Here is a 230,686-nt window from a genome sequence, read left to right as displayed (position 1 = left end):
GGCCAGTGCCGAAGATGCCGATGGGGTGGGAAAATGGATTCCACTTGTCCTCGATACGCCCACCGTCGAGGGTAAAAAGCTGGGTGATTTGTTCGAGAGTATGGGTGAGCTGCTTATTAAGACACGCCAGGCGGCTGATGCCGTTGGCGCTACGCCCATGGACAGGCCTGAATGGGTCGCTGTCCACCCTGTGACTCGGGAAGCGTACGTTACGCTGACCAATAACAGCGATCGGGGGAGAGACAAAGAGCGCTGGCCAGGCGGCCTGACACATCCGGGTGTCGATGGGGCGAACCCCCGAGTGGAGAATCATTATGGTCAAATCGTGCGTTGGCGCGAGGCCAAGGGAGACCCTGCCGCCTTGACCTTTGACTGGGATATCTTCGTGTTGGCAGGTAACCCGAATCTGTACAATGACAGCGATCCTCGTCGTGGTTCCGATAATATCAACAAAGGGAACACCTTTAATAGCCCTGATGGTCTGGCTTTTGATGCTGCGGGGCGTCTATGGATACAGACCGACGGCAATTACTCGAACAGTGGGGTCTACGAAGGGCAGGGCAATAACTCCATGCTGATCGCTGATCCCGTTAGCAAAGAAATACGCCGTTTTCTGGTAGGACCCAAGGGCTGTGAGGTTACAGGCATCACCTGGACGCCTGATCAGCGCTATGCTTTTATTAATATCCAGCATCCGGGTGAAGGTCCTGACATTGCCAATTCCCAGTCGGATCCAACCGCGGTATCAACGTGGCCCGATGGTAAAGAGGCAACCCGTCCACGGCCTGCAACGGTCGTAATCTGGCGTGAAGACGGTGGGGTGGTCGGTACCTGAGTACATAGGGCCTTTTGTCCAGTGCTAACGGATGTTCTCCCTTAGGCTGCAATAACGGCAGGGGTGAGCTTTTCGTAATGAAAGCTGGCCGGAGTGAGTGTGTGTTTGCGTGCCTTCGCTCCAGACGAGGAATTCGCAGGCTCAGCGCAATGACCGTTTTACTCGGGCATAGGCTACTTCATGCTTTTCAGCTCATAGCTGTCTATATGGCAGACAGGATTTTTCAGGGTGGTAAATGTGGTTGTTAAAGCGTTTTTATTGTTTTTGCTTACGGCTATCGCAGAAATCGTAGGTTGTTACTTGCCGTACCTGTGGTTAAAAGAAGGAAAGTCAGCCTGGCTATTGCTTCCGACGGTGATTTCGCTTGCCGCCTTCGTCTGGCTACTAACCTTGCATCCAACGGCTTCGGGCCGGGTGTACGCCGCTTATGGTGGCGTCTATGTCATCACGGCGTTATTTTGGCTGCGCTGGATTGATGGCGCCCGCCTAAGTCAGTGGGATTGGCTGGGGGGCGCGCTGACACTAAGCGGCATGGCTGTCATCGTTGTGGGGTCGATGAGCAAGGCGGGGTAGCGTCCTCAGTCGTCCAGAGCGCTTCTCGCCGCTTCACGATAGGTGTGCTCTAAGCCATCGTGTTGATGAACCTGATCTAGCCATGTCAAGCCTACCTGGCTGATCTGCCTGGCCTGCGAGTCGTCCAGTGCTGCGTCTATTTTAAACAAGGCAAAATCGGTGATGGCCTCGGTATCAGCTAATGCGCGCTGCAGTCGCTCGCGGTCGTTGTGCATATCGCCGATACTAATGATGTAGGCATCTAAAATATTGAATAACGTTCTGGAAAACATAGTCGCCTCCAATTCGATTCATTACCCATACAACAGTCAGTTCAGGCTAAATCAGCTTAGTGGTTCCGTCAATAAAAAGCCGCCACGTCTTTATCGCGTGGCGGCCTTAATTTACGCTGCTTCGATCATATCAAAAGCTATACTTTGCCCTAGCGTTTATCTTGATTCTGAGGTTTGTTGGCGGTTTTGCTAGGGTCGTTTTTGTGCTCTTCTTTTTTATGATCATCGGGTTTGTTCGTTCCGACACCACCCGTTTTTTTCTGATCCTGATTTTGTTGGTTCATTTGTATTCTCCAGAAGAAAATAATGACAACAGCATGTGTGCTCAGCCTAGCAATTTTTGAGCACAGTTTTATTCTAGAAGCTAATAAGGTGTTTTAGTGGCTTTCATTGTAAAAAATATGTAATTTCAACTACATATGAACAATAGTGTCTGGTTTTTCAAGCGGTAAGCCATACTTGCTTACCTGCTTTTATGGAGTGTGTTGCCATTGCTGTTCAATTAAGGCGAAACATGTGCAGACAGCCACATTCATTGCCAAATATTGCATTGTTAAAGATAGTTACCCAGCTGGAAACACTCCATCTACGTAAAACCATTGTCCCTGTTCCCGTAAAAACCGACTGTGCTCGTGTAGCCGTGTGGCCCGCCCATGCAAGCGGTGGCGCGCAATAAACTCGACTTCTGCCCGGGTATCAGAATTGACCGTATGGGCACGCAGCTCTAAGCCAAGCCATTTGATGCCGTCGGGGTTGGGCTCTATTTTTTCCGGTCGGGTGCTCGGATGCCACGTCGCTAGCAAATAAGAGGCATTATCAAGTACAAAGGCGCTGTATCGTGAACGCATGAGCGTTGCTGCATCGGGCGCCTGCAAGTGTTTGGTGCCCTGATGCCATTGCCCGCAACAACGAAGATAAGGCAGGGGTAAGCCACAAGGGCAATGTCGAGTAGCTAATGAGCAGGGCAATACAGTCATGGTGAAAGTGCTTTGAGCGACAAGAAAATAAAAATGCCGGTTTTTGGGCAAGGAATAGGCGGATGAGCGGCTAAAGTGTGACAAAAGCCACAATTTAATAACTATTTTATAGGTTTATGCGCCTTGGTTTGCAACACGGATTGAGGCCGCTGTGGTCAAATAACCCGGCTTCCTCGTTATATTCTAACTGGGGTTCTTTGGCAGACGAACTTATCAAGGGTTGCTGCTAGTGTTGCAGCACTTACATTTGTAAACCTCAGAACGGTTTTGTAGCTGGCATCCTGAGAAATACTGTCTATTGTAGAAGCTGTAGGATTTTCTCATGCATCGACGGATGATGGGTTTTTTAATGCAGCGACAACCATGAATAAAATTAATTATGTTCTTAGTCTTTCCCGACCCACAAGCCATTGCTAATCATTTAAGCGCTTTGTTCATTGCGAAAATTCAAGCCAAACCGAATTCCGTGTTTGGTTTGGCGACGGGTAGCACCATGGAGCCTATCTACGCGCGCTTCGCTCAGCAGGCCAGAGAGCAAAGCCTGGATTTATCACAAGTCACTACCTTCAACCTGGACGAATACGTCGGCTTGGCGGCTGACCATCCTCAAAGCTACAACTACTATATGCACCAGCATTTGTTTGATCTGGTCGGCTTTGACGAGCAGCGGCTTTTTCTGCCCGATGGGAAATGTGCAGATATACAGGAACAGTGTGAACGTTATTCTCAACATATCAGACTGGCCGGCGGACTGGATATACAGCTGCTTGGTGTAGGATCAAACGGTCACATAGGTTTTAATGAGCCGAATACGTCATTTGACAGTCGTACTCATGTTGTTGGCTTGTCTGAGCGTACGCGCATTGATAATGGCCGTTTCTTCGAGAACAAGGACGAAGTGCCCACTCAGGCCATCACTATGGGTATTCTCGATATCATGGAGGCCAAAGAAGTTATTTTGGTGGCAACTGGCGAGCATAAGGCCCAGGTGATGGCTGATTACTGGTATAGCCCTGTGTCAGAAAGCATGCCTGCTTCGATTTTGAAGCAGCATCCCAGGCCTCTGATTATTGTTGATGAAGCCGCCGCCTCGCTCTTGCCCGCGCAAGCCTGTCAGCCTGCCATGGCTACGGCGTGTTGAGCAAGGTCGTGAGCGCAGTATTTCTGGAAAGTTTGGCTCTTATTTGTTTTTGTCTGTATTAAACGACTGCGTAACAAACAGAGGGCAGCCTACTGCCCCCAAGCCTGTTAGGCTTATGCGCTCACTATTTTCTGAATGGATAGATAGCGCATAATGAAAGCTCAGAGCGATAAAGGTGGTTCTCAAATCACGTTTTCATGGATGTTGTTCGTAGGTTTGATGCTGGTCGCTGCAAATTTAAGGGCGCCTTTCACAGGTGTAGCGCCTGTGCAGGACTTAATTCAGCTTAGCTATAATTTATCCGCCGCTTCGGTGGGCTTGTTGACGACCTTGCCCCTCATGGCTTTTGCGGTTGTTTCACCTTTTGCGGCAACAATTTCCCGACGCTTTGGCGTCGAGCGTACTTTGGTAGGCGCGATCACATTCGTGATAGCGGGAATTTTACTGCGCTCGCTGGCTCCGCTCTGGGGCTTGTATACGGGAACTGTTTGCATAGGCATTGGCATTGCTATTGGCAATGTGCTGTTGCCCAGCTTAATCAAGCGTGATTTTCCCGGCCGTGTCCCTACCGTTACCGGCATGAGTACGGTAACCATGGGACTGGTGGCGGCCCTTGTGTCAGTCAGCATCGTGCCGATGGCCAGTGCTATCGGGTGGCGAGCGGCTTTGAGTGCAAACCTGGTCTTTGCTGTGCTTCCCCTGCTCGTTTGGATGGCTCGTTTACGCACGCTCAAGCCTGTTCCTGCCGAGTTAAGAAAAACACCCGTAAGTACCGGAGTGTGGCGATCCCCCTGGCGTGGCAAATCACCGTGTTCATGGGGTCGAACTCGCTGCTGTATTATGTGCTGATCAGCTGGCTGCCATCTATTCTTACCTCAAGTGGCTATTCAGCGGCAGAGGCGGGGTCGCTGCACGGAATGATGCAATTGGCAACAGCGCTGCCAGGACTGTTTTTGGGGCCCATTATTAGTCGTTTGAAAGATCAGCGCCTTATTGCCGTGGGTACGACGGCGTTAATGACTATCGCTATTTTGGGCCTGATGTGGTCACCCCAGTTCGCTATTGTTTGGGTGTTTATGTTTGGTTTGGGCTCATGCAGCGTCATAATCTTGTCTTTTGTATTTATGAGCCTGCGTGCAAATAACAGTCACCAGACAGCAGCACTGTCGGGAATGGCCCAATCAGTGGGCTATTTACTGGCAGCTACAGGCCCTTCGCTAGCGGGGCTGGTCCACCAGCAGCTGCACAGCTGGACGATGCCACTCAGTGCCGGCGTAGTCCTCACCCTTGTCATGATGATTGTAGGTGCTAAAGCAGGCCGTGCAGGTTCGATGGTGACGTGAAAATAACGAATAAATATCTCGTGCCACATCACTGATCAACGATCAGCGATGTGGCGGTCCTTGCTGAAACAGCTTTCAGATCAGCGGTTCGCGTTGTCCAGGAATCGGCTCTCCTGGCTCATCAATAGGTTCAGGACCATTAGGGTCACGGTCCGGATTGTCTGGGTCTTCTATGGGGGCAGGCCCCGGGACGGGCGGTTCGCGATGGGTTGGATCCCCATCTGGATGCACCGGTGGCGGTACGGGAGACTGTTCAGGTGACAGCGGGTGAGTGGGATTGTCTTGAGTCATGGCGTATCTCCACATGGTCGTAAATTGCAGATGCTGCTGCAACAGACAGGTCTGGTTCAGTTAGACCTAAAGTTAAGAATAACTGGCTCTATACAAATCAAGGTGTTACGAGTGTAATAAAGGGTTTGGGGCACGCATGGCCACATGCCGTTTACGCTTTCAGGCATCAACGAAAACAATGGTAGCCTGCATCAGGGCAATCAGTTTTTTACTATTTTCAGTCACTGCATAGACTTCACCGTGGCAGACGCTTAGAAGCTTGCCGGTGCTTTTGACTGTACCCACCGCTAAAAAATGTTCACCTATGGCGGGGCGCATGAAATTAACCTTGAACTCGGCGGTAACCACATCGAATCCGGGCGGTGCCTTGCTTAGGGCAGCGTAGCCGCAGGCGCTGTCAACAATACTGGTAATTGCGCCAGCATGCATATAGCCATGCTGCTGTGACAAGGAATCAGAGAAATTCAGTAGTATCTGTACCTCGCCGTCAGTCACGGAGATCAGTTCTGCTCCAAGGGTGGACATTAATCGCTGAGAATCAAAACTCGCACGAATGCGTTGCTGAGGTTCATTCATAGTTGGATATCCGCCTTGATAAGGGGTATGCTGACTGATGGCTTCACGAAAGTAGTTTGCTCTAGTGCGACGCCATTCGGAGAATAGTATGACCAAGAAAAGCAAGCCTGCCAAGAAGAAACCGGCAGCCTCTACGCCTCCTACCGGGGTAAGCTGGCCTGCGCCGCAAAAAGGCTTTTCAGCCCGCGAACGTTTTGTAGACCGCAAGACTATAGGGCGTGGCTCTGCACGTGGTCGTTAAGTCCTGAGTCGTTCTGAAAAACGCCATCCAAAGAGCCTGGATGGTTTTTTTACTCCGAAACTCTGGTTTTGCCGAACGAAGCCCATTCCTTCATGGCTCGTTTGCTGTTACTGTTTACTTTTCTGGCGAACTTTGGGAGTACCCATGTCTAAAACCTTAAAGCTTCGATACGTGCTGGCCTCCGTCGTGGTGACAAGTATCTTTTCTTTGCCGGTACATGCGCAATACTCAGGTCCTTCAGCTATTGGCGGATCAAGCGTTGCGGCTATTCTTGAAAATCCCGTTGACGACCAGGATGTACGGCTGGAGGGAAATCTTTTACGGCGCACCGGGCACGATAAATATGTTTTTTCTGACGGTACGGGTGAAATAATTGCTGAGATCAAAGATAAGCATTTTGCTGGTCAGAAAGTCGACGAAAAAATGAAGGTGGAGCTGATCGGAGAAGTTGATACCAGCCGTATACATCCGCCTGAAATCGAAGTCGAATCTCTGCGAGTTATCAAGTAATTAAAAACTGGCGAAATAGCGGGAGTCACACGTGTGCTCAAGGGCAATCATGCCCGAAAGGCGGGAATACGTGTGTAGCTATTGCAAGCACTTCAATCGATGGGTATGTCGGGTAAAATAACTCTGTTTTAACTACTTGGCATTTATCATGCGTCTAATAATTGCGTTATTGCTTCCCTGGCTCACATTTTTTACGATTGGGCGACCTTTTGCCGGTATCTTCTGCCTGATATTGCAGATCACCTTAATCGGATGGATACCTGCAGCTATCTGGGCAGTGTACGCGCTAAGTCAATACAAAACAGACCAAAAGATCGCGAGGGCATTGGGGCAGCGCGGTTGAGAATATTGTTTTCCCCGTTTCCCCTTGCCTGAGTTGCATCAATTGGAAACAGGGCTTGCCTTATAAAGTGTGGCCACCCATAGTGGTTTAGGGATGATTTCCCTCTTTTACTTAGGAATTATATTGAAAACAGAAATTGGTATCGTGAAATGGTTTAACAATGACAAAGGGTTTGGCTTCATCATGCCTGAATCCGGCGGCAAAGACCTATTTGCACACTACAGCGACATCCAGGGCGACGGCCATAAATCTCTTGAAGAGAACCAGCGTGTCTCGTTCGTCGCAGGTCAAGGTCAAAAAGGCCCACAAGCCACAATGATCCAAGTTATTTGATGGCGCTACACTTGGCTTGGTAGCCAGGTGAACAGAACAATCAAGCAAAAAGCCGAACCCTCTTAACATTGGGTTCGGCTTTTTGTTTAATGGCCTGGCATGTCTATAAAGAACAGAGCTGCAGTAGCGAGCGTGCTTACAGCCCCAGATGCATACGTTGAATATCAGGATTTTTTCTGAATTCTTGCGTGCTGTCGTCAAAGATAATTTTTCGGTCAGACAAAATGATGACACGAGTAGCAACGGCTAAGGCCAGGGCGATGTTTTGTTCGGCGAGTAGTACGGTGTAGCCCTGATTGCGCAGTTTCAGCAGTTCGGGCTGCAGCATGTCTCGTATGGCCATGGGGGCAAGACCCTCACTCGGTTCATCAAGCACAATCAGGCTTGCCTGTGTCAGGAGGGCGCGTGCTAGCGCCAGCATCTGACGTTCACCGCCACTCAGGTTGGCGCATAAGGTATTACGCCTTTCGTACAGACGGGGAAATTGCTGATAGATAGTTTCCATAGTGCAAGGATGCGAACTAGCGACGCGCGCTGTCAGTGTCGCGAGCCTCAGGCTTTCACGCACCCGTAATTCGGGGAATCCATCTCGCCCCTGCGGTACCAGCGCTACCCCCATGCGGGCGATTCTATAGGTTGGCAGCCTGGCAATAGGATGACCGTTAAGCAGCACCTGACCAGTGCAGGGCGGTCCGATATTGAAAATACTGTGTAGCAGAGTGGTCTTTCCTGCGCCATTACGTCCGAGTATTGCAACGCTTTCGCCTTCAGTAATAGCAAAGCTGATCCCCGAGATAACGTCGGCGCCACCATAGCCATTACCCAGGCCGTTGATGTCCAGGACAGGTGTCATTCAGCTCCTCCTAGATAGGCTGTCTGCGCCCCTTCGTGGCGGCGTATTGCTTCCGGAGTGTCGACGGCAGTGAGCCTGCCCAGATTCAGCACCGCAATCCGGTCGCAATGCTCAAACACCAGATCAAGGTCATGAGACACCAGTACCACCGTGCTTTGGTGATGAAGGCCCGCCAGCAGGGCCATGGCGTCGGCAGCCTCTTGCTTGGACAAGCCCGCAGTGGGTTCGTCCAGCAACAGCATCTGGGGGTGCTGCGCTACGCTGATCAGCAAGTCTAGCAATCGCTGTTCTCCGTAGGAAAGTGTGCCTGCGACCACATCGTTACGCCCACCGAACAGGCTGCTAGCGACAATATCGTCAGCCTGCTCGAGGCTGTCACGCAGAGGGCCAGGGCGGCCGAGCCACGTGTAAGCTTTTGAGGTGCATGCTCGCAGGGCCAGGGCCAGATTGTGCTGTATCGTGTGCTGAGGAAATATCTGGCTGGACTGGAAACTTCGCATCAAACCCAGTCGCGCACGCTGCGCTGGGTCCAGGCGGGTGATGTCCTGATTCTTGAACAGTACCTTACCCGCATAAGGCTTGCTGAAACCGCTCGCAATATTCAGCAAACTGGTTTTGCCGGCACCGTTGGGGCCTATGAGTCCAAGGGTTTCACCAGCGTGCACGGATAGTGTCAATTGATCGAGCACATGGAGTTTCCCAAAGCGTTGGGAAATCTCATGTAGTTGCAGCAATGTGGTGCTCATGAGCGCCTCCGTTGACGCAGACCTTGGGTAACGCCATTGGGCATGAACAATACCGTGACCACAAAGAGCAATCCGATCAATAGTTGCCATCTATCTGTGTACGAGCTGACATAGGTTTGAATCAGAAGATAGATCGCCGCTCCGGCAAAGGCGCCGTGCAAGGTTTTGATTCCTCCGATGACGCCCATGATCAGCAGCGATGCAGAGAAGCTCCAATGGACGACCTCGGGACTGAGGTAAAGGTTGATGAAGGGATATAGGGCCCCGGCTCCGCCGGCAATCAGCCCTGAGGCCACAAAAGCTTTGATGCGGATACGGTGCGCGCTGTAGCCAAGCGCTTGCATACGCAGGGGCTGGTCGCGCAGGCCCTGCAATGCAATGCCCGCAGGCTGGTACAGGAAGCGGCGCAGCAAAAGAAAGCCTGTCGAGGCCCACACTGCTGCCAAAGTATAGAGCCAGACAGGCTCTGTCCACCATGCCCGGCCTGAAGAGGCGGTGAAGCCGCGTAAGCCGTCGGCGCCTCCGGTAACTTCACGCCAATGAAAGACGACTTCCCAGAGCAGTTGTCCGGCGATCAATGTAACGACCAGAAAAAACAGCCCGTTTGAGCGCAGACTGACAAGAGCAACGAGCAAGGCGAGCAAGCCGCCTGTAGCAATGCCCACTGCCAGCGTGGCGGGCAGGTTTACGCCGGTGTGCTGAGACACTAAAGCGGCAGCGTAGGCTGCACCGCCAAACAGTGCGCCGTGGCATAGTGATACCAGGCCTCCCTGGCCTGTGACGAGGTTCAGGCTCATGACTGCGGTACCAATGAGCAGAATTTCGGTGGCCAGACGCAGCAGGTAAGGATCAGCAAGTCCGCCAAAGGCGAGGAGAGCGACAGCGGTCAGGAAGAGCGCCAGCTTCTGGGAGACTGAAGGTGTAGGGTTCATGCGAAGCGCGTCCTTGCCTGCAATAAGCCATTAGGCCGTACGACGAGAATCAGCAGCATGACACCTAAAGTGACCGCACTGGAAAATGAGGGAAACCACACTCTGGAGAAGGTTTCGACAAAGCCCAGGATAAGGGCGCTGAGCACCACACTTTTTACACTGCCAAGGCCGCCGATGACGACCACCAGCAGCGCAAGCAGCAAGACGTTTTCGTCCAGCCCCGGGTGCACAGATAACACTCCGGCGCCCAAGGCTCCCCCAATCCGCTAAGACCTGCTGCAACCACCATGCCGATAGTAAAGATACGTCTGGCGTTCAGGCCTAATGACTCTGCGATGGCGCGATCGCTGACGCAGGCGCGCAGGGCCGCACCCCATGGTGTGTAGTCGAGCAGTGCCCACAGGATCAGCGCGATGACGACGCCTGCCGCAATAATAAAAAGCCGGTATACAGGGAAAGGCAGACCGGCAATCCAGACGCCACCGCGCAATATCTCGGGAAGATTGGGGCTTAAAGTATCGGCACTGAACCCCCAGCGCATTAGGTCGGCAAAAATAATGGCGATGCCGTAGGTAAGCAGCACTTGCATTAAGTGCGTGCGCCCATAAAACTGTCCAAAAGGGAAACGGTCAAGCAGCAGCCCGACTGCGCCGGTAAGAATGAAGGCGGCGGGAAAGGCCAACCACCATGGAGCGCCGGAGGCAAGCCATTGGGTGGCGATGTAGCCGCCGAGCAGGAAAAATGAGCCGTGAGCCAGATTGATGAAATTCATCAGGCTCAGGACCAGAGTAAGGCCAAGACCGGTAAGCAGGAGCAATACCGAAAACGACAACGCATTCAGCGCTTGCAGCAAATAGTAAGACATGGGTTAGGCTTGCGCTTTGGGGCCGGGATCCTGAATGTGCTCGTATGTGTGAATGACGGTATTGAACGGCTTGCCCTCGGCATCTTGGCGAACTTCGTTGACATAAATATCAAGAATAGCCTGATTGTTGCGCGGATCAAAGTGCATGGGGCCAAAGGCGGTGTTGACACGATTGCCCAATAAGTAGTCTTTGAAGGCATCCTTGTTGCTGACGTCGCCCTCTACTGCATCAACACCTGCCTTGATGACCTGGCCAGTGGCGTAGCCTGCTGTGCTGGCCTCACCAGGAAGACGGCCACGTGAAGCCTGGTAAGCGCGAACAAAATCAGCGGCAGCCGGCGCGCCGGGCGACTGATGGAAAGTGCTGATGCCTCCCAGACTGGCATCACCGGTAGCTGGAATGACATCTTCCTGGTCAAAGAGAGCCCCAGGCCCTACGACCGGAACTCTGCCGTGCATCTTGTAGTCTTTCATCTGCTGAAGAAAACGGACGGCATCTGCCCCGGCAAGAAAGCTGTAGATGAAGCGTGGCTGTGCAGCTGCCATATTCATGATGATGGGTGCAAAATCGCTTGTACCCAGGGGCGTCCAGATCGATTGACCTAAACTGCCGCCTTGCTCTTCAAAGGTATGCTTAAAATCTTCAATATATTCGCGGCCGGCAGCATAGTCGGACGCTAATGTGAGCCCCCGAAGTGTCAATATTTTCGTAGGTCCACAATGCACCGGTATGGCCCAGCATCCAACTGGTCTTGGTGGGTCTGAAAATATACGGGCTGGCGGCATCACGTGCTAAATCGTTGGCCGCGGCATTGGAGATAAACGTGAGCAGTTGGGCGTCGGCGACCACATCACGTATGGCCAACGCAATGTTGGCGCTGATGACTCCGCACAAGACATCGATACGATCCCTGGAAATCAGTTTATGTACTTTACGCAGGGCTTCGTCGGGTTTGCCATGATCGTCCTCGATCAGAAGTTCAACCTTTCGGCCACCCATTTCATAATTGTTTTGCTCAAGAAACAGCTGTAGACCCGCGCGCATGCTTTCGCCCAGCGACGTGAATGGACCTGACAGGGACGTAAGCAAGGCGATCTTCAGCGGACGGCCATTTGCCAGAACAAGCGGCGCATTCATGACAAGCGGTAAGGCCGCTGTGGCGGCCAGCAGACGTCGGCGTGAAGCAAAAAATGAAGTGGTCATAAAGAGGCAGGAAGTTAGTGGGTTTTTTATCTGCTCATGCGAATAAAAATCGTTCTCATTGTAAGTAATTTATTCATGAATGCCAACAGGTCATGAATGCCAACAGGCATCAAGCATTGTTAGCTTCGCGATTTCCTAGAAGGATTTACGTGAGGCTAAAAGAATTCACCGCATCATGCCTGTCCTAGGGAAGCTCCTAGGTGGAATGCTTTTTGCAAGTTACTGTAGTATAGAGACACAAATAGCATCGAGTGAAGGGGGTTCTCGTGATAATGATTGAAGGGTGGTTCATTGCATCCTGCATTCTCATTGCCTTTGGCTGCATCGTGATAGTTGCGCTATTAATGACAGCCAGGCATTAATCTCTTTAGAGGCCTTGAACGCTTACACTGTCAGGGCATGACGACAGCTTAAGCAAAGCTTTAGGTGTCTCAATACGGATCCCGGACGTGAATGAACTAACCAAAGCACATCGTATCGCTGATCTTGAAGATCTTGAAGCCATTTATGGCTCGCCTTCAACAGCTTCCATCAAAAAAGAGGTGAGCTATATTCATCCTCATTATCAAAAAATGGTCGAAGCTGCTTCTTTTGTGGTGCTTGCTACGTCGGGACCGCAAGGCCTTGATGCTTCACCTAGAGGAGATCCTGCCGGTTTTGTACATGTGCATGACGAGAAGACGTTGCTGCTTCCTGATCGGCGAGGAAACAACAGAATAGACAGCTTGCGAAATATTCTTCATGATCCGCGGGTAGCTCTGTTCTTCTTGATCCCGGGAGTGGGGGAAACATTAAGAATAAATGGCAGGGCCACAATTACCACTGACCCACTCTTGCTGGAGCAATTCTCCATAGCTGGCAAACTTCCTTTGTCAGTGCTTGTCGTTAGTGTGGAAAATGTATTTTTTCAGTGCTCGAGAGCGGTTGTGAGGGCAGGGTTATGGGATTCAGAACTTCATATAAAACGTTCTTCACTGCCAAGCACTGGAACCATCCTTCAAACTTTAAGCCAAGCAGGAATTGATGGTTCGAAATACGACTCTGAATTGCCAGAGCGTCTGAAAAAGACCCTCTATTAATACGCTGGTATCCCCTTCAATGAAGGGCACGGGAAGAGATGGTTTTTTCGGCGTTCCGGCAATTGTATTAAGTGGAAACAGAGGTTGTGCAATGCCTCTTGGCAGCCCATAGTGGCTGTAGGGATAATTTTCCCTTTTTACTTAGTTAGGACTTATATTGAAAACAGAAATTGGTATTGTGAAATGGTTTAACGACGACAAAGGATTCGGCTTTATTACGCCTGAATCCGGTGGCAAAGACCTTTTCGCACACTACAGCGAGATCCAGGGCGACGGTCATAAATCTCTTCAAGAGAATCAGCGCGTCTCGTTCGTAGCAGGTGAAGGACAGAAAGGCCCACAAGCCTCAATGATCCAAGTCATCTGATGGCTCAATGCTTGGCTGAATAGCCAAGCTAAGAGAATAATCAAGTAAGAAAAGCCGGACCCTTTGAGACATTGGGTTCGGTTTTTTTTCGGCTGTCGGGTTCCCCAGTCTTGTTTGGCATGGCCGTTTTTGCTGACGGATGCCAATGATAGGTTGATTGATGTAGAGGTGCTGGTTTGTCTGTTTTCCTTTCGGTTGCAGTCAACAGAGTGATGGGATGTTATTAGTCTCCTTCAAGGCAACTCAATGCAGAATTTCTCTTGAAAGTCTTTTTGCTCGTCTTTGTCCTCGTAGCCTCGAGGGTTCGCTACGATACGGCATCGGTATGCTTCGCCGTTAACAGAACCGGTTGCGATAAAATCGTTTCTGCAATGCAAATGTCCGTGCATCCATAGCTGTGTGAATGGCAGGAATTCTTCCATGGAGTTGCAAAAACCGGCGGTTCCGGGTGTAAGACCATAGCGCGGATCAGCACTTTCCAGGGTAGGTGCGAAATGGGTGACGGTAACCGTGGTGCCTTCAAACGGAGTCAATAGCGCATCATATAGCCACGACTGACATTCTTTGGCCAGCTCCCGTATTTGCTCAGCAAGCAAGGGCTTTCCATTTCGCGCTGTTGTGTTCTTGCGCAGGTAAAAGTCAGCGGCTCTATAGGCTTTCTCCAGTTCGCGCATCTGCTCTGTCATGCCTCCCTTTAAGAGGGCCAGAGCCTCAAAGTCACTCCAGAGAGTGGTCCCTATGAAGCGCACCGAACCGATGGTGATTATTTCTCTGTCCAGCCACTCAATGCCGAGTTGATCGCATAGCTTTCGCAGCCTTACATACGTGGCGTCATAATCCAGCCAATCAAACTCATGGTTGCCGGGGATATATAAAACCCGCGGCCATTTTGCATTGGTGAGCAGCGGTGAAAAGCGACTCAATCCGAAGTCGGCACCCTCTAGCGCGGAGTGAGGGGAATGCGAGCCGATGTCGCCTGCCAATACCAGCACGTCAACATCGGGTGCAGCTTGAGGCACATAGCCGGGATCGACTTCCAGGTGAAGGTCAGAAAGCAGCTGAATTCGCATAGCGGATATAGTGCCATATTCGAGGGGCTTTAGCTCATCAACGTTGTCTATTGGTCACGAGCGGAATAGTGAACAGTACCAGCGTGGCTCCAAGGCCTATCGTTGAGGATAGCCACAATGCTTTTATACCGAACATATCAAGGCAGATTCCGAACAGCCACGGAGCCAGGGCCTGGGCGATGCGCGCGGGAATCATCAGGACTCCTTGGCGGTGCCCATAGCCAGCGGGTCCGAACACCACCAGGGGAGTGTCCCTTTGGCAATGGTCAGAATACCATTTCCAGCGCCGTGCAGAATCCCGAATGCGGCGGCGGCAGGCGCGCCTATGATGCCAAACACCAATGCGCCGATCGGATGAAGCGAAGCAGCGATACGCGCTGACAGAAGGGGATGGACTTTGCGCAGCAATCCAAATTCCAGCAGCCGGGCGGCTACTTGGGCTGGGCCGAGAAGGGCGCCGACCATCACGGCAGTAGTTAGTGACGTACCCCCGCCTGAAGTAGCCTTGGAAGATGAGTGGCCATAGCAGTGCTGGTAAACCAGGTGGCAGCAAATACGAAAGCCAGTGCAAAGGATGCCCAACGGCGGGTGGTGATGTCAGCGGGGAGAGGGCTGTCCGTCTCTTTGTTTGACGCCACCGTTGTGACTTCGTCGGTATAAGCCGCCGATTGCCTGGGAAGGCTTAAGTTCAGGGCGAGACCAAGGGTTAAATGAAGGACTGCCCAGCTAAAGCAGGCTCCGCGCCAGCCTATATGTGCTTCCAGAAAAGTGGACAGTGGCCAGCCCACCGTACTGGCGAATCCTGCAATCAATGTAATGCCGGTGATGGCACTGCGGGAGCGGTCTCCGTAAAGAACAACCAAAGCTGAAAAGGCTGCTTCATACAGGCCGCTGCCCATCCCGATGCCGATGATCAACCAGGCCAGGAATAGCTCAGTGGGACTGCGAGCAAAGCCCAGGGCGCCGAGCCCCACGGCAAAGATGATACTGGTCCAAACCAGCACCTGTCTCCCTCCCAAGCGATCGATGAGGCGGCCTGCCGGAGGCCCGACCAAGGCAGAGACTATCAGTGCCGCGCTAAAAGCTGCAAAAACGGTAGGAGTAGAAATGCCCAGGTCGCGTGCCATAGAGGTCGCCAGCATGGCAGGGAGGTAATAAGATGATGCCCAAGCCAGTGTTTGAGCCACCCCTAATCTAACGACAATCCCCACCTTCGGTTCGATGCTCATTTTTTCTCACGAAGCTTGACGGTTACTTAAGGGCGCGACCACAGGCATTCGAATGTGTTACACCTGAGTAGCTCAGGGAGTGGCGAGTGGCTACCTATTTTGCTCACTATAATCTTTTTTTAACAGTACGTTTTTAAGGCTCATTACCCTACATGTCCTTGCATATCGAAACTCCGCTGATCGAGTCTGACACCTTGAGCGAAGCGGCTGGCCGCCACATCTGGCTTAAACTCGACGCGCTGCAACCTTCAGGCTCGTTCAAAATACGGGGCATCGGGGCCGCTTGCGAGACTTACGTACAAAATGGCAAGCGGCGCTTTATCTCCTCTTCTGGCGGTAATGCCGGGATCGCCGTGGCCTTTGCGGGTCGCCGCCTTTCCATTCCCGTCGTGGTGGTGGTGCCGGAAACCACCACTGAACGTGCCCGCTCACTGATCCGTCAGCAAGGTGCTGAGCTGATCGTGCATGGCGCTGCTTGGCATGAAGCCAATACGCTGGCGCAGTCCATGCTAGGTGAGGCCGATGCTTTTCTGCATCCCTTCGATGATCCGCTGCTTTGGCAAGGTCATGCAACATTGATCGATGAGGTGGCAGCATCGGGTATCAAGCCTGACGCAGTGGTGCTTTCGGTGGGCGGGGAGGCCTGTTCTGTGGTGTGGTTGAAGGCTTGCGGCGCAACGGTTGGCACGGCATCCCTGTTATCACGGCGGAAACGGCCGGCGCTGACGCACTGGCACGCTCCATTGCAGCAGGTGAACGCATTGCGCTGGATGCCATTACCAGCATCGCCACGTCGTTGGGCGCACAGCAAGTCTGCGAGCAGGCATTCGACTTGGCGCGGCAGCATGTTGTGTACCCGGAGGTAGTTAGCGACCAGGCAGCGGTGCAGGCATGCGAACGCTTTCTAGATGATCACCGAATACTGGTAGAGCCTGCTTGTGGCGCCAGTCTTGCCCTGGCCTATGCGCAGGTTAGCGCGCTGCAGGGTTTTGATAACGTAATGGTGATTGTCTGCGGCGGCGTCACCGCCAGCGTTGATCTGCTACGTCAATGGCAAGCAGCATTGCAGTAGGCCCAAGTTCTGGTCAGCTGCGAGCAGAACAAGCGGCGACAGAACAGACTCCTCGCTTGATACGGCTATAAAAACAGCTCCAGAGCTCGGTGTGCTGCATTTACTAAGAACTGGCTGCGTTTTTCCCTCTCGCACGGCGCGTTCCAGGTCTTCATCTGTCAGTGTGCGGGTATCGGGGTCGGCCGTGTCACTCTGGCCAGGACTGAAATGTAGCTTTTCCATATAAGGCGTGGGCTTTTTGCGCCTGTAGTCGGCAAATTCCTTGGAGTAGTAGGCACGGGCTTCCTCTACCGATTTGGCATTGGTGACAATGTCGTGCATCAGATTCAATGCCAGGAAATTAGCTTGCTCATCGTGGCAGCGGGCCGACACTTCACCGGCTGTGCGCTCGACGATCACGCTGCCGTCGAACTGCGCCAAGGCCGTGAATTTATCAGCGGGGACACGGTAGTCGATGACCGACTCTACAGAGTCGAAGTGAGGGGCTGGAAAATTGTGTGAATAAAAGGCTTTAGAGGCGATAATACGCTTCCAGGGGCCTGGCTTTAGCCATGTCAATTGAGTAGCGGTGGACTCGTCCGGCTCTCCGTATTGATCGATAACAAGTTGTGCAGCCTCACGCGCTTCTTCGGGCCACCCTTCCGTCAGTGGGGATTGTTGAGTTGTCGCCATGCGTTTCTCCTTGCTTGGATAGGTATTTGGCCCGTTCAAGTCGGGCGGCTCGTTAAGGATGAGCAAATACCATGCCTGACCATCTCAATTCGGGGGAAATAGCTAGAGTTTCAGGGTGTCGAAAGAGAAGCGATAAGTCATTAATACCTGTATTGTAGCGATGACGTTTTCAGTGCCTTTCATATCTGGCCAGCGGCAATTAAATTCCTTATGACCGCGTTTAGGGAAGCCTCGGAGTGACTAAAAACCTTAGGCTTCGAGAGTGGATCCAGCGTAAGCTGCCACTGGTTTATACGTGTATAAAACTCTATAAAAAGAGCAGCGTCATTCTCGGCGTAACCCCTGATCTTAAGCGTCTGCTTAACATCCTGGACAGGGTTTCCGTAAAACACATTCGACTTTCTGAACATGCGTTCGGCGTCGATGGTGCCGATTTTTTGATCTTTGCTTAGCGATTCTTTATACAGTGTCTTGGCCAGTAGATGAATCTCGGGAATAAGTAGCGCCATAAGCAGCGGCTGATTCCAATAGCTACGTATGTCCTCAATGCTTAATCCGTCTGCTAGTCTGGATTTCAGAAACTTAGCGTCAGCGCTTAGCTCATCACCATAGTTTGTGCGGCAGACCTCATCGCCATAGCGTACTTCGACTATGGCCCTGGTTTGAAAAAACAAATCCGTAATGTGTTTTTCCCGGGTACGCCTGCCGAGCGCATCTTCAGCGGGTGATAGCGTGTAAAGAAGTGCTCGCGCTTGTTCCAGACACTGGACTTCTTTTGAACTAAGGCTAGCTAGCGCAGATTTGCGCACATTCATCGCTTCCTGGCGCATGGCCTTATCGATTTTTTCGGCATTTTCCGTAGCCAGGTTTTTTCTTTTTGTTCTTGGCTCATTTTTTTTAACGAGGGCCGCACGGCTTTTTTCTTTGAAAAAATGAGGTAAGCAGCAATGACGCTCACTACAGTTAAAATAATGATGATTTCCATATTTATCCAGGTGATATAGATGTTGCCAGGCTTGTTATTGCTTGATCTTCAGAGACATCAGCGCGTCGAGCTCTGCCTTTTTCTCGCTACCGACTAATGGGCCCTGATAGCGGGTAGACACCTCGTGGCGTACCCATGGGCCCCCGCGTGGCGAGCTAAGCCAGTTAAAAGATCCCATGAGCAGGTAGCAGTCGTCCACGAAGATCTCTTTGGCATGCAGGTTATGCAGTGCATGAACATGGGCACCAGCCTGTTTCAGCTGTTTAACAAGCTGTTCAGACTGGCTCTGCGCCAGTGCCTGACGTTGTTCGGTTTTTTCATTAAGGGCTTTGTCGTAAAAAATCGTACAACGCACATTTCGTTTGGACGCTGCTTCCAGCAAATTAAGGATGCCGTCTTGTTCCAGCGCGTTGTGGGTAATCCAGGGGGAGACAATAATGATATCTTCCTGCGCATCGCCTAGGGCCTTTTTTAGAGCTTGGCGGTGGCCTTCGAGCGTACGAATCACAGTGTAGTCTCCGGCCTTGCTTTGAAACTCTTGTCGTGCTGACCAGCTCGGATCAATAATGATCTCATTGCCTTGGTTCGAAAACAAATGCTTCGCCAGCACGCCACTGGGTTTGCTGGTTCGCTCATCCAGAATCTGTGTATCACCGAACACCAAGAAACTGTCTTTGGCGCGGGACACCGCCACATTGAGCATATTGGGGCTCTGATCAAAGAAATAGTTCCGACCGTCACGTAAGGTGTAGACGGTGCTAAAGAGCACTATATCGCGCTCCGCCCCTTGCAGGGCGTGGACAGTCCCGATGGTGATTTTTTCTGGTAAGTTCAGAGCGCGAAAGGCTGCTCTTACTTCACTCATTTGCGCCTTGAAGGGTGTCACCACAGCAAGAATCTCTTCTATCGGCTTACCGTAAAAACATTTAAGGCGCGCGAGGTTCTCTGCCACCCAGACGGCAATCACTTTCGCTTCTTCTGGATTGGACCGGCTTGATCCGTTAGTCTGGCTTGCACCCTGCACATAGGCCCAGCCCATTGCCGGCAAACCCAATTCTTTGCGGTTAACGGAGCTTTCCGCGCGTTGAGGGCTTAGCATGCCTTGATAGCAGAGATCATTGCAGTATTCGATAATCGGCTCAACGCAGCGACGATGCTCGAATAGATACATCCCTGCAGGCAGCCCCTGATCTAATGAAAACGCCGTTGCCTCTTGAGCCATGCGCATCAGGCTGCCGTTGCTTGATGCGGCACCCCTTTCCTTAAATGCTTCAAAGGCAGAGGCATCGGGCTCAGGTCCGCCAATAAACCGTACCCAGTTGGACTTATCAACAAGATCCGGTACCGACCAAACCGGTTCAATCTGCAGGGTATCGCCGACAATCAACGCCTTTTTGGCCAGTGCGAAGCTGCCTGCTGCGATTTCAGGTGAGATCTGTCCTGCTTCATCGACGATCAGGAGATCAATTTCGTTAAAAAATGAGGACTCGATCCAGTTACCTTCCTTATCCTTGCCTTGTATATATTTGAAGCTTTGGGGAAGGCTGTGAAAGGTACTGACCAGGCATGGCGTTAACATCGCCTTAAGTCTTAGGCGTGTGAGCACTCCCTGGCCGCTTCGTTCCCAGGGGCCTGATTTGCCACTCCAAAATGTTTCTTTCATCTCCTGGATCCAGCGGCCCTCAAAGATATGCACGGCTAACCAAAATGCATAAGCGCGCAAGCTCACATCCAGGCGCTCATCAATCTGTCTGATTGATAAGGGGGTGGCGTCTTTACAGTAGAGTCTGGTCTCATTGACCCAGCGCTGATACGTGGCTACTTTTTGTCGGCCTTCCTGATACCGCGCAGTTACCCCCGCCAATACGTGTTCTATTTGTGCACTTAGCGTGCTCCACTCAGCCTGGTCAACCTGAAGTGTGGCTTGGTGACGTGAGAGGAAGTGATGCAGCTGTGCCTGGCGCTTTCGCTTAAAAGGGCCAAAGGAGGCTAACAGGGTCTGCACCCATCCTTCATCTGCGATAACTCCCATCCATTCATGAAGCATTTGCTCCAGGCTGTGGCGCTCGCTTTTTAATTGCTGCTCTTGAGCAAGCAACTCGTCCATCCCCTCTATACTGTCCAGGCACTTGGGGTCGATATTGATCAGCTCAGTAGCGAGTTGCTGCACGAGGTTGAGCTGATCCGCCGTGAGCTGCAGTTCCTTCTTCAGGTGTTCTATTGTTGACTGCAGCGTAGCGCCTTTGCCCAGACCGTTTAGCGCACGTTGAGCTGACTGCACATAATGGCGCTCTGTGTCGGCAGCACCGGGGCCGTGCAAGATGCTGTCGAACTTATCTGGCGTAAGATACGGCGTGTTCGCGGCTTTGGATTTTGACGCCATATACAAACCAAAGCCCAGACCTTCGCCTGCGCGAGGCAGCCATCGAGTCATAAACCCTTCTTGGGCGAGTAGATCCTCGCTAGTCGGGGTCTCAGCTTCGGCACTAAAACTTTCTATAATGTTCGTGACAGCCTGATTATTGGCTGAAGCACCCACGATCAGCGGCGCAGGCAGATCCAACAAGGCAGCACGTGTAAAAAGGCTTGCCACCACGCTTTGCAGTAATGTGGTTTTACCAGTGCCGGGAGGGCCGTTCAAGGCGAGTATTTCACCATCTTGCAAGTTAAGCGCTGCACCAAGCGTATCGCGCTGAGCGGAGGCAAGAGAGAACTCAGCCTTCATTTGTCCAGTTCGCAATGAGATCGTTGCCAGCTGTGATGGAGGCAAGGCGTGTCGGGCTTTACAAGCCCCAACGAGCATATCGAATAATGGCGTCTTTTTTGCTTTGTCCAGGCGTTCCAGCCGATCATAGGCTCGTACGACGGTATCAATCATTCCACTGAGCTTTAGCTGCAGTGAAATATAGATATTGTCGACTGACTCATACCCTTCAGCCAGAGGTCGGCTACCAAACATGGCCGATTGCATCGAACCGATCCTGTCGATAAATTTCGACCATGCCGGAGCCTCTTCAAACTGCGACTCATTTTTAGCCAGATACCCGTCAAACTCATTCACGAGAGCTAAGCTCAGATTCTCAGACGGCCCAAGTAGTTCGCGCGGCACCATTGGATGAGTGGACGATGGAATGATTTGTCCATCGGGTGTGAGCATCGCTGTTGTTACGATCGCGCAGATTTCATTCGGATAGTTGCTGCTCGTCAGAAACCCTCTGTCTTTGCTTTTAACGTACGTTGCACACTGTATAACGACGCTTATTGCGTCGTTTTCACTCTCTATTAAACCTTTTTGCTTAGCCTGGTGGCGCAATCTGTCGCACTTAAGCTTTGCTTCGTCAGGGATGTATCCATTTTTAATACCATCCAGCGATACCGCAATTGAATCCTTAATTGGCTGACTTTGATAGGTTTGGCCGTCAAGGCAAGAGACGCGGTAATAAGAGGCAAAACGGCGACAGGAAAGGGATGTGGAGAGTTGAGGCATGCTTGCTAAATCTTTAACAACGGTAAGCGGCAACATGGGCGTTTCTGAGCAAAACTGAGCTATCCCGAGAGCTTGCCAATGAATCAAGCTAACGATACTAACACCATCGAAGTCTGACGAGCAGCCAGGGGCAGCCCAAGACAAGAGGAAGTCGGTTTGATGATCAGTTACGTGCCGATCGGCTTTAGAGTCACTGGGTGTGCTTACGCTGCGGCAGCCACTGTGCTAGCCCAACAAATCTTTATCTCTCAACCCGAATTTCAAAATAAGCCTCTGACTCGCCAAGCTCTCTGAAGCCATCTTGTTGTGCCTTGGTAGCTGCGGCGATCCAGCGTTTAGCCAGCGTGATTTCTTCCGGAGAGAGCTCGGACTCTGCTGTTTCTTCTGCATTCTGCCAGGCCATGTACGAGGCCACAACTTCGTCTGGCTCGCCTAAGGAGCGCTGCAATGTTCGTTGAAAACGATACTCAGCGTCTTTTTTGGCACGTTCGGAGATATCGGAAGGGGCGTCTTGAAGGGTGATTGTGTATGACATGATGATCTCTTAAAGATAACTGTGTTTACGTACAGTGTATTTTTACCATGAAATAGATACAGAAAAGGCCATACAGAGGTGGGACAGCAACTTTAATTTATATCGAGTCTGACTGCTTAACAGCCATCCATTCAGCGCGAAGCTCATCTGGCACTGGATATTATCTGCACCGTTGTGTATTTAACAATGTTTATAACTAGCCAGTCCTATCAAAAATATGTAATAATCATCGTCTTTGATTGCTTGGTTCTTTGAGGCTTATCTGTTTTACAGTTAGAGGCTAACAAGTGGCGTGCAATGAATGTGGGAAGCCATTTCTACTTTCACGGCACTGCCAAAGCAATAAAAAGGGCCTATAGCTCAGTTGGTTAGAGCAGCGGACTCATAATCCGTTGGTCGCAGGTTCAAGTCCTGCTGGGCCCACCAACGAATTTAAGGCTTTCGAGAAATCGAAGGCCTTTTTTCTTTGCCGGTTTCTACCCATTTATTAGACCAGGGCTAGTCTTAGGGCCTGGACCTTATGGCCAAGGCTGTATAAGTTGTCTGCCGAAGGCAGACAGCGCGTCGAGCCCTTGTATGTCGTCTTTTTGCAAACTCACTAGCTGCATTGGCAGGGTACCCAACCGCTGCTGGATTTCTGCTAGTTGACGCTGTTGCCGCTCGTGTCGTGCGGCCCAGAACGGACTCTCTGTATCATTGGGCAGGATACGATTGATAATAGCTCCGGCCACTGGGACCTTGCTTTCCCGTAAAGAATGGATAGCCCGTTCGGTTTCAAGCATGGGCAGACGCTCTGGGGTCAGGACAAATAAAAGGCAGTACGCTCGCTATCGGATAGCAATCGTCGGGTGCGATGAAACAGGCGCTGCCGTTGTAGCAGTGTTTCGGCGAGCGCCTTGCCTTTGGTGTCCAGTTCTTCAAGGGGGTTCTCTTTGGGATCAGAAATAGGATTATCGATGCTTCGCCCGGGAGTCAGGTGAGATAGCACTGAACCTAGATGTTGTGAGCGTTTGTTGTGCCGTAGTAAACCTTCAGTCCATGCGGCCATCACTTCGGGCAAACTCAGCAAACGCAAAGTATGGCCGGTAGGTGCAGTGTCCAGAATAAGTAAATCGTAGTCGGTCTGGCTTTCTTCCATAAGTCGCGACAGGCGCTCTAGAAGGGCGGCTTCTTGTGCGCCGGGCGATTGGCGTGACAAACCCAGATGGCGTTGAAGCTCGTTAATCTGGTCCGGGCCGGCATAGCGGCGCATTTGCGCGAGAACGCGATCCAGATAGGCGTCTACCTCAGTGTCGGGATCCATTTCCAAGGCAGTTAGCCCGGCTGCCAGCACGGTAGGTTTCGATCCGATCGTGCGGCCAAAAGCGTCGCTCAGGCTATGAGCTGGATCGGTGGAAGCCAGTAGGACGTTGCGGCCCCGTTCGGCGGCATGTACTGCTAGGGCAGCAGAAACTGTCGTTTTCCCGACCCCACCCTTGCCACCAACCAGAAGTAGCCGCCGGTGTTGAATCAGCGCAGAAATATTCAAGGGCATCAGCAGCACCGAAAGTGATCCAGGGGGATCGCTCCATACCCATGCGTGTATGCCAGTCGTGGAAACGTTCCAGCAGCAGTGGTTGCAGCTCGAGGGTATACCAAGAGGCAGGATTAGGCACACCCATCATTTCGGAAAACACCAAGAGCATGAAAAGATCATCTTCCTCGCGTTTCGCTCTGGCAATGGCGGAACGAAAGGGGGCGTTGTAATACGTCACCCCCACTTCGTTGGCTTTTTGGCACCAGTGCCTTAGACGGATAAAGGAGCCTTTCATCGCTTAGCCTGTCATGGCCATTTTGCGTTTTTCGCTGCGCAGGGCTGATACGCATTCCAGCGTGACCAGAATAGCGGCGATCAGAACGATAATATCAAGTATTAACAGAAACCAGTTCTGATCCTTATAGAAAGTCTGCAGTTGCAGTAGCAGGGCAGCCAGGGTCATGGTCAGTATAAATACCAGTGGAATGGTGATATAGATGGTCGGTGTTTTGCGGCGCACCAGCATGACGGAGATGACCAGAAGCGTCAGGCCGGCGAGCAACTGGTTGGTTGTACCAAACAGAGGCCAAATAAGAAGGCCGCCCGAACCGCTTGCTCCACCGGCACCAAATGCCAGAATCAGGCAGGTAATCACGGCAAGCGCAGTGGCAGGGAAAGGTTTGCCCATCCATTTTATACTGTAGATCTCTCCCCATTCCTGGAAGATATAGCGTTGCAGACGCAAGCCAGTGTCCATGGTGGTACCTGCAAACAACGCGGCCATAACCGTCAGCATGGTGGCAGAAACGTCGGGGCTAATGCCGGTACCTGCATGTAGTATGGTGGCACCACCTTCTACGAAGGCCTTGATACCGCCTTCACCGAAAGCATGATAAACCGACTTCCATTCATCAAATGTCGCAAAACCTGCCGAGGCTGCGATAATGGCAGCCAGAGCCAGTCCGCCCTCGCCGACAGCACCGAAGTAGCCTACAAAACGGGCATCGCTTTCTTTATTAAGTTGTTTGGATGTGGTTCCTGAAGCGACCAGGCCGTGAAAGCCTGAGATAGCCCCGCAAGCAATAGTTACGAACAGCAGCGGGATCAATGACGGGGTACCGGCAGGCACATCAGAGTTGATCATTGGCGCAACAACAGTCGGGTTCGACAGGAGCACGGCCACATATACCAGTATCAGACCCACGAACAATTGAAGGCCATTGATGTAGTCGCGTGGCTGCAGCAGCATCCAGACCGGTAGTAAGGATGCGATAGCCGCGTAGGCAAATAACAGGAGTATCCAAGAGGCGTTGGCAGATAAGCCCATCACGTTCTCTGGAAGAGTAACAGGCACGCTGGGTCCAATGTAGATGAGGGCGTACAGCACGATAACCCCAACCAGGGACACCAGGGCAAGATTCCATTTAAAACGGTAAATCGCCTGGCCAATGATGAAAGCAACAACGATGGCGCCCCACACGGGCACAACCGACCCAGGGTTATTAATCAGAAGCTGAGCAATAACCACCCCAAATACAGCATTGACCATTAGCAGCACAAGAAAGATCACGATCATGAAAAGCGCGCGGGCGCGTTTCCCGACCACATCCCCGGTTAACGCACCAACTGACTTGGCCTTATTACGTACACTGGCCCAAACGGCGCCCATATCATGAACACCGGCAAAGAATATCGTGCCAAAAGTAACCCACAGAAAGGCGGGAAGCCACCCCCAAATAACGGCAATAGCTGGCCCGACGATGGGAGCCGCCCCGGCCACCGAGGTAAAGTGATGCCCCCACAGAATAAACTTATTGGTTGGGACAAAATCCACGCCGTCCTCAAACTCATGGGCAGGCGTCTGGAAGTTATCATCCAGCTGGAATATCTTTTGCGCTATAAAACGAGAATACAGGAAGTAGCCTCCGGCCATTCCCCCAAACCTAAGACCAGCAATACGATGGCGCTCACGAGTTTCTCCTCTGGGGGCTAGTCTGAGGTAACAGACTAAAACCTGGTTTTTATTATGCAATGTAAATTGCATTAATAGCCCAAAACCGGAAGGCACAGGAATAGGGGTAATCCATAGTTTGAGCATACCGCCGTAATGCGATTTCAGTCGGCCAGGCCGGTTAGCTCAAGCAACGGTATAGCTGGTTTTAGACTGCAACTTATTTTCTTGGTTTTTCTGTCGGCTCTGCAGGAGCTTTCTTAGGCGCCTTTTTTTAGGGCGAGAACGCGGATCTCCCGCCAAAATGCTGAATTTCATTTCACCGATATGAATTTCAGATGAAAGAAAGGGCACAGAAGAAGCGTTAACGTAACTGTCGGAGCGTATAAGAAATTGTTGAGTGGATTGCGGGTAGCCGGCTATTGTCGATGGACTGATCATAGTGAACTCCAAAAGGGGTTGATGTGTTGTCCGGTGTTGAGCCTATATATCGCAGACTCCACTATACGCGCCAATGGCCGTTTAGCTCACCAGACGTTCCTAAGGGTTTACGTGACCCACAAAATCACAGAAAAACAACTCATTGCCCTTAGCGTCAGTACCCCCTGCCACCACCTTCACCTTTGCCTGAGCCTTCATATTCAGCCTTAGCCTTAGTCTCCTTGTCCTTGCCCGTACGAGCGCATCGGAGAGCGCCGCGAACGGCGAGTAAAGCAGGAAAGAAGTGAGCGCTGTTCGAAGCGCGCAGCGCAAGTTCGCGAACGCCTGCTTTACTTGCCGTTCACGGGAAGTGCGCAGCACCGCTCAACGCTAAGCGAGGGCGGGCAAGGATAAGGAGACGACATCGTTGAGACGCAGCGACGAACCGCAAACTCAGCACCGCTCAATGCTAAGCGAGGGCGGGCAAGGATAAGGAGACCGCATCTTTGAGACACTGCGACGAAAGCAAAGACTCCGCCCCCTGGAATGCAAACCTGCGGTGCTATTATCAGCTTAGACACTCAAGGCCTAAAATGATCATGACGGCACGCTACTCACCAAAACGAGGCAACAATGAAACTTCTGCGATTTACTCCCCTGCTAGTAACAGGTGCTTTTTTGCTAAGCCTATCCTTGGGCACACACGCCGCTGACCTGCCCACTCAGGCCGGTGTGGATCTCAATAAGTACGCAGGCGAATGGCATGAAGTTGCACGCTTGCCACTCAAGTACGAAGACGAATGCACAGCCGACGTGCGTGCCACCTACGTCCTTAATGAAGATGGCAGCCTAAAGGTCCTTAACCAATGCCAAATTGCAGACGGCTCGATCAATTCAGCTGAAGGGGAAGGCCGCTTGGCCGCAGTCGGAGAAGGGAGTGATCCTTCAAAGCTCGAAGTGCGTTTTGCGCCAGGCTGGCTATCCTGGTTACCTATGGTATGGGGTGATTACTGGATCCTGAAAGTTGAGGGCGATTACGAATACTCATTAGTAGGCTCACCGGACCTTGAATACCTATGGCTGCTCTCAAGAACCACAAGTCCGGATGAAGCCGTGGTGAATGATTTGCTCAACTACGCCCAGGAACTTGGCTTTAGCCTGGAAGAAATTATTCGTACGCCCATGTAATAGAGCAATACTTAGTAATGCGCTTGGCTTAGCAAAAGGTTTGCCCGCTTTTAGATAGCGGGCTTTTTCTACTTGTCACCCTGAAAATCCATGATTAAATTTTTACCCATTGCCTTGTTGGTGGTCTCTAATGTGTTCATGACCTTCGCTTGGTACGGACACCTTAAGTTTCCGCATAGCCCCTTGGTGAAGGTGGTGCTGATCAGCTGGGCCATTGCTCTTTTCGAGTACTGCCTTGCTGTGCCTGCGAATCGGATCGGACATGGTGTTTATAGCGCAGCCGAGCTAAAAACCATGCAAGAGATCATCACCTTAGTGGTGTTTGCGCTGTTTTCCGTACTGTATTTAAAAGAAAGCTTCAGCATCAACCATGTTGTGGGCTTCGGCCTGATCATTGCAGGCGCTTTTTTTATATTCAAAGGCCCGCTTTAGCATGGAGGAGCGCCGCTTCGTTTGGCGAGCAAGAACAGGCCTTGGTGAAGGGGCCTGGAACAGACACGGCTGATAAACAGCCTGGTATAGGCAAAAATAAATATGTAACGTTTGGCTGTTAGGATTAAATGCCAATAAGTATCCAAAGAACCTCGTTTTCCCACTTTATGCGACCTACGGCATTTTTATTTGTACTTATCCCCAAAGTTATGCACAGAAAATGGGGATAACTTTGTCCTTGACTTTTAGTCCATGATTACAAAGCGAAGGGGCTAAGGATCAGAAGAGTAAAAGCAATGCTTTTATTTGTTTTTAAAATTTGATTCCATAAATATATAAGTAAAAACAACTACTTATAATATATATTTGATGCTTAGCATTAGCTGCTGAGTGATTTCTTTCAGTATTCTGTCAAAAATCAGGTAACCAAGACTTGACTTTTAAGATTCATAAACAAAGGATCGGCCTGGGATGTGGAGCTTCAGAACCTGAAGATATCCACCGAAAGCGCAAAATAAATGTCAAGGGTAAAAAATCAGCTTTTAGTCGAGCATCATTAAAAAAAACGCCTCGTAGTTTGTTACACAACGAGGCTGTTCATCTTTAAATGGCCTGTTGCCTTAAGGTGTCAGGCTCTGCGGCCTCGAGTGATGGCCGCGACCGTCGGACACTGCGGAATTGTCACCTGCGGAAGTTGAGATCAGACGTGCGGCAATGTGGTAACACTCGTCAATATGTTTATTACCGACTCGCTTCAGCACAACATAACTAATGGTTGATGCCACGACAGCGCCGATCACGGGTACATACTTGGTGGCGTACTTTCCGGCGAGACGTTTGGCGCCTAGCGACTTCAACAGTGATATCACCCGGCTGGGAGTGATGACTTTACCCAGTAAGCCAACGCTAAAGCTAGCGCCTCCGACGACGATCAGTTTTTGCAGTTCGGGAGAAAGTTTTTCTACTTGCTCAGCGCTTAGCCCAAATTTTTCATTAATTCTTGGAAGTATCTGCAGCAAAATGGCTACGTCAGTACTGAGATCAACACCAGGGATAGGAACGACGGCCGCCGCCGCCGACAGCAAAGCGCGTCGGCTCACCAGTTTTCTGCACGATTCGCGAACCTCGTCCAGTTCGGCCATAGTAATAGGTCTCATTGAACTCTTTCCTTGAGAATAGAGAGAAGACAGCAACTAAGGTAGAAATCAGCCTTTTAATTCACGAGCTCGCACCATGCGTGCGCGAATATGATCGTAACCCAGATTATAAAAGAAAGCGTAGGGCATAAAAAACAGCACCAGCCCGATATCAAGAACCAGAGCATGCCACAAAGTGGTATCTACCCACCACGCTACAAGCGGAACAACGATTAGAATCAGACCTATTTCGAATGCGCAGGTGTGAAGTATTCTCATCCAGAAACCACGCCTAAAACCATAGCGTAATTGCAGACGATCAAACAGCCAGTTAAAGAGCATATTCCAAAGCATGGCAATTGCCGAGATGACGGCCGAAAGGGCAGCCATCGAGACAGCTGACTTGCCGGTGATCCACATGGCAAGCGGAGTGGCAAACAGAATACCTAGACCTTCAAATAGCAAGGCATGGAAAATACGTTCTTTTAAACTACGCTGATATTGAAGTAGTTCACCCGCTGACACGCGATCAGCAACGGTATCTACATGAGTAAGAGATTTCACGACAAAGAGGGAAATTGCGCCACGGAAAGGAGCCCGGCTGTGTGGCAAGTTGGTCGGAATAGGGCGAAGCCGCCAAGGCCCGACACCAAAAAACGCATGGGAGAAATGCTTAGGCTCTGCAGTGATTGTAGCGTTATTTTTGTACGGGAAGATAATCGCGGTTCCAAGCTGGTCAAAAACCACACAGCCTAAGCCAAAGTGACGCATGCGGCGCTCTTGGGAGGTTTAAGCGCGGGTTGTCCCCATGCTTGTGCACATAATCTGCGTATAACTTTGTGAAATGACCGTTTTTGCTCATCTGCTAGCCGATGGGTAAAATGTGACCATCTCGCTAAGAGCTAATGTTAACAAGGGTCTTGATAGGTTGTTGTGGGGTTGCTAACAAGCTTTTGCACATTTACTGTGCGTAAGTCTGCGATGAGCATAAAACACTCTGGGAGCCGGTCTCGACCTAACACGCAGAAGGCGAATAAAGTAAAAACACGTGGTTGAAAGTGTCGAAATCGTATCCGCGGCTTAGAAATCTCCACTGCAAACGCCGGTTTAGCCCTTTATTGCTGCTATGAGCGAAAGCTATCCACCCCTCTGGAGCGCCAGGCTGAATGCGGCTTCCGGTGATTTATTACAAAGCTATCCCCATCGTTGTGCACATTATTTGGGGATAAATAGCGGGTATGCAGGTATTTCAGACGATGGATGAAAATCACTCAAGGTCCGTTAAGCCACACAACATGCGGCTCAGCAGACCTTGTTATGAACTTACCAACATGGTTTTGCACAATTTATGTGGGTAAGTGGCAAAACTGGCCTGAAGCCGCTCTGAAGAGATTGTTCAACGCTGCTTGGTGTCTAGATCCTCATCTTCTCCCGGATTATCTGAAACGCGTTCTGGATCGTATCGATCATCTAAAAAGCGCAGGGTGTCAGGTGGCATCTCATCGAGATTTTTAGTCGTGCTCGAGGTTATTTCGTCCAAACTGCTATCGTCCATATCGTTGATGGCCTCTCCTTGATCTAGCTCTGGTGTGTCGATACCCAGTCCGGCATCTTCGGCGGAGACCACATTGGCGGGGCTGAGCTCTTCTGCTGTGTTATCGGGGGTATCGGTGTCCACATCAACACGATTCCCCGTTTGCGAACGGTCGCTGCTGGTTAAGCGTTCGGCCGAAGGCAGGTCGCTAGGGCTGTCAGATGAGTCAGAGGGTCCCATGCCGGTGTCGTCTGTGTCTTCAGGCCAGGGCTTGTCATCGTCGTATTTGTTGTTCATGGGCATAACTCCTGCAAACATAGTTTGTCTATGTTCATAATCTCTCAGTTGTGATTGCTATGAGAGCTTATTTTGTGTGCCTTTGTGTCAGAAAGAACCTGTACATCAATGTATTAGCGATCAGAGAGTCTGCTTTCAGCGCTGATCAGGAGAGTGGGGAAAGATAAAAAAACCAGCCCTGAGGCTGGTTAAAGGAGGAGACTACTACAGAAATCAGGAATATTGATACATTTCAGGTAGACATAAAAAATGTTTTTTTATCTTCATGTTTTAATAAAAAACTAGTTTTTTATGACTTAATCGGTACGAAAAAAAACGCAGCAAATAATAGAATAACCAGTTATAAAAAATACTATTAAAAATTTATATAATTAAGCTATATTTAACGTTTCTATAAAAAATTTAAAAACCTCGTTGTTGTGGTTTCTGCAAAAACGGATAAGTTTTTATTCTGTTATCACACCTTACACTGAAAGATGTCAATTTATTAATGCTTTATACAACTATAAAATAATTTTAAGAAATAAGTGTCAAACGACATAAAAAATAACAATTAAAAACAGAATGTCGGTCAGCGTACATCATTTCCTGCTGTAAGCCCCCTGTTAAACCGTCTTGCTCGTGAACACATAGCGCTTGATAAGGATGCAGGCAAGTAATCCGCTGACTACGATAACGATACCGGCTGATGGCCAGCCAAAGCTGTCCACGCTTGAACCCACAAGTGCAGGGCCCATTACCTGGCCCAGGTTGCTGCCCTGCATGGTCAAACCGATGGTGACAGGGACCGCTGCCACACTTGGGGCTATGCGTGGTACGGCCGAAACGATGGTTGCGGGAACCAGTCCGCCTACGCCTGAAAATACCAGACACAGAAGTAAGCTCGCCAGTGGCGCAGGATTGGCGAAAAACAGGCTGGCCCCACAAAACATCATGATGATACAAGCCGTTGATAACAAGGTGCCGCGCGACACACCTCGTGAGACTAACTGACCTGCGCCCAGATTGCCGATTACGTTAGCCAGCGTTGCAATAGCAGTAAAGGAGCCAGCCTCTCTTACGCTAAGTCCCATTTGCTCGACCAGCAGCAAGGGTAAAAAGCTAAATAGTGCGAAGTACATAACAGCATAAAAAGCGAAAATGCTGGCAAAGGCAGGCGCTATCTTCGCGGCTAAGAGTTGTTTGAGCTGCAGTCCGATTTCTTTGAATTGAAGAATGGTACGGTCAGAGGGCGGTGCAGAGCTTAGCCATAAGACGAGTCCTAATGCAACTAACGGAAGTGAAGCGCACACCCACCATAAAAGCTTCCAGTCGCTGAACCAGCCACCAATCAACATGGACGTCGCCATGCCCAGTGGCATAAAGCAGCTCCACATCGACATAGCGGTGTCCTTATGGCGGGCTGCAGTGGCGTTATCGACCAGAGCTGGACACGAGATAGTGACCATAATAAAACCCAGGCCCTCGACAGCTCGCCAGCTGAGCAGCCAACGCAGGCTCTCCCCCCATGTGGATGCTACTGACGCTACGGCTAAAAGACAGAGGCCCAAAATTACTGCCCGGCGCTGACCATAACGCATGACCAGCGTGCCTAATGGTATGCCGCCCACCATACCCAGGACGGAGAATAGCGCCGTTAACCAGCCTATATGCCTAAAACTGAAACCTAGCTGATGCTGTAAAAGCGGAGCGCCGATGGCGACTTTGCCCATTTGCATAGCAGCGACAATGCCACAGAAAATAAGCACCACAACTGAAACCCAACGAGTTTTATTTTGCATGAAAGCCGGAGCTCGATAAAGAATAAATTAATGGAGATCCCACTCTAGCCCTAACTCAAGTAAAAAGGGGAAGCGAATAGCAGGAATAACCGTCAGTTATTTTGCGCTGACTAATAAAGACATGTGAAAAATCGGGCATTAACATTTGTTGACCCCTGACCACGTGGTGATCTTTTACACTCAAGTCGGATCTCAACCATTGATGACCTTAACTTATAACAATGACAAAGCAACCGGCGCGGTATTTTCGCGTTACTTTTTTGGCAGTCTGGGGCTGGTTTTGGCAGTGGCATTGTCGGGCTGCAGTTCGTTTCTAGCCGAAGGAACCAGCGCAGGGGCTGGGATTGCAGGGGTGACCATCGCGGACCGGATGACGGATAATGCGGCGGTGGCGACGGGGATAGGTCTGGGCGTGCAAGCCGTTGCCAACGCCGGCTTACAGTATGCACAGCGTAAGACGCGGGGTGAGGAGCATGACGCCATTGTGCGGGCAGCAGCCTCATTAAACGAAGGCGAAGTGGGCGAATGGGCCGTTATACATCCGCTCCCTCTGGAGCCTGACTCGCAGGGCAAGGTGACCGTCAGCCGGCTGATCGGAGGCGTCGGCCTGGCCTGCAAAGAGATTGTGTTTTCCCATGCTCCCATGTCCGCCGTCAATCCCCTTCTGGACAGCGAGTTCTTCGTCGCCATTATCTGTAAGAACCCCGACGGGTGGCATTGGGCGACGGCTGAGCCTGCTACGGCCCGATGGGGGCCTTGCAGTGAGCATACGCTATCTGTTTGTCTTATCCGCATTGGGGGTGGCGATAGGCCTCAGTGGCTGTGGCTATTCCTCTATAGGCAGTTCAGCCGGTGCGGTTGCAGGCGTTGGTTCGGGGGCATTCACAGCGAATCCGGCTATTGGCTATGCGGTAGGAATAGGCACTCAGGCTGCGGTAGACGCGAGCATTAAATATGTGTTGCGAGAATGGAAGAATGATCAGCAGAATCTGATGGCCAATAAAATTGGCGGAGCGCAAATCGGAGAGGTCATTGCATGGGAGATAAAGAAGTCTATCCCTGTGGGTAATGAGCGAGGCACTATGCAAGTGGTACGTGATATTGCTAATCCATTGGCAGCTTGCCGTGAAGTGCTTTTCACCGTGGAAATAAAAGAAAGTAGCCCGGCGTACCTAACGAACATTTGCCAGCAGTATGGTGGGCACTGGCGCTGGGCCACTTCAGAGCCAGCGGTGACGAGGTGGGGCGGCTTGCAATAATCTTGGCCTCGTCATTCTTCGCTAAAAACCGTATTGTTAAGACTTCCTTAAACGGGTAAAACAAGGTCTTGGACCTTTGGATATGTACAACTGGTGTGCTTACTTAAACGTTAAGGATGAAACATGGCTAAAAAGATTCTGATGATTTGTGGCGACTATTGTGAAGATTACGAAACAATGGTGCCATTTCAAACCTTGCTGGCGGTAGGGCATCACGTTGATGCGGTGTGTCCCGACAAGAAAAAGGGCGACACGATCGCAACGGCCATCCATGATTTTGAAGGGGAACAAACCTATTCTGAAAAACGCGGGCATAATTTTGCATTGAATGCCACGTTCGATGACATTCGGGCTGAAGACTACGATGCCTTGGTAATTCCCGGTGGCCGTGGCCCTGAGTATCTGAGGCTGAACTCCAAGGTGCTTGAGATGGTACGTCACTTTTTTGATGCAGATAAGCCCGTCGCAGCCGTGTGCCATGGTGCGCAGCTGCTTGCCGCAGCCAACGTGCTGGAAGGGCGGACTTGCTCGGCCTATCCGGCCTGCCAGCCTGATGTGGAGCTGGCAGGCGGCACCTTTGCCGATATTGCCGTGACCGAAGCGCATACTGACGGTAATTTGGTGACCGCACCTGCATGGCCTGCGCATCCAGCATGGATGACACAGTTTCTGGCCGTGCTAGGTACTAAAATTACCCTTTAATGTGTACTTGCCCTGGCGTTTTTAACTGCTCTCGCCAAGGCAGGGAAAACACCCCAAAGCCTTTATTGAGTTTCGGCTTTTGGGGTGTTGCTCAGGTTTTCTTATCAAGATGTTTTAATACTGCCACTTTTTAAACGCCCAGCGCATGAGGCTATCCAGGGCGAAGCCCAGCATGCCAATAATAAGAATGACAGCCATAAGTTCTGAATAAGCCATACGGTCTCGTGTGTCGAGTACAAAATAGCCCAGGCCTGCATCCACGCCCAACATTTCACTGGGTACCAACACGATCCATACAATACCAATAGCCAAGCGTGTTCCAGTTAGCACGTGGCTAAAAATGCCTGGTGCAACAATGTGCGTCAAGGTTTCGAAACGCGTGGCTGACAGACTTAATCCCAAGGCTAACCACTTCGTGTTTAACGCCTGAACACCGGCGGCAGTATTGATAATGATTGGCCAGACGGCTGCAAAGCTAAGCAGGAAGTAGATGGGCGCGTCGCCGATGCCGAAAGCCATGACGGCAATGGGCATCCACGACAAGGGTGAAACCATTCTTAAAAACTGAAAAGCGGGGCTAAGCAGGGCACTTATGCTCGTAGAAAAGCCGACGAGCAAGCCTGTGGGAATACCGAGAAGCAGTGCTATTGCCAAGCCTATAGCCACGCGTTTCAGGCTAAGTAGTATATGAAGCCAGATATCACCGTCGCCCAATAGCCTGAATGTTGTCGTCACTGCCTGTTCGGGTGCGAACTGTTTGGCCAGCGTACCGCCGAACCAGTATATGCCCAGCCACCATATTGCGAGCAGCAACAGCAGCCCCAGTACACCTAATACAGTGGGGTGCGAGCTCAGGCTTCGAGTGAGGAAGAGTGAAGGCCTTTCAGGTGAAAATGCCGTCTGCTTTTGCACGCACTGTTTGCTCATATGCTGAGGGTCTCCTCGCGTGTATAGCGATTGGGCAGGCCGAATTTTTCTAAACCGCCTGCTTTTTCTATGGCGCGTTTTACAAAGCGGTCGTCGACCAGGTCAGAGGCAACAACAGATGGGTCCAGAGACTCTAAAAATCCGCTATCGGCCTCGATCAGCGTTTTCTTCAGCATGGAGACCAGTTCCTGAGTGTAGCTAGGAAATGGATAGGGCTGAAAATCGATACGCTTTTCAGCCCATGAAGGATTTTGAATGGCTCCAGTCTGTATGTAGTGTTCGCGATCAGTGGCGTTGGGAACCAGCACCTTGCTGAGGTTTTCGATACTGTGCGGCGTATAGCGGTTTGGACCATCTTTAGACAATAGTCTTGCCGTTTCCTGGCGATTTTCGCGCATCCATAGCTGGGCTTTCACGATGCCATCCACAACGCCTTGCGACCACTCAGGGCGGTTGTTCAGGTCATGTTCGTGCATGAATACGACGCAGCAGGCGTGATCTCGCCATACATCTCCCGTGAATCTCAGGATTTTTCCTGCTCCGCTGCTTTCCCCCAGCGCATTAAAAGGCTCGGCCACTGTGTAGCCTGCGATACGGTTGCTGATCAAGGCAGGAGGCATATCGGCAGGAGCCATTACTACTAAATTGACCTCGTTCGTGGCGGTTTTGCCGCGCTTTCGACTTACCGGCGTAAGACCGTTGCTGCGCAGCAAGTGCTGCAACACCACATTGTGTATGGAATACCAAAAAGGAATGGCGACTGTCGTGCCACCTAAATCGCTGACCTTATTGATGGCGGGGCTAACGGTCAGCCCTGAGCCGCTCATGTGATTCCACGCCACCACCTTTGCAGGCACTTTACTGCCATAACGTCCCCAAATGGTCATGGGAGTGAGCAAATGGACCAGGTTTACCTGGCCCGAGATAAAAGCCTCAATAAGCTGCGCCCAGCTTCGCACCAGTACGGGTTTTTCTACGACAATGCCAGCCTCTTCAAAGTAACCATTCTGATGAGCAATCAGCAGGGCCGACGCATCGGTAATAGGCAAATAGCCGATCCGTAGCGGGGCGTTTGGCTCGGCATGGGCGCGGCGGCTTAGCGCCGACAGCAAAGGCAAGGCCCCTGCCGCCGTAAAAAGAGCGGCGAGTTTCATTAACTCGCGTCGGCTGATACTGGTCGATGTGTTCATGGTGTGTTTACGCAAAGAGGGGGTTGGTGGCAGGGGCGGAGTGCTGTTCAAGTTGCTGAAGCACCTCACGTTTAAGAGCGAAGACTTCTGGATGTGCTAAGTCACGAGGCTGCTCCCGAGAGAGTTCCCACTCTTGAACGATGTTGGCCGGTGCCCCTGCAATCAGTGCGATACGGTCGGCCAGCACCAAGGCTTCGTCTATATCGTGGGTAATCAGAACGATCGTGCATGAAAAATCCTGCTTCACGCGCAATAGCAGGTTTTGCATTTCACGACGTGTCACGGCATCGAGTGCTCCAAAAGGCTCGTCCATCAATAGCACTTCTGGCTGCCGTGCCAGGCAACGGGCTAATGCAACACGCTGCGCCATGCCACCCGACAGCTCATTGGGGCGAAGGGCAGCATGCTGCGCTAAGCCCACTTCCCGCATGGCTCGCTGTACTCGCTCTTGTCGTGCATCTGCGCTTAATATGGGCTGGTGCTTAAAATTAAGGCCGAAACCCACATTGGCCTCCACGCTTAACCACGGTAACAAGGCAGGGTCCTGAAAGGCCATCGCCAGGCGATGATGAACGGCCTGCAAGCGAGCGCCCTGGAAGCGAATCAGACCTTGGGTTGGAACGGCCAGCCCCGCCAGACAGCGTAAAAGCGTGGACTTTCCTACCCCGCTGGGGCCTAGCAGCACCACTGTCTCGCCCTGATAAACAGAGAGGGTCAAATTGCTCAGTATATGGCGCGGGTTGAAGTTTAAGCCTACGTCTCGTGCTTCGAGCAGTGGAGCCGTTGCAATGTCAGGGCAGGGTATTGTCACGATGCTAACCTTGTAATGCACTTTTAAGCTGTACCACGGTGGGCGAAACCAAGGGCACAAACATGGCCTCACGATGACGTCTCAGCGTGTGTTCACGCCCACCAGCCAAGTAGCAAACGCCGCCTTCGCTCGCGCTCTCCAGGGCAACTGCTTGAGCCGCCAGATCAGCCAGGGCAATGCGCACTTCAAAAAGTTTGCGTGGATTGATTCTATATAACCCCGAATCCACACCCTTCAGCAGCGTTAAACGTAGCTGCTCAAGTTCATTGAGAATACTTGTAGCTGCTTCAGTCAATATGCGCACTTTCCTAGTGTGTTCCAGAACTTGCTTCACACATTTGCGAACCAGTCCGATGGTAAGAGCGCATTGCAAACCTAAGAACTCAGGGCGAATCTGATTGATGTAGAGAGCGGCATTGTCATGCAGTACCCGATTAGCGGAAAGCTGTAGCTGATTAAAGCTCAAGGCTGCTGTGTTACTGGCCTGCAAGCCAATGAGCGGCAGGTCGTTACTGCGTTCTTGCCCGCTGTCATCATGATGAATGGCCACGATAGCAGGGCTGGCATTGGGTGTGGAGACAGCCACTGCTACAACGTAGTTGTCAGGGCGCAGATTCGTGACCCACGGCAGGCGTCCTGACAGGCTCCACGAGCCGTCCGTTTGTTCAGTAGCACTAACCTGCAGCCCCTCTATGCCGCCGAGAAACTTGATCGCATTTGACAAGCCTGTGGCCCCGGCTATTTTTCCATCTAGCAAGTCTGGCAAATAGCAGCTTCGTAACTCAGCATTTTCGGTTTGCAACAGGTACTCGATGAAACTGCGCTGCCCCCAAAGAACGAAAGCAGCGGTTAATGACAGTTCGGCCACATCGCTGACGGCGTCAAGGGCGTCGGCAAATGAACTGCCTGGCCTGCCCCCTAACTGCTGCGGTACACCCAGGCCAAACAGCGAGGATGCAGCGAGCTTGGGCAGCAGCTCTGAGGCGAGTTCAGTACCAGTGTCCAGAGCCAGGGCGTGTTCATTCAGCCAGAGACGAAGCTCATGGCTAAGTAGCGCTGGCGGCGGAGCAACGGGAGCGAATGCTGCTGCGGCGTTTATTGAGCTTCCCATGCGAACTCCTGAAGTTGTTCATTAAGCGGGGTATGGGCCAGATTGTTCGCAAAATTGCAGATAGTAGCCAGGCCGACTCCAACAATAACTTCCAGGGCTTGCTGTTGGGTAAAACCGGCCTCAAAGAAGGCATTAAGTTCGCCATCATCCAGTTTTGCGTGTTTATTGATTACGGTTTGGGTGAACACAGCAATCGCCTGCAATCGATCATCGGCAATATCGGGTATGCCTTTACTGCGCAAAGCTGCAATGATTGCAGGATCAAGTTTGGCTTTCTTGGTAGCAATGGCCGTATGGCCCGCTACGCAAAATGTGCAGCCATTATTGGTGCCAGCCACAAGCTGTACAACTTCCCGTTCAGCGAGGCTCAGGCTGGCGGTGGCATTTAACGCAGATAAGTCTTGATAGGCCTGCAGTGCAACCGGGGCATTCGCTAAAATACCTAGCAGATTAGGCAAGAAGCCACTGCCCCGGACCGCTGTGTTTAAGCGCTCTTGAACAGACTCGGGAGCAGAGTCAACGGTGTGTAGAGTAAGACGTGTCATGAGAGGCTGCCTATAAGAAAAAATATACTTAAATTGTGCTTTCTCACCGTGTTCGCGACAATGCTCATTAGTCGCTCATTCCATACTGTTAATATCAACTTTCTGAAATTTGCTTATTCAATAACCGTCTATAGTGTTGCTTTTATCCATGCGAAACGCAGAGAACTTCCTACTGTCCGGCCTTGAAGTGAAAGCCAGTATTTTTCACTTTGGTCAGTATTGCGACCGGTGGGAGGCCAGCCTTAGCCTGCATTCACGAGCCGGATTCCATCTGGTACTGCATGGTCCGTGCTGGGTGCATTTTCCAGAGCTGCCGTCCATTTGCCTGCAGCCAGGCGAGGCGGTTTTTTCTTGCGTGATGTGGCGCATGTGCTTTCGCCCAGCGCCGATAAACCTGATTTTTCTCATCCCTTAAACCATCAGTTGATGCAGCCCCTGTCTGAAGATGCCACCAGTTCTACCGGGCTGTTATGTGGGTTTTTATCGTTTCAGCCAGGATTAACGGATCTGTTACTTGCTGCGCTACCTGATACCTTGCTGTTGGCGGGGCCAGATCTTTTGGCCTCTGAGACGCGTACTGTTTTCGATTTGATTATGAGCGAGATGAGGGCTGAGCAAGAGGTGAACCCGCTTGTTATTGAGCGTCTGGTTGAGTTGCTGCTGTTTTACACTTTGCGTTATTACGCTGAGCATGGTCATGCCAACTACGCCTTGCCTTACGGGGTGCTTGAGCTGGCTAAAGATAATGCCTATGGCCCTCTGCTCTCGGCGATTGTGAGAGAGCCCGCACTGGCGTGGAGCGTGGATGACATGGCCGATTTTCTGCATACCTCCAGAGCCAGCTTTCATCGCCGATTCACCTTGCTATCAGGTCTTGCCCCAGCCCAATTGCTGCTTAATATACGTGTGCAGCTGTCGAAGGCACTGCTGACAGAAGGTCTTAGTGTTGAACAAGTCGCTGAGCGTATGGGTTATGCGTCCGCGCCCACCTTCAGTAACGCCTTCAAGCGAGTGATGGGGCTGACCCCTTCGGTCTGGCGTGACGGGAAATAGGTATTCGGCAGCAACCTGGTATTTGTTTAGGGCTTACTTAGCGCTTCGCGCTGCAGTAATTCGCGCTTGCGGTCCACGCCCCAGCGATACCCCGAAAGATTGCCATCACGACGCACGACGCGATGGCAGGGAATAGCGACAGCAAGACGGTTGGCTGCGCAGGCACTGGCCACAGCGCGCACGGCCGTGGGGGAGCCCAGCTTTTCGGCCAGTTGGCTATAGCTGATTGTGGTGCCTGGCGGAATCTCGCGCAAGGCTTGCCAGACCCGCTCCTGAAATGCAGTGCCTTGGACATCCAGGGAAGGTTCAATCCCAGGGCCGGCATTTCAATAAAGCCCACGACCTGCGCCACAAGCTGCTCAAAGTCGCTATCAGCGCCAATAAAATGCGCCTTGGGAAATTGATCTTGCAGCGCCTGTGTGAGCATATCGGGATCATCACCCATAAAAATGGCGCAGATACCGCGTTCGCTTTGTGCCACCAGAATGGCGCCTAATGAACATTGTCCTACGGCAAAATGAATCCGGGAGTTTTGGCCTCCGCTACGGTAATCTTTTGGGCGCATCCCCAGCCTTGCCTCGGCTGTTTCGTAAAAGCGGCTGGAGGAACTGAACCCCGCTTCGTAGATGGCATCGGTGATCGTATCAGCAGCATTTAACTTCTGGCGTAATTTAGATGCACGCCAGGCACTGGCATAGACCTTGGGGGTCAGGCCCGTTTCGGCTTTGAAAACCCGATGAAAGTGAAAAGGGCTCATGCCAGCCTGAGCCGCCAGCTCGTCCAGGCTTGGAGGCATTTCAGCGCTTTCGATTAAACGGCACGCCTGCTCCACCAAGGCCGCGATGCGGCGCTGATGAGCCGTAGTGACATCCGGACTTTTCGTATTCGAGTCAAAATTAGCAGATGAGTTCATGGCATTTCTACTCAGTTGAATGATGGCTTAAGCATAGATTCAAAGGAAACCATAAGAAATCCGTTTCTTGCGCTTGGACTCCATAAATTCCTTTGCAGAAGCGTTGGCAGCCCCCTGAGCGAACTCATGCAGTACCGTTTATGCTGCAAGGCTAGTGAGCTACACTGATTATCTGGGTTGCGACAACGAAGCCATCCAATAACTGCTCCTTCATCACGGATTAAACTTTTATGCCTTCAGCCATTGTTCTGCATCAGCCTGGCCCTCCGGAAAATCTCAAATTCGAGTCTGTCACGGTTCAAGAGCCGGGTCCAGCCGAAATTCGGCTCAGACATACTGCGGTTGGTGTCAATTTTCACGATACCTACGTTCGCTCCGGTCTGTATCAGACACTTGCGCTGCCGGGAATACCTGGAATAGAAGGCGTAGGCGTCGTTACCGAACTCGGAAGCGAGGTGCGCGATTTGAAGGTGGGCGATCGTGTGGCTTATATCCATTTGGGCTACGGCGCCTATTCCGACGAACGTATCCTGCCTGCTAAAGCGGCTGTTCCCTTACCCCTGACCTTGGTGACCACATGGTGGCTGCCATTTTGCTCAAAGGGCTTACAGCACAGGTTCTGGTGAACGAGATCTACTCCGTCAAACCCGGCGACCGGGTGCTTGTGCACGCTGCTGCCGGAGGCGTGGGGTCATTGCTCAGTCAGTGGGCCAGTCATTTGGGCGCACACGTTATTGGCACTGTGGGGTCAGAAGCTAAAGTAGAAGAGGCACAGCGTTCAGGATGCCGTCACGTAATCCAGTATAGAGACGAAGACTTTGTTGCGCGAGTGGAAGAGATTACCGGCGGTGCGGGTGTGCAGGTGGTTTATGACGCGGTTGGCAAGGACACCTTCTCAGGGTCGCTGGCGAGTCTGGCACCCTGCGGGCATTTGGCCAATTACGGACAAGCCTCGGGCCCGGTGCCGCCGTTTGAAGTCTCTATGCTGTTTCCCAAATCAAACTCGCTGTCGCGGCCTAACGTGTTCCAGCACCTGCAAACCCCCGAAAAGCTGCGTAATGCCGCAGCCACGTTATTCAAAGCGCTCAATGATGATGTTTTACGCCCCGGACATATTGCTACCTTTGCGCTTGCTGAAGCAGCGCAAGCGCATCGGGAAATAGAGTCCAGATCAAGAAAGGGGGCGGTGATACTGAGTATCTAAGCAAGGGTAGATATTTTCTGAACCTGAAAGGCGCCTGCACGGCGCCTTTTTTTATATCAGATTATTACCTGTTACTACGGCGCGGTAGGCGCACGCCCAGGAAACGCTGACGGCCGTTGGGGAAAGGCTGATTTTCCGAATTGGTTACCCATGCGGTTAGAAGTAGCGGCCTGATTGAATAGTCCCAGCCGATTAGGGGCTTGACGGGCGATTTCCTCAGAGGCCAGCGCGGGGTTTCCGGGGACGGGCTGCTGTTTATCGGGCGCCATTTGCTGGCTTAGGCAGTCGTAAGACAGTGCACGATAGCCACCGACTTCCACATCGACACAAGCGCCGGGAGCGGCAGGGTGCAGCGAAGGGGCTTTGGCATCGGCAGCCAGCACGGAATTCGGTAGTGAAAAAGCCGCGAGCATTGCAATCACTATTGACGTACGCATGTCGCCTCCTGATTTCTTAAGTTCCAGCCAGTATAGGTGAGCGGCCCCCACTTTATTGTGACATGTCTATGACGCAGCCCACTCTTGGCCTTTGAGCCTGGCAGTGGGTTGTCATCGTGAGGTCATAAGCCATGACTACGATCCTAAGACAGCGAAGCCGTTTTGAAGAATCAACATGAAACTTTTATGACAATGCGTCGTTTTGTGCTCGTGGTTCAGTCTTAAGTGTATTAAGACGGAACTCAGGTACCTTTATTTTCGGTCTTGAACAGGAAACAAGCCGCGCATCGGAGGTTACATAAAGTTTCATTAAGATTACTTATGAAGTTTTTATGACATTCGGCAGTCTTTGGTTCGTCCATCCGTCTTACTAAGAGAAGGTCAGTATAGGCAAGGTGCCCTTGTTTCGCTTGGCGATGCATCCGGTATGCCGCGCTGTTATGTCGTAGCCGTCTGTTCATCCTGGACTTTTCGGTAAAACAGGTGGTTTTTTTAGTATTCCTATTGCGGACAGAGTCCATACACATGTTTGACGTAGACAAAAAAAGCAAAGTAGTAACGACTTGCGCAGCGCGTATCTCCGTGTTGTCCGTAGCAGGCGCCATGGCGTTGTGGGCTGGCACTGTGTCCGCACAAGAGGCCGAGCCTGCTGCAGACAGCCCAGCAACAGAGCAGGGCACAGGCGTCAATATCAATGAATACATTGTGCGCGGCAATACAGTGCTTCAGGCACGCGACATCGAGAAAGCGGTTTATCCCTATTTGGGGCCGCAGCGCACCCTTACCGACATTGAAGCCGCGCGCGACGCTTTGCAGGCGGTTTATCACGAGCGTGGCTACCAGTCTGTTTTCGTCGATTTGCCCGAGCAGCAGGTTGCCGGCGGCATCGTCTTTCTTCAGGTCTCCGAAACCAAGATCGGTCGTGTGCGGGTGGTAGGCGCCAAGCATTATTCACCCCTGGCTATCCGTTCCGATGTCACCGCCCTGACTGAAGGCACAGTGCCCGACTTCAATCAGGCGCAGGTAGAACTTAGCGAACTGAATCGCGGGGCCAGCCGGCAGGTCATACCTCTGGTAAAAGAGGGAGCGCTGCCCGGCACCATGGACGTAGATCTCAGGGTAGAAGATACCACCCCCTGGCATGCCAGCATCGGGCTTAACAATGACTACAGCGCAGATACAACCAAACTGCGCTCTATGGCGACCATTGGCCACGATAACCTGTGGCAGCGCGGTGATGCGTTTTCGCTGACATTTTTTACCGCCCCTGAAGAGCCCGATAATGCCAAGGTCTGGTCCGGATCTTATACACGGCGCCTTTCCGACCGCTGGAACCTGCAGTTTTCGGGTTTCCACTCTGACAGTAACGTGGCCACCATCGGAGGCACCAATGTCCTGGGTAAAGGTTACTCGTTCGGCATGTCGGCGATCTACTCAATGAAACCATCCGGTAACTGGTACAACTCACTTTCCCTGGGCCTCGATTACAAAAAGTTCGACGAATCCCTGGTGTTTGGCGCAGATACCGACGACGTTCCTCTCAAGTATGTGCCACTTACCGTGTCCTATAGCGGCTATCGCTTCACCGAAGCGGCGCAAAGCAGCTTTGGCTTAAGTGTCGTGGCAGCCAGCGACTCCTTCTTCGGCCTGAACAGCAGCGCTGAAGAGTTCGATTACAAACGTTACCGCGCCAATCCAAGTTTTGCCCTGCTCAAGGGCGATGGCAGCCACACCCACAGCCTTTTTGGCGACTGGCAATTAGCATTGCGCGGCTCATTCCAGCTTGCTTCTGGCCCGCTCGTCTCCAACGAGCAGTTCGCCGCAGGGGGCGCAACCAGCATTCGCGGCTATCTTGCCGCCGAACGCACTGGTGACCACGGTGCCCTGGCCTCGCTGGAATGGCGCACACCGTCCGTGGCGCGCTGGCTTGGTCCGCACGTGAACGAATGGCGTTTCTACACCTTTGCTGAATATGCCCACTTGCGTTTGCAGGATCCTCTGCCCGAACAGCAGTCACGTTTTAACCTGGGCAGTGTTGGTTTTGGTACCCGCCTGCAAGTGCTCGACTGGCTTAGCGCCAGTGTTGACTGGGGTTACCCGCTTAAAGACGGGGCCAATACCACCAAACACGATCCGCGCGTGAATTTCAACGTCCGCGCCAGTTTCTAACTTTTTATCCATCTTCTGGAAAGACCTCGGAGTATTTCGACCATGCAACGCTTTTTGATATTAATGCTTGCCGTACTGGCGGGCTTGCTGCCAGCGGCGGCACACGCCTGGTGGCAGCCCGACTGGAATTATCGCAAACAGATCTCTATCGACACCACGACCGAAGGTGCTGCCATTGCCGAGAATATCGGGCGTACACCCATGCTGGTGCGCTTGCATACGGGTAATTTCGCATTCGATGGCGTGAACGAAAACGGTTCTGACATCCGCTTTGTTACTGGCGACGACACAACGGTGCTTAATCACCAGATCGAATCCTTTGATCCCTTGATGGGTATGGCGCTGATCTGGGTAGATGTGACTGATATCGCGGCTGACCAGCGTCAGGATATCTGGATGTATTACGGTAACGAGGCTGCACCTGCCACAGGCAACGGTCAGCTAACCTTCGATCCCAACTACATCCTGACCTACCACTTCGATGGTGCTGCAGGTGCGCCACCGCGTGATACCACAGCCTACAGCAATCATGCACAAACTCCGGTAACGGGTTCCGTTGATGGCGTTATTGGCCGTGCCGCGCAGTTCACCGGTGAAGCGCCATTGATGCTGCCAGCCAGCCCCTCGCTGGCCTTGCCCGCAGCAAGTGCCTTTACATTCAGTGCCTGGGTTCGTGCCGATCAGCCTGCAGGCGAACAGCTCATCTATGCGCGTCGTGACGCGGGCAACTCCCTGCTTATCGGTCTCGACCAAAGCGTTCCGTTTGTCGAAGTCAACGGCGAACGCAGCCAGCCCGGACAGCCTGTTTCACCTGCTACCTGGCAGCACTTGGCCCTTAGCTCCGACGGCACACAAACCATTCTGTATGTAAATGGACGTGCCGCGGCAACATTGGCGGTCAGCTTGCCTCCTCTAAGTACAGTAACGGCCATTGGTGGCGATGTGCCTGGCTTTATTCCAGCAGCAGCGACGGCCGGAGCAGACTCAGCGCTTGCTTCTGATGAAGCCACACCAGCTACTGAAGAACAACTTATTGCGCTTGACACGGCAGCAGTTCCCGCAGCATCCACCTTTACACCATTCACCGGTGCAATCGACGAACTGCGTATCTCTAAAGTTGCGCGTCCGGCTGCCTTGATTTTGGCTGACGCCACAGCGCAAGGTTCTGAATCACGCCTGGTTGTTTATGGCGTCGACGAGAAACAGTCGGGCTTTGGTTTTGGTGGCCTCGGATTTCTGATCAATGCGATCCCCCTCGACGCCTGGATCATTCTCGCCATATTGGCAGCCATGATGGTCCAGTCCTGGGTCATCATGTACACCAAAAACCGTAACGTGGCACGTGTCAGCGCGGCAAACGGACAGTTTCGCGAGGCTTTCTCCAAAGTCGGACAACACCTGGAAGCCTTGGCTGATGACAGCAACCTGCAAACCCGTCTGGCTGACTCTGCTCTGTGGCGCCTGTATCAGGTGGCCATTAACGAGATTCGCATACGTCGTAGCCAAGGGGTTGACGTAGATTCAATCTCTGGCGCCACCATCGAATCCATCCGCGCCTCAATGGACGCCGTACGTACCAAAGAAAATCAGAAACTTGGCGCCAAACTGGGCATCTTGTCCAACGCCATTGCGGGGGCCCTACATTGGTCTGCTGGGTACGGTGCTTGGGATTATGGTCGTGTTCCTGGGCACAGCCATGGCGGGTGATGTCAACATCAACGCCATTGCTCCCGGTATGGCAGCAGCCCTGATGGCAACGGCAGCTGGTTTGTTCGTAGCGATTCCGGCCCTGTTTGGATACAACCGCCTGGTAACGCGCAACAAAGAAGTCAGTGCCGACATGCGAATGTTTGTTGACGAGTTTGTAACCCGTCTGGCCGAGGCCCATGGACAAAACCATGGCACGGAAGGCGATCACAGTAATAGCGCTGCACGTCCGGGTAGACCATTGACCAAGAAGGCGTTATCGGTTTCCGCCGACAGCAGCCTGGCTACGGTTACCCCGGCCGGCAACGCATAGGAGACAACAATGGCTTCAGCATCCTCAATGGACGATGACGACGACGCACCGGTCGACGGCATCAATATTACGCCGCTCGTCGATGTACTGATGGTGGTACTGGTCATGTTCATACTGACCGCTACCGCTCAGGTATCAGGCATACAGGTGAACCTGCCCAAGGCCAGCTCCACCGTATCCCTGACGCAACCCAAGACCAAGGCAATTTCGATCAATGATGTAGGACAGATCTTTCTGGATGCCTATCCGGTAACCCTGCCCGAACTCGAAGATCGCTTGCGCACCGAGAAGGCGCTTAGCCCCGACTTTCCTGTGATCGTGCGTGGCGACGCCACTGTGCAATATCAGAAGGTCGTAGAAGTGCTGGATCTGATGCGCCGACTCGAGCTATCTCAGGTTGGCCTGGTCACTGGCAAGCCGAATTAATCTCATGACGTTAAAGAGACCCCATGTCGTCTAACACTCCACAACCACCAGAGGCCGATAAAGGGCCGCGCACTGAGCATGGCCAGACCGAGCAGCCTGCCGGCCAGACGCAAAATGTCTGGTTGGCGGATCCCAAAACCCGTAAAAAACCTACGCTGACGCAATCGTTCAAATGGATTGTCGGTCTGGTGATTGTGGCCGTGCTGGGCTGGTTCGTTTACCAGTGGGCCAACGATATGGCTGGTGTCAAGCGCGAGGCGCCCAAGCTAACTACTATCATCCCGCTGCCGCCTCCGCCACCTCCGCCGCCCGAGCCTGAAAAAGAGCCCGAGCCCGAAGAGCCGAAGGAAGAGGAAGTGGTTGAGCCCGAGCCTGAGCCCGAACCTACGCCAATCGACGAGCCACAACCTGAGGACGAGGCACCGCCTTCGCCTTCCGACGATCTGGCCGATCCGATGCAAATCGATGGCGAAGCACAGGCCGGATCCGACGCTTTCAATATTGGTGCAGGCTCAGGTGGGGGCATGTCCGGTGGTGGCGGAGGCCGGGCAGGCAACGCGACCTACAGCCAGTATCTGGCTTATATGTTCCAGCGAATTTTGCGTGATGACGACCGTACCCGCAATCTGGTGTTCCGCCTGAATGCTGAAGTATGGCTCACCGATGCCGGAAAAATAACGCAGGTCAAGCTCACCAAGTCCAGTGGCGATCAGGAAATCGACGAATTGGTCATCGCAGCGGTACGGGCGGTAGGTCAGCTTGACGAACGTCCTCCTGCGTCGCTGACGATGCCCGTCCGAGTGGCCTTTCAAGGCCGCCGCCCTAATTAACCGTAGACAGATTCCCGACATCTTTTGCTAGCAGGAGCAGTTTCATTCATGAATTACCAATCTACATTGACGTTCCGTCCCAGCCGGCTCACCGTCGCTCTGGCGCTGGCGGCGGCGTTAACGGCCATACCGGTCGCTGCGCAGACAACGGCGCCTACGGATAATGCCACTATCAATCTGATACGCCTGCTGGTTGAGCAGGGCGTACTCAAGCAAGATCAGGCTGATGCGCTGGTCAACCAGGCGGCTGCCGAAGCTGCGCAGGTCAAGACTGCTGGCGGCGCGGCACTGGCCGAGCCGGGCGATGTGCGTGTGCCGTACATTCCCGAAACCGTACGTGACCAGATCCGCGATGAAGTCCGCGCCGACGTCATGGCCCAGGCCAAGGCCAAGGCCGAGAACTGGGCTCAGCCTAACACCTTTCCCGACTGGGTATCACGTATAACAGTGGAAGGCGATGTGCGGGTTCGCGGCGAGTCGCGTGGGTTTAGCGATAGTAATGCTGATGTCATCACTGATTTCGCTAGATTGAACGAGGACGGACCATGGAATGCGGCGCAATACGGTGACCGTGCTCCTGTGCTAAATACAAAGCGCGACCGCCGCAACCTGGCACGGGTACGTGCGCGTCTGGGTATCAAAGCTCAGATGTCCGACCAGTGGATGGCGGGTATACGTCTGGCTACGGGTAGTGATAACAGCCCGGTATCTACTACCCAAACATTGGGCGGTGGCATGGAGAAAAAAGATATCTGGCTAGATCAAGCCTATCTTAATTTTCGTCCTACTGACTGGGTGGGCATAACTGCAGGTCGCTTCGGCAACCCCTTCGAGTCTACCGACATGCTGTACTCGAATGATCTGAATTTCGATGGTATTGCAGCCGTTTTTAACAAGCCCCTGTCTGGTAAGCCGGTCACTGTATTCGGTACCTTGGGTGGCTTTGCGCTTGAGTACGCTAATAATCCATGGGGATCCGACACTTATTCCGAAGGTGGCAGCGAGAATAAATGGCTATTGGGCGGTCAGGTAGGCGCCGAGTGGAAACTTGATACCCAAAACACCTTGCGGGGTTCGCTGGCCTATTACCATTTCGATAACATCACAGGACAGCGTTCCAGCGCATGTGATTACGATACGTATTTCTACACAAATGAAGGTTGTGATACCGACTGGTCACGTCCGGCGTTTATGCAAAAAGGTAATACAGTGTTTGCCTTGCGCAACCTTCAGCCTGACTTAATCGATCCCAACTCTCTCAATACCTTTGCGCCTCAGTATGTTGGCTTGGCATCCAAGTTCAACTTGCTTGATATGAACATGCGCTGGGATACGCGTGTCATGAACGGTATGGGTCTACGTCTTAGTGGTAACTATGTTCGCAACCTGGCTTACGACAAAGACGAAATGATCAGGCGTGCAGGTGGCTTGACCAATATCTGGAACACACGGGAAGGCACTGGATACAACGATCCTATCCAAAGCGGTGGTAATGCCTACATGGTTCACGCGGCACTGGGCAACGGTTTCGACCTTAGCAACAAAGGCGATTGGCAGGTCTTCGCAGGCTACAAGTACATACAGCCTGATGCCATGCCCGATGCCTACAACGATTCCACTTTCCACTTGGGCGGCACGAATGCCCGGGGTTACTACCTGGGCGGTAGTTACGCTTTCGAGAAGAATGTGTATGGTGCCTTGCGCTGGAGCAGTTCCAAAGAGATCTATGGTCCACCGTTGTCTATCGACATTGTGCAGCTTGAGGTCAATGCACGCTTCTAGGCATCAGTATGAATGTGAAGTGTATCTGTAAAGGGTAGCAGACAGGCCGGGTTGCAGGCGTTATGCGCTTTGATCCGGCCTTGTCAGGTCAGTCAGGAAAACGTCTCGATAGTATGAAGGTTTTATGACATCGGGCACTACTGGCTCGTCATATACGTCTATAGGATAATAGACAGCGGCGGGCCGTTGTCATTGTTTATCCGAACAAAGGAAGCAATACCGTGGTCACCAGCAATATAGTCAAAGCCAAATCGACCTTTATTCTTCGCTATACCGCGCGCCGCTTCGCGCGCTGGGTCAATCCACAACAAACAAAATTATTTTCTCTTGTTAGGCTGAGTGCAATGGGTGTCACGTTTGCGCTGGCCGCGCCAGGCCTGGCACAGGCACAAAACCAAAGCATGGAAGAGCGCCTGCGCACTCAATTGCGCAGCACCACGCAGCAGCTACAGTCGTTGCAAAGCCAGCAGGCACAGGTTAATGCCGCCAAAGTGGCTGCCGAGGCACAGCGCGATGCCGCCCAGCACGAAATCGAGCGACTGCGGGCGCAGCTGGGCGAAGTAAAGGGTCAGGCTACAAAACTGGCCGAGCAGCAAAGCGCGATAGAGCAGGGCGCCCGTGCCCAGGTTGCTGCCAGTGCAGCCCAGCGCGATCAGTTCAAAGATGCCTATAACGAGCTGCTGACTATGGCTCGGGCTGCTGAAGCCGAACGTACCACCCTCACGGCATCTCTTGGGCAGCGTGATGCCGAACTGTCCATGTGTACGGCCAAAAACCAAGAGCTGTACCAGGCTGGCAAAGAAATCCTGGCGGCTTATGAAAGCTTCAGTACAGGCGACATGCTGAAAATTCGTCAGCCTTTTGCGGGCGGTGCTCGCGTCAAGTTCGAAGAACAGGCGCAAGTATATGGCGACAACCTTTATAGCGGTCAATTTGATCCGCGACAGGTCGAGTCCGCACCCGCGCCAGCCACAGCATCACCGGAAGCTGATTCCTAGGCGGCACCAAGGCGCAGACGCCGCTCATTTACATGCGGCAGGTTTTCTTGCCCTCGTACCCGAATGACCTTATTTCTCTATAAATCCAGGAAACCATCATGGCCACCATCGATAAAACAGAATTAGTCCAGTCCATTAGCGCCGAGCTTCTTACCGAGCTTCTGCAAGCAGCGGGGTACCGCGTCACCTCTTCTGAGCAAAACGGCCAGACTCAATTATTAAGCGCCACCCAAGGCATCGGTTTTGCACTGCGTTTTGGCAATCCTTCCGCCGAGGCCGGCCAGTATCTGGATTACACCCTAAGCTGCGCATTGCGTGTACAAGGCGAACTGCCTGACGACCTCATTTCACAATGGAACATCACCAAACGCTTTGCCCGCCTGGCACGCCAGGGCGATTTCCTGGTTCTTGAAATGGACGTCATCGTGGCCGGCGGCGTAACCGACGCCTATCTGCGTTCAACCACCGAGCTTTGGGATCATTTGTTGCAACAGTTCTTGCTGTTCTTGCGCACTTTTGCCGCTCAACCCACGGCAGCTGACGCTGCTGTCGCAACAGACGAGCAAGACGACGGCAATGCACCCGACAATGATCAAAAAGCAGATCAAGACGACTCTGCAGCGCAGGCTGCGTAAAGGCGAGTAAAAGCTATGAAGTTAAGTCGAATTCACTTAGCGGTTGTAATCGGCGCGGGCGTAATCGCCGGTGCCGGCTGGTTAATTGGCTCTTCATCCGAAAGCGGTACGTCGGCACTGTCCAGTGCCCAGGCTGCCATCAACCAGTCCTCGGCCAACCCCATTGCAAATGCTGCCGCTACAGGAAGCATGTCGTCGTCACCCGCAGTCGCCCGGCTGGGTTCCGTTGCAGTGACGCAGACCGACATGGAAGCTCTGTTGCGCAGTTTGCCCGAGACCACGCGCCAGCAGCTTGAACATAACCGTCCGGCGCTGGATCAGTGGCTTCGGGCCCGCCTGGCCGAAGAGGCCCTGCTGGCTCAAGCCCAAGCGCAGGGCTGGAAAGAGCGTCCCGAGGTCAAGAACCTGACTGCCGCCGCCGAGAAACAGGTCGTGTTGCAAACCTACCTCGAATCAGTCAGCCAGGTGCCCGCCGATTACCCCTCAGCCGATGATCTGGCCGCTGCTTACGATGCCAACAAAGCGCAATTTACCTCACCAGCGCAGTATCGTGTCAGCCAGCTTTTCCTGGCGGCACCCTACTACGATGCCGATGCCGTCAGCAAGACACGCGCCGAGGCCATGGAGCTGGCCAAAAAAGCCAGCGCCAAAGATGCCGACTTCGCTGAGCTAGCCAAAGCACACTCTCAAGATGAAGCCACTGCGGCTCGTGGTGGTGATAGCGGCTGGACGCCATTGGCCCAACTGGTACCTGAACTACGTTCATCAGTAGCGTTGCTGAAAAAAGACGGGGTCTCCGAGCCCGTTCAGTCGCAGGCTGGTTTTCATATATTGAAACTGGTTGACTACCGTCCTGCAGTCACTCCTGAGCTTGCCCAGGTCGAAGATCAGTTGCGTGAAGCCTTGCGCCGCCAGCATAAAGGTACAGTAGCCAAAGCGTATCTTGAAGGTCTGGTAGATGCAGGAACACTTAGCATTGACGGTGCAACCTTGAATGCCGCGTTCGATGCCGTGCGTTAAGGCTACGGTGCAGGGGCGCATGGCAAGCTCAAGGTGACAATACCTTGGACCTTTCGTGTCTCCCGGCTTTATCCCTACTGAAAAAGCTACTGTTTTTCTTGGCGGTGGCTGGGCCTTGTTCGGCCCTGCCCATGGCAGGATCAGCGCAGGGCGACAAGTCAAATTATCACGCCAAGTCCTCAACTCTTGACGCCCATGCTACAGGGGTATTCCTGAACGGGCAGGGCGATGTAATGACCGTACACCATGCTATACAACACTGCGGTGCCGTGTATGTGGTCAAGGACAACAAAGTCGTGGCGGGCACTGTTCACGCGGTCAGTCCGGAACATGATCTGGCGGTATTACGTACGCCGCTAAAGCCCTACCTGAATGCAGTCTTTGTTATCGACACCGAGGTGCCTGGCAAAAGCCAGGCGGTATTTGCCGAGGGCTATAACGTGGTGCAGCGTATGCCCAATCGGGCCAGCATTGTTTTTAACGCCATGTCCGATCCCGACAACAACGAACTTTCGCTGCTCTCTCCCGTTCAGCCTGGCTCCAGTGGTACCCCGGTGCTTAGCGAGGGCCTCGTCCTGGGCATGGTGGTCGAACGCGTAGCTCCCGGTTTCAGGTCCTCGGGTACGACTACGCTTAGCCAGGTTGGCAGGAGTGTAGACATAAAAGGCCAAAGCCGTGTAAAGGCAGTTTCAACCGAGCGTATCAAGAAGTTTTTACTCGATAACGACATTGTTTTCTCGGAAAGCAACGCGCCCCAACTAGGTAGGCTGCAGGCTCAGGCGTCGCGGGCTGCCACACTCACCGTGGGTATCATCTGCGGATGATTGCTGGCTGGCATTGCGCGCCTGATATACCGGATTTCTCTAGTCCACGTTTTTTACCGTTTTTAAGGACCATCGTCTTATGGCTACACCGAAGAAAGCTGGACTCACAACCAGCAATACTACGATTAAAATCTCGACTTCTCAACCTAAGTCGTGGATGTATCGAGTCCGCAATGCAGTGGCTGGTCTATTGGGTTTAGGCTTGATTACGGCGACATTGCCGACAGCGGGGCAGGCGTCTGTGCCGCAGCACTGGATCGCCTACGCGCAACTGGCAAGCGGGCAGCTTCAAGGGTGGCTGGGTGACGGCAGCAACGAGTCAGCGCAGCGCTTGCAAGAGTGGGGGCAAAAGCACTTAAGTACTTCAGCTGCCAGCGCCGTCGAAAACGCCGTGATCGTACGGTTGTGGGTAGCGCCTAGCGGCAAGGTAGAGCGTGCCGAATTCTCATCCTTGGGCGATGCCCAGGCCGATGCCGATCTGCGCCATGTGCTAACTGAACAGGCCATTTCTGAACCACCACCCAACGATATGGCTCTGCCTATGACCTTAGGTCTGACCATCGCCTTGCCTGAGCCGAGCGCCGAGCAAGCCGCGGATCCAGTTCCACAATAAACCCAAGCCCTTCGCGGTACTGGTCATGGACCAGTTACAGTCTCAAAAGGCAGCTAAAGACGAACGGCGAAAGCTGTTATCCAAAACCGAAGTCATTCGATGGCTGCTCATCACCCTGCCCGCGTTAGAGGCTGAGTTTATGCAAGCCATGAACACGATAAAACAGGAGTTTACGCTGAGTTATGTCCCTACCTTTGAGCGCGAGGCTCGCAGAGAAGGCAAACAGGAAGAACGCTAGGAAGGTTGCTAAGAGGGCAAGCTAGAAGGCGAAACCGGCTTGTTTCAGCGACAGTTAATCCGCAAATTTGGCCCCTTATCCCAAGACCTCCAGCAACGTATTCGATCAGGCACACCTGAACAACTGGAAACCTGGACGTTGAATATCCTGGAGGCCAAGACCCTGGAGCACGTCTTTAAGCACTAAGGGTAATGGCGCTCGCCGCCGAGGGGATGGCGTCTCTTGGACACAGCACCACCCCGCCATCACAAAAAAACCTTAATTCAACAATAAATAAAACTGCCTATTCTTCCGGCTAAAACTCAACAGCAACTGCTGCCCGAGCTGAGCGTTTTTCAACAAGGTCCGTACATCGCCTACCCGACTAACTGGCGCATGATTAATGCTTAGCAGCACGTCCCCCTGGCGCAGACGTGCGGCAGCAGCGCTGCGTTCCGGGTACAGGCTCGTTATCGTCACACCGCTTTGGCTGGTATCGCCGGGATCACTTAAACCAATGCCATTAAGGCGTTTGTCCAGTTCACCTGCATGCAGTCGCTGACGCTCTGCTGCAGTTACCTCCAACGAAAGTGTATGCTGCTTTCCGTCGCGCTGAACGGCAAGTGTCGCTGTCGATCCTAAAGGGAGCAGCCCCTCAAGATTGCGCAACTCGTTGGCTGTGCGCACCGCTTTACCATTTAACGCCAACACAATATCGCCAGTCTGCACCCCAGCCTTTTGTGCAGGCGACTGTGGCTGCACCCCGGTGACCGCAATTCGGCTACTACCATTAGGCAAGTTCATGGACCGGGCTTGCCTGGCACTGAGGTCGAAAGTATCAAGCCCCAGATTACCGCGGCGTACCTTGCCGTGCTCAAGCAGATCCTGCATGACAGAGGCAGCCACATCAGAAGGAACCGCAAAACCGATGCCTACATTGCCCCCTGACGGTGTGTAGATCATGGTGTTGATGCCCACCAGTTCGCCACGTAAATCGACCAGCGCACCGCCTGAGCTGCCAGGATTGATTGAGGCGTCGGTTTGTATAAAACTTTGATAGCCGCTTTTCTGCAGGCCGGAGCGGTCTATGGCTGACACAATGCCGGAGGTGGCGGCCTGGCCCAGACCAAAGGGATTGCCCACGGCCACCACATAATCGCCCACCCGCAATTCTGATGAATCGGCCAGCGGCAGGGCTTGCAGCCCGGAGGCATTCACGCGCAGCAAAGCCAGATCGGTGGCAGGGTCGCTGCCGATCACGCTGGCATTAAGGTCGCGGCCATCTTGCAGGGTAACGGTAATGCTTTGGCCATTGCGTATCACATGGTGGTTGGTGAGCACGTAACCGTTGGCCGCATCGACAATCACGCCCGAACCCAAGCTGCGGGCGGCCCGTTCGGGCGGAGCGAAAGGCCCGCCGGGTGACGGAAAGCCCCCGTGAGGCCGAGCAATAGGCTGTTCGCTGGAAATGTTTACGACGGCAGGGGTGACCTTTTCGAGCATCGGAGCCAGCGATGGCTGGGGCGACTGAGCGCCTTGCGGCCATTGGCCTGCAGAAGCGGAAGGAGCCATAAGAAACGGCGAAATACTCAGGGCCGCGAACAGGGCGGTAACAAGAAATCGGCGGCAACGATTTCTAGCAGATCTGAAATTGGGCATTGAGATAGTGATGTTGCAGTGCAGGCGGGGCGGGCGATGTAAGAAAGGAGTCCGCGCCATGTCTGTTCTGCAGTGAATCCTGGTGAAACTCTAATAGGAACACAGGAATATGAATATTGCATGAAAGAGCGCGAGAGAAGTCTGGGCCAGCTATTAGCGGGATCGTTTCAGAGGGTAGTTGTAAAGATCTGGACGATGGTGCTCAAGGGGGCTCTGTACGTGTGCTGTTGTCATCAGGCGGCAGCGAATGGGCCGCGGTTCCAAGATCACGCTGGTTTATGCACCGCCGCGCCGTGTCTACGATGCCTTCGGCAATGTTTTGATCACGCCGGATGTGCCTGCCATCGGCGCAGGGACTGTAATCACTAACTTAGCGGCCGAGCAGGCCTGTGGCCGGAGATGTCCCGGCCACAGGCCTTTTAGCTTTGGTTTTTCACTGCCTAATTTCTTGGGAGCAGTTCAAACTTATGCTGCTTTTTTCAGCGATTTTTTCAAAGCTTTGATTTTAGTCTCGTGCTTTTCAACTTTGTTTTGACGAGCTTTGATTTCTTGTTTAACGGATTTATTGGTTTTTTTGGACATATTGTGTTCCTCGGTTTTGTTTGGCTCATTCAGTGGATTTATTTTTTTAATAAACCCACGAATAAACTGCCTGATTTCACGAGCGGCTGTGGTATCCAGCTCTTCACATAACTGCAAAAACTGCTCGCGTTCTGGGGTGCTGATACGGATCAGCAACTGACTATCTTTTTTATTGAGCTTCACCTTAGTGGGTTTATCGGACATCTGAAATACTCACAAAGTGAAAATATCAATTAAATAATATATATGCATTGTATATACGGTTTTCATTTAAAGCAAGCGCTCTTGTACTGATCGTTATGGAATAAGGCTTGTGCTAAGCCTTCAATCAAGTATATCTGCGAAATAGCATAATGAGCGAAAACCGGTTCAATGCGCCATTGCTATTAGCCTTGTTGGGCGCTGTCTTGTCTGCGCAGATTGACGATTTGGCGCAGATGCTTCGAGAGGGTGTTGGGCGAGTCTGACGTCCCAGACTATGTAGCTTCACACCTGGGTCGCATTGGCTAATTATTAAACACTCTACCTCCTTGTGTTGTCTGTTGCGGTTCTACGGAGAGTATGACTTGTAATAAAAACGACTTATGCACAGAAAATGTGGATAACTGAACCCTAACAAGGAAATGCTACGCTTTGGCCCTTTCACGGCATCCTTGCCATCGGGTTGAAACAGACTTATGCGAGCATTACGGATTCAGAATTGGAGAACATCACATGACAAATGACTCGAAAGAGCGCTATGGCAGTATTTCCCGAATCTTTCATTGGGGCATGGCCTTTCTGATCGGGTAGCAATTGCTGAAGTTTTTTGACCGCATCGAAGATGGCGAACATTGGGTTGGGCAGACCCTGGTTCCCTGGCATATCTCTATAGGCTCGCTATTGCTGTTGCTGGTTGTGCTTAGAATTATCTGGGCAGCAAAGCAAAAAGACACTCGTCCGGTGCAAGATCCGGCCACTGCCACACTGGTCAAGATCGGGCATTTTCTACTCTACGCCGGCATGGCGCTGATGCCTATTACGGGTGTCTGTACCATGATCGGTAACGGCTACGGCTGGGCTCCCTTTGGCATTCAGCTTGTAGCCAAAAGCGAAAAAATTTCCTGGATGGCCAGCTTGGGCGGCCTGTATTCACCTATCGCGTGGATACTGCTTGTCATGATTGTTGGCCATATTGGTATTGCACTTTTCCATCATTTTGTTAAAAAAGATGGTGTGCTAAGCCGCATGGCCTAGCAAGCAGCGGGGCCAATACCTATCGGCTCAAGAAACCCGACTTTCTGCAAGCAGAAGTTGGCTCGCGAAAAGTCGGGTTTTTTATAAATTTTAAAAAACTGGCACGTGCCTTAAAGCAACACGTTTGTGCTTAATTTCTAGTTCTAATGTAGTAATTAGCCTTCGTTTACGGCTCGATAACGATACCCTGTCATGTAATTGACACAGTGAATTTGTATGATGCTGGCTTACCTTGGTCGTCGCTGCGATCGATTACTATTTGGGCCTGCCGCGCATGAATTCAATTTCTTACTGGTTTGCCTCTTTTTGTTTTTTGCCCGCGTGCCAGCGGTTGCCGTGTTGATTCTCGCGCTTGGCGCTGCTATGGGAAGCCTCACGGCCACAGTGCAGGCTCAGGAAGTCGTGCCGCATTCTGCGGCAGGTGCGCAGTCTGAGCCTGCTGCTGGCACCCACGAATTCAGCATCCCGCCATTGCCCCTGAACGAGGCGTTGACGCATTACACCGAAGCCACCGGCTATTCGGTGTTCTACGAAACCAGTGTAGTTGCTGGCAAAAAAGCGTCCGCTGTTCAAGGGCATCACAGCGCTGAGGCAGCGCTCAGGCAATTGCTAAGCGGTTCCAATCTGACAGCACGCTTTGTCAATCAGCGCTCCATTATGTTGACAACGCGCCAGCAACCCGCGCCGCAGCCCGGTCAAAGCTCAGCTCCATCCATGGCTCAACGACGTTACGACGGCAAGCTACAGCAACAGGTCACGCAGGCGCTTTGCGCCAACCCGGCCATTGGGGCAGGGCAGTATCGCATTGCCTTGCGCTTTGCCATAAGTGGTAATCAGCGCATTCATCAGCTTCGCGTGCGTGTTGCCGAACAGCCTGATATCGAGCCTGCAGTACGGGGCGCGCTGGCCGATTTGCCCGTGGCGGCGCCGCCACCCGATTTCTCGCAGCCAGTGGTCATGATCGTCTCTCCCGAAGCGGCCCGCCGCTACGGAGCCTGTCCACCATGAGCGTATCGGGGCTGGGGAAACTGCGGGCATTGCTCACTGACCGTTATGACGTGCTTAAGTCACAAGTCGCCAAGCGTCTGGGTTCTTCGTCCGACATGGCCGGCGATGCCTTGCACGACGCCTACGTGCGTCTGGCCGTGCGTGATGACTTCGATAAGGTACAGTACCCGCAGACTTATCTGGTGAATGCCGCCGTCAATGGGGCCATTGACCAGATCCGCCGCGATGTACGGCTGGTCAGCGAAAGTGAAATCGATGGCCTGTTCGAGCTGCCTTACGAAGGTCCCGGGCCGGAGCGCACCGTCGACGGAAATGCCCGTCTTGAGCTGATGGTCAAAGTGCTCGAAAGCCTGCCACCGCGCCGCTGCGCTTTATTGGTTGAATACCGTGTCCATGGCACCGGCACCACTGAGCTCGCCAGGCGCTGGGGCATTTCCAAGGTCATGGTACGGCGCGAGATTCAGGCAGCACATAAAAGCTGCCTTGAAGCCATGAGTAAGCTCGAACAGAACAATAAATAACAGAAAACATGACCTCTTATTGCCTTGTAACGGTTCTTTTTTTGGCGGCTCAAACGTCTATAGTTAAAGCACTACAGCTACGGACGGCCCAAACGAGCTTATGAACTCACCGCAATCTTTTCCTGATACTGCAGACTCCCTGCCCGAGACTGACGCTATCGTCGTGGGTGAACAGGCTCGTGCCTGGGCGATCAAGCTTAAAACCGGCCAGCCCACGACCGACGATGTGGCAGCGTTTAAACAGTGGCGCGCGCAAAGTTCTCTACATACTCAGGTCTGGGCTCAGACCAGCCAAGACTGGAACACGCTGGGCGCTGCGGCACAGACACTGCAAAAGCGCCATCCGCAGCTAACTGCTCAACCTATGCGCCAACTCAACAGGCGGCGGTTTTTTCTGGGTGCCACAGCCTCAGCCTTTGGTGCGCTGGCGGTGGTGGGAATCGTTCATCCGCCGCTGGGGCTTTGGCCTTCGTGGACCGAGTTCGGGGCCGACTATCGCACCGCCACCGGCGAGCAGCGAAATATTCAGGTGGCCAACCGGATACAGGTCTCGCTGAACACGCAGACCAGCATCACCGTGCAGCATACTGACGGCACGCCGCGTATTGCACTGATCTCCGGCGAGGCCGAAGTGTCCACGCAGCACGCTCCCTGTGAAGTGCTGGCCGAGGATGCCCGTATTGTGATGACCCACGGCGCGGTTGACGTGCGCCGTCTGGCAACAGGACAGGTAAGACTGCGCTGCACCGAAGGTTCAGCTCAATTACATCATTCATCGGGCACGGTAACGGTCCTTGCCCGGCAGCAGCTCCTTTATGACCGTGGAAAAGTCGGACAACTGGCGCAAACCAGCGCTGAAGATGCCGATTGGCGCCAGGGCGTGGTGGTCTTTGATAACTTGCGCTTGGTCGATGCCATTGCAGAAATTAATCGCTATCGCTCTGGTCGTGTGGTGCTGCTGAATAACGCTCTGGCGAATCGCCGATTCAGTGCCAACTTCAAGATCGATGCCCTGAACGATGCCATCGAATTGCTCCAGGTCGTGCACAACGTCGATGTACGTCGGGTAGGGGAATTCGTATTTCTAAGCTAATGCAATGCACCGTTTAAAAGCTGAGTCTTCTTTTTCTGAAACCCAGCGAGAGCAAGGCGCCGCAACGAAATAACTCGTGCAGCGCTTTTTTTACTCTCATTGTCATAAAAACTTAATGTGTTTTTTGGTTTCCCGATTCGCCCGTCAAACGCCTAGTAGGTAGCGAGTGTTGCCCGGCATCAGGGCTAATGCTTTTCGTTCTACTGCCTTAGTCCAGGATTCGATTGACCATGTCTACCTCTGTTGCCTCTTCGCCATCCATCTCCACGCTACGTCAACCTCGTCAGCGCTTGCCACGGCTGACGCCGCTCGCCTCGGCCATCGCTGTGCTCGCCATGGCAGGCAGCCTTGCCGCTTCAGACGCCAACGCGCAGGCCCGGCCTTTTAGCGGTAGCTGGATGAATGTCAAAGGGGCGGCCTCAGGCCAGCACGGAGCAAATCGTCTGCCTCATGGGATGAAGCCCGGGGGCAGCGCGGCGGCGCGTCAGCAACAGCATGCGCGCGAGAAACTAAACAGATCGGTGGAAAACCTGGGTGGTGCAGCGGCAGCGATTGCCGCGCAGCAGGCAGCTCAGGCAGCGGCACGCGGGGCAGCGCAAAGAGCGCCATCGGTGCCCGACGGCCTGGGTAAAGGCGGTCTGGACGTGGCCACGGGCGAGTTGGCCGGATGGACGGGCGCCGAGGGCCCTAAGCATACCCAGGCGAATGGCAAGCACAACGTCGCCATCAAGCAAACCGACAGCAAGGCTGTGTTGAATTGGGAAAGCTTCAACGTCGGGCGCAACACCACGGTCGAGTTCCAGCAGAAACCCACCGATGCGGTGCTGAACCGCGTGGTTGGCGCGGGTATCGCGCCCAGCCAGATTCAAGGGGCGATCAAGGCCGATGGCACGGTGATGATCGCCAATCAAAACGGCGTGGTGTTTAGCGGTTCCAGCCAGGTCAACGTGCGCAACCTGGTGGTGGCGGCCACAGATATCAGCAAGGAGCGTTTCGATAGCGGGCTGTACGGCAACCTGTCGGGCGCGCAAGGCAAGATCGAAGTGCAGCGCGGTGCGCAAATCAACACCGCCAAACCCGCCAGCAACACGGGCGGTGGCTACGTGTTGCTGGCGGGTAAAGACGTTTCCAACGCCGGCACGATTACTACGCCAAACGGCCAGACGATGCTGGCGGCGGGTGACAGTTTCGTCATTAAGAAGGGACTGGGTACAGACAATACTTCTAATCCTCCCTCCACCACACGCGGCAACGAAGTTGAGGTGACAGGCAGCGGCACAGTCGCCAACACTGGCTTGATCACTGCCGCCACGGGCGACATCACGCTGACCGGCAACAACATAGAACAAGCCGGCGTGCTGCTGACCAGCACCTCTGTACAAAACCGTGGCACGGTCCACTTGGCCGCCACCGGCGCAGACGCGAATGTGACGCTGGCCGAAGGCGCCACTACTGCCATCTTGCTCGATGAAAGCGCCACGGCGCTGGACAATCAGCGCGACGGGATGCTGGCCCCGGCTGTAGACGCTCTGCCGGATCAGAATATCGTACCCGCTGACCCATACCGCCGCGACCTGCCCCTGGTGGAAATCACCAGCAACGGCACGGTGGACTTCCAGAACGGTTCCATCACCCTGGCCACAGGCGGCCAAGTTGCGGTGAACGCCGCCGATCGCACCCTGGTGCGCGACGGCGCCATCATTGACGTATCCGGCGCCATCGGTGTCAACGTCGCGATGGAATCGAACACCATCAAGATCAACGTGCAGGGTAACGAGCTGCGTGATGCATCGGTCAACCGAGACAGCAACCCCGAGGGCAACAACAGCCATCTAAGCAGCAGCGATGTTTGGGTAGACGTGCGCGAACTGGTGCTGGTACCGGCTGGCGCCGGCGGCTATGACTCGGATCGCTGGTACACCGCCGGCGGCCTGCTGGAGGTGGGCGGCTACCTGGGCACGAACGCGCACAGTGCGGGCGAATGGATGGCCCAAGGCGGCATCGTGAGCTTCACCGGCAGCGATGTCGTGACGCAAGCCGGGTCGCAGATCAACCTGTCGGGCGGCACGCTGGATGTGCAAGACGGGTATATCCGCCAAAGCTGGCTGCGCGGGGCCGATGGGCGTTTGTACGAAGTCTCGCGCGCGCCGGGCGATTTGATGTACACCGGCCTGTACAACGGCTTCGAATCCACCAGCGAACGCTGGGGGAATACGCGCACCTTTTACAACCCACTGATTGCCCCGCGCCAGCGTTTTGAGGGCGGCTACACCGTCGGGCGCGATGCGGGGCGATTAATCATCGGCACACGCAACGCGGTGCTTGAAGGCGATATCGTGGGCGATACCTATCAGGGTGACCGTCAGAACAAAGCGGCACAAGCGGGGCTGGATGGCTACTACCAGTCGCAGAACGCCGTGGCTCGCGGCGCACAGTTGATTGTCGGCACCTACACCCCTGGTACGTGAAAGATAGCGGCACCTTGCAATACCGACTGACGGCCACTGGAAATGGAATTCAGGACATCATCTTTGGCAACGCGGCTGAGCAAATTGCAGCAGGCCTGGAGCTGGACACGGCACTGCCCGGAGACCGGGATGGCACGCTCTACCTGAACACCGATCAGCTCAACGGCTTTAGCTTGGGTAGTGTCAAGGTGGCCGCCGCCAATAGCATCACCGTGGAAAACGACCTGTCTGTCGGCCATGCCGGTGAGATCACCCTGTATGGCCCGCAGGTTAACGTCAATGCCGATCTGACAGCCCACAGCGGCAGTATCCACCTGGGTAACGTGCTGAATCAGATCGGCACCGTGAATACCAATATCCAGGATGTAGTGCTTAATGCACCGGCCGGAACGACTGCTGGTGTCACCGTAGCCGAAGGCGTCACCCTGAATACCAGCGGCGTGTGGAGCAACCTGTTGCTGGACCCAACGGACACCGGCGCCTTGCCGTATCAGAACGGCGGCAATATCTCGATCCGCAGCAGCGGTGATATCACCCTGAGCGAGGGCAGTCTGCTCGATGTATCTTCCGGTGCAGCGTTGCTGGCCGATGGCAGTCAGCAGGGCGGGCGTGGCGGCGATGTCACCCTGGCGGCGAGTCGGGGCAGCGTCGGCGGTTCGCTGATCATGGATGGTGAGATTCACGGCTACGGTGTCAATGGTGGCGGTAACCTGCAGATTGAAACCGGCTCAATGGTCGTCATTAGTGAGCCGCCACTCTTGGAGCATGCGGGCTTTTTGGAAGCGGGTCAGGCTGCGCCGATCAATTTGAGGCTTGATGAGCCTTATGCGGTGGCCGGGGGCGAGACGTTGTTGCTGGATACAGATTTCAGCCAGGTCATCGCCGGACAGATACTGCCATCGGAGATAAACTTCGAGGATACCGGCCAGACGGTAAATATTGTGCTCGGCCCCGGCGGCTGGGATTTGACCGGCACTGATATGGATGTGCATATCAACGGTAGCAATACCGCCTCCAACCGTTACCGGGGGCACACAGGTACCCGAACGGTGGTGCCGGAGGGGGCTGTTATTACTCGTATCCGTGGCGGCACCCTGCCAGAGGGTTATGTGATACCGGGTTCCCTGGGCAGTCTGCCAACGCCGACCTATACCGTGTCGGCGGGCCAGCCCGCACCGATGGATACGCAGTTGCCTGCCGGAACAGTGCTGGGCCAGCGGGTCGCCGTACAATCATTTTTGACACTGGCCGCGGCTTATTTCAATAAAGGCTTTGGATATTATGAGGTTGTTGGTCAGCAAGGCGTAATCGTGGCCGAGGGGGCCGAGGTCAATGTCAGCATGCCGGTGTTGCGTCTGAGCGAGCAGGCGCGCGGTCTGGCCACCGGCGGCCCTGCAGCGCTTGCCTTGGAACAATGGGTTCCGCCTCTGTATCAGCACGCTCCGATCAAGCGTCAGTTGACTCAGCGCGCCGGCGCCAGCCTGGCGCTGCAGGCCGGCACCAGCTTGTCCACCGCCGACGATATGGCCAGTGTGGTGGCGCAAGTGGGGCGGGGCGCAGTTATCAATGTTGACCCCGGCCAGTCCATCGAACTACGCAGCATCGGCCAGTTGACGGTGGACGGCACGCTCAATGCCTGGGGCGGTCAGATCAACTTGGGTAGCGTGGCCGTATCGTCCACGGTCAGTGAGGCGGTGGAAGGCGCTGGCCATGACCATTCCATCTGGCTTGGCGAGAACGCCGTATTGGGTGTCGCGGCGCGCGCCGTCGTCGGGCGGGATGCCCAAGGCCGGCGTTATGGTCAGGTGACCAATGGCGGCAGTATCGTGATCGGTGGCGAGTTCGATCATGCCACCAGCGAGGCCAGCGCCTCCCCGCTTTTGTGGTGGTGCGCGACGGCGCGCTGCTCGATGCCTCGGGCGCCAGCGCCGAGCTGGATATACCCGGCCAAGGTGCCACCACGGTGGCCAGCCATGGCGGCAGCATTTCCCTGGCCTCCAGCAATGGCCTGTATCTGGACGGCACCCTGCGGGCTCATGCTGGTGGGACGAACGCCGCCGGCGGCAGCCTGACCGTGGCGCTGGATACGCCTTTCTACCGCAGCACCAGCGCGGGCGAGCAGGTTCGGCAGGTACGCGAGTTGGTCTTGAGCCAGCACCAGGCCGACGCCGGGCAGGCCGACCAGTTGGCCTATGGTCACGCCCATATGGGCGTGGATCAGATCGAGGCCGGTGGCTTCGATAATCTGACCCTGGCCAGCGATGGCTTGCTCAGCTTTGACGGTGACGTTTCCCTGTCCCTGGGCCAGTCGCTGAGTCTGTATGGCCGCGTACTTGGCCTGACCGACACGGCTTCGGACTCCAGCCAGGTGCGGCTGGCCGCGTCCTATGTGCGCCTGGCCGGCTATGGCGGCCTGACCGGCCGCGATAACTATATTCACCCCACGGTACAGGGCGGCTCGACGGCGGGTATTTCCAGCCAACCGCTGGCCGGCAACCTGCAACTGAATGCCAGCCAGTTGCTGGAGCTGCGCGATATCCTTAGTGTCGGGGTGCATGGCGGCACCGGTGCTGCCGAGGGCTTGCTTGCATCGGTGGACCGTCGCGGATTCGATCAGGTCGAGCTGGCCAGTGACGGCGATATGCGCTTTCTTGCCGCGACGCAAGCCGATGGCTCTCAGCTCTATGTGCCTGGTGACCTGACCCTGGCGGCTGCGCAGGTTTACCCCGGCACCGCTGCGGTTGCTACGGTACATGCTGGCTGGCAGGGTACGAATGCGGCCTACGATCCGGAGCGCCGCCTGATTATTGCCCGCACCACCGACAGCGCACCGGCCCTGCCTTATTCGGTGTTTGGCAGCCTGACTCTGGGTGCCGCCAACATTGACCAGGGCGGTATTCTGCGTGCCCCGCTGGGTGCACTCAACCTCGGGTATTCATGGACCAACCAGCAGACCCAGACCGTCAATCTGCTGCCCGGCAGCATCACCTCGGTCAGCGCCGGCGGCTTGCTGATGCCCTATGGTGGAACTGTTGATGACCAGACCTGGCAATTTGACGGGGAAGATATCACCCTGTATGCGGCAGGCGGTACTCAGGGTGACAACGTGAACGCCGCACGCCAGCTCAAGGTGGGTATGACCCTGCTTGGCGAGTCGGTGGATATCCAGCAGGGCGCGATGGTCGACCTTTCCGGCGGTGGTGAGCTGCTTGGCGCGGCCTTTGTCTCGGGCCGGGGCGGCTCCACCGATGCGCGCTTTAGTCCGCTGGTGCAGAATGGCGCAGATGGCTTTACTTTACCCGGCCTGGCGAGCAACCCGGTGTATGCCATTGTGCCCGGCGTACAGTCGCTGGCGGCGCCGGCGGGTGGCGAGGCGGGGGCATCCGATCCCTTGCTCGGCCAGCAGGTCACCATTGGCAGCGGTGTGCCCGGCCTGCCGGCAAGTACCTATACCCTGATGCCCTCGACCTATGCGTTGTTACCCGACGCCTATCGGGTCGAGGTCAATGGCCTGGCCGGGCAGGGCGCGGTAACCCCGGCCCAGGCCATGCGTAATGGTTCCTGGTCGGTCTCCGGTGTGCTGTCCATTGCCGGCACTGGCATCCGTGACAGCCTGGCCAGCCAGCTGATTCTGACCCCCGCCGATGTGCTGCGCAGCTACTCGCAATATAACGAGATGAGCTATGCCGACTTTGTGCATGCCGATGCGGCGCGCCGGGGCATTCCGCGGGGCATGTTGGAGGCGGATGCCAAGACGCTGGAACTGTCGTTGCGGCGGAACGCCGAGGGGGCAAGTTTCAACTTCGATGGAACCGTGTTGGGTGAGGCTGCCGAAGGTGGCTTTGGCAGCACCCTGTCCGTCGTTGTGCCCAATAACAATGGAATCGAGTTGCTGGCTGATGATGGCCAGGCAGCTGAGGGCTATATATCTCTCTATGCCTCGGACCTGAGCGCCATGGAGGTCAATCGCCTGGTGATTGGTGGCCGACCGGTGGTGCTTTATGGCCAGGGGGCAACTATGTTGACTTCGGCACTGCCATCAACTCTCCGGCTACTGCCATTGTCTTGCGCTCGGGGCGGAGCTGACTGCTCCCGAAGTCATGTTGGTCAGCCAGCAAAGCCACGCCAACCCCAGCGCTATCGAGATCGAGCAGGGCGCCTCCATCAGCACCCTGGGTCAGGGCGCTGCGGCCTACGACTCGGACGACGGCTTTATCTACCAGGCCGGTAACAAGAGCGTACTGGCGGTCTCCAACGGCTGGATGCAGTGGCTGGCGCCGGAGGCGGGAAACCTTACTGGCCCCGGCTCCATTCTGGTCGGCACCTGCACGGTAGGCGGCTGCGAAGGTGAAACCCAACTGTATTCCGAAGGCAGCATTGCCTTTGCCACCGACAATACCTTCGAGCTGGACGACGCCGTGCGCTACGGCACCCGTCACCTGACCCTGGCAGTGGGTGGCTTCAATATCGGTAGCGCCGAGGCGCTGGCTGCAGCCAGCGCCCGTGGCGCACTGATGTCGGGCCTGGCTCTCAACCAGGATATCCTGCAGCGCCTACTGCAGGGCGATACCAGCACCGGTGCCCCGGCGCTGCAGACCCTGGAGCTGGTCGCTGGCGACTCGATGAACTTCTTCGAGTCGGTCACCCTCTCCACCCTGGATGAGCAGGGCGAATCACTGCTGGACAATCTGCTGCTGACCACCCCGGCCATCTACGGCTACGGTGATGCCAATGATGTGGCGCTGATCCAGACCAGTAACCTTATCTGGAACGGTTCCGCCGAGCGCCCCGGTGCGGTGGCCTCTGAGGGTGCCGGCACTGGCAGCGGCAGCCTGACCATCGAGGCCGAGCGTATCGAGTTCGGCTATGGCGCCTTTACCCAACCCAGCGGCGTGGATGACCTGGGCCGGCTGGCGCTGGGCTTTGCCAATGTCAACCTCAGTGCCAGCGAGCGCATCACCGCCAATAACCAGGGCAGCCTGGCGGTGTACCAGAGCCAGGGCGCGTATGTGCCGGGCGAGGGTGTGAGCTACAGCGGCGGCAACCTGAATATCCTTACCCCGTTGCTGACCGGTGCCGCCGGCTCGGTCAACCATATTACCGCTGGTGGTGCCGTGACTGTATCGGCTCCGGTGGACAGCACTGCTGCGGTAGTCGATAGCGAGGCGCTGGGTGCGGAGCTGGCTATTACCGGCCAGCGCCTGCTGCTGGACGCCGCCGTGGTACTGCCCAGCGGCAAGCTGGTGTTGACCGCCGAGGATGACCTGACCCTGGCCGATGGTGCGCAGATTGATATGGCCGGGCGCAGCATTGAATTTATGGACGACGAGGACGCTACCCAGTACAGCTGGGGTAGTGATGTGACCCTGCACAGCCATAGCGGCGATATTCGCCAGGCGGCCGGCTCCCGCATCGATCTCTCTGCCGAGTACAACCAGGCTGGGCGGCTGACCGCCATTGCCCTGGCTGACGGCGCGGGTGTGGTTGATTTGCAGGGGCAGATTCTGGGTAGTGCCAGCGGCTACTACGAGGCCGGCGGTACCTGGGTGCCCTATGCGGCGGGCGGGGTGGATATCCGCGCCCAGCGCCTGGGCAACAACGGCATCTTGAGCGAGCAGTTTGCCGCACTCAACCAGCGCCTGAATGATGGCGAGGTGCTGGGCATGCGCCACTTCCAGCTCAAGCAGGGTGACCTGCGCATTGGTGACGAGCTGCGCGCCAGTGATGTGAGTGTGTCCGTTGACGGTGGGCAATTGACCGTGGCCGGCACCATCGATGCCAGCGGTGAGCGGGTCGGCAGTATTCGCCTGGCGGGCAAGCAAGGTTTGACCCTGACCGGCCACGCGGTGCTGGATGCCCACGGTCAGATACTGCGGCTGGACAGCTACGGCAAGATCATCGACTCACCCAACCGTGCGGTAGTCGAGCTGAGTTCCGGCGATGGCCGCCTGACCTTGGCTGACGGCGCCCGTATCGACCTGCGCCACGGCACCGATGATGCCCGCGTACAGGCAGACCCAAGCCTGCATGACGGTCGAGACCGGGGCACTGTGGAGCTGAACGCGCCGCGCCTGGGCGGCGCCACCGCCGGGGATATCGATATCGATGCCAGCGGCAGCCTGGATATTCGTGGCGCCCGCTCCATTGCGCTGAATGCCGTGCAGCGCTATGACGATGCGGCCTACGGCAGCGATGAGGCCGCCAGTGGCCGGCCCTACCAGATCATCGACCAGGCTTATCTGGACGCCAAGCATGCTGATAGCACGGCCTTTATCGATGCTGCGCTGGGCAATGACCAACTGCTGAGCAACAAGCTGGGCGGGCTGAACAACGCCACCTACGCCGACGCCTTACGCCTGCGCCCCGGTGTGGAGATCGTCAGTGCCACGCCCGACGGCGATATGATCGTCAGCGGCGACCTGGACCTGTCCGGCCACCGCTATGCCAGCCTCAATCCGCATACCCAGCAGACCAGCGTGTATGGCTCGGGCGAGGTGGGCAGCCTGGTGCTGCGCGCCGGTGGCGACCTGGATATCTACGGCAGTATCAACGATGGCTTCGCGCCGCCGCCGGAGACCCCGGACGACAATGGCTGGGTGCTGACCCCAGGTTATATCGCCTATGGCGGTGATGTGGTGGTACCCGGCCCCGGCGTGACCCTGGCCGCTGGCACCGAGTTCGCCGCCGGCAAGACCCTGAACTACGACCTGCCGATTGGTGCTACCCAGTTTGCCGCCGGCACTGAGCTGCCGGTGGATGCAGTGCTGGATGCAGCGCTGACCCTGCCGGCTGATACCGTGCTGCATGCGCCGATCTTTGATGCGGCCGGCGAGCTGCTGTATGCCGCCGGTACTATTCTGGACAGCGCCATTACCCTACCGGCCAATACCCGGCTGGGCGCTGGTACCCTGCTGACCGGCAATACCCGCCTGCAGGCCATGCTCTGGCCCAAAGGGGCAGCACTACCGAGCACCTTGATTCTGGCCAGCGATCTGGCCATCCCACTGGGCGGACTGATCCCCTCGGAAACCCTAGTCAGGCTGCCGGATGATGCCATCTCCGTGCCGCTGCGCCCGGCCACTGGCGACCGCCAGGGCACTAACTGGGCGGTGGCGGCCATGCTGCCGGAAGGGTCGCAGTCCTGGTCCATGCGGATTGTGGCAGGGGCGGATACGGAGGCGGCGGATACCCGTTCAGTTAAAGCTGAGCCTTTGGCTGGCTCGCTGATCTTGGCGGATACGCATTACACATATTTCAGGGAAACCGGCGGTGGTGGCGTCTGGTATTGGGCAACAGGCAACTGGTATATGCCTGCTGGTACGCCGGTTGAAGACTGGGCATTGGACCCCGGCTATAACATCTGCGAGCAGGAGCCAGGCCAATGTGTGTAAGTGTCCTGGTTGTGGGCGGAGGGCAACTGGTATATGCCCCCCAACACGCCAGTAGATGATTGGGCTTTGGACCCCGGCTATAACATCTGTGAGCAGGAGCCAGGCCAGTGTATCAATATTGGTGGCAGTGGAGAATTGATAGGTCTCCACCCGGCAACTCAATCTTTCAGTGTGTTGCGCACCGGTAGCGGTGATCTGGACTTGATATCCAGCGGGGATATCAGCATGCAATCCCTGTATGGAGCCTATACGGCGGGTATGTCCACCGCTTCGCAGGCAGGTAGCCAGACCGGTGGTTTCAATCAGCCCCGGGCCAGGGCGAGTGACGGCTCTTACCTGGGAACCAGTGGCGGCAGCGAAGACGATATCAATGCCGGCTACGAGGCGCTGGTCGATGGTGGGGCAAACAGCACCTATGCCGCCTGGTACCCGGATGGTGGTGGTAACCTGCTGCTGCGTACCGGTGGTGATCTGACCGGCGATATATTGGCCGACCACCGCTTGTCGGGCGCGGACCGACACCTGCGGGGCCAATCGACCAGTGCCAACCTGGGTAACTGGCTATGGCGCCAGGGTACCGGCGACACTGGCGGCGTAGAGCCTATTTCTACCAGTTGGTGGATCAACTTTGGTAGCTATATTCCGGGCGGCGATAAAGTCAATGCATCCCGCTCGATAAATGGTGTGCAGTCTGTGCCCGAGCTGGTCGGTTTTACCGGGTTTGGTACATTGGGCGGCGGTAACCTGAGTGTAGAGGTGGCCGGGGATGCCGGCTTGCTGGCCAAGCGCGGTGGGGCTACCGCCCTCAATCCCAACGCAGCACCGCGTAGCCAGGGGCTGGTGCTGGCGGTGGGAAGCACGGGTCGAGTCACTGCCGAGGGTGAACTATTGCTGACCGGCGGTGGGGATATGGACGTGCGTATAGGCGGTGACCTTAACCCCGGTCTGGCGGCCCGTGCGGATATTTTCAATCTGGACCTGAACGGTGTGCTGGCAAACCTGCGCGGCGACCTGCAGATGCAGACCGGCAATCTCGGCGGGATTGCCCTGGCCTATGGCAGCATAGGTGTTTACAACGATGCGAAGGAAACCCGCGCCTACGACCCGTTCAGCGCTACCCTGGGCACTGCCGGCGGCGGCCCGGTCTTGATGCTGGGGGATGCGGTGGCCAATCTGAGCGCCCGTGGCGATCTGGTCATCTCCGGTACGGGTGACCCTGGGCGCGTTGCTATCCCGGCCAGCCCGGCGTTCAGCCTGTCCGGTGGCAATGGCACACCATACACCGCTGGTTCGGGAGGTTATAGCTGGTTCTCGCTGTGGACCGACAATACCGCCATCAGCCTGCTGTCCGCTGGCGGCAACCTGACCCCGAGCACCCAGCTCGGGGATATCGGCAGCACATCTGGACGATTACCCAACCCCGAGCATAACTATTCCACTACCGATGGGCGTTTTGTCTATCCCTCCCAGCTCAGTGCTGTTGCAGCCAATGGCAGTGTGTATATGGGCACCTCTGCGCTGTTCGGCGATGGGACGTATAACGATGCCTATTCGCTGATGCTGGCACCGTCGGCCAACGGCAGCCTGCAGATACTGGCGGGTGATTCCATCTATGCCGGCGGTTACTCGGTGAATCAATCCGGGGCCAGCCTGGGGGCTATCGCGCCCCCTTCAATCCGGGTTTTGCCGGGATGAATGCCAATGGGCAGATTATTGTCAGTAATTACCATGCTGAGGGCCTGCGTCCTACCTTTACCATGTTCCCGCTGTTTGCCTTTGGCCTCAATACTACTGCGGGTGCCGAGTGGGGCAGCGCTGAACCGGCGCGCTTCTATGCTGGTCAGGATATTGTCGGCCTGCGCACCGGGGAGATTCTGCAGTTTACCGGCGGCAGCCGGATCGGTCAGACCTGGTACGAGTCGGCGGGGCCGGTATGGATGATGGCCGGGCGCGATATCGTCAATTCCGGTACCGCGCTGGGGCAACCGATTTCTATACAGTCGGTAATCGGTACTGGCAACAGCACCGGCAACCTCCTCGTCCACAACGATCCGAACGATGTGTCCATCGTCTCCGCCGGCCGCGACATCCTCTACAGCAGCTTCAATGTCGCCGGCCCCGGCACCCTGGAGATCACCGCCGGGCGCAATATCCTGATGGAGGACCGCGCCTCGGTCACTAGCCTGGGGCCGGTGGTGCCGGGCGATTTGCGTCCGGGTGCCTCCATCGTGATGCAGGCCGGTCTGGGTGCGCAGGGGGCCAACTATGCGAACTACGCTGGCTTCATCGCGCAGTATCTGAACCCGGCCAATCTGGCTGACTCTGACCTGCCGCTGGCCGATCAGGAGGATAAGGTCGTCAAGACCTACGAGGCCGAGCTGATCGAGTGGCTGGCCGAGCGTTACGGCTTCGAGGTCGGCAGCGAGGAGACGGCAACTGCTGAAGCGTTGGATTATTTTGCGGCGCTAGGGATTGAGCAGCAACGCATCTTCGCCCGTCAGGTGTATTTCGCCGAACTGCGCGCAGGCGGCCGCGAATACAACGATGCCGACGGTCCGCGCTTTGGCAGCTATCTGCGCGGGCGCAACGCCATTGCCGCCTTGTTCCCCGAACACGATGCGGCGGGCGAAGCCATCGTCTATCAGGGCGATCTGCTGATGTACGGCGGTTCGGGTGTGCACACCAATCTGGGCGGCGACATTCAGATGCTCACGCCGGGCGGGCAGCAGGTCTTCGGGGTGGAGGGCGAAGCGCCGCCATCTACCGCCGGGCTCATTACTCGCGGTACTGGCAATATCCAGATGTATTCCCTGCGCAGCATCCTGCTGGGCCAGAGCCGCATCATGACTGCAGCAGGCGGTGACATCGTGGGCTGGTCGGCCGAGGGTGACATCAACGCGGGTCGGGGTTCGAAGACCACGCTGGTCTACGCACCGCCGCGCCGTGTCTACGATGCCTTCGGGAATGTCTCGATCACACCGGATGTGCCCACCACCGGGGCGGGGATCGCCACGCTGAACGAGGGCGACATGGACTTGATCGCGCCGCTGGGCACCATCGATGCGGGCGAGGCCGGTATCCGGGTGGCGGGTAACGTGAATATCGCCGCGCTGCATGTGGTCAATGCCGACAACATCCAGGTGCAGGGTGAGTCGTCCGGCATTCCGGTCATGGCAGCGGTGAACGTCGGTGCGCTGACCTCGGCCAGCGCGGCGGCATCGTCTGCGGCCACGGCGGCTGCGGATACCGTGTCGCGTGCTCGTAGCGACGCCCGTCAGAATCAACCGTCGATCTTTAGCGTGCAGATTCTGGGTTTCGGGAACGAAAGTGCGAGTAGTGGTTCGGCTACCCCCGGATCCATGGGGGCCAGCTCGGCAGCCACGGCTCAAGAGGTCAGCTATAGACCCAACCACATGGTGCAAATTGTGGGTCGAGGAGATCTGTCGGAAAATCAGATGTCAGCCTTAACGGCAGACGAGCAGAAGCATCTGGGGCTGTAAAAGGGGCAGAGCGTCGTTTAAATAGACGACGCCCGTTGTTGTGCTGCATGTTTTTGTTTTCATGTCATCTACTCCTGCTTTAGGGGATGACACCACGACTTCCGCCAACGGAAGCCGTGATTTTCCCATCCATCTGGACAAGTTTGCCAAATTGGCAGGCCAGCCGGCCTGTCTTAGATTATCTGCTTAGCAACCCTTAACGCGCAGGCAGACATGCATTCACCCGACATACTTTCTCAGCCAAACCCAGCCACCAAAACACAAGCGACTGCCCCAAAGGCCCCTAGTCTCTCACTCTACAACGACCTGGTCTTTAAAACCCTCTTCAGCCGGTATCCCCAACTGCTGGCCGACCTCATCAACTCCATACGCCATCACGCCGCCCCGGTTACGGTCGAGCGCATCCTCAATCCCACCATCCTGCCGCAAGACCTGGCGAGCAAAGAAATCGTGCTCGACATCCTCGTGCAAGATGCTGATGGCCAACGCTTTGGCGTAGAAATGCAACTCAGGCGCCTGCGCCACTGGGTGCAGCGCAACGTCTACGGCATCGCCCGCAGCCTGGCCGAGCAATTGGTCGTCGGCCAAGACTACCGCCACTTACAACCCTCCATCGGCATCAGTCTGCTCGCCCACAACCTGTTCACCGACTACCCGGACAAAGCTGACTGGCACTTCACGCTGCGGGATACGCATGCACCGACGGTACAGTTGGGCGAAGCACTACAAATGCATATAATAGAGCTACCCAAGGCCGAAAAACTAAGCACGCTCCCCGCACCGCTTCTGGCCTGGATCACCTGCCTATTGCACAATCTGGACGAGGCTGCCATGAACGAAATCACACACCCGCCCGTACGCGAAGCGCTATCGCACCTGGAAACCATGTACTCCGACGAAGAACTACGCCTGGCCGCCGAGCGCCGCGAACTGGCACTGATCGACGCTGAAGACGCACTTGATCAGGCAAGGTATGAAGGTGAACAAAAAGGTGAAAAAAAGGCCACCGCAAGGGCAAGTTAGAAGGCAAACAAGAATACGGAACCGGGTTACTGCAGCGCTTGCTAACCCATCAATTTGGCCCCTTATCCCAAGACCTCCAGCAACGAATTCAATCGGGCACACCTGAACAATTGGAAACCTGGTCGTTGAATATTCTGGATGCCAAGACCCTGGACGACGTCTTTAGGCACTAAGGGTAATGGCACTCGCCGCCAACAGTTCTTAAAACGCACACAGACCAGCAACGGCCAATGTTCGCCTTCCTCAGTGCAGCCATCTCCTCGGCCTTTGCCGGGCAAGCGCCTCGGGGAGCGCCGCTCAACGCCAAACGAGCGCGGCAAAGGCCGAGGAAATGGCGTCTTTCGCCCACAGCACCACAACAGTGGCGTATTAAGAACCCCCAACGCAACGCCATTTGAAACCCCTCGTTTCGGGCACGTTAATTGCTTGACGAATTACTCAACAATAACGGACCGAGGAGCCCCCATGGATGCACTACCGTTGACGTTCTCCGTAAACGGCCAGCCACGCATGCTCTCGGTGGATGCCAGCGCAACACTGCTCGACGTGTTGCGTGAGCAACTGAGGCTATCAGGTACCAAGAAAGGCTGTGATCACGGCCAATGCGGTGCCTGTACCGTGCTGCTGGACGGACGTCGCATCAATGCATGCCTCACGCTTGCTGTCATGCACCAAAACAGCTCTGTAACGACAATAGAAGGCCTGGCTGACGGGGACGTCTTGCACGATTTACAGAAAGCCTTTATCGAACACGACGCTTTTCAATGCGGTTACTGTACACCCGGGCAAATCTGTTCTGCCGTCGGTCTCCTCAATGAAGGCCATGCAAATGTGAAGCGAATGCGTGAAGTCGGCTCTGACGAGGCACTACGCGAAGAGATCCGTGAGTTTATGAGTGGAAACCTATGCCGTTGCGGGGCTTACACCAACATCGTCGACGCTATCGTACAAGTGTTGCAGGATCGGGAGCGTTCATGAATCCATTCTCATACACGCGAGCCACGGACGTTGCGCATGCGACGAGTGAAGGCGCGGCGACGGATGTGAAATTCATCGCTGGCGGCACGAACCTGCTGGATCTCATGAAAGAGAATGTCGAGCGGCCCCGGCGATTGATCGATATCAACGGCCTGGCTCTGGATCGCATCGAAGAGACGGCTGAGGGCGGTCTCCGTATAGGGGCTCTGGTGCGCAATGCCGACCTGGCAGCAGACCCGCGAGTTCAGGAGCGCTATCCGCTTTTGTCCAGCGCACTGCTGGCTGGAGCCAGTCCGCAGCTTCGCAATATGGCAACAACGGGTGGCAACCTGATGCAGCGCACACGCTGCTATTATTTCTACGATGTGGCGACGCCTTGCAACAAGCGGCGACCCGGCTCAGGCTGCAGCGCGATCGGGGGTGTTACACGTATCCACGCCATATTGGGTGCCAGCGACCAGTGCATTGCTACCCACCCCTCGGACATGTGCGTTGCCATGGCGGCGCTCGACGCCAGAGTTAACGTGGTTGGTCCGAATGGTCCGCATAGCATAGCGTTTGACAATTTTCACCGGCTGCCCGGCCAGACACCGCATCTTGACAATAGCTTGATGCCTGGTGAATTGATCACTAGTGTCGAGCTTCCTCAGCAGGGCTTCAGTCAGCACTACAGTTATCTTAAAATTCGCGATCGGCTGGCTTACGCCTTTGCTTTGGTTTCCGTGGCAGCGGCGTTGCGAATTGAAAGCGGTCGCATCACGGCTGCCCGCGTTGCATTGGGCGGGGTGGCCCACAAGCCGTGGCGCATGCTCGATGCCGAGCAGACACTGACGGACGCACCGGCAAATGCGACGACCTTCACCGAATTTGCCTATAGGTTGCTGGTTGAGGCAAAAGGCCAGGGGGACAATAACTTCAAGATAGCCCTGGCGCAACGAGCCATCGTGCGCGCGCTTACACAAGCTGCTGACGGCACCCCTCAATCCCAAACCGACAAGCGAATTGTCTAAGGAGACGGGTATGACGGCACAACCCGATATCGGCACCGCAGAGAATCGCGTCGACGGCACAATGAAGGTCACCGGCCAGGCTATTTATGCGGCTGAATACCATGTACGGGACCTGCTGTATGGCGTTGTCGTAAGCGCCGGGATCACTCGCGGGCAACTCACTTCCATCGATACATCTGAAGCAAGGCAGGTTGACGGCGTGGTTGAAGTTCTGACTCACGAAAACCGTCCTCATGTACCTTGGTACGTCACAGATGAGGATGACTCTGACGCTTCCTCAAAGCAGCCATTCCGCCCTTTAGGCAATAGGAACATAATGTTCGCCGGGCAACCCATTGCCCTGGTGGTGGGCATAAGTTTTGAGGCGGCACGCCAGGCAGCCATGCTGGTTAGGGCTAGCTACCAGGAGGCAAGCCACAATACCTGTCTTGAGACAGCGTTGCCACTGCGTTTAACGCCCGAGGAAAAGAAAAAAGGCAATATCATCAAAGGCGATGTCGCGGCAGCCTGCGCAACGGCCACGGCGAGGGTCAACCAGCGTTATTCTCTGGCGATGGAACATCACCAGCCCATGGAAATGCACGCGACGACCGTCGAGTGGCACGGGGACGGTACCGTCACCCTTTATGACAAAAACCAGGGTTCGCAACATGCGCAGGAGCAACTGACGCAGGCATTCGGCTATACCGCAGAAACACTCAAGGTCATCAACCCTTTCGTGGGCGGGGCCTTTGGTTCCGGTCTGGGGGCAGCTTATCAGGCGTATCTGGCTATGCTTGCAGCCATCATGCTTCAGCGTTCCGTACGCGTCATGCTGACGCGTCAGCAAATGTTTAGCCATGTACATCGTCCTGCCTGCATTGAAGACGTGTCTTTGGCGTGCGATACGGCGTCGAAACTGACCGCCATTGCCTTGCAGGCCACTACCAGCACGTCGCAGTCTGAAAACTACACTGAAAACATCGTCGGGTGGGGGCCCACCACTTATCCTTGCGATAACATCCGGCTGGACTACGCCGTAGCCGCCATCGACACGCCCACGCCTGGGAATATGCGAGCGCCGGGTGCAGCCACCGGCATGACTCTCTTTGAAAGTGCCATGGATGAATTAGCCTATGCGAACAAGATTGATCCGCTGGCACTTCGTTTAGTCAATTACTCGGATACTCACGGACTCACTGCCTTGCCCTACACCAGCAAAGCCTTGAAAGAGGCTTATCGAGAAGGTGCGGCCCGCTTCGGCTGGAGCAACCGCAGTCCGGAGCCACGCTCGATGCGAGAAGGCAAGGAGCTGCTAGGTTGGGGAATGGCCACGGGCATCTGGGAAGCGCTGGTATTCAAGGCCAGCGCTCGCGCAACCCTAGATAAACAGGGCGTCTTGACCATCGCCTCAGCTGCATCGGACATAGGAACTGGCACCTACACCATCATGGCTCAGATCGCTGCCGGCGTGCTGGGCTTAACGCTGGATCGGGTGAATGTGTCTCTCGGCGATTCCAGTTTGCCTCAGGCAGGAGTCGCTGGTGGGTCAAGCATGGCAACCTCGGTGGGAGCAGCCGTCAGACGGGCCTGCGGCAAGCTGGCTCAAGAGCTTTTCGAGACGGTCTCACAATCGAAAGACAATCCGCTGGGCACTCTTCGATTCGAAGACGTAGAGTTTTGCGAGGGCAACATAAGACTTCGCACGGACCCGTCTCGTTTCATCAGCTACCAAGACATCGTGGCGCGTTCAGACGCTTGCTCACTGCATGGCGAGGGATCGGTAGATCCTGCTACAGATAGCACTAGCGCCAAGGCTAAAAACACACATTCGGCGCTATTCGCCGAAGTCAGGGTAGACGAAGAGTTGGGAGTGGTACGTGTTACCCGTCTAACGCTGGCCGTTGCAGCGGGCCGTATCATCAACCCCAAAACCGCCCGCAGCCAGATACTGGGCGGCGCTGTCATGGGCATTGGCATGGCGCTACATGAAGAAAGTATGTTCGACCATCGGCTGGGCCGCATCATGAACCACAACTTTGCCGAATACCACATACCATGCCACGCTGACGTCTACGACATCGATGTGCTGTTCGTGCAGGAACCGGACAGCGAAATGAGTCCGCTCGGTGCAAAAGGCGTAGGTGAAATCGGCAGTGTGGGCACGGCCGCCGCCATCGCAAACGCCGTCTATCACGCAACAGGAAAACGCATTCGCGACCTGCCCATTACCCTGGACAAGCTTTTGTAGGTCTAAAGAAAACCTTAAGTCTGTTGAGGATCTGCCAGTTGCCCCAGCAGTAAAAACTCCATCAGCGCCTTTTGCACATGCATGCGGTTTTCGGCTTCGTCCCAAACCACGCTTTGTGGGCCGTCGATTACGTCGCCGCTGACTTCTTCTCCGCGATGGGCAGGCAGACAATGCATGAAGAGGGCGTCCGGGTTGGCCTCGGCCATCATCTCGGCATCCACACACCAATCAGCGAATGCCTCGCGCCGTTCTTCGTTTTCGTCTTCAAAGCCCATGCTGGTCCAGACATCGGTAGTAACCAAATCAGCGCCCTTGCAGGCCAGCATGGGATCGGAAAACTCTTGAAAAACAGAGCTGTCAGGCTCGCCGGTGATCTCAGGCTCAAGCGTGTAGCCCTGGGGTGCGGAGACGTGCAACTTGAAGCCCAGCAACTCGGCTGCCTGCAGCCAGGTATAAGCCATGTTGTTGCCATCACCTACCCAGGCTACGGTTTTTCCTTCGATGCTGCCGCGGTGTTCGATGTAGGTGAAGATATCGGCAAGAATCTGACAGGGATGGTATTCGTTGGTCAGGCCGTTGATGACGGGAACCCGAGAGTGTGAAGCAAAGCGTTCGATACGCGTTTGCTCAAAGGTGCGAATCATGACCAGGTCGACCATACGAGACACGACACGAGCGGTATCTTCGATGGGCTCGGAACGCCCCAGCTGCGAATCGGTGGCTGTCAGGTTGATGACTGAACCACCCAGCTGGTACATGCCTGCCTCAAACGAGACACGGGTACGTGTACTGGCTTTTTCGAACACCATGGCTAGGGTACGGTCATGCAAGGTGTGATGAGGCTTGTATCGCTTGAAATTTTCTTTTATCAAACGAGCTCTGGCAAAGACGTAGTTGATCTCATCCTTGCTTAAATCACGAAACTGCAAAAAATGCCGCAATGGGCCTGGTTGGACCGTGGCGTTCATACAAAACCCTAGACAAAAGAAATCATATTACCCTGTAGTGCCTTATTGAGCAAAATTTGCCTGCTGTTTTAGCCGGAAGACAGGGTTTGATAGCGGTACTTAAAGGGTGTGGGGCCCAGAGCAATGGGCTACAATGCGCAGCAGGGGAATTTTGGCGCCCTTTGGGGTGTCGCTCGTCCTTGGATTCGTATGACAGAACTACTACAGTTAGTAATACATGGCCTTACCACTGAAGGCCATCGCTTTAGGCCCAGTGACTGGGCTGAACGTTTGGCTGGGGTCATGTCCCAGTTTCGGCCGGCAGGATCTATAGGTGGTCATCTTACCTATTCGCCCTATGTGGTGCCGCGCCTTATTGATGGTGTACGCTGCGTAGTGGTTGATGCGCGGCTTCGCGAACTTGAGCCTTTGGCCTGGAAGTTTGTGGTGGGTTTTGCGCAAGACAATCATCTGCAAACCTCAGGCCTTGATATTGAGGCCATGAAAGCTAAATAAAACGGCAACATTCCTTTGATACTCTGTTTAATTACAGAGAAATCACGTCAAAGGAAAACGCACGCTATTGGCTGCAATTATCATCTTGAGAAGAGGGCATTCACAGTAAACTGAAAACAGCTTATTGACGCTGGGCTCACTTCAGGCATCGTAACAACAGTACATAAAGCAATCCGTCTACGCAAAAAAGGGTGCTAAATGCACCCTTTTCAGTGTTGCCAATTAAACCTAGCCGGCTATTTAGGCAGCCATTGCCTTGATGGCAGTAGCCAGGCGGCTTTTATGACGAGCGGCCTTGTTCTTGTGAATAATGTTTTTATCAGCGACGCGGTCGATAATGCTTGAAGTCTTGCTGAACACTTCGTTAGCGGCTGCTTGGTCGCCAGCGTCGATAGCTTCGCGAACGCGTTTGATAGAAGTACGCAGCATAGAACGAATGCTGGCGTTGTGTTTATTGCGTGCTACTGCTTGACGAGCACGCTTACGAGCTTGTGCGGTATTAGCCATAATAGGTAAAATAGTCAGTAAGGGTTAATTGGCAAAGACAGCTATTCTAAGGGATTAACCCGGTCTTGTAAAGTGTCTAAGCCTAAAGCCACAAATGAATAGTGGTACGAAATAAGCAAATGCGCAAGCAATCAGCATTGCGCCTAAATATAAAAGACGAATAGCAGGGTGTTCGCCCAGGGCAATCCAGTCAATGTAGTGCTGGCTGGCCCACAGGCACAGGCCAAGTAAAAGCAGGGCAGGCAGCAGTTTTGCGGCAAAGGCAGGCCAGCCGGGGCGTGGTGCGTAGATGCCACGTTTATGCAGCAGGTACAGCAAGGCGCAGGCATTAAAGGTAGCCCCGATGCCAATGGAAAGTGCCAGGCCTGCATGAGCAAACAGGGGGACAAATAACAGATTCAGAATCTGCGTTAGCACTAAAACCACAATTGCAATGCGCACCGGCGTTTTAATATCTTGTCTGGCGTAGAAAGCCGGGGCGAGTATCTTTATGGCGAGTAACCCCAGTAGACCGACCGAATAAGCGCCTACTGCCAGCCGCGTTTGCTCCACATCGGCAGCGGCAAAAGCACCATAGTGAAACAGGCTCGCAACCAGGGCGTCTGAAACCAGGGCAAGTGCCATGGCGCAGGGCACGCCGAGCAAAATAACGGTGCGTAAGCCCCAATCCAAAAGCTGTGCATATTCACCACGTTCGCCGGATGCATAGGCTGCTGACAGTTTAGGCAGCAACACGGTGCCTAGCGCTACACCCAACAGCGCAGTGGGAAACTCCATGAGCCGATCAGCAAACGATAACCACGTAACACTGCCTGCCTGCAGCCAGGTGGCTATATTGGTGTTGATCAGGAGCGAAATCTGCGCCACTGAGACGCCCAGTATGGCGGGCAACATTTGGCGCATGATGCGTTTGACGGTTGGGTCTCCCCATGCCTGGCCAACTGAAAGGCTGTAGCGCGGCAATAGTTCGAGTGAGGCCAGGGCTTTCCACTGCACCGTCAATTGCAAGATGCCCCCAACCATGACGCCGATGGCCAGGGCATAGATGGGCGTATCAAGATAGGAGGCGAGAAATAGGCTGGCCCCTATCATGCTTAAGTTCAGCAGTATGGGCGTAAAGGCCGGTACGGCGAAACGGCTCCAGGTATTGAGAACCCCTGAGGCAAAGGCCACCAGGGACATACACACGATGTAGGGGAACATCACACGTGTCATCCATACCGCAGCCTCGAATTCGGACTGACGTTCGGCCGCCCGCATGCCGCTGGCCATGGCGCTGACCACCCAGGGGTAGTCAGCATGCCCAGGGCCGTAACTACCATTAGGGCAACGGTGAGCAGCAGTGCCACACGATCGAGCAGGGTGCGCACGTGTTCGTGGTCGCCTTCCCGTCGCGCCTGCCCCAGTATAGGAACGAAGGCCTGGGAAAAAGCACCCTCGGCGAACAGGCGGCGAAGCAGGTTGGGTATGCGAAAAGCCACCCAAAAAGCATCCGTCAGTGGTCCGGCACCAAAAGCGCGCGCGATTAAAATATCACGCGTCAGGCCGGTAATCCGTGACAGAAGGGTAAAGCTGCTAACAGTAGCGGCGGATTTGAGCAGACTCATATCAGCGTGGCGGCATCCGTATGGCACCATCCAGACGGATGGTTTCGCCATTGATCATTTCATTGTCGATGATGCTGAGCACCAGCTTGGCATAGTCATCAGGCCGCCCTAGTCGTGAAGGAAAAGGAATGCTGGCAGCTAATGAGTCTTGCACTTCCTGGGGAAAGCTAAACATCATCGGGGTGCCAAATATTCCGGGGGCAATCGTAACGCAGCGTATACCAAGGCCGGCCAGGTCGCGTGCCATAGGCAGGGTCATGCTCACAATGCCACCTTTTGAGGCGGCGTAGGCGGTTTGGCCGATTTGTCCGTCATAGGCGGCCACAGAGGCCGTATTAATCAGTACCCCGCGCTCCAGGCTTTCCAGTGCTTCATTTTTCGACATGGCGAAGGCGGCCAGCCGGTTCATGTTGAAGGTGCCAATCAGATTGACGGTGATCGCTTTGCTGAACAAGTCCAGATCGTGAGCGGCTTCTCTGCCGATGGTTCTTGCTGCCGGAGCAATGCCGGCGCAATTAATGAGGCCATAGAAGGAGCCGATCTGTGTGGCTGTGTCGATGACGCGTTGTGCATCTGTGATATTGCTGACGTCACAGCGCACATAATGCTGTTTGAGTTCGGCTGCGAGACTTTCTCCGGCTTCGTCCTGAAGGTCAGCAATGACAACGCGTGCACCCAGTTCGCTGAGTTTTCTTGCTGTGCCCGCTCCCAGCCCGGAAGCGCCGCCTGTAACGACAAAAGTATGATCTTTAACCTGCATAACTAGCCCCTTACAAAAAAATCCGGCCACAACGAGCCGGATTAATAACGTATCTATAACGAGAAAAGCTTAGGAAGCAAGCGCTTCAAGAATACGTTGCCTGATCTCGTCTACCGAACCCACGCCCGAGATTTTACGGTATTGAGGAGCCTGAGGCTCGCCCGTTTTTGCCCAGCTTGAATAGTATTCAACCAGTGGACGGGTTTGGTTTTCGTAGACGGTCAGGCGATGGCGGACTGTTTCTTCGCTGTCGTCATCACGCTGAACCAGCGGCTCGCCAGTTACGTCGTCGATGTCAGCCACTTTGGGTGGATTGAAGCGGGTATGGTAGGAGCGGCCGCTGGCAGGGTGTACTCGCCGGCCGCTAATGCGTTCGATGATATCTGCGCTGGGCACATCGATTTCTACGACGAAGTCCAGTTTGACATTCGCTGTCTTCAAGGCATCTGCCTGCGGAATCGTACGAGGGAAGCCGTCAAACAGGTAACCGTTTTCACAATCGTCCTGTTGCAGGCGGTCGCGTACCAGTCCGATGATAATGTCATCTGATACCAGACCGCCCGCATCCATGACAGCTTTGGCCTCTAGGCCCAAAGGTGTCTGGGCTTTTACGGCGGCACGCAGCATGTCACCGGTAGAGATCTGGGGGATCGAGAATTCTTCGGTAATAAATGTGGCCTGGGTGCCTTTTCCGGCTCCGGGTGGACCGAGCAGAATCAGTCGCATAAGTTCCTCCTAAATATAATGATTCCAACGTTATACGATCATGCTGCTTTGCAGCAATGAAGGGCGTAGTTTCCACTCGGAAGCTGCGCACAAAATTTTGGTTATAACCGATTTACAAAGATCTCGCGCACGCGGGCGAGATCTTCAAGTGTGTCCACGCCTGGGGCGGGAGGGTTGGGCGACACCGAAACAGCAATGGTAAAGCCATTTTCGAGTGCCCGTAACTGCTCTAGCGATTCCACACTCTCCAGTATGCCGCGTTCGAGCGTCGGAAAGCGGTGCAGAAAATTAACGCGGTAGGCGTATAGGCCTATATGTTGCAGTGCGGGAAGCTTGTGGGCTAAGCGCTGTTTTCCGTCAGCCAGAGCATCTCGTGCCCAGGGAATGGGGGCGCGAGAAAAATACAAAGCGTATTGTGAACGGTTTAGTACCACTTTGACAATGTTTGGATTAAATAAAGTTTCAGCATCATGGATGGGAACAGCCATGGTCGCAATGGAAGCTTCAGATGATTGCCGCAGGCTGAGTGCAACCTGATTGATGAGTTCTGGCTCGATAAGCGGTTCGTCGCCCTGTACATTGACCACGATCTCATCAGGAGCGAGGCCGAGGGTGGCGACGACTTCAGCCAGGCGGTCGGTCCCGGTAGGGTGATCGGGGCTGGTCAGCACAGCTTCGAAGCCTTCGGCTTTGACAGCCTCCATGATTTCGGGGCTATCGGTGGCCACAATGATCCGGTTGGCCTGTGAGTAGCTGGCTTGCTGGGCTGTGCGAACCACCATGGGCTTGCCGCCAAGGTCAATCAGGGCCTTGTTGGGCAGGCGTGTCGAAGCCAGCCGGGCAGGGACAATCGCGATGAAACTCATGCAGGTGTAGCGGGATTTTCTAGGCTTCTTGCTTCGCTGCTTAGCATGACAGGGATGCCATCACGAATTGGAAAAGCAAGTTGATCGGCCTTACAGATCAACTCAAGATTGTCGCGATCGTGCACGAGTTTGCTTTTGCAAAGGGGGCAGACCAAGATTTCAATCAGGCGGGGTTCCATGTAGGGCTCCGGTTTGGGTGAAACAAAAAGACGTAGCAGTGTAACGTTGCAAGGCAGTTAGATTATGTGCCTTACAGTACTTGCTGTCGAAGCTTTAGGGTTTGGCTAGTAGCTGAAGCAGCGGATCGGCCCAGTTTTGCTTAGAGAACTGGGTTTCTACTTCAACTACCCATAAACGACTGTCGTTGAATTTTTTGCATTTTACGGCATCTTTAGCCGTAATAAGTATGAAATTGGCGGCAATACCCGAAAATGGGTTTGAACTATAGTCGTAGTGGTCTGGGAGCGGGTGCGTAGCAGCCAGCTTGAAACCTGCTGACTCCAGCATGATGAAAAATCGTGTGGGCTGTCCAATGGCAGCACAGGCGACGGTAGGGCCTTCACTGAATACCGCTTGCGCCTCGGCCAGAGTTAAGCGTTTTCCACTCCCAAGGTGAAGAAATGAGGTGGGCCACAAACGCATTTTTAGCGGACTGGTCTCATCCGGAGCCTGGGCATTTGGCCTGAACGGCATGTCCGCCGATACCTGAGTAATGACCAGACTTGCCTTTTGCAGTCTGGAGGCGGGCTCTCGCAAAGGGCCGGCGGGAAGCAGCCGCCCATTGCCGATACCACGCTGGTCTTGAACGATGATTTCAACCTTGCGTCCCAGAGCCAGATGTTGCAGGCCGTCGTCTGAGATCACGACATCAACGTCGGGGAAGTCGCGGTTCAGGGCTTTCAGGGCCAAGGCGCGTTTGGGATGTACTGCTATCGGCACCTGCTTCTGCTGATGTATCAGCGCAGGTTCGTCACCGAATTCAGCAGCGTTGACCGTTTCTTTGGCGGTACGTGGCTGTGGGCCTGGCGCAGCGCCATAGCCACGGCTGATCACTCCGGGTGTGAAGCCTGCTGTCCGCAGCACGTCGATCAGCGCCATCACTAGCGGTGTTTTCCCGGCGCCGCCGACAATCAGGTTTCCTACCACAATGACGGGCGTATGGCTGTAATAAGCCAGCCCGGGCTGCTTCTCAAAGCGCTGGCGTTTGCGACGTGTGTAGGCACACACAATTAACGAAAATGGAAGCAGCAAGGTGCTTAGCACGCCTTTGTCTTGCCAGAGTTTGTGTATGCGCTGCGTCAGGGCAGTATTGACGTTCATGGTGTGCTTTGTGTTGCAAAACTAAGTTTAGTCAAATTGCTGTGATGAGCGGCCTCGAGTGCGCGTATGACGCTGGCATGCGGAGTAGCCACATCGGCATAGATAATTAGGGGCTCACCAGGCTGCAGGGCAGAAAAGGCCTCTTGCAGATCTGAAGTATCTACGCCCGTAATCAGCTGGCCGTTGAGAGCATACTGCCCGTCCTGGCTGATGGCGAGCAGGTTGGCCTCGTAAGGCGAGCTGCTAACGGTACTGGCCGGCAGATTGACCGCGATGTCATCCACTTTGCTGAACGTAGTGGTGGCTGTCAGAAAAATAAGCACCACCAGCAGCACGTCAATTAATGGAATCACATTAATGTCGATCATGCTTGCCCGGGACGAGAACTGTGGCCTGAAATTCATCGTGGCATTGTGTCCAGGAAACGGTTTAATCTAGAAGCCTCAAGTTCAAGCCGGTGCAAAATATACTCAGCCTTGGAGCTAAAGTATCGATGGGCAATCAAGGCGACAATAGCGATAAGAATACCGAAGCCCGTATTGTAGAGGGCGATAGAAATACCCCGTGCCAGCTGAGACGGGTCGCTGCCTTGTGGCTGATAAGCGCCAAACAGCTCAATCATGCCGACGACGGTTCCAAACAGTCCTAATAACGGGGCGATGACGGCTACTGTTGCCAGAGCGGGTAGATAACGATGCAATGTAAAACCCACTTCGCGGCCACTTTGTTCGGCTGCCTGACGACGGGGGCTTCGGGTAAGTGGCGTAATTCGATAAGGACGCTGGCTACGCGACCAAAGCCCGGCTGAGCACCCAGCTCGCGCAGTCGATGGGCAGAAACCTGGGGAAGTGAAGCCTGTTCGAAGGCATCACTAATGCTTTGCGGATCAATATAGCGAGAGTCACGCAAATTTAGCAGGCGCTCTATGATCAAGGCCAGACCAATCACGGAGGTGGCTAATAATAGCCAGATAGGCCAGCCGGCGGCATGTAGTAGGGCGAGCACAGGAATCCTTGGAAATCGGCGTTATAGTTTAAACGCTAAGGGGTGGAAATGGATGTTGACCGTAAAAGCTGCCAAAACACCTACTATAATCGTCGGCCCGTAATATGGCGACTAGCTTAATTCCTTACTGGCTATGGCTTTAGTGATTCTATCCACAGATTCTGTGGATAATGGTGTGCATAAGCTTGGGTGAACGCACGCTTGGCAAGGCCTGGAGCTTGAGTGGACAATAAAGGCTCATTATTTTTATTTTTAAAAAAGTGTTTATTATCAGTAGGTTGGGTGGGTATTTTAATGTTTTTATCAACAGTAATACGTAATCTGCCTGAAACAATGGTTTTTTGCAGGGCAGCAGTGAGTTGTGGACAGATTCCACCGAAGTCAAGCGCTTTTCAGTTTTTTCACAGGTATTAGCATGATCCCAGAGCCAGTAATGAGTGTAGGTCAGTTAAATCGGCAGGTGAGTCAGTTGCTCGAAGAGAGTTTCACTAAAGTGTGGGTAAAAGGCGAGGTCTCCAACTTTACCCAGGCAGCCTCGGGACATTGGTATTTTACGATCAAAGACGAACGTGCTGCTGTGCGCGCAGTGATGTTCAGGGGCGCGCCTCCATGGTGGGTTTTACCCCTAAAGCAGGAGAGCAGGTCGAATTGCGTGCCAATGTCACGCTTTACGAAGCTCGAGGCGATTATCAATTGCAAGTCGACGCCATGCGCAAGGCGGGGCTAGGTGATTTGCACGAAGCTTTTTTACGCTTGAAAATCAAGCTGGAAGCCGAAGGTTTTTTGACGCCGCACGCAAACTTCCTATTCCGGCAATGCCTAAAGCCGTCGGAGTGGTGACCTCACTGTCAGCTGCCGCCCTGCGAGACGTGCTGACTGCCATGCGGCGCCGCATGCCGCATGTGGCCGTGATCGTTTACCCCGCTCCTGTGCAGGGCGCCACTGCTGCGGCTCAGCTCTGTGAGGCATTAGGCATGGCGATTGCCAGAAATGAAGTTGATACCCTGTTGCTGGTGCGGGGCGGAGGAAGCCTGGAAGACCTTTGGAGTTTTAATGATGAGTCATTGGCCCGGTTAGTCGTGGCTTCGCCTATTCCCATCATTAGCGGGGTGGGCCACGAGACTGATTTCACCATTGCTGACTTTGTGGCTGATCTGCGAGCCCCTACACCTACAGCCGCTGCCGAGTTGTCAGGCAACAGTCGCAGCCAGTGTCTGCATCAATTGCAAAGTCTCGTTCGCGCCCTGGGCCAACGTCAAACGCGCACCCTTGAGCGGGCTTCATTGCGCTTGGACCGGGCTCTGGCAGGCTTGACTTCGCCAGAGCAACGCATGGCCCATCAGCGCGAGCAACTGATGGGCCAGGCACGTAATCTCGAGAGTATCGTGCGTCGCTCGCTGGAGCAAAAGCGCTTTCGCTTCCAGTCACTGGAGCAGCGGTTAAGCAGGCTACTGCCAAGTGTAGTCTCGCGGCGCGAGCATCTTCAGCGCCAGGTGCAGGCCCTATCGTCAGGGGCGGAACGAAAGCTTCGTCAGCAGCAGCAGGAGCTCGCCCGTATTGAACAGACCCTCCAGGCTCTAAGCCCAATGCGTATTCTGGATCGCGGCTATGCTATTGTTCGGGACGAGGCGGGGCAAATTGTCAAAAATGCGTTAGACTTAAATGTTAGCGACCAGATAGCTGTTGAGCTTGGTCGCGGCAGTCTGCTTGCGGAAATCAAGCAAAAGCACGCCCTGCTTTAACCAGACCGATGCTATGTTGGCCTCGGCAACAAGATTACCTTAAAGGAATTGAACATGGCTTTTACTCTTCCTGCTCTTCCCTATGAACTAACGGCACTCGAGCCACATATCTCTAAAGAGACGCTCGAATACCACTACGGCAAACACCACCAGACATACGTCACAAACCTTAATAACTTGGTAGCCGGAACCGAGTTTGAAGGGGCTTCACTTGAAGAAGTGGTGAAAAAATCATCGGGCGGCGTATTTAATAACGCAGCTCAGGTATGGAACCACACTTTCTACTGGAATAGCCTGTCTCCCAATGGTGGCGGCGAGCCTACAGGCGCATTGGCTGAAGCCATCAACGCCAAGTGGGGCAGCTTTGAGGCCTTCAAAGATGCTTTTACCAAGTCGGCTACCGGCAACTTTGGTTCAGGCTGGACATGGCTGGTTAAAAAGTCTGACGGCAGTGTAGATATCGTTAACACCAGCAATGCAGCAACACCCCTGACTACCGACGACGTCTCGCTACTGACCTGTGATGTGTGGGAACACGCTTATTACATCGATTACCGTAATGCGCGTCCCAAATATCTTGAGAATTTCTGGGCACTGGCTAACTGGGATTTTGCGGCAAGCAACTTTGCCTGATTGTAAATAACGCCTTTAGTCAGGCTATCCGGGATCGGTTGGCCCGGATCAAACCCCGCAACGCCTTGTTGGTCTTGCGGGGTTTTACGCTGTGAACCTCAGGGTCCGGCAGGATTTTGCAGTGGTGGTGAAGGCAGTTGCTCAATGACTGCGCCGGGCGCAATGTTATGATACAGGAACCATTTCTCGTTCATTTCCAGGGCGTAGCGTACAGGAAGCTCAGGGCAGTGCGCTTCTAGGCTTTCAGGCTGCATCTCGCTAATGTTTATAATAACGCCCTGTTCATCGATGAACGCGATGCTTAACGGGATGAGCGTATTCTTCATCCAGAAGCAGGGCCTGGATACTGTCTCGAAACTAAAAAGCATGCCCTCGTCAGCAGCTAAATATTTACGGTGCATTAATCCGGTGGCGCGCTCTTCGGGGGTGCTGGCAAGCTCGACTTTAATGGTTTTGTTATCGATGCTGATCTCTGTAGTCTCAAGCTTGACTAGGCTGGCAGAACTGCTTTGGCCGTGTACCGGTTTCAGAGGCATGGCAAATACGAACAATGACGCTAAAATAAAAACAGGGCGAATTCGCCCTGATTGAAAGTGATACATGTTTAATATAAAGCTATTGTGGTTCTTGTTTTGAAAAGGGTTAACCGGCCGTAATGTTAAGCGCTTGCTGACCTTTAGGGCCTTGGGCGATTTCGAAAAGAACTTTCTGACCTTCTTTCAGGGTTTTAAAACCGTTCATTTGAATGGACGAAAAGTGAGCGAAGAGATCCTCGCCACCGTTATCGGGCGTGATAAAGCCAAAACCTTTAGCGTCATTGAACCATTTAACGGTACCTGATAGCTTTTGGCTGTCCTCTGTGGCGTTAGTGGTGGTGGCGGTGTTTAAATCAGACATTCGAACTGCCTCTCAACGATAATAAGTTACGTAATTGCTGGAAGCTATCAACTTCCATAAATTCAAATTAAGAGAGTCCTTAATTGGATTAATTTGATAATGATGAAATTTACATAAACCATCAACTATGGATATTACCTAGTTCTTTATGGCTATTCAGTTGGCAAATCAAAAAGACACGGTCGTAGAGCGTGAGACTACTCGATTGGCTCCACCGCCGATGTATCAAGTTGTATTGCTTAACGACGATTACACTCCCATGGAATTCGTCGTCGCAGTGCTGCAACGTGTGTTTAATAAAACCGAACTTGAGGCTGAGCGTATTATGCTTAAGGTACATCACGAGGGCAGGGGGATCTGTGGAATTTTCCCCAGAGACATTGCTGCAACTCGCGTTGAGATCGTGCGTCAACTGGCGGTAGCACGCGAGCACCCACTCCAATGTATTATGGAACCAGCACCCGAATCGTAGGTTTTGCTCATGTTGTTTATGTTTGGTTGTTACTTTCACCCTAATTAGTCATAGAATAGGACTACCTAGTGGTATTAATTCTCGCCGTGTAGGAGGAAGCGTGATCTCCGAAGAACTTGAAGTCAGTCTGCACATGGCCTTCGTCGAAGCCCGTGCTGCGCGCCATGAATTTATCACGGTTGAGCACCTGTTGTTGTCGTTGCTGGAAAATGTAGCGGCCATCGAAGTGCTCCGTGCATGCGCTGCCGATACCGACGCCTTACGAAAAAACCTTCGCAAGTTTATTAGCGAAAATACCCCCGTTTTTCCGGGTGAAGGCGAGGTAGATACTCAGCCGACGCTTGGTTTTCAGCGCGTTATTCAGCGCGCCATCATGCATGTCTCGTCGAGCAATAGCTCTAAGACAGAAGTTACCGGTGCCAATGTGCTGGTAGCCATGTATGGCGAAAAAGATTCCCACGCTGTGTATTACTTGCAGCAACAGGGTATTAGCCGTCTTGATGTGGTTAATTACTTATCGCACGGAATCTCTAAAAACGAGGCGGCTCCTCCGCCTCCGGCTGCGCAGGCATCATCGCGTAGCAACCCTACTTCCGATACCACGCCCAGTCGTGCTTCCGATCAGCAGAAATCACCGCTGGATCTCTACACGACTAATCTTAACGACGAGGCTGGACGTGGCCGTATCGACCCCCTGATCGGCCGCGAAAAAGAAGTCGAGCGGGTAATCCAGATTCTTTGTCGCCGCCGCAAAAACAATCCTTTGCTGGTGGGTGAAGCTGGCGTCGGTAAAACGGCGATTGCCGAAGGCCTGGCTTTGCGCATCACCTCCGGAGACGTGCCCGATATATTGTCCAATGCCTCTGTTTACTCCCTTGACATGGGGGCGCTTCTGGCCGGGACCAAGTATCGCGGCGATTTTGAGCAACGTCTGAAAGCGGTGCTTAAAGATCTGAACGATGACGAAAATGCGATTTTATTTATTGATGAGATCCATACACTCATCGGTGCGGGCTCTGCTTCTGGCGGTACTCTGGATGCGTCCAATTTACTGAAACCAGCCCTGTCTTCCGGTCAGCTCAAGTGCATGGGCGCCACCACCTATAACGAGTACCGCGGCATTTTTGAAAAAGATCATGCATTATCTCGTCGTTTTCAGAAAGTCGATGTTGTAGAACCATCGGTTGCCGAGACCGTGCTGATCCTGCGTGGCTTAAAAGGCCATTTCGAGGCTCATCATGGCGTACGCTATACGTCGTCCGCGATCACGGCTGCGGCGGAACTTGCTGCGCGTCATATCAACGACAGGTTCCTTCCCGATAAAGCCATTGATGTCATTGATGAAGCGGGGGCAGCGCAGCGTCTATTGCCTCGTTCACGTCAGAAAAAGACCATTGGCAAACAGGATATCCAGGCAACCATTGCGCAAATTGCGCGTATTCCACCGCAAAATGTATCGTCTGACGATCGCAACAAGCTTGCCACGCTACAGCGTGACCTAAGCACCGTGGTGTTCGGCCAGGACGAGGCGATCGAGGCGCTTGCCGCCGCGATTAAAATGTCGCGCTCCGGCCTTGGCCGTCCCGACAAGCCTATAGGCTCGTTCCTGTTTTCCGGGCCAACAGGCGTGGGCAAGACCGAGGTCGCGCGTCAGCTTGCTTTTGTGCTGGGCATCGAACTGCTGCGCTTTGATATGTCCGAGTACATGGAGCGCCATACCGTGTCACGGCTGATCGGGGCCCCACCGGGTTACGTAGGCTTTGATCAGGGGGCTATTGACCGAGGCCGTCACCAAGCAGCCGCATTGCGTGTTGTTGCTCGACGAGATCGAGAAGGCGCATCCTGACGTCTACAACATCTTGCTGCAGGTTATGGATCACGGCACACTCACTGACAACAATGGCCGCAAAGCCGACTTCCGCAACGTGATCCTGGTGATGACCACCAACGCCGGGGCAGAGGCACTAAGCCGTAATGCAATCGGCTTCGTAAATCCCAAGGCGGCTGGTGATGAAATGGCCGACCTGAAACGCATGTTCAGCCCCGAGTTCCGAAATCGGCTTGACGCTATTATTGGCTTTAAGCCGCTGTCACGCGAAGTGATTTTGCTCGTGGTCGACAAGTTTCTGCTGCAGCTTGAGCATCAGCTGAATGAACGTCGGGTTGAAATCACGTTTACTGATTCATTGCGTGAGCATTTGGCTAAGCATGGTTTCGATCCCACTATGGGCGCTCGGCCTATGCACAGGCTTATACAGGATACCATTCGTCGTGCCCTGGCCGATGAGCTGCTGTTCGGGCGTCTTAGCAATGGTGGGCAGGTCGAAGTCGATGTTGATGACTCAGACAAGGTGATATTAATCTTTGCTAACGGGGGTGATGATGATTCCACTAACAATACGGGGCATCCTTCGCCATCGCATCCAGAAGCCGAGCTAGTCGGTTAAGTTATGGGCGAGCCGCCGTTATTTGCTTGTCCGCATTGCGATGCCTTACACACACAGGTATCAGTGCGGGCAGACGAGTCGGCGGAGTGCGGTCAGTGCGCCTATGTATTAAACAGGGGCTCCAAACTCAAGGTCAACGACTGGTTGGCCCTGGTGTTTGGGGCCCTTGTTTTGTTTGTAATCGCCAATGTGGCTCCGCTGGTGTCACTGACTTTACAAGGTAGAAGCCTTAGTCCGAACCTGCCGTCCGCATTGGTGCTGACGTGGCAGCAGGGGCATTACTCTCTGTCCATCATGTCGGGCTTGATGGGACTGTGGTTTCCGTTGTTATTGTTGCTGTTCAGGCTATGGGCACTCTGGCTGATTAAGATACGCCGTTCGGTGCTGGATTTTGCGCTAGGTATGCGCATCATGGGGCTGCTTGAACATTGGTCGATGGTTCCCGTGGTCTTTTTGGGCGTATTGGTGGCCATGGTCAAGTTTGCGGGCATCGCAAACATGGAGTTCGAGTTTGGAATCTGGGCGTACGCTGCCTTAATGCTTGTGTATACGGGCACGTCCAAGCTTGATTCTCGACGTTTATGGGAGATGGCTGCAGAAGCCGGTATCGTCATCGCTCAGGCTAAGGCCGTCGACCCTGAGGCCTATGTGGCATGTACAGCTTGTGGCCTGGTACAAAGTCCGGTCTCGGCCGGCGAGGCGTGTCAGCGGTGTGCCAGTCGCTTAAGCAAACGCAAGATAAATATGCGCTCCAGAACTCTGGCGCTTCTGGCTGCAGCAATGGTCTTGTACATACCTGCCAATGTGTTGCCTATCATGCAGCTGCGCAGCCCCTTGGGGCTTCGGACCATACGATTCTGGGCGGGGTAATTCAGCTTTGGCAAAGCGGCTCTCCTGATTTGGGCCTGATCGTGTTTACCGCCAGCGTGGTCGTACCTATCACCAAATTTGTTGCTCTACTGATTTTATTGTTCAATTCGGGGTGGCAGGGACGTGTGGTACAGCGGCAACGTACCCGCCTGTACGAGCTTATTGAATTTATCGGCCAGTGGTCCATGCTTGATGTCTTCGTGGTGGTGCTGATGGGGGCAATGGCTAATTTTCCGGGTATTTCCCAAGTTCTTGCCGGCCCCGCTGCCTTAAGCTTCGGACTTGTCGTGGTGCTCACGATGCTGGCAACCTTAAGTTTTGATCCCAGGGTGGGGTGGGACGCTCGCACGGCAAGTCCTCAGTCTCCATCCTTTGGTACTCAGTCTTTTAAACGTTTAGGTAAACAATGAGCGAAGAAGAAAACGACGCAGGGTCTGAAAACGGTGCTGTGCCCGCATCGGTACGCCCGGTTCGAGAGCCCACTCGCGTTACGCGAAAATCGCGCTTTTCATGGATTTGGCTGGTACCCATTATTGCCCTGATAGCAGGGGCCTCATTACTGCTTAAAGACTGGTTCTACACCGGACCTACAGTTACTGTCAGCTTTGCTTCGGCAGAAGGGCTGGAAGTAGGACAAACCAAGCTTCGTTATCGCGACGTCGTTATTGGCGATGTCACACGAATTTCCGTAGCCCCTGATCGCAAGCATGTGCAGGTGCACATACAGTTGCAGAAAGCCGGCTCCGAATATATTACTCAGGAAGACTCAAAGTTCTGGGTGGTAAGGCCGCGCTTGGGCATTAGTGGTGTCTCAGGCTTAGGTACTTTGCTTTCCGGGGCTTATATCAGCGTCGATGCCCCGACGGAAGTTGACGATGTGGCGTCCGCCGTCACCGACTTCGAGGGTCTGGAGCAGCCTCCCGAGATCAATAGCGCACGGCCTGGCACGCGCTTCACACTCACGGCGCCGGACCTGGGCTCGCTCGAAATCGGCTCGCCTGTTTACTTTCAGCGTATTCAGGTGGGACAGGTCATCGGCTATGGCCTGGATGAAAAAGGCGACGGGGTGCGGGTACAGGTGTTCGTTGATGCCCCCAACGATCGCTTTGTCAGTCCTGGATCGCGCTTCTGGAATGTCAGCGGTGTGAATATGTCCCTCGATGCGACTGGTTTTAGTGTGCAGACGGCGTCCATTGTTTCTGCTCTGGCGGGCGGCGTAGCCTTTAGCCGGGGCGCTGATCTCGATGCCGAGCCGGCCATTGCAAACGCCGAGTTCGAACTGTTCCCGACGCAGGGGCAGGCGCTGGCGGAGCCCGATGGCGACCCCTTTGAACTTGAATTCCATCTGTATCAAAGCGTACGTGGACTACGAGTAGGTGCCCCTGTCGATTTCCAAGGCCTGGAGCTGGGTAATGTCACGTCTATTAATCTCAATATTGACCAGAATAGCGAACGCTTCTACACCATTGTGCGAGCGACTATTTATCCTCTGCGTTTGGGTGCGGTTTACGACTACGTCAAAGAGCGCTCCGAGTCTGATGTAGAGCCCACCAATGTGTTTCTTGAGAGCATGGTTAATCACGGTTTGCGCGCGCAGATGCGGGCCGGCAATATGCTGACTGGTCAACAATACATTGCCCTGGATTTCTTCCCGGATGCGAAGAAAGCAGACTTTGATCCGATGCGTACGCCGGTGCAGCTGCCAGTGGTGCGTGGTGACTTTGATCGTCTGCAGCAGCAATTCACCAATATCGTTAACAAGCTCGAGACCATGCCACTTAAGGAAACTGCTGAGTCCTTGAACGAAGGGTTGGCCAGTCTCGCGCAACTGATTCAACAGTTGCAGAAAACGGTGGTGCCAGGTGTAGGTAGTGCGCTTGAGTCGGCAGAAGGGGCCTTGCAGCGCATCGAGGACTTGCTCTCCGATGGCTCGCCCATGTCCAATAACCTGGAGCAGACTCTTGGTGAAATGAACCGCGCCTTAAGATCTCTGAATGATTTGACATCAGAGCTGCAAAGCCAGCCTTCGTCCTTGTTGCGTGGTCGAGCTGCTGATAAATTACCGGAGTCCCGTCGATGAGAATGGCTTATGGGGTTTTAACGATCCTTCTTCTGAGCGCATGTGCTACTGCGCCACCCACACGTCACTTTAGCTTGCAGCCTGACCAGGCTTTGACTACTGTCGATGCAGCCGTCCCGGCAAAAGCCATACTTTTGCAAAAGGTTATGGTGCCGACGCAGCTAGATAAGCGCCAGATGGTGCTGACGCAGGTGGCTGATCAGGAAGTTCAGGTGCTTAACGACTATCAGTGGGCGTCGCCACTGGCTGATGAGATTCATCAGGCCCTCACTGCCGGATTGACACAGCGGCTTGGGGTGCCGAGCGCTGAGCTAAGCCGTCCGGAAGATCGGGTCGAGCACTGGCGCATCGATGTTGAAGTGCAGCGCTTTGATTCGGTGTTCGATCAATATGTACGCCAGGATCTTTCCTGGCGCATCAGTCCTGTAAACTTTGATGGCAAAGCGCAGCTTTGCCGGATCAGTCTGCGAACCGAGGCAGGGACGGGTGTCGAGGGGCTGGCGCTTGCCCACCAGCGCCTCCAGAGTGAATTTATCGACGTGATGATTCAACAAATGAACGGTGCGGCCTCGATTAAGCCTGCTGACGAAATTGATGCATTTTCGTGTGTTATCTAGTTCGGACCACATAGGTTAACCCGCTTTTCTTTTCGGGTTAACCTGAATGTCGCTTAGGGTTTTACTTGGCTAGACTACGGAGTCATACACATACGATTCAGCAGTCAATTAGTCTGGAGACTCCACCCGATGGCAACCACGACCCTAGGCATCAAAGTTGATGACACCATTCGAGACCGGTTGCGCGAGGCTGCTCAGCAGCTAGGCTGCACGCCTCATTGGCTTCATAAGCAAGCGGTGCTGTCTTATATCTCGGCCATTGAACAGGGTGTGGTTCCGGCTGATATTTCGCACCTGAGCGAAGACAGTAATTCCTCCGATGATTCTCCAGGGTTGATTGAAAGCAATGCGCCTTTCTATGCCTTCGCCCAAGACGTACAACCGCAGTCAGTAGTGCGTGCAGCAATTACTTCTGCGTACCGTCGCCCTGAAACCGAGTGTCTGCCGCTACTCATAAATCAGGCAAAAAGCGAAGAACCCCGTAAAGTACAGAAGCTGGCTGCCCGACTAGTGGAAGCGCTTCGAGGCAAGCGCAAGGCCGGTGGCGTCGAAGCGCTGGTTCAGGAGTTTTCACTTTCCAGCCAGGAGGGCGTCGCCTTGATGTGTCTGGCCGAAGCGCTGCTGCGCATACCCGACCGCGCGACCCGTGATGCCTTGATCCGCGACAAGATCAGTCATGGAGACTGGCGATCCCATTCGGGTGAGTCCTCGTCCATTTTCGTGAATGCCGCTACCTGGGGGCTGATGATCACTGGCAAGCTCGTCAGCGTTAACAGCGAAAAAACCTTGTCTTCAGCGTTGACACGCCTGATCGCCAAAGGGGCGAGCCTTTGATACGGCAGGGGGTCAATACCGCAATGCGCATGATGGGCGAGCAATTTGTCAGTGGCCAGACGATCTCGGCCGCCCTGGCCAGCAGCCGTAAGTATGAAGAGCGCGGATTCAGCTATTCCTACGATATGCTGGGTGAGGCTGCCACGACAGCTGAAGACGCCCATACCTATTTTAAAGCCTATGAGCAGGCGATACATGCCATAGGGAAATGGTCTCAGGGGCGTGGAATCTATGAGGGCCCCGGAATCTCCATCAAGCTGTCCGCTTTGCATGCAAGGTACTCTCGAACGCAGCGCGAACGTGTCATGACTGAACTGTACCCACGTCTATTATCCTTGACGGTACTTGCCAGGCAGTACGATATCGGGATCAACATCGATGCCGAGGAAGCCGATCGCCTGGAGCTCTCTCTGGATCTGCTTGAAAAACTTTGTTTTGAGGTCGAGCTTGAAGGGTGGAATGGTATCGGCTTTGTGGTCCAGGCTTATCAGAAGCGTGCGCCTTTTGTGCTTGATTACGTAATTGACCTGGCTCGGCGGAGCCGCCATCGCCTGATGCTTAGACTGGTTAAAGGCGCTTACTGGGATACTGAGATCAAACGCAGCCAGGAAGACGGCTTGGAAGGTTACCCGGTCTATACACGTAAGGTCTACACCGACGTCTCGTATCTGGCTTGTGCACGTAAGTTGCTTGGTGCCCCCGAGGCCGTGTTTCCACAGTTTGCCACCCACAATGCACACACGCTCTCCGCGATTTATTACATGGCGGGCCAAAACTATTACCCGGGCCAGTACGAGTTTCAGTGTCTGCATGGCATGGGCGAAAATCTCTACGATGAGGTGGTTGGTTCAGCCAGTGCGATGAAACTAAATCGCCCATGCCGTATTTATGCACCCGTGGGGTCACATGATACGCTGCTTGCCTATTTGGTACGTCGCCTGCTTGAGAATGGGGCTAATACGTCGTTTGTCAATCAGGTCAGCGATGAGGCAATCCCTATCGAGCGCCTGATTGCAGATCCTGTAGAGCAGGCTTTAGCAATTCGTCCTGTAGGCAAACCTCACGAAAAAATCCCGCTTCCTGCTGATTTGTATCGCGAGCAGGGGCGGATCAACTCGTCAGGAGTCGATTTAAGCAATGAACATCGTTTAAGTTCCTTGTCAGCCGCCCTGTTGCACAGCGTAGACCAGCCCTGGCACGCACGCGCTATCGTGGGCGATGGCCTTGAGTCCAACGCTTCCGCTGATATGGCTGCCGGGCAAAGCTATCCCGTACGTAACCCGGCTAATCGATATGATGTGGTGGGACAGGTACAGTGGAGCACTAACGAACAAATTGAGCAGGCTTTGACTACGGCACAACGCGCTGCACCCATTTGGCAATCCACGCCGGTTTCGGAGCGCGCACAAGCCTTAAGACGCGCGGCGCAGCTAATCGAAGATTCGACGCAGCCTGTACTTGGAGTGCTCATCCGGGAAGCAGGAAAAGGTTTCGAGAGCGCGGTGAATGAGGTGCGTGAAGCCATTGATTTTTTACGTTATTACGCGAACCAGGCGGAACAGCAGTTTTCCAACGACACCCATCGTGCCCTTGGCCCGGTGCTGTGCATTAGTCCATGGAATTTCCCGCTCGCTATCTTTCTCGGGCAAATCTCAGCGGCTCTGGCTGCGGGTAACGTGGTTATAGCCAAGCCGGCCGAGCAGACCAATCTGATCGCCTATTGGGCCGTACAGCGCCTGCATGAAGCCGGTGTTGCGCCCGGTGCTGTGCAATTGCTGCCTGGTGATGGTGACACCGTGGGAAGCACCCTGGTTGCAGATACTCGTATCAAGGGCGTGATGTTTACTGGTTCCACAGAGGTGGCCAGAGCGATTGCGCGTACTCTTGGTACGCGCCTGGATGTGCATGGGCGGCCCATTCCGCTTATTGCTGAGACAGGGGGCTTGAACGCCATGGTCGTTGATTCCTCAGCGCTTGCCGAGCAGGTGGTGGGGGATGTCCTGAGTTCTGCCTTTGACTCGGCTGGGCAGCGCTGCTCTGCCTTGCGATTGCTGTGTATACAGAGTGATTGTGCCGACCGTGTGTTTCAGATGCTTAAAGGGGCGATGAACGAGTTGCGTGTCGGAAACCCGGACACTCTCGCGTGCGATGTGGGTCCGGTCATTGATGTAGAGGCTCAGACGCAAATAGAAAGCTATATTCAAGAAATGAAGTCAGCAGGGCATCGGGTGCATCGCATTGAGACCGACCCCGTGTGCCGTCAGGGTACTTTTATCGCTCCTGCCCTGATTGAACTTGATAGGGCCGATCAGTTGAAGCGCGAGGTGTTTGGCCCTGTACTTCATATTTTGCGCTATCAGCGGGAAGAGCTGGATGCATTGATAGATACGATTAACGAGCGTGGCTATGGCCTGACCTTTGGCGTACATACCCGGCTGGATGAAACGGTCAAACGCGTGACGGAACGTATTAAAGCGGGCAATATTTATGTTAATCGCAATATTGTCGGGGCCGTGGTGGGAGTTCAGCCTTTCGGAGGAGAGGGGCTTTCAGGCACGGGGCCTAAAGCGGGCGGGCCCCTGTATATGTACAGATTGCTGTCTCAGTCGCCTTCCATCGAGAACTTTAGTTTTTCGGTAATGAGAAATGCCGGTGGCAGTGTTGTTTTACCGGGACCCACAGGGGAAATCAACAGTTATCGTTTGCTGGCCAAAGGTACTGTGCTGTGCGTGGCGTCGACCGAACGTGGTTTACGGTGCCAGTTTGACGCATGTGAAAGCACGGGTAATCACATGCTTGTGCTAGAGAATCCATTTAGCAAAGCATGGGTTGCGGGCTTGAGTGCTAAGCAGCGCTCGCTTGTGAGCCTGATCACGGAGCTTGAGCAATCTGATGCGCAGGCGGTGCTGTTTGAAGGTGATCCGGATGAACTTCAGGCTCTGCAAGTACGTCTGCTGGAGCGGGAGGGGGCTTTGCTGAACATTCAGGGCTTAGGCGTCGAAGAAATCAAAGGGGGTAGCAGCTATCGCACTGAACGGCTGTTAAAAGAAGTATCCACTAGCGTGAACACGACGGCTGCGGGTGGTAATGCCAGCTTAATGATGGTGGGGTAATGGGTGCCATGGTTCCTTGTTCAGGGGCAGGCATTCAGTAGCAAAAGACGCGGCTTGGGGCGCTTGCAGACTAAGCCGGATAAAACCAATCAGGAGATAAATCATGAAAACAGCAACAATCTTTAGCCGTGTGGCAGTATGTGCCGCGCTGATCTCTGCGTTCGGAGCGGTGCATGCTGCCGACGAAGAGGTAGTACGTTTTGGCTTTGCGGCGCCCTTGACCGGACCACAGTCGCATTATGGCGAAGACATGCGCAATGGGCTGACGTTGGCCCTTGAAGAAGCGAATGCCGAAGGCATTGAGCTAGATGGCAAGAAAGCCAGGTTTGAGCTTTTGTCCCGGGATGACCAGGCCGACCCGCGTACCGCTGTGCAAGTGGCGCAGCAAATCGTGGATGAAAATGTAAATGGGGTGCTGGGTCACTTTAACTCCGGCACCACCATTCCGGCTTCTCGTGTCTATCATGATGCCGGGCTGCCCCAGATCGCCATGGCGACTTCCCCTGAGTACACTGCGCAAGGCTATGAAACGGCCTTTCGCATGATGACCAGTGATACTCAGCAAGGCGCGGCTGTGGGCGAGTTCATTGTGAACGATCTCGGCGCCAAGAATATCGCTCTGATCGATGACCGTACAGCGTATGGCCAAGGTCTAAGTGACCAGGTTGCCAAGGCGGTGGAGCGTTCAGGCGGTAAAGTTGTGCTGCGTGAATACACCACCGACAAAGCCAATGACTTCACTTCTATCTTGACTAACATCAAGGGCCGTAATGTCGACGCGGTGTTCTTTGGCGGACTCGATGCGCAATCCGGTCCTATGCGTCGTCAAATGGTGACGCTGGGCATTGAAGCTCCCCTGGTGTCGGGTGAAATGACACGTAGCGACACCTTCCTGAGACTGGCCGGCGCAGCAGCCGATAATACCTATGCATCATTGGCAGGCGTTCCCCTGTCATCAATGGCAGCGGGTGAAAAGTTCGCCAGTGACTATCAGTCACGTTTTAATGTCAGTCCGGGCGTGTATGCACCCTACGCTTACGATGGCGCCTGGAACATGATTGCGGCCATGAAAGAAGCGGGCTCAGCTCAACCCGATAAATATCTGGAAAAACTGGCCTCCTTAAAACGCGCCGGTGCAACCAGTGAAAATATTGCCTACGATGAAAATGGCGACCTCAGCGAAATTTCGGTCACCATTTACGAGGTTAAAGACGGCAAGTGGGAAATGGTTAAAACCATGGTTAGCCAGAATCAGTAATGGGGCTTTGTGCTCTGGCTTGAAGTAGAGCCGGGGCACAATTAATCATTTGTCTGAGAGGGCGGGCGGGGCTCGTCACTCATTTGTTAAGGTCCCGCTCATGGATATCTTTATACAGCAAGTCATTAACGGACTAACCGTAGGTAGCGTGTATGCTCTCGTGGCATTGGGCTACACCATGGTTTATGGGATTATCGGCCTCATCAACTTTGCCCACGGGGACGTGGTGATGGTGGGCGCCATGATTGCGACATCCCTGGTGCTGGCGCTTGTGGGCAGCGATATGGCCAGCGTTTCTGCCTGGCTGGCGGTAGGCTTGGCGCTGGTGGTGGCGATACCGTCATGCATGGCCATCGGATGGACCGCCGAGCGCTTTGCTTACCGTCCGCTGCGTCGGGCGCCTCGTCTGGCTGCCCTGATTACTGCCATTGGTGTGTCGTTTATAGTGCAGAATCTGGCCATGATGTTCTGGGGGCGTAGCTACCTTAACTTTCCGCACATTATCGAGCCACTGGTTTTTCATATAGGCGGGGCTCGTATCAGCCTGCTGCAAGTGCTGATTATCTTTGGTGCAACCCTTATCATGGGGGCGCTGTTACTGGTGGTGCACAAAACCCGGCTTGGTACGGCAATGCGGGCAACGGCACAGAACCGTGAGGTTGCCGGCCTGATGGGCGTAAATATCAATACCGTGATTTCCGCTGCCTTTCTGATTGGTTCAGCGCTGGCGGCAGTGGCGGGTGTGATGATTACCACCTACTACGGCGTAGCGCAGTACACCATGGGCTTCATGCTCGGGCTTAAAGCCTTTACTGCTGCAGTATTAGGCGGTATTGGGAATATGGCCGGTGCCATGCTCGGAGGGCTGTTGCTGGGACTGATTGAAGCGCTAGGGGCTGGGTACATCGGCGATCTGACCAATGGCGTTTTCGGTAGTAATTACCAAGACGTGTTTAGCTTTATTGTGTTGATTTTAGTGCTTATATTCCGGCCATCAGGCTTGCTGGGCGAGCGCATGGGAGATCGGGCATGATGGCAATCACTCAACAGTCCAGCCGTACGCCGGCGAGAGTATGGATAGGCACTTTTTTGATAGGCGCTGTGTTGCTGGCCTTGCCCTTTGTATTGGGCATGGTCGGGCAGGGCTGGATACGTATCCTGAACTTTGCCTTGCTTTACGTGATGCTGGCACTTGGGCTTAATATTGTCGTGGGCTTCGCAGGGCTGCTCGATTTGGGCTATATCGCCTTTTATGCCGTTGGAGCCTACGTATGGGCCATGCTGGCGTCGCCGCATTTTGGCTTGCATCTGCCTTTTTGGGCGGTACTGCCTGCCGCCATAGGCCTGGCAGCGCTGTTTGGCATATTGCTGGGAATTCCGGTATTACGATTGCGCGGTGATTACCTGGCCATTGTCACCTTGGGCTTCGGGGAAATCATTCGGATTTTCATGAATAACCTGGATGCGCCGGTCAATATCACCAATGGCCCTCAGGGTATTAACCGGATTGATACCTTCAAAATAGGCGAATTCGCCTTTGGCCGGGCAGAGACGCTGTTCGGTTTGCGAATCACCGGTCCTGAAAAATATTATTTTCTGCTCATTGCGCTGACCTTGCTGATTGTCTTTATCAGTATACGTCTGCAAAACTCACGCATTGGTCGAGCCTGGGAGGCTGTGCGAGAAGATGAGATTGCGGCTAAAGCCATGGGCATCAATACGCGAAACATGAAGCTCCTGGCCTTTGCCATGGGGGCAACTTTTGGAGGGGTGGCGGGGTCACTATTTGCCTCGATGCAAGGCTTTGTCAGCCCCGAGAGTTTCAGCCTGACTGAATCTATCTCTGTGTTGTGCATGGTGGTCTTGGGGGGAATGGGGCATATCCCCGGCGTTATTGTAGGCGCCATATTGCTGTCGATATTCCCTGAGTTTCTGCGCGCCGTGGTGGTTCCCTTCCAGCAGTCGGTATTTGGCGAAGTCCTCGTTGATCCTGACGCAATACGCATGCTGCTATTTGGCTTTGCCTTGGTGTTGGTGATGATTTACAGGCCTGAGGGCCTATGGCCATCTGCTACACGAAAACGCGAATTACGGGCCAAAAAAGGAGCGGCATGATGAGTCCTATTTCTTCAGCAGGTATTGAGGCTCAAGCACTCTTGGTTGCCAAAGGGTTGAACAAGCGTTTTGGTGGGCTGCACGCTCTTAAGGACGTCAGCTTCACCATTCGCAGGGGTGATGTGTTTGGTTTGATTGGCCCAAATGGTGCGGGCAAAACGACGCTGTTCAATGTGATGACGTCACTGTATGTTCCAAACAGCGGTAGTTGTACCTTCCAGGGGCGCGAGCTGGTGGGTTTGCAGCCGCACGAGATTGCACGGTGCGGCCTGGCACGTACTTTCCAGAATATCCGCCTGTTCGGCAGCCTAACGGCTATTGAAAATGTCATGATCGGGCAGCATATTCGCACAAAAACAGGGCTGGTAGGCGCTGTGCTTCGGCACCAGCGCTGCAAAGACGAAGAGCATAGGGTCGAGCAGCGCGCCTATGAGCTTCTTGACTACGTGGGCATTGAGCATCGTGCCAACGAGGTGGCGAGTTCGCTGTCTTATGGTGATCAGCGACGTCTGGAAATCGCCCGGGCGCTGGCAACAGAGCCTGCGCTATTGGCATTGGATGAGCCTGCTGCAGGAATGAACCCCGCCGAAACCGTAGTGTTAAAAGAGCTTATTTTAAAAATCCGGGCGGATGGCATTACCGTACTATTGATCGAGCACGATATGAAGTTGGTTATGGGCCTTTGTGATTACGTACTGGTACTGGAGTACGGTCAGGTACTGGCGGAGGGAAAGCCGCGCGATATACAGAGCAATCCCAAAGTCATTGAGGCTTACCTGGGCAAAGGCGCAGCAGAAGAGCAACTACCTCCCGAGGCCACCTATGTCTGAAGCCACTAAATTACTGGATATCCGTCAGCTTGATGTGGCCTATGGAGGCATCAAGGCGGTGCGGCAGCTTGATTTGCATGTTAATCAGGGCGAGCTTGTGGCCCTGATAGGCGCTAACGGCGCGGGCAAAAGCACCACGCTTAAGGCAATTTGCGGGCTGGTTCCTGTGGCCTCAGGGCAGATCAACTACGACGAGAAAAGTATAGTGGGCGTGCCGTCGTATACTTTGGTGCGGCAAGGCTTGGTGATGGTGCCCGAAGGACGCGGTATTTTTCCTCAGCTCACTATTGAAGAAAATCTTGAAATGGGAGCCTATTCCCGTAATGATCACACTGCTATAAAGGCTGAAACAGCATACGTCTATGACATGTTTCCCCGGCTTGCCGAACGACGCAGACAAACAGCAGGTACCCTTTCAGGAGGGGAGCAGCAAATGCTGGCAATGGGCAGGGCCATGTTGTCCAAGCCCAAACTGCTGTTGCTGGACGAGCCTACAATGGGCTTGGCTCCCATCATGATCGACCGAATCTTCGAGGTGGTAGAAAGCATTGCGAAGCAAGGCGTCACCATTCTCTTGATCGAACAGAATGCAAAGCTGGCCCTTGAGCTTAGCGAACGCGCTTACGTCATGGAATCAGGTGAGTTATTGCTAAAAGGCAATTCCAGGGAATTGCTGCATGACCCTAAGGTCAGAGCGGCTTATCTGGGGGAATAGAAGTGAAAAAGGGGCATTATGCCCCTTTCGTTTTTTGCCTTCAGCCGGCCTATTCTTGCCATCTGAAGAATAGAGGCTATCGCTGGCTTTAGTGCTACTGCTTGCCAGTGCTTCCAAAGCCGCCTGCACCGCGTTCGCTTTGCTCGAAATCGTCGACGACTTCAAAGGCAACTTGCAGCACGGGTACGATGACCATTTGCGCGATGCGCTCCAGGGGCTCAATCACGAATGGGCTTGAGCCGCGATTCCACATCGAGACCATCAGAGGACCTTGATAGTCCGAATCAATAAGGCCTACCAGGTTACCCAGCACCACGCCGTGCTTATGGCCCAGACCGGAGCGAGGCAATATCATGGCAGCGTAACTGCTATCACGTAAATGCATGGCCAGGCCCGTTGGGACCAGTGTGGTCTCCCCGGGGGCCAGGCTAATAGCCGAATCTATGCAGGCGCGCAGGTCTAGGCCCGCTGATCCGGGTGTGGCGTAGGCAGGCAAGTCGGCGCGAATGCGCTCATCAAGTATTTTTAGTTCTACAGTTTGCATATAAGAGTAAGGATTAAAGCTGTTGCGCGATGTGCTGGATCAAGTCGCGTGCTGCTTGGAGTTTGCTTTTTGCTGGCCAGGTGTCGTGGCCAGCATCGTTAAACAACACCAATTCGGTATCGTCGGCATTCATGGCCCGTTGTGCCAGGTTGCCCACGAGTAGCGGTACGCCCTTACGCAGGCGCTTTTGCTCGGCATGGGTGTTGAGCTTTTCAGTTTCTGCGGCGAAGCCCACACAATAGGGTGGCTGGGGTAGCGCAGCGACGTCAGCCAGAATATCCGGGTTAGGGGAAAACTCAAGTGCAGGGGCCTGATGCTGTGCATTTTTCTTTAGTTTTTGCTTGCTGGCATTGCTGACGTACCAGTCTGCTACCGCGGCGACAGCAATGAATACATCCGCTTGCCTGGCCGTAGCCATGACCGCTTTATGCATCTGTGCGGCACTTTCAACCGATATGCGGGAAACGCCATAGGGGCTTTCTAATGCAACCGGGCCTGATACGAGTTCAACGGTTGCGCCGGCCTCTTTGGCGGCTTGGGCGATGGCATAGCCCATTTTTCCTGATGATCGGTTGGTGATGACGCGTACCGGGTCAATAGCCTCGCTTGTTGGCCCCGCTGTGATCAGGACCCGCTTGCCCGCAAGAGATTTCGGCTGAAAAAAGCAATCAGCTCGCTGAGCAGTTGCTGGGGCTCGAGCATGCGGCCATCGCCGGTCTCACCACAGGCCTGATCACCGCTGTCGGGTCCAAGTACGATTACACCGTCTTGCCTTAAGCGCTCGACATTGCGCTGGGTAGCTGGATGGGCCCACATTTCCCTATTCATGGCCGGGGCAATAAGCAAAGGGCAGTGACCTTTGGCCACGCAAAGCGTGCTGAGCAGATCATCGGCAAAACCGTGAGCCAGCTTGGCGATGAAATCGGTGCTGGCGGGCGCAATCAAGATGGCATCAGCATTACGGCTGAGCTGTATATGGGCCATGTTATCGCTTGGCCGCGCATCCCAAAGGTTTGTAAAAACCGGGCGCCCTGAAAGCGCCTGCATGGTGACAGGGGTAATGAACTGCTCGGCAGCTGAGGTCATGACGACGTCGACAGTGGCGCCGTGATCTTTGGCGCGACGCAGCAGCTCGGCCACCTTGTAGCAGGCAATGCCCCCGGTCAGGCCAAACACTAAACGTTTATTAGCAAGGTCAAGCATAGGCGATAGGTTGACACACTCAGTCCGCAGCGTGTTCTTTATTTCGTTGGCGTCGTAGACGCAAAAACTCGTCTGTGATGAGCAGGATAGCCCCGCAGGTAATGGCAACATCAGCGATGTTAAAGGCGGGGAAATACCAGTCTTTCCAGTAGAACAGCAAAAAGTCGACGACATGCCCGTGCAGCAGGCGATCAATTACATTGCCGACTGCGCCGCCCAGAATTAGGGTGAGCGCCGCGCAAAACAGCCGTTGCTCGGGGTGCCGTCGCAGCCAATATACGATGAATACTGTAGCTACCGTGGCAATGGTCACGAAGAACCATTTCTGCCAGCCTGCGCCGCCTGCTAAAAAGCTGAAGGCGGCGCCTGGGTTATACAACAGTGTGAAGTCGAAGAAGGGCAGCACATTCCATCGTTCGGTATACATCAACTGGGTGTTGAAATAGTGTTTACTCTGCTGGTCGAGCACCACAATGATGACCGCCAGCAGCAGCCACAGCCAGAATCCACGACGCGTGCGCGAGGAGAGTTCTGGCGCGGTTTCCGATAAAGGCTTATGCATAAGATCTGCTTTCGCCTGCACCCACCAGATTTTCCACGCACCTGCCACACACGCCGGGATGTTCGGCGTGAGCACCTACGTCTTCGCGGTGATGCCAGCAGCGCTCACATTTCTCTTCCGTGGTGGCTTTTACCTCTACGCGCAAGTCGCCGCGATGCAGGGTGGCGCGCGACACAATCATGACAAAACGCAGGTCGTCGTCGAGGCTGGAGAGCAGATCGTAGTCGTCGCCATCGGCGTAGATATCGATTTCAGCGGCCAGGGAAGAACCAACTTGCCCGGTACTGCGCACGTCTTCAATACGACGCATGACTTCGGCACGAATGGCACGCAGGCGTGTCCACTTTGCATCTAAGGTGGTTTCATCTTCGACCACTGGCAACGGGTGGAACAGTTCTGTGAAAATAGTTTCAGCAGAGTTCGAGCTGCCTTGCAGGTCTTTCCATGCTTCTTCAGCCGTGAAAGACAAAATGGGGGCCATCAGCTTCAGCAGAGCATGAGTAATGTGATGCAGCGCTGTCTGAGCCGAACGACGGGCGTGGCTATCAGGCGCAGCGGTGTACAAGCGGTCTTTTAGTACATCTAGATAAAATGCCCCCAGGTCTTCGGAGCAGAAAATTTGCAGACGCGAAACAATAGGGTGAAACTCGTAAGTATCGTAGCTGGCCAGCACTTCTTTTTGCATGGCTGATGCCATGGCCAGTGCGTAACGATCGATTTCAAGCAGATCGTCTACGGCTATGCCATGTGTAGCCATATCGAAGTCAGCCAGGTTGCCCAGCAAGAACTTCAAGGTGTTGCGAATACGGCGGTAGCCTTCGACAACCCGCTTCAGAATTTCGTCGGAAATCGAAAGTTCGCCTGAGTAATCTGTAGACGCGGTCCATAGACGCAGGATTTCAGCTCCCATGGTGTCGGCAATTTTTTGTGGCCCTATGACATTACCTACAGATTTACTCATCTTCCTGCCTTTGCCATCCACGACGAAACCGTGGGTCAGCAGAGCCTTGTATGGCGCGCGGCCATACATCATGCAGCCGGTCAGTAACGAGGAATGAAACCATCCACGGTGCTGATCTGAACCTTCCAGATAGAGGTCAGCTGGCCAGGCAAGCTGGTCGGAATGCGAGCCTTTGATCTGGGGGTCGTGATCACCGCCGAGTACGGTAGCATGCGTGGAGCCCGAGTCGAACCATACGTCAAGCGTGTCGCGGTTTTTCTCGTAAAGCGAAGCCTCGTCGCCCAGGAACTGGTCGATATCCAGACGCTGCCAGGCTTCAATGCCCTGAACCTCGATGAGGTCGGCGATGTCTTCCATGAATTCAGCGGTGCGGGGATGGAGCTCGCCTGTTTCCTTGTGTACAAAGAAAGCCATCGGCACGCCCCATTGCCGTTGTCGGGACAGCGTCCAGTCGGGCCGGTTGGCAATCATGGAGTGCAGGCGTGCCCGGCCCCATGCCGGGTAGAAGTCGGTGGCTTCCACAGCGTTAAGCGCCATCTCGCGCAGGCTGGTTCCGGAGCTGTTTTCACGGTCCATGCCCGCAAACCATTGACTGGTCGCACGGAAAATAACTGGCGTCTTGTGGCGCCAGCAATGCATGTAGCTATGTTTGTACTGGTCAACCTGAACCAGTGTGCCGGCCTCTTGAAGAGCGTCCACAATAAGCGGATTGGCTTTCCAGATCATCTGGCCGCCAAACAAGGGCAAGCTATCGGCAAACACACCATTGGCCATCACTGGCTTAAGTATGTCGTCGTCGGCCAGCCCATGCTGCTTACAGATAATAAAGTCATCAACGCCATAAGCGGGTGCCGAATGAACCACTCCGGTACCCGAGTCGAGAGTGACGTACTCGGCGGCATACACAGGCGACAGGCGCTGATAGCCCGCATCGGCACCATGCAAGGGGTGTTTAAAGCTGATGCCCTCGAGCGCTGAGCCTTTGGTCGTGGCAATAACCTTGCCACCGGCGCCCCATGTTTCAAGGCAGCTTTCTGCCAAATCGGCCGCAACCAGGATGAGCTTTCCGGTGGCACGCGCCTGATCGAGCTCGACCAGTGCATAATCGACTTCGGGGTGCACATTCAGGGCCTGGTTGGAAGGAATCGTCCAGGGTGTGGTGGTCCAGATGACCAGCGCACCGTCAGCGACAGAATCCACGCCAAAAGCTGCTGCCAGTTCCGTTTGTTGAGCAAAAGGAAAGGTGACATAAATAGAGGGGTCGGTACGGTCGGCGTATTCAACTTCGGCTTCGGCTAGGGCAGAGCCACAGTCAAAACACCAGTTAACTGGTTTTAAGCCCTTGAAAACAAACCCTTTTTGCATAATACGGGACAGCACGCGCAATTCGTCGGCTTCGTTGCTGTAGTTCATCGTCAGGTAGGGGTTATCCCATTCGGCCAAAACGCCCAGGCGTTTGAAGTCGGCGCGCTGACGGTCTATTTGCTCCAGGGCATAGGCCCGAGCTTTGGATTGCACCTCAGCTACGGGCAGGTTTTTTCCGTATTTCTTTTCTATCTGAATTTCGATGGGCATGCCATGGCAATCCCAGCCAGGCACGTATTGTGCATCGAAGCCCGCCATATTGCGGCTTTTTACAATAATGTCTTTGAGAATCTTATTGACTGCATGGCCAATATGGATATCGCCATTTGCATACGGAGGGCCGTCGTGCAAGATAAACTTGGGACGCCCTTTGCTTGCGCTACGTATCGCTTTATAGATCTCGGTGCTTTCCCATGCGCTAATCCAGCCTGGCTCACGCTTCGCGAGGTCTCCGCGCATTGGAAAAGGGGTGTTAGGCAGGTTAAGGGTGTTTTTATAGTCCATGGGCGGCGAAATACTCACGAGCGCAGCGCACATCGTTATCGATGGCGGCAATCATTGTTTGGAGGTCAGGGAATTTTTCTTCCTCTCGGACAAAGTCCAAGAGTTCAATCTTTACAAGTTTACCGTAAGCGTCAACTTTGCTGTCTAGTAAATGGACTTCGAGCAGCAAGGTGCCTGATTCGGTAACGGTAGGGCGTACACCCAGGCTGGCTATGCCCTGTAAAACACCAGGGCCCAGGCCATAAGCGCGAACCACATAAACACCAGACTTAGCGGCGAAAAGAGGGGGTACAGGCAGGTTCAAGGTGGGATACCCAAGGGTGCGCCCGAGTTTTTTCCCATGAACGACGTGACCACTAAGCTGATAGGGTCTGCCCAATAGCTCAGCGCTGCGCGTCATATTGCCCACCGCCAGGGCGGTACGCAGTTCACTGCTCGAGATACGTCGGCCTTGTTCATCAGCAATATCAGCAACTGTTTCAACCGTGAAACCATATCTTTCGCCCGCATTACGCAGCGATTCTATATTGCCGCTGCGCTGATGCCCGAAACGGAAATCTTCACCTACCAGCAGCCATTTAGTGTTCAGGCCCTTGACCAACAGTTGTTGTATAAAGTGCTCGGCCTCCATATCAGCGAATTCCTGATTGAATTTTGCCAGTACAATCTGCGCCATTCCGTGGTCAGCCAACAACGTTAATTTGTCCCGAAGGGTGCTGATCTGCGTGGGAATCAGCTCAGGCCGATTTCCTCTTTGGGCAAAATAGACCCTGGGATGTGGCGTAAAGGTAACGACAGAGGGCGACAGGTTTAGTTGAATGGCCTCACGCCTGACGCGTTCGAGAATGGTCTGGTGGCCCAAATGGACGCCATCGAAATTGCCGATTGTTACGGCGCTGGGTTGCGCCGAATTGTATCGTGGCAACGTACGGTAGATAGATAAGACAGATTTCACGGGCTAGAGTTTACAATTTTGCCTAGAATTATTCTCAAGGAAAGGCTTTGACGGACACCGCAGAGCGCTGCCGCCTCGTTATTTTAATCTCAGGTCGCGGCTCAAATATGCAAGCGATCGTCGATACGGTACGCGAAAATAAGTTAAATGCACAAATTTGTGCAGTAATATCCAACAAAAAAGACGCTGCTGGCTTAGAATGGGCGCAACAGCGTGGAATCAAAACGCATGTAGTAGAACATAAGCACTATCCTGACCGCGAGGCATTTGATAATGATCTTGCCAGGGTTATTGATGCTTACCAGCCTGATTATGTGTTGCTCGCCGGTTTTATGCGCATCCTTACTGCAGGCTTTGTCGAACGCTATGCACGACGATTAATTAATATCCACCCTTCATTGCTTCCTTTGTTTCCTGGGCTTAATACACATCAGCTGGCTATAGATTCAGGTATGCAGTGGCATGGATGCACCGTTCACTTTGTCACATCTGTACTAGACAGCGGGCCTATTCTTGCTCAGGGCGTAGTGCCTATATTGGCGGGCGATACCGCCCAGGCGTTAAGTGAACGTCTGCTAGATAAAGAGCACCAGGTTTTTTCGCAGGTGGTTCGCTGGTTAGCCGAAGATCGCATTTCTCTGGATGACAGCAATGTTGTTCGCGTGCGCGATATCGCCTCCCGGGCATTTGTGTAAAGCGTCTGCTATTTAAATTTTTTAGTGAGTTTTTGTATGTCTCAAAGCCGCGCTCCGAAAATATCGGACCGTCGTCGCACTTCTGCCGCCGGACGCAGTCCGCGCAGCCAAGAACGTGGTGCTGTACCCACACATGACACAGCCATTGCCTATAAAGGCGCTCCGATGGCGGCTTCCGCACGTCGAGTCGAACAAGTCAGTCAGGCGTTGGGTGAGATTCTTCAGTGGAAACAGCCGGCTGATGCCACCTTGTCCCAATGGATGCGCGCACGGAAAAGCATGGGTGGCCGTGACAGAAGCGAAGTAACTGACGCTGTTTTTGATGTCTTGCGTCACTTGCGGCTCTATCGTCATTACGCCGAGAGCGGGCAAGGTAGCGCAAGCCGCCGTCTGGCTATTCTTGGTCTATCGACCGTGCTGTCTCCTGACTTTCTGCAAAGTGCCCTTGATGAGCAAGAGCAGCGCTGGCTGGCCCATACCAAAAACATTCCGCTGGAACCGCTTTCGGAAGCCGTGCGCTACAGTCTGCCGGATTGGCTTGAGGCTGAGTTTACCCAGCTGGAATCGCCCTGGACCTTGGCAGAAGCCTTGAATCAGAACGCTACGCTGGATCTGCGCGCCAATCCTTACAAGATCGATCGCGATGAGCTTATAGAAAAGCTTAAAGCCGGGCCTGCCAGACGGTTTAAACCCGTCGCTACGCCTTATTCGCCCTGGGGTATCAGAGTCGAATCGCGACCTTATGTGGCAAAGTGGCCCGAGTTTGAGAAAGGCGAGCTGGAAGTCCAGGACGAAGGTAGTCAGTTGCTGGCTGCATTGATGGCTCCCAAGCGTGGCGAGATGATCATCGACTTTTGTGCGGGGGCGGGTGGCAAGACCTTGTTGTTAGGGGCCATGATGCGCTCTACGGGGCGCCTTTATGCCTTTGATGTCTCTGCTGCGCGTCTGGCACGTGCCAAACCACGTTTTGCCCGTAGTGGTCTGTCGAATATTGTGCCTGTAGTGGTGGATGAGTCCAGCGATCAGCGGATTAAGCGCTTGCAGGGAAAGGCGCATCGAGTATTAGTCGACGCGCCTTGCAGTGGATTGGGAACTTTACGCCGTAATCCCGATCTTAAGTGGAGACAGCATCCTGATGCCCTGCAACAATACATCGAGCTGCAGCAACGCATTTTGCAGCGTGCATCTCGTTGTGTGGCACCAGGAGGCCGGCTCGTGTATGCCACGTGCAGTGTTTTGCCTAAAGAAAATGAAGATCAAGTTCAGCAGTTCCTAACGGCAAACCCTGATTTTGAACTGCTGCCTGTTAACGAAATTTTGGCGGCTCGCGTTCCAACGCTTAGCATGACAGGACCTTATCTTAAGTTACGTCCTGATATGCACGGCACCGACGGTTTTTTTGCGGCAGTAATGCAAAAAAAGTCGCTTAGTTCTTGATTTTTATCAACTTCAAAATGAAATATAGCTGTCTTATATAGTCTAAGTACGCTAAACTTTTTGTTGTTTTTAATCTCATGGATCACTTGTAAAAAGGTCTATGCAAACATTTCTGAATTTTCTCGCTGGTGGGCTTCTACAACTTGAGTGGTGGAAAGTTGTACTGATAACCCTTGTGTTAACCCATATCACCATTGTGTCGGTTACGGTGTTTTTGCACCGCAGCCAGGCGCATCGCGGGCTTGATCTACATCCCGCTGTGATGCACTTCTTCCGTTTCTGGCTCTGGCTGACCACAGGTATGGTCACCAAAGAGTGGGTGGCGATTCACCGTAAGCATCATGCCCGCTGCGAGCGCGAAGGTGATCCTCATTCGCCCGTCGTGTTTGGTCTGGGTATGGTTTTCTTTCGTGGTGCAGAACTGTACCGCCTCGAAGCCACTAACGAAGAAACCCTGAAGCGCTTTGGTCACGGCACGCCAGACGACTGGATGGAGCGTAATGTTTATACGCGCCGCAGCTTGCTTGGCATTCTTATTATGCTAGCCATTAACGTCAGTTTGTTTGGCTTGGCCGGTTTGGCAGTGTGGGCGGTACAAATGGGCTGGATTCCATTCTGGGCGGCCGGGGTCGTCAATGGGCTGGGCCATGCCATAGGCTATCGCAATTTTGCCAGCCCTGATACCAGCACTAACGTCTTTCCTCTGGGCATTATTATTGGTGGCGAAGAGCTACACAATAACCATCATGCATACGGAACCTCTGCAAAATTCTCCAGTAAGTGGTACGAGTTCGATCTGGGCTGGTGCTACATCAGCGTACTGAGATTCTTCGGTTTGGCCCACGTCAAAAAAGTGGCTCCCAAATTGCGCCTTGAGCCAGAGAGCAAGACATTGGGTCTGGACACAATCAGTCTGGAAACACTGCAAGGCGTAATTACCCATCGCTACGAGATTCTGGCGCGTTACGCCGATGTCATTCGCAATGCGGCGCTCGAAGAGCTGTCTCGCTTGAAGCCGGCCCACAACGAAGCTGATCCTAACTGCAAGTGGTCTTTGCTAAAACGATGCGGCGACTGGATTGGCCGTGGTGACGAAGTCCTTGAGCCTCAACAGAGGGCTGAACTCGAAACCGTCTTGCAAGAAGACACGCCGCTATCTACTGTTGTACGTATGCAGCACGAACTGGCCCGCATCTGGGAGAGCTCAAGTTCATCCAGTGAGCAGTTACTTGCTGATTTGCAGGCCTGGTGTCAGCGTGCTCAGCAAAGCGGTATTGAAGGTCTCGAACAGTTTGCGCTACGATTGCGCCGCTATGCTGCATGATTGACGGTTTAAATCAGCAGCAAGAACAAGCAGTAACGCAAGCCCCCGGCCACACTCTAGTGCTGGCTGGGGCAGGTAGCGGGAAAACCCGGGTACTTACCACCAGAATGGCTTGGTTGATGCAACAGCAGCAACTAAGCCCTTTTGCGTTATTAGCCGTTACTTTTACCAATAAAGCCGCCCGTGAGATGCTGACACGGCTGCAGTCTTTATTGCCTATCAATACGCGGGGCATGTGGGTAGGCACCTTTCATGGCCTGTGCAATCGTTTGCTGCGTACCCATTTTCGCGATGCGGGTCTGGTACAGAGCTTTCAGATCCTTGACAGCTCCGATCAGCTGGCAGCGATTCGGCGTCTTATAAAGGGTGCCGGAATCGATGACGAGAAGTTTCCTCCCCGTGACGTGCAGCGCTTTATTAATGGCAGCAAAGAAGAAGGCCTGCGTCCTGATGCGGTCGAGGCTTACGATCCCCATCGCCGTCGCCTGGCTGAGATCTATCAGCTGTACCAGGATCAATGTGAACGCGAGGGCGTGGTCGATTTCGCCGAGCTGTTGTTACGCGCTTACGAGCTATTGCAGCGTAACGCTCCCATACGCGAGCACTACCAGCGCCGTTTCCAGCATATCCTGGTCGATGAATTCCAAGATACAAACCGTTTGCAGTATTTGTGGTTAAAGCTGCTGGCTGGCGGCGGCGCGGCAGTATTCGCTGTAGGCGATGATGATCAGTCAATTTATGCTTTTCGCGGTGCTGATGTGGGTAATATGGCCGATTTCGAGCGTCAATATGCCCGTGGAAATGTTATTAAGCTGGAACAGAACTATCGCTCTTGCGGACACATTCTTGACGCGGCCAACGCCTTGATTTCGCAAAACAGCAGCCGACTTGGGAAAAATCTTTGGACAGACGCAGGTAAAGGCGAGCTGATCCGCATTTCCGAACAGCCCTCAGATGCTCTTGAGGCGCAGTGGGTTGTTGACGAGGTACGAGCCCTGATCAGCGAGGGTAAGTCTAATAACGAGATTGCTATTCTATACCGCAGCAATGCGCAGTCCCGTGTGCTCGAACACCATTTGTTCAGCTCAGGCATTTCCTACAAAGTGTATGGCGGTCAGCGCTTCTTCGAACGCCAGGAAATCAAGCATGTACTGGCGTATTTACGTTTAGTCGATAATCCCAATGACGACACCTCTTGGTTGCGCGTCGTGAACTTCCCTACGCGAGGTATAGGCGCTCGCTCGCTCGAGGTGCTGGGCGACCACGCTCGTGAGCACGGTATCAGCCTCTATCGGGCAGTGCCCTACATGACTGGGCGGGCTGGGACTAATCTGGGTGGCTTTGTCGCCATGACCCAGGCTCTGGCTAGCGAAGCACAGGTGCTTACGCTTCCCGAACTGATTCAGCAGGTTGTTCATGATAGTGGGCTATTGGCGCATTACCAGGCTGATCGCGAAGGCGCCGAGCGTTTGGAAAACTTGCAGGAGCTGGTGAACGCGGCAGCGGTGTTTGTCAATGAAGAAAACTTTTCTGATTTGCCTGCTGGTCGAATCCCTGACGCAGTACCGGGTAGTCAGGGTACCGAAGGTTTGGCGCCTGGTGTGGCCGAGCTGGCTCCAATGTCGCCATTAGGCGCCTTTTTAAGCCACGCTTCGCTTGAGGCTGGCGACAACCAGGCACAGGCAGGTCAGGATGCTGTTCAGCTAATGACCATCCATGCTGCTAAAGGTCTTGAGTTCGATGCCGTATTTATTACCGGTCTTGAAGAAGGGCTGTTTCCGCACGATAACAGCCTGAATGATCCGGGTGGTATCGAAGAAGAGCGTCGCCTTATGTATGTGGCCATAACCCGTGGCCGCGAACGTTTGTATATTACGCTGGCGCAAAGCCGTATGCTGCACGGACAGACACGCTATGCGATGCGCTCGCGGTTTCTCGACGAGCTTCCCGAAGAAAATGTCAAATGGCTGACCGCGCGTGCCGTGCCAACGCGCGGGGGCAACGAAGGGCAATGGGGCGGGGCATTCAGGCGCGGCATGTCATGGAACGCACCAGCAGGAAATACATTGGTGCCTAACACCTCAAAAGTCATGTCCAGTGGTGTGATTGTGGGCGAGAATCATTTTCGGATAGGACAAGGTGTACGCCATGCCAAATTTGGCGAGGGAACCATCCTCACCTTAAGTGGAAGCGGCAACGAAGCTCAGGCACAGATTCAGTTTCGCGAGGTGGGTACCAAGACTCTGGCTTTAGGGATAGCCAAGCTGGATGTCGTAGTGGGCTGAAGCCAGGCTGGACTCAAGTGTCATCGCTATATAAAGGCCGGCTGTTTCTTAATGAATTTTGCTATTTTTTGATGGCTCATTAAGAAACAGCCGGCTTTTTTAGGTTAACTGCTCAATTTCTTCCTGTATCTCAAGCCAGTCGTTTTCAAGTTCCGCGTGCTTTTTCGTCAGCTCGCCGTGTTCGGCCAGCAATGTTGGGCGGGTGTCCTTGTAGCTATCCGTATAGAAGTCAGGATCGGCGATTAGCGTAGCTAGCTCTGCAATTCTAAGCGCTGCCTTTTCCATACTGTTTTCTATGGATTTCAGTTTTTTCTCAAGCGGCCGCTTCACTCCCGCCAGACGTTGACGTGTTTCGGCCTCAATACGGCGCTGGGCGCGTCTGTCAGGCTCGGAGGCGGCGCCTGGCTGTGCGCTGCTGCTGGCTTGCCTGTTTGAACTGCGCTCGGCGCTGCTGCGCTGCTGCAGCCAGTCTCTGTAGTCTTCAAGGTCTCCATCGAACTCTTGAACAGCACCGTCAGCAACAATCCAGAAGTCGTCGACCGTGCTGCGCAGCAACTGACGATCGTGGGACACAATCAGCACGCTGCCCTCGTACTCTGCCAAGGCATTTGACAGTGCCTCTCGCGTATCGACATCCAGGTGGTTAGTGGGTTCGTCCAGCAGCAATAAATTCGGCTTGCGCCATACAATCAGAGCCAGGGCCAGGCGTGCCTTTTCCCCACCCGAAAACCCCGCAGTGGTGCTAGAGGCCATATCACCACTAAATGCAAAGCTGCCCAGGTAATTGCGTAGTTCCTGCTCACGAACATCCGGTGCGATTCTTGCCAGGTGCTGAATGGGGGAAGCGTCGGGATCGATCATGTCGAGCTGATGCTGAGCAAAATAGCCCACCTCAAGCCGGGGAGATTTTTGCAGCTTGCCTTGTAACGGTTTTAGCTCGCCTGCCAGGGTTTTGATCAGCGTTGATTTACCCGCCCCATTAACGCCAAGTACACCGATGCGGGCGCCGCCGCGCACGTCCAGCTTGATGTTTTGCAGAATAACGCGTGGCGTGTCGCCCGGATAGCCCAGCGCCGCCTGATCTAGTGTAATCAGAGGGTCTGGCATCGAGGTCGGAGTGGGTAGCCGGATGTCCAGCGACGAGTCTGCCCGCAACGGTGCCAGTTCCTGCATTCTGGCTAAGGCTTTGACCCGGCTCTGGGCTTGTTTGGCTTTGGTTGCCTTGGCTTTGAATCGGTCGATAAAGCCCTGCAGGCGGGCGGCTTCCCGGCTTTGACGCTCATGCGCCAGCTGGGTTTGACGCAGACGTTCGGCTCGCTGCGTCAAAAAGTCGTTATAGCCACCGCGATAGCGTTCGAGTTTCTGCTGATCAAAATGAAGAATGCTTTTCGCAACGGCATCTAAAAACTCGGTGTCATGAGATATAACAATGACAGTGCCTGGATACGAGACTAGCCACCGTTCAAGCCAGAGCATGGCGTCCAGGTCCAGATGGTTGGTGGGCTCGTCCAGAAGGAGCAGGTCTGAAGGCGCCATCAGCGCCCGTGCGAGAGCCAGGCGCATTTGCCAGCCGCCGGAGAACTCTCCTACGGGCAGCATCCATTGTTCGGGCTTAAAGCCTAGGCCCGCCAAGAGCTGTTCAGCACGCGACGCTGCGGTCCAGGCATCGGCTTCGATGAGTGCGTTCTCAAGTTCGGCAATGCGGTGCCCGTCGCTGTCCGGGCAGCTTTCACGTTGGCGCTGGATTTCACGCAGCTGGCGGTCACCGTCAATGACGAACTCCCGCGCAGCACGTTCACGGTCGACAATCTCTTGTTCTACGCTGGCTACGCGCCAGCTGTCAGGCATGCTAAGCGTACCCGCATCGGCTTCCATCTCGTGCTTCAGCAACGCGAAGAGCGTCGATTTTCCTGCCCCGTTCTTGCCAACGATACCGACGCGGTCACCCGGATTAATCGTGAAGTCGGTGGTATCGAGTAATAATTTGACGCCTCGGCGTAGCGATAAGCCGGTTGCTCTAATCACGACTGAGTTGCTCCCGCGTTAGCAGCAAAATTTGATCTTCGGCATTTTCGGTACTTAGCCAGACGGGATCAAGATCGGGAAAGGCTTCAATAAAATGGTGGTATTCGTTGCCGATCTCAAGAATGAGTATGCCATCCGGAGCCAGAAAGTCCGGAGCGCCTTCTATAATGCGCCGCACCAGATCCATGCCGTCATCACCACCTGCCAGTGCCAGGCGGGGCTCATGCCCATATTCGCTGGGCAAAGACTGCATTGACTCTTCATTTACGTAGGGCGGATTGCTGATAATGACACGGTACTGCGTGTCGGGCAGTGCGCTGTACAGGTCGCTTTCGATGGCCGTGACCCGGTCTGTGAGCTTGTATTCATCAATATTCTCTTGGGCCAGGCTAAGGGCGTCTTTGGACAGATCTACCGCATCAACCAGCGAGTTCTCGAACGCCAGTGCACTGAGTATAGCCAGGCAGCCCGTGCCGGTGCAGAGATCCAGCACGCTATCGATCATTTCCGGATCATCTATCCAGGGGGCAAGCTGTTTCACCAGAAGCTCTGCAATAGGAGAGCGCGGCACGATACAACGCTTGTCGACTTTAAAGCGGAACCCCTGCAGCCATGCCTCCCCTGTAATGTAGGCGGCCGGGACACGTTCTGTGCATCGACGTGCTATCAGCTGAACAAAGGCTTCACGTTCGGCGCGGGTGGTTTTTGCCTCTAGAAACGGTTCCAGCGTGTCTAAAGGCAGACGTAAAGAATGTAGCAGTAAATAAACCGCCTCATCCCACGCATTGTCACTGCCATGGCCAAAATTTAATTCGTGAGCCGTAAACTGGCTAAGCGTCCAGCGCAGCAAATCGCGCAAAGTGTGTAATTCATCAACCGCAGAATTGCATTCCTGTTGAAATGACGTTGAGGGCACGAGGGATATCCTAGGTATTGGTCGGTGCGAGAGAATGGGCAAAAAGGTTTACGGCGTAACCGAGCTTTATTGCCTAGTATTTGGGCTATTGTAAGCGGGCAAACGCGGACTGTGTAGAGGCGACGCATATTTATGCGGACATATGGATTTTCAGTTAGCGGCTGATACGTAGCTCGAACGAGATATCATCTTCGCCAGGCATGGCGGCATATGGCCTGACTGAGCTCATTGCTGGGGGAATAAACCGGAATTTAGCAAGAATACGCTTTAAGGTTGGGGTTAAGATGTTTGCCTATTGCAAACGCTTGTGGAGGCTAAAGTGAGATTTTTCGATTTTAGTTCGTGGCAGGGAGTGTTAACGACGCTCGTCGGCCTTGCGGTATTCACCTTGATGGGCGTGGGCATTCGTGTGCTTATCATGCAAACCATCCAACAGCGCCGCGAGCGCATGAATCGGCAAATCAATGAGCGTCTGAAAACCTTGATCTCAGCCTATCGCGCTTTGGGTGGTTCGTTTACAGGGCAGCTTACGGTTGACCCTACCCATCTCCGGGATCTGCGTAACACAGCGCAAGAAGACGGCGACGAGGCGGTATTGCCTGAAAACCAGACTTCTGATCGGTCACGCCGGATTCGTGATGCAGTAGAGGCCGCCTTATCTGATATTATTCTGCTCGGCACGGTAGAACATGTCCGTCTTGCCGGCCAAGCAGCAAGCGATATGGCTGCAGGCCGACCCATTGAAACCGCAGCATTGGTGGTTTCGCTTCGCAACTTTATTCGCACCGCTCTTGACCTCGGGCCCATTCCTGACGATATCAGTATCCCTTTCCAGGGGCCTACCCGCGGCCAGGGTAGCGCTGGCCGAGGCAGGGGCGAAGCGGCGAACGCCAGAGGTGCGGGCCGTGCAGGTGGTGGGGGCGCAGGAGGCGGTGGCGGTGGCGGGGCAGGTATGGGGATTGGCCTTGGAGTCGGTCGTAGCGACAGCGATCACCCCGGCTAGTGCCGTTAAACTAACAAGGATATTACAGCGATAGAAAGTATCGAGAGAGTCCACACTAAATTGAGTGCTAAACAAATTCAGGTTACGTTCTCCGGACTTAACAAAGAGTCCAGGCGGCTTATATTGCGTCTTGCTGCTGAACCCAGGAAGCTGCTGTCCGGATCTCGTCGCGCTCGAGCTTTATAAATAGAGGTTATGCCCGGGCCTTTAACTTTACTTAAGGGTCAGGGCGGCAAGATAGCTAATTGAAATGTCAGCCAAGGTGTTTTTGCTTGGGGGCATAAGGTTCGTAAAAGTTGATGTTAGGCTATCAAAGTTCATTCAGAAAACAGAAAAGCCGTTGATTTTAAAGGATTTTGATCCAGTAAAATCAACGGCTTTTAATCTGTGGTGCGAACGGAGAGACTCGAACTCTCACACCTCTCGGCGCCAGAACCTAAATCTGGTGCGTCTACCAATTCCGCCACGTTCGCGTATCTAGCAAAGAAAAGAATTATAGGGGAAAAAACCGGTTTTGCAAAGCCTTTTCTTTCAATGAGCTTGACGTGAGCTGGCAGGAAATGACTTTCACTACTGTTGTTTTACGAAATAGTCAGCTTAATCAGTACACTTAGCCTCATTGGTGCCCACCACGCCTTTTTTAATCAAATCGTTGATTTGTTCATCGCTGAGGCCTGCATCGCGTAAAAGCTGGCGGCTGTGCTGCCCAAGTGATGGAGCCTTGCTATGGATTCCGCCTGGAGTCGCACTGAGCTTCGGAACGATGCCTGGAACCTTAATGGGGCTGCCGTCCGGCAGGGTATCGTTGATGATCATCTCGCGGGCCTGATAGTGTGGGTCGGCAACAATATCTGCAATATCGTAGACACGGCCGGCAGGTACGCGGGCTTGGTGCAAAGCCTCCAGAACATCGTCCAGCGTGTTTTTGCCAGCCCATTCGGCAATGACCGAATCAATATAATCGGCGGCTTTGGCCCGGCCATCATTTTGGGCGTAATCGGATACCTCTGCCACATCGGGCCGGCCTATAGCATTCATCAGGCGCCTGAATATAGCGTCGCCATTGCCGGCAATCAGGGCGTACTTTCCGTCAGCACAACGATAGGCATTGCTGGGAGTAATGCCCGGCAGGCGGCTGCCGGCTGGTTCACGAACAGCGCCGAATACCGAGTACTCCGGTAATAAGCTTTCCATCATGTTAAAGACAGATTCGTAAAGGGCAGCATCAATCACCTGGCCCAGTCCGCCATTGACATCGCGGTGGCGCAAGGCAATTAAAATGCCAATGACTCCGTGCAAGGCGGTAAGCGAGTCACCAATGGAGATGCCGACCCGCACAGGAGGGCGGCCCGCTTCGCCGCTTAAATGACGCAGGCCGCCCATGGCTTCACCAACTACCCCGAATCCGGGGCGATCTTTATAAGGCCCGGTTTGACCATAGCCTGAAACTCTCAGCATGATCAGTTTGGGATTGATGGATTGCAGCTCCTCCCATCCCAGGCCCCAGCTTTCCAGGGTGCCTGGCCTGAAATTTTCAATAAGCACATCGCATTCTGTTATCAACCTTTTGATCACATCCTGGGCTGCAGGGTCGCGCAAATCAAGAGCAAGTGATTTCTTGTTGCGTGACTGGATTTCCCACCACAGCGAGTTCTCGTTGTGCAGCATGCGCCATTTGCGCAAGGGGTCGCCGGTAACCGGGCTTTCGACTTTGATGACTTCTGCACCAAACTCGCCCAGAATCTTCGCCGCAAAAGGGCCGGCTATCAGTTGGCCCAGTTCTAATATGCGTATTCCCTCTAGGGCATTTACAGTGGGGGCTACAGGTTTCATAGTGCGTCTCTGCATCGAAATTAAAGGGATGATTTATGGGTTTAAACCCGAAAAAAACGGATATTACTAGGATTGAGGAGGTCTAATGCGTACAATCGCCAGCCTTGGCCCAAAAAATAGGTAGACACAATGGGCCAGCTTGCTATTGAATATAGGGTTATCCGGTTATTGTTGCCAGTTTTCGGTAAAATAACTGATTATTTTGTTCACTTACTAATTTTAATAGGTCTCTAATGCAGCCCGATGTTGAAATTTTGTCCGGTTTGGAGCGCCGAATCGATTTGGTCGTTTCGGTGGCCGACGTCGAAAAAGAAGTCCAGACACAACTAAAACGTGTGGCGCGCACAGCAAAGATTCAGGGCTTTCGTCCTGGTAAGGCTCCGCTTGCCATGATTGAGCGCAGCCACGGCCCAGGCATCCGTTACGATGCTATCAATAGCGAACTCGGCAAGGCGCTGGATACAGCCATTCAAGCTACTGGCTTGCGTGTTGCCGGTGCCCCGAATGTTGAAGGCAAGGAAGGCGAAGCGGCTGAAGGCACGATGGCGTTTACGGCCACTTTCGAGGTCTATCCTGAAATCCAGCTTCCTGACCTGAGTACCTTGGAAATTACTCGTAGCGCTTGCAGCGTCGGCGACGAAGAAGTCCAAAGTACGGTAGATATCCTGCGTAAGCAGCGTGCCAACTACGAAGCTCGCGAAGACCGTGCAGCCTCGGAAGGCGATCGCGTAACGCTCGATTTCAAAGGCACAATCGACGACGTTGCTTTCGACGGTGGTTCTGCAGAAGGCTTCTCGTTCGTGCTGGGCGAAGGCCGTATGTTGCCAGAGTTTGAGGTAGCAGTGACAGGCATGAAAGCTGGCGAAGAAAAACCTTCCCGCTCGAGTTCCCTGCTGATTACGGTGGTGCAGAAGTTGCTGGTAAAACAGCACAATTTGCCATTACTGTTACCGAGGTTGCCGAGGCGGTATTGCCAGAGGTCAACGACGATTTCGCAAAAGCGCTGGGTCAGCAAGAAGGTGATGTTGAGTCGCTGCTGGCTGATATTCGTTCGAACATTGATCGCGAAGTTAAGGCCCGTGTTTTGGCACGCACTAAAGCCAGCGTCATGGATGCCTTGTTGGCTTCCAGCGAGTTCGATATCCCCAAGGCACTTGTAGACACTGAAATTCAAAGCCGCATTGCTTCGGCCCGTGAAGAACTCAAGTCACGCGGATTGCCTGACGCCGAGAATATGCCGATTCCTGAAGACGCATTTACCGAAGAGTCTGAGCGTCGGGTGCGTCTGGGTCTGCTACTATCAGAGTTGGTTAAGTCTGCCGAGTTGCAGGCCAAGCCCGAGCAAGTTCGCGCTCGTATCGAAGAATTCGCTCAAAATTACGAACAGCCCGCTCAAGTCGTGACTTATTATCTCTCCGACCGTCAACGTCGTGGCGAGATTGAAGCTATTGTTCTCGAGGACAACGTCGTTGAACACGTATTGTCCCAAGCTAAGGTTACAGACGAAGAGGTGGCGTTCGACCAAATTATGGGAACAAACTAATGTCGTCTCATTTTGTCGACTTCTATGCTTCCATGCATGGGGGCCATTCAGTCACACCTAGCAGCCTTGGGTACATTCCCATGGTTGTTGAGCAGTCTGGCCGCGGCGAGCGGTCCTACGACATCTATTCACGGCTGTTGCGTGAACGACTCATTTTTCTGGTTGGGCCGGTAAACGACCACTCAGCAAACTTGATTGTGGCGCAACTGCTGTTTCTAGAGTCGGAGAACCCCGACAAAGACCTTTCGCTCTACATCAACTCGCCTGGCGGGTCAGTGTACGCAGGCATGGCAATCTACGACACCATGCAATTTGTCAAGCCACAGGTCTCTACCTTGTGTACCGGAATGGCAGCGAGCATGGGCGCCTTTTTATTGGCGGCCGGCGAGAAAGGCAAGCGTTATGCTTTGCCCAACTCACGCATCATGATTCACCAGCCTTCGGGTGGAACGCAAGGTCAAGCGTCTGATATACAAATTCAGGCTCAAGAGATTCTTAGCTTGCGTGAGCGTCTTAACGAAATCTTAGCGCGCAATACTGGTCAAACCGTAGAACAGATCGCTCTCGATACCGAACGCGATCGATTTCTTGCCGCCGATCAGGCGGTAGCTTATGGTTTAATCGATAAAGTATTTACGCACCGTTCAGACGACGAGTAAATAGATAGTGCCGGGCCCTTTACCGGGCCTGGTGATATCCTGTCGTCTCAGCCTTTAAGCGTTCACTCGCTTGTTCACCGAATTTCTAATAGATCAATATGTCCGATAAAAACTCGGCCGACGATAAAGTCCTGCATTGTTCATTTTGTAACAAAAGTCAGCACGAAGTTGGCAAACTGATCGCTGGCCCAGGGTCGGTGTTCATATGTGATGAGTGCATTGGCCTGTGCAACGACATCATTCACGAAGAATCACAAGAAAACGCGAAGGAAGCGGTCAAGACCGAGCTTCCCAAGCCTAAGGAAATCAAAGAGTTCCTTGATCAGTATGTGATCGGCCAACACGCGCCCAAGCGAAACCTGGCAGTCGCTGTCTATAACCATTACAAACGTATTCGGTATAGCGATGTCACTGCTGATGGTGTCGAGCTGTCTAAAAGTAATATCTTGTTGATAGGCCCGACTGGCTCAGGCAAAACCTTATTGGCACAGACCTTGGCTCGCATGCTGAATGTGCCTTTTGTCATGGCCGACGCAACAACCCTGACTGAGGCCGGCTACGTCGGTGAAGACGTCGAAAATATCGTTCAGAAGCTGCTTCAGGCCTGCGATTACGACGTGGAAAAGGCTCAAAAGGCCATTATTTATATCGACGAAATTGATAAGATTTCTCGCAAGTCTGATAATCCTTCTATTACGCGCGACGTGTCCGGTGAAGGTGTGCAGCAAGCGCTGCTGAAGCTGATCGAAGGCACAGTAGCCTCGGTGCCGCCACAGGGCGGGCGCAAGCACCCTAACCAGGATTTCGTTCAGGTAGACACTACCAACATTCTGTTTATTGTAGGTGGTGCATTCGATGGTCTCGAAAAAGTTATTCGCGATCGCACCGAAAAATCGGGTATAGGCTTCTCGGCTTCGGTCAAGGCCAGTTCCGAACGAGGTGTCGGCGAGCTGTTTGCTGAAGTCGAGCCCGAAGATTTGATCAAGTTCGGTTTGATTCCCGAACTCGTAGGTCGTTTGCCGGTGGTCGCTACGCTGGAAGAGCTGCACGAAGATTCACTGGTGCAAATCCTGACTCAGCCGCGCAACGCGCTGATCAAGCAGTTTCAGCAGCTGTTTGCCATGGAAGACGTAGAGCTTGAGGTTCAGGACGAGGCCTTGCACGCTGTGGCTCAGGCTGCTATCAAGCGCCGTACCGGCGCCCGTGGCTTGCGGTCCATTGTCGAGCAGGCGCTGCTGGACACCATGTACGAACTGCCATCGCAAGCTGACATAGCCAAGGTAGTATTAACCGCCGATGCGATTACAGGGGTGGATAAACCCCAGCTTGTGCATAAGAGCGAAACTGAGCAAGATGACTCTGAGAAGAAAGCGAGTCCATCTAATCTTAAAAATGCAGCCGCTTAGTTAAAAAACCGTTCTTTTCCGCACTGAGTCCTTAATCCCTTGTTACGTGGCCCTTGAAATATAAAAGATCGCCACAATCTGTAGGATTGAAGGTCACCGAAGGGGCAGCCTGGTGCTGCCCCTTTAGGTGCTAGGCTTAATTAAAGGAAATTACTATGTCTGCGAGCCAGATTCTATCGACGGAACCCATGGACCTGCCGCTACTGCCGTTGCGCGATGTGGTGGTGTTTCCGCACATGGTGATTCCGCTGTTTGTGGGGCGTCCACGTTCTATTAAAGCGCTAGAGCTTGCCATGGACAATGGCAACGGGATTATGCTGGTTGCCCAAAAGACGGCCAGCAAAGACGAACCCACGCCCGATGATATGTACGAGATCGGTTGCGCTGCAACGATTCTTCAAATGCTCAAGCTACCTGATGGTACGGTCAAGGTATTGGTTGAAGGTGTACAGCGGGCGCGCATTACATCCGTTACCGATGTCGAAACCCACTTCATGGCAACGGCGGTGTCTGCAGAAGACGATGACGCCAGTGACGCTGAGCACGAAGCCTTGCGACGTGCTGTGCTTGCTCAATTCGAGCAATACGTTAAATTGAATAAAAAAATACCCCAGGAGATCCTTACCTCATTGGCCGGTATAGATGAACCAGGCCGCCTTGCCGATACGGTGGCGGCCCATCTCTCGCTGAAACTTGAGCAAAAGCAGACTATGCTTGAGTCCAGCGATGTAGGGCAGCGGCTCGAGACCTTGTTGTCTCAGCTTGAGTCCGAGATTGATATTTTGCAGGTCGAAAAACGCATTCGCGGCCGCGTGAAAAAGCAGATGGAGAAAAGTCAGCGCGACTACTATCTGAACGAGCAGGTCAAAGCCATTCAGAAAGAGTTGGGCGAGGGCGAAGAAGGCGCTGACGTCGAAGAGCTTGAAAAACGCATCGAAGAGGCCAAGTTGCCTAAAGATGCGCAAAAGAAAGCTGATTCCGAGCTGAAAAAACTCAAAATGATGTCGCCCATGTCTGCTGAAGCAACGGTGGTGCGCAACTATATTGACACCTTGATCGGCATGCCATGGCGCAAGAAAAGCCGCGTCAATAATTCGCTTGGCAATGCGCAGACCGTGCTCGACTCCGACCATTTTGGTCTTGAGAAAGTAAAAGATCGCATTGTCGAATATCTTGCTGTTCAGCAACGGGTAACCAAGCTGAAATCACCTATTTTGTGCCTGGTAGGGCCTCCAGGCGTGGGTAAAACGTCGCTGGGGCAGTCCATCGCTCGTGCCACCAACCGTAAATATGTGCGGATGGCTCTGGGTGGTGTTCGTGACGAAGCCGAAATTCGTGGTCATCGCCGAACCTATATTGGTTCCATGCCAGGCAAGGTGCTTCAGAACATGTCCAAAGTGGGCGTGCGCAATCCGTTGTTCCTGCTCGATGAGATCGACAAGATGGGTGCCGACTTCCGTGGCGATCCATCTTCGGCGCTGCTTGAGGTGCTTGATCCGGAACAAAACCACACGTTCCAGGATCACTATCTCGAAGTTGATTTTGACTTGTCCGACGTTATGTTCGTGGCAACGAGCAATACCTTGAACATCCCGCCGGCACTGCTGGACCGCATGGAAGTCATACGTCTGTCGGGTTACACCGAAGACGAGAAGGTGCGTATAGCCTTTGATCACTTGATACCCAAGCTGATCAAGAACAATGGTGTACGTGATGGTGAGCTTGAAATTCACGAAGATGCGATTCGCGATATTGTGCGCTATTACACACGCGAGTCAGGGGTGCGTTCTCTAGAACGAGAAATCGGAAAAATTTGCCGCAAGGTTGTACGCAAATTTTTAGAGCTCAACCCGAATCCTCGTGCTAAAGGCGCTAAAGCAGCTATTGAGCCCGTTGTGGTCGATGCGGAAAACCTGTCCGAGTTTTTGGGTATACGGCGCTTTACCTACGGTATGGCCGAGAAAGAAAACAAGGTGGGGCAAGTAACTGGGCTGGCATGGACGGAAGTTGGCGGCGACCTGCTCACTATTGAAGTGGCTGATATGCCGGGCAAAGGCAACACTCAACGCACCGGCTCTATTGGCGACGTCATGAAAGAGTCCGTTGAAGCTGCGCGTACAGTGGTTCGTTCTCGTGCTCAGCAATGGGGTATTGCAAATACTGCATTCGAGAAACGCGATATCCACGTGCACTTCCCTGATGGTGCCACACCTAAGGATGGTCCGTCTGCGGGTATTGCCATTACAACCGCGATTGTCTCGTCGTTGACGGGTATTCCGATTCGTGCTGACGTTGCCATGACAGGTGAAATTACCTTGCGTGGTGAGGTTCTGGAAATCGGGGGCCTCAAAGAGAAGCTTTTGGCAGCTTTGCGTGGTGGCATCAAGACTGTGATGATTCCAGAGCAAAACGTGAAAGATCTGGTGGAAATTCCAGATAACGTCAAGAATCATCTTGAGATCATCCCGGTACGCTGGATTGATCGTGTGCTTGAGGTTGCCCTGCAGGAAATGCCTACGCCGTTAAGCGACGAAGAGGTCGCTCGTTTGGCCGCCGAGGCCCTGGCAACGGCTAAGCCCGTTGACAACAGCTCCGGTGGGGTCATGAAGCACTAAACGCCGTTACGCCATCAAAAAGCCTCGGTTCGATGTTGAACCGGGGCTTTTTGACATTTGTTCTAACTTATATTGGAGACAGAGGGGCAGCCGTTGCCGCGTTAGTGCAGTGGGGCTGTACGAATCAGGCCCACGGCTATGCCTTCCAGCGAAAAGTCGTCACCTGGCCGGATGGTAATGGGCTGGAATTCAGGGTTCTCGGGTAACAGGGTGACGAGCTTGCCGTTAATTTGCAAACGTTTAACCGTAACGTCGTCGCCGATGCGAGCGACTACGACCTGACCGTTGCGGGCATCAGCAGTTTTCTTGACAGCCAGAAGGTCACCCTCGAGTATGCCTATGTCGCGCATGCTTAAACCCCGTACCCTTAGCAGGTAGTCAGGGGTTTGACTGAAGAGGCTGGACTCAACGCCAATTTCACGTTCGATGTGTTCGGCGGCCAGGATGGGGCTTCCTGCAGCTACATGACCAATAATGGGAAGTTGCAAGGCCTGCAGTAATGGTGCGATCAGACTGTCTGTAGCGGGGCTGTCATCGTCGACCAGGCGTATTCCGCGTGATGCTCCCGCTGTAAGCTCTATAGCCCCTTTACGAGCCAGGGCCTTAAGGTGGTCTTCAGCCGCATTCGCAGACTTGAAGCCCAAAGCCTTGGCGATTTCTGCGCGAGTAGGCGGAAAGCCGGTGCGTTGGATTTCGCTACGGATAATGTCCAGCACTTGCTGTTGCCTAAGAGTGAGTTTCACGGCCATGATGTTACGCTGTTTATTTATACAGCTCCGATTTTGCGCTATAACGCAGTAAAGATCAAGCTTTTGGAGCCTTTGGCCAGAATTCAGATGAAAAAAAGCCCGCATTCAAATGCGGGCGGGGTCTGGATAGGCTTAACGCCCTTTACAGCACAGCAGCTATGGCCTTGACGACGGTATCAATATTACGGCTATTTAAGGCTGCCACGCAGATGCGGCCAGTGTTTACGGCGTAAATGCCATGCTCGTTACGCAAGCGGTCTACCTGATCCGAAGTGAGGCCGGAGTATGAAAACATACCGCGTTGCTCAAGCACAAAGTCAAAGTTTTGCGTTACGCCGTGCTCTTTAAGCTTTGCTACGAGCTGAATGCGCATATCCCGCACGCGGCTACGCATTTCGGCAAGCTCGTCGCTCCAGATCTGAAAAAGTTCGGAATCGTTCAGTACAGCGGCCACTACCTTTCCGCCGTGGGTGGGAGGGTTCGAGTAGTTAGTGCGTATCACCCGCTTCACTTGGCTCAGCACGCGGGTGGCTTCCGTCGAGTCGCGGGTGACGAGTGTCAGCGCGCCAACGCGTTCGCCGTATAACGAAAACGATTTGGAGAAAGATGAGCTGATGAAGACGCTGATGTCGCGACTGACCAGCATGCGTACCACAGAAGCGTCGGCATCCAGGCTGGTGCCGAAACCCTGGTAAGCAATGTCCAGAAAAGGAACGAGATTACGTTCTTGCAAAACGTCCGCAATTTGCAGCCATTGTTCAGCGCTGGGATCCACGCCGGTGGGGTTGTGACAGCAGGCGTGCAGCACGACAATCGTCTGGGCGGGCAGGGCACGTAGTGAAGCAAGCATGCCGTCAAAGTTCAGACTGTGTGTAGCCGGATCGTAGTAAGCGTAGCTGTCGACCGCAAAACCTGCGCGCTCGAAAAGAGCGCGATGATTTTCCCAGCTGGGATCGCTGATCACAACTTTAGAGTCGGGCAACAGTTGCTTCAGAAAGTCTGCGCCAATCTTCAGGGCGCCCGTACCGCCTAAGGCTTGCACTGTGACCGCCCGGCCCTCGGCGATAACGGGAGAGTCGGCCCCCAATAACAAACGCTGCGCACCTTTGTTATAGTTATCTATTCCCTCTATAGGAAGGTAGGCTCTGGCAGAGGGTGTGGCAGCTAGCTTGTCTTCAGCCTGATGTACGGCCTTTAGCAAGGGCAGCCGGCCATCGTCGTCATAATAAACGCCCACCCCCAGGTTCACTTTAGTCGGTCGACTGTCTGCGTTGTACTGTTCGTTCAAACCCAAAATCGGGTCACGAGGAGCCTGCTCTACAGAGACGAAAAGTGAAGTCATTTTGAAGTGTTGTAGCGTTAAAGTAATTGATTACAGAAATACAAAATAATAATGTGATAATAAGAGCTTCCACCTAGGCGTGTCCAGTATGCAAGAATTTAAACCCAGCTTTATCGAGTATCCGAATAGTCCGTTTTCGCTCTATCAACCGTATCCTCCAGCTGGTGATCAACCCACTGCGATTAATGATTTGATCGAGGGGCTTAATGACGGGTTGATGTTTCAGACCTTGTTGGGAGTGACGGGGTCTGGCAAGACCTATACGATGGCAAACGTGATCGCCCGTACCGGGCGTCCGGCGATCGTGCTGGCCCCGAATAAAACGCTGGCAGCGCAACTGTATGCTGAAATGCGCGAGTTTTTTCCACGTAATGCTGTCGAATATTTCGTTTCTTATTACGATTATTATCAGCCTGAGGCTTATGTGCCTTCACGTGATTTGTTCATTGAAAAAGACTCTTCCATCAATGAACACATCGAGCAGATGCGTCTGTCCGCCACCAAAAGTTTACTTGAACGCCGCGACACGATTATTGTGGGCTCGGTTTCCTGCATTTACGGTATTGGGAATCCGGGCGATTATCATGCCATGGTCCTTACTTTGCGCGTCGGCGACACCATTGCACGGCAAGAGCTCCTGGCGCGTCTGGTGGCAATGCAATACGAGCGCAATGATATGGACTTTTCCAGGGGTACATTCCGTGCGCGTGGCGAAATAATAGACATCTTCCCGGCTGAAAGTGCCGAGCTTGCTTTGCGCGTTACGATGTTTGATGACGAGGTTGAGTCCCTCGCCATGTTTGATCCGCTTACCGGCAAGATGCAGCAGGAATTGCGTCGCTATACCGTTTTTCCAGGATCTCACTTCGTCACACCGCGCGACACAGTATTGCGCGCCGTTGAGACCATCAAGGCCGAATTGCGAGAACGCCTGGCTCACCTGACCAGCACGGGCCAGCTGGTTGAGGCTCAACGGCTGGAGCAGCGAACCCGTTTCGATCTCGAGATGATGAACGAGCTGGGGTTTTGCAAAGGCATCGAGAATTACTCCCGCCACCTTTCTGGCGCTGCCCCAGGTGATCCACCCCCACCTTGATCGATTATCTGCCTAAAGATTCATTGATGTTTATTGACGAAAGTCATGTGACTATCGGCCAGCTAAGCGGTATGTACAGAGGCGACCGTTCCCGCAAGGAAACACTGGTGCAGTTTGGCTTCAGGCTCCCCTCAGCCCTTGATAACCGTCCGTTGAAATTAGACGAGTTCGAATTGCGCATGCCGCAAACAGTATTTGTTTCAGCAACGCCGTCCAATTACGAGCAAGAGCATGCCGATGCGGTGATAGAGCAGGTGGTACGGCCGACGGGGCTGGTTGATCCTGAAGTCGAGATACGGCCCGCTACAACCCAGGTAGATGATCTACTGGGCGAGATCAAAGTCAGGGTAGCGGTAAACGAGCGCGTGCTGGTCACGACGCTGACCAAACGCATGTCAGAGGACCTTACCGACTATCTGGCCGAGCATGGCGTACGCGTACGTTATTTGCATTCAGATATCGATACGGTAGAGCGGGTTGAGATTATACGTGATCTACGCCTTGGCGCCTTTGATGTGCTGGTGGGTATTAACCTGCTGCGCGAAGGGCTGGATATCCCCGAGGTGTCGCTGGTTGCTATTTTAGACGCCGATAAAGAGGGTTTTTACGCTCTGAGCGCAGCCTGATCCAGACCATAGGCCGTTCGGCCCGTAATCTGAATGGACATGCCATTTTGTATGCTGACCGAATTACCGATTCGATGCGGCGAGCCATGGACGAGACGGCCCGACGCCGGGAAAAGCAGTTGGCCTTTAATGTCGAGCATGGTATTACCGCGCGAGGCGTGATCAAGGCCGTGCGCGATCTGATCGATGGTGTAACGTCCGCGGCAGCGAAACGAGTCGAGGCAGAGCTTGAGTTTCCGACCGAATTGCTGGGCGATGCCAAGAAGCTGGCACGTGAGATCAAGCGCCTGGAAAAGCAGATGATGGATCATGCTAAAAACCTGGAATTTGAAGAGGCGGCTCAAACTCGTGATCAGCTTCGCCAGTTAAAAGAACAAGCCTTGCTCAGTTAATGCGTTTGTTTATTGTGTTGTGAAAAAAGCACAATAGCCTTAGCTTTTTGTATTGTTACATAATTTTGTAACTATGGTCGTAGCGGTAAAATAATGAGCCGAGTCCAGGCATTACAGCCAGGTATGGGCTACGCGGGTTTTCGTCCGGAAGCGGGGGCGGCGGCGGGTATACTGGTTAATACCTATCTTTCATGCCATCGCTACGCTCGAGCCCAATTAATTCTTTCATTGTTTTACCCACGAAAATTGTATTTTTCGCAAGAAATACAGGCTAGGAAACCCTGGTGGGCTGGTGTGTTACAGGTTGCTTTGGACGGGGTTTTCCCGCACACTTCGGCCTATTATGAGTAAGATACTTTTCGTTTGTACGGGAAATATCTGCCGCTCTTCGAGCGCAGAGGCGGTGTTACGTCGCCTAATCAAAGAGGCCCGTTTGTCCGGACGAATTGTGGTTGATTCGGCCGCCACAACTGATGCCTATATAGGACGTCCCCCTGATCACCGGGCTCTTAATGCCGCCACCAAGCGCGGCTATGACCTCTCCAATTGTGTAGCTCGTCAGGTACTGGCCGAAGATTTCCTGGAGTTTGACCTGATTCTCTGCATGGATTGGGAGAATATGTTATGGCTGCAGCAACGCTGTCCGCCCCTGTACCATCACAAGCTCATGCTATTGATGCGATTTGCCACTGATCACGTAGAGGCCTGCGTGCCGAACCCCCAAGAGGGCGGACCAGAGGCATTCAACAAGGTGCTGGTTTTGCTAGAGGATGCCTGCAAGGGTGTTCTGGAGATTGCAAAGCGCCGCCTTTCCCAGCATGAGGCTGCGTAATATCTCTTTTTAATTGTGGTTAGAACCCCGATTTTTGCGAAAATTAATTGAGATATCCTTAAGAAGCCAATGGGTATTTGTTATACTGGACTAAATTAGTCGGATATACGTATTGGTGAACATTTACGTAGCATCCACCTTGTAGTATCAGGTAAGGAGTCCCAGTATGCGATTAACGACCAAGGGCCGTTTCGCGGTCACAGCCATGATCGATTTGGCCCTGCGGCAGCAAAGTGGTCCGGTAACCTTAGCGAAGATCAGTCAACGTCAAAGCATTTCACTCTCCTATCTAGAGCAGCTCTTTGGCAAACTGCGCCGTCACGAACTTGTAGAAAGTACCCGAGGTCCTGGCGGTGGGTATTCGCTTGCCCGTCTGGCGCGCCACATTACCGTGGCAGATATTATCTTTGCAGTGGATGAGCCCATGGACGCTACCAATTGCGGTGGCCGGGGTGATTGCAAGGTAGATGCTGACGGCAGACGTGGCCAATGCATGACGCACGAGCTTTGGGCGACATTAAGTCGTAAGATGGTAGATTATCTGGATTCGGTATCGCTTCAAGATTTAGTGGATCAGCAACGAATGCGCCAGCTAGAGGAAGCCGCTCAGAAGGCGAATAAAACCGTCAGGCTTCATTCGGAAAAAAACAGCGATACCGCCACAACGATTTAACTATTGGTGGGTTTTATTGTGTCAGCGTACCCAATTTATTTAGATTACTCAGCGACGACTCCTGTTGACCCGCGTGTGCTTGACGACATGCTGATTTGGTTGCAGGGCTCGTTTGGAAATCCGGCATCCAGTAGCCACCGCTATGGGTGGGATGCAGAAGAAGCCGTCGAGAAGGCGCGTGCGCAGGTGGCTGCTGCTATTGGCGCCCAGCCGCGTGATGTGATCTGGACATCGGGGGCAACCGAGTCCAACAACCTGGCAATCAAGGGGGTTGCGCAGGCGAATGCACTCAAGGGCAAGCATATTATCACCTTGCAGACCGAACATAAGGCAGTGCTGGATACGTGCAAGGCGCTTGAGTTCCAGGGTTTTGAAATCAGCTATTTACCGGTGCAGGCTGATGGTCTGGTCGACTTGAAGCTGCTTGAAACCACCTTGCGGCCGGACACGATTTTGGTGTCGGTCATGCTAGTGAACAATGAGATCGGGGTTGTGCAGGACATTCCCGCTATCTCGGCACTGTGCCGCGAAAATGCCACGTACCTTCATGTGGATGCGGCCCAGGCGATTGGCAAGATTCCCGTTAATGTTGATGCGCTCGGGGCTGATTTGCTGTCCATGTCGGCCCACAAGGCCTATGGGCCTAAAGGCATCGGAGCCTTATACGCGAGACGCAAGCCACGAGTACGCCTTGAGGCCCAAATCCATGGCGGAGGGCATGAGCGTGGTCTGCGATCGGGTACCTTGCCCACGCATCAGATTGTAGGGATGGGTAAAGCGTTTGAGCTGGCTACGCAAGAGCTCGATACCGAACGTAAACGAATTTCCGGTTTGCAGGCACGTTTGATAACAGCGCTAAATCAGCTGCCCGGTATTCATTTCAACGGCTCCATCGAGCATCGCGTGCCTCACAATTTAAATATTAGCGTTGATGGGGTCGAGGGCGAGGCACTGATCATGGATTTATCCGAGTTGGCCTTATCCAGTGGTTCTGCCTGCACCTCTGCCAGTCTGGAGCCTTCTTATGTATTGAAGGCCCTGGGCCGTACTGACCAGCAGGCCTATAGTTCATTACGTATTTCCCTGGGCAGGGACACGACGGATATCGATATCGATACCGCTATCAGTGCGATTCAGCAAAGTGTGCGGCGACTGCGCGAGCTGTCACCCTTGTGGGATGCCGCCGGGAATTCAGTGCAATCGTTCCAGACCACCAGCGTCGCTCAGGAATCCTAATGCGATACAACGCGAAAGTAGAGACTTATTTTAAGTATCCGACTCATGCAGGCCTGCTTGATGTCTCATCGGATACTGTGCGCTCAGCCTCGGTAGGTGGTGTAGAGCAGGGCGCTGCCTTGCTTCTGCAAGTTGAACTCGATGGTGAGCAACGTATAGAAAAAGCCCGTTTTAAAGCTTATGGATGCGGGGCGACAATTGCCGCTGCCGAATACGTAAGTGTGTGGGCAGAAGGTAAATACCTGCATCAGCTTTCCGAACTTAGCAGTAATGAGGTTGCCCAAGCCCTGGAGCTACCTGCTGTTAAAGTACACAGTTCGATGCTGGCCGTGCAGGCCTTGCGTGCACTTGCCTGAGCGCGAGTCGTAGCGTCCGCGTTGGTGGGTGTCAGGGCACTGCAAATTCGTTAATATAAGCGTATCAGGCTTATGCTTTAATTTGATTTAGAGGTAATTATGGCTATTTCGTTAACCCAGCAAGCGGCACAGCACATCAGCCGCCATCTATCCAAGCGCGGTTCAGGCCTTGGCTTGCGCTTAGGTGTACGTTTAACCGGATGCTCCGGCATGGCCTACAAGTGGGATTACGTTGACCAGGCAGACGCCAACGATAAGGTGTTTGTCGAACATGGGGTCACATTATTTGTGGATCCCAAGGCAATGCCATTTATTGACGGCACCCAAATCGATTATGCACGCGAGGGCCTCAATGAAGGTTTTAAGTTCCGCAATCCCAACGAGGCTGCGGCCTGCGGCTGCGGCGAATCCTTTACGGTCTAGTTAACACATGGCTCTGCGTTTTGGTTTGGCAGCTAACCAGTTGCATCACGGCTCTCCGGATGCGGCCTTGTTTCAGTGGCTACGCCGTTCGGCCACTGGCATACGGCAGCTGGGCGTAGAGCTATATACGGTTGGGCGCACCTGTAACGCCATCGAAGGCTCGGGCTTGCTCGAGGGCTACGATGGGCTTATACGCTATCCTTATGGCCGTGAGGGTGGGCTCATGAAGATCGTTGCGCGTGTAACTGATTATCCCGACGGAACGCCTCCTTTCGACGGGGCGATTTATTTCATCGATCCGGTCGATCCGTCTTCTATCTTTCCTGAAGCACTGGCGTTGAAGCGGCAATGTATCACCCACGGACGTCCCTTTATTTCTACGCTGATGGGTGCAGTAGAGTGGATTGAAATCGAACGTCTCATCAGCGGTTTTAGTCCTGACCCTCAGGTCCACGCCGTGTTTGATTTCCCTCAGCAGTGCCTGGCTCTGGTTGCACACGATGCGCTCAAAGAGCAAATGGTGGCATTTGCAGACAAGCATTTCGATTTACTATCAGGCTTCGAGTCCAGGGTGGGCACAGGTACCACGGGCAGCCGGTTAAATGAGTTAGCCTGGTCCAGGGGCTGGCCTGCGGATCGCATGTGGGTCAAGCCGTATCTAAGCGGACCTTTGGGCGGTGACGCCCAGATCGCCGAGCTGATTCTTGAGCAGCGCTGCCAGAGGGTCATTTTCTTTGAAGATCCGCACGTTGCGCGGCAGCATGAAGCCGATATTCAATTGCTCGAGCGTGCCGTTCGGGTTGTCACAGATAAAGCCACCTGCATTACTTCCCCGGCAGTGGCTGATCGTTGGGCTAACGCCTTGACAGCCATACCGCAACAAGCCTTTCTGCTCTAAGGCTGCGTCGTTTTAAATTGATCAGTTAGCGATCCGGATCTCCACGCAGCGATATCGACATTCGCCAGTTTGTAGGCCTATGACAAAAAAACGAGCGACTTTTTCGTCGCTCGTTTTTATTGGGTCTGCCTGTGCTGTGCGGCTTAGTCGGCGCGACGCAGGTGAGGAAACAAAATTACGTCCCTGATACTTGGGCTGTCAGTGATCAGCATGATCAATCGGTCAATACCAATTCCGCAGCCGCCCGTCGGGGGCATTCCGTATTCGAGCGCTCGTATGTAATCGGCGTCGTAATACATAGCTTCTTCATCGCCGGCATCCTTGGCTTCAACCTGAGCGTGAAAACGTGCGGCTTGGTCTTCCGGGTCGTTTAGCTCAGAGAAGCCATTGGCAATTTCGCGGCCCGTTATGAAGAGCTCGAAGCGTTCGGTTAGCTCGGCATTGGTATCAGAGGCACGCGCCAGTGGCGAGACTTCAATAGGGTAGTCGATGATATAGGTTGGATTCCAGAGTTTGGACTCGGCCGTCTCTTCGAATAGGGCCAGCTGCAGGGCGCCCAGGCCGGCTCCGGCGAGAGGGGGCTGTCTACATCTACCTTTAGCTTTATAAGCTCGCTACGAATGAATGTGGCGTCATTCAGCTGGGTTTCGTTGTAATGTGGTGCGTGTTTCAGAATGGCCTGGGTAATGGTGAGCCTGTCAAAGGGCTTGGCGAGGTCGAGAGTTTGCCCCTGGTATTCGATGACAGCCGTACCACGAGCCGCAATAGCGGCGTGGCGTATCACTTTTTCGGTGAAATCCATTAGCCAGTTGTGATCAGTGTAAGCGGCGTAGAACTCCATCATCGTGAACTCGGGATTGTGCCTTGGGCTTACCCCTTCGTTGCGGAAATTCCGGTTGATCTCAAACACACGTTCGAAGCCACCCACTATTAGCCTTTTCAGGTAAAGCTCGGGTGCAACGCGCAAGTACATCTCCATGTCTAGCGCATTGTGGTGCGTGGTAAAGGGCTTAGCCGATGCACCGCCCGGGATAGGGTGAAGCATGGGTGTTTCGACTTCCAGGAAGTTCTCGTCGATCATGAATTGACGGATACTGCTGATGGCTTTGCTGCGTGCCAGGAAGGTAGTGCGCGTTTCATCATTCATGATGAGATCAACATAGCGCTGGCGATAACGAATTTCCTGATCAGCGAGGCCGTGAAATTTGTCAGGCAAGGGACGCAACGACTTTGCCAGCAGACGGACACTTGTTGCGTGCACTGAAAGCTCACCTTTGTTCGTTTTAAATACGGTGCCTTCTACAGCGAGAATATCGCCTATATCCCAGGTCTTGAAGTCATTGTAGATACCTTCACCCAACGCATTCTTATCCAGGTAGATTTGGATGCGGCCGCTGCCATCTTGCAGCGTGGCAAAGCTGGCTTTCCCCATAACGCGTTTCAGCATCATCCGGCCAGCCACACTGGCGGGATGGGCCGCCTCGGCTAACGTTGCTTTATCAAACTCGTCGAATTTTACTTGTAAGTCGTTGGCATGGTCGTCAGGGCGGAAGTCGTTAGGGTAGGCATTGGCTACTTCACGCATTTTGTCGAGTTTGCTCCGACGCTCGGCAATAAGTCGGTTTTCGTCGGCGACTGGCGCTTGGGTACTTTGAGTCATGGTAGTGTAAATCTATGAATGGTGACGTATGTCGTCTATAACCTGGTTGCCGAACTGGGGGCTTTCAAGGTAGTGAATAATGTTGGCAGCAGTAGCTTCGGCGGACATCAACTGCTGACTTTGATGCAAATCGATAAAGCGCGAGAGACCCGGGAAGTCGTCTCGGCTTTGTCCGCGGATGTGTGCCTGCATTTCGGTGTCAATAACCCCTGGCGCCAGCGAGGCGCACCGTACATCGTGCCCTTCGGAGGCTAGCGTCCGGGTGTAATGGTCCAAGGCGGCTTTGCTGGCACAATACACCGTCCAGCCAGAAACAGGGCTGCGGCCTGCTCCGGATGAAATATTCAAGACTCGCTTATCGGCTTGAATCTGAGCAATGTGCTGTAAGAATGTGGCGGTCAGGCTAATGACCGAAACAACATTCAGCTGCAAGGCCTGAGCAATCGCTTTGCTATCGTTCAGATTTGAGCATAGGGCGACCGGGTCGACTGTGCCTGCATTGTTGATGAGGCGATATGCAGAGGCATTGGCAGGCAAGATGGCCAGCAGATGCTCTTGGGCAGCAGCCGTGCCCTCGGGGCTAGAGAGGTCAGCCGAAATGGCATGATAAGAGGCTCCTGCACGAGAAGCCTCTTCAGCTAGCTGTGCGTTCTCCGATCGGGAGATCGTGATCAACAGCGTATCAGCTGACAGCGACTGCTTTGCTAAAGAAGCTCCCAGGCCCCTTGAGGCACCCGTAATGACAATGACACGCTGTTTTTTAATCATGTTAAATACCTTGCTTCAAGCTGGCCTGAATAAAAGGATCTAGATCGCCGTCCAGAACACGCTGTGTGTTCGAGATTTCCAGGTTAGTGCGTAAATCTTTAATGCGGCTTTGATCAAGTACATAGGAACGAATCTGGTGTCCCCAGCCTACATCGCTTTTGGCGTCTTCCAGTTTTTGCTGATCAGCCATTCGTTCACGCATTTCTTTTTCGTAAAGCCTGGATTTAAGCATCTGCATGGCTTCTGCACGGTTACGATGCTGCGAGCGATCGTTCTGACACTGCACCACAATGCCTGATGGCATGTGGGTAAGACGTACTGCGGAATCAGTCTTGTTAACGTGCTGACCACCGGCCCCGCTTGCACGGTAGGTGTCTACACGCAAATCGGCAGGGTTGATTTCGACTTCGAAAGAATCATCGATTTCGGGGTAGACAAACACGCTTGTGAATGACGTGTGGCGTCCATTGTTGGAATCAAAAGGGCTTTTTCGAACCAGGCGGTGTACGCCGGTTTCTGTGCGTAATAGGCCGTAGGCGTATTCGCCTTCGAATTTAATAGACGCTGATTTAATGCCCGCGACCTCGCCATCCGATTGCTCAAGGATTTCAATTTTGAAGCCTTTGTGCTCTGCATAACGTACATATTGACGCATGAGCATTGATGCCCAGTCTTGAGCTTCCGTGCCACCAGCGCCAGACTGAATATCCATAAAGCAATTCAGTGGGTCGGCAGGATTGGAGAACATGCGTCTGAACTCTAGCTCTTCAATGCGGGATCCGATGCGCTCGGCATCGGCCTCGACCGCTGTGAGAAGTTCTTCTTCGTCTTCTAGCGAGGCGAGTTCGAAGAGTTCACGCAAGTCTTTCAGGGCCACTCGAATTTCGTCGAGTTCGGTAACAATGGCGTCCAGGCTTTTCTTTTCACGCCCGAGCTCCTGGGCGCGTTCGGGGTCGCTCCAGACTTCCGGGCTTTCGAGTTCTGCATTGACGATGATTAAGCGATGGGCTTTTTCGTCGTAGTCAAAGATACCTCCGTAGCTCAACCTCTCGTTCAGCATAGTCGTCCAAATGAGAGTCGATCAAGTTTTGGCGTTCCGATTCCATATTTATGCTTTTCCGTGGTTTTAAGATTCTAGGCACAGCCATTGGCTGTTAAACCATTGATTTTAACCTGTTCGCGGCGATAGGGGCACGGCAAAGTTTTAGAAGGCTGGAATCGGCATCTTAGGAGTGGTAAAGCAGCAAGGTTTCTTCTATGAGAGTGATGAGCATGGCCTAGGCGGCATGCAGCGAAGTTGCCAGTGCTAGCGGACTAAGCGACTTGTGTACAGCAACTGTTTGAGTGCCGTCTGTATCGCTGCCATCGGTATTAAGCGTAAATAAATGTACGATCTGGGCCAGACCTTCAACATGGCTAAGCTGTTGTTTAGTGCTGAGGGTGGCAGCGTCCACGAGTTCGAGATTTTGCTGGCTGAGAAGTTCGAGTTCTTGCATGGCAGTACGCAGCATTTCGGCATCTACACCTTGATCGCTGGTGGCCTGACTAATGTCATTCATGAGGATCCGCACCGATTGTACGGAACGATGGATTTCGGTCATAAGGGCTTCGGTTTGCTTGGCTGCGTCCATGCCTTGCGCAATACGCTGATCTGAACGGGAAATCAGTTTTTCAATATCGCTTGATGCCTGAGAGGAGCGCAGGGCCAGTTGGCGAACTTCGGTAGCCACCACAGCGAAGCCCCTGCCATGATTACCCGCTTGTGCGGCCTCAACGGCGGCATTCAGGGCCAGTATGTTGGTTTGGAAGGCGATGTTGCGAATCAGCTCGGTGATCGAACCCATTTGCTTTGAGCCTTGGTGTATTTCCTGCATGGTGCCGAGCATTTGCTGCATGGCCACTTCGCCTTCCTGAGCGTGGAGTTCGGACTGGCGGGTGAGTTCGTGTGCGTCAGTGGCATAGCTGGAGTTGGCATTGATGGCTTCGCTTAGCTTCGTAATACGGTCGGTGGCGTGTACCAGCTGGCTGGACTGGTCTTGTATATGGCTAGCCAGGCTTTGGTTGGTTTGCGTGTGCAGGGTTGAGGCGTCATGAATCTGGTGGGCGCGATCCTGAACATTGCTGATAGTGTGATTCAGGCCTTCGCCGATGCCGTTCAGGGCGACCAGCAAGGCGCCGATTTCATCGCCACGGTCATGCTGTATGCGCGCATCAAGCTGACCAGACGCCAGCTGTTTTGCAAGCTGCACGCCTTGGTTAAGAGGGGCCTTGATTGAACGATATAAAGCAATGAGCCCGACAGCGCTAACAACCATCAGTGAGGCCAATGCCAGCAGTGCCAGAAGGTAAGCTCGCGTGCTGGCAGCGCGTGCGTCGTTAACCTGTTGGCTGAGGCGATTGCTTTGGAGCACGTCAAACTGCTGGATGGTTGACGCAATTTCTGTGGAGCGTTCCGCGTACTGCTGGCTGAAAACCAGCACCTGGGCCATCAGCCTATTCGGCAGGGCCACACGGATACCGCCTTGGCCGTCGTCAAATTGACCGCTTGCTGTGCTGATTGCTTCGAGTTGGGTGTCGCTCAAGGCGATAGCCTGAGCATAGGCGTTGGAAAGCAATTCGTGTTCATCTGAGGTGAAGCCGCCACTCTCGAAACGTTTGAGCAGGCTGGGGGATTGATCATTGCCACGTAACTGCTCAAGCAGGCTGAGATAGTCAGCTTCGAATTCAGGCTGTTCGCTGGACACAAAGGCCATGACATTGCGTGACATGCTGTCGACTATCTTGCTGAAATCGTTGGCGAGCTGCGTGGCACGGTAGCGGGCCTGCTCGCTTTGCTGCAAATGATCGATGGTAGTGGTCAGATGGCGTAATGCGCCAAAAATAAGCAGGGAGAAAAGCGCCAATAATATGAAGTAGCCAATAAACCCGCTTTTTAAGGTAAGGTGCTGTTTCATGTGCTGCCTGCTGCCAGTTATATTAATACGCGTTACGTCAACGCGAAACAGCACAATTGTGGCAGCGAAATATGACAGTCTTATGTAACAAAAAGCCCTTCTTTAAAGAAGGGCTTTTGCAAACACTCTAGCGTGAAGCCATGAAACTTAGTATTGTTTTTTAACGACGACGCGAGTGCTGAGGAGCATGGGCAGGCTGATTATTGCGTTTGGGCAAATGCCTGAATGTGATACGGCCTTTAGTCAGGTCGTAGGGTGACATTTCTAAAGTAACTTTATCACCAGCTAAAATTCGAATGTGGTGCTTGCGCATTTTGCCACCTGTGTACGCAATAACCGGATGCCCATTATCGAGGGTAACGCGGAAGCGAGAATCAGGCAGCACTTCAGTAACTGAACCTTGCATTTCAAGCAGCTCTTCTTTAGCCATATATTTAGAATCCTTATAACAACCTATAGGGGCGACGAGCTGTCGAGTATACGATGCGTCGCGTTGTATGCGGTATGGGGCGGGGGTTAGCCTAGCGCCAATAGAACATAAGTCAGTAAGTGAACCAACAGGAACACAGGCTTTAATTGACGTATGTGATAAAAATTTAGGTAGCAATAGCGCTGTTAACCGCTGTCAGCATAACGTAGCGCCAAACCAGGTGGGTCGTTGAAAGCGGGTGGTAATAGCGGCTGTTAACATTTCGATTTTTACTAATTATGCCCATAGCGCAACCTAAAATTATAATAAGAAATTATAGTTATGTCAATGGTTTGCGCTGTTTGCGAGGCTGTAGAGGACATGGCTGAGTTTAACTGCACAAATTTTGGACAGACGTACACGATTCGTCTTTAGGCGGGGCTTTCTATATAATTTTTAGCTTTCAACTAAAGCTAAAGGAATGTGCTCTTGCTTCGGGCAAGTAAGCAATTCGCAATGAGCAGCCACAAACTTACGCCGTCTACCGTCGCTCTTTTAGTTCTGCCTACTCTACTGTGGGCTGGCAATGCGGTGGTCGGGCGTATGATCCACGCTCAGATTCCGCCTATTACATTAAACTTTCTGCGCTGGACTATTGCGTTTTGTGTGCTGCTGGTCTTTGGCGCTTCGGTATTACGCCCCTCCAGCCAGATGTGGAAAAACTGGAAGCGATATGCGTGGATGGGACTATTAGGCATTGGTTTTTATAATGCCTTTCAATATATGGCTTTGCAAAGCTCGTCGCCTATTAATGTGACTTTAGTTGGAGCGAGCATGCCCATCTGGACTTTGCTCATCGGCAGAACGTTTTTTGGTTCGGTAATGAGCCGCTGGCAGCTTTTGGGTGGGTTGATATCGCTGATGGGTGTGCTGGTGATCCTGCTAAGGGGCGATATTTCGCAAATCGGGCACTTACGCTTTGTGGCGGGCGATATTTATATGATTATCGCCACCATTTCGTGGGCTTTTTATGGCTGGTTGCTAACCTCTCAAAAGGACAGTGACGATGTCAGGCATACATGGGCAACGATGCTGTTGGCCCAAGTTGCTTTTGGAGTTGTTTGGTCCGGTGTATTTGCGGCCGGCGAGTGGGTCCTGACTGATTGGGAAATTCAGTGGAGCCTTGGTCTGGTGGCAGCCATCTTGTATGTTTCTATTGGGCCGGCCATTATTGCATTCTGCTGTTGGGGCGCTGGAGTAAAGCGGGTGGGGCCCGCTACAGCTGGTTTTTTCGCTAATTTGATTCCATTGTTTGCAGCGATTCTGTCCGTGGTATTTTTGGGCGAACTACCCCGTGGCTATCATGCGGTGGCCTTTATGCTGATTGTGGGTGGCATTGTGCTGTCAGCGCGCGTGCGATGACCAGTTCTATTCGTACAACGCAAGGGCTCTGGCTGATAAACCGGATGTTTCCACCTGCATTCAAGACAGTTTGCCTAGCAATGGCGAGGCCAAGGCCCGAACCATTACTGTGCTGGCGGCCTTTTCGAAAGCGCGTGAACATTTCCTCTTGCTGACATAGCGGTACACCGGGCCCTTCATCCGCAATATCCAACGTCCAGCCCTCATGAGGTGACTGCGTCAGGCTCACACGAATGGTTCCTGTCCCGTGCATGAGGGCGTTATCAAGGACATTCCGGATGGCATCCATCAATAGGCTGGGTTCGCCCTGTACTTCCACTGCATCTTCGATATTGACCTGTATATCCCGGCCTTGTGCTTCGATCATGGGTATTGTCAGTGCAACGGCTTCACGCGTGATACGCGAAAGCGCCGTCACGCTATTCGATTGCTGTAGTTTTGCGAAAGGCTGCTCTTGCTGGGCCAGGGCCAGCAATTGATTTACCAGACGACGGATCTGTTGCATGCTGTGTTCAATAGCGGGCCAATCGGTAACGTTATCTCCGCGGCTTTTTTGTAGACGCAGGTCGAGCACGGTCAGCGGCGTACGCAATTCATGGGCAGCGTCGGCGACAATGCGCTTTTCTGTCTCAAAGGCATCCGCCAAGCGGTCAAGGCCAAGATTGGCAGCGCGGGCAAGGGGCAGTATTTCGCGAGGCAGACCATCGAGCGGAATGCGCAGATCTGGCTGGCCCGGACCGATTTCGGTGCTGACTTTGGCGGCTTGTTTAATCGGTTGCAGTGTCCAGTTGAGTAGCCACCGAATAAGATAGGCAGCCAGCAGGCACATGGGCAGAAAAATCATCAATCCGCGCAGCAGGCGGGCCTGAAGCAAGGAGCCGATGATACTGCGCTCCATCTCATCTTTTTTGCCACCATCAGCACCGACCCGTCCGCCAGCCTGACTGGAACATTGACGACCAGCCCGCTGCGCAGGGGAAGCCGGAACAGCCTGCCTGCATCGTTAATCGTGTCGTGACGCAACTTTCTGGGTTGTTTCAGATTACTGGAATGCCACAAGGGGATGCCATCTGCCGTGTAAAGCGTATACGAAAGCTCACCCCCGGCGTAGTGAGTTGGCAACTGATCCATGTCGCTTTGAGCCGTGAGGCCAGCTGCAATTTCTTGGGCCTGGATAAACATGACGCTGCGGCGTAGTTCGTCCCGGGTATCGTAGAGATACACGGCCAGGCTGCCAAAGCCCAGTATGAAGACAGCCGTGAGCGCGATGAGTATACGTCGTTCCAGGCTATGCATCAGAACGGTTCGGAACGATGCGGTATCCTACGCCGCGAACGGTATCGATGCCGATATCGGCACCCGCTGCAGCCAGTTTTCGGCGCAGGCGTGATACCAGCGCTTCGATGGCGTTGAGTGTTACGGACTCCGTATAAGAATACAGTCTCTCTTCAAGAAGGTCTTTGATGACGATGCGTGGGGCGACACGCAGCATTTCTTCCAGAAGCATGGATTCGCGCCGGCTCAGGTGCAGCACTTGGCCAGCTACAACGGTGTGACGAGACGCTGGCTCAAACTTAAGATTGCCGTGATGGAGTTGGTGAAACACGTTTCCCGAACGTCGCAGTACCGCACGTAATCGGGCTTCCAGCTCGGACATGTCGAAGGGTTTGAGCATGTAGTCATCAGCACCGGCATTCAGGCAGGCAATCCTGCTTTGCAGGGCATCACGAGCGCTTAGAATAACGCAGGGTGTGGGCCCATGGGGAGTTTGGGCACGAGCCTGTAATACATCTTCGCCGTCCATGTCCGGCAACCCAAGATCAAGAATCATTGCATCATAACGCGTGCTCTGAAGCGCCTGGATTCCCTCTATCCCATTTTTCGCAGTATCTACAGCAAAGCCCCGGCGTTTAAAGTATTCGGCCAGCAGTTCTTGCAGGGAGAGGACGTCTTCCACGACGAGGATTTTCATAAGCTATGTTTGTCAGACTGTGGTCAGGTGTGACAGATATTATAAGAAGTAAGAATCTAATTGATAACTATTCTTATTCGAATAAGTTGATTATAGGGGAAGAAATGATTTCGAAGGACCGAAGCAGCGCTCATCTGAATTTAACCCGTCTGGTGCTGGCCTTAATCACGTTGACGGGGCCGTTAACACTGGTGGCACAGGCGGTTGATAGCACTGCTGGCGTGACAACGTTAGGCTCAGTTACGGTGACCGCCTCGGGTTTTGAGCAGGAGATGCGCGATGCGCCCGCCAGCATTACCGTGATTTCTCGCGAGGAGCTCGAAAGCAGGCAGTTCCGTTCCCTGGCAGACGCGGTGCGTCATGTGGAAGGCGTGAGCATTATAGGGGGCGATAAAGGCAATATCTCGATTCGGGGAATGGAATCGAGCCATGTGCTGATTCTTGTCGATGGACGGCGCCAAAACACCGGTCAGGTTTCGCTTAAGGGAGGTACAGCGGAAGCGCTGAGCATGAACTGGATACCTCCTGTCGAGGCGATAGAGCGTATTGAAGTTGTGCGTGGACCGATGTCGACCTTATATGGCTCAGAAGCAATGGGCGGTGTCATTAACGTAGTGACGCGTAAAGTTGCGCACGCATGGATGGGGGCTGTGTCTGCCGATTACACCTATCAGGAGTCTTCCGACGCAGGAAACATGACACAGGGCGATGTTTATCTGTCGGGGCCGCTAGTTCAGGACCTGCTGGGCATACAAGTATGGGGCTTCGATAAGCGTCGACAAGAGGACGATTTACTAGATGGCTTTGCCAAATCCAGGCGTCAAGGCGGAAATGCGCGCTTCTGGCTGACACCTTCGGCCAGCCATGAATTCATGTTTGAGGCAGGGCGCAGCAAGCAGCACTTCTGGAATACGGCGGGAAGAACTTTGGGGGTAAGCAGCACGAACAACGAGAATGAATATATACGCGATAACTATGCTGTTGCGCATACGGGGAAATGGGGTCGAGCAACCACCGAGCTGAGTTTCAATCACGAGCGCGCCGTACGTGAGGGCCCCACTCAAAATGCCAAGCCTGATGTGCGTAATTCCGTCGTGGAAGGAAAGGTAACGCTGCCATTTAAAAATCACATGGTTCTGGCAGGTTTGCAGTGGCGCAGGGACGAATTAAAAACAGATGGCTATTATGCCAGCCCACAGGGCTTGGGCGTCGATACGTCGGTCACCGAAACCTCCTTCTTTGTCGAAGATGAATGGAGCCTCACCGATGATTTCAGCCTGACTGGCGGACTGCGCCTGGACGACAATGAGTTCTTCGGCAAGCACTGGACCCCGCGTTTATATGGTGTCTGGCATACCAGCGACAATTGGACTGTGAAAGGCGGTGTAGCGAAAGGGTTTCAGTCACCAACGATTACGCAAATCAATCCGGATATCGGGCTGCCTCAGCGTGGGGGAGCCTACACATGGGGCAATCCGGACCTGGAGCCTGAAAAAAGCGTGAACAGCGAGGTGGGGGTTTATTATGATGCTGGCGGTGCTTTCTCGGGTAGCCTGACGCTCTTTCACACCGACTTTGATAATAAGATTGCCAATACGGGTTCGCGTCAGTTGTATTATCCCGATGGGACACCGGTGCCACCGGATCCGTTTACCGGCAATATGTACAGTACGTATTTCAACATTACCAAGGCCACCGTGCGGGGCTTGGAACTGGGCGCCGGCTATAGGCTGAATGAGCAGTTCAAACTCAGGGGTAACTACACTTACACCGACTCAAAGGTAAAAAGTGCTAATGCCACAATATTGGGTTTTGGCTATCCCCAAGCGGATGGCCAGCCACTGGTTGCTACGCCCAGTCATATGGGTAGTCTGACGCTGGACTGGCAGCCGAATGCAGCGGTTGCGGTGTTTAGCACCCTCAGCTATCGTGGCCGCGAAACACAAATTGCCTGGGGACAGGGTGGTGCCGTCAATGAGAGCGTTGGCTCTGTCACGACGGTTGATCTTGGTGCTAACTGGCGTGTCAATAAGGCACTGACGCTAAGCGCAGTGGCGTATAACATCACCGACAAGGTGCGTGAGCGTGATTCTGGGTCGGCGTATTCTTACGCTGAGGATGGACGCCGTTATTGGGCCAAACTGTCTTATCAGTTCTAATGAGGCAGTGCGCAGCAGCGTTGGCGTTTGTCTGCGTCGGGTTTGGCTAGATTGCCAAACTCATTGCTATTAAAAAGGGGGCGCAAGATATGCGCCCCCTTGGCTTGCTGACTTATTTGTCTTTGAAACGCTGGTATATGGTGGCTATAATCGGTCCGCTGATGTTGTGCCAGACGCTGAAGATAGCGCTAGGCACGGCTGCGAGCGGGCTGAAATGTGCTGTGGCCAATGCAACCCCCAGGCCAGAGTTCTGCATGCCTACTTCAATAGACATGGTTTTTCGTTGTGCAAGGTTTAAACCGCAAGCCTTGGCTACCAGGTAACCTAATAAAAGGCCCAGGCCATTATGCAGAACGACCACCATGAAAATCTGTAAGCCTGTTGTCGCAATGCGTTCCTGGTTAAGCGCGACCACAGCGGCAACGATGGCAACAATGGCCACGACGGAAACCAGAGGCAGAACCTGGACCCCGGCTTTAACACGTTCGCCCAATACCATTTGCACTATCATTCCCAACAAGATCGGCAGGATTACAACCTGTACAATTGACCAGAACATAGCCGAAGCGCTGACTTCAATCCATTGGCTGGCGAGAAGGTAGATAAGGGCTGGTGTAACGATAGGAGCAAGCAAGGTCGTGACAGACGTGATGGCTACTGAGAGCGCAATGTCGCCGCGGGCCAGGTAAGTCATTACGTTGGAGGCCGTTCCACCAGGGCAGCAGCCCACTAAAATGACACCGACAGCAACCTCGGGCGGAAGATTCAGCATGGTGGCCAGCAACCACGCCAGAGCGGGCATAATAATAAATTGACCCAATACCCCAATCAGCACATTGACCGGGCGCTTGAATACCTCTGCGAAATCACTTTTCGAAATTGTCAGGCCCATTCCAAACATAATCAGGCCGAGTAAAGGCACGATATAGGCACCTAACCACGTGTACTGGTCGGGCATGTAAAAGGCGAGTATGGCAAACAGTAAAACCCAAATGGCAAAGGTATTGCCAACGAAGCGACTTAGCCTAGCTAAAGCCTGCATGATAAATCATCCTTTGTTAAGCGCTGATAAACATCTAGAGAACTCGTTGTCTCGGTATGTTCAGCAAAAATAATTATCTTCACAGAAGGCGGCTGGCCAGAGCAGGGATGGGTGCAATAGCGCCTGTTTTCTTGCGGGATTATGCAGGAAAAAGAAGCGCCTACGGGATAAGTAGGCGCCTTTCTTGAAGCTTTGATACGAATTGTACATTGCCAATAGGGCGAAAAGTTAAGCTTTGACTAGCTTAGGCTAAGAGCGTATTCAATGATGAGCTGAACGCTGACCCTGCCATTCCAGTGGTTTTGATCCAAACGATAGGAAATGTCTGCCTGATCGCCCAACAGCTGATTATGGTTAAACCAAATTGCGTCAATAATGCTTCCGTTACGCTCAAGACGCAGCTTCAGGTGCTTGTCTTTTAACAGCCGTTGCTGCTGAATGTTAAACGTGTCCCTGAATAAGGGGGCAGGAAAGCCTGCGCCCCATACCTGCGTCTCCAACAAGGCCGCCGTGCTTACGTCAAGGTATTGGACCTCAAGGCTGCCATCTGTCTGGATCACCGGTTCGAAGCTGTCCCTGCCGCTAAGTGTGCGCACAGCCTCATCAAACAGCTCGACAAAACGCTCGTAGTTATGTTCGGCGATGCTTAAGCCAGCAGCCATTGCGTGGCCACCGAATTGGTTGATCAGTTGTGGATCACGCTTTGATACCAGATCGAGCGCGTCGCGCAGGTGTACATCAGGAACAGACCTGCCTGATCCTTTCAGACTGCCGTCGTCGCTGCGGGCAAAAGCGAGCGTGGGACGCCAGTATTTTTCTTTAAGTCTGGAAGCCACCAGCCCCACCACTCCCTGATGCCAGTCAGGGTGGTAAACACATAGGCTGGCCTGCTTGGTAGCGCCGTTAGCTGTTGCTGTTTCTACGGCACGCATGGCTTCGTCGCGCATGGTTTGCTCTATCGCTCGCCTATCGTGATTCATGGCCTCAAGCTCTTGTGCCAGCCGCCGGGCTTCATGTGGGTCGTCGGTCGTAAGGCACCGTATGCCAAGGCTCATGTCGGCCAGGCGGCCTGCTGCATTAATGCGTGGCCCAAGAGCAAAGCCCAGGTCAAATGTACTGGCATTGGCAGGGTTTCGGCTGGCGACTTCAAAAAGAGCGGCAATGCCGGCCTGCATATGGCCGTTTCGCATTTGTTTCAGACCCTGACTCACCAAGAGGCGATTATTGCTATCTAGCTTAACCACGTCGGCAACTGTTCCGAGGGCCACGAGATCTGACAACAGGTTTAGGCGGGGTTGATCTTCGATATCGAAGGCGCCGCGTTCGCGTAGTTCGGCTCGCAGGGCCAGCATAAGATAAAAAATCACGCCCACCCCCGCCAGGTTTTTTGACAGGAATCCGCAGTTCGGATGATTAGGATTAACAATTGCGGCAGCTTTGGGAAGCTCATCGCCAGGCAAGTGGTGGTCGGTGATGACCACGTCTATGCCGACCGAGGTAGCGGCTTCAACGCCTTCGACGCTGGCAATGCCGTTGTCGACGGTGATCAGGATATCGGGTTTACCGTTGGGGTGTTGCAAGGCCAGGCTGACGATGGCAGGAGATAAGCCGTAACCTGTCTCGAAACGGTTAGGCACCAGGAAGTCTACATCTGCGCCCATCTCGGTTAGCGCCCGAAGGGCAACTGCGCAAGCGGTGGCGCCGTCGCAGTCATAATCGGCAATAATCAGCAGACGCTTTTGTTCTTCAATGGCTTCCGCCAGGAAGGTAGCCGCTTGCTGTGTTTGGCTGAGGGTGTTTGGGTTAAGCATATCCGCCCAGCGCGAGGCGAGTTCATTGCTGTTCTCTACGCCACGTGCAGCCATGAGTCTGGCCAGCAGTGGATGGGTGCCTGCATCAATAAGTTGTTGCGTGGCGCCGGGGTTAGTGCTGCGATTGACGACTACAGGGGTGACCACATTTTTCTCCAGTTATTCTTGGGGCTTCCAAAGAGACGCTGCCGCAGGGTGGGGCGCGAAGCGTTGCACTGCATATAGCGCTCAACACCACATAGCACGAGCTCAGGCGCGGGATTGTGCGCATTGGGAGCAAATACGTTTCGTTCAAGGTTGGCCAGTTCTTCTAGCCATTGTCCCCAGTCTTGCTGTTGCGCCGAGTTCTCAAGATCTGTATACAGCTGATAGCGAGGCTTGCTGTCCAGATTGTCAAACTGACCTCGGGAGGCCCCGCCCATCAGCCACAAACTATTGATAGCCGGCTTCCCGGCTTGCTCGCGTACCGTGTTGACAGGGTGGTCAAACCAAAGCATCTGAAACTCGTTGACAAGGCGGCGCCAGGGCCGTGTGTGAATGTCTTGTTCCCACCAGTCATTCACCATGCCTTGGCTCACCAGCCTGGTACTTGCTGTGTCGGCATTAAAATCTTCAGGAACGCTTAATCGCCAGCGAGTGGCAGAGTCGAAACCAGCATTGAAGCCGGTGCCGGCGAACCACTGAAGGCTGCTTTCCAGTAGCTCAGTGCTTTCGCTTATGCTGATATCGAGCAAGTCGCCCGAAATCAATGCCGCGCCATCTCTGGATGGGGCAATATGCACCAGCTCGGCCAGCCAGACTCTTTCGTTATCTTCTGTTGCTTCTGCTTTTTGGTTTTTTACTAACAAAGGGCCAAGACCTGCGCTAAGATGCTGGGCGGGTTGCATGACAAATCCAGCTTGTTTCAGCTGCCAGACCTCAAGGGCGGTACACCGCGTCTCGGTGGGAATGGTCTGCTGTAGCTGACAGTCACTGTGCTGCAGCCAGCGCACAAGTGTGGGGGCTTTTTGCTCAAGGTGGCTAAGTAGCTCACGAGCTTGATGAGGATCAGGGAGTGCGCCTGAGAGTACTATCTGCATAGAGGTTCTTGGTGTTTATAACTTGCGGTGACAACGTATATGTCTTTTGAGTTTTGGATAGGTGCACGATACGCAGGCTTGGCGCGAGTCAAACGCCGGGCAGGCGGACGCGCGGATGGTTTTGTATCTTTTATTGCCGCCAGTTCAATGGCAGGTATTGCCTTGGGCGTAGCAGCGCTTATTGTAGTGCTTTCTGTCATGAATGGTTTTCAAAGCCAGGTTCGTGACCGAATGCTGTCGGTATTACCCCATATCGAACTTTATTTTCCAGGTGTGGACCATTCTAAGGTTATTGAGTCTTGGCAGGACATCGCTGCTGCTGCGCAGGAAAATCCAAATGTAGTCGGTGCTGCGCCTTTTGTGGCTGCCCAAGGGATGATCGTTCGTAACAATGTGCTGAATGGTGCTCAGATCCGTGGAGTAGACCCTGAAACGGAACCCAACGTATCCGAGCTTGCAGATCAAATGCTGGTGGGCGAGCTCAGCAGCCTTAAAGCTGGTGAATTCGGTATTGTGTTAGGGCGCCAGTTGTCCGAAGCTCTCGGTGTAAGAGCAGGTGATACGGTTATGGTGATGGCGCCGCAGGGCTCCATTTCACCGGCGGGTTTTTCGCCCCGGATGCGGCAGTTCACGGTAGTAGGCCTGTTTTCATCTGGGCATTACGAATATGACGCTTCGCTTGCTTTTATTAATGTCGATGATGCTTCCAGGGTGTTTCGCGACAGCGGAACCAGCGGTGTACGCCTGCGAATTTCCGATATGCATAAAGCGCCTCAGGTGGCTTTTCAGCTGGCTAATGAGCTCCCGGCCGGCGTGCGTGCAAGCGACTGGACCCAAAATAACCGTACCTGGTTTGCAGCGGTGCAAACCGAAAAGCGGATGATGTTTTTGATTCTTACCCTGATTGTCGCCGTGGCAGCGTTTAACCTGTTGTCTTCTTTGGTGATGGCAGTGAAAGATAAGCGCAGTGACATCGCTATCTTGCGTACGCTGGGGGCAACACCCAGCGAAATTGCCAGGATATTTTTAGTGCAAGGTTCATTGATCGGCGTGGTGGGAACCTTTTTAGGGGTGTTCTTTGGTACCGTGGTAGCTTATAACGTTGACGTTATTGTTCCATTTATCGAAAACCTGGTAGGCCAAAAGTTTTTGCCTGAGCAAATTTACTTTATCAGTGAAATGCCATCCAGCCCGCACCTGAGCGACATCAGCATCATCGCGGTCACTTCCCTGGTCTTATCGTTGTTGGCTACCTTGTATCCAAGCTGGCGCGCGTCCAACCTACAACCCGCACAGGTGCTACGCCATGATTAATCAGAACTCAGCGACCGCGCCAGATCAGGCGTTGTCAGGCTCCGCATCAATGCCGGTAATCGAGGCTAAAAACGTCTCCAGAACCTACACCGAGGCGGGGCAAGAAGTACGGATCCTGAAAGATGCTTCGTTAAGTGTCACGAATGGCGAAATGGTTGCGATTATCGGCGCTTCAGGTTCAGGTAAAAGCACCTTGCTGCATCTGCTGGGGCTACTTGATCACCCCAGTGCGGGCAGTATCTATGTTCATGGTAATCTGGCCGACGGTCTAAACGAAAAGCAGCGTAGCCGTTTGCGTAATAAAGAACTGGGTTTTGTGTATCAGTTTCATCATCTGCTGGCTGAGTTCAGTGCCCTCGACAATGTCGCCATGCCGTTAATTGTGCGGCGGGAAGGGCGTGATGTGGCACGCAAGCAGGCCGAAGTGCTTTTAGAACAGGTGGGCCTGGCCCATCGTATTCATCATTATCCAGGACAACTGTCAGGCGGCGAACGCCAACGGGTGGCGTTGGCACGTGCGCTGGTGAACAGCCCGGCGTGTGTGCTGGCCGATGAGCCTACCGGAAATCTTGACCGCCACACCGCTGACGATATGTTCGAGTTGTTAAGGCGGGTTAATCGCGAGCTGGGAACGGCCTTTATTATCGTTACTCATGATCAGTCCCTGGCAGCGTTGGCTCACCGCCAGTTGGTGATGACGGACGGCACCCTCGAACAGACACATTTATCGCCTGTTTGATATTTACCTGAAGTACGCGACAGTGGTAGTCTAGATATCATGTTTATCGACAGCCATTGCCACCTCGATGCCAGCGAATTTGACGCTGATCGCGACGCCACTGTTAACCGGGCGTTGCGCTCAGGTGTGCAGCTCATCATTGTCCCCGGCGTGGCAACGTCCAACTTCAAGACCGTTGCTGACCTGGCATCACGGCACCCGGCTGTTTATTATGCCCTGGGTATCCATCCGATTTTTATACCGGATGCTGCTGATGCTGATTTGGAGACCTTGGAGATTGCCATCAACAAGGCCATGGATGACCCTAAATTTATTGGCATTGGCGAAATAGGACTGGATTTTTTCTACCTGAGCTGTGCAGCGATGAAATTCGCGAGAAGCAGATCCATTTTTATTCCGAACAACTGCGTCTCGCCGTTCAATTTGATTTGCCCGTGATCTTGCATGTACGGCGCTCAGTAGACCTTATCAGCAAATACCTCAGACGGCATCCACAGTTAAGAGGCATTGCCCATGCCTTTAATGGCAGCCAGCAGCAGGCTGAGATTTTGATCGAAATGGGCTTTAAGTTAGGTTTCGGCGGGGCCATGACTTTTAGCCGAGCCAAGCAGATTCGCCGTCTTGCTGCCGGGCTGCCGTTAGAAAGCATTGTGCTGGAAACTGATGCGCCGGATATCCCACCTGCCTGGCTGGGGCAAGGCACTACATCTCTCGAAACACCACGAAACGAGCCTGCAGAGCTGTCGGGAATTGCACAATGTCTGGCTGAGCTACGGGGCGAAACCCTTCAGCAGATTGCGACCCAAACCTCAGCTAATGTACGCCATACATTTAAGAGACTTCCCCAGTTTACATTTTCTGACTAGGTAGATTTGCGTGGGCAAAGATGCTCACACAGACAGCCTTTAGCACCGCTTTTCTGATTACTCTGGCTAACGTTACAGAGTCAGTTAAGGAAAGGGCGTGCGGCTTGCAGGTATACCGTTCTCGGGAAGGTGGGCTGCGGCAAATTATGTTGCGGCTACCTTGTGGGTGCAGCAGTTAGCGTTACTCCCTTCACTTTTGAGCCTGACACTGCTTGTCGTAGTGTGGGCTTTAGGCATCGCATCGCTTCTTTGGCGTAAAGATGTGGCGCTGCGAGAACGGCTGCTGCGCATTCTGATCCCGGGCTTCTGCGGCGCACTGGGTTTTAGTGTGGCAACATGCGCTGCTCAACAGCGCCTGTCAGATCGACTGCCACGGGCTGACGAGAACCGTGTCTCCAAAGTCGTGTTTCAGGTGGCAGAGCTTCCTCGGCTACGTCCGGACAGTCGTCAATTCGTCGCCAGGGTGCTCCGCAGCCATCCCGCGGGTGTTCCACAGCGCATTGTGGTCGGCTGGGCTGCTCCAGACTGGGCTGGTCCTTATGCCGAGCGAAAAAGCCATGATTTCCCCGACCTCTATCCAGGGCAAATCTGGCAGGCAAATGTTATTGTGAAAACCCCTCATGCCGCGCTTAATCCAAACGGATTCGATTACGAATCACATCTGTTTGCACAGGGCATACGTGCAGTGGCCAGTGTTCGGGGCAGCCCGCGATTATTAGAGGTACAGCCGTTGGCTGAACGCTCGCTCTCGCTGATGGCCGAGAGCCTGCGGCATGGTATTAGGGAGAAAATGCTGCCGTTTCTCGACGGCATGCGCTACGGGGGCGTCATTACAGCGCTAAGTATCGGTGACCAGGCCAGTATCAGCGCTGAAGACTGGGCTATTTTCAATCGCTCTGGTTTGACTCACCTGGTCTCTATCAGCGGAGCACACGTCACCCTTATCGCTTCACTGGTTGCGGCATTGGCAGCCTGGGCCTGGAGGCGATGTCAAATAAAAAACAAATCTGGCGGAATTGGTTCCAGCGCAGAACGTGGCGGCGTACATCGCCGTTGGCGTAGCCGGTCTGTACTGTGTGGTGGCCGGGTGGGGGGTGCCAGCGCAGCGCACATTCTTAATGTTGGCGATTATCGTATTTTCGTATCTGTGGCGTTTGCCGCTTAACGGATCTCAAGTGCTGGCCATTGCGGCGGTTGCCGTTCTGGTCCTTGATCCCTGGGCGATTATCAGCAGCGGATTCTGGCTTTCTTTTGGGGCCGTGGCGGTGTTGTTTGCCTGCAGTAATTGGCAAGGGAATAAACATTCATCTTATGGTGGGATAGTTGTCTACGCAGAAAACATAAAAACCGCCTCAATGTGGCAATTATTGATTACCGCCGCGCTGTTTCCGCCGCTTGCCATGCTATTTAACGAAATCTCGCTGATTTCCCCCTGTCTAATGCCTACGCCATTCCGCTGATCAGCTTGCTGGTTACACCGTTGTCTCTGCTGTTCGCGGCAACCAGCACGCTCAGCGTACTGGATCCCTTTTCTGCAGTAGTTGCCTGGGTGTGTCATTCCCTGATCACCTTAATGATGGTGCCTACGGTTTGGCTGTGCGAATTGCCTGCGGCCAGCATTCCTGTTGCGCAAGCCCCTGTGTGGTCCTATGTGCTGGCATTGTTGGCCATCGCCATCGCCATGACACCAAGAGCCATCACCACCAGGAATTATTTATGGCTGTTAGTGCTACCTTGTCTGCTCTGGGGGCGCGAACGGATGGCTCCCGGCGATTGGCGGTTAACCGCCCTGGATGTAGGCCAAGGAAGTGCAATCATTGTACAGACCACAAACAGCTCGCTGCTTTTTGACACGGGTGTCAGGCGGGCGCGAGATTCCGATATGGGTGCTCAGGTGATAGTGCCTTTTTTGCGGTCGATTGGGCTGAGTGCTCTTGATGTACTGGTGGTCTCTCATGCCGATCTTGATCATGTGGGCGGCACGGCAAGCGTACTTCAGCAGTATCCGGTACAGCAAAGCTACAGCAGCTTTGACCTGCAGCGGCATATGGGTCGGGAAGCGCGTTTGCTTGATATGGCCGGCAATTCCATTCCGCTGCCGCTTGCCATGGCTGCGTGTACCAGGGGAACGAAATGGGAGGTGGATGGTGTCCGCTTCGAGTTTATCTGGCCGGTTCAGACGTCGTCCTCAGTCAGCAGTACAGCCGACCGGAATGCCAACAGTTGCGTTCTGTCCATCCGTGGCCCCTGGCATTCTGCATTGTTAACGGGAGATGTAGGCCATTGGCAGGAGCTGACTTTTGTCGAGAGCGGCCTGGAGAGCCACGATGTTGTGGTGGTGGGGCACCATGGATCTAATACGTCCTCTGGTCAGGCCTTCGTGAATCAGGTGGAGGCGCAAGTTGCGATAGCTCAAGCAGGCTGGTGGAGCCGCTTTGGTCATCCGCATAGTGAGGTGGAGCAGCGCTGGTTAAGGTCAGGCTCGGCTTTTTTCGCAGTGACCTGGACGGGGCCGTGTCGGTGCTGTCTTCTTCCAGGCAGCTGGGCATAGAACGGGAGCGACTGGACTCAAGACGTTATTGGCATAACCACAATGCCTATTATAGGAAAGAGCCTGACTGACACGCGCGCCCGTTTATTTGTGAATAGCTAACGTGGCTCCGGGAATAATGCTTCGGTAGAAACACGTGTTGCATAATTTCCAGCGATGAGTAAACATGGAATTAACGCTCACGAGGCAGCAGTGCAGAAAGCTTAAGCCGTTGAAAAATCCACAAGATATTTCAAATCTAAAAGAGACAAGCTATGCCATTAACGTTGCATGTTCCAGAACCACCAGCACGCCCAGGTCAGCCCTCTGACTTTTCATATTTGCGCTTGCAGCCAGCAGGGCAGGCGCTAAAGCCCCCCATTGACGCCAACCCACAAGATCTCCGTGACTTTGCCTACGGCCTGATTCGTGTGCTTGATGACAACGGTGAGGCTAAAGGCGAGTGGGGGGCTGACATGACTCTCGCGCAAAAGCACCGGGCATTGCATCTTATGATGCTGACGCGAGCTTTTGATACGCGTATGTTTCATGCCCAGCGACAAAAGAAAATTTCATTTTATATTCAGGCCACCGGCGAAGAGGCCATTGCAACCTGCCAGGCGCTGGCCTTAAACGACGACGATATGTGCTTTCCTTCATATCGTCAGCACAGTGTGCTGCTGGCGCGCGATGTACCGCTGCTCGACTTGATGTGTCAGCTTTACTCCAATGCCTGCGACCCCCTGAAGGGCCGGCAACTGCCGGCCCTGTATTCGCGAAACGATAAAGGCTATTACTCGCTGTCCGGCAATCTTGCTACGCGTTTTTTGATCGGGGTGGGCTGGGCCATGGCCTCGGCCATCAAGGGCGATACACGCATCGCGTCCAGCTGGATAGGTGACGGGGCTACAGCCGAGGGCGACTTTCAAACAGCGCTAACCTTTGCGCATGTCTATAAAGCCCCGGTTCTCTTGAATGTGGTCAATAACCAGTGGGCCATTTCCACCTTTCAGACTATTGCCGGCGGAGAAAACACCACCTTTGCCGCACGCGGTATGGGTACCGGCATTGCGTCGCTGCGAGTCGACGGTAATGATGCCCTGGCTTGTTACGCTGTTTCAAAATGGGCGGCCGACCGCGCCCGGACGAATCAAGGTCCTACCCTGATCGAATGGGTTACCTACCGGGCAGGGCCGCACTCCAGTTCCGATGACCCGAGCAAATATCGGCCTGATAACGAATGGCAATCCTTTCCGCTGGGTGACCCTATTGTTCGTTTAAAGAACCATCTGATTACGCTTGGAGAATGGTCTGAAGAGCAGCACGATGAAGCCCAGAAAAAACTAATGGAGCAGGTGATTACAGCGCAAAAGACGGCTGAACAAGCCGGTGGTTCCAGCGTGAATGCTGCGGCTCATAGTCACAGCATATTTGAGGATGTCTATGCCGTAATGCCTCAGCATCTGCAGCGCCAACGTCAACAGTTCGAGGAGGGGCTATGACCTTAGCATCAGACACACCCCACAGCCTTGCTTCCATGACCATGGTCCAGGCTATTCGTTCTGCGCTTGATGTGATGCTGGAACGCGATCCGAATGTGGTGCTTTACGGTCAGGATGTAGGCTATTTTGGTGGTGTGTTTCGCTGCACCGACGGCTTGCAGAAAAAGTACGGCAAGCAGCGCGTGTTCGACGCTCCCATTTCTGAAAGTGGCATTGTGGGTACAGCAATTGGCATGGGTGCCTATGGCCTGCGGCCCGTTATCGAAATTCAGTTTGCCGATTATTTCTACCCTGCAATGGACCAGATTGTTTCCGAACTGTCCAGATTACGCTATCGCTCAGCGGGTGACTTCACAGCGCCTGTGACGATACGCATGCCGGCTGGAGGCGGCATTTATGGTGGCCAGACTCATAGTCAAAGCCCTGAAGCCATCTTTGTACATGTGGCAGGCTTGCGTACGGTGATGCCTTCTAATCCGTATGACGCAAAGGGCCTGCTGATCGCTTCTATCGAGTCTGATGATCCGGTTATTTTTATAGAGCCCAAACGTCTTTATAACGGGCCATTTGACGGTTATCACGATAGGCCCATACAGTCGTGGCGAGATCACGAGGACGCCCATGTCCCTGAAGGCTATTTTAATTTAGAACTGGACCAGGCGGCGATAGCCAAAGCCGGAAATGACCTGACGGTATTGGCTTATGGAACCATGGTTCACGTTGCAAAGGCGGCCGCCGAGTTATCCGGAGTCGATGCGGAAGTCATCGATTTGCGTAGTTTGTGGCCGGTTGACCTCGATACCATTACCGATTCTGTGAAAAAAACAGGGCGTTGCGTTGTCGTGCACGAGGCCACCCGCACCGGGGGCTATGGCGCCGAGTTAACTGCACTTGTGCAAGAGCATTGCTTTTATTCCCTGGAGGCTCCCATTCTTCGTGTTACGGGTTGGGATACCCCGTACCCTCACGCTCAGGAGTGGGATTACTTCCCGGTGCCCGCGCGTGTGGCTGCCGCATATAAAACCGTTATGGAGGGCCTCTAATGTCTGTTCACGTCATTAAAATTCCGGATGTAGGTGAAGGCATCGCCGAAGTTGAACTGGTCGAGTGGCTCGTTAAGGTGGGGGATTTCGTACATGAGGACCAGAACGTGGCCAGCGTTATGACAGACAAAGTTTCGGTCGATATCAGTTCTCCGGTGGCAGGCACAGTAGAGCGTATCGGAGGCAACGCCGGGGATATCCTGTTGGTTGGAGCCGACCTGATCAGCATACAGGTAGACGGTCCTGATACGCCGGAGGATACAGGCTTCGGCTCCGTTACCAACGAATCGCCCGCAAAGCTCTTTGCAGAAGTTTCTCAACCAGAGGTAGACAGCTTAGGCGTCGAGGCCTTGGCCGTAGGCGGCGTTCAGAGCGAAGCAGAAACTGAAGAGGAAAGCACCTTAAAAACCCTGATATTTCAGCAGTGCAGACAGAGGCGCAGACTGACAAAAGCGTGCACCATGAGTTGCTAAAGGGCGTATTAGCTTCGCCAGCCGTGCGTAAACGGATTGCCGACTTAGGATATAAGCTATCGGATATCGCCCATGCTTTAGGCATAGAGCGCGTAGCACATGGCGACCTAGACCGGTACCTGCTGGAGCAGCAGCAAGGTAGCGCCTATGATCCCAAAGCATCGGCAAGGCCCGGCGATACAAAAAACGGAAGCAATGAAACCGGGCAAAAAGCAGAAGCGGGTATTCCTCTACGTGGACTGCGCCGCCAGATTGCCCAGAAAATGCAGCGGTCGGCGCACGAAATACCACATGTAAGCTATGTTGAATCCCTGGACGTTACCGATCTTGAGGCGCTACGGACCCAGCTCAACCAGAAGTGGGCCAAAAAACGCGGGCATTTAACCCTGCTGCCATTTCTGGTCAGGGCGATTAGTCTGGCGATAAAAGAGCACCCTCGTCTTAACGCTACTTTTGACTCTTCTACTCAGCTTTTAACAGAGTGCTCCGACGTCAATATGGGGATTGCCACCCAAACCAATGAGGGCCTGATGGTACCGGTGCTGCATCAGGCTCAATGTTTAAGTGCTTGGGAAATCGCCGCCGCGATACGGACGCTTTCCGAGTCTGCTAAAGAAGGCAGCCTGAGCCGTGAGCGAGCTACAGGTTCGACGATTACCTTAAGCAGCTTGGGTAGTTTGGGCGGGATTGCCTCAACGCCTATTATTAATCATCCCGAGGTGGCGGTGATTGGCGTGAATAAAATAGTGGAGCAGCCGGTCGTCAGAGAGGGACAGGTCGTCATTCGCAAGATGATGAACCTGTCGTCTTCATTCGATCATCGTATTATCGACGGCTACGATGCTGCCGCATTCATACAGTCGGTGCGGCGCCTTATTGAAACTCCGGCATTGATGTTCATCAATTAGTACGGGGCTGCAGCAGACCACTTGTCCGGGACACGTTCAGCCCTTGTGTCCCGGCTTTCCTTTGTGCCTCTGCGCTGTTGGCTGCGTTACAATGCTTGATTAGCCATATCACGGATTGGATTTCGTTCTATGACATTGTCCGGCATTACTTCGCCAGCCCCTCGTCTGGATTATGTTATGTGTGCCAGCAGCAGCGGGACACACAGAATGGCTTATTGGGAATGGGGCGATCCAGAGAATCCCAAAGTGCTGTTATGCGTACATGGGTTAACCAGAAACGGGCGTGATTTCGATCCGGTGGCCCGAGCTCTTGCCGCGGAGTACCGGGTGGTTTGTCCAGATGTTGTGGGGCGCGGTCGTTCTGACTGGCTGCTCGATCCTACCAATTACGTCATCCCTCAGTATGCCGCTGATATGCTGATGCTCATTGCCAGATTACGTCCCGCACGCCTTGACTGGCTTGGCACATCCATGGGGGGCTTATAGGCCTGGCGCTGTCCGGATCATTGTCCATGTCTGCAAGTTTGAGACCCCCCACTTGAATGGTCTTGAGCCCGGGCTGGGCATACCTCTGGGTAAAATGGTACTGAATGATATTGGCCCGGCCATCAGCACAGAGGGTTTAACCCGTATCGGCGCTTATGTGGCCTTGCCGCTTAGTTTCGAGCGCTTTACTGATGCCGAAAACCATGTGCGCCAAACCTGCGCTGATTTCGGTCCCCAGAGCGATTCCGACTGGCAAGAACTGACACACAATGTATTTGTTTGCGATACGCAAGGGCGCTGGGTAAAGCATTACGATATTGGTATTGCAGTGCCGTTTAAAGAGCAGTCTTTTGCTGCCATGGAGGCTGCCGAAGCGTTGTTATGGCAGGCCTATCAATCCCTGACTGAACCCGTATTAATCATACGTGGCAAGCACTCCGATTTGTTGACCGCACAAACCGCCGACGATATGTTGCAGGCTAATCCCAGAGCCAGGCTTTATGAGGTGGCCGGTGTGGGGCACGCTCCCAGCCTGCGCAGCGAGGAGCAAATACAAGTATTGCGTGAATTTCTATTCGAATCCAAAGAGGCTATATGAGTATCTCTGATCTGGGTATTGATCTGCACAGCCATTCTACGATGTCCGATGGCATCTTGACGCCCAAAGCGCTTGCACAGCGTGCAGCGGCCAATGGGGCGAAAATGTGGGCGCTGACGGATCACGATGAACTGGGAGGGCTACACGAAGCCGGAGCTGAGGCTCGACGTCTTGGCATGCATTTTATTCCGGGCGTCGAGATTTCGGTAACCTGGTGCGGACGTACCGTACATATTGTGGGCCTGAATATCGATCCCGAATCGCTCGAACTGTCTGATGCGCTTGCTTATATCCGCTCCGGACGCGTTGAGAGGGCAAGGAAAATAGGCGAGAGGCTTGCTGAGCTGGGCGTGTCGGGGGCCTATGACGGAGCGCTGGCTTTTGCTACCAATCCTCAGTTAGTAAGCCGCACCCATTTTGCTCGATTTTTGATTGAAAGCGGGCACTGTGGCACCATGAGTGAGGTGTTCAAACGTTATCTGGGCGATCACAAGGCAGCCTATGTGCCGATGCAGTGGGCAAGCCTGGCTGATGCCCTAAGCTGGATTCATCAGGCCCAAGGCACGGCGGTAATCGCGCATCCGGGGCGCTACGAGTTCTCGCCCTTGCAGTTTGACGCGTTGTTTGACGAATTCAAGCGATTGGGCGGTGAAGCTATCGAGGTCGTGACAGGTAGCCACACTACTGATGATTATCGTACCTATGCCCAGGTGGCAAGGCGTTTTGACTTTGCCGTGTCGTGTGGATCTGATTTCCATGGGCCCGGAGAAGGGCGACTGGATGTCGGCGTCGTGCCACCTACGCCCAAAGACTTACGTCCGGTGTGGGCTGATTGGCTATAGGCCGAGCGCCACCCAGGAGGATATATGAACAAAGCTTTTGTAAAAGAAACCGACGACGATCTGGATGATGATCTGGTCGCTCCTGCCGTTAACATCCCAGCAGGCACTAAAAACTACATCACTGTGCAGGGTTATCGGGCATTGCGTAAAGAGTTCAAGCAGCTCATGAACGTAGAGCGCCCGGAAATCGTACAGGTGGTGTCGTGGGCAGCCTCTAACGGAGACAGATCCGAAAATGGCGATTACATCTACGGTAAAAAACGTCTTCGCGAAATTGACAGGCGTATTCGTTTTCTGACCAAACGGATGCAGATTGCCGAGGTCGTAGACCCGGCATTGCAACCTAACCGTGATCAGGTGTTTTTTGGTGCAACAGTCACCTATTCAAACGCGCAGGGTGATGAGACTACGGTCACCATTGTAGGCATCGATGAAGCCGAACCCCTTAACGGAAAGATCAGCTGGATTTCGCCCGTGGCTCGTGCATTAACTAAAGCCCGTGAAGGCGATAGCGTGGTGTTGCGTACGCCAGGAGGCATTGAAGAACTCGATGTCCTCGAGGTTTCCTATCCTGACGAGCCGGCTGAACCCGATGATGAATTAGATCATTAAGCGACAAATATCCTTTCTGCGGGATTCTTCCCGCTGTTGCGGTTAAAATAACGCGCATTTCTTATACTCCTTTTGCATTGCCCACAACGTGAACTCCATCTTGCACTTCTCCGGCTCTTCATTTTTATCTTCTTTCAGACGCGAACGGCTTCTGCAGCGGTTTAACGAGTTGAATCTTCCTGTGGCCAATGTGCAAGGATTTTACGAATATTATGTATGGACTTCAGAGTCGGGCCTGGATGCCGGTAATACGGAAAAGCTGCACGCATTGCTTGATGACGGGCGCCCTCGCCTTGATAGTGTCCAGGTCGCGAACAACGAATTAAGCTTAGGTGTTGTGCCGCGTATTGGTACCGTTTCGCCATGGGCCAGTAAAGCAACCGATATCGCAAAAAATTGCGGCATTGAAGGCATCCGCCGTATCGAGCGCGGGGTGCGCTACATCATCACGCCGCAGCGCGGGCTACTGGGTAGTAAAGCACTTGATGAAGAGCAATTGCGTCTTATCGCCAACGAGCTGCACGACCGCATGACCGAAACCGTGGTCGATGTTAATTTCAACGGTGGCGAGCTATTCCAGGAGCTCAGCGGCAAGCCCATGCGCTTTGTCGATATTCTGGGCAGGGGGCAAGTGGCGCTGGAAGAGGCCAATCAAAGCATGGGCCTGGCGCTGTCCGAAGACGAAATTGAGTACCTGCTCGAGGCCTTCAATCAGTTGGACCGCAATCCCAACGACGTAGAGTTAATGATGTTTGCGCAGGCGAACAGCGAGCATTGCAGACACAAGATATTCAACGCGCAATGGGTCATTGATGGCCAGGCTCAGAACAAAACCTTGTTTGGCATGATTCGCGAGACGCACGCAGCCCAGCCAGAAAAACCGTAGTCGCCTATTCCGATAACGCAGCCATTATGGAAGGCGGGCCCGCCCAGATATTTTATGCCTCGCTTCCCGACTCCGAAGGCAAGGGCGCGTACGGACGTTTCGACACTACCTTGCACACCTTGATGAAGGTGGAGACCCATAATCACCCCACGGCCATTGCGCCTTTCCCAGGTGCGGCAACGGGTTCCGGGGGTGAGATCCGTGACGAGGGCGCGACAGGCCGCGGTTCTCGCCCCAAGGCCGGGTTAACAGGTTATACCGTTTCCAACTTGCGGTTTCCTGATGCGATTGAGCCCTGGGAGTCTGACTCGCATGGCTCTTGCAGCCGAATTGCTTCCGCGCTGGACATCATGATTAATGGTCCTATTGGGGGCGCTGCCTTTAACAATGAATTCGGCCGTCCTAACTTGCTGGGTTATTTCCGCACCTTCGAGCAGACCGCAGGTGCTACCCGCTGGGGCTACCACAAGCCCATTATGATCGCGGGGGACTGGGCTCCATTGATGGACGCCTTACCCATAAAGATCCATTGCCAGTGGGTGCATTGTTAGTGCAGATTGGCGGGCCAGGTATGCGTATCGGCATGGGCGGCGGCGCGGCATCCAGCATGAGCTCGGGGGTGAACCTGGCTCAGCTTGATTTCGACTCGGTGCAGCGTGGTAATCCTGAAATGCAGCGCCGGGCACAAGAGGTTATTGACCGCTGCTGGCAGCAGGGCGATAACAACCCCATTATTGCAATCCATGATGTGGGTGCAGGCGGCCTGTCGAACGCATTCCCCGAGCTCGTTAATGATGCGGGCCGTGGTGCCATTTTTGAATTAAGTCATGTGCCCCTTGAAGAGTCTGGGCTGTCACCTGCAGAGATCTGGAGCAACGAATCCCAGGAGCGCTATGTGTTGGCCATCGCTCCTGACAATCTGGAACGTTTCAAACAAATTGCTGAACGTGAACGCTGCCTGTGGGCTGTCGTGGGTGTGGCCACTGAAGAGCGTCAGCTACGAGTGACGATGGGCGAGGGGCTGCCTGGTATTGATGAGACCCAGCCTCGGCAGGGTGAGCGTCCGGTTGATGTACCCATGGATGTGATTCTTGGAAAGGCACCGCGTATGGTGCGCGATGTGGCCCGCCAAGAGGGCGTATCCGAGCCACTTGACTTAACTGTAGTCCCGCTTGCCGAGGCAGTGTCCCGGGTGCTGCGCCACCCTACAGTGGCCAGTAAAAACTTTTTAATTACCATTGGCGACCGAAGTGTGGGCGGACTGTGCAGCCGCGATCAAATGGTAGGTCCCTGGCAAATCCCCGTAGCCGATTGTGCTGTTACGCTGGCCGACTACGAAGGTGTGCGTGGTGAAGCCATGGCTATGGGCGAACGCAGCCCTATCGCCATGCTGAATGCTCCCGCTTCAGGCCGTATGGCGGTCGCCGAATCACTGACGAATCTGGTGGCTGCCGATGTTGCCTCCATGAAAGATATCAAACTGTCGGCCAACTGGATGGCGGCCTGCGGTGTTCCGGGCCAGGATGCAGCGTTATTTGATACGGTTACTGCCGTTAGCCAGTGGTGCCAAGAGCTGGGTCTGTCGATTCCGGTAGGCAAAGACTCCTTGTCGATGCGTACCGCGTGGGAAGAGGACGGCGTCGAACGTGATGTGGTGGCACCGGTCTCCTTGGTGGTGACCGCCTTTGCTCAAGTAGGCGACGTACGTAAAACACTTACGCCTCAGCTACGCACTGATGTGGGCGATACCTGCCTTATTCTGATCGATCTGGGCCTGGGCCAACAGCGCATGGGCGCGTCGGTGCTGGCGCATACCTTTAATCAAGTAGGCGAACAGGCTCCGGACATCGACAACGCTGCACTGCTGCTGGCGTTTTTCCACGAAGTGCGAGCCCTCTGCAACGAGGGGCTGGTACATGCCTATCACGACCGCTCTGATGGTGGCCTGCTGGCGACCATAGCCGAGATGTCGTTTGCTGCTAAGGTTGGTGTTTCGATAAATATTGATATGCTCACCATTGACCCGCACTCGGCCGACTGGGGTGATTTCAAAATCAGGCCAGAGCAGGTGGCAGTGCAGCGTGATGAGCTGACAATCAAGGCCCTCTTCAATGAAGAAGCCGGTGCTGTTATTCAAGTCAGTCAGGCACAGCGAGACATCGTATTACAGCGTCTGCGTGCCGTGGGCTTATCCGCCTATTCGCACGTAATTGGTGCTCCCAACAGCAGCGATCAGATCGAAATCTATCGCGATGGCAGCAGTATTTTCCAGGCTTCCCGTATTGAGCTTGCCAGGCAATGGAGCGAGGTCAGCCGCCGCGTGATGGCGATGCGCGATAACCCTGAAAGTGCTAAAGCCGAATTCGCCCTGTGGGATGATGCCGCTGATCCGGGTATTACGGTCAGCGCAGACCTTAACCCACAAGAAAATATCGCTGCCCCCTTTATCGCTGCAGGTGCCCGCCCTCGTATTGCTGTCATGCGCGAGCAAGGATGTAACAGTCAGGTCGAGATGGCATGGGCATTTGATACGGCCGGTTTCGAGGTGGTCGACCTGCACATGACCGACCTGTTGTCAGGACGTAGCAGGTTGGATGACTTCCAGGGGTGGTGGCAGCGGGTGGTTTTAGCTACGGTGATGTGTTGGGCGCTGGCGAGGGCTGGGCCAAAACCATTCGTTTCAATTCGTTATTGAGTGATCAGTTTGCGGCGTTTTTTGATCGCCAAAATACCTTTGCGCTGGGCGTTTGCAATGGTTGCCAAATGATGGCGGCGTTGGCTCCGATGATTCCCGGTGCAGAAAACTGGCCACGGTTCACGCGAAACCAATCTGAAAAATACGAAGCCCGACTGATTACGGTGAAAATCGCCAATTCACCCTCCATCTTCTTTAATGGTTTAGAAGGGGCGCGGCTGCCTATCGTTGCAGCGCATGGCGAAGGCTATGCAAACTTCGAACAGCAGGGTGATCAGTCAGCCATACTTAGCGTCGCGAATTACATAGACAATCGGGGTCAAGTCACCGAGCAATATCCCTTTAATCCGAATGGCAGCCCACAAGGCCTGGCGGGTGCAACCACTGCCGATGGCCGCTTTACCATATTAATGCCTCACCCCGAGCGTGTTACCCGTAATGTAATGCTTTCGTGGGCGCCTGATAGCTGGGGGCCAGCGGATACAGGTGGTGCTGAGACAACAAACGGCGGCTTCACACCCTGGATGCGCTTATTTCAAAATGCACGGGTCTGGATTGGTTGATTGCTTAAGCGTATAATCTGGCTTTGGACGGAGTAAATTTTCATGCGTCTCATCAAAAAAGCGCTTACCTTCGACGACGTGTTGTTGGTACCTGCTTATTCAGAAGTCTTACCACGCGACACCTCATTGGTATCGCAGTTCACACGCGATATCTCGCTGAATATTCCGCTGGTGTCCGCTGCTATGGATACCGTGACCGAAGCGCGCCTGGCTATTGCCATGGCGCAAGAGGGCGGAATAGGCATCATTCATAAAAACCTCACCGCTGACGAACAGGCACGCGAAGTTGCGCGGGTCAAGCGGCACGAGTTCGGTATTGTTATCGATCCCATCACCGTAACGCCCAGCATGACAGTTCGCGATGCCATCAAACTGCAAAAGCAGCATGGTTTTTCGGGCTTGCCAGTGGTGCAGGGTGATCAGCTGGTCGGTATTGTCACTAACCGCGATTTACGCTTTGAAGACCGTCTCGATCTCGCCATCAGCGAAGTCATGACCCCCAAAGAGCGTCTTGTCACAATGAATGAAGGTGCTACGCTCGATAAAGCACAGGCCTTGATGCATAAGCACCGACTCGAGCGTGTACTCATCGTTAACGACGCCTTTCAGCTGCGCGGTCTGGCCACCGTCAAAGACATCGTTAAAAACACCGAGCATCCCTTTGCCTCCAAAGATTCCCATGGGCAGCTGCGGGTCGGGGCAGCAGTAGGGGTAGGTGCTGACACCGATGAACGCGTTGAAAAACTGGCACGTGCCGGGGTTGATGCCATTGTGGTGGATACGGCTCACGGTCACACCAAAGGTGTTATTGATCGCGTACGCTGGGTCAAGAAAAATTATCCGCATATTCAGGTCATCGGCGGTAACATTGCCACAGCGGCGGCGGCGCTGGCGCTGGTCGAGGCCGGGGCAGATTGCGTCAAAGTCGGTATTGGCCCTGGTTCAATCTGCACTACGCGCATTATTGCGGGTGTGGGTGTTCCCCAGATATCAGCGATTGCTGACGTTGCCAAAGCGCTGGCCGGTACGGGCGTCCCCCTCATTGCCGACGGTGGCATCCGATTCTCTGGTGATGTTGCCAAAGCATTGGCCGCAGGTGCATCGATTTGCATGATGGGTGGAATGTTTGCCGGTACCGAAGAGGCGCCAGGCGAAGTCGTGCTGTTTCAGGGCCGTTCCTACAAGTCTTACCGCGGCATGGGCAGCTTAGGCGCGATGGTCGACGGTTCGGCTGATCGTTATTTCCAGGACGCCTCCAATAACGCAGACAAGCTTGTGCCTGAGGGTATCGAGGGCCGTGTGCCTTATAAAGGTAGTGTGATTGGTATTATTCAACAGCTAACGGGTGGCATACGCGCAGCTATGGGTTACTGCGGCTGTGCCTCAGTTAAAGAGCTGCACGAAAAATCCGAGTTCGTGGAAATCACGGCGGCCGGTGTGCGCGAATCCCATGTACATGATGTACAAATCACCAAAGAGGCACCGAACTATCGTGCCGACTAAGGCGCCAGGCCGATAGGCGTTTGGCGTCTGGTAAATCGGCCACGTTGTAGAAGCAACGTGGCCGATTTGTTTCTTATTTGCAGTACCTATCTATTTAACACACTCTACTCATGCATCAGCGCATACTTATTCTTGATTACGGCTCACAAGTTACCCAGCTCATCGCCCGACGGGTTCGAGAGGCAGGGGCTTACTGCGAAATCCACCCAGGCGATGTTGGTGACGATTTCATCAATGCGCAAGAAGGCTTGCAGGGTATTATTCTGTCGGGCAGCCATGCGTCAGCCTACGCCGACGATGCCTTAAAGGTTCCGGCAGCCGTGTTCACTCGCGGTGTGCCGGTGCTGGGTATCTGTTATGGAATGCAAGCCATGGCCCTCCAACTGGGCGGAGAGCTTGAAGGTTCCGAGCAGCGCGAGTTCGGTTATGCAGAAGTGCGTGCACATGGCCACACTGCGTTGCTTAACGATATTCAAGACTTTGTAACGCCCGAAGGCCACGGCATGCTCAAGGTCTGGATGAGCCACGGCGATAAAGTCACGGCCTTGCCCCCGGGCTTTAAACTGATGGCCTCTACCGCTTCATGTGCTATTGCCGGCATGGCCGACGAGGCACGCCGATTCTACGGTGTACAGTTCCATCCCGAAGTTACCCATACTGTTCAAGGTCCGGCCATTATCAGCCGCTTTGTACAGACAATTTGTGGTTGCACCGGCGACTGGAACATGCCAGATTACGTAGATGAGGCGATACGCAATATTCGCGAGCAAGTGGGCGATGACGAGGTCGTTCTGGGCTTGTCAGGCGGGGTTGACTCATCCGTGGCGGCGGCATTAATCCATCGCGCCATTGGCGACCAGCTAACCTGCGTATTTGTAGATCACGGTTTGTTGCGGCTGGATGAAGGCAAGCAGGTCATGGCGACCTTTGCCGATAACTTCGGCATGAAAGTGATCCATGTCGATGCCTCGGCCCGGTTCTTGTCTGAACTGGCCGGCGTCACCGACCCCGAAGCTAAACGTAAGATTATTGGTAAAGAGTTCGTTCATATCTTCCAGGACGAAGCCTCCAAGCTGAAAAACGCGCGCTGGCTGGCACAAGGCACGATTTATCCCGACGTCATTGAATCCGCTGCGGCCAAGTCTGGCAAGGCAACCGGAATCAAGTCACACCATAACGTGGGTGGTTTACCCGAAACGCTGAATCTACGTTTGCTTGAGCCTTTACGCGAACTCTTCAAAGACGAAGTTCGCAAGTTGGGTGTAGAGCTCGGCTTGCCTCCAGGCATGGTGTACAGACACCCATTTCCTGGACCAGGGTTAGGTGTGCGCATTTTGGGCGAAGTTAAAAAAGAGTACGCCGATCTGCTGCGCAGAGCTGACGCTATTTTTATCGAAGAGCTGAACAACACCGTTGATCCGGCGACCGGCAAAAGCTGGTACGAACTGACCTCGCAAGCCTTCACCGTCTTCTTGCCAGTCAAAAGCGTGGGTGTTATGGGTGACAGCCGCACCTACGAATACGTGGTCGCGCTTCGTGCGGTCGAGACCTCTGATTTCATGACTGCAGATTGGGCCGAACTACCCTATGCGCTGCTCAAGCGTGTCTCGGGACGGATCATCAACGAAGTGCGTGGCATTAACCGCGTTACTTATGATGTGTCGAGCAAGCCGCCGGCGACGATTGAGTGGGAGTGATCCTGCGTCTGGCACGGCCAGGCAGCTGATGGCATAAAAAGCTGCTAAGCCCGCGTAATTGCGGGCTTTTTTGTCATTTCATCTGGCATGGTCTGGCAACTGAAGGAAGCGCCAAGCACCGTTTTAGCATGGCATTAAAGCTGGTACTATCGACTGACGATGCCATGATTGAGGCCGATACCATGCAGCTCTTTTTTGTTTTCTCATGGTATTGAGTTTTACTAATCTATTGTTTTATATAGAAAAAACACCATAAATTTGACGTTTTTTCAGCATGGTATCGAAAACGAAGAGGGACAAGGTACATGCTGACCGATACCAAGCTGCGCAATCTCAAGCCCAGGGACAAGCTCTACAAGGTGAATGACCGGGATGGCCTGTATGTTGCCGTCACGCCTGCTGGTGCTGTTTCGTTCCGCTACAACTACTCGCTCAATGGGCGGCAGGAAACCATCACCTTTGGTCGTTACGGCGTCGGGGGCATCACCCTGGCAGAAGCCCGAGAGCAGTTAGGTGACGCCAAGAAGATGGTCGCGGCGGGCAAGTCTCCGGCCAAGGAGAAGGCCCGAGACAAGGCGCGGGTCAAGGATGCAGAGACGTTCGGTGCCTGGGCGGAAAAGTGGCTGCGCGGCTACCAGATGGCCGACTCCACCCGCGACATGCGCCGTTCGGTCTATGAGCGCGAGCTGAAGCCGAAATTCAGCAATCAGAAGCTGGTGGAGATTACCCATGAGGACTTGCGGGCGCTGACCGATACCATCGTTGACCGGGGCGCACCGGCCACCGCCGTTCATGTGCGGGAAATCGTATTAAACGTGTATCGCTGGGCAATCGAACGCGGCCAGAAGGTTGAGAATCCGGCAACCTTGGTGCGTGCAGCATCCATCGCCCGGTTCGAGCCGCGTGACCGTGCGTTGACGCCAGAAGAAATCGGGCTGATGTATCGGTACATGGAGCGGGTGGGAACAAGTCCGACAAATCGTGCGGCGGCCAAGCTGTTGCTACTGACGATGGTACGCAAAAGCGAGCTGACCAATGCGACCTGGAGCGAAATCAATTTCAGTGAAGCGCTTTGGACTATTCCGAAGGAAAGGATGAAGCGGCGCAATCCGCACCTGGTGTTCTTGTCTCAGCAGGCGTTGGATATTTTCATTGCCCTGAAAACCTTTGCCGGTGGTTCCGACTTCGTTTTGCCATCCCGGTACGACTCGGATACGCCGATGAGTGCTGCCACACTCAACCAGGTGTTGACCCTGACTTACAAAGCGGCACAGAAAGACGGACAGTCGCTGGCCAAGTTCGGGCCGCATGATTTACGGCGTACGGCCAGCACGCTGTTGCATGAGGCCGGCTACAACACTGACTGGATCGAGAAGTGCCTGGCGCATGAACAGAAGGGCGTGAGGGCCGTGTACAACAAGGCAGAGTATCGCGAGCAGCGGACAGAGATGTTGCAAGATTGGGCGAATATGATTGATGAGTGGACTTTGGGAGGCAGTAAGGGTTGATGTTTTTGCTATCTTTGATAGCATTGAAGTTGATGCCGTGAATTTATAAATAAGGCCGCCATTGGCATCGGGCAGGTCAATTACCGACTAGCTGCTTCGCGCAGCTACTCGATGAATAGCAACTATTCATTTGAGAGGTATTGACCCATGCAAAATATCAAGACCCTCATCAACAGGAAGAAGCTCCTGGAGATGATCCCGCTTTCGACACGAACAATTTATAACCTGGAACAGCGAGGGGATTTTCCACGCCGTATCGCGTTAACCAGTAGAAATGTCGCCTGGGATTTGTCAGAGGTCGAAGATTGGATTGAGGCACGTAAATCATCGGGTGATCAAGCTGCGCGACCTGGCCCTATAGAGGGCTAGTTATATGGCTCTTGATCTTATGGCGGCTTTCACGGAATTGCCGCCACCCATTGATTATGTTTTGCCTAATATGGTTGCAGGCACTGTTGGTGCTCTTGTATCGCCTGGTGGGGCTGGTAAATCCATGTTGGCCCTTCAATTGGCGGCACAGATTGCAGGCGGGCCTGATTTACTTGAAATAGGCGAGTTTCCCACCGGGCAAGTGGTCTATCTGCCTGCTGAAGATCCACCGTCCGCTATTCACCATCGTCTGCACGCCCTTGGGGCACACCTCAGCGCCGCAGAACGGCAAGCCGTGGCTGATGGCTTGCTCATTGAACCCTTGATCGGTAAATGCCCCAACATCACGGCTGCTAGCTGGTTCGATGCTCTCAATCGAGCCGCTGAAGGTCGTCGCTTGATGATCTTGGACACTTTGCGGCGCTTCCACATTGAGGAGGAGAACGCTAGCGGGCCGATGGCGCAGGTTGTTGGGTACATGGAGGCCATAGCCGCTGATACAGGCTGCTCCATTATGTTTCTGCATCACGCGAGTAAAAGCGCAGCCATGATGGGGTCGGGCGATCAACAGCAGGCCAGTCGTGGATCGTCCGTACTGGTTGATAACATCCGTTGGCAATCGTACTTATCCGGCATGACGCAAGGCGAAGCCGAGATACTGGGGGTCGATGATTGTCAGCGTGGGTATTTTGTCCGCTTTGGCGTCAGCAAGGCCAACTATGGCGCACCTTTTCAAGAACTCTGGTTTAGACGGCACGACGGTGGCGTGTTGAAGCCTGCTGTACTGGAGCGGCAGTGCAGGGTGAAAAGGAGACAGCGTGAAGAAGCCTAAGCATGACCTGACCCACGTCCGACATGATCCCGCGCACTGTTTGGCACCTGGCCTGTTCCGCAGCCTCAAGCGTGGCGATCGCAAACGCTGCAAGCTGGACGTGACCTACACCTTTGGCGAGGACGAATCCATGCGTTTCGTCGGATTCGAACCTCTCGGCGCCGATGATATGCGTCTTTTGCAAGGCATCGTGGCCCTTGGCGGCCCGAACGGCATCTTGCTAACTCCGGAACCGACCAGTGAGACGGGGCGACAGCTACGGCTATTCCTTGAACCCCGTTTCGAAGCCATTGAGCAAGACGGCTTGGTGGTTCGTGAGAGTCTGACCAAACTGCTCTCAGAAACGGGCATGACGGATAGCGGCGACAATATCAAGGCGCTCAAAGCCAGTCTGCTACGCATGTCGAACGTCACCATCCTTGTGACGAAGGGACGGCGGCAAGCCGCGTTCCACCTGATGAGTCATGCTTTTGACGAGACGGACGGCAGGCTATGGGTTGCCCTGAATCCGCGCATTGCTGAAGCGATCCTGGGGCATCGTCCATATGCCCGTATCGACATGGCGGAAGTGCGGGTGCTACAGACTGATCCAGCGCGGCTGATGCATCAACGGCTATGTGGCTGGATCGACCCCGGCAAATCCGGGCGCGTGGAACTGGACACGCTTTGCGGCTATGTCTGGCCAGACGAAGCCAATGCCGAAGCTATGAAAAAACGCCGTCAGACTGCCCGGAAGGCACTGGCCGAACTTGCCGCCGTGGGTTGGATAGTGAACGAATACGCCAAGGGAAAATGGGAAATCAAGAGGCCTGGCCCCACGGTAACTGCACCCGTTTACCGTCGTAACGTTCCCTTGTTGCCGTCGTAACGCTCCCCTTCTGCCGTCGTAACGTTCCCCGTCCCAATCTGGAAAACCCAGACGGGGAGCTGCTTTGCGGGCAGTTTGAGAAATCCATCCAAGATTATCTAAAGATAATCCATCATGCGCGGTGCAGCTCGCGCCTTGAGGGCGCGTTCTGACCTTGCCAATAAAGCCCTGACGGGCTTTCTCAATCGGCCATAGGCCGATGGTTTAACGCCAAGAAGAGAGGATGGCTTTAGTGGCCGCTGAGATGCTTTGTGAGAGGGGAAAGCAATCCGGGGTCTTGTGCTCCTGTGCTGAAGCAGAACCTGCGTCTAACGGCGCTGGAGGGCCTCTGTGTGCGCTTGTAGGTTATCTGTACTGAAACCTTGGCTCAAAAATTGAAATGGCTAAGCAGTGCCCATTCGTTCGGTAAGAATAATAAGAAGATTATTATTCTTATTATTACCAAGCAGGAATGAGCCATGCGTGCTGGACGCGCATAACCAGTAACCTGCGTGAAGGTGTCAACATCCGGAAAGGTTGCCCCCAAGTATCAATACGTCGCCTTAGTGGTATTACCGGAGGGGAGGCAAATTTCTTGTGTTCATTGACACTTGAGGGGCGGGTTATGCCCTTCTTTCTTGGCGTCCAACTCGCCCCATCGGGGCGAGTGGTTTGTGTCGATTGCTGGTGTTTTAGGTTCCGATTTAAAGCCGATTGAACAGCGATTTTGAAGCAACTATGTCGATTGCATGCCGATTTGGTGACGATTACGGTTATGTTGCCAAGAATCGGTGTTTGTTTGACGATAAAACGCTTTACGTTCGATCTGCGCTAGATTTTCAATAGTGGGTGAAATGCGGGCAGGATGGGTGAAGTTAGCTAACCGGCAAGCCGGTTATCTATCTTCACTGTCCCTTATTCGCGCCGGGGGCGCTCAACGGGAATCCTGCCCTGCGGGGCTGATCGGCTGCCGCCGGTTGCAAGATGAGGGTTATAGGACTTGTTATTTTTGCTATCTTTGATAGCATTGTTTCCAGGTACACCAAAGGGCATTGATATGGCAAATGTGCTTATCAGAAATTTGCCCGCCGAGGTGCACCGTGCGTTGAAAGTTCGAGCAGCGCTCAACGATAGGAGCACCGACGCGGAGATACGCGAAATACTAACGGCAGCAGTACAGCCGCTAGGGCTGGGAGAGATCGGCCGGGAAGTTGGCTTGTCCGACAGCGATAAAAAAACAAAGTAGTTTACGTTTTGTAAGTCCGGGCCTCAGCGCCAAGGGCGATACCGATCAGCTAGTGGCGTAGCTCTTCGATGAAACGTTGCCGAGAACAAGCACAAGCTTGGTCAAGGCAATGCCTTCTTTTCATCGACGGAGTACGACCATGAAGTCCAAAATTTTAGCGGCTAAAAAAACCGCTCTAGCCGTTGCGCTCGCAACCGGCATCACCACTATCACCTCCACCCCTGTTCAGGCCGGTATCCCCGTCATCGACGGCGGCAACCTGACCCAGAACATCATGACTGCCATCGAGTCTGTAGCGCAGACGCTCAAGCAGATCGAGCAATACCAGACCCAGTTGCAGCAGTACGAAAACCAGCTACAGAACACGATGGCCCCGGCTGCGTATATCTGGGATCAGGCGCAGACCACGATCAACCGGCTGATTGCCGCGCAAAACACGCTGGCCTATTACGAGAACCAGCTAGGCAGCCTGGATCGTTACCTAGCCAAGTTCCAGGACGTGGCCTATTACCGCAGCTCACCATGCTTCAACGGCAGCGGCGGCTGCACGGATGCGGAGCGGGCCGCAATGGCTGAAAACCGCCGCCTGGCGTCCGAGTCGCAAAAGAGGGCCAACGATGCGTTGTTCCAGACCGTGGCCGACCAGCAAAAGGCTTTGAAGGATGACGCCCGTACTCTGGAGCGGCTGCAAGGCGCAGCCCAGGGAGCACAAGGTCAGCTACAGGCCATCGGTTACGCCAACCAGCTCGCCAGCCAGCAGGCCAACCAGCTCTTGCAGATTCGCACCATGTTGACCGCCCAACACAACGCAGAGGCAGCCCGGATTGCGGCAGAACTCGATGCCGAGGCACGAGGTGATGCCAGGGCCGAGCAAATGCGTACCTGGACGTTTCGCCCGAGTCCGGCAGACAACTACTAGGGAGATGGTGCGATGAAAAAAATCTTATTTACTGCGGCTGTTGCGGTGCTGTTGTTGGCTGGATGTGAACAGGAAAGGATGCCCGAACCAAACGCGGCGACGTGCGCCCCTGATGCGTTCCAGGCAGCACTGAATGAAATGCGCAGCGAAGCGAACCGAGCGGCTTTTACCGAGGAATGCAGAGCGTTCCAGAAGGCCAAGCAGATGCGCCAGTGGGAGTTCAAGCCCAGCCCTAAAGACAATTATTGAGGTGGCCGACATGGTTAAGAAAATTGTTTTTGGTGGCCTGATGGTGGCCGTTACTGCGGTGTTAGCTGAACCGGCGATGGCGCAGGAACTTAGCAGTAGCGGTGTCATGAATGACGTCCTGGAGCGTTTTCACACTACGGCATCAACCTGGGGGCCTGCCATTGAAGCTGCCGCATCCCGGTTGTTCTGGGCGCTGGTTGTGATTTCGATGGTCTGGACATTTGGCCAGATGGCCATGCGCAAGGCTGACATTGGCGAGTTTTTCGCGGAGTTCGTCCGCTTCACGATCTTCACCGGCTTTTTCTGGTGGCTGCTGGTGAATGCTACTACCGGCATGAATATCGCTGGAACGATGGTTGAGTCCTTGCAAATGCTGGGAGCGCAGGCAGGAGGTTTATCTGATAGCAAGCTGGGGCCATCAAGCATCCTCGACTTGGGGTTTGAGCTGTATCACAAAACAGTACAGGCCACGTCGGAGCTGGGGTGGCGACAGTTCGCAACGGCCTTGGTCATGGAGTTGTTGGCCATTGCTGTGTTGATCGTCATGGCATTGATAGCGATTAACCTACTGCTGGTCATGGCATCGGCTTGGATTCTGATGTATGCCGGCATCTTCTTCCTCGGCTTTGGTGGATCGCGTTGGACTTCCGACATGGCCATCAACTACTACAAGACCGTGCTGGGCGTGGCCGCGCAGCTCATGGCTATGGTGCTGCTGGTCGCAATTGGCAAGCAGTTCATCAATCACTATTACGCGCAGATCAGCGAGGGTGTGACCTCTCAAGAGCTGGCCGTTATGTTGGTGATTGCTTTGATATTGCTGTTCCTGGTCAACAAGGTTCCTTCGATGATTTCCGGCATTGTGACGGGCGCGAGCTTGGGCGCTATCGGTGGAGCTGGGAGCTTCGGTGCAGGTGCAGCTATGAGGGCTGCAATGACAGCGGCAAGCATGGCTACTGGCGGCGCGGCAATGGCTGGTAAAGCAATGATGGGCGCTGCTACCGGGGCTGCGGGCGGTGCATCCGCCATCCAGGCAGCATTCCAGAAAGCATCAGCAAGTATGGGTGCTGGCGGGGATATGCCCAGCATGGGGTCAGTTGTGAGCAGTGGCGGAAACGGTGGTGGTGAAGCGGGTACTGCTGGCAGTAGCCCATTCGCCCAAGCGACTGGCTTTGGTGACAGCGGCAGTAGCTCAAGCGGTGGCGGCTTTGCCAAGGCCGCGAAGCTGGCCACAGGCACGGCCTCCGAGTTAGCCAAGGGTGTCGGCTCTCAAATGAAGCAGGGATTCCAGGAGCGAGTGAGCGAAACCACAGGCGGAAAACTGGCTGCTTCGATACGCGAAAGCATGGAGCCGAAAGAAGCAAGCCAATCTGGCCAGTTCGAGGGCAATAGCTTGGGTGGCGATTCTGGCCCAGATAGTAACGAAGTCAGGAGTTAGCACGATGACGACATCAACATACATGGCCGCATTGGCGGCCCTGGATGAAACGCCAAGGGAAGAAGTCAGCAAGGTATTTGTTTCGCCGCTGGGTGATCAATCGACCGAGGTCGATGCAGAGGCAGAAACAGCCGCTTTTGTATCACGGCCAGACCCTATGAGAGAGAGCGAAACTAAGCCGATAAGTATTGAGGTTAATCGCGGCAGGAATGAGCGGTCAGCATTCGCGGAGGCGGCGGGGCTGTACCTGTAGGCGCACCGGGCTGGCCACAACCAGCCCGGCACTTTCAATCAACACCTACTGGAGAGGTGAATCATGACAACAAAACATATTATCGAACCAGGGCAAGCAGTGCATCAAGCAGCGGCTATTCTTTCTTCTTTGGAGTACATAAACCAAGCGGAAGCGCGGAGTCTTGGGCCATTGGCGGAAGCCGTCGCTAATGCTTTTATGGTGGTGTACTACCAGGCCGAAACGGGCCGGGCGACCAGGGCAGATTTTCAGGAGGCTATAAAAGCCCTGCGTCAAGCATGTGGCTAATAATGTTTTGAGTAGATGCGCAAATGTAGAAAGGCGGCCACTGGCCGCCTTTCTACTTCTCATCATTGGGCCATTCTCGGCCTACTGGTGGAGCATCGACCCATTCCCGCTCCTCGGGTGGTAGCGGGTAAGCCCCGGAGGCTTCCGCGCCGGCCAGCAACTCGGCCATCGTGTAGCGCACCGGGCCAACCGTGACGGTACGGCTATCTGCAATCGCCTCCTCGGTTTTTTCTTGTTCACGGTTGTACCTCTCTTGTAGGCGATGGTGGCTACTCTAAACCTTGAATTCACATTCTCGCACATGGTATCGGTGTTCGGAAAACGGTGGTTTTTCTAACACTATAAAAATATTTCCCATGCACTGCCGATGAGAATATCAAACTGTTAATATACTCGTAAACTTATCATCGTCCGGAAACTGTTAATGAATCAACGGATCGGTTATGCCAGAGTTTCGAAGGATGACCAGAACCTGGATTTGCAGCGCGACGCACTGCAGTTGTCTGGGGTTCAGGCGATCTACGAAGAGATGGCGGGCGGCAAAACCGCTGGTCGGCTGGAGCTGAGCCATTGTTTGAAGGCGTTGCGTGCCGGTGACACCTTGGTGGTGTGGCGACTGGATAGACTTGGGCGCAGCTTGCCTGAGCTGGTGCGTATCGTTGCAGAGTTGGAGGACAAAGGCATCGGCTTCGAGAGTATCACCGAGAAGATCGAGACAGCGAGTGCTGCCGGCAAGCAGGTGTTACATGTTTTCGCCTCGCTGGCAGAGTTCGAACGCAATCTGATTCGGGAGCGAACGCAGGCGGGCCTGACTGCAGCCCGTGCGCGGGGGAGAGCAGGAGGCCGAAAGCCAAAGCTGGATACGAGACAAATCAAGGAGATCAAGCGACTCATGGCTGACCCGAGTATTCCGGTCACCAAGATTGCAGAGCGCTACAAGGTTTCCCGGACAACCCTTTACAAAGTGGCGCCTCGCGGCGCGGTTGAGGGTGGGTAGCACATTTACATGATGTACCTTGGACATGGTCAGGAAGTGTTAGGAGAAGAAAGTATGACGAAGCTGCACTCAGAAGAGCTACCCGAGCCATTTTTCATCACTGAAGGTGGCCCATCAGCCGATCTGCCTATACATCCACATCGAACCAAAAGCCTACCGCAAATTCTGGCGGGGCTCACCGATGGCGAGTTGGCGAGATGGCCTGAAGCTCTGACAGACGCTGAGCGAGAGCGGAGGTATAGGGCCATAGGCTGAGCGTCAGGAAGGAAAGCACCGGCTGAATTGGTTGGTAAGCAGGCACGACCAAGTTAAACGATGCCAGTTTGAGAGTCGTATGGCGTTGCCCGGTGCTTTCGGGTGGAAAGGGTAGTAATTCGATCAACTTAATTGACAACAAAAATGGAATAAGCTCTGACGATGCTCGACCAAATGTTCACTGCGGAAAACTTCCGTCGTATCTACGATGCTGAGAATCGGAAAGGTGCCGACCTGGCGACCCGATATTTTCCCACGCTTGAGCCGTTCACGCTCAGCATACGCAATAAGGTGCAGGAGATTCGTGATCTACGGAAAAGCGAAAGTACATTTAAAGCAAGTGACTTCGAGGCACGGTTACTTACGTTAAAAGCTGAACTAACGGCTTTGAAGGTAGTTAAATCATCGGCCGTCGATGCCTTGATGGATGAGATCAGTCATAAGGTACTTAAACCGAGTTTCAAAATAGATCTTTCCCAAAAGATGGGGCCGAAGGGAAAGGCTGTTTTTTGCATTGACGAAGAGCCAGAAACTTTTTTGCCATTAAGCAGATCCAGCGTAACATTCATCGCATTTATGGCGTCAAACAAGCGAGCCGTCACGACCTTGTATGTCAGCTTCGCGATATGCTCGGCAGTAAATTTCCTTTTGAACTGGTTCGCACGGATATTTCTTCATTTTATGAGAGTATCGATCGTAAGCGTTTGCTAGAGAAATTGGAGCGCGACCAGCTACTGAGCTCAGCGTCAAAAAAATACATCAAACAGGTGTTGGACTCATATGGCTTAATTTCCGGAACATCTACTGGCGTTCCCCGAGGTGTAGGTATTAGCGCGTACCTGGCCGAACTGTATCTTAGACCGGTGGATAAGACTATCCGGGCTATTCCTGGCTTGGTGCTGTATTGTCGGTTTGTCGATGACATAGTGGCTGTGTTTGCACGCCCGCCTGCTGGAAAAAGCCTCGGCTCGTTCAAGCAGTTGATCAACGAAACACTCAGTGATAACGGACTGGCGCTCAATGAGGAGAAAACCTCTGAATTCAATCTGGCTGATACTAACTCGAAGAAGTTCGAGTATCTGGGGTATCGCTTTCATCTCAAGCAGGGGCTGTTTGAGATCAGCCCGAGCGCGGCAAAAGTGATGAAGTATCGGTCGAGGATGAATGCTGCGTTTGCGGACTATTGGCGTGAGAAGCCTGTCAATTCAAAGAAAGCATTTAGAAAGCTGGTTGGGCGTATTAAATTTCTGACAGGCAACACACGCCTTTCTAACAGCAAATCACGTGCTGCCACCGGAATATACTTTAACAATCCGCTTGTCACCGATTTGTCGAGCTTTAAATTACTCGATGGACAGCTCAAGAGGCGTATAGGTGAGCTAGGGCGAAGTAGTCTTCAAAAGAAGATAAGGAAACTTAAGTTCACGACAGGCTTTGAGCAGCGGCGGTACCATAATTTCAGTACGCGCGAGTTGCAGATGATCGTGGGGGCCTGGAAGCATGACTAAGCGACGTGTTTCACTCACTCACCGGAAGCAAAGGTCTGTACTCACCGACATGCTGCCGTTTGAAGTGCCTCCGACATTCTCCAATCGAGGCTATTACCGCTTCTTGGTTAATAACAGCGTTGAGATCGAGAGTGGCCAATTGCGCTGGGTTTGTGAAACGGATGCGCTCGACGAGATAATGTTGTTGCTGTTCGGGATCAAGCTCAAACCCAATGCCGGAATCGCAATAACTATGGTGAACGAGTGGGGTAAGAAGAAAACCCGCCGCAGCGTACCCGTTAATACATGCCAGATGGCAACGATCCCTTTTAATTTTCGTGTCGCCCATAATCTTGATGGAAGAACGCTTAGTGTTGTTCATCCACGTAATCAGGTTGCTGTTGCAAGTTTTTACTCAACGCACAGTGCCTTGATTATATATCACACATCTGTTAGTGAGTTCTCGATTCGTCATCCTGTGTCGGTGTCGCGCTATGCTTATTTCAAAGACAAGCTTCATGAAGAGCGTTTAGATACAGTCTCAGGCATCGAGGAAAGTGACCGAGAGTACGAGCAGCTGGGGTCTTATTTCGTGTATCGTAAATACCGGAATATTCACCGCTTCTTTGAATCGCATCAATACCATAGCAGTGAGAAAAAGTATGATGCAATGGTTCAGATTGATGTGAGTAAGTGCTTTGACAGCATTTATACTCACTCACTGCCTTGGGCTGTATTGGGAAAGGATCAGACGAAATTTAGTCTGGATGCGTCGAAGAGAACTTTTGGAGGGCGTTTCGATGCCCTTATGCAAGATCTTAATCATAAAGAGACCAACGGTATAGTTATTGGTCCGGAGTTTTCCCGAGTCTTTGCTGAGATTATTTTGCAGGCAGTTGATGTGGAGCTTGTCAGGAAGTTGTTCGAAGGAGCAAACCTGACTCATAAGGTTGACTATGAAATTTTCCGCTACGTGGATGATTTCTTTGTTTTTTATAATGAGGAATCTACCCAGCTCAAGATTTTCGAGACGCTTCAGCAAGTGCTTAAGTCTAAAAAGCTTGCCATCAACACGGCAAAAATAAAGCATTATCAAAAACCAATTATCACAGAGATTACGGTTGCTAAAGAGAGGGTTTCGATTCTGCTGAATGACGAGATCGATCCACGGTGTGAGGAGGAGCCTCTTGTCGATCCTTCCAGCCATCCAAAAAAATCTGGCTTGCTCTGTAAATGCGAACCGTCTGATTGTCCGGTATAAGGCTGCTCTCAAAGAGGCAGGCGTCACTTATGGCGATCTTCTAAACTACACTTTCGCCATAACTGAGAGTAAAATTGAGAAGCTCTCCAAGGCGTATGTGGAGAGTGATAAGTCAGGTCGTGATCGTAAGCGCTTTTCCAGTGCCTTGCTGGCAATTATGGAGTTCGTGTTTTTTGTCTATTCTGCAAGCCCGAGGGTCAATCACACGATCCGCCTCTGTCGGATGATCACAGCTTCCGTAACCTTTTTGCAGGCGCAAAGCTTTCCATACGAGCAAAAGCACTTGCTGTTTAAGTACGTCCACGACAACGTGTTGCAGCAGCTAGAAAAAATACGATGAGCGTCCATCGTGAGATTGAAAGCCTATATCTACTTATTTCCTTGTCGCAGATAGGTCGGGAGTATTGGTTGCCGGTTTCTGTACTTCTCCGGCATTTTCTAATCGAAGAGGAAGAAGGTACAGAAAACTATGTTCGTCCGTCGGGCTTTATGAATCATTTTTCGATAACAGTTCTGTTGTCCTATATCAAAGATAAGGTTCGCTATGAAAAGTTGAAGGCTTTCGTAGAGGCTCACGTTATCGCGAAACTTGAATATATGAAGGCCTACTGCCCGGATGATTCAGAAACACTGATTTTGCTGCTTGATCTGATTGTCTGTCCTCATATTAGTGCCGCCACTAAAGACACCATCGGACAGATTTTTGGCTTAGATGCAGTAAAGCTCAAGTTGGTTCAATCATCCAACGATCAGTGGTTTACCGCTTGGGGTAATAAATTCGATCTCGGAAAGGAACTGGAGGCGAAGCGTAGTCGTGAAGTATACTAGCCTCGGCGCTCCGCTTTACCCTTAATGGCTGTTGGCAGCCCACACACAAGCGCCAACTCTTCCCCTATATCAATTGGGGGAGGGTATGAGACGGCAGGAGCGGGCCGTCTCTCCTCTGCATTCTTGGCTACGTCGGCACTTTCGTTGGCATTGCAGCATCAAGGCAGGCTGGGCGCAAGCTGATGTACATGTGGTTTATCCTTGGTCGTTAGGTTTTCTGCTAACCCATGAGGCTGACTGAGCGTTTTCTGGGTGTGGTATTTTTCATGGTACTGCTGCGCAGATGGATTTTAAATGTCTGTTTTTAAATGGGTTTTTATTTCCATTGATGATCGAGTGGGAGTGATTCGGGGTGGGTTTTTAACGTCTCACGAAGTCCCAAAAAGCAAATTAAGCCCTTGATATGCAAGGGCTTTTTTGTGTCTTGGCGCCCCATGTCATTTCACCCCATCCCACCACTTTTGACGGTTGATTTTGCTGGACGACGGCTTAAGCTTCATTTACCGTTTTGCTATGCAGACGGTACTTGAATCCAGGAGGTGGGAATGGCTCTGACTGACACAAAGCTCAAAATGCTCAAGCCGGACGATAAGCCCTATAAGGTGCCTGATCGGGACGGCATGTATGTCGTTGTCTCGGTCAAGGGAACGATTAGCTTTCGCTACGACTACCGGGTGTCCGATCGGCGCCGGGCAGCAGCCAATATCTATTGCCCGGGCGCTACGAAACTGACAAACCGATGAGTAACGTTACGCTCAATCGCGTCATCACGGCCATGGTGGCAAAAGCAGAGCAAGATGGCTTTGAGTTGCCGCATTTTTGTGTTCATTACCTGCGTCGTACGGGCTCAACTCTCCTGCAAGAGGCTGTCTTTAACCCAGACTGGATCGAGACGTGCCTGGCACATGAGCAGAAGGGCGTGCGTGCGATCTACAACAAGGCTGAGTACGCAGAGCAACGCCGAGAAATGTTGCAGTGTTGGGCGGATATGGTTGATGATTGGATCGAAGGAGCCAAGATGACGGCCAACGGACAGTTTCGTGCGGATCTGATATTTCCAGATTCAACGGCACATCCATTGATTTCCCAAAATACTGATTATAGTGAGCTGGCTGCGCGTGTCTCGGTGCGAAAAAAGGCAGTGAGTCAGGAATTTGAACCACACCACCGTGGGGTGGGGACGTCCTTCGTTGCGCATGCCGGCACACTTGACCGACTGCCGCGCGCGACGGGTTAATTTGCGGGACCTCCTACTTTGCGGATGCGGGCAGAGATGTTTTGGGCAACGCGGAATGCACGCTCTCTACGGAATGTATGCGCAGCCATCTTCGAATTGCTTGACTCCTAGATAATAGATAATAGATTATCTAGGAGTCATCCCGTTAGGAGCCTGCATGTTGCAACCCACTCTCAACCTCGACGGCGCCGGCCTTTCTGCCGAAGCGCTCATCGAAATCGCACGAAACCGAGCCCACGTGGAGTTGTGTCCCTCGTCACGGGATTTGCTGTGCGCGACGCGAGCTTACATTGAGAAGCAATGGCTTAACGACACAGCCCCGCTAATGTATGCATTTAATACGGGCGTCGGAAGTCTCAAGAACCGTCGGATCGGAAGCGACGATATATCATCGTTCCAGCGGAACCTCATCCGTTCACACTCCGCGAGTACAGGAGAGCGAATGCCGTCGGAGGTCGTGCGCGCAATGATGGCGATCAGAGCGAACGCTTTTGCGAGCAATCATTCAGGCGTTCGGGTCGAAATCGTGGACCGGCTTCTGGCGATGTTGAATCATGATATCGTGCCCGTAATTGCATCAAAGGGCAGCGTAGGAGCAAGCGGCGACCTGGCTCCGTTAGCCATAATGAGCGCAGCGCTCATGGGCCTGGCTGAGAGTGAAGTCGAGTTTCAAGGAGAGATTGTCGCGGCCTCGGCAGCATTCGAGCAGGTTGGATTGCCAGCAACGATGGACGTTCACGCCAAAGACGCGACGGCGCTTATTAATGGCGCAACCGCTTCCTTGGCCTATGCCGTCTTGGCAGCATACGATGCCCGAACGCTTTTGGCTGATGCAACTATTTCGCTAAGTATGTCCCTTGAGGCATTGCGAGGCGAGTTGTCCTGCTTCGAGGATCGCGCAATGTTAGCGCGGCCGCACGTTGGCCAGCGACGAGTCGCGGCCGCGATCCGTGGGATTCTCTTAGGTACAGAACGTTGCACTGAAGCAGCCCGGCGAACTTCCTTGGAAGGGGCCGGCGGCCAAGCCGAGTCAACCAATGAGCCTCGCATTCAAGATGCCTACTCGTTGCGCTGTGCGCCCCAGGTGTACGGGCCCGTGCTAGATGCGCTGGACTACATCGATAGTATCCTCCTAACGGAAATGAATAGCGCGACGGACAATCCGTTGATCTTTCTCGATGAACACGGAGAATATGATGTTGTTTCAGGCGGGCATTTCCACGGACAGTATGTAGCGCAAGCAATGGACTTGCTTGCGCTCGTAGTGACCGACTTGGGGGCGATCTGCGATAGACGTACAGCGCGTCTAATCGATCCGGCCTGCAGCTTCGGTCTGCCGACGAACTTGATTGCAGAACGGGCAGGAATTAATACGGGCTTCTCGGTGGTGCAAAGTATGGGAACTGGTCTTGTTCTCGAGAATGTCGCGTTGTGCAGTCCTGCTAGCACCATCAGTTTGCCCGCAAAGGGTAATACGGAAGACCACGTTAGCAATTCGTGCTTCGCTGCTCGGCGCTCGAGAACGATCGTTCAAAATACACAGGCCATCGTCGCGGCTGAGATGCTGGTGGCAGCTCAAGCCCTCGACCTGTCAATCCCCTATCTTCAAGGATATCCGCTAGGACGCGGGACAACAGCGGCCTTGTCCACAATACGCGAGAAAATCCCGGCTACCCTGGGTGACGACAGATGGGTTCATGACGATATCGAAGCTGTGCGGGCGATGGTAGTGGAAGGCTCTTTTCGACGCGCGGTTGAAGCGGTTTGCGGACCCATCTTTGCGAGCCCGGAAGTGCGTCTTTAATTTCATCAGCGAGCAATTAGATGCATGAAACAACAAATATGACTTTGCAGGAACGAATTGCGCGGATTTTGGCTGATCGTATTGTTAAAGCCTGGAGAGTCGTTGCGTCAGGACGCAATCGCGGTCGAGTTCGATACAAGCCATGTCCCTGTGCGCGAGGCATTTCGCTATCTCGAATCCAGGGGCCTAGTGGTTAGCGTCCCTCGTAAAGGCGTGAAAATTGCAGGTTTGGATGAACCATCCATCCTTGAAATCACGCGGATGCTCGCTGCCTTGGAAATGCTCGCAATGCGAGAAGCGATGGGGCACATCTGTGATAGCGATATGTACCTTGAATGCCTTGCTGTGCTCGAGACGTCCGCGTTCACTTACTTCTTTCGTAATAGTCATTTATATATGTCATGGGTATCCAGCGGTAGCCGTCCCCATCGACTTGCACATGTCCCACACCGGGAAATGAGACGTGGTCTCCAGCTATCCAATAGCCTTCCTTCACGGCGTTTGCGAGCACCTTTTTGCGGGTAGCCGCAGCGGCTTTAGGGTCCACGTCGAAGACGATCGTGATATCCGGCCGAGGAAGTTGTACTTCCGCGACATGAAGCAGATCTCCCCAGAACACGAGCTTCTCTCCTTGGCTCTCGAGTGAGTACAGCGTATGGCCTGGGGTATGACCGGCTGCTGGGATTGATCGAATTTCCGGGAAAAGCAAGGTTTCCCCGCTGAATGGTTTCACTTTCCCTGCGTCCACGTAGGGCTGGACTTTGGCTGATGCTTCATCAAAATACTTCTTCATCGACTCAGGCGCTTGCTTACGACGGTTCGGATTCAACCAGTAATCGATTTCCTTTTGCTCTACGTGCAAGGTGGCGTTGGGGAAAACCATGCGGTGGCCATCCATCAGGCCTCCGGTGTGGTCTGTGTGAATGTGGGTGATCAAGATGTCGGTGATTTGCTCCGGCTTGTCGCCCGCGCCCTTTAGACTTGCGCCCAATTTGTTCAGGGTAGGACCGTAGAGTTCGCCCGTACCGGCGTCCACCATAATCAGGCGGTCACCGGCTTTGATTAGAAAAGCATTGATAGACGCCTCGACATCCGTGCCTTGGTATGTATGCGCAAGGCGCGACGCCACCTCGCCCGTCCGAACATTCGTAAGCAGCTTGTCCGCAGGGATTGGTAGCGTGCCATCCGATAAGGCGATGACCTCGATCTTGCCTATCTTGAAATGGTGGTAGCCGGCCTGGAATTGACTGATCATGGATGGAGGGCTTTCCCCGCCGCGGCCACAGTGGGGCTGATGGCGGGGGAGAACGCTGCAGCAATGACCAAGGATATGGAAAGAAACGATCGATGCATGTGGGTTTCCCTTTTAAGTAGAGGCTGTGCGATATAGTGCTGGATGCAGTAAATCAAAGTTTAAAGAGGGTATCCAGATGGCCGTTAATTGTTAGTTTCGATGGGAGGTATCGGAATGTTCGATATGAAAAAATCAGAGCTGCACCTGCTGATCTCGTTGGACACCTTGCTGGACGAATTGAATGTGACGCATGCGGCGCAGCGCCTGCACATCGGTCAGTCGACTTTGTCGGGCCACCTGTCTCGTCTGCGCGAGCTGTTCCAGGACCCGCTACTCGTTCCTTCGGAAACGGGCCGCGGCATGGTGCCGACCGAAAGGGCGCTTGCGTTGCGTCCGGCTCTGGCGGATGCGCTGGTCAGGCTGCGCGATGCTGTGGCGCAATCCCCGAATTTGATCCTCGAACCTCGGCAAGAACATTCGTCGTCGCAACAAATGACAGCGTGTTCACGATCTTGGCACTGGATGTCATGGCGAAGGTGATGAGTTACGCCAACCACAAATTGCGGATGGCCGTCGTGCCTGCGGACGACGCCGGTCTGGTTGAGCGCATGGCGCGCCGTGAGGTCGACTTGTTTCTAGGAGATATAGACAAGGTACCCGATGCCCTTAAGGCACGTTTTCTTCTCAGTGACGATTTCGTGCTGGCTCAGCGGTGTGGCCACCCTCGAGGTACCGGGACACCCGGTCTGGAGGAGTATTGCGACCTGCGCCATGTCGTGGTTTCATCCCGGGCAGGCTTCTCTACTCCCGTGGACACGGTTTTGGCAGAACTGGGCGTCGAGAGAAACGTAGTCGCTACCGTGCCCAGCTATAACCAAGTGGCACTTGTTCTGTCGCAGACTGATGGTGTGGCCAGCCTTCCGCGAAAATTGCTTGAGCGCTATGCGGCATTTGTGGATTTGATTCCTCTTCCATTTCGCATCCCGCCTTTTCGCCTGGCGATGGCATGGCATCCACGTGCTCAAAGCGATCCCGCCGGCATATGGATCAGAGATCGCTTTCTGGAGATCGGCGAGCATGGTAAAGAAAATAGTTCGGCCTTGGAGTCGCTTCAGAATCACGGCGTTGTAAGCCGTTGAGATACGGCGATATCACCATGGGGCGTCTTTAGCAGGAGTTCGCAGGGTGAAAAGATGTAATCGGTCCAGCTATCCTCGAAAATATCAATGAGATCCTCAAGCGTCGGATTATCAAGCTTTTCGTGGCCGTAACTAGGACTGAGGAGCTGTTGCATGGGTATCGGGGGCAGGTCTTCTTGGAAAGCTTGCGATACGGCTTCGATGATCTCCGCCCATACCCCGGTCTCACTGAGCACTGGCATTTGCTTGACCAGTGCGTTGCTGAGTTCACCCTTGTTTTGCTCAATGGATCGAATGACACGGTCTGCCTGCTGGTCAGGCATTTCGACCACGTCTTTGAGCGCCTGGCGAGCGCGCCCGTGATTGCGCAGACAGCGCGACTGCTCGCGCATCTGTTCAATCAAAGTGCGTTTGACGATGTTGGACAGGTAGACGACATGTGGACCTAAATCAAGATAGCGCCACACGGGACGGATCTGCTCATTTCCGTGGAATTCGAAGTTAGAAACGACGCCATCCGGATAGGTGGTGTGCCTTGACGCGAATGTTATATGTTCACGCGCCGCTTGCATCAGGGGTCTGGACACCTCATCCAGCACGCGATCGTAATTTCGGCGCTCTCCGGAATCGTCGGTGATGGCCGCTGATACGGGAAGAATCACCGGCTCCGGTACCGTGCCATCGCGCCGCAATGTAATGCACAATATCCTGATAGCGCACTGTTTCGCCTACAAAAACGGGCGACTGGCGCAAGCCGAAATGAGTGAGTGTCGTGCGCCTGCCCAGTATCTCGCTTTGTAGTCGAGCAAGCGCAGTGTCGCTAAAGGGATTGTCTCCGTGGCCCGTTCTTCGGGCCATGACCTCGGCGAACCGTTCGATACGGCTGGCGCGGTCTGCTTCACCCTCGATGGCAAAACTGGCCTTGCTTTCACGCAGTGTCATCCAGATGGCGGCGCTTTGCAGCAGATCTTCGCCGAATTCATCCGTCAGGTGCTGAAAAGAGTTGCGGTACGTCCAGGGCCATGGCCTGGAGCGTTGCATCCGTTTTGACGATAGTCGGGCAAAAGTATCTGGTACCCGGTAAGTTGTCATTGATGCGCCAGCGTGGCACTTTTACGATGCGATCGGCCGAAGCCGCTACGAGTTTGCTGCTATCGATGGCATCGGCATAATTGCCGCCAAGGCGTGCAGGTACCTGTAAGGTGTCTTCGCTTAACCTCTCATACAGAAAGGCAGCCTGGCGGGCATACTACCCGGTCGGTTCGGCATCGATCCAGGCCTGAACAAAGGCGGGGCCGGTCTTGGCGAACAGGCGCGACAGGAACTCCAAGTGCGGCACCTCGTGGCGCAGGTGGAATTGAAGGTACGCCGCGGGCTTGAGCGAGGGACGCATGGCCGCCTGATAGGTTTCCAATCTGTCGCCGTCTCTGATTTGGGTGGCCCGTCGCCCACCGATCTGGCTGTGTACGGGCATGCGCCCGATTGGAAATAGCTCATACGCCTGGGCTAGCCACGCTGCGCCAATAGGATCGTTGGGAAGGTCAGTCATAGGTCGTTCCGGGTACTGTTGCCGCAAGACGCGTAAAAATGATGAATTTGCACCGAAAAGATGACGAATTCAATTATGCTTGCATAAAATGAATTATGAAACTGATTTGTTGCGTAAATTCGATTTTTGTAAGCAGAAGGGTGGGCTGGGGTGTGATAGGGCTGGGGCGCATAACGGATTACGCATGACAAAAAACGATCATGAAACTGCTGTATTGCATAAAACTGATTTTTCACAGAGCGTCTGGGCGAACTGGTCGAGTGCATCTGCAAGAGTAGTGTATGTACAGATACAGCACTTCGCCTTGATACAAAGTATGTTCTGACTTCGGCGTTCTCTTTGTTTGAATGCGCAGCGTCGAGGGTATCTGATAGAGAAGATGGTTGAACAATATATTCGTGAAGAACTACTGAATTTGAACATGAGGGCTACTGTTCCTCGTGTGGCAATCTTGGAAGTCTTCCATGAAGAGCAGCGTCGAAGAGCTGAGGAGGCAAACGCCGCCGGCGAAAGGACGCAGGTAGTACATTTTAGTACCGACGAAATGTTTAAATTGCTCATCGAACGCAAGGTGGACGTAGGACTCGCCACAGTTTACCGAGTGATGCCGTAGTTTGAGACTAGGTTCACAGGTTGCGCTGCGAATTTCTCGCATGAACCGAAGGAGGTCCAGCGAAAATGCGTAGATTGATCTTCATCAGCTTCTTGCTGCTGGGTATAGGCGCTGGGTTACTCACCTCGCTCAATGATGACTGGGGGCTGTGGGCCGTTATGATGTGCGCGGGCGCACTTTTTGGTGCGGCAATCGGCGGGGCGCTTGCGAGTATTGGGAGACGGCACAAACCGCCACGGATATCAATGGGCGAGCGCTACCAAATTCCGGGAATGGGGACTTCAGGAGCCGATATTGCTGCGAACTATTGGCGTGATCGGGGTAATCCTCCGCTCACAAGGTCGTGCGACGGCGAACCCGCTAAACAGAAGGTTACTCCTCGGGAAGAGCACTGAGGCTTTTCGATTCTGATGCTGGGTCGATTGAGACACTGTACGTAAGTTTTCATCCGAGGATTATCGCGGGAGGTTGACTCAAGTGCTTTAACTCAGACTTGACCTGACCTACTCTGTCCTATTTGTCAGGCAGAGAACGACCGAGGCTGTGTGAAAACACATTTTGAGTTGCCCAGCCCGACGATTGGAGTAGGATTGGGTCATAATATTCCCGCAATCCAGTTTATATATTGTCGTAGGCCAGGCTGATGCTTCTGACGGCTAATATGAGCGGCGCATAACGCTCTAAAAAAGGCGAATAAGGGGCCTCATGCCCCCACCAGTCGTATCGCCTTGATAGTCTCGGCAACCCCAAGAATATTTACTACCCGTCGCAGGTTGTAGGCCAGCACATGTAGGCTCATTTCTGTACCCACATGGGGGAGCGACTTCATTAGAAAGTGCGTTGACCCCATCCAGAATTTTAGCGTTCCGAAGACATGCTCCACGGTACAGCGCCGCTCTTTCATCTTGCCTGGCGTGCTATCCAAGCGACGTTGCATGGCATCCAAAACGTCTTCATGTTCCCAGCGCCTGACTCGACGTTCCTTACCGGTGGTGCATTGCATTTTCTGGGGGCAGGTTTTGCAGGCTGATGTCCAGTAAACATCGATTTTCATGCCTTCTTCGCGTGTTGAGTGCCGATAAGTGAGTCGTTGCCCAGCCGGACATTGGTATTCATTGTCTTGGGCAAGGTAGATGAAATCCAGTTTACTGTATCGCCCCTCAGCTTTGCTGTTGGACGTCATGGGTTTGGGAACATACGTCTCAATACCCGCCTGCTCGCAAGCCAGTATTTCTGGGCCTTTGAAGTATCCACGATCTGCAACTACCCCCAAGGTATTTTCCTGCATCGCCTCTTGTGCTTTAAACGCAATATTCGAGAGCTGTGTTCGGTCATGGCCGACATTGGTGACCTCATGCGCAGCAATTAGATGATGTTTGGTATCGACCGCTGCTTGCACGTTATAGCCGACCATGCCAGTACCCCTGCCGCTGGTCGCCATTGATCGCGCGTCGGGGTCGGTCAGGGATAATTGTTTATCTGGTTGCTGGTTCAAGCGTTCTTCAATCATCCGTAATTGCTGCATCTGTTGCCTAAGCTTGGTTAGTTTCTCTTGCAGCCGTTGCGTAGTAGCCTCGACCTCAATTGGCTGAGTTCGGTCAGCCGTTTCCAACGCACCCAGATAGCGTTCGATGCTCTCATCGATTTGTTTTATTCGGTGATCGAGTTTGTGGGGGTGAAGTTTTTATCCCGGTTATTAACGGCCTTGAATTTACTACCGTCAATGGCAACGATGGCTTGTGAGAACAGTTTGAGTTGGCGGCACATCACAATAAATTGTCGACACGCATTCCGAATGCCAACACCGTTATCACGACGAAAATCGGCAATGGTCTTAAAGTCAGGAGCCAGCCGCCCAATGAGCCACATCAGTTCAATATTACGCTGTGCTTCCCGCTCCAGACGTCGACTGGATTGGACGCGATTAAGGTAGCCATAAAGATAGAGCTTCAGAAGAACGGACGGGTGATATGAAGGGCGCCCGGTCAATGCGGGTTGCATACCCTTGAAGCCGAGCGCATGCAAATCCAGTTCGTCGACAAAGACCTCAATGACGCGAACCGGGTTGTCCTCGGTGACATAATCATCAAGGCATTCAGGGAGCAAGGCGATCTGACTTCGCTCCTCGCCTTCGATAAATCGCTTCATCGGCCACCTCGCTTAAACGGGATGGCTTATTTTAATTGGGATCAGGCGACCAGTGAAGCGTTTTCACACAGCCTCGACCCATTGCGGACATTTAAAGCCCCAATAGACAGAAAATTCAAATATCTGAAATAGGCGCTGTTCCAGCCGCTGGCAAGGTTACGCCGCTCAGCAGCCCCGCCATCCAGTCAACGAAGGCGCGCACGGAAGGAGAAAGATGGCGGTTTCGGGGGTACAACACAGATAGGGGAACTTCAGGCCCACGTTGCTCCGGGAGCACCCTGATAAGGCTCCCATCCTGAAGGTACGGCGTAGCGAGGAAATTCGCAATGCGAATAAGTCCAAGCCCCTCCAGTGCGCAGCTAATATAGGCATCAGTGTCGTTGACGGCAAGTCTGCCGCGTAGGCTGATCGTCTGTTCCCCTTCAGCCGCACTGAAACGCCAGTCCATCGCGCGTCCGGTACGACCGGAATGAAACTCCACGACCTGATGGTTCGCGAGGTCGTCCAAAGAAAGCGGAGCACCGTGATGTTTCAGGTAGGTGGGCGAGGCGCAGGTGATCCATTCGAAGCTTCCAATGCTCCTGGCCACGAGCAACGCCGATGACTGTGGCGTGCCTGAGCGCACCACGCAGTCGAGGCCCTCCTGAATAAGGTCCACCGGACGGTCGCCGAGGGTAAGAACGATCTCGAGGTCTGGGTAACGGTCAAGAAAGCCGTTGATTGCAGGTAGCACCACAGCCCGAGCAAACGACGATGTCATGTCAACGCGAAGCCGACCGCGTGGTTGAATCGCGGTGTTGGACAATGCCGCCTCAACGCTTTCAATTTCCAGAAGCACCTGCTGACAGTGCTCATAATAGAAGCTGCCATTTGATGTCAGGCGCAAGCTTCGTGTCGTACGCTGCAATAGACTCACTCCGAGTGCACGTTCCAGATCCTGAACGGATCTGCTCACGGTTGAGCGCGGGATCGAAAGGGTTCTTGCTGCGCCGGCAAAACTGCCAGCTTCAACTACACGTGAAAAAATCTGCATTGAGCGAATTCTGTCCATACCATGTCCTTGTGAAGCTGAAATGATGACGATTATCCCATTTTTTGCAATTCTAAGAGCATGACGCGGGGGCTTATGTGTTTTGTTTGTGCTTCTTATACTTCACTCCACATTCAACTCTCTGGACAGAAACATCATGACTGACGACCTCGACTATATTGAACTCGATAACATGCTCGTCCTCGGCGCCGGCGAACTTGGCATGGCCGTTCTACGACAGCTCATGCTACGCCGAAAAGATACAACTAACTCTTTAACGGTATTGGTGTCGCCGAGTTCGCTCGCCACGCCCAGCCCAGAACAGGCGCAGAACTACCATGATCTGCGCACTGCGCATGTCGACCTTCTGCCATTCGATCTTGCTGCGTGCTCCGACGACGACTTGGTTGCGCTTATGAGTCGATTTCACACTGTGATCAATTGCACAGGATTCGTGGCGGGTCCAGGAACGCAAATCAGACTGACCAATGCAGCGTTGCGCGCCGGCGTTGCAAGGTATTTTCCCTGGCAGTTCGGGGTGGATTACGATATTGTCGGCAAAGGCAGCGGCCAGCCTGTCTTCGACGAGCAGTATGAGGTAAGGGGCTTGCTGCGGGCGCAGACGCGGACCGAGTGGGTGATTGTATCGACAGGGATGTTTACGAGTTTCCTGTTCCAGCCCGCTTTCGGACTGATCGATGTAGACGAGGGGTCGTGCGAGGACTGGGAAGCTGGGATACAAAGGTGACGGTTACCACGCCCGAAGACATCGGCCGATTAACGATTGAAATTCTGCTTGAGCGGCCCAGGATCGCGAACGAGGTCGTATATGTTGCGAGCGACACGCTGTCCTATCGCGAGCTCGGCGATCTGGTCGATAAGGTCATGGGACGTCGCTTCCGAAGGGAATTGCTGACTATCGACATGTTGGTCGCTGAACTTGCACGGCATCCGGAAAACGGTATGGCGCGCTACCGGCTTGGATTCGCACGCGGTGACGGTATGTGGTGGGATAAAGCGGGCACCTATAACGCAGTACGTCGTATCCCAACGACCGATACGAAGGCATGGCTGCAGCAGAACCAGCAGCGTTAAGCGCAAATGGTGCGAAGTGCTTGACTGACAATCTATACTTGGCAAGCTCACTCTATCAGTTGTTTGACGACCGTCCGCTTTGGCCGGACAGCGAGCATTTTTGCTGTTGCACTGTCCGGTCGTAAGTAAATATTACACCTCTGTCTGCTCTGCCATTTCCAGCGCGTCATCGACTTCGATACCAAGGTATCGCACCGTGCTTTCGAGCTTGGTGTGACCGAGAAGCAATCATTTAAGAGGCAAAGTAGATGTTCACGTTAGAGCTTGCACAAATTACCTTTAAAGATGGCGATATTGTCGGTAATTTAGAAAAAGTTGTGCAGATCATTCGTAAAGCAAAATCATCAAGTGATATTCTGATTTTTCCGGAAACTTGTTTTAGCGGTTTTCCGACACATGAGAATGTCGAAAATTATGCGCAGTCATTACAAGGCGAAATTGTTAAAACTTTAGAAAAGGAGGCTAAAGAGAAAGGTATAGCCGTGCTTGCTGGAATTTGTGAAGAGGAAGGTGGTAAGTACTACAATAGTTCAATTTTTATTGATCCTGAAAAAGGACGTATTGCTACTTATCGCAAGACTCATATGTGGTTAACAGATCGAGGACTATTTACACCTGGAGATCGCTTTATCAGTTTTGAATGGCGTGGGGTTCGCATTGGCTTATTGATCTGCTTTGATATTGAATTCCCTGAATCGGGTAGAGCAAACGCCGAGTTAAATGTTGATCTACTTTTAGTAGTGAACGGCAACATGGATCCTTATAGCGAAACCCATCGAACGGCAATTAAAGCTCGCGCGCAGGAAAATCAGTTTTATGCTGCTTTTGTCAATCGAGTAGGAGAGGATGATTTTGCTCATCAGTTTGCTGGCGGAAGCTGTGTTGTTAATCCTTTTGGCGAAACATTGTGTGAAGCGGGAAGAGAGGAGATGATTTTGCAAATTAAAATTGATCCGCTAAAGCGCCGAGAATATCAAAAACAATATCATTATTTAAATGAAAGAGCGTTCCAATATAACCATGAAATAATTTATGAAGATGGGATTTCTATTTTGAAAATTATAAGATGATAATTTAGTCCTTCATATCAACGTTCATTTCAATTACGATAATCCAGAGTTTTTTGCCAGTTAGGTCTCATTCTAGGTGCCATTCTAAAGTGATGCTTGAACATTACGGTATGCCCAAAGGAAGCGACATGAAGCAGAAGGCCACGGCCGTGCCGATGGTGGCGCGGATGTATCTGCGCGTCAGCACCGACGCGCAGGACTTGGAACGCCAGGCAGGAGTCATCACGGCCGCACCGCAATGCGACGGTGCTATCTATAGGCAATGAACGTTCGGCAAATTGCGGCACGATATGCCGCGCCTGTCGGTTGATCTCGTTCAGTTACATCTACTCAACCAATAATAGCCATTAGCTGATGCCTTGCGAAAAAGAGGGAGAGGTGCTGCGGGCTAACTCTACAAAGGCCTGCACATAGTCAATAGTGATATCTGTTTCGCGTGCGCCCAGAAAAATCTGCTTGGCAATGCCTTTGGGGCCCAGGCGTACCGGTGCCACGTCCAGTTTCTCTGCGTACTCTTCAACTAGCCAGCGCGGCAAGGCTGCTACCCCCGGCCACTGGCCACCATTTGCATCATGATGTCCGTGGTTTCAATGCTTTTGTGGCGTCTGGGCGTGATGCCTGCTGGCTGTAGAAACTGGTTGTAGATATCCAGGCGTTCCACGTCTACCGGATAGGAAATCAGTATCTCCTTGGTGAGGTGATGCGGTTTGGCATAGGCAAGGTTTGCGAGTGCATGGCCTTTGGCGACCACCAGTACCTGTTCATAGTCGAACACAGGCTCGAATGTCAGGCCTGGTTTGAATAGTGGATCGGGTGTGACGAGCAAATCAATCTCATAACCAAAAATTGCGCCGATGCCGCCGAACTGGAACTTCTGCTTCACATCCACATCCACATCTGGCCAGGTGCTCAGATAAGGTGAGACGATCTTCAGTAGCCATTGATAGCAGGGGTGGCACTCCATGCCAATGCGCAGGGAGCCTCGCTCACCCTGGGCGAACTGGAGCAACCGTTCTTCGGCCAGATCCAGCTGCGGCAGCACGCGATTGGCCACGGCCAGCAGATATTGCCCTGCCTGAGTAAGCTGCAGGTTGCGGCCTTCGCGTCGCCAGATTTCGGTACCCAGCTGCTGTTCTAGTTTCTTCATGCTGTGACTCAGTGCAGATTGAGTCACATGCAGCATGCCCGCTGCTGCGGTCAAGGATCCTTGCTTTTCGACCTGCTGCACAACGGCCAGATGGATGCGTTCTAACATTATGTATGAGAAATATTCATGGATGTGTGAAATAAATCCATTTTACTTCATAGATTGCTTTTCCTACAATGTAATTTATTCCTTCTTCATTTGCCGTTCCAAAGCGAGGACTGCTGCAGCAATGCCAGTCTTGGCCTTACAGCAAATGATGAATACAACTACTACTTAAATGAGCTTAATTTACTCAATTAGTGGCTCAGCTGAAAAATAAATTCAGCGTTTATTTCGGAAATCAGGACGCCAGATCACAATGAATAAAGAGTTTGCATTTAGTATCAAGAGCGTTTTTTTCGATGAAAACTATCGTCCTTCTGACAATACGCGCATTACCACCAATTTTGCTAATTTGGCTAGAGGAGAGAGTCGTCAAGAGAATTTGCGCAATACCTTAAAGATGATTGACAATCGTTTCAATGCTTTGGCACATTGGGATAATCCCAAGGGAAATCGTTACTCTGTCGAACTTGAAATTATTTCCGTTGATATGGATCTTGAAGGAAATGGGCATGCCTTTCCATCTATTGAAATACTGAAAACGAATATTATTGATCACAAAACTAACGAACGTATTGAAGGGATTGTAGGGAATAATTTTTCTTCTTATATTCGGGACTATGACTTTAGCGTATTATTGTTGGATCATAATAAGGATCAATCTCAATTTAGTATTCCTGATGGTTTTGGCGAGCTGCATGGAAAACTATTCAAGAGTTTTGTAAATTCAACTGTTTACAAGGAATTCTTTAAAAAACTGCCGGTTATATGTTTAAGTGTTTCGGATAGCAAGACCTATCATCGTACTGAAAATCAGCATCCAATATTAGGCCATGAATATCAGCCAAATGAATCATCGTTAACTGAGCAATATTTCAAAAAAATGGGGTTGAATGTTCGTTATTTTATGCCACCAAATAGCGTTGCGCCGCTGGCTTTTTTCTTCCTCGGTGATTTGCTTAATGATTACAGCAATCTTGAGCTTATAAGCACCATCAGCACGATGGAAACTTTTCAAAAAATTTATCGTCCTGAAATTTATAATTCTAATGCTGCAGCCGGAAAAATCTATAAGCCAAATCTGAAGAACCTGGATCATTCGTTAACTCAAATTGTTTATGATCGAGAAGAGCGTGGCGAGTTAGCGATTAAGCAGGGAGATTTGCTGAGGAGCACTTCATCAAACCATACAAAACTATTCTTGAGCAATGGGCTGCTAATTACGCACTTTGATTAACCAAAAAAACAAGATCATCTATTATGAAAAAATTATTACCTACTTCGACTGCTGGCAGCTTACCTAAACCTTCTTGGCTTGCAGAACCTGAGACTCTTTGGTCACCCTGGAGGTTAGAAGACGAGGAATTGGTTGAAGGCAAAAAAGATGCCTTATGTTTGTCATTGCAAGAGCAATTAAAAGCAGGTATTGATATTATTAGTGATGGCGAGCAAACTCGACAGCACTTTGTCACCACGTTTATTGAACACCTTAGCGGCGTCGATTTTGAGAAACGCGAGACCGTTAGAATTCGTGATCGCTATGATGCGAGTGTACCGACGGTCGTTGGCGCTGTTGCTCGTCAAAAGCCCGTTTTTGTTGAAGATGCCAAGTTTTTACGGCAGCAAACCACGCAACCCATAAAATGGGCTCTGCCAGGTCCTATGACCATGATCGATACGCTTTATGATAATCATTATAAAAGCCGTGAAAAACTAGCTTGGGAATTCGCCAAAATCCTCAATCAAGAAGCTAGGGAGTTAGAGGCTGCTGGCGTTGATATTATCCAGTTTGACGAGCCCGCATTTAATGTTTTCTTTGATGACGTGAATGATTGGGGAATTGCCACCTTAGAAAGGGCAATTGAAGGGCTTAAGTGTGAAACTGCTGTACACATTTGTTATGGCTACGGTATCAAAGCCAATACAGATTGGAAAAAGACGCTGGGGTCAGAGTGGCTTCAATACGAAAAATCGTTTCCAAAGCTGCAAAAATCCAATATCGATATCATTTCACTGGAATGTCAAAATTCTCATGTTCCAATGGATTTAATTGAACTCATTCGAGGTAAAAAAGTAATGGTAGGGGCCATTGATGTGGCAACCAATGCCATTGAAACACCTGAGGAAGTTGCCAATACCTTGCGAAAAGCGCTTCAGTTTGTAGATGCCGACAAACTTTATCCTTCTACCAACTGTGGTATGGCACCCTTAGCCCGTCAAGTAGCAAGAGGCAAATTAAACGCCTTAAGTGCAGGCGCTGAAATCGTCCGAAGAGAGCTCTAAGCTGGCACCCGTAACCTCAGTCTCGGGCTGAATGCAAATGCTGCCCCTGAAGAAAAAGTAGGCCGTGACTCTTTCTGGAGTCTCGGCCTTTTGATTGCATATTGTTATCGAGGCTTATTTCTTCGTGCGCTGCAGCATCCTTTGACGCATTGCTCAAGCAGTAGCCTTCACCGCATTTACGTTGACGTAGTCTAGTACCCCGCGTACAGCAGCTACCAGATCACGTATTTCCTGATCGGTGGAAATAAAAGGAGGGCTGATCTGCAGGGCATTACCACGCAGCGGACGTGTGATGAAGCCTTGTTCGATGACTTGGTCGGAGACGGCTTCGGCGCTGATTTCGCTAGAGAGTTCAATAGCGCCCAGGAAGCCGCCGACGCGCGTGCTGGTCACGAGTTCATGCGATTCGATTGCCTTTAACTCGTTAGCAAGTACCTGCTCAAGTGCCGCTGAGCGGGCGACGAGGCCTTCATGCTCCAGAATTTCGAGATTCTTCAGTGCGAGTGCGGCGGTGACGGGGTGACCCGAATAGGTGGTGCCGTGACGATAGATTGGCGAGTCAGCACCGCGCTCAAAAAAGGGCTGCCACATCCGAGGCGCGACGAGAATGCCGCCCAGCGCTGCGTACCCCGAGGTCACCCCTTTTGCAAAGACGATCATATCTGGCTGAAGCCGGTAGCGAGTCGAGGCGAACATTTCGCCGGTGCGGCCAAAACCGGTGATGACCTCATCGGCGATGAAAAGGATATCGTTCTCGCGGCAGAGGCGTTGAATCTCGTCGAAGTAACCTTCTTGCGGCGGGTGTACGCCGCCGGTGCCCATGACAGGTTCAGCAAGGTAGGCTGCGATATTCTCAGCTCCGATGCCTTTGATTGCTGCGGCGAAGGCGCCCGCGTCGTGTTTACCAACGCGCGCAGTGCCATCAACGAGTGAGTCGGTTCCATAGCCCTCGCGGTTGAAGTCCAGGCCTGCGACGCTGGTACCGTAAGCATGGAGCCCATGGTACGAATGCTCCCGGCTAATGATCACTTTTTTGTCTGTGCGGCCCACAAGGTTCCAGTAGCGGCGTGCAAGCTTCAGGGCAGCGTCGATGGCGTCAGACCCACCGCTGTTCAGAATCACTTTGGCGTTGGCGATAGGCGATAGGCTGACGAGCCTCTCTGAGAGTTCAATGGCCCTGTCGTTCGTATAGCGTCCAAAGACATGATAGACCTCGAGCTTTTTCATCTGCTCATAGGCGACCTGTGCCATCTCTTCTCGTCCATGCCCGATGTTGGCATACCAAAGCGATGCGGTTCCGTCGAATAGCCTGGCACCGGTATCGGTGGTGAGATAGGCTCCCTTAGCGGATATCACATTGATCTGTCTGCCGATCACTGAGGGCATGTGCGCTTGCGCGCTCCATAATGCCGGAGTAGTCATATTGAGTAGCTCCCAAGGTTAGACTATGAGTTTTGGATGATTGTCATACAACTTGCTCATATTGGCCATTGTAGTGCTGTCATCAAATTTGTCCAGCTCAATGATGCCGTCTTATTCTGTTGCCTCATCTACACCACTTTTTATTTTCAATAACAGCGGCTTAGCTATCGCCAGAGAGGGCCAGACTGATCGCCCGGCCCAGGCTTTCTGTGCTTCCCTGGCCCCCTATATCGGGGGTGACCACGTCCTGCTTAGCGTCGGCTAATGTGGCCTCGAAAGCGGCTACGATAGCGTCGGCGGCTTCGCGATGACCTAAATGGTCGAGCATCATAGCGCCTGACCAGATTTGTCCGATAGGGTTGGCGATTCCGCGTCCGGCAATATCCGGAGCGCTGCCGTGTACCGGCTCGAACAGGCTGGGAAAAGAGCCTTCGGGATTGATGTTGGCCGAGGGAGCGACGCCGATGGTGCCGGTGCAGGCGGGGCCGAGATCCGATAGTATGTCGCCAAACAGGTTGCTGGCGACCACCACGTCGAACCAGTCGGGATGCAAGACGAAGTTGGCGGTGAGGATATCAATGTGGAACTGGTCGGCGGCGACATCGGGATAATCTTTCGCCATCGCAGCAACGCGTTCGTCCCACCAGGGCATGGTGATGGCAATGCCGTTGGACTTGGTGGCCGAGGTGAGCTTCTTTCTGGGCCGGCTCTGGGCCAGATCAAAGGCGAACTTCAGCACCCGGTCAGTGCCGTGGCGTGTCATTATCGTTTCCTGGATCACCAGTTCGCGCTCGGTGCCTTCGAACATCTTGCCACCGACGCTGGAGTATTCTCCCTCGGTGTTCTCGCGCACCACGTAGAAGTCGATATCGCCGGGCTTGCGGCCAGCCAGTGGGCTATCGATACCGTGAAGTAGCCGGCAGGGACGCAGGTTGACGTACTGGTCGAAACGTCGCCGAAACTGCAGCAGTGATCCCCACAGCGAAATATGATCAGGTACGGTCTCTGGCCAGCCCACGGCACCATAGAAGATAGCGTCGAAGCCTTTAAGGGTCTCGAACCAGTCGTTGGGCAGCATCTGGCCATGTTCGGCATAGTAATCGCAGCTGGCGAAGTCAAAATAATCGAGTTCCAGATCGATATTAAAGCGCCGGGCGGCAGCCTCAAGCACGCGCACGCCCTCGGGCATAACCTCTTTACCGATGCCGTCGCCAGGAATCACTGCAATGCGATGAGCCATGTTCTCTCTCCTTTATTGGTAGAATCCGCTTAAGTCTAGCATCTGACATGGCTGCGATAACAAGGCTAAGATGCGGTCTATTGCTGAATTAATATGAAGGCGGCGTGTCTTCATTAATCCGATAAACAGTAGGGGTAAAAGGATGGGAATGACTCAGCAGAATGCAGGACGCGTTGCGCTGGTAACCGGGGCAACTTCGGGTATTGGAATCGAAATCGCAAGGCGCTTGATTCAGGATGGCCTGCGAGTTGTGGTTAGCGGACGCTCAGAAGAGCGTGGGCGTCGAGTCTCCGATGAACTCGGTGAACGTGCCCGATTCGTCCGTGCCGACTTAAGTGACTCCGGTTCGGCGGCCGCGCTCGTCAAGGCAACGCTTGCTGAGTGTGGGCGTATCGATGTACTGGTCAACAATGCTGCGATTGATCATACAAATAATCTGCTCGATGTAAGCGAGGAAGAAATTCGCACCACCTTCGAGACCAATACCTTCGCTCCCATGAATCTTCTGATTGCCGCTGCACGGGTCATGAAAGAGCAGGGCGATGGTGGTTCTATCATCAATATCACTTCGCGGCTCGCCAGCATTGGTGTTCCCACAATGGGTGTCTACAGTGCGAGCAAGGGAGCAATGCTTGCCTTTACCAAAGCGGCTGCCATCGACTTGGCTGCGGAAAACATTCGGGTCAATGCGGTCGCTCCTGGCATGACCCGTACGCCGCTTTATCAGCAATGGCTGGATAGCCAGCCGGACCCAGAGGGTGAAGCAGAACGTGTGGCGGCAGCGATCCCCCTGGGCCGAATTGCAGAGTCAAATGATATTGCCTCAGTCGTAAGCTTTCTGGCTTCGCCCGAGAATGCCTACCTGACCGGCATATCCATTCCCGTCGATGGCGGATATCTTGCGAAATGAGGATTCATGAGTACACATAAGCTTCGAACGGTTTCAGTGGTGGAAGCCATTGCCGGGCAAATCAGCGAAGAGATTTTTAGTGGGATGTTCCGTCCTGGTGACGTGCTCATCGAGTCGCAGCTCGCGGAACGCTTTGACGTGCCGCGTCAGACCATCCGATCAGCGATTGTGGTGCTCATACATGACGGAATTCTGCGCCGCGAACCCAACAAAAGTGTCTATATTCCACAGTTTTCAGAAAGCGATATTCGTGACCTGTTTGCCGTTCGCCGGCTGATTGAACTCGAAACGGCTCGCATTCTTACCACCAGCGGAGTGGTGCCCAAAGAGGCCGAAAATGCTGTTCGAGTCATGGAAGTGCTGTGCGATGAAGACAATTGGGGGGATATCCTGAAATTCGATTTCAAGTTCCATCAAGCGCTTATTGCCGCGACTGGAAGCACGCGACTGCAAAAATTCTACCGCAGTATTTCTGCGGAAAAACGGCTGGCGCTGACGTACTACCGTTCTGATCAAGCCTCGCCCCGGGAGATTGCCCGCGAGCACCGAGAGCTTATGGATGCCATCCGGGCAGGAGATCCCCAATTGGCAGTCGATGCATTCCGCATCCATATCGATGAGTCGGAGATCTTCATCACTCAGGCCATACAGGCGCAACGCGAGTGCCTGAGCTGACACGGCCAAGAATTATTTACCCAGCCAATTTGGCAAGAACAGCGAAATTTGCGGCACATAGGCGACGAGGAACAAAAACGCGATAAGTACGATCACGAACGGAAGCGCCGCAATACTCACCCTTTCGATTGAAAGGCCACTGATCGCACTGGCTACATTGAGGTTATCGCCCACTGGCGGGGTGGCGAACCCGATCATCGATGCCACAATCATGACAACGCCGAAATGCACCGGGTCCATGCCCATGTTGGTCACTACCGGCACCAGGATTGGCGCCAGCAGGATAATGCCCGCAATTGTTTCCATGAACATGCCAATAAACAGTAGCAGGATCAAAATTACTGCGAGAATTACCCAGAAAGGCACAGGCAAGCCATTGAGGAAATTGGCGATGAGGGTAGGAATACGCTCGAGCGTCAGAATTCTGGCATAGGTAGACGCCGTCGCGATAATGATCAGGATCATGCCTGAAATCAGGAAGGTGGACTTCAGCATCACCGGAATCAGACTGATCTTGGTCTCACTATATACCATGGCGAGTATCAAGCTGTAGGCCACGGCAACGCCCGATGCCTCGGTGGGCGTAAAGATACCACCGTAAATACCACCGAGCACCACAACCGGCATAAGCAGCGTCCACTTGGCACGCCACAACGCGTTGCCGCGTTCCCTCCAGCTGCTCTTGGGGACATCGGCGCCATAGCCGTTCTTCTTGCAGATATGGCGGCTCACAAGGTAGAGAAGAAGCACAATGACGAAGCCCGGGACAAAGCCCGCGAGGAAGAGATTGCCAATCGAGGTGTTTGTTGTAATCCCATAGATGATGAGCGGTATGCTTGGCGGGATCACAATGCCGACACCGCCTGCCGTTGCCAGAACGCCGGCACTGAAGCCACGCCCGTAACCTTCCCGAATCATGGCTGGAATCATGATGCCCCCAATCGCGGCCACGGTGGCGGGGCCCGAGCCGCTGAGCATAGCGAAAACTGCCGTCCCCATCAGCGCTACAGCCGAAAGACCGCCAGTGATGTGGCCCACGAACGCTCTTGCCGCGTCAATGAGTCGTCTTGATAGGCCGCCATACTCCATGATGACACCGGAGAGCACGAAGAGCGGGACTGCCAGCAGCGAGTAGGAATCCACGGCGCCGAACATGGTTTGTGTCAGATAACTGACTGGAACCACGCCGGTAATAAGAATAGAAAATACTGACGAGATGCCGAGTGCGAACGCGACCGGCATGCCAAGAAGAAGCAGGATCACAAAGCTTATAAAGAGAGTGCTAATGCCCATGAATTAGTCCACTTCAGGCTGTGATGGAGGGATGGGAGCAAAGGGATTTTTGACGATATCAATAATTGCTACAGTCGTGTGCTGAAGCACACGGAAAGACATCAGCAGAAGCCCGAGGGGCAGGCCCAGGTAAACGAGATACATGGGGATCTGGGAGCCCGGGGCAAGCTGGCCCGTACCAAACTGGCGGGTCACCATCTGAATGGACAGCTTAAGCATAAAGATGAGAAACGCGAGCCAGAGTAGAAAAACGAAAAGGCGAATGATGCGCTGGGCGAATGGGACTTTCTTACCTATCAGGTCAACGATCACGTTGAACTTGACATGCCGTTGGTACTTCACCGCATAGCTTCCACTAAGATAGACGAACCAGACCAAAGCGTAGCGGGCAATTTCCTCAGACCAGGCCGGCGGGCTGTTGAATACGTAACGCATGATCACTTGAAAAATGACCAGTGAGGTGAATACCGTCAACGCTACCGTAGCCAGGTAGGTTTCAACGTGCTCATCGAAATGCGCATAGATGCCTTTGAGCATGAGCGAAGTCTCCCGGGTCTGGGGAAAATGGAGTGTCCCTGCCTAAAGAGGTCTTTACTTTACACAGGGACGTACTTGGCAGCGACTACTGGATGACTTCGAGGAACGTCGTGTTACCTGCCGCCTCAAGGATAGCTTTGAGCTTCTCGGTATCGACTTTAGAGGCGTTCTGCTGATAGAAGGGAATGGCAGATTCGATCCACTGTCGACGCTCTTCATCGCTCAGGTCGGTTACCGTACCGCCAGCGGCCTCAATCTTGGCACGAATCTCGTCGCTAATATTTGTTTTGAGGGAGCGGATCTTTGCAATGGCTTCCTTTGCGGCGTCTCGGATAATCTGCTGATCCTCGGCTGAACGGCTCTCAAAGAAGGTTTTGCTGATCAGTATGACCTCGGGATCGTAGATGTGTCGGGTCTCGGTAAGGTAGTGGGCAGGCTCGGTAAACCGTGCCGAGAAGAGCAGTTCGTACGGGTTCTCGACGCCATCAACCACACCCTGCTGAAGCGATGTGAAGACTTCGGGGAAAGGCATAGGAGTCGGAGCTGCGCCAATACTCTTCCAGTAGGCCAAGTGCATCGGCACCTGCATGGTGCGTAGCTTTACACCCTGCATATCAGCAGGCGTTTTGACGGTTTCATCCACCATCGCAAGGTTGCGAAAACCATTCTCGCCCCAGCCAAGCGCGATCAGGCCGCTTTTTTCCAGACCCGCGAGCAACTCGTCTCCTAGTTCACTATCGAGCACCTTATAGGCGGTCTCGGCGTCTTCGAAGATGAAAGGGAAATCAAAGACCTGAAGCGATTTGTCGAAGTTGGCAAGAACACCGACCGAAGGAGCAGTCATCTCTATGTCGCCGAACTGGGTGGCTTCGATCATCTCTCGCTCGCCGCCAAGCTGGCTATCCGGGTAAATCTGGACAGTGATGCGCCCATCAGAACGTTCTGCTACGAGATCAGCGAACAATTCGTAACCTTGGTTCTGAGTATCACCGGCGGAGATGACGTTTCCAAATTTGATGGTATAGCTATCGCTTGCCGCGACAGCCTTACTACTCTCACCACCAGACCAAGCGAAAAGGCCGAGTGCAGCAAAGGCACTGGCAATGATAAGACTCATTCTGCGAATCATTATAAAACCCCTTTATTAGTCATTAATGCTGGAGTAATTCATTGATGGATTCTGCGTGTTGGGAGTGGATGTCGCCAAGCTTGAGTACAACACTGTCGTACAATACCACAATTTTATTTTGGGTGGCCGGATGGGAGAAAAGATTATGAGGGTTATTTTGCTCTTTCCTTGGGTGAGCACGAGCGTAGAACAATGCTCTCAACGGGCGTCGCTGACCTTAAGACGCTTTCGCTTTCTTCTTATGTATTAGACCGTGCTTGCATGGTGAGTTTTTGTTCGCTCAGCACTGATCTTTTCTCTCTTTAAATGTGCTTTATGCATAGAGTGGAGCGCGTCTATGCGCTCTCATTGCAAGGTTTTGATAATTTTGTAACTTTTAGATTTGTTTTCAATTTAAGCAAAAATTATCGTTGTATATAAAAGAGGGGGCATTAGGAATCAATCAAAATAATGCCCGACTCTATATTATTCAATTCGGAGAGTACGGTGAGCGAAGAGTACAAGACGATATGCAACGAAAAGATAGAAGCACTCAAAGCCGTAGCAGTGACGATAAAAGTAGGCCTCTTAAGCAAAGGAGCCCCAAGTTGTAGCTCCTTTGATGCCGTTGTTACTACGGTTGGCAAAGCGTTGCCTATCGACTGGCAGGACTATGTCAATGCATGACGGAAAACTGATTGTTGTTGTTAGCAAAGTGCCCGAGCGAATCTCGAAATTCACATCAAATCTGCGGTCATTCACATCCAATTTTTTGTTCTTTTCTGATGTTTCGTCGTTTTTAGCAAGGCGATCACAGAGCGATCTTCTGTTGATTGTCATTGATGATGTCGATGATGATTTGGATATTGACGAGACTCTTAATGTGCTGAGGAAAGTGGACGAGTATAGAGCAGCAATTATTTTTGTTATTGTTTCAGAGGACGGGCATGATAGCGGAATCACAGCGCTGAAAGCAGGTAGCAATGACTATCTGGCGTTTCCTCTTGTTGATAGAGAGTTGGCCGCCCGGGTTCGGATCCATTTGAACTCGTATACCCGGACGAATGAAAATTTTCTTCCGGGGTGCAGTCTTAACGACATCTATCCCTTGGAGGACAGGGTCATTATTAAGAGCGCTGTTTGGTACATTAATCACCATATATCGTCGGTCACTAATGTTAGTGCGTTATCGCTTCATGTTGGCAGTAGTGAAAAAGATATAAATAGAGCGTTTCGCACCCACCTTGGGCAGACGGCGTCTGCCTATATGAGAGCATTCCGAATAACTAAAGCAAAAGACTTGCTGGTGAAGACGCGATTTCCCATTATTCAGATTGCGCAGGAAGTTGGCTATTCCAGCTCTGCCAATTTTTCCACAGCCTTTAAAAATATCGTTGGCATGAGTCCTACGCAATACAGAGTCGAAAACGTATAGGCCTAATCCCGCCATCTGAGGGTCAGCCACTGCTTGACTGTAAAGTCTTGTTAACTTTGTAGCATTTAGATTTGATTTAATTTTATTCAAAGTTTTACACCTGTTTAAGAATAGAGACAATTTGCGCTTCAGCCAGAATACCTCCGAACCAGCTTTAACCCATATTCGGAGAGCATGATGAATAAAGCCTACAAGAGCATATATAACGAAAGAACAGGAACGTTTGTTGTCGTAGCGGAGAATGTAAAAGCCCGAGGTAAGCGGTCTTCAGGCAGTGTGGCGGGAAGTGCGGCTGCAGTGCTTGCAGTAAGCGCGGTGTTTATGGGGAGCGCCTTGGCGGCGGTCGAGATTGACGAAGTCAACAATACGATTCAGTTTTCGGGGACCGCTGGCACCCTCAGTAATGTGGGAAGCATTACGGGATTATCAAGTCTGACTGTAGGCGGATCACTACACGCCGATCAGATTACTGTTGGATCTAATGCAACTCTCGATACGAGTAGCACTCAGGTCGTAAGAGGCCAGCAGTTACATGCAACCAATGAAAACGTGATTGCAGCAAATACAGCAATCGGCAACCTGGGTACGAGTTTAGGAGCTTTGACAGGACGTGTGACCGCTAATGAAACTCGGCTCGGGGTTCACGAGGGCAGGATTGGGAATGCCCAAACCGACATTGATGGGATCAATGACCGTCTGACGGCGCTGGGTGTGGCTGAAGATGATGGAGGGGCGCAAGGTATCAAGTACTTCCGTGTCAACTCTGAAGCTGTTGATGCAGAGGCTACAGGTGATGACTCGGTCGCTATCGGCCCTGATGCGAAGGCAGAGGGTGATAGCAGCTTCGCCGCCGGGGATGGCGCGACGGTTACGGAAACAGGTGAGGGCGCGATCGCGATCGGTCAGGATGCCACGGCAGGCGGTGAACTGACTGGTGGCGAGGCTGCAGTTGCCATTGGCCGTAAGAGCGAAGCGACCGCCGACAGTGCGGTGGCATTGGGCGATGGCGCCAGTGCGTCCGGCATTAATGCTACCGCCCTGGGCGCCGGGGCAGTAGCTGGCGGTGCCGGCGGAATTGCCCTGGGGCAGGGTGCAGTTGCAGCGGCCGAAAACAATATTTCGATCGGTACTGCTGCTGGTCAGAATACGGGTCAGATCCTGCCGGGCGACCAATTACACAATATTGCTATCGGCAACCAGGCAGGTCAGAACGTGGCGGGCCAGTTCAATGTGGCAATGGGTGATCGTGCTGGCAATGGCGTTGAGGGTGACCATAATATTACGCTGGGGCATAGTGCGGGCGGAAGCCAGAAAGGCGAGGGGAACGTTAGTATTGGCCGGAATGCAAAAAACAGTGATGATAGCAACGCCAGTGTTAACCAGGCTGTCAGCATTGGCGTAGGATCTCACACGACAGGTAGCAGGGGTATCTCGATTGGGCACAACTCTTCCGCCGGGAGGGAAGGCGTAGCTCTGGGAAGCGGAGCGAGTACGAGGGGAACAGGCATCGCCATAGGTCATGGTGCAACAGCAGGAAACAGCGGTTATATTGCTTTAGGCTCGGGTTCGCTCGCGGCTCAGAGTGACATCATGGATGCAACTGATCCGAGTAAGTTTACTGAGGCCTACCTAACCAACTCCATCAAAGTTGATGGAGTTGTTTCTGTAGGTAATCGCTCAACGAATCAGGTGCGACGCATTACTAACGTAGCAGATGGTGCACATGATAACGATGCTGTAAATGTGAAGCAGTTAATTAAAGCAGTGAACGGTATTGATCTGTCTGACCCTAATTTTTCCAACGGTATTATCCAGGGGCTGCAGAAAGATATTAATGAAAATATGATGCATTATGTCAGCATAAATGATAGTGGTGACAAGAAAGACAACTGGGGCAACGATGGTGCGCTTGGAGTCGATTCGATTGCTATAGGACCCGAAGCAAAGACCGGAGCCGGAGCGGTTAATTCTAGTGCCATCGGATACAAAACCACCGCGAGCGGCAGCTCAGCTGTGGTACTGGGTCATAACATTACCGGAGAGGGTGCTAACTCAACGACGATTGGGAACTCGGAATCAAAAGCGTACGGGGAAAGCGGCATAGCCATTGGCACGCATGTTGAGAGCCGTGATGAGAATTCCATCGTCATCGGCCGGGATTCCTATACGAACCGGCAGGCCAACGGCCCTGCTGTCGACAATTCGATTGTGATCGGTACCTCGTCCTCCTCGACGGCAGTTGAGGGCATTGTTATCGGTAAGGGTTCGGTGGTCAATGCGCCTAGGGGTATCGCTCAAGGCAGCTCGGCAGTGGCGATAGCAAGTGATGCTATGGCATTTGGAACCAATGCCAGCGCCAGCGGTACTCGCGCGCAAGCCAGCGGTAAGGGTGCCAGCGCTAGCGGCATCGATGCCATTGCCAGTGGAACAGGCGCGCTAGGCTATGCCAAGGACGGCATAGCCATAGGTAGCGGGGCGGAGTCGGGTTTCGACGATCCGTCAAACCTGGACCCGCGCCGTAATATGGGTGGAATTGCCGTTGGCGCCAGCGCGCTGGCGGATAATTACCATACACTTGCGCTGGGTGTGGGAGCCCGCGCAACAGACGAATCTGCCACTGCCATGGGCGACGATGCTGAGGCCTCCGCAGAAGATGCTCTGGCTGTTGGTTCTGGCGCAAAAGCCATTGCGCAGAATGCGTCGGCTTTCGGCCAAGGTGCGAATGCCTTGAGTGTGAACTCATTGGCGGTAGGTAGTGGTGCTACGGCTTTCGGGCTGAATGCCTCTGCATTCGGCCAAGGTGCCCAAGCCGCAGGCGCGGGCGCGCTCGCGGTCGGATCCGGTGCCGAAGCCTCCGCACGGAGCGCCGCAGCCTTCGGCCAAGGCGCGAAAGCCGAACACCCTGACTCGGTTGCGCTGGGCGCAGGTTCGTTAACTGCGGAAGTGGTTCGCACGCCAAGGGCTCAGATTGATGGCAAGGTCTACAACTATGCGGGTGCTACTAACGGCGTGACATCCGCTGTCAGTGTGGGCAAGGAGGGCGCGGAGCGCACGGTCACTAACGTGGCCGCCGGCCGCGTCAGCGCCACCAGCACCGACGCCATCAACGGCAGCCAGTTGTATGGCACTAACGCGGCGGTGGAAGCGCTTGCCGACGATCTGGATACCGCGGGGCAGAGTGTCGCCAATGCGCTGGGCGGCACATCGTCTTACGATTCGGGAACGCACACTGTGACTGCGGGCTTGACGGTACAGGACAACAACTACACCAATGTACAGGATGCACTGACCTACGTAGGGCAGGGCTGGAACGTCAGTGCCGACGGTGACGTCGCTAGCAATGTAGCTCCTGGCGGCTCCGTCGACTTTGGCAACAACGATGGCAACATCAAGATAGCCCGCAGTAACAATGGCCTGACGTTCGACTTGGCCGACGACATCGAAATCGATAACAGCATCACCGTTGGCGATACGATTATCAATGATGACCGCGTTACGACCACGAACCTGACTGTGGAAGGAATCACGACCTTGGGTGATAATTTCACCGTCAACGAGCTTGGTGTTCATTATGAGGGCCCGATCACTGACGGCGATCACATCACGAACAAGACGTACGTAGATGGAGCGGTGGGCGATCTTGCAGACACTCCGCTGACATTTGCAGGCGACAGCGGTACGAACGTTGATCGCAAACTGGGCGAAACAGTGAAGCTCGTGGGTGGCGCGACTGACGAGACTACGTTGACCGAGGGCAATATAGGTGTTGTCGCTGATGGCACCGATACGCTTGAGATCAAGCTGAATAAGGATATAGACCTTGGCGTTGACGGCAGCGTTGCCATCGGTAATACACAGATGAACAATGCTGGTCTTACCGTGGATGACAGCGACGATAACGTAACTACGATTACAGCCGCAGGCACCACGGTGACCGACGGCGCTGGCAGCGTAACCACAGTGGAAGCCGGTGTGGTGAAAGTGATCGGGGGTGGGGCCGACGGCACGACAATCGTGATTGACGGCAATGCCGGCACCATCGGTGGGCTGAAAAACCAAACCATCGACTATCCTGAGTTTGCTGATGGTTCGGGCCGTGCAGCCACAGAGGAACAGCTCGGTAAAGTCAGTGATGTGGTCAATAAGGGCTGGAACATTAGCGCTAATGAAGGGACACCCGCCAACGTCGCCCCAGGCAACTTGGTAGATTTCAGCAGCACTGATGAAAACGTCTCTCTTGCTCTTAGGCCCATCACCATGGGTGAGGATGACGAAGGCAATCCGATCGTTATCGGCCAGGAAGTCGATGTTAATTTAGCATCAACTTTAGAATTAGGCGGCGATGAGGCCAACCCCGGCGTCATTATCGGTGATGAGGGCGCTATAGACAAAGACGGTAACCTCATTGCAGGTATTACTGTTCCTGGTGGTACTAATGGCGATCAAAATATCGTCATCGGTGGGGGTGATATTACACTTAATGGTCTTCAGGATGCCAGCGGCGCGCCCGTCGGGCCTATCAAGGTCGGTGAAACGCTTATGGCCGGGATGAACTTTTCTGGTAATAACTTCAGTGATACTGACGGTGGCACCATAATTAACAAGCGTTTCGGTGAGACTTTGGAAATTCTGGGTGTGGATTGGATCGAAACAGAGGTTCGCGATGGCAAGATGTACATTAGTCTGGCTGACAACTTCCCTGTGGTTCCTAAGCCTGGAGATGGCGAGCCGGGTTCAGGCGGCGGTACAGGCCCGGTCTCTCCAGGTGATGGTGTCGGTAACATTATCGCGGGTGGTGATTTGATCGGCGGTGACAATATCAATATCAGGCCCGGCGAGGATGACAATTCCTTGATTATCGAAACCAATCCGGATGTTAATCACGACAGCGTAACGGTGGGCGATGTTGTGATCAATGATGACGGTATTAATGCCGGTGGTAAACAGATCACGAATGTCGCGGCGGGTACCGAACGTAATCATGCTACGAATCTTGGTCAACTTGAAGATGGGTTGAATGAGCTCGACGACACGCTGACACAGAAAGGTTTGAATTTTGCTGACAGTGCTGGCAACGTTGCTCATCGTGATCTAGGTGAAACCTTGCATATTGTTGGAGCAAATGAAAACATTACGACCAGCGTGAAGCAAGGCAGTATCCTGGAAATTTCCTTGAGCAACGATCTTCAGGTTGATAGCGTAACGATCAACAACGGCGGTCCGATCATCAATGAGAATGGCATTGATATGTCGGATAAGCGCATCACCAATGTGGCGGACGGTGTTGCGCCAGGCGACGCAGTAAACGTTGGTCAACTGGACCGTGCCACTGATAATTTGCAAGGCCAAGTCAACAACCTGCGTCATGATCTGCGTCGCCAGGATAAAAAACTCAGTGGAGGTGTCGCAGCGGCGATGGCTACCGCAGCGTTGCCGCAGGCCTATCTGCCTGGCAAGACCATGATGAGTTTGGCGGGAGGTACCTGGAATAGCGAATCAGGAATGGCGATGGGCTTTTCCGGTATTACGGATAACGGTCATTGGGTCTACAAACTATCAGGTAACGCAACCTCGCGTGGCGACTATGGTGGTGCCGTAGGTATCGGTTATCAGTGGTAGTGATTTAGATCACGAGTACATCAGCTATTTCAGCCGATGTACTCCGTTTATCCTCGAAGGAATTTTTATCATGAATAAAAAATTAGTTGGCACCATCATTGCACTAAGTCTGGCGTTGGCGGGTTGCGGCACCTTAAGTCAGGTCGATCGGGATGGACAGACGGACAAACCGGTCTTTCCTGAAGTCGACGATGTTAATTTCAATACGGGTTCCTACCCCAATATTGATAATCTGCGTCAAGTACGCGAAGGGGCGACACGGGATCAGCTCTACGACCTGCTGGGTCGCCCGCATTTTGCCGAGGGTTTCAAGGTTCGTGAATGGGACTATCTGTTTCATTTCAATACGGCCGAAGGACTGAGAACGTGTCAGTTCAAGGTTCTGTTTGATAAAGACAAGATCGCCCGCAGTTTTCACTGGGCGCCCGAGGCATGCGCAGCTATCTTGGGTGACGAGCCAGTCAAGCCGGCCGTTACACCTTTCTCGCTCTCCGGTGATGTGGGCTTTGCCTTTGGCAGTGCTGCATTGACAGCAGCCGGTCTGAACGAGGTGAGCAATATAGCCAGCCAGCTGAAGCAGCTTGAACAGATACAGCACATTAGAGTGGCGGGCCATACCGACCGGATTGGTAATGTGACGTCGAATCAGCAATTGTCCCAGCAGCGTGCTGAGTCGGTGCGGCGCGCATTAGCAGCAGAGGGTATCCCTGTCGCTACGATTCAGGCACAGGGTTTCGGCATGGAACGGCCAGTTGTGCAGTGCGAACAGCAAAATCGTAATGAACTCATAGCGTGTCTTGCGCCTAATCGGCGTGTGGATATTGAAGTCCAGGCTCTGCGCTAGATTTATTTTTGAAACAATCCGGCCGTCAGGGATACCTTGACGGCCTTTTCTTCAGAGAAAAAATGAAAGTTCTGCTTAAAATCTCTGCTGCTGCATTATTAGCTGCCGGCTTGGCCGGATGCCAGCACACTGCACCGAGCCGCTCCCCGGAGCCTGTTGATCCTCCACCCCCAGTGCTCGGAAGCCAAAGTGCACCGACAACGAACGCGGCGGCTGCCGGAGCCACGGCACAACAGCAAAGTGCCCCCGTCATTACCCTGCATCTGGCTCAGGAAAATGCTGAAGACTCGCTGATAGCAATTGATGTGGGCGGTGCCTCTCTTTATGCGCTTCCGCAGCCCGTATTGATTCAAACGGATATGGGGCGTGTATCACCGGTGACAGCACCGGATCAGCGCACCTTTATCATGCTGGAAATGAACGAGCAGGGTATTCCTAAATTGCACAGCATTACAGAGCAGGCACAAGGACACTATCTGTTATTAAGCGTGCAGGGGCAACTGGTCAGTGTGGCCCAGATAGGTGAAACCATTCGCGATGGACGCCTGTTGGTTAGCACGCAGAATCAGCAGCATACTCAGGCAATTATCAATATGATGAAAGGTAGCAATTGAGTTGCCAACTGTATAGGCTCGCTTGCAGCGCTTAAGTAAGTATTAAATAAGTATTAAAAAGGCGGAGAACCTGTATCTAACTGGTTCTCCGCTTTTCTATCTGTGGATTTTGGCTTTGCCAAGGCGCCCTGGCCGCTGTTGTCCAAAGTAGTAAAAAGAGCTTTATTACCTAGTTATAGGGACAAACCCCGCTAATAAATATGTGAAAAACGATGCAAAATGACTTTGGTAATGTTTAAATCGAATAATCAACACAGATGTCACCCGGATGCAAGCTAATGTATCCGTCGCTGGTTTTCAATAGAAATTTCAAAGGCCTATCTCATTCGAAAAATACGATATGAGCAGCATCGTGGCCGAGCACATCAGACAAAATATCAGCGCTCCACTTTAGGGTACGTAGCATCTTGCTGCTAATAGAGCCTCTTTTGATTGCATTGTTAAAGACTAAAAGTTCATTGATTACAGAGTGGGCAGTTAATAGCTGATCCTGAAAGGCGAAGCGTGAATTACGCAAGCCTACCTATTTTCCGGTGCAAGTGGAAACTGCACTGCGACACGCTTAATGCTTGAGTTTGATCTACCAATCGTTAACTTGAGGAGAAGCAGAATGAGAAACAACAGCAAGCGGAATTCCGTCTTGAAGGTCACTGCATTAACAGCGGCTTTGCTGGGTGCTTACGGAGCTGTGTCAAGCAGCGTCTATGCGGAGCCTCTATTGGCCGAGGGCGAAAGTATTACAGTGGCTGATCAGGCTTATAGTGATGCAACGGCCAGCGCTGGCGGTAGTATTAACGGTACTAATCTTGAGATTGTCGGCGCTCGAAGCACAGGAACAGTCCGAGCAGAATCCGGCGGTAGTATCGTGCTGACCGGAGGGGCCATAACAAGCGACAGTACAGATATTACTGGTGCCGCCTCTGCCGTTCGTGCCGATGGGCACACATCGGCCATAGAACTAAATAACCTCGATGTCACCCAGATTGGCGTGCATAGCCATGCTAGTCCAAGGGCAGGAGTAGAAACCCGGAATGGGGGCACGGTGATGATCAATGGGGGTACTATCCGTTCCACAAATGATGCGCTCCTGGCTACCGGCGACGGAGATCTTACAGGTGGAGGGTCTATCACCGCCCGCAATGTAAATATCGAGGTTAGCGGTAATAATGCTGAGGGCATTCATGTCTACGGCTATAACGGCAGCACCGCAGAGGGCGTAAGACACACAGGGGAAGTGCCAGAGAACCAGACCGTGATCAATCTCATAGACAGTTCATTGACCACCACTGGCGATGACATCTGGAGCGTCTACGCCAACTTTTCCGAAGCGGTCGTTAACGTCATCGACAGCGATGTTACGACCAGTGGAGTCCGGTCGCAGGCTGTGACAGCGGGGAAGTTCGGGCAAGTCAATGTGACCGATAGTACTGTGAAATCTACGGCTACCAATACCTTTACGGCGCAGACTTATGAGTGGGATGCCGTGGTTAACCTGCAGGGGACCCGCATTGAAAGCCTTGAATCCACGTCCAATGCCGGCGGGCTGCTGGCCGCAGGTACGGACTCCATCATTAACGCGACAGACAGTCATGTTTTTGTGCAAGGTACAGGTGGCAAGGGCGCTTCAGTAATTGATGGCAATAGTATTAATCTGACGGGTGGTTCTGTGGCAGTGGAAACAGCCCCGGCGAACGCAGGCGGGTCGGCGGTGGCCCAGGGGCTGGTTGCGGATGGAGCAGGTTCGGTTATTTCTGCCGATAATGCAGATATCAGCATCAAGGGCTCATCGACTGGCGCCGGCGGGCTGTCGAGTGCGGTGGTGGCGAGAAACAATGGCCGCGTGGAGCTTAACGGAGGAACAGTAGCGGCAACGGGTGAGCAATTCGAGCGCGGAATACTGGTGGGCACTGGCGGAACCGTAGCAGCTACCGGCGTCGCTATTTCCACCCTTGGAGACAACTCTCATGCTGTTCACGCTCACCATACTAATGGCGACACTCCTGAAGTAACACTGAGCGATACTTCCATTACCACGAGTGGCAAAGAGTCTTACGGAATCTATTCACAAAATGGCGGTATTGTCGAAGGTGAAAATGTTAGTGTCAATACGAGCAACGAAGCAGGCTTTGGGATTTTTGGCTATAACCAGGGCAATGTGAGCCTGAGCGGCGGAGCCATCAATACCAGCGGGGATGTATTTACCAACGCAGGTGGAGAGGAAATAGGGGCCTTTGGCGTGCTGGCTAAGCGGGATAGCCATATAAGCCTGAATGGTACCAGCATCTCCACGACTGGGCGCCTCGCCGAAGGCTTGCGGGTAGAGCAGGAAGGCACCACCCCTTCATCCAGTATCGCTGCCGCTGACGTAAGCATCACCACGCAGGGGTCACAAGCCCACGCTATTGGAGTCTATGGCGGAAACGGTACGGTTAACATGACCGGAGGATCCATCACTACCACAGGAGACAATGCTGCAGGCGCCTATATTCAGGACAGCGGTACGGTTAGCTTAACCGGCGTTGATCTTAATGCTAGCGGCGCAGCGCTACGATCGGAAATCACGCAGGCAGGCCAAACGCAATACTTCACCTTGGGCGCAGATACCGTGGCCAGCAGTGCTAAAGACATTTTGCTTGAGATCCAGCGTCATGCCGATGACGGCGCAGATGGCGTGGTCAACCTCACCTTAGGTGCTGGCTCCTTCGCTGTGGGCAATGTCCTGAATGAGGATCATAATAGCAATCTGACTTCGTCCGAGCACACTCATATTAATCTTGAGGAGGGGGCACGCTGGTTCGGCACGATGATAGACAGCGATGCTATCGTTGTTGAAGAGGGCGAGACGCCTGTCTTTGAGGATGACGAGACGGTTGATGGCAGTCTGGTCGGCACGCAGAATTCCCATTTACGTTTTCAGGGCGCTGCAAACATCCAGGGCGATGCCTCTACTGGCGTAAATTCTTCGATGACTTTCCTGGGGCCCACCAACATTAGTGGCAACGTTGCAGGCCAGCAGGGCTCATCTCTGAGCTTTCAGGGGACCAGCACTCGGATTGGCGGCTCTCTGCTGACTGCGGGCACGCGTACGCATGCCGGCTCTGGCAGCTTTAACGTAGGCGGCGATGTGGTGGGTATTGCCGGTAGTCAATTCGTTTTCAACGGTCCTACTACCATAGCAGGTGATTTGGAACTGCAGCAGGGTTCCGGAATTCAGGGCGGTACCCGTGACAATCCGGTCATGGTGGGCGGCAATGCGGTTGTTAATGACTCAATGCTGGGTGGCAACATGAATATTGCTGGCCGGCTTAGCGGCGAGAATGCGCTGCTCAGTCCCGGAAACTCCGTGGGTACGGTAACTGCAGGCTCAATAGGCGAGCTAAGCGGTCAGTATGTTGCCGAGGTGAACGGGGCAGGCCAGTCTGACCTGGTCGTAATCAAGACCGGTGATGTGGATCTGTCTGGAGTGGCACTTCAAGTGGCGCAAGAGAACAGTAATGGGGGCTACTTGCTCGACCATGCCTATACCATCGTACAGGCTGAGGAAGGCAATATTGTTGCGGAGTTTGCCTCTGAATCGTTGGATGGCTATAGTTTCGCCAACGTAAGAGTCAAGCTTGACCCAGTCGCGTACGGCCAAAAGGATGTCAAGGTAAGCCTGTCTGCAGATATGGATCAAATCGACAGGGGCAATTGGAGCTCCAACCAAACAGCCACCTATGAGGGTCTCATGTCGGCCGGGAGCGGCAATGCCCTGGCTTTTGCCGTGCTGGCCTCACCTGACATGGAGGATGCGCTGAATCAGCTTTCTGGTGAGTCACACGCCAGTACGCAGGCAGCCTTGCTGAATTCAGGGGATCTGCTGGTTCGCACACTTTCGGCACGCATGCGCGGAAATCAGGGCGCTGGCTTGGTTGCAGGGGCTCCGACAGCCCAGGCGTCGGGGGCTGCTCCTGCTGGCGCCATGCCTACCTCAGCGGCCCATCCCTTCTGGGCACAGGTGGTGGGTAACTGGAGCACCCTTGATGCAGACGGGGGGCGGCTGAAGCTAAAACCACCATGGGTGGCTTGTTTGTCGGTGGCGACACCGAGGTTGGCAACGGTTGGCGAGTCGGTGGGGCTCTGGGCTATACCGAAGGAAAAATCAAGGTCGATGATCGTTCCTCCAAATCCGATGTTGACAGCTATTCGGTGGCACTTTACGGTGGAAACGAGTGGCAGCAAGGCAGAGGCACAGTCAACTTCCTGGCTGGCGTCGGCTACACGCGTCACGATATCGATACGCGTCGCAATGTGAACGTGGGCGGTAGTCAGACGCTCAAGGCCGACTACCACGCCAATAGCATGCAGTTGTTTACCGAGTTGGGCTACGCCGTTCCGGCTGGGGTCAACAGCACAGTTGAGCCGTATCTAGGACTGGCCTGGATCAATCAGCGAGCCAAGGGCTTTGAAGAGTCTGGCGGTTCAGCGGCGCTTTCAGGGCGTAGCTCAAGCGATGACATCACGACTTTTACACTGGGTCTACGCGGAAAAACAGCCGTGGAACTGGGCGGTGATAAGCAAGCGGCCCTCTATGGTGGCCTGGGGTGGCGTCACGCGGCTGGTGATGTTGATACAAGCCGCTCCCTGGCTTTTATCGAAGGCAATGGCGCTGCATTTCAAGTGGCCGGAGCACCCATCGCAAAGAATGCCGCTGTGCTTGATCTGGGAGCTGAGATGTCTGTTGGACGAAATACGGCTCTGGGCCTGAGCTACGGTGGTCAATTCGGAAATGGGAATACCGATCACAACGGTAATCTGTATCTAAAAGTGCGTTTCTAGACGTTTCACTGGCACTTCGGAGATGCGCCAATTTTTGTTTGCTGCATATATAAAACAAGGGCCGGCTTAGCGTCGGCCCTTGTTGTCAGCTTCCGGTCCACAACTTGAACTGCAAGGGCAGAACAGGGGCTGGCATACAATGAAAACTCGTTGGCAGAGCCTACCAGGTGGTTGTGTAGGCGCCCGAGAACGTCTCTTCAACGAATGTCTTCACTTCATCGGAGCGGTAGGCTTTAACGAACTCAGCGATACGGGGATCGTCTTTGTTGTCTTGGCGGGCGGCAATAACGACGACGGCAAAATCAGCCTTATCGCTTTCCAGAGCCAGTGAGTCAGCTTTAGGCGACAGGCCTGCCTGCACCGCGTAAGCCGAGTTAACGGCTGCCGCATCTACATCTGCCAGTGAGTGTGGCAGTTGAGCTGCTTCAATTTCGGTGAATTTAAACTTCTTGGGGTTTTCGACGATATCGAAGGGGAGGCCGTGACGGTGACACCGTCTTTTAGCTTGATCAGGCCGGCATCCTGTAACACCAGCAAGGCGCGCGCACCGTTGGTAGGATCATTAGGGATGGCAATACGCCCGCCTTCAGGGATCTCGTCTATAGAACTGTGTTTTTTGGAGTAAATACCCATGAGCTGAACCACGGCATCACCAACGGGGGCCAGTTTGTAGCCACGGGTGCTGTTCTGCGACTCGAGAAATGGAAGGTGCTGGTAGATATTAAGATCAATGTCGCCTGCATCAAGGGCAGCATTAGGCTGGATGAAGTCGTTGAATTCGATCAATCTAAGGTCAAGTCCCTGTTTTTCGGCAACTTGTTTAACAACCTCGCCAATTTGTGCATGCGGGCCTGCCGTTACGCCTACACGTAACGTTGTATCTTGGGCAGCTGCAGGGCTGGAACACATAACAGACATAAGCGCTACGGCGGCTAAAGACTGTAATGCTTGGCGGAAAGGCTGAAGGCTTGATTGAAGCATGAAGTTCTCTTTAAAGGTGGGATGCGTCTTTGCCAGACTACAGCGGCGCACCCCTGTAAAACAGTAGCTTAGGATTTTACCTATATTAATCCAGGTTTTTATGTGTTGAATCATAATAGCCATAGATCTAAAAGAAATAAGGGTATGGGTTAATATTAGAATAAGGTGGCGCACCGTATGCGCCACACTTTCCTCACGAACCGTCTTATTACCTTATGTCTCACCATCCCGAGCTGCATCGCTATACTCCTGATCTCCTGGCCGAGAACTATGCCGCCATCGATCCTGATCTTCCCTCACTGCTAGAGTTGCTGTTTGCGCGCAGTGCCAGTGAAGACTGGCATAAGGCAGGTACGTTCAAACATCACCTGATGGGCGTCTATCGTAGCTTGTCGCTTTGGGATCAGCCTCGTGAAGTCCGCTTGCTGGGTTTGTTTCATAGCGTGTATGGCAACGAGTACGTGAATCTCAATTTATTTGACCGCGAACGCGAACGTGAGACCTTAAGCGCCGTTCTGGGCGAAGAGGCCGAGTCATGGGTTAGTCTTTTTGTGCGATACCACGTACCCGTTTCGTACAGGCTATTCTGGAAGGCGAGGGCTTGGGCCCCCAGGGGATTGTGCTGACTGATGCCAAGGGCCAGACATTTAACTTAACGCCCCGGCAGGTTGCTGCTTTTATTGTTGTAACCGTAGCCGATGTGGGCGAGCAATGGCACAGCTGGCAAGATGAGATTTTTGCCGATTATCCTTACCAGGAACGCCGTTCGCTGACGTCGCACTGGGCCGCCTCTTTATGGCCCGGCCCCTTGAAGCCGCCAGCAAATATTCTGGGGATGTTGTCCAGATTGCTGAACGCATTGCATGCCTTGCCTGCCGATACCGGCATACCAATACCTCCTGCGTTTGATAGTGCTAAAGGTGTGATTGCGCCGAGAAACGAAGCCGCTGCTGCTGGGCTGTACTGGCAAGTCATTACGCGTATGCATCCCCTGACCGAAGATCAGACCGCTGTTCACCTGCTCGAATCCGTCATCGACCATAATCCCTGGGTCGGAGAACCCCGTTTGCTGTTGGCTCAGCTGGCATTAACCCGCGGAGATTTTGCGACTGCAGAAACACAGGCTCTGGCCGGTTTGCAGGCTTTGCAATCCTGGGGCACGGCATGGGATAAGCGCATTGCATGGGAGGGCTGGATAGCCTGGGCGCGTATTTTGCTGCAAAGTGCCCGTAAGCGCACGTGGCCCGATAGCATTGGCGGTTTGAATAGCCTGGGCTTGGTGGAATAGCCGCTCATTTTCTCGATCACAACGATTGCGTTCGGGCGTGGTGACCTGCTGCCTGGCTTTGGTAATAAAGCCAGGCCGCTGCATTTCTAAATATCAGGCGTCTGCCGTAACAGGCAATGCAGTGCGAATCGTGTAGGCAATGGTTTGGGCTGTGGCGGCAGATAATGTCCAGCCCAGGTGTCCGTGCCCGGTATTGTAGAAAATACCTTCGCGTTTTCCAGCCTGCACTCGTGGCATCATGTCGGGCATCATCGGGCGTAATCCGGCCCAGGGCACAACATTGTCGGTCGCTGCCTGATTGAAGTTCCTTCGTGTCCATTCGGTCAGCGGAGCGATGCGATCAGCACGAATATTTTTATTCTCGCCGTTGTATTCTGCGGTTCCTGCCACACGCAGGCGAGTGGCACCCAGGCGGCTGGTGACGATCTTCGCTTCTTCATCCAGCAGACTGACCCAAGGGGCTGCATTCTGACTGATTTCGTCATTCAGATTGACGGTAATGGAATAGCCTTTTACCGGGTAGATGTTAATGTGGTCGCCAACCATGGCAGCCAGTTTACGGCTTCCCACCCCGGCGCAGATTACAATAGCATCCACATCAAGCTGTTCGGCCGAGTTGGGTGAGCTATCCAGTTTCGACCGATAACGGATCTGGTGCCCACGTGGCAGGGGAGTGATGGACTCGACTTCCACATCCATGGTGAACTTGACGCCCAGACGCTTGCAGGCATCAGCCAGGCCTCGTGTGAATTTATGAATGTCGCCTGATGCATCAGAGGGAGTAAAGAAACCTCCGTAAAACTGACCGACCAAGGTGGGTTCAATTTGCCTGATTTCTTCAGGCGTAACGGTTCTGCGCTCGAGGCCACCTTTGGCCAGCAGTTCACTGACTTTTACGCCGGATTCGAAGCCGGCTTTGCTTTGGTAGACATGCAGAATGCCGCGCTTTTCCAGATCAAAGTCGATGTTTTCATCTTCAGCCCATTGAAACAGATGTTCGCGGGCGGCTATAGCGAGCTTGGTGGTCTCAATCGTGTTGTGTTCGTAGTTGCGGATATTGCGCAGAAATTCGCCCATCCATGTGTACTTATGCCAGCTGGGGCTGGGATTCACCAATAGAGGGGCGTCTTTTTTGAACATCCACTTGATGCCTTTCATGACGGTGGATGTATTGTTCCAAACTTCGGCGTTGCAAGCAGAAAGCTGACCGCCATTGGCAAAAGAGGTATCCATGGCAGGATAGCGTTGTCTGTCGAGAAGGGTGACAGTGAAGCCTTGCTTAACTAAGGCATAGGCGGTAGTTACGCCCGTGATGCCGGCACCGATAACAGCGATAGAAGTCATGGTTATTCCAGATAGATGGGCAGGATGTTGGATAACACCTGCACCCCATCTGTCCGATTACCTGAGAGCTTGATCCACATTAACGGCTAAGAAATGTGGTCACCTTCGGTGGGCAATTTAATACCTCTCTCCAGAGTGTCTTGTTATTAAGATCCTTTTGCCTGAGAGTTTCCGGGGTGGTTGCTCCGTCGGCGCCCCGCCTTGAGCGGAGTCTCTTTCTTAATAGCAATAGCGACGCGCTAATCCTATAGCGTTTGCCGCTCGCGTGCAAGTAGTGCTTACCCCGTATCGGGTAAATTTGAAGAGCAAAATCGCTAGTGTATTGAATGAGGACTTGGTATTATTGGCTGTATATATATCCAGTATTGAATGGTGTGATTGTACTCAACGAACTTTACTATCTTGAAAACTTTAAGCTGGTCCTGGAAAGTGTACGCGAGCGTAATTCTCAAGCGTTAAATAACAGCGATAAACAGTTTATCCGCTTGTTTTTCGCGGCGCCGCAAGCAGCCCAGGCCCTGCTGGTGCGTCTTATCATGCGTAAAGGCGAGCTGTTTTCGTACGCTAAATTATCCTATGCCGAAATTCCGGACTTTTCTGCTGCGCTTGAATTCTTGGCCGACCTTGGATGGGTACGCCTCAAGACGCAATTAAGGCTTGACGAGGCATTTGCGCTGTTCACGCTGGCCGAGCTTAAACTGCTCTTGCCCCAATGGCCTAAGGCCAGTTCTGAAATAAAAGAGCAATGGCTATCACGCATACTGGCTTCTGAGCCTGATTTGCTCGTGCAGGTGCAAAAAGTGGTTGAGCTGCGTGTCAGCGACCATTCGCAGCGATTCAGATTATTGTTTTTCGGTAATTTGAAGCAAAACTGGTCAGAGTTCGTGACCGAGCAACTGGGTCTCTATAAATACGAGGCTGTCGATCTCAATGCCGAGGCGGCTCTCTTCGGATCGCCTGCCGAGCTAGACAGTTACATGGCGCTTGAAAGCCTATATAGCGATATAGAACAAACCTTGTTAGCGTACGATGCCGTAGACTTAAAGCTTGCGCTTGTACAGCTCGGGCAGTTTCAGGCTATTGCCATGTACGACAGCCCCTGGTTGAGCAGGCGTCGAGATAAGCTTCTGTTCAGGCTAGGACGCACAGCCGAACGCAGGCAACAGTTCAGTTTGGCAGAACAACTTTATGGTCGTTGCAACTGGGAAGAAAGCCGTCAGCGACTGGTGCGGGTATACGAATTGCAAGGCAAGACCACGCAAGCCGTCGAACTTGCAGCCACAGCACTGGCAGAGCCTCAAAATGAAGCCGAGAGGCAGCAAGTTCTGCGCATGTGGCCCCGACTGTATAAGCGGTTTATGCAGCAACGGTCTACGGTTAGTACCGATGCGGTAAATACCCCGCAATTTCATCAGGTTAATGGTCTTCTGCAGTCGTCCCGATTCAGTACAAAAAACATTCATGCGCTTTCTTTAGTATTGCCTGTAGCAGTTCCTGCCAGGGTCGAACATCGAAGCGCCAAGAGCCTTTCTGGGTATGCAGAGCAGTGCTTTTTCGTAGAAAACTGCCTGATCAACGGCTTATTTGGTTTACTGTTTTGGGATGTATTGTTTGCCCCAGTTCCGGGTGCTTTTTTTCATCCCTTTCAGACTCGTCCTGCCGATTTGTATGAGACCGACTTTCAGAAACGTCGCGCCCATTTGTTTGAACAGCGGTTTAGAAGCTTAGAAACCAGCGAGTATCAGCAAATTATTCGCAAGAATTATGTGCGTAAGCAAGGGATACAATCGTCTTTTGTGCATTGGGGAGTGCTCTCCGATGGCTTGATCAGTCACGCCCTGAGATGCATTTCGGCTAGTGAACTGCGTTTGTACTTCACGCGCCTGCTAGCGACTCCTAAAAACAATGGGAATGGCATGCCCGACTTAATTATTTTTGATCTGTTAAGTAACCGTTATCGGTGGGTTGAGATCAAAGCCCCAGGCGACAAATTACAAGACAACCAAGTAAGGTGGTTCGAGTTTTTTGCCACGCACAATATTGAAGCTGCAGTCTGCTACGTGCAATGGGCCGATCATGAGGGTTAGTGTACGTACGCTGTGCGACTTTGTGGCGCGCTCAGGTGATCTTGATCTGCGATTTACGCCCGTGCCTAGTGCAAGTCAAGGCATAGAAGGCCATCAATTGGTGGCGGCTACGCGTCCATCCCATTATCTGATCGAAGAAAGCCTAAATATCAGCTACCAGGGGCTTGAGGTAGCGGGGCGTGTGGATGCCTACGATCCGCGCCAGCACTGCGTAGAAGAAATCAAAACCTTCAGGGGCAGGGTACAGCAGATCAAGGAAAATCAGCGAGCACTGCACCTGGCGCAGTTAAAAGTATATGCCTACATGCTTTGTGTACGCGATGGCCTCTCTGAAATTGAGGCCTGCCTGATCTATTTCAACGTAGACACAAAAAAGAGCATCCCCAGCGGCAAAGGTATAGGCTTTGCGATCTTCAGCTTCACTTCGAGCAGCTGTGTTCTACCTACCTAAGCTGGGCGCAGCAAGAGCAAGCTCATCAGCGTGGACGCTCCGAAAAGTTGAAGCAATTAGCTTTTCCTTTCACCGAGTTTAGATACGGGCAACGCGAGCTCGCCATTGCCGTTTACCGCAACACCAAAGGCGGAGCCCAGCAGCTGCTTGAGGCTCCTACCGGCATGGGCAAAACCTTGGGGGTTCTGTTTCCGGCGCTGAAAGCGATTTCTTCCGAACAAAAGATTTTTTTCCTGACCGCCAAGAACTCGGGCAAGCGCCTGGCAACTGAAGCTTTGTTGCGTATGGATGATGATGATCGTAAGGCAACCGGTTGTCGCACTCTTGAGCTCGCCTCTAAGCAGCAGCTGTGCAAGTACCCCGATAAGGCCTGTCACGGAGACGACTGCCCCTTGGCCAAGGGTTTTTACGATCGCCTTGCTGATGCCAGGCGCAGTGCTCTGGAAGCAGGCGTCATTGACGAATTTGCGCTGGTTAAAACAGCCGCTGAGCACGATATTTGTCCGTATTACTTATCACTGGCACTGATTCGCTGGTCAGATGTCGTCGTTGCTGATTACAACCATTATTTTGATTTTACGGCAGTGCTGCATGCTTACACCCAGGCAGAGAGCTGGTCACCGGTGGTGGTGGTTGATGAGGGCCATAATCTGGTTGATCGAGCTCGTTCCATGTATAGCGCCAGTTTGTCCACTATACAGCTCTTGGGGGCTCGTAAAGCCGCCCCTAAAAAGCTTAAATCTGTTTTTAGCGGTCTGATCCGGGCGCTGACCGACCAATACGATGAGCTTGCGTCAGGTACTACGGTAATTGACAGCATTGATGCTGATGTCGGTCATGCCTTAAATGACGTTTGTATCAAGGTCGGAGCCTTTGTCGCCGATGAAGCCCTCCCACAAGACAGTGTGTTGCTGCGCTGCTACTTCGATATTTTGTATTTTCAGCGGCTGTACGAGCTGTTCGGTATGCACAGCATGGCTGATGTCCAGCGCGCTTCAAACGATACGATTACTTTGACGATACGAAATGTGGTTCCAGCCCCTTTTCTCGAAGAGCGCCTGAATGACGCTCACAGCGTGACGATTTTTTCCGCCACCTTAAGACCGGCAGAATTCTATAAAGACTTGCTTGGGCTCAATGAAAAGAGCAGCGTCTATGGTGCTCTGTCGCCGTTTAAAAGCGAGCAATTGACCGTCCGCATTGCGACAGATGTATCGACACGCTATCAGGATCGTAAGGGCAGCATCGCTCCCATCTGTGAGCAGGTCATCAGAACACATGCCGAGCATCCAGGTAATTATTTATTTTTTCTCAGCAGTTTTGAGTATGTAGAGCAGGTACGCAGCTACTTTATGCGAGAGCACCCGCAGCTAACTATCTGGACCCAAACGCCGGGCATGAGCCACATCGACCGTAATGCCTTCTTGAGAAATTTTCATGCCAGCAATACCGGCATTGGGCTTGCCGTACTGGGGGGCGTGTTTTCTGAAGGGGTGGACTTGCCGGGCGATCGCCTGATAGGCGCTTTTATCGCCACCCTGGGGCTTCCGCAGATCAATCCGATCAACGAAGCCTACAAAGAACGAGTCAGCCAGATATTCGGCCCCGCGCTTGCCTATGACTACACCTACTTATATCCAGGCATACGAAAAGTTGTTCAGGCCGCCGGACGAGTCATACGTACCGAAAATGA

At 53.3% G+C, this 230,686-nt stretch carries 197 protein-coding genes, 2 tRNA genes, 27 pseudogenes and 1 riboswitch (2 of these 227 only partly in view); of the genes and pseudogenes, 140 read left to right on the top strand and 86 right to left on the bottom strand.

Annotated elements, in window-relative coordinates; genetic code table 11:
- On the top strand, positions 1-835 hold the 3' end of the coding sequence (locus L1889_RS08160; RefSeq protein WP_238664725.1) for a PhoX family protein. Its footprint begins 1,229 nt before the window's first position; 835 of the gene's 2,064 nt are visible here — the last part of the coding sequence; its start codon lies beyond the left edge, outside the window; it ends in the stop codon at positions 833-835.
- A gap of 237 nt (positions 836-1,072) precedes the next feature.
- Entirely contained in the window at positions 1,073-1,408 is a 336-nt protein-coding gene (locus tag L1889_RS08155; RefSeq protein ID WP_238665885.1) for a YnfA family protein, read from the top strand.
- Positions 1,409-1,413: 5 nt separating this feature from the next.
- On the opposite strand, the gene L1889_RS08150 is transcribed toward L1889_RS08155, so the two are convergent.
- The 3 genes from L1889_RS08150 to L1889_RS08145 form a co-directional block, all read right to left on the bottom strand.
- Complete coding sequence (locus L1889_RS08150; protein ID WP_238664724.1) at positions 1,414-1,680, bottom strand: hypothetical protein; 267 nt, start codon at positions 1,678-1,680, stop codon at positions 1,414-1,416.
- A 149-nt stretch (positions 1,681-1,829) separates the two neighbouring features.
- Positions 1,830-1,964, bottom strand: a complete 135-nt coding sequence (locus L1889_RS18420; RefSeq protein WP_257793873.1) for a hypothetical protein — start codon at positions 1,962-1,964, stop codon at positions 1,830-1,832.
- Between the two features lie 279 nt (positions 1,965-2,243).
- Positions 2,244-2,657: a YchJ family protein gene (locus L1889_RS08145; RefSeq protein WP_238664723.1), complete on the bottom strand. Its 414-nt coding sequence runs from the start codon at positions 2,655-2,657 to the stop codon at positions 2,244-2,246.
- A gap of 379 nt (positions 2,658-3,036) precedes the next feature.
- Here L1889_RS08145 and nagB point away from each other — a divergent pair, with 379 nt between their 5' ends.
- From nagB to L1889_RS08130, 3 genes are all read left to right on the top strand, one after another.
- The gene (nagB, locus tag L1889_RS08140) at positions 3,037-3,798 is read left to right on the top strand and encodes a glucosamine-6-phosphate deaminase (protein WP_238664722.1); all 762 of its coding nucleotides are present in this window, start codon (positions 3,037-3,039) and stop codon (positions 3,796-3,798) included.
- A 153-nt stretch (positions 3,799-3,951) separates the two neighbouring features.
- The gene (locus L1889_RS08135) at positions 3,952-4,647 is read left to right on the top strand and encodes an MFS transporter (RefSeq protein ID WP_238664721.1); all 696 of its coding nucleotides are present in this window, start codon (positions 3,952-3,954) and stop codon (positions 4,645-4,647) included.
- Positions 4,614-5,141 carry an MFS transporter gene (locus L1889_RS08130; protein WP_238664720.1) on the top strand — a complete coding sequence of 176 codons (528 nt, stop codon included), beginning with the start codon at positions 4,614-4,616 and terminating at the stop codon, positions 5,139-5,141. The genes L1889_RS08135 and L1889_RS08130 overlap by 34 nt, the downstream gene beginning before the upstream one ends.
- Before the next feature lie 75 nt (positions 5,142-5,216).
- Here the strand turns inward: L1889_RS08130 and L1889_RS08125 are convergent, their stop codons facing one another.
- On the bottom strand, positions 5,217-5,432 hold the full coding sequence (locus L1889_RS08125) for a hypothetical protein (protein WP_238664719.1): 216 nt from the start codon (positions 5,430-5,432) through the stop codon (positions 5,217-5,219).
- 159 nt (positions 5,433-5,591) lie between these two features.
- Positions 5,592-6,008, bottom strand: coding sequence for a PaaI family thioesterase (locus L1889_RS08120; protein ID WP_238664718.1), 417 nt, complete (start codon positions 6,006-6,008; stop codon positions 5,592-5,594).
- 88 nt (positions 6,009-6,096) lie between these two features.
- On the opposite strand from L1889_RS08120, the gene L1889_RS08115 reads away from it, so the two are divergent.
- The 4 genes from L1889_RS08115 (at position 6,097) to L1889_RS08100 (ending at position 7,435) form a co-directional block, all read left to right on the top strand.
- On the top strand, positions 6,097-6,249 hold the full coding sequence (locus L1889_RS08115; protein ID WP_238664717.1) for a hypothetical protein: 153 nt from the start codon (positions 6,097-6,099) through the stop codon (positions 6,247-6,249).
- A 144-nt stretch (positions 6,250-6,393) separates the two neighbouring features.
- Positions 6,394-6,759: a YgiW/YdeI family stress tolerance OB fold protein gene (locus L1889_RS08110; protein WP_238664716.1), complete on the top strand. Its 366-nt coding sequence runs from the start codon at positions 6,394-6,396 to the stop codon at positions 6,757-6,759.
- A gap of 148 nt (positions 6,760-6,907) precedes the next feature.
- Positions 6,908-7,102: a YqaE/Pmp3 family membrane protein gene (locus L1889_RS08105; protein ID WP_238664715.1), complete on the top strand. Its 195-nt coding sequence runs from the start codon at positions 6,908-6,910 to the stop codon at positions 7,100-7,102.
- Between the two features lie 123 nt (positions 7,103-7,225).
- A complete protein-coding gene (locus L1889_RS08100) occupies positions 7,226-7,435 on the top strand; it encodes a cold-shock protein (RefSeq protein ID WP_308217615.1) in 210 nt (69 codons plus the stop codon).
- 136 nt (positions 7,436-7,571) lie between these two features.
- Here L1889_RS08100 and L1889_RS08095 read toward each other — a convergent pair whose 3' ends face one another.
- Genes L1889_RS08095 through L1889_RS18415 form a run of 7 tightly spaced genes read right to left on the bottom strand, consistent with a single transcriptional unit; the run spans position 7,572 to position 12,035 of the window.
- Positions 7,572-8,288: an ABC transporter ATP-binding protein gene (locus L1889_RS08095; protein ID WP_238664714.1), complete on the bottom strand. Its 717-nt coding sequence runs from the start codon at positions 8,286-8,288 to the stop codon at positions 7,572-7,574.
- Positions 8,285-9,034: an ABC transporter ATP-binding protein gene (locus L1889_RS08090; protein ID WP_238664713.1), complete on the bottom strand. Its 750-nt coding sequence runs from the start codon at positions 9,032-9,034 to the stop codon at positions 8,285-8,287. Before L1889_RS08090 ends, L1889_RS08095 begins: the two co-directional genes overlap by 4 nt.
- A complete protein-coding gene (locus L1889_RS08085; RefSeq protein WP_238664712.1) occupies positions 9,031-9,966 on the bottom strand; it encodes a branched-chain amino acid ABC transporter permease in 936 nt (311 codons plus the stop codon). Before L1889_RS08085 ends, L1889_RS08090 begins: the two co-directional genes overlap by 4 nt.
- Complete coding sequence (locus L1889_RS08080) at positions 9,963-10,169, bottom strand: ABC transporter permease (RefSeq protein ID WP_238664711.1); 207 nt, start codon at positions 10,167-10,169, stop codon at positions 9,963-9,965. Before L1889_RS08080 ends, L1889_RS08085 begins: the two co-directional genes overlap by 4 nt.
- Positions 10,121-10,831, bottom strand: a complete 711-nt coding sequence (locus L1889_RS08075) for a branched-chain amino acid ABC transporter permease (RefSeq protein ID WP_238664710.1) — start codon at positions 10,829-10,831, stop codon at positions 10,121-10,123. Before L1889_RS08075 ends, L1889_RS08080 begins: the two co-directional genes overlap by 49 nt.
- A 3-nt stretch (positions 10,832-10,834) precedes the next feature.
- On the bottom strand, positions 10,835-11,533 hold the full coding sequence (locus L1889_RS08070) for an ABC transporter substrate-binding protein (RefSeq protein WP_257793872.1): 699 nt from the start codon (positions 11,531-11,533) through the stop codon (positions 10,835-10,837).
- The gene (locus tag L1889_RS18415) at positions 11,475-12,035 is read right to left on the bottom strand and encodes an ABC transporter substrate-binding protein (RefSeq protein WP_257793871.1); all 561 of its coding nucleotides are present in this window, start codon (positions 12,033-12,035) and stop codon (positions 11,475-11,477) included. Before L1889_RS18415 ends, L1889_RS08070 begins: the two co-directional genes overlap by 59 nt.
- 449 nt (positions 12,036-12,484) lie before the next feature.
- Between L1889_RS18415 and L1889_RS08065 the strand changes: the two genes are divergently transcribed.
- Together L1889_RS08065 and L1889_RS08060 are read left to right on the top strand one after the other, a co-directional pair.
- A complete protein-coding gene (locus L1889_RS08065; RefSeq protein ID WP_238664709.1) occupies positions 12,485-13,114 on the top strand; it encodes a pyridoxamine 5'-phosphate oxidase family protein in 630 nt (209 codons plus the stop codon).
- 157 nt (positions 13,115-13,271) lie between these two features.
- On the top strand, positions 13,272-13,481 hold the full coding sequence (locus L1889_RS08060) for a cold-shock protein (RefSeq protein WP_238664708.1): 210 nt from the start codon (positions 13,272-13,274) through the stop codon (positions 13,479-13,481).
- 233 nt (positions 13,482-13,714) lie between these two features.
- Here the strand turns inward: L1889_RS08060 and L1889_RS08055 are convergent, their stop codons facing one another.
- On the bottom strand, positions 13,715-14,551 hold the full coding sequence (locus L1889_RS08055) for a metallophosphoesterase (protein ID WP_238664707.1): 837 nt from the start codon (positions 14,549-14,551) through the stop codon (positions 13,715-13,717).
- Between the two features lie 37 nt (positions 14,552-14,588).
- Positions 14,589-15,780, bottom strand: a pseudogene (locus L1889_RS08050) (MFS transporter).
- A 152-nt stretch (positions 15,781-15,932) separates the two neighbouring features.
- Here L1889_RS08050 and L1889_RS08045 point away from each other — a divergent pair.
- Positions 15,933-16,852: pseudogene (locus tag L1889_RS08045) on the top strand (pyridoxal-phosphate dependent enzyme).
- On the opposite strand, the gene L1889_RS08040 reads toward L1889_RS08045, so the two are convergent.
- The 5 genes from L1889_RS08040 to L1889_RS08020 all read right to left on the bottom strand — a co-directional run bounded on the left by L1889_RS08040 (position 16,823) and on the right by L1889_RS08020 (position 22,531).
- Positions 16,823-17,524: a hypothetical protein gene (locus L1889_RS08040; protein WP_238664706.1), complete on the bottom strand. Its 702-nt coding sequence runs from the start codon at positions 17,522-17,524 to the stop codon at positions 16,823-16,825. The pseudogene L1889_RS08045 and the gene L1889_RS08040 sit on opposite strands and share 30 nt — an antisense overlap.
- A gap of 179 nt (positions 17,525-17,703) precedes the next feature.
- Complete coding sequence (locus tag L1889_RS08035; RefSeq protein ID WP_238664705.1) at positions 17,704-18,354, bottom strand: hypothetical protein; 651 nt, start codon at positions 18,352-18,354, stop codon at positions 17,704-17,706.
- A complete protein-coding gene (locus L1889_RS08030) occupies positions 18,336-18,509 on the bottom strand; it encodes a hypothetical protein (RefSeq protein WP_238664704.1) in 174 nt (57 codons plus the stop codon). The genes L1889_RS08035 and L1889_RS08030 overlap by 19 nt, the downstream gene beginning before the upstream one ends.
- A gap of 34 nt (positions 18,510-18,543) precedes the next feature.
- Positions 18,544-21,996, bottom strand: a complete 3,453-nt coding sequence (locus L1889_RS08025) for an AAA domain-containing protein (protein WP_238664703.1) — start codon at positions 21,994-21,996, stop codon at positions 18,544-18,546.
- Between the two features lie 241 nt (positions 21,997-22,237).
- Positions 22,238-22,531: a hypothetical protein gene (locus tag L1889_RS08020; RefSeq protein ID WP_238664702.1), complete on the bottom strand. Its 294-nt coding sequence runs from the start codon at positions 22,529-22,531 to the stop codon at positions 22,238-22,240.
- Positions 22,532-22,880: 349 nt separating this feature from the next.
- Between L1889_RS08020 and L1889_RS08015 the strand changes: the two genes are divergently transcribed.
- Positions 22,881-22,957: transfer RNA gene (locus tag L1889_RS08015), tRNA-Ile, on the top strand.
- A 92-nt stretch (positions 22,958-23,049) separates the two neighbouring features.
- Here L1889_RS08015 and L1889_RS18410 read toward each other — a convergent pair.
- The 5 genes and pseudogenes from L1889_RS18410 to L1889_RS08000 all read right to left on the bottom strand — a co-directional run bounded on the left by L1889_RS18410 (position 23,050) and on the right by L1889_RS08000 (position 26,439).
- Entirely contained in the window at positions 23,050-23,313 is a 264-nt protein-coding gene (locus tag L1889_RS18410; RefSeq protein WP_257793870.1) for an ArsA family ATPase, read from the bottom strand.
- 17 nt (positions 23,314-23,330) lie between these two features.
- The gene (locus L1889_RS08010) at positions 23,331-24,065 is read right to left on the bottom strand and encodes an ArsA family ATPase (RefSeq protein ID WP_257793869.1); all 735 of its coding nucleotides are present in this window, start codon (positions 24,063-24,065) and stop codon (positions 23,331-23,333) included.
- 31 nt (positions 24,066-24,096) lie between these two features.
- A pseudogene (locus L1889_RS18775) lies at positions 24,097-24,342 on the bottom strand (cory-CC-star protein); the annotation flags it as partial.
- Between the two features lie 3 nt (positions 24,343-24,345).
- A complete protein-coding gene (locus tag L1889_RS08005; protein ID WP_238664701.1) occupies positions 24,346-26,145 on the bottom strand; it encodes a carbon starvation CstA family protein in 1,800 nt (599 codons plus the stop codon).
- Positions 26,146-26,184: 39 nt separating this feature from the next.
- Positions 26,185-26,439 (bottom strand): hypothetical protein, encoded by a 255-nt coding sequence (locus L1889_RS08000; RefSeq protein ID WP_238664700.1) that lies wholly within the window; start codon positions 26,437-26,439, stop codon positions 26,185-26,187.
- Between the two features lie 612 nt (positions 26,440-27,051).
- Here L1889_RS08000 and L1889_RS07995 point away from each other — a divergent pair.
- Both L1889_RS07995 and L1889_RS07990 read left to right on the top strand, forming a co-directional pair.
- Positions 27,052-27,606, top strand: coding sequence for a lipocalin family protein (locus L1889_RS07995; RefSeq protein ID WP_238664699.1), 555 nt, complete (start codon positions 27,052-27,054; stop codon positions 27,604-27,606).
- A 90-nt stretch (positions 27,607-27,696) separates the two neighbouring features.
- The gene (locus L1889_RS07990) at positions 27,697-28,038 is read left to right on the top strand and encodes a DMT family protein (RefSeq protein WP_238664698.1); all 342 of its coding nucleotides are present in this window, start codon (positions 27,697-27,699) and stop codon (positions 28,036-28,038) included.
- A gap of 620 nt (positions 28,039-28,658) precedes the next feature.
- On the opposite strand, the gene L1889_RS07985 is transcribed toward L1889_RS07990, so the two are convergent.
- The 4 genes from L1889_RS07985 to L1889_RS07970 all read right to left on the bottom strand — a co-directional run bounded on the left by L1889_RS07985 (position 28,659) and on the right by L1889_RS07970 (position 32,786).
- Complete coding sequence (locus L1889_RS07985) at positions 28,659-29,195, bottom strand: hypothetical protein (RefSeq protein WP_238664697.1); 537 nt, start codon at positions 29,193-29,195, stop codon at positions 28,659-28,661.
- Positions 29,196-29,243: 48 nt separating this feature from the next.
- The gene (locus tag L1889_RS07980; RefSeq protein ID WP_238664696.1) at positions 29,244-29,945 is read right to left on the bottom strand and encodes a PACE efflux transporter; all 702 of its coding nucleotides are present in this window, start codon (positions 29,943-29,945) and stop codon (positions 29,244-29,246) included.
- 625 nt (positions 29,946-30,570) lie between these two features.
- Positions 30,571-31,005: a hypothetical protein gene (locus L1889_RS07975; RefSeq protein ID WP_238664695.1), complete on the bottom strand. Its 435-nt coding sequence runs from the start codon at positions 31,003-31,005 to the stop codon at positions 30,571-30,573.
- A gap of 605 nt (positions 31,006-31,610) precedes the next feature.
- Positions 31,611-32,786 (bottom strand): MFS transporter, encoded by a 1,176-nt coding sequence (locus tag L1889_RS07970; RefSeq protein WP_238664694.1) that lies wholly within the window; start codon positions 32,784-32,786, stop codon positions 31,611-31,613.
- Between the two features lie 202 nt (positions 32,787-32,988).
- Between L1889_RS07970 and L1889_RS07965 the strand changes: the two genes are divergently transcribed.
- From L1889_RS07965 to L1889_RS07955, 3 genes are all read left to right on the top strand, one after another.
- On the top strand, positions 32,989-33,738 hold the full coding sequence (locus L1889_RS07965; RefSeq protein ID WP_238664693.1) for a hypothetical protein: 750 nt from the start codon (positions 32,989-32,991) through the stop codon (positions 33,736-33,738).
- A gap of 40 nt (positions 33,739-33,778) precedes the next feature.
- Positions 33,779-34,045 carry a hypothetical protein gene (locus L1889_RS07960; RefSeq protein WP_238664692.1) on the top strand — a complete coding sequence of 89 codons (267 nt, stop codon included), beginning with the start codon at positions 33,779-33,781 and terminating at the stop codon, positions 34,043-34,045.
- A gap of 123 nt (positions 34,046-34,168) precedes the next feature.
- The gene (locus L1889_RS07955) at positions 34,169-34,747 is read left to right on the top strand and encodes a DJ-1/PfpI family protein (RefSeq protein ID WP_238664691.1); all 579 of its coding nucleotides are present in this window, start codon (positions 34,169-34,171) and stop codon (positions 34,745-34,747) included.
- Positions 34,748-34,861: 114 nt separating this feature from the next.
- Here the strand turns inward: L1889_RS07955 and L1889_RS07950 are convergent, their stop codons facing one another.
- Genes L1889_RS07950 through L1889_RS07930 form a run of 5 tightly spaced genes read right to left on the bottom strand, consistent with a single transcriptional unit; the run spans position 34,862 to position 39,331 of the window.
- Positions 34,862-35,674, bottom strand: coding sequence for an ABC transporter permease (locus L1889_RS07950; RefSeq protein ID WP_238664690.1), 813 nt, complete (start codon positions 35,672-35,674; stop codon positions 34,862-34,864).
- On the bottom strand, positions 35,671-36,864 hold the full coding sequence (locus tag L1889_RS07945; protein WP_238664689.1) for an ABC transporter substrate-binding protein: 1,194 nt from the start codon (positions 36,862-36,864) through the stop codon (positions 35,671-35,673). Before L1889_RS07945 ends, L1889_RS07950 begins: the two co-directional genes overlap by 4 nt.
- A 7-nt stretch (positions 36,865-36,871) precedes the next feature.
- Positions 36,872-37,675, bottom strand: coding sequence for an ABC transporter ATP-binding protein (locus tag L1889_RS07940; RefSeq protein WP_238664688.1), 804 nt, complete (start codon positions 37,673-37,675; stop codon positions 36,872-36,874).
- A gap of 4 nt (positions 37,676-37,679) precedes the next feature.
- Positions 37,680-38,786, bottom strand: coding sequence for an acyl-CoA dehydrogenase family protein (locus tag L1889_RS07935; RefSeq protein ID WP_238664687.1), 1,107 nt, complete (start codon positions 38,784-38,786; stop codon positions 37,680-37,682).
- Positions 38,771-39,331: a carboxymuconolactone decarboxylase family protein gene (locus L1889_RS07930; protein ID WP_238664686.1), complete on the bottom strand. Its 561-nt coding sequence runs from the start codon at positions 39,329-39,331 to the stop codon at positions 38,771-38,773. The genes L1889_RS07935 and L1889_RS07930 overlap by 16 nt, the downstream gene beginning before the upstream one ends.
- A 148-nt stretch (positions 39,332-39,479) precedes the next feature.
- Between L1889_RS07930 and L1889_RS19185 the strand changes: the two are divergent.
- Positions 39,480-39,958, top strand: a pseudogene (locus L1889_RS19185) (cupin domain-containing protein); the annotation flags it as partial.
- On the top strand, positions 39,935-40,384 hold the full coding sequence (locus L1889_RS19180; protein ID WP_372871735.1) for a helix-turn-helix transcriptional regulator: 450 nt from the start codon (positions 39,935-39,937) through the stop codon (positions 40,382-40,384). The pseudogene L1889_RS19185 and the gene L1889_RS19180, both read left to right, overlap by 24 nt.
- A gap of 26 nt (positions 40,385-40,410) precedes the next feature.
- On the opposite strand, the pseudogene ada reads toward L1889_RS19180, so the two are convergent.
- Positions 40,411-41,225, bottom strand: a pseudogene (gene ada, locus L1889_RS07920) (bifunctional DNA-binding transcriptional regulator/O6-methylguanine-DNA methyltransferase Ada); the annotation flags it as partial.
- A gap of 302 nt (positions 41,226-41,527) precedes the next feature.
- On the opposite strand from ada, the gene L1889_RS07915 reads away from it, so the two are divergent.
- Together L1889_RS07915 and L1889_RS07910 are read left to right on the top strand one after the other, a co-directional pair.
- Positions 41,528-41,923 (top strand): alcohol dehydrogenase catalytic domain-containing protein, encoded by a 396-nt coding sequence (locus L1889_RS07915; protein ID WP_238664684.1) that lies wholly within the window; start codon positions 41,528-41,530, stop codon positions 41,921-41,923.
- Positions 41,875-42,501, top strand: coding sequence for a zinc-binding dehydrogenase (locus L1889_RS07910; RefSeq protein ID WP_238664683.1), 627 nt, complete (start codon positions 41,875-41,877; stop codon positions 42,499-42,501). Before L1889_RS07915 ends, L1889_RS07910 begins: the two co-directional genes overlap by 49 nt.
- Positions 42,502-42,575: 74 nt before the next feature.
- Here L1889_RS07910 and L1889_RS07905 read toward each other — a convergent pair whose 3' ends face one another.
- Positions 42,576-42,938, bottom strand: a complete 363-nt coding sequence (locus L1889_RS07905) for a hypothetical protein (RefSeq protein WP_238664682.1) — start codon at positions 42,936-42,938, stop codon at positions 42,576-42,578.
- Positions 42,939-43,463: 525 nt separating this feature from the next.
- Here L1889_RS07905 and L1889_RS07900 point away from each other — a divergent pair.
- The 13 genes and pseudogenes from L1889_RS07900 to L1889_RS07845 all read left to right on the top strand — a co-directional run.
- Positions 43,464-45,107, top strand: coding sequence for a ShlB/FhaC/HecB family hemolysin secretion/activation protein (locus L1889_RS07900; protein WP_238664681.1), 1,644 nt, complete (start codon positions 43,464-43,466; stop codon positions 45,105-45,107).
- A 42-nt stretch (positions 45,108-45,149) separates the two neighbouring features.
- A complete protein-coding gene (locus L1889_RS07895) occupies positions 45,150-46,814 on the top strand; it encodes a DUF2341 domain-containing protein (RefSeq protein ID WP_372871343.1) in 1,665 nt (554 codons plus the stop codon).
- On the top strand, positions 46,780-47,127 hold the full coding sequence (locus L1889_RS19175; RefSeq protein ID WP_372871341.1) for a MotA/TolQ/ExbB proton channel family protein: 348 nt from the start codon (positions 46,780-46,782) through the stop codon (positions 47,125-47,127). Before L1889_RS07895 ends, L1889_RS19175 begins: the two co-directional genes overlap by 35 nt.
- 9 nt (positions 47,128-47,136) lie before the next feature.
- On the top strand, positions 47,137-47,553 hold the full coding sequence (locus L1889_RS07890) for an ExbD/TolR family protein (protein ID WP_238664680.1): 417 nt from the start codon (positions 47,137-47,139) through the stop codon (positions 47,551-47,553).
- 23 nt (positions 47,554-47,576) lie between these two features.
- Positions 47,577-48,383, top strand: a complete 807-nt coding sequence (locus L1889_RS07885) for an energy transducer TonB family protein (RefSeq protein ID WP_238664679.1) — start codon at positions 47,577-47,579, stop codon at positions 48,381-48,383.
- 48 nt (positions 48,384-48,431) lie between these two features.
- Positions 48,432-50,165, top strand: coding sequence for a putative porin (locus L1889_RS07880; protein WP_238664678.1), 1,734 nt, complete (start codon positions 48,432-48,434; stop codon positions 50,163-50,165).
- A 344-nt stretch (positions 50,166-50,509) separates the two neighbouring features.
- Positions 50,510-51,163: a DNA repair protein gene (locus L1889_RS07875; protein WP_238664677.1), complete on the top strand. Its 654-nt coding sequence runs from the start codon at positions 50,510-50,512 to the stop codon at positions 51,161-51,163.
- A 98-nt stretch (positions 51,164-51,261) separates the two neighbouring features.
- A complete protein-coding gene (locus tag L1889_RS07870) occupies positions 51,262-51,798 on the top strand; it encodes a YbjN domain-containing protein (RefSeq protein WP_238664676.1) in 537 nt (178 codons plus the stop codon).
- Between the two features lie 15 nt (positions 51,799-51,813).
- Entirely contained in the window at positions 51,814-52,818 is a 1,005-nt protein-coding gene (locus L1889_RS07865) for a peptidylprolyl isomerase (protein WP_238664675.1), read from the top strand.
- 131 nt (positions 52,819-52,949) lie between these two features.
- Positions 52,950-53,642: a S1 family peptidase gene (locus tag L1889_RS07860; RefSeq protein WP_238664674.1), complete on the top strand. Its 693-nt coding sequence runs from the start codon at positions 52,950-52,952 to the stop codon at positions 53,640-53,642.
- Between the two features lie 79 nt (positions 53,643-53,721).
- Complete coding sequence (locus L1889_RS07855) at positions 53,722-54,255, top strand: YbaB/EbfC family DNA-binding protein (RefSeq protein WP_238664673.1); 534 nt, start codon at positions 53,722-53,724, stop codon at positions 54,253-54,255.
- Positions 54,256-54,280: 25 nt separating this feature from the next.
- On the top strand, positions 54,281-54,493 hold the full coding sequence (locus L1889_RS07850) for a hypothetical protein (protein ID WP_238664672.1): 213 nt from the start codon (positions 54,281-54,283) through the stop codon (positions 54,491-54,493).
- 24 nt (positions 54,494-54,517) lie between these two features.
- Positions 54,518-54,679: pseudogene (locus L1889_RS07845) on the top strand (DUF4351 domain-containing protein); the annotation flags it as partial.
- A gap of 72 nt (positions 54,680-54,751) precedes the next feature.
- On the opposite strand, the gene L1889_RS07840 reads toward L1889_RS07845, so the two are convergent.
- Positions 54,752-56,044 carry a trypsin-like peptidase domain-containing protein gene (locus L1889_RS07840; protein WP_238664670.1) on the bottom strand — a complete coding sequence of 431 codons (1,293 nt, stop codon included), beginning with the start codon at positions 56,042-56,044 and terminating at the stop codon, positions 54,752-54,754.
- Between the two features lie 552 nt (positions 56,045-56,596).
- Positions 56,597-56,917 (bottom strand): hypothetical protein, encoded by a 321-nt coding sequence (locus L1889_RS07830; RefSeq protein ID WP_238664668.1) that lies wholly within the window; start codon positions 56,915-56,917, stop codon positions 56,597-56,599.
- Between the two features lie 591 nt (positions 56,918-57,508).
- On the opposite strand from L1889_RS07830, the gene L1889_RS07825 reads away from it, so the two are divergent.
- The 14 genes and pseudogenes from L1889_RS07825 (at position 57,509) to L1889_RS07765 (ending at position 79,171) form a co-directional block, all read left to right on the top strand.
- A complete protein-coding gene (locus L1889_RS07825; RefSeq protein ID WP_238664667.1) occupies positions 57,509-57,949 on the top strand; it encodes a cytochrome b in 441 nt (146 codons plus the stop codon).
- A 363-nt stretch (positions 57,950-58,312) separates the two neighbouring features.
- Entirely contained in the window at positions 58,313-58,957 is a 645-nt protein-coding gene (locus L1889_RS07820; protein WP_238664666.1) for an STN domain-containing protein, read from the top strand.
- The gene (locus tag L1889_RS07815) at positions 58,954-59,478 is read left to right on the top strand and encodes an RNA polymerase sigma factor (protein ID WP_238664665.1); all 525 of its coding nucleotides are present in this window, start codon (positions 58,954-58,956) and stop codon (positions 59,476-59,478) included. The genes L1889_RS07820 and L1889_RS07815 overlap by 4 nt, the downstream gene beginning before the upstream one ends.
- Positions 59,479-59,578: 100 nt before the next feature.
- A complete protein-coding gene (locus L1889_RS07810) occupies positions 59,579-60,571 on the top strand; it encodes a FecR family protein (protein WP_238664664.1) in 993 nt (330 codons plus the stop codon).
- Positions 60,572-60,801: 230 nt separating this feature from the next.
- A complete protein-coding gene (locus tag L1889_RS07805) occupies positions 60,802-63,039 on the top strand; it encodes a two-partner secretion domain-containing protein (protein ID WP_238664663.1) in 2,238 nt (745 codons plus the stop codon).
- 14 nt (positions 63,040-63,053) lie between these two features.
- Positions 63,054-65,111 (top strand): DUF4097 family beta strand repeat-containing protein, encoded by a 2,058-nt coding sequence (locus tag L1889_RS07800; RefSeq protein ID WP_238664662.1) that lies wholly within the window; start codon positions 63,054-63,056, stop codon positions 65,109-65,111.
- A 2,028-nt stretch (positions 65,112-67,139) separates the two neighbouring features.
- Entirely contained in the window at positions 67,140-70,430 is a 3,291-nt protein-coding gene (locus L1889_RS07795; RefSeq protein WP_238664661.1) for a hypothetical protein, read from the top strand.
- Between the two features lie 33 nt (positions 70,431-70,463).
- A complete protein-coding gene (locus tag L1889_RS07790; protein ID WP_238664660.1) occupies positions 70,464-72,125 on the top strand; it encodes a hypothetical protein in 1,662 nt (553 codons plus the stop codon).
- Positions 72,122-73,930, top strand: a complete 1,809-nt coding sequence (locus tag L1889_RS07785) for a filamentous hemagglutinin family protein (protein ID WP_238664659.1) — start codon at positions 72,122-72,124, stop codon at positions 73,928-73,930. The genes L1889_RS07790 and L1889_RS07785 overlap by 4 nt, the downstream gene beginning before the upstream one ends.
- Before the next feature lie 213 nt (positions 73,931-74,143).
- Complete coding sequence (locus L1889_RS07780) at positions 74,144-74,953, top strand: Rpn family recombination-promoting nuclease/putative transposase (protein ID WP_238664658.1); 810 nt, start codon at positions 74,144-74,146, stop codon at positions 74,951-74,953.
- Positions 74,954-74,964: 11 nt separating this feature from the next.
- Positions 74,965-75,126: pseudogene (locus L1889_RS19170) on the top strand (DUF4351 domain-containing protein); the annotation flags it as partial.
- A gap of 292 nt (positions 75,127-75,418) precedes the next feature.
- Positions 75,419-75,931 (top strand): (2Fe-2S)-binding protein, encoded by a 513-nt coding sequence (locus tag L1889_RS07775; protein ID WP_238664657.1) that lies wholly within the window; start codon positions 75,419-75,421, stop codon positions 75,929-75,931.
- A complete protein-coding gene (locus tag L1889_RS07770; protein WP_238664656.1) occupies positions 75,928-76,941 on the top strand; it encodes an FAD binding domain-containing protein in 1,014 nt (337 codons plus the stop codon). Before L1889_RS07775 ends, L1889_RS07770 begins: the two co-directional genes overlap by 4 nt.
- Positions 76,942-76,951: 10 nt before the next feature.
- Positions 76,952-79,171 (top strand): xanthine dehydrogenase family protein molybdopterin-binding subunit, encoded by a 2,220-nt coding sequence (locus L1889_RS07765; protein WP_238664655.1) that lies wholly within the window; start codon positions 76,952-76,954, stop codon positions 79,169-79,171.
- A 14-nt stretch (positions 79,172-79,185) separates the two neighbouring features.
- Here L1889_RS07765 and argF read toward each other — a convergent pair whose 3' ends face one another.
- Complete coding sequence (gene argF, locus L1889_RS07760; RefSeq protein ID WP_238664654.1) at positions 79,186-80,139, bottom strand: ornithine carbamoyltransferase; 954 nt, start codon at positions 80,137-80,139, stop codon at positions 79,186-79,188.
- Positions 80,140-80,328: 189 nt separating this feature from the next.
- Here argF and L1889_RS07755 point away from each other — a divergent pair, with 189 nt between their 5' ends.
- Positions 80,329-80,634 (top strand): DUF3579 domain-containing protein, encoded by a 306-nt coding sequence (locus L1889_RS07755; protein ID WP_238664653.1) that lies wholly within the window; start codon positions 80,329-80,331, stop codon positions 80,632-80,634.
- A gap of 240 nt (positions 80,635-80,874) precedes the next feature.
- On the opposite strand, the gene rpsT is transcribed toward L1889_RS07755, so the two are convergent.
- From rpsT to L1889_RS07710, 9 genes and pseudogenes are all read right to left on the bottom strand, one after another.
- Positions 80,875-81,141 carry a 30S ribosomal protein S20 gene (rpsT, locus tag L1889_RS07750; RefSeq protein ID WP_238664652.1) on the bottom strand — a complete coding sequence of 89 codons (267 nt, stop codon included), beginning with the start codon at positions 81,139-81,141 and terminating at the stop codon, positions 80,875-80,877.
- A 54-nt stretch (positions 81,142-81,195) separates the two neighbouring features.
- A pseudogene (gene murJ, locus L1889_RS07745) lies at positions 81,196-82,748 on the bottom strand (murein biosynthesis integral membrane protein MurJ).
- Between the two features lies 1 nt (position 82,749).
- The gene (locus tag L1889_RS07740; RefSeq protein WP_238664651.1) at positions 82,750-83,508 is read right to left on the bottom strand and encodes a 3-hydroxyacyl-CoA dehydrogenase; all 759 of its coding nucleotides are present in this window, start codon (positions 83,506-83,508) and stop codon (positions 82,750-82,752) included.
- Positions 83,509-83,577: 69 nt separating this feature from the next.
- Entirely contained in the window at positions 83,578-84,234 is a 657-nt protein-coding gene (gene adk / locus L1889_RS07735) for an adenylate kinase (protein WP_238664650.1), read from the bottom strand.
- A gap of 101 nt (positions 84,235-84,335) precedes the next feature.
- Positions 84,336-85,100, bottom strand: a complete 765-nt coding sequence (kdsB, locus tag L1889_RS07730; protein ID WP_238664649.1) for a 3-deoxy-manno-octulosonate cytidylyltransferase — start codon at positions 85,098-85,100, stop codon at positions 84,336-84,338.
- Entirely contained in the window at positions 85,097-85,279 is a 183-nt protein-coding gene (locus tag L1889_RS07725) for a Trm112 family protein (RefSeq protein WP_238664648.1), read from the bottom strand. Before L1889_RS07725 ends, kdsB begins: the two co-directional genes overlap by 4 nt.
- Positions 85,280-85,373: 94 nt before the next feature.
- Complete coding sequence (lpxK, locus tag L1889_RS07720; RefSeq protein ID WP_238664647.1) at positions 85,374-86,420, bottom strand: tetraacyldisaccharide 4'-kinase; 1,047 nt, start codon at positions 86,418-86,420, stop codon at positions 85,374-85,376.
- Positions 86,417-86,788: an ExbD/TolR family protein gene (locus tag L1889_RS07715; RefSeq protein ID WP_238664646.1), complete on the bottom strand. Its 372-nt coding sequence runs from the start codon at positions 86,786-86,788 to the stop codon at positions 86,417-86,419. The genes lpxK and L1889_RS07715 overlap by 4 nt, the downstream gene beginning before the upstream one ends.
- A gap of 32 nt (positions 86,789-86,820) precedes the next feature.
- Positions 86,821-87,425: pseudogene (locus L1889_RS07710) on the bottom strand (MotA/TolQ/ExbB proton channel family protein).
- 415 nt (positions 87,426-87,840) lie between these two features.
- Here L1889_RS07710 and xseA point away from each other — a divergent pair.
- Positions 87,841-89,167 (top strand): annotated as a pseudogene (gene xseA, locus L1889_RS07705) (exodeoxyribonuclease VII large subunit).
- 54 nt (positions 89,168-89,221) lie between these two features.
- Positions 89,222-89,800 (top strand): superoxide dismutase [Fe], encoded by a 579-nt coding sequence (gene sodB, locus L1889_RS07700; RefSeq protein ID WP_238664645.1) that lies wholly within the window; start codon positions 89,222-89,224, stop codon positions 89,798-89,800.
- 98 nt (positions 89,801-89,898) lie between these two features.
- Here sodB and L1889_RS07695 read toward each other — a convergent pair whose 3' ends face one another.
- Both L1889_RS07695 and L1889_RS07690 read right to left on the bottom strand, forming a co-directional pair.
- Entirely contained in the window at positions 89,899-90,336 is a 438-nt protein-coding gene (locus L1889_RS07695; protein WP_238664644.1) for a DUF192 domain-containing protein, read from the bottom strand.
- Positions 90,337-90,442: 106 nt separating this feature from the next.
- The gene (locus L1889_RS07690; protein WP_238664643.1) at positions 90,443-90,697 is read right to left on the bottom strand and encodes a cold-shock protein; all 255 of its coding nucleotides are present in this window, start codon (positions 90,695-90,697) and stop codon (positions 90,443-90,445) included.
- 148 nt (positions 90,698-90,845) lie between these two features.
- Between L1889_RS07690 and clpS the strand changes: the two genes are divergently transcribed.
- The 12 genes and pseudogenes from clpS (at position 90,846) to L1889_RS07630 (ending at position 106,048) form a co-directional block, all read left to right on the top strand.
- Entirely contained in the window at positions 90,846-91,169 is a 324-nt protein-coding gene (gene clpS, locus L1889_RS07685; protein WP_238664642.1) for an ATP-dependent Clp protease adapter ClpS, read from the top strand.
- Positions 91,170-91,269: 100 nt separating this feature from the next.
- Positions 91,270-93,616 (top strand): annotated as a pseudogene (clpA, locus tag L1889_RS07680) (ATP-dependent Clp protease ATP-binding subunit ClpA).
- 3 nt (positions 93,617-93,619) lie between these two features.
- Entirely contained in the window at positions 93,620-94,486 is an 867-nt protein-coding gene (locus L1889_RS07675) for a paraquat-inducible protein A (protein WP_238664641.1), read from the top strand.
- 29 nt (positions 94,487-94,515) lie between these two features.
- Positions 94,516-94,896 carry a paraquat-inducible protein A gene (locus tag L1889_RS07670; protein ID WP_238664640.1) on the top strand — a complete coding sequence of 127 codons (381 nt, stop codon included), beginning with the start codon at positions 94,516-94,518 and terminating at the stop codon, positions 94,894-94,896.
- Positions 94,893-96,566: a PqiB family protein gene (locus L1889_RS07665; protein ID WP_238664639.1), complete on the top strand. Its 1,674-nt coding sequence runs from the start codon at positions 94,893-94,895 to the stop codon at positions 96,564-96,566. Before L1889_RS07670 ends, L1889_RS07665 begins: the two co-directional genes overlap by 4 nt.
- Positions 96,563-97,183, top strand: coding sequence for a PqiC family protein (locus tag L1889_RS07660; protein ID WP_238664638.1), 621 nt, complete (start codon positions 96,563-96,565; stop codon positions 97,181-97,183). Before L1889_RS07665 ends, L1889_RS07660 begins: the two co-directional genes overlap by 4 nt.
- A 129-nt stretch (positions 97,184-97,312) precedes the next feature.
- Positions 97,313-101,130 (top strand): annotated as a pseudogene (putA, locus tag L1889_RS07655) (trifunctional transcriptional regulator/proline dehydrogenase/L-glutamate gamma-semialdehyde dehydrogenase).
- A 103-nt stretch (positions 101,131-101,233) separates the two neighbouring features.
- The gene (locus L1889_RS07650) at positions 101,234-102,388 is read left to right on the top strand and encodes a branched-chain amino acid ABC transporter substrate-binding protein (protein WP_238664637.1); all 1,155 of its coding nucleotides are present in this window, start codon (positions 101,234-101,236) and stop codon (positions 102,386-102,388) included.
- A gap of 100 nt (positions 102,389-102,488) precedes the next feature.
- Positions 102,489-103,421, top strand: coding sequence for a branched-chain amino acid ABC transporter permease (locus L1889_RS07645; RefSeq protein ID WP_238664636.1), 933 nt, complete (start codon positions 102,489-102,491; stop codon positions 103,419-103,421).
- On the top strand, positions 103,421-104,503 hold the full coding sequence (locus L1889_RS07640) for an ABC transporter permease subunit (protein WP_238665883.1): 1,083 nt from the start codon (positions 103,421-103,423) through the stop codon (positions 104,501-104,503). The genes L1889_RS07645 and L1889_RS07640 overlap by 1 nt, the downstream gene beginning before the upstream one ends.
- Positions 104,503-105,333 (top strand): ABC transporter ATP-binding protein, encoded by an 831-nt coding sequence (locus L1889_RS07635; RefSeq protein WP_238664635.1) that lies wholly within the window; start codon positions 104,503-104,505, stop codon positions 105,331-105,333. The genes L1889_RS07640 and L1889_RS07635 overlap by 1 nt, the downstream gene beginning before the upstream one ends.
- The gene (locus tag L1889_RS07630) at positions 105,326-106,048 is read left to right on the top strand and encodes an ABC transporter ATP-binding protein (RefSeq protein WP_238664634.1); all 723 of its coding nucleotides are present in this window, start codon (positions 105,326-105,328) and stop codon (positions 106,046-106,048) included. The genes L1889_RS07635 and L1889_RS07630 overlap by 8 nt, the downstream gene beginning before the upstream one ends.
- Before the next feature lie 94 nt (positions 106,049-106,142).
- Here the strand turns inward: L1889_RS07630 and dut are convergent, their stop codons facing one another.
- The 5 genes and pseudogenes from dut to L1889_RS07605 all read right to left on the bottom strand — a co-directional run bounded on the left by dut (position 106,143) and on the right by L1889_RS07605 (position 112,142).
- Entirely contained in the window at positions 106,143-106,592 is a 450-nt protein-coding gene (gene dut, locus L1889_RS07625; RefSeq protein ID WP_238664633.1) for a dUTP diphosphatase, read from the bottom strand.
- Between the two features lie 13 nt (positions 106,593-106,605).
- Positions 106,606-107,795: pseudogene (gene coaBC / locus L1889_RS07620) on the bottom strand (bifunctional phosphopantothenoylcysteine decarboxylase/phosphopantothenate--cysteine ligase CoaBC).
- A 19-nt stretch (positions 107,796-107,814) separates the two neighbouring features.
- Complete coding sequence (gene lspA, locus L1889_RS07615) at positions 107,815-108,357, bottom strand: signal peptidase II (RefSeq protein WP_238664632.1); 543 nt, start codon at positions 108,355-108,357, stop codon at positions 107,815-107,817.
- Positions 108,350-111,187: an isoleucine--tRNA ligase gene (ileS, locus tag L1889_RS07610; protein ID WP_238664631.1), complete on the bottom strand. Its 2,838-nt coding sequence runs from the start codon at positions 111,185-111,187 to the stop codon at positions 108,350-108,352. The genes lspA and ileS overlap by 8 nt, the downstream gene beginning before the upstream one ends.
- Positions 111,177-112,142 carry a bifunctional riboflavin kinase/FAD synthetase gene (locus L1889_RS07605; protein ID WP_238664630.1) on the bottom strand — a complete coding sequence of 322 codons (966 nt, stop codon included), beginning with the start codon at positions 112,140-112,142 and terminating at the stop codon, positions 111,177-111,179. Before L1889_RS07605 ends, ileS begins: the two co-directional genes overlap by 11 nt.
- 47 nt (positions 112,143-112,189) lie before the next feature.
- On the opposite strand from L1889_RS07605, the gene purN reads away from it, so the two are divergent.
- From purN to L1889_RS07585, 4 genes are all read left to right on the top strand, one after another.
- Positions 112,190-112,837 carry a phosphoribosylglycinamide formyltransferase gene (gene purN, locus L1889_RS07600; RefSeq protein WP_257793868.1) on the top strand — a complete coding sequence of 216 codons (648 nt, stop codon included), beginning with the start codon at positions 112,190-112,192 and terminating at the stop codon, positions 112,835-112,837.
- Between the two features lie 36 nt (positions 112,838-112,873).
- The gene (locus L1889_RS07595) at positions 112,874-114,274 is read left to right on the top strand and encodes an RsmB/NOP family class I SAM-dependent RNA methyltransferase (RefSeq protein ID WP_238664629.1); all 1,401 of its coding nucleotides are present in this window, start codon (positions 112,874-112,876) and stop codon (positions 114,272-114,274) included.
- 100 nt (positions 114,275-114,374) lie between these two features.
- The gene (locus tag L1889_RS07590; RefSeq protein ID WP_238664628.1) at positions 114,375-115,598 is read left to right on the top strand and encodes a DesA family fatty acid desaturase; all 1,224 of its coding nucleotides are present in this window, start codon (positions 114,375-114,377) and stop codon (positions 115,596-115,598) included.
- Positions 115,595-117,883 (top strand): UvrD-helicase domain-containing protein, encoded by a 2,289-nt coding sequence (locus L1889_RS07585; protein WP_238664627.1) that lies wholly within the window; start codon positions 115,595-115,597, stop codon positions 117,881-117,883. Before L1889_RS07590 ends, L1889_RS07585 begins: the two co-directional genes overlap by 4 nt.
- Positions 117,884-117,982: 99 nt before the next feature.
- Here L1889_RS07585 and L1889_RS07580 read toward each other — a convergent pair whose 3' ends face one another.
- Both L1889_RS07580 and prmB read right to left on the bottom strand, forming a co-directional pair.
- Positions 117,983-119,908 carry an ATP-binding cassette domain-containing protein gene (locus tag L1889_RS07580; RefSeq protein ID WP_238664626.1) on the bottom strand — a complete coding sequence of 642 codons (1,926 nt, stop codon included), beginning with the start codon at positions 119,906-119,908 and terminating at the stop codon, positions 117,983-117,985.
- Complete coding sequence (prmB, locus tag L1889_RS07575) at positions 119,901-120,824, bottom strand: 50S ribosomal protein L3 N(5)-glutamine methyltransferase (RefSeq protein WP_238664625.1); 924 nt, start codon at positions 120,822-120,824, stop codon at positions 119,901-119,903. Before prmB ends, L1889_RS07580 begins: the two co-directional genes overlap by 8 nt.
- A gap of 319 nt (positions 120,825-121,143) precedes the next feature.
- On the opposite strand from prmB, the gene L1889_RS07570 reads away from it, so the two are divergent.
- Positions 121,144-121,827 carry a hypothetical protein gene (locus tag L1889_RS07570; protein WP_238664624.1) on the top strand — a complete coding sequence of 228 codons (684 nt, stop codon included), beginning with the start codon at positions 121,144-121,146 and terminating at the stop codon, positions 121,825-121,827.
- Between the two features lie 388 nt (positions 121,828-122,215).
- Here L1889_RS07570 and L1889_RS07565 read toward each other — a convergent pair.
- Both L1889_RS07565 and L1889_RS07560 read right to left on the bottom strand, forming a co-directional pair.
- A tRNA-Leu gene (locus L1889_RS07565) sits at positions 122,216-122,300 on the bottom strand.
- Positions 122,301-122,424: 124 nt separating this feature from the next.
- Positions 122,425-123,660, bottom strand: a complete 1,236-nt coding sequence (locus L1889_RS07560) for a CaiB/BaiF CoA transferase family protein (RefSeq protein WP_238664623.1) — start codon at positions 123,658-123,660, stop codon at positions 122,425-122,427.
- Between the two features lie 233 nt (positions 123,661-123,893).
- On the opposite strand from L1889_RS07560, the pseudogene tig reads away from it, so the two are divergent.
- From tig to lon, 4 genes and pseudogenes are all read left to right on the top strand, one after another.
- Positions 123,894-125,203 (top strand): annotated as a pseudogene (gene tig / locus L1889_RS07555) (trigger factor).
- Positions 125,203-125,862 (top strand): ATP-dependent Clp endopeptidase proteolytic subunit ClpP, encoded by a 660-nt coding sequence (gene clpP, locus L1889_RS07550; RefSeq protein WP_308217614.1) that lies wholly within the window; start codon positions 125,203-125,205, stop codon positions 125,860-125,862. Before tig ends, clpP begins: the two are co-directional and overlap by 1 nt.
- 98 nt (positions 125,863-125,960) lie before the next feature.
- Positions 125,961-127,268 carry an ATP-dependent Clp protease ATP-binding subunit ClpX gene (clpX, locus tag L1889_RS07545; RefSeq protein WP_238664622.1) on the top strand — a complete coding sequence of 436 codons (1,308 nt, stop codon included), beginning with the start codon at positions 125,961-125,963 and terminating at the stop codon, positions 127,266-127,268.
- A gap of 155 nt (positions 127,269-127,423) precedes the next feature.
- On the top strand, positions 127,424-129,883 hold the full coding sequence (gene lon / locus L1889_RS07540) for an endopeptidase La (protein ID WP_238664621.1): 2,460 nt from the start codon (positions 127,424-127,426) through the stop codon (positions 129,881-129,883).
- Between the two features lie 101 nt (positions 129,884-129,984).
- On the opposite strand, the gene lexA is transcribed toward lon, so the two are convergent.
- Positions 129,985-130,632 carry a transcriptional repressor LexA gene (lexA, locus tag L1889_RS07535; RefSeq protein WP_238664620.1) on the bottom strand — a complete coding sequence of 216 codons (648 nt, stop codon included), beginning with the start codon at positions 130,630-130,632 and terminating at the stop codon, positions 129,985-129,987.
- A gap of 142 nt (positions 130,633-130,774) precedes the next feature.
- Complete coding sequence (locus L1889_RS07530) at positions 130,775-131,974, bottom strand: amino acid aminotransferase (protein WP_238664619.1); 1,200 nt, start codon at positions 131,972-131,974, stop codon at positions 130,775-130,777.
- Between the two features lie 88 nt (positions 131,975-132,062).
- Here L1889_RS07530 and uvrB point away from each other — a divergent pair.
- The 7 genes and pseudogenes from uvrB to L1889_RS07495 all read left to right on the top strand — a co-directional run bounded on the left by uvrB (position 132,063) and on the right by L1889_RS07495 (position 138,506).
- Positions 132,063-134,088 (top strand): annotated as a pseudogene (gene uvrB, locus L1889_RS07525) (excinuclease ABC subunit UvrB).
- Positions 134,089-134,428: 340 nt separating this feature from the next.
- Positions 134,429-134,920, top strand: a complete 492-nt coding sequence (locus L1889_RS07520) for a low molecular weight protein-tyrosine-phosphatase (protein ID WP_238665880.1) — start codon at positions 134,429-134,431, stop codon at positions 134,918-134,920.
- A gap of 166 nt (positions 134,921-135,086) precedes the next feature.
- Entirely contained in the window at positions 135,087-135,593 is a 507-nt protein-coding gene (locus L1889_RS07515; RefSeq protein ID WP_238664618.1) for a Fe-S cluster assembly transcription factor, read from the top strand.
- Between the two features lie 18 nt (positions 135,594-135,611).
- Positions 135,612-136,829 (top strand): IscS subfamily cysteine desulfurase, encoded by a 1,218-nt coding sequence (locus L1889_RS07510; RefSeq protein WP_238664617.1) that lies wholly within the window; start codon positions 135,612-135,614, stop codon positions 136,827-136,829.
- Entirely contained in the window at positions 136,829-137,185 is a 357-nt protein-coding gene (locus tag L1889_RS07505; RefSeq protein WP_238664616.1) for an iron-sulfur cluster assembly scaffold protein, read from the top strand. Before L1889_RS07510 ends, L1889_RS07505 begins: the two co-directional genes overlap by 1 nt.
- A gap of 99 nt (positions 137,186-137,284) precedes the next feature.
- The gene (locus L1889_RS07500) at positions 137,285-137,608 is read left to right on the top strand and encodes a HesB/IscA family protein (RefSeq protein ID WP_238664615.1); all 324 of its coding nucleotides are present in this window, start codon (positions 137,285-137,287) and stop codon (positions 137,606-137,608) included.
- Positions 137,609-137,615: 7 nt separating this feature from the next.
- The gene (locus L1889_RS07495; RefSeq protein WP_238664614.1) at positions 137,616-138,506 is read left to right on the top strand and encodes a methylglyoxal synthase; all 891 of its coding nucleotides are present in this window, start codon (positions 137,616-137,618) and stop codon (positions 138,504-138,506) included.
- A 143-nt stretch (positions 138,507-138,649) separates the two neighbouring features.
- On the opposite strand, the pseudogene lysS reads toward L1889_RS07495, so the two are convergent.
- The 5 genes and pseudogenes from lysS to infA all read right to left on the bottom strand — a co-directional run bounded on the left by lysS (position 138,650) and on the right by infA (position 144,318).
- A pseudogene (lysS, locus tag L1889_RS07490) lies at positions 138,650-140,166 on the bottom strand (lysine--tRNA ligase).
- A 12-nt stretch (positions 140,167-140,178) separates the two neighbouring features.
- Positions 140,179-140,934 carry an SDR family NAD(P)-dependent oxidoreductase gene (locus L1889_RS07485; RefSeq protein ID WP_238664613.1) on the bottom strand — a complete coding sequence of 252 codons (756 nt, stop codon included), beginning with the start codon at positions 140,932-140,934 and terminating at the stop codon, positions 140,179-140,181.
- Position 140,935: 1 nt separating this feature from the next.
- Positions 140,936-142,040, bottom strand: a protein-coding gene (prfB, locus tag L1889_RS07480) for a peptide chain release factor 2 (protein ID WP_238664612.1) whose coding sequence is annotated in 2 segments (ribosomal slippage) — positions 140,936-141,958 and positions 141,960-142,040 — 1,104 coding nt in all. Because the reading frame shifts where the segments join, the coding sequence is not laid out codon by codon here.
- Between the two features lie 171 nt (positions 142,041-142,211).
- Positions 142,212-143,888 carry a methyl-accepting chemotaxis protein gene (locus L1889_RS07475; protein ID WP_238664611.1) on the bottom strand — a complete coding sequence of 559 codons (1,677 nt, stop codon included), beginning with the start codon at positions 143,886-143,888 and terminating at the stop codon, positions 142,212-142,214.
- Between the two features lie 160 nt (positions 143,889-144,048).
- Complete coding sequence (infA, locus tag L1889_RS07470; protein WP_238664610.1) at positions 144,049-144,318, bottom strand: translation initiation factor IF-1; 270 nt, start codon at positions 144,316-144,318, stop codon at positions 144,049-144,051.
- Positions 144,319-144,813: 495 nt separating this feature from the next.
- Between infA and L1889_RS07465 the strand changes: the two genes are divergently transcribed.
- The gene (locus L1889_RS07465; RefSeq protein WP_238664609.1) at positions 144,814-145,719 is read left to right on the top strand and encodes a DMT family transporter; all 906 of its coding nucleotides are present in this window, start codon (positions 144,814-144,816) and stop codon (positions 145,717-145,719) included.
- Here L1889_RS07465 and L1889_RS07460 read toward each other — a convergent pair.
- The 3 genes from L1889_RS07460 to L1889_RS07450 are packed head-to-tail and all read right to left on the bottom strand — an operon-like array spanning position 145,673 to position 147,691.
- A complete protein-coding gene (locus L1889_RS07460) occupies positions 145,673-146,617 on the bottom strand; it encodes a sensor histidine kinase (protein WP_238664608.1) in 945 nt (314 codons plus the stop codon). The two genes, L1889_RS07465 and L1889_RS07460, sit on opposite strands and share 47 nt — an antisense overlap.
- On the bottom strand, positions 146,563-147,015 hold the full coding sequence (locus L1889_RS07455; RefSeq protein WP_238664607.1) for a hypothetical protein: 453 nt from the start codon (positions 147,013-147,015) through the stop codon (positions 146,563-146,565). The genes L1889_RS07460 and L1889_RS07455 overlap by 55 nt, the downstream gene beginning before the upstream one ends.
- A complete protein-coding gene (locus L1889_RS07450; RefSeq protein ID WP_238664606.1) occupies positions 147,008-147,691 on the bottom strand; it encodes a response regulator transcription factor in 684 nt (227 codons plus the stop codon). The genes L1889_RS07455 and L1889_RS07450 overlap by 8 nt, the downstream gene beginning before the upstream one ends.
- A gap of 104 nt (positions 147,692-147,795) precedes the next feature.
- On the opposite strand from L1889_RS07450, the gene L1889_RS07445 reads away from it, so the two are divergent.
- Positions 147,796-149,850, top strand: coding sequence for a TonB-dependent receptor domain-containing protein (locus L1889_RS07445; protein ID WP_238664605.1), 2,055 nt, complete (start codon positions 147,796-147,798; stop codon positions 149,848-149,850).
- A gap of 112 nt (positions 149,851-149,962) precedes the next feature.
- Here L1889_RS07445 and L1889_RS07440 read toward each other — a convergent pair whose 3' ends face one another.
- The 3 genes from L1889_RS07440 to L1889_RS07430 form a co-directional block, all read right to left on the bottom strand.
- Positions 149,963-150,892 carry a bile acid:sodium symporter family protein gene (locus L1889_RS07440; protein ID WP_238664604.1) on the bottom strand — a complete coding sequence of 310 codons (930 nt, stop codon included), beginning with the start codon at positions 150,890-150,892 and terminating at the stop codon, positions 149,963-149,965.
- 239 nt (positions 150,893-151,131) lie between these two features.
- Positions 151,132-152,850 carry a single-stranded-DNA-specific exonuclease RecJ gene (gene recJ / locus L1889_RS07435; protein ID WP_238664603.1) on the bottom strand — a complete coding sequence of 573 codons (1,719 nt, stop codon included), beginning with the start codon at positions 152,848-152,850 and terminating at the stop codon, positions 151,132-151,134.
- Positions 152,835-153,782, bottom strand: a complete 948-nt coding sequence (locus tag L1889_RS07430; protein WP_238664602.1) for a hypothetical protein — start codon at positions 153,780-153,782, stop codon at positions 152,835-152,837. Before L1889_RS07430 ends, recJ begins: the two co-directional genes overlap by 16 nt.
- Positions 153,783-153,821: 39 nt before the next feature.
- On the opposite strand from L1889_RS07430, the gene L1889_RS07425 reads away from it, so the two are divergent.
- The 36 genes and pseudogenes from L1889_RS07425 to L1889_RS19155 form a co-directional block, all read left to right on the top strand.
- On the top strand, positions 153,822-155,096 hold the full coding sequence (locus tag L1889_RS07425) for a lipoprotein-releasing ABC transporter permease subunit (RefSeq protein WP_238664601.1): 1,275 nt from the start codon (positions 153,822-153,824) through the stop codon (positions 155,094-155,096).
- Positions 155,089-155,835: a lipoprotein-releasing ABC transporter ATP-binding protein LolD gene (gene lolD / locus L1889_RS07420; protein WP_372871318.1), complete on the top strand. Its 747-nt coding sequence runs from the start codon at positions 155,089-155,091 to the stop codon at positions 155,833-155,835. The genes L1889_RS07425 and lolD overlap by 8 nt, the downstream gene beginning before the upstream one ends.
- A 39-nt stretch (positions 155,836-155,874) precedes the next feature.
- Positions 155,875-156,701: pseudogene (locus L1889_RS19165) on the top strand (TatD family hydrolase).
- Positions 156,702-156,798: 97 nt separating this feature from the next.
- Positions 156,799-157,866, top strand: a complete 1,068-nt coding sequence (locus tag L1889_RS07410; RefSeq protein ID WP_238664600.1) for a ComEC/Rec2 family competence protein — start codon at positions 156,799-156,801, stop codon at positions 157,864-157,866.
- Positions 157,778-158,328, top strand: a pseudogene (locus L1889_RS07405) (ComEC/Rec2 family competence protein); the annotation flags it as partial. The gene L1889_RS07410 and the pseudogene L1889_RS07405, both read left to right, overlap by 89 nt.
- A gap of 54 nt (positions 158,329-158,382) precedes the next feature.
- Positions 158,383-159,252, top strand: a complete 870-nt coding sequence (locus tag L1889_RS07400; RefSeq protein ID WP_372871732.1) for a ComEC/Rec2 family competence protein — start codon at positions 158,383-158,385, stop codon at positions 159,250-159,252.
- Between the two features lie 254 nt (positions 159,253-159,506).
- Entirely contained in the window at positions 159,507-160,733 is a 1,227-nt protein-coding gene (locus tag L1889_RS07395; RefSeq protein WP_238664598.1) for a thiamine pyrophosphate-dependent enzyme, read from the top strand.
- Positions 160,730-161,776, top strand: coding sequence for an alpha-ketoacid dehydrogenase subunit beta (locus L1889_RS07390; protein ID WP_238664597.1), 1,047 nt, complete (start codon positions 160,730-160,732; stop codon positions 161,774-161,776). The genes L1889_RS07395 and L1889_RS07390 overlap by 4 nt, the downstream gene beginning before the upstream one ends.
- The gene (locus L1889_RS19160) at positions 161,776-162,249 is read left to right on the top strand and encodes a biotin/lipoyl-containing protein (protein WP_372871315.1); all 474 of its coding nucleotides are present in this window, start codon (positions 161,776-161,778) and stop codon (positions 162,247-162,249) included. Before L1889_RS07390 ends, L1889_RS19160 begins: the two co-directional genes overlap by 1 nt.
- Complete coding sequence (locus L1889_RS07380) at positions 162,231-163,157, top strand: dihydrolipoamide acetyltransferase family protein (RefSeq protein WP_238664596.1); 927 nt, start codon at positions 162,231-162,233, stop codon at positions 163,155-163,157. Before L1889_RS19160 ends, L1889_RS07380 begins: the two co-directional genes overlap by 19 nt.
- 177 nt (positions 163,158-163,334) lie before the next feature.
- Positions 163,335-164,241 (top strand): annotated as a pseudogene (locus L1889_RS07375) (alpha/beta fold hydrolase).
- Positions 164,238-165,083, top strand: coding sequence for a PHP domain-containing protein (locus L1889_RS07370; protein ID WP_238664595.1), 846 nt, complete (start codon positions 164,238-164,240; stop codon positions 165,081-165,083). Before L1889_RS07375 ends, L1889_RS07370 begins: the two are co-directional and overlap by 4 nt.
- Before the next feature lie 24 nt (positions 165,084-165,107).
- Complete coding sequence (gene greB / locus L1889_RS07365; RefSeq protein ID WP_238664594.1) at positions 165,108-165,695, top strand: transcription elongation factor GreB; 588 nt, start codon at positions 165,108-165,110, stop codon at positions 165,693-165,695.
- 88 nt (positions 165,696-165,783) lie between these two features.
- Positions 165,784-169,839, top strand: a pseudogene (purL, locus tag L1889_RS07360) (phosphoribosylformylglycinamidine synthase).
- A 42-nt stretch (positions 169,840-169,881) separates the two neighbouring features.
- Positions 169,882-171,342 carry an IMP dehydrogenase gene (gene guaB, locus L1889_RS07355; protein WP_238664593.1) on the top strand — a complete coding sequence of 487 codons (1,461 nt, stop codon included), beginning with the start codon at positions 169,882-169,884 and terminating at the stop codon, positions 171,340-171,342.
- Positions 171,343-171,452: 110 nt separating this feature from the next.
- Positions 171,453-173,039 (top strand): glutamine-hydrolyzing GMP synthase, encoded by a 1,587-nt coding sequence (gene guaA, locus L1889_RS07350; RefSeq protein ID WP_238664592.1) that lies wholly within the window; start codon positions 171,453-171,455, stop codon positions 173,037-173,039.
- A 305-nt stretch (positions 173,040-173,344) separates the two neighbouring features.
- The gene (locus tag L1889_RS07345; protein ID WP_238664591.1) at positions 173,345-174,547 is read left to right on the top strand and encodes a tyrosine-type recombinase/integrase; all 1,203 of its coding nucleotides are present in this window, start codon (positions 173,345-173,347) and stop codon (positions 174,545-174,547) included.
- A 147-nt stretch (positions 174,548-174,694) separates the two neighbouring features.
- Entirely contained in the window at positions 174,695-174,916 is a 222-nt protein-coding gene (locus L1889_RS07340; protein WP_238664590.1) for a helix-turn-helix transcriptional regulator, read from the top strand.
- A gap of 4 nt (positions 174,917-174,920) precedes the next feature.
- On the top strand, positions 174,921-175,748 hold the full coding sequence (locus tag L1889_RS07335; RefSeq protein ID WP_238664589.1) for a helicase RepA family protein: 828 nt from the start codon (positions 174,921-174,923) through the stop codon (positions 175,746-175,748).
- On the top strand, positions 175,735-176,616 hold the full coding sequence (gene repC / locus L1889_RS07330) for a replication protein C, IncQ-type (RefSeq protein ID WP_238664588.1): 882 nt from the start codon (positions 175,735-175,737) through the stop codon (positions 176,614-176,616). Before L1889_RS07335 ends, repC begins: the two co-directional genes overlap by 14 nt.
- A 1,036-nt stretch (positions 176,617-177,652) precedes the next feature.
- Positions 177,653-177,841 (top strand): FitA-like ribbon-helix-helix domain-containing protein, encoded by a 189-nt coding sequence (locus tag L1889_RS07325; RefSeq protein WP_238664587.1) that lies wholly within the window; start codon positions 177,653-177,655, stop codon positions 177,839-177,841.
- 139 nt (positions 177,842-177,980) lie between these two features.
- Positions 177,981-178,760 (top strand): P-type conjugative transfer protein TrbJ, encoded by a 780-nt coding sequence (gene trbJ, locus L1889_RS07320; RefSeq protein ID WP_238664586.1) that lies wholly within the window; start codon positions 177,981-177,983, stop codon positions 178,758-178,760.
- Between the two features lie 12 nt (positions 178,761-178,772).
- Positions 178,773-179,009 (top strand): entry exclusion lipoprotein TrbK, encoded by a 237-nt coding sequence (gene trbK, locus L1889_RS07315; RefSeq protein ID WP_238664585.1) that lies wholly within the window; start codon positions 178,773-178,775, stop codon positions 179,007-179,009.
- Positions 179,010-179,019: 10 nt separating this feature from the next.
- The gene (gene trbL, locus L1889_RS07310; protein ID WP_238664584.1) at positions 179,020-180,447 is read left to right on the top strand and encodes a P-type conjugative transfer protein TrbL; all 1,428 of its coding nucleotides are present in this window, start codon (positions 179,020-179,022) and stop codon (positions 180,445-180,447) included.
- 4 nt (positions 180,448-180,451) lie between these two features.
- Positions 180,452-180,700, top strand: a complete 249-nt coding sequence (locus tag L1889_RS07305) for a hypothetical protein (RefSeq protein ID WP_238664583.1) — start codon at positions 180,452-180,454, stop codon at positions 180,698-180,700.
- Between the two features lie 63 nt (positions 180,701-180,763).
- Positions 180,764-180,988, top strand: a complete 225-nt coding sequence (locus tag L1889_RS07300) for a type I toxin-antitoxin system ptaRNA1 family toxin (RefSeq protein ID WP_238664582.1) — start codon at positions 180,764-180,766, stop codon at positions 180,986-180,988.
- Positions 180,989-181,412: 424 nt separating this feature from the next.
- The gene (locus L1889_RS07295) at positions 181,413-181,985 is read left to right on the top strand and encodes a recombinase family protein (protein WP_238664581.1); all 573 of its coding nucleotides are present in this window, start codon (positions 181,413-181,415) and stop codon (positions 181,983-181,985) included.
- Positions 181,986-182,039: 54 nt separating this feature from the next.
- Positions 182,040-182,240 carry a hypothetical protein gene (locus L1889_RS07290; RefSeq protein WP_238664580.1) on the top strand — a complete coding sequence of 67 codons (201 nt, stop codon included), beginning with the start codon at positions 182,040-182,042 and terminating at the stop codon, positions 182,238-182,240.
- Between the two features lie 542 nt (positions 182,241-182,782).
- Positions 182,783-183,748: an antiviral reverse transcriptase Drt3a gene (gene drt3a / locus L1889_RS07280; RefSeq protein WP_308217667.1), complete on the top strand. Its 966-nt coding sequence runs from the start codon at positions 182,783-182,785 to the stop codon at positions 183,746-183,748.
- Positions 183,741-184,988, top strand: coding sequence for an antiviral reverse transcriptase Drt3b (drt3b, locus tag L1889_RS07275; protein ID WP_238664577.1), 1,248 nt, complete (start codon positions 183,741-183,743; stop codon positions 184,986-184,988). The genes drt3a and drt3b overlap by 8 nt, the downstream gene beginning before the upstream one ends.
- The gene (locus L1889_RS07270) at positions 184,915-185,328 is read left to right on the top strand and encodes a hypothetical protein (RefSeq protein WP_238664576.1); all 414 of its coding nucleotides are present in this window, start codon (positions 184,915-184,917) and stop codon (positions 185,326-185,328) included. Before drt3b ends, L1889_RS07270 begins: the two co-directional genes overlap by 74 nt.
- The gene (locus tag L1889_RS07265; protein ID WP_238664575.1) at positions 185,325-185,816 is read left to right on the top strand and encodes a hypothetical protein; all 492 of its coding nucleotides are present in this window, start codon (positions 185,325-185,327) and stop codon (positions 185,814-185,816) included. Before L1889_RS07270 ends, L1889_RS07265 begins: the two co-directional genes overlap by 4 nt.
- Positions 185,817-186,361: 545 nt before the next feature.
- The gene (locus L1889_RS07260) at positions 186,362-186,559 is read left to right on the top strand and encodes an Arm DNA-binding domain-containing protein (protein ID WP_238664574.1); all 198 of its coding nucleotides are present in this window, start codon (positions 186,362-186,364) and stop codon (positions 186,557-186,559) included.
- Positions 186,553-186,819 (top strand): annotated as a pseudogene (locus L1889_RS07255) (tyrosine-type recombinase/integrase); the annotation flags it as partial. The gene L1889_RS07260 and the pseudogene L1889_RS07255, both read left to right, overlap by 7 nt.
- Positions 186,820-187,210: 391 nt before the next feature.
- Positions 187,211-188,857, top strand: a complete 1,647-nt coding sequence (locus L1889_RS07250; protein ID WP_238664573.1) for an HAL/PAL/TAL family ammonia-lyase — start codon at positions 187,211-187,213, stop codon at positions 188,855-188,857.
- A gap of 57 nt (positions 188,858-188,914) precedes the next feature.
- A pseudogene (locus L1889_RS19155) lies at positions 188,915-189,019 on the top strand (hypothetical protein); the annotation flags it as partial.
- 202 nt (positions 189,020-189,221) lie between these two features.
- Here the strand turns inward: L1889_RS19155 and L1889_RS07245 are convergent.
- Entirely contained in the window at positions 189,222-190,112 is an 891-nt protein-coding gene (locus tag L1889_RS07245) for an MBL fold metallo-hydrolase (RefSeq protein ID WP_238664572.1), read from the bottom strand.
- Between the two features lie 213 nt (positions 190,113-190,325).
- Between L1889_RS07245 and L1889_RS07240 the strand changes: the two genes are divergently transcribed.
- Positions 190,326-190,691 carry a LysR family transcriptional regulator gene (locus L1889_RS07240; protein ID WP_238664571.1) on the top strand — a complete coding sequence of 122 codons (366 nt, stop codon included), beginning with the start codon at positions 190,326-190,328 and terminating at the stop codon, positions 190,689-190,691.
- A complete protein-coding gene (locus L1889_RS07235) occupies positions 190,691-191,290 on the top strand; it encodes a LysR substrate-binding domain-containing protein (RefSeq protein ID WP_238664570.1) in 600 nt (199 codons plus the stop codon). The genes L1889_RS07240 and L1889_RS07235 overlap by 1 nt, the downstream gene beginning before the upstream one ends.
- Here the strand turns inward: L1889_RS07235 and L1889_RS18760 are convergent.
- From L1889_RS18760 to L1889_RS18750, 3 genes are all read right to left on the bottom strand, one after another.
- A complete protein-coding gene (locus L1889_RS18760) occupies positions 191,269-191,952 on the bottom strand; it encodes a hypothetical protein (protein ID WP_308217610.1) in 684 nt (227 codons plus the stop codon). The two genes, L1889_RS07235 and L1889_RS18760, sit on opposite strands and share 22 nt — an antisense overlap.
- On the bottom strand, positions 191,879-192,382 hold the full coding sequence (locus L1889_RS18755; RefSeq protein ID WP_308217609.1) for a hypothetical protein: 504 nt from the start codon (positions 192,380-192,382) through the stop codon (positions 191,879-191,881). Before L1889_RS18755 ends, L1889_RS18760 begins: the two co-directional genes overlap by 74 nt.
- 157 nt (positions 192,383-192,539) lie before the next feature.
- A complete protein-coding gene (locus tag L1889_RS18750) occupies positions 192,540-192,839 on the bottom strand; it encodes a hypothetical protein (RefSeq protein WP_308217608.1) in 300 nt (99 codons plus the stop codon).
- A 343-nt stretch (positions 192,840-193,182) separates the two neighbouring features.
- Here L1889_RS18750 and L1889_RS07225 point away from each other — a divergent pair, with 343 nt between their 5' ends.
- Both L1889_RS07225 and L1889_RS07220 read left to right on the top strand, forming a co-directional pair.
- Positions 193,183-193,452 (top strand): transcriptional repressor, encoded by a 270-nt coding sequence (locus L1889_RS07225; RefSeq protein WP_238664569.1) that lies wholly within the window; start codon positions 193,183-193,185, stop codon positions 193,450-193,452.
- Between the two features lie 65 nt (positions 193,453-193,517).
- Complete coding sequence (locus L1889_RS07220; RefSeq protein WP_238664568.1) at positions 193,518-193,847, top strand: hypothetical protein; 330 nt, start codon at positions 193,518-193,520, stop codon at positions 193,845-193,847.
- A gap of 308 nt (positions 193,848-194,155) precedes the next feature.
- On the opposite strand, the pseudogene L1889_RS07215 reads toward L1889_RS07220, so the two are convergent.
- Together L1889_RS07215 and L1889_RS07210 are read right to left on the bottom strand one after the other, a co-directional pair.
- Positions 194,156-195,600, bottom strand: a pseudogene (locus L1889_RS07215) (IS1182 family transposase).
- A 115-nt stretch (positions 195,601-195,715) separates the two neighbouring features.
- Positions 195,716-196,651 carry a LysR family transcriptional regulator gene (locus tag L1889_RS07210; protein WP_238664567.1) on the bottom strand — a complete coding sequence of 312 codons (936 nt, stop codon included), beginning with the start codon at positions 196,649-196,651 and terminating at the stop codon, positions 195,716-195,718.
- A 136-nt stretch (positions 196,652-196,787) separates the two neighbouring features.
- On the opposite strand from L1889_RS07210, the gene L1889_RS07205 reads away from it, so the two are divergent.
- Positions 196,788-197,378 (top strand): NmrA family NAD(P)-binding protein, encoded by a 591-nt coding sequence (locus tag L1889_RS07205; protein ID WP_238664566.1) that lies wholly within the window; start codon positions 196,788-196,790, stop codon positions 197,376-197,378.
- Complete coding sequence (locus tag L1889_RS07200) at positions 197,375-197,725, top strand: NmrA family NAD(P)-binding protein (protein ID WP_238664565.1); 351 nt, start codon at positions 197,375-197,377, stop codon at positions 197,723-197,725. The genes L1889_RS07205 and L1889_RS07200 overlap by 4 nt, the downstream gene beginning before the upstream one ends.
- Before the next feature lie 132 nt (positions 197,726-197,857).
- Here the strand turns inward: L1889_RS07200 and L1889_RS07195 are convergent.
- A pseudogene (locus tag L1889_RS07195) lies at positions 197,858-197,953 on the bottom strand (integrase); the annotation flags it as partial.
- Between the two features lie 20 nt (positions 197,954-197,973).
- On the opposite strand from L1889_RS07195, the gene L1889_RS07190 reads away from it, so the two are divergent.
- On the top strand, positions 197,974-198,795 hold the full coding sequence (locus L1889_RS07190; RefSeq protein ID WP_238664564.1) for a nitrilase-related carbon-nitrogen hydrolase: 822 nt from the start codon (positions 197,974-197,976) through the stop codon (positions 198,793-198,795).
- Positions 198,796-198,923: 128 nt separating this feature from the next.
- The gene (locus L1889_RS07185; protein ID WP_444329659.1) at positions 198,924-199,061 is read left to right on the top strand and encodes a hypothetical protein; all 138 of its coding nucleotides are present in this window, start codon (positions 198,924-198,926) and stop codon (positions 199,059-199,061) included.
- Positions 199,062-199,142: 81 nt separating this feature from the next.
- Here the strand turns inward: L1889_RS07185 and L1889_RS07180 are convergent.
- Positions 199,143-200,050: pseudogene (locus L1889_RS07180) on the bottom strand (LysR family transcriptional regulator).
- 250 nt (positions 200,051-200,300) lie between these two features.
- Between L1889_RS07180 and L1889_RS07175 the strand changes: the two are divergent.
- Positions 200,301-201,277: pseudogene (locus L1889_RS07175) on the top strand (DUF1852 domain-containing protein).
- 27 nt (positions 201,278-201,304) lie between these two features.
- On the top strand, positions 201,305-202,327 hold the full coding sequence (locus L1889_RS07170) for a methionine synthase (protein WP_238664563.1): 1,023 nt from the start codon (positions 201,305-201,307) through the stop codon (positions 202,325-202,327).
- Between the two features lie 153 nt (positions 202,328-202,480).
- Here L1889_RS07170 and L1889_RS07165 read toward each other — a convergent pair whose 3' ends face one another.
- On the bottom strand, positions 202,481-203,749 hold the full coding sequence (locus L1889_RS07165) for an aminotransferase family protein (RefSeq protein WP_238664562.1): 1,269 nt from the start codon (positions 203,747-203,749) through the stop codon (positions 202,481-202,483).
- Positions 203,750-203,909: 160 nt separating this feature from the next.
- Positions 203,910-204,989, bottom strand: a complete 1,080-nt coding sequence (locus L1889_RS07160) for a tartrate dehydrogenase (RefSeq protein WP_238664561.1) — start codon at positions 204,987-204,989, stop codon at positions 203,910-203,912.
- A gap of 148 nt (positions 204,990-205,137) precedes the next feature.
- Here L1889_RS07160 and L1889_RS07155 point away from each other — a divergent pair, with 148 nt between their 5' ends.
- On the top strand, positions 205,138-205,899 hold the full coding sequence (locus tag L1889_RS07155; RefSeq protein WP_238664560.1) for an SDR family NAD(P)-dependent oxidoreductase: 762 nt from the start codon (positions 205,138-205,140) through the stop codon (positions 205,897-205,899).
- A gap of 6 nt (positions 205,900-205,905) precedes the next feature.
- Positions 205,906-206,574, top strand: coding sequence for a GntR family transcriptional regulator (locus L1889_RS07150; protein WP_238664559.1), 669 nt, complete (start codon positions 205,906-205,908; stop codon positions 206,572-206,574).
- A 12-nt stretch (positions 206,575-206,586) separates the two neighbouring features.
- Here L1889_RS07150 and L1889_RS07145 read toward each other — a convergent pair whose 3' ends face one another.
- The 3 genes from L1889_RS07145 to L1889_RS07135 all read right to left on the bottom strand — a co-directional run bounded on the left by L1889_RS07145 (position 206,587) and on the right by L1889_RS07135 (position 209,521).
- Positions 206,587-207,867 (bottom strand): TRAP transporter large permease, encoded by a 1,281-nt coding sequence (locus L1889_RS07145; RefSeq protein WP_238664558.1) that lies wholly within the window; start codon positions 207,865-207,867, stop codon positions 206,587-206,589.
- A gap of 3 nt (positions 207,868-207,870) precedes the next feature.
- Positions 207,871-208,404: a TRAP transporter small permease gene (locus L1889_RS07140; RefSeq protein WP_238664557.1), complete on the bottom strand. Its 534-nt coding sequence runs from the start codon at positions 208,402-208,404 to the stop codon at positions 207,871-207,873.
- Between the two features lie 85 nt (positions 208,405-208,489).
- Positions 208,490-209,521 carry a TRAP transporter substrate-binding protein gene (locus L1889_RS07135; protein WP_238664556.1) on the bottom strand — a complete coding sequence of 344 codons (1,032 nt, stop codon included), beginning with the start codon at positions 209,519-209,521 and terminating at the stop codon, positions 208,490-208,492.
- 670 nt (positions 209,522-210,191) lie between these two features.
- On the opposite strand from L1889_RS07135, the gene L1889_RS07130 reads away from it, so the two are divergent.
- From L1889_RS07130 to L1889_RS07110, 5 genes are all read left to right on the top strand, one after another.
- Positions 210,192-210,947 carry a helix-turn-helix transcriptional regulator gene (locus L1889_RS07130; RefSeq protein ID WP_238664555.1) on the top strand — a complete coding sequence of 252 codons (756 nt, stop codon included), beginning with the start codon at positions 210,192-210,194 and terminating at the stop codon, positions 210,945-210,947.
- A 177-nt stretch (positions 210,948-211,124) separates the two neighbouring features.
- Positions 211,125-216,566, top strand: a complete 5,442-nt coding sequence (locus tag L1889_RS07125; RefSeq protein WP_238664554.1) for a YadA-like family protein — start codon at positions 211,125-211,127, stop codon at positions 216,564-216,566.
- 70 nt (positions 216,567-216,636) lie between these two features.
- Positions 216,637-217,410 (top strand): OmpA family protein, encoded by a 774-nt coding sequence (locus L1889_RS07120; protein WP_238664553.1) that lies wholly within the window; start codon positions 216,637-216,639, stop codon positions 217,408-217,410.
- A gap of 62 nt (positions 217,411-217,472) precedes the next feature.
- Entirely contained in the window at positions 217,473-218,024 is a 552-nt protein-coding gene (locus L1889_RS07115) for a hypothetical protein (protein ID WP_238664552.1), read from the top strand.
- A 4,056-nt stretch (positions 218,025-222,080) separates the two neighbouring features.
- Positions 222,081-222,842, top strand: coding sequence for an autotransporter outer membrane beta-barrel domain-containing protein (locus L1889_RS07110; RefSeq protein ID WP_238664551.1), 762 nt, complete (start codon positions 222,081-222,083; stop codon positions 222,840-222,842).
- Positions 222,843-223,002: 160 nt separating this feature from the next.
- Here L1889_RS07110 and L1889_RS07105 read toward each other — a convergent pair.
- A pseudogene (locus L1889_RS07105) lies at positions 223,003-223,823 on the bottom strand (MetQ/NlpA family ABC transporter substrate-binding protein).
- Positions 223,824-224,038: 215 nt separating this feature from the next.
- Here L1889_RS07105 and L1889_RS19150 point away from each other — a divergent pair.
- Together L1889_RS19150 and L1889_RS19145 are read left to right on the top strand one after the other, a co-directional pair.
- On the top strand, positions 224,039-224,449 hold the full coding sequence (locus L1889_RS19150; RefSeq protein ID WP_372871300.1) for a DUF6817 domain-containing protein: 411 nt from the start codon (positions 224,039-224,041) through the stop codon (positions 224,447-224,449).
- Complete coding sequence (locus tag L1889_RS19145) at positions 224,425-225,111, top strand: hypothetical protein (RefSeq protein WP_372871298.1); 687 nt, start codon at positions 224,425-224,427, stop codon at positions 225,109-225,111. Before L1889_RS19150 ends, L1889_RS19145 begins: the two co-directional genes overlap by 25 nt.
- A gap of 93 nt (positions 225,112-225,204) precedes the next feature.
- Here L1889_RS19145 and L1889_RS07095 read toward each other — a convergent pair whose 3' ends face one another.
- Positions 225,205-226,455, bottom strand: coding sequence for a D-amino acid dehydrogenase (locus L1889_RS07095; RefSeq protein WP_238664550.1), 1,251 nt, complete (start codon positions 226,453-226,455; stop codon positions 225,205-225,207).
- Between the two features lie 139 nt (positions 226,456-226,594).
- Positions 226,595-226,685, bottom strand: a riboswitch (glycine riboswitch).
- A 96-nt stretch (positions 226,686-226,781) separates the two neighbouring features.
- Between L1889_RS07095 and L1889_RS07090 the strand changes: the two genes are divergently transcribed.
- The 3 genes in view from L1889_RS07090 to L1889_RS07080 are tightly spaced (at most 47 nt apart) and all read left to right on the top strand, a layout consistent with a single transcriptional unit that may run on beyond the window.
- Positions 226,782-228,542 carry a VRR-NUC domain-containing protein gene (locus tag L1889_RS07090; protein WP_238664549.1) on the top strand — a complete coding sequence of 587 codons (1,761 nt, stop codon included), beginning with the start codon at positions 226,782-226,784 and terminating at the stop codon, positions 228,540-228,542.
- A complete protein-coding gene (locus L1889_RS07085; RefSeq protein WP_238664548.1) occupies positions 228,532-228,993 on the top strand; it encodes a hypothetical protein in 462 nt (153 codons plus the stop codon). Before L1889_RS07090 ends, L1889_RS07085 begins: the two co-directional genes overlap by 11 nt.
- Positions 228,994-229,040: 47 nt before the next feature.
- Positions 229,041-230,686, top strand: the 5' portion of a protein-coding gene (locus tag L1889_RS07080) for an ATP-dependent DNA helicase (protein ID WP_238664547.1). It continues 100 nt past the right edge of the window; the window shows 1,646 of its 1,746 coding nt (coding positions 1-1,646); it begins with the start codon at positions 229,041-229,043; its stop codon lies off the right edge, out of view.

The sequence above is a fragment of the Paenalcaligenes niemegkensis genome, from assembly GCF_022230885.1.
GTDB lineage: Bacteria > Pseudomonadota > Gammaproteobacteria > Burkholderiales > Burkholderiaceae_B > Paenalcaligenes > Paenalcaligenes niemegkensis.
Note: the sequence above shows the minus strand (reverse complement) of the source record. Positions and strands in the feature narration are given on the sequence as shown.

Bases quoted from the DNA above. Each gene is read 5' to 3' on its own strand.
- guaA (WP_238664592.1), top strand. From the start codon at position 171,453: ATGCATCAGCGCATACTTATTCTTGATTACGGCTCACAAGTTACCCAG.
- L1889_RS07880 (WP_238664678.1), top strand. From the start codon at position 48,432: ATGAATTACCAATCTACATTGACGTTCCGTCCCAGCCGGCTCACCGTC.
- L1889_RS07990 (WP_238664698.1), top strand. From the start codon at position 27,697: ATGATTAAATTTTTACCCATTGCCTTGTTGGTGGTCTCTAATGTGTTC.
- clpP (WP_308217614.1), top strand. From the start codon at position 125,203: ATGTCGTCTCATTTTGTCGACTTCTATGCTTCCATGCATGGGGGCCAT.
- lon (WP_238664621.1), top strand. From the start codon at position 127,424: ATGTCTGCGAGCCAGATTCTATCGACGGAACCCATGGACCTGCCGCTA.
- L1889_RS07440 (WP_238664604.1), bottom strand. From the start codon at position 150,892: ATGCAGGCTTTAGCTAGGCTAAGTCGCTTCGTTGGCAATACCTTTGCC.
- L1889_RS07975 (WP_238664695.1), bottom strand. From the start codon at position 31,005: ATGAACAACAAATACGACGATGACAAGCCCTGGCCTGAAGACACAGAC.
- L1889_RS07775 (WP_238664657.1), top strand. From the start codon at position 75,419: ATGGATGCACTACCGTTGACGTTCTCCGTAAACGGCCAGCCACGCATG.
- L1889_RS07850 (WP_238664672.1), top strand. From the start codon at position 54,281: ATGGACCAGTTACAGTCTCAAAAGGCAGCTAAAGACGAACGGCGAAAG.
- L1889_RS07650 (WP_238664637.1), top strand. From the start codon at position 101,234: ATGAAAACAGCAACAATCTTTAGCCGTGTGGCAGTATGTGCCGCGCTG.
- L1889_RS07455 (WP_238664607.1), bottom strand. From the start codon at position 147,015: ATGCATAGCCTGGAACGACGTATACTCATCGCGCTCACGGCTGTCTTC.
- L1889_RS07790 (WP_238664660.1), top strand. From the start codon at position 70,464: ATGCCCCCCAACACGCCAGTAGATGATTGGGCTTTGGACCCCGGCTAT.
- L1889_RS07395 (WP_238664598.1), top strand. From the start codon at position 159,507: ATGCCATTAACGTTGCATGTTCCAGAACCACCAGCACGCCCAGGTCAG.
- L1889_RS07740 (WP_238664651.1), bottom strand. From the start codon at position 83,508: ATGCAGGTTAAAGATCATACTTTTGTCGTTACAGGCGGCGCTTCCGGG.
- L1889_RS07665 (WP_238664639.1), top strand. From the start codon at position 94,893: ATGAGCGAAGAAGAAAACGACGCAGGGTCTGAAAACGGTGCTGTGCCC.
- L1889_RS08110 (WP_238664716.1), top strand. From the start codon at position 6,394: ATGTCTAAAACCTTAAAGCTTCGATACGTGCTGGCCTCCGTCGTGGTG.
- L1889_RS07675 (WP_238664641.1), top strand. From the start codon at position 93,620: ATGGGCGAGCCGCCGTTATTTGCTTGTCCGCATTGCGATGCCTTACAC.
- L1889_RS19160 (WP_372871315.1), top strand. From the start codon at position 161,776: ATGTCTGTTCACGTCATTAAAATTCCGGATGTAGGTGAAGGCATCGCC.
- L1889_RS07335 (WP_238664589.1), top strand. From the start codon at position 174,921: ATGGCTCTTGATCTTATGGCGGCTTTCACGGAATTGCCGCCACCCATT.
- L1889_RS07475 (WP_238664611.1), bottom strand. From the start codon at position 143,888: ATGAAACAGCACCTTACCTTAAAAAGCGGGTTTATTGGCTACTTCATA.
- L1889_RS07235 (WP_238664570.1), top strand. From the start codon at position 190,691: ATGAGTTACGCCAACCACAAATTGCGGATGGCCGTCGTGCCTGCGGAC.
- L1889_RS18420 (WP_257793873.1), bottom strand. From the start codon at position 1,964: ATGAACCAACAAAATCAGGATCAGAAAAAAACGGGTGGTGTCGGAACG.
- L1889_RS18750 (WP_308217608.1), bottom strand. From the start codon at position 192,839: ATGACTGACCTTCCCAACGATCCTATTGGCGCAGCGTGGCTAGCCCAG.
- L1889_RS07115 (WP_238664552.1), top strand. From the start codon at position 217,473: ATGAAAGTTCTGCTTAAAATCTCTGCTGCTGCATTATTAGCTGCCGGC.
- L1889_RS18755 (WP_308217609.1), bottom strand. From the start codon at position 192,382: ATGACAACTTACCGGGTACCAGATACTTTTGCCCGACTATCGTCAAAA.
- L1889_RS07645 (WP_238664636.1), top strand. From the start codon at position 102,489: ATGGATATCTTTATACAGCAAGTCATTAACGGACTAACCGTAGGTAGC.
- L1889_RS07095 (WP_238664550.1), bottom strand. From the start codon at position 226,455: ATGACTTCTATCGCTGTTATCGGTGCCGGCATCACGGGCGTAACTACC.
- L1889_RS07810 (WP_238664664.1), top strand. From the start codon at position 59,579: ATGAACTCACCGCAATCTTTTCCTGATACTGCAGACTCCCTGCCCGAG.
- L1889_RS08095 (WP_238664714.1), bottom strand. From the start codon at position 8,288: ATGACACCTGTCCTGGACATCAACGGCCTGGGTAATGGCTATGGTGGC.
- L1889_RS07930 (WP_238664686.1), bottom strand. From the start codon at position 39,331: ATGACACGTCTTACTCTACACACCGTTGACTCTGCTCCCGAGTCTGTT.
- L1889_RS08055 (WP_238664707.1), bottom strand. From the start codon at position 14,551: ATGCGAATTCAGCTGCTTTCTGACCTTCACCTGGAAGTCGATCCCGGC.
- L1889_RS07630 (WP_238664634.1), top strand. From the start codon at position 105,326: ATGTCTGAAGCCACTAAATTACTGGATATCCGTCAGCTTGATGTGGCC.
- L1889_RS08145 (WP_238664723.1), bottom strand. From the start codon at position 2,657: ATGACTGTATTGCCCTGCTCATTAGCTACTCGACATTGCCCTTGTGGC.
- L1889_RS07265 (WP_238664575.1), top strand. From the start codon at position 185,325: ATGAGCGTCCATCGTGAGATTGAAAGCCTATATCTACTTATTTCCTTG.
- L1889_RS07460 (WP_238664608.1), bottom strand. From the start codon at position 146,617: ATGGAGCGCAGTATCATCGGCTCCTTGCTTCAGGCCCGCCTGCTGCGC.
- L1889_RS07300 (WP_238664582.1), top strand. From the start codon at position 180,764: ATGACAACAAAACATATTATCGAACCAGGGCAAGCAGTGCATCAAGCA.
- L1889_RS07325 (WP_238664587.1), top strand. From the start codon at position 177,653: ATGGCAAATGTGCTTATCAGAAATTTGCCCGCCGAGGTGCACCGTGCG.
- L1889_RS07430 (WP_238664602.1), bottom strand. From the start codon at position 153,782: ATGCAGATAGTACTCTCAGGCGCACTCCCTGATCCTCATCAAGCTCGT.
- L1889_RS07485 (WP_238664613.1), bottom strand. From the start codon at position 140,934: ATGATTAAAAAACAGCGTGTCATTGTCATTACGGGTGCCTCAAGGGGC.
- dut (WP_238664633.1), bottom strand. From the start codon at position 106,592: ATGCAAACTGTAGAACTAAAAATACTTGATGAGCGCATTCGCGCCGAC.
- L1889_RS18410 (WP_257793870.1), bottom strand. From the start codon at position 23,313: ATGCTTGAAACCGAACGGGCTATCCATTCTTTACGGGAAAGCAAGGTC.
- L1889_RS07120 (WP_238664553.1), top strand. From the start codon at position 216,637: ATGAATAAAAAATTAGTTGGCACCATCATTGCACTAAGTCTGGCGTTG.
- L1889_RS07840 (WP_238664670.1), bottom strand. From the start codon at position 56,044: ATGGCTCCTTCCGCTTCTGCAGGCCAATGGCCGCAAGGCGCTCAGTCG.
- L1889_RS07695 (WP_238664644.1), bottom strand. From the start codon at position 90,336: ATGCCTCTGAAACCGGTACACGGCCAAAGCAGTTCTGCCAGCCTAGTC.
- L1889_RS07890 (WP_238664680.1), top strand. From the start codon at position 47,137: ATGGCTTCAGCATCCTCAATGGACGATGACGACGACGCACCGGTCGAC.
- L1889_RS08150 (WP_238664724.1), bottom strand. From the start codon at position 1,680: ATGTTTTCCAGAACGTTATTCAATATTTTAGATGCCTACATCATTAGT.
- L1889_RS07150 (WP_238664559.1), top strand. From the start codon at position 205,906: ATGAGTACACATAAGCTTCGAACGGTTTCAGTGGTGGAAGCCATTGCC.
- greB (WP_238664594.1), top strand. From the start codon at position 165,108: ATGAACAAAGCTTTTGTAAAAGAAACCGACGACGATCTGGATGATGAT.
- L1889_RS07970 (WP_238664694.1), bottom strand. From the start codon at position 32,786: ATGCAAAATAAAACTCGTTGGGTTTCAGTTGTGGTGCTTATTTTCTGT.
- L1889_RS08010 (WP_257793869.1), bottom strand. From the start codon at position 24,065: ATGCCCTTGAATATTTCTGCGCTGATTCAACACCGGCGGCTACTTCTG.
- L1889_RS07780 (WP_238664658.1), top strand. From the start codon at position 74,144: ATGCATTCACCCGACATACTTTCTCAGCCAAACCCAGCCACCAAAACA.
- L1889_RS07240 (WP_238664571.1), top strand. From the start codon at position 190,326: ATGTTCGATATGAAAAAATCAGAGCTGCACCTGCTGATCTCGTTGGAC.
- L1889_RS07125 (WP_238664554.1), top strand. From the start codon at position 211,125: ATGAATAAAGCCTACAAGAGCATATATAACGAAAGAACAGGAACGTTT.
- guaB (WP_238664593.1), top strand. From the start codon at position 169,882: ATGCGTCTCATCAAAAAAGCGCTTACCTTCGACGACGTGTTGTTGGTA.
- L1889_RS07865 (WP_238664675.1), top strand. From the start codon at position 51,814: ATGAAGTTAAGTCGAATTCACTTAGCGGTTGTAATCGGCGCGGGCGTA.
- L1889_RS07785 (WP_238664659.1), top strand. From the start codon at position 72,122: ATGAATGCCAATGGGCAGATTATTGTCAGTAATTACCATGCTGAGGGC.
- L1889_RS08115 (WP_238664717.1), top strand. From the start codon at position 6,097: ATGACCAAGAAAAGCAAGCCTGCCAAGAAGAAACCGGCAGCCTCTACG.
- L1889_RS07985 (WP_238664697.1), bottom strand. From the start codon at position 29,195: ATGAGACCTATTACTATGGCCGAACTGGACGAGGTTCGCGAATCGTGC.
- L1889_RS07295 (WP_238664581.1), top strand. From the start codon at position 181,413: ATGAATCAACGGATCGGTTATGCCAGAGTTTCGAAGGATGACCAGAAC.
- L1889_RS07860 (WP_238664674.1), top strand. From the start codon at position 52,950: ATGGCAGGATCAGCGCAGGGCGACAAGTCAAATTATCACGCCAAGTCC.
- L1889_RS07190 (WP_238664564.1), top strand. From the start codon at position 197,974: ATGTTCACGTTAGAGCTTGCACAAATTACCTTTAAAGATGGCGATATT.
- L1889_RS19175 (WP_372871341.1), top strand. From the start codon at position 46,780: ATGGTCGTGTTCCTGGGCACAGCCATGGCGGGTGATGTCAACATCAAC.
- clpX (WP_238664622.1), top strand. From the start codon at position 125,961: ATGTCCGATAAAAACTCGGCCGACGATAAAGTCCTGCATTGTTCATTT.
- L1889_RS07210 (WP_238664567.1), bottom strand. From the start codon at position 196,651: ATGGACAGAATTCGCTCAATGCAGATTTTTTCACGTGTAGTTGAAGCT.
- L1889_RS07245 (WP_238664572.1), bottom strand. From the start codon at position 190,112: ATGATCAGTCAATTCCAGGCCGGCTACCACCATTTCAAGATAGGCAAG.
- L1889_RS07595 (WP_238664629.1), top strand. From the start codon at position 112,874: ATGTCTCAAAGCCGCGCTCCGAAAATATCGGACCGTCGTCGCACTTCT.
- L1889_RS07935 (WP_238664687.1), bottom strand. From the start codon at position 38,786: ATGGGAAGCTCAATAAACGCCGCAGCAGCATTCGCTCCCGTTGCTCCG.
- clpS (WP_238664642.1), top strand. From the start codon at position 90,846: ATGGCTATTCAGTTGGCAAATCAAAAAGACACGGTCGTAGAGCGTGAG.
- L1889_RS07220 (WP_238664568.1), top strand. From the start codon at position 193,518: ATGCGTAGATTGATCTTCATCAGCTTCTTGCTGCTGGGTATAGGCGCT.
- L1889_RS07770 (WP_238664656.1), top strand. From the start codon at position 75,928: ATGAATCCATTCTCATACACGCGAGCCACGGACGTTGCGCATGCGACG.
- L1889_RS07250 (WP_238664573.1), top strand. From the start codon at position 187,211: ATGTTGCAACCCACTCTCAACCTCGACGGCGCCGGCCTTTCTGCCGAA.
- L1889_RS07945 (WP_238664689.1), bottom strand. From the start codon at position 36,864: ATGAACACATCGACCAGTATCAGCCGACGCGAGTTAATGAAACTCGCC.
- L1889_RS07895 (WP_372871343.1), top strand. From the start codon at position 45,150: ATGCAACGCTTTTTGATATTAATGCTTGCCGTACTGGCGGGCTTGCTG.
- L1889_RS08025 (WP_238664703.1), bottom strand. From the start codon at position 21,996: ATGCCTCAACTCTCCACATCCCTTTCCTGTCGCCGTTTTGCCTCTTAT.
- adk (WP_238664650.1), bottom strand. From the start codon at position 84,234: ATGCGACTGATTCTGCTCGGTCCACCCGGAGCCGGAAAAGGCACCCAG.
- L1889_RS07110 (WP_238664551.1), top strand. From the start codon at position 222,081: ATGGGTGGCTTGTTTGTCGGTGGCGACACCGAGGTTGGCAACGGTTGG.
- kdsB (WP_238664649.1), bottom strand. From the start codon at position 85,100: ATGAGTTTCATCGCGATTGTCCCTGCCCGGCTGGCTTCGACACGCCTG.
- L1889_RS07160 (WP_238664561.1), bottom strand. From the start codon at position 204,989: ATGGCTCATCGCATTGCAGTGATTCCTGGCGACGGCATCGGTAAAGAG.
- L1889_RS07640 (WP_238665883.1), top strand. From the start codon at position 103,421: ATGGCAATCACTCAACAGTCCAGCCGTACGCCGGCGAGAGTATGGATA.
- L1889_RS07450 (WP_238664606.1), bottom strand. From the start codon at position 147,691: ATGAAAATCCTCGTCGTGGAAGACGTCCTCTCCCTGCAAGAACTGCTG.
- infA (WP_238664610.1), bottom strand. From the start codon at position 144,318: ATGGCTAAAGAAGAGCTGCTTGAAATGCAAGGTTCAGTTACTGAAGTG.
- L1889_RS07900 (WP_238664681.1), top strand. From the start codon at position 43,464: ATGTTTGACGTAGACAAAAAAAGCAAAGTAGTAACGACTTGCGCAGCG.
- L1889_RS07795 (WP_238664661.1), top strand. From the start codon at position 67,140: ATGTTGGTCAGCCAGCAAAGCCACGCCAACCCCAGCGCTATCGAGATC.
- L1889_RS08040 (WP_238664706.1), bottom strand. From the start codon at position 17,524: ATGGCGACAACTCAACAATCCCCACTGACGGAAGGGTGGCCCGAAGAA.
- ileS (WP_238664631.1), bottom strand. From the start codon at position 111,187: ATGGACTATAAAAACACCCTTAACCTGCCTAACACCCCTTTTCCAATG.
- L1889_RS08030 (WP_238664704.1), bottom strand. From the start codon at position 18,509: ATGGAAATCATCATTATTTTAACTGTAGTGAGCGTCATTGCTGCTTAC.
- rpsT (WP_238664652.1), bottom strand. From the start codon at position 81,141: ATGGCTAATACCGCACAAGCTCGTAAGCGTGCTCGTCAAGCAGTAGCA.
- L1889_RS07955 (WP_238664691.1), top strand. From the start codon at position 34,169: ATGGCTAAAAAGATTCTGATGATTTGTGGCGACTATTGTGAAGATTAC.
- L1889_RS08120 (WP_238664718.1), bottom strand. From the start codon at position 6,008: ATGAATGAACCTCAGCAACGCATTCGTGCGAGTTTTGATTCTCAGCGA.
- L1889_RS07185 (WP_444329659.1), top strand. From the start codon at position 198,924: ATGAAGCAGAAGGCCACGGCCGTGCCGATGGTGGCGCGGATGTATCTG.
- trbL (WP_238664584.1), top strand. From the start codon at position 179,020: ATGGTTAAGAAAATTGTTTTTGGTGGCCTGATGGTGGCCGTTACTGCG.
- L1889_RS07885 (WP_238664679.1), top strand. From the start codon at position 47,577: ATGTCGTCTAACACTCCACAACCACCAGAGGCCGATAAAGGGCCGCGC.
- L1889_RS08105 (WP_238664715.1), top strand. From the start codon at position 6,908: ATGCGTCTAATAATTGCGTTATTGCTTCCCTGGCTCACATTTTTTACG.
- L1889_RS08125 (WP_238664719.1), bottom strand. From the start codon at position 5,432: ATGACTCAAGACAATCCCACTCACCCGCTGTCACCTGAACAGTCTCCC.
- L1889_RS07345 (WP_238664591.1), top strand. From the start codon at position 173,345: ATGCTGACCGATACCAAGCTGCGCAATCTCAAGCCCAGGGACAAGCTC.
- L1889_RS07130 (WP_238664555.1), top strand. From the start codon at position 210,192: ATGCATGACGGAAAACTGATTGTTGTTGTTAGCAAAGTGCCCGAGCGA.
- L1889_RS07965 (WP_238664693.1), top strand. From the start codon at position 32,989: ATGACCTTAACTTATAACAATGACAAAGCAACCGGCGCGGTATTTTCG.
- L1889_RS08005 (WP_238664701.1), bottom strand. From the start codon at position 26,145: ATGCTCAAACTATGGATTACCCCTATTCCTGTGCCTTCCGGTTTTGGG.
- L1889_RS07205 (WP_238664566.1), top strand. From the start codon at position 196,788: ATGACTGACGACCTCGACTATATTGAACTCGATAACATGCTCGTCCTC.
- L1889_RS08000 (WP_238664700.1), bottom strand. From the start codon at position 26,439: ATGATCAGTCCATCGACAATAGCCGGCTACCCGCAATCCACTCAACAA.
- L1889_RS07340 (WP_238664590.1), top strand. From the start codon at position 174,695: ATGCAAAATATCAAGACCCTCATCAACAGGAAGAAGCTCCTGGAGATG.
- L1889_RS07755 (WP_238664653.1), top strand. From the start codon at position 80,329: ATGACAGAACTACTACAGTTAGTAATACATGGCCTTACCACTGAAGGC.
- lexA (WP_238664620.1), bottom strand. From the start codon at position 130,632: ATGGCCGTGAAACTCACTCTTAGGCAACAGCAAGTGCTGGACATTATC.
- lolD (WP_372871318.1), top strand. From the start codon at position 155,089: ATGATTAATCAGAACTCAGCGACCGCGCCAGATCAGGCGTTGTCAGGC.
- L1889_RS07635 (WP_238664635.1), top strand. From the start codon at position 104,503: ATGAGTCCTATTTCTTCAGCAGGTATTGAGGCTCAAGCACTCTTGGTT.
- L1889_RS07815 (WP_238664665.1), top strand. From the start codon at position 58,954: ATGAGCGTATCGGGGCTGGGGAAACTGCGGGCATTGCTCACTGACCGT.
- L1889_RS07530 (WP_238664619.1), bottom strand. From the start codon at position 131,974: ATGACTTCACTTTTCGTCTCTGTAGAGCAGGCTCCTCGTGACCCGATT.
- L1889_RS07305 (WP_238664583.1), top strand. From the start codon at position 180,452: ATGACGACATCAACATACATGGCCGCATTGGCGGCCCTGGATGAAACG.
- L1889_RS07390 (WP_238664597.1), top strand. From the start codon at position 160,730: ATGACCTTAGCATCAGACACACCCCACAGCCTTGCTTCCATGACCATG.
- L1889_RS07090 (WP_238664549.1), top strand. From the start codon at position 226,782: ATGAGGACTTGGTATTATTGGCTGTATATATATCCAGTATTGAATGGT.
- lpxK (WP_238664647.1), bottom strand. From the start codon at position 86,420: ATGAACGTCAATACTGCCCTGACGCAGCGCATACACAAACTCTGGCAA.
- L1889_RS07445 (WP_238664605.1), top strand. From the start codon at position 147,796: ATGATTTCGAAGGACCGAAGCAGCGCTCATCTGAATTTAACCCGTCTG.
- L1889_RS07950 (WP_238664690.1), bottom strand. From the start codon at position 35,674: ATGAGCAAACAGTGCGTGCAAAAGCAGACGGCATTTTCACCTGAAAGG.
- L1889_RS08135 (WP_238664721.1), top strand. From the start codon at position 3,952: ATGAAAGCTCAGAGCGATAAAGGTGGTTCTCAAATCACGTTTTCATGG.
- L1889_RS07425 (WP_238664601.1), top strand. From the start codon at position 153,822: ATGTCTTTTGAGTTTTGGATAGGTGCACGATACGCAGGCTTGGCGCGA.
- trbK (WP_238664585.1), top strand. From the start codon at position 178,773: ATGAAAAAAATCTTATTTACTGCGGCTGTTGCGGTGCTGTTGTTGGCT.
- L1889_RS07905 (WP_238664682.1), bottom strand. From the start codon at position 42,938: ATGCGTACGTCAATAGTGATTGCAATGCTCGCGGCTTTTTCACTACCG.
- L1889_RS08075 (WP_238664710.1), bottom strand. From the start codon at position 10,831: ATGTCTTACTATTTGCTGCAAGCGCTGAATGCGTTGTCGTTTTCGGTA.
- L1889_RS07830 (WP_238664668.1), bottom strand. From the start codon at position 56,917: ATGTCCGATAAACCCACTAAGGTGAAGCTCAATAAAAAAGATAGTCAG.
- L1889_RS07870 (WP_238664676.1), top strand. From the start codon at position 51,262: ATGGCCACCATCGATAAAACAGAATTAGTCCAGTCCATTAGCGCCGAG.
- L1889_RS07765 (WP_238664655.1), top strand. From the start codon at position 76,952: ATGACGGCACAACCCGATATCGGCACCGCAGAGAATCGCGTCGACGGC.
- L1889_RS07515 (WP_238664618.1), top strand. From the start codon at position 135,087: ATGCGATTAACGACCAAGGGCCGTTTCGCGGTCACAGCCATGATCGAT.
- L1889_RS07915 (WP_238664684.1), top strand. From the start codon at position 41,528: ATGCCTTCAGCCATTGTTCTGCATCAGCCTGGCCCTCCGGAAAATCTC.
- L1889_RS07585 (WP_238664627.1), top strand. From the start codon at position 115,595: ATGATTGACGGTTTAAATCAGCAGCAAGAACAAGCAGTAACGCAAGCC.
- sodB (WP_238664645.1), top strand. From the start codon at position 89,222: ATGGCTTTTACTCTTCCTGCTCTTCCCTATGAACTAACGGCACTCGAG.
- L1889_RS19180 (WP_372871735.1), top strand. From the start codon at position 39,935: ATGAGGGCTGAGCAAGAGGTGAACCCGCTTGTTATTGAGCGTCTGGTT.
- L1889_RS07805 (WP_238664663.1), top strand. From the start codon at position 60,802: ATGTCTACCTCTGTTGCCTCTTCGCCATCCATCTCCACGCTACGTCAA.
- L1889_RS07560 (WP_238664623.1), bottom strand. From the start codon at position 123,660: ATGAAACCTGTAGCCCCCACTGTAAATGCCCTAGAGGGAATACGCATA.
- L1889_RS07590 (WP_238664628.1), top strand. From the start codon at position 114,375: ATGCAAACATTTCTGAATTTTCTCGCTGGTGGGCTTCTACAACTTGAG.
- L1889_RS18415 (WP_257793871.1), bottom strand. From the start codon at position 12,035: ATGACCACTTCATTTTTTGCTTCACGCCGACGTCTGCTGGCCGCCACA.
- L1889_RS08020 (WP_238664702.1), bottom strand. From the start codon at position 22,531: ATGTCATACACAATCACCCTTCAAGACGCCCCTTCCGATATCTCCGAA.
- L1889_RS07995 (WP_238664699.1), top strand. From the start codon at position 27,052: ATGAAACTTCTGCGATTTACTCCCCTGCTAGTAACAGGTGCTTTTTTG.
- L1889_RS07290 (WP_238664580.1), top strand. From the start codon at position 182,040: ATGACGAAGCTGCACTCAGAAGAGCTACCCGAGCCATTTTTCATCACT.
- L1889_RS07690 (WP_238664643.1), bottom strand. From the start codon at position 90,697: ATGTCTGATTTAAACACCGCCACCACCACTAACGCCACAGAGGACAGC.
- lspA (WP_238664632.1), bottom strand. From the start codon at position 108,357: ATGCATAAGCCTTTATCGGAAACCGCGCCAGAACTCTCCTCGCGCACG.
- L1889_RS07370 (WP_238664595.1), top strand. From the start codon at position 164,238: ATGAGTATCTCTGATCTGGGTATTGATCTGCACAGCCATTCTACGATG.
- L1889_RS08035 (WP_238664705.1), bottom strand. From the start codon at position 18,354: ATGCGCCAGGAAGCGATGAATGTGCGCAAATCTGCGCTAGCTAGCCTT.
- L1889_RS07145 (WP_238664558.1), bottom strand. From the start codon at position 207,867: ATGGGCATTAGCACTCTCTTTATAAGCTTTGTGATCCTGCTTCTTCTT.
- L1889_RS07660 (WP_238664638.1), top strand. From the start codon at position 96,563: ATGAGAATGGCTTATGGGGTTTTAACGATCCTTCTTCTGAGCGCATGT.
- L1889_RS08090 (WP_238664713.1), bottom strand. From the start codon at position 9,034: ATGAGCACCACATTGCTGCAACTACATGAGATTTCCCAACGCTTTGGG.
- L1889_RS07910 (WP_238664683.1), top strand. From the start codon at position 41,875: ATGGTGGCTGCCATTTTGCTCAAAGGGCTTACAGCACAGGTTCTGGTG.
- L1889_RS07875 (WP_238664677.1), top strand. From the start codon at position 50,510: ATGGGTGTCACGTTTGCGCTGGCCGCGCCAGGCCTGGCACAGGCACAA.
- L1889_RS07135 (WP_238664556.1), bottom strand. From the start codon at position 209,521: ATGAGTCTTATCATTGCCAGTGCCTTTGCTGCACTCGGCCTTTTCGCT.
- L1889_RS07725 (WP_238664648.1), bottom strand. From the start codon at position 85,279: ATGGAACCCCGCCTGATTGAAATCTTGGTCTGCCCCCTTTGCAAAAGC.
- L1889_RS07715 (WP_238664646.1), bottom strand. From the start codon at position 86,788: ATGATCGACATTAATGTGATTCCATTAATTGACGTGCTGCTGGTGGTG.
- L1889_RS07140 (WP_238664557.1), bottom strand. From the start codon at position 208,404: ATGCTCAAAGGCATCTATGCGCATTTCGATGAGCACGTTGAAACCTAC.
- L1889_RS07505 (WP_238664616.1), top strand. From the start codon at position 136,829: ATGCGATACAACGCGAAAGTAGAGACTTATTTTAAGTATCCGACTCAT.
- L1889_RS19150 (WP_372871300.1), top strand. From the start codon at position 224,039: ATGTCTCACCATCCCGAGCTGCATCGCTATACTCCTGATCTCCTGGCC.
- L1889_RS07170 (WP_238664563.1), top strand. From the start codon at position 201,305: ATGAAAAAATTATTACCTACTTCGACTGCTGGCAGCTTACCTAAACCT.
- L1889_RS07960 (WP_238664692.1), top strand. From the start codon at position 33,779: ATGGCCAATAAAATTGGCGGAGCGCAAATCGGAGAGGTCATTGCATGG.
- L1889_RS07165 (WP_238664562.1), bottom strand. From the start codon at position 203,749: ATGACTACTCCGGCATTATGGAGCGCGCAAGCGCACATGCCCTCAGTG.
- argF (WP_238664654.1), bottom strand. From the start codon at position 80,139: ATGAACGCCACGGTCCAACCAGGCCCATTGCGGCATTTTTTGCAGTTT.
- nagB (WP_238664722.1), top strand. From the start codon at position 3,037: ATGTTCTTAGTCTTTCCCGACCCACAAGCCATTGCTAATCATTTAAGC.
- L1889_RS07400 (WP_372871732.1), top strand. From the start codon at position 158,383: ATGACACCAAGAGCCATCACCACCAGGAATTATTTATGGCTGTTAGTG.
- drt3b (WP_238664577.1), top strand. From the start codon at position 183,741: ATGACTAAGCGACGTGTTTCACTCACTCACCGGAAGCAAAGGTCTGTA.
- L1889_RS07465 (WP_238664609.1), top strand. From the start codon at position 144,814: ATGAGCAGCCACAAACTTACGCCGTCTACCGTCGCTCTTTTAGTTCTG.
- L1889_RS07855 (WP_238664673.1), top strand. From the start codon at position 53,722: ATGGCTACACCGAAGAAAGCTGGACTCACAACCAGCAATACTACGATT.
- trbJ (WP_238664586.1), top strand. From the start codon at position 177,981: ATGAAGTCCAAAATTTTAGCGGCTAAAAAAACCGCTCTAGCCGTTGCG.
- L1889_RS08130 (WP_238664720.1), top strand. From the start codon at position 4,614: ATGGGGTCGAACTCGCTGCTGTATTATGTGCTGATCAGCTGGCTGCCA.
- L1889_RS07980 (WP_238664696.1), bottom strand. From the start codon at position 29,945: ATGCGTCACTTTGGCTTAGGCTGTGTGGTTTTTGACCAGCTTGGAACC.
- L1889_RS07820 (WP_238664666.1), top strand. From the start codon at position 58,313: ATGGGAAGCCTCACGGCCACAGTGCAGGCTCAGGAAGTCGTGCCGCAT.
- L1889_RS08085 (WP_238664712.1), bottom strand. From the start codon at position 9,966: ATGAACCCTACACCTTCAGTCTCCCAGAAGCTGGCGCTCTTCCTGACC.
- L1889_RS07260 (WP_238664574.1), top strand. From the start codon at position 186,362: ATGGCTCTGACTGACACAAAGCTCAAAATGCTCAAGCCGGACGATAAG.
- L1889_RS07155 (WP_238664560.1), top strand. From the start codon at position 205,138: ATGACTCAGCAGAATGCAGGACGCGTTGCGCTGGTAACCGGGGCAACT.
- L1889_RS07085 (WP_238664548.1), top strand. From the start codon at position 228,532: ATGAGGGTTAGTGTACGTACGCTGTGCGACTTTGTGGCGCGCTCAGGT.
- L1889_RS07495 (WP_238664614.1), top strand. From the start codon at position 137,616: ATGGCTCTGCGTTTTGGTTTGGCAGCTAACCAGTTGCATCACGGCTCT.
- L1889_RS07500 (WP_238664615.1), top strand. From the start codon at position 137,285: ATGGCTATTTCGTTAACCCAGCAAGCGGCACAGCACATCAGCCGCCAT.